Annotated in this window: 181 protein-coding genes and 1 riboswitch (1 of these 182 only partly in view); of the genes, 78 read left to right on the forward strand and 103 right to left on the reverse strand. The window is 71.0% G+C overall.

Annotated elements, in window-relative coordinates; all coding sequences use genetic code 11:
• Positions 1-2,519, reverse strand: the 5' portion of a protein-coding gene (locus ACFU8V_RS00520; RefSeq protein ID WP_378868173.1) for an Ig-like domain-containing protein. The gene continues 1,555 nt to the left of window position 1, outside the view; only the first 2,519 of its 4,074 coding nucleotides appear in the window; the start codon lies at positions 2,517-2,519; the stop codon falls past the left edge of the window.
• A gap of 438 nt (positions 2,520-2,957) precedes the next feature.
• Between ACFU8V_RS00520 and ACFU8V_RS00525 the strand changes: the two genes are divergently transcribed.
• The 6 genes from ACFU8V_RS00525 (at position 2,958) to ACFU8V_RS00550 (ending at position 11,162) form a co-directional block, all read left to right on the forward strand.
• A complete protein-coding gene (locus ACFU8V_RS00525; protein ID WP_172400085.1) occupies positions 2,958-3,812 on the forward strand; it encodes a carbohydrate ABC transporter permease in 855 nt (284 codons plus the stop codon).
• On the forward strand, positions 3,809-4,714 hold the full coding sequence (locus tag ACFU8V_RS00530; RefSeq protein ID WP_025105392.1) for a carbohydrate ABC transporter permease: 906 nt from the start codon (positions 3,809-3,811) through the stop codon (positions 4,712-4,714). The genes ACFU8V_RS00525 and ACFU8V_RS00530 overlap by 4 nt, the downstream gene beginning before the upstream one ends.
• 50 nt (positions 4,715-4,764) lie before the next feature.
• The gene (locus tag ACFU8V_RS00535) at positions 4,765-6,090 is read left to right on the forward strand and encodes an extracellular solute-binding protein (RefSeq protein WP_378868178.1); all 1,326 of its coding nucleotides are present in this window, start codon (positions 4,765-4,767) and stop codon (positions 6,088-6,090) included.
• An 11-nt stretch (positions 6,091-6,101) separates the two neighbouring features.
• Positions 6,102-7,907, forward strand: coding sequence for a BNR-4 repeat-containing protein (locus ACFU8V_RS00540; RefSeq protein ID WP_303709807.1), 1,806 nt, complete (start codon positions 6,102-6,104; stop codon positions 7,905-7,907).
• Positions 7,908-7,944: 37 nt separating this feature from the next.
• Entirely contained in the window at positions 7,945-10,206 is a 2,262-nt protein-coding gene (locus ACFU8V_RS00545) for an FAD-dependent oxidoreductase (RefSeq protein WP_303709805.1), read from the forward strand.
• A 68-nt stretch (positions 10,207-10,274) separates the two neighbouring features.
• Positions 10,275-11,162, forward strand: coding sequence for a LacI family DNA-binding transcriptional regulator (locus ACFU8V_RS00550; protein ID WP_378868182.1), 888 nt, complete (start codon positions 10,275-10,277; stop codon positions 11,160-11,162).
• A gap of 11 nt (positions 11,163-11,173) precedes the next feature.
• On the opposite strand, the gene ACFU8V_RS00555 is transcribed toward ACFU8V_RS00550, so the two are convergent.
• The gene (locus ACFU8V_RS00555; protein ID WP_303709803.1) at positions 11,174-11,983 is read right to left on the reverse strand and encodes a DeoR/GlpR family DNA-binding transcription regulator; all 810 of its coding nucleotides are present in this window, start codon (positions 11,981-11,983) and stop codon (positions 11,174-11,176) included.
• A gap of 80 nt (positions 11,984-12,063) precedes the next feature.
• Here ACFU8V_RS00555 and ACFU8V_RS00560 point away from each other — a divergent pair, with 80 nt between their 5' ends.
• From ACFU8V_RS00560 to ACFU8V_RS00590, 7 genes are all read left to right on the forward strand, one after another.
• Positions 12,064-13,038, forward strand: a complete 975-nt coding sequence (locus ACFU8V_RS00560; protein ID WP_303709801.1) for an acetylxylan esterase — start codon at positions 12,064-12,066, stop codon at positions 13,036-13,038.
• Between the two features lie 123 nt (positions 13,039-13,161).
• Entirely contained in the window at positions 13,162-13,737 is a 576-nt protein-coding gene (locus tag ACFU8V_RS00565) for a glucose-6-phosphate isomerase family protein (RefSeq protein ID WP_025105385.1), read from the forward strand.
• Positions 13,738-13,746: 9 nt separating this feature from the next.
• Positions 13,747-15,237, forward strand: a complete 1,491-nt coding sequence (gene xylB, locus ACFU8V_RS00570; RefSeq protein WP_303709799.1) for a xylulokinase — start codon at positions 13,747-13,749, stop codon at positions 15,235-15,237.
• Complete coding sequence (locus tag ACFU8V_RS00575) at positions 15,213-16,214, forward strand: phosphoglycerate dehydrogenase (protein WP_029990020.1); 1,002 nt, start codon at positions 15,213-15,215, stop codon at positions 16,212-16,214. Before xylB ends, ACFU8V_RS00575 begins: the two co-directional genes overlap by 25 nt.
• Positions 16,211-17,167, forward strand: a complete 957-nt coding sequence (locus ACFU8V_RS00580) for a shikimate dehydrogenase (RefSeq protein WP_025105382.1) — start codon at positions 16,211-16,213, stop codon at positions 17,165-17,167. Before ACFU8V_RS00575 ends, ACFU8V_RS00580 begins: the two co-directional genes overlap by 4 nt.
• On the forward strand, positions 17,167-18,135 hold the full coding sequence (locus tag ACFU8V_RS00585) for a phosphotriesterase (protein WP_303709798.1): 969 nt from the start codon (positions 17,167-17,169) through the stop codon (positions 18,133-18,135). The genes ACFU8V_RS00580 and ACFU8V_RS00585 overlap by 1 nt, the downstream gene beginning before the upstream one ends.
• A gap of 23 nt (positions 18,136-18,158) precedes the next feature.
• Positions 18,159-18,455, forward strand: coding sequence for a putative quinol monooxygenase (locus ACFU8V_RS00590; protein WP_378868190.1), 297 nt, complete (start codon positions 18,159-18,161; stop codon positions 18,453-18,455).
• Positions 18,456-19,133: 678 nt separating this feature from the next.
• Here the strand turns inward: ACFU8V_RS00590 and ACFU8V_RS00595 are convergent.
• The 4 genes from ACFU8V_RS00595 to ACFU8V_RS00610 all read right to left on the reverse strand — a co-directional run bounded on the left by ACFU8V_RS00595 (position 19,134) and on the right by ACFU8V_RS00610 (position 23,855).
• Complete coding sequence (locus ACFU8V_RS00595; RefSeq protein WP_025105379.1) at positions 19,134-20,135, reverse strand: ABC transporter substrate-binding protein; 1,002 nt, start codon at positions 20,133-20,135, stop codon at positions 19,134-19,136.
• Between the two features lie 134 nt (positions 20,136-20,269).
• Positions 20,270-21,304, reverse strand: coding sequence for an ABC transporter permease (locus tag ACFU8V_RS00600; protein ID WP_025105378.1), 1,035 nt, complete (start codon positions 21,302-21,304; stop codon positions 20,270-20,272).
• Positions 21,304-22,806: a sugar ABC transporter ATP-binding protein gene (locus tag ACFU8V_RS00605; protein WP_025105377.1), complete on the reverse strand. Its 1,503-nt coding sequence runs from the start codon at positions 22,804-22,806 to the stop codon at positions 21,304-21,306. The genes ACFU8V_RS00600 and ACFU8V_RS00605 overlap by 1 nt, the downstream gene beginning before the upstream one ends.
• 179 nt (positions 22,807-22,985) lie before the next feature.
• Entirely contained in the window at positions 22,986-23,855 is an 870-nt protein-coding gene (locus ACFU8V_RS00610; protein WP_025105376.1) for a sugar phosphate isomerase/epimerase, read from the reverse strand.
• Positions 23,856-24,040: 185 nt separating this feature from the next.
• On the opposite strand from ACFU8V_RS00610, the gene ACFU8V_RS00615 reads away from it, so the two are divergent.
• A complete protein-coding gene (locus ACFU8V_RS00615; RefSeq protein ID WP_025105375.1) occupies positions 24,041-25,042 on the forward strand; it encodes a LacI family DNA-binding transcriptional regulator in 1,002 nt (333 codons plus the stop codon).
• Positions 25,043-25,050: 8 nt separating this feature from the next.
• Here the strand turns inward: ACFU8V_RS00615 and ACFU8V_RS00620 are convergent, their stop codons facing one another.
• Genes ACFU8V_RS00620 through ACFU8V_RS00630 form a run of 3 tightly spaced genes read right to left on the reverse strand, consistent with a single transcriptional unit; the run spans position 25,051 to position 27,746 of the window.
• Entirely contained in the window at positions 25,051-25,470 is a 420-nt protein-coding gene (locus ACFU8V_RS00620) for an RbsD/FucU family protein (RefSeq protein ID WP_303709872.1), read from the reverse strand.
• Between the two features lie 25 nt (positions 25,471-25,495).
• A complete protein-coding gene (locus ACFU8V_RS00625) occupies positions 25,496-26,464 on the reverse strand; it encodes an aldo/keto reductase (RefSeq protein ID WP_126894154.1) in 969 nt (322 codons plus the stop codon).
• Entirely contained in the window at positions 26,451-27,746 is a 1,296-nt protein-coding gene (locus tag ACFU8V_RS00630; RefSeq protein ID WP_303709873.1) for an L-fuconate dehydratase, read from the reverse strand. Before ACFU8V_RS00630 ends, ACFU8V_RS00625 begins: the two co-directional genes overlap by 14 nt.
• Positions 27,747-27,869: 123 nt before the next feature.
• Here ACFU8V_RS00630 and ACFU8V_RS00635 point away from each other — a divergent pair, with 123 nt between their 5' ends.
• Together ACFU8V_RS00635 and ACFU8V_RS00640 are read left to right on the forward strand one after the other, a co-directional pair.
• Positions 27,870-28,730, forward strand: a complete 861-nt coding sequence (locus tag ACFU8V_RS00635; RefSeq protein WP_025105371.1) for a fumarylacetoacetate hydrolase family protein — start codon at positions 27,870-27,872, stop codon at positions 28,728-28,730.
• Complete coding sequence (locus ACFU8V_RS00640) at positions 28,712-29,503, forward strand: SDR family NAD(P)-dependent oxidoreductase (RefSeq protein WP_085605538.1); 792 nt, start codon at positions 28,712-28,714, stop codon at positions 29,501-29,503. The genes ACFU8V_RS00635 and ACFU8V_RS00640 overlap by 19 nt, the downstream gene beginning before the upstream one ends.
• 312 nt (positions 29,504-29,815) lie before the next feature.
• Here the strand turns inward: ACFU8V_RS00640 and ACFU8V_RS00645 are convergent, their stop codons facing one another.
• Entirely contained in the window at positions 29,816-30,715 is a 900-nt protein-coding gene (locus tag ACFU8V_RS00645; RefSeq protein ID WP_085605540.1) for an amidohydrolase, read from the reverse strand.
• 47 nt (positions 30,716-30,762) lie between these two features.
• Here ACFU8V_RS00645 and ACFU8V_RS00650 point away from each other — a divergent pair, with 47 nt between their 5' ends.
• Complete coding sequence (locus ACFU8V_RS00650) at positions 30,763-31,440, forward strand: FadR/GntR family transcriptional regulator (protein WP_378868200.1); 678 nt, start codon at positions 30,763-30,765, stop codon at positions 31,438-31,440.
• A gap of 4 nt (positions 31,441-31,444) precedes the next feature.
• Here ACFU8V_RS00650 and ACFU8V_RS00655 read toward each other — a convergent pair whose 3' ends face one another.
• Positions 31,445-32,107 (reverse strand): transaldolase family protein, encoded by a 663-nt coding sequence (locus ACFU8V_RS00655; RefSeq protein ID WP_025105367.1) that lies wholly within the window; start codon positions 32,105-32,107, stop codon positions 31,445-31,447.
• A 118-nt stretch (positions 32,108-32,225) separates the two neighbouring features.
• On the opposite strand from ACFU8V_RS00655, the gene ACFU8V_RS00660 reads away from it, so the two are divergent.
• From ACFU8V_RS00660 to ACFU8V_RS00680, 5 genes are read left to right on the forward strand one after another with little or no spacing between them, the layout of a single operon-like run.
• The gene (locus ACFU8V_RS00660) at positions 32,226-33,188 is read left to right on the forward strand and encodes a ribokinase (RefSeq protein ID WP_085605544.1); all 963 of its coding nucleotides are present in this window, start codon (positions 32,226-32,228) and stop codon (positions 33,186-33,188) included.
• Between the two features lie 14 nt (positions 33,189-33,202).
• On the forward strand, positions 33,203-33,607 hold the full coding sequence (rbsD, locus tag ACFU8V_RS00665) for a D-ribose pyranase (RefSeq protein WP_025105365.1): 405 nt from the start codon (positions 33,203-33,205) through the stop codon (positions 33,605-33,607).
• Positions 33,607-34,419, forward strand: coding sequence for a GntR family transcriptional regulator (locus tag ACFU8V_RS00670; RefSeq protein WP_025105364.1), 813 nt, complete (start codon positions 33,607-33,609; stop codon positions 34,417-34,419). Before rbsD ends, ACFU8V_RS00670 begins: the two co-directional genes overlap by 1 nt.
• A gap of 23 nt (positions 34,420-34,442) precedes the next feature.
• Positions 34,443-35,501 (forward strand): PLP-dependent cysteine synthase family protein, encoded by a 1,059-nt coding sequence (locus ACFU8V_RS00675; protein ID WP_060922363.1) that lies wholly within the window; start codon positions 34,443-34,445, stop codon positions 35,499-35,501.
• 21 nt (positions 35,502-35,522) lie between these two features.
• Entirely contained in the window at positions 35,523-36,038 is a 516-nt protein-coding gene (locus ACFU8V_RS00680) for a glycine cleavage system protein R (RefSeq protein ID WP_025105362.1), read from the forward strand.
• A 104-nt stretch (positions 36,039-36,142) separates the two neighbouring features.
• On the opposite strand, the gene ACFU8V_RS00685 is transcribed toward ACFU8V_RS00680, so the two are convergent.
• Complete coding sequence (locus ACFU8V_RS00685; protein WP_025105361.1) at positions 36,143-36,820, reverse strand: FadR/GntR family transcriptional regulator; 678 nt, start codon at positions 36,818-36,820, stop codon at positions 36,143-36,145.
• 166 nt (positions 36,821-36,986) lie between these two features.
• Between ACFU8V_RS00685 and ACFU8V_RS00690 the strand changes: the two genes are divergently transcribed.
• The 4 genes from ACFU8V_RS00690 to ACFU8V_RS00705 are packed head-to-tail and all read left to right on the forward strand — an operon-like array spanning position 36,987 to position 41,464.
• Complete coding sequence (locus ACFU8V_RS00690) at positions 36,987-38,222, forward strand: aminotransferase class V-fold PLP-dependent enzyme (protein WP_378868207.1); 1,236 nt, start codon at positions 36,987-36,989, stop codon at positions 38,220-38,222.
• Positions 38,223-38,282: 60 nt separating this feature from the next.
• On the forward strand, positions 38,283-39,596 hold the full coding sequence (locus tag ACFU8V_RS00695; protein ID WP_025105359.1) for a sugar ABC transporter substrate-binding protein: 1,314 nt from the start codon (positions 38,283-38,285) through the stop codon (positions 39,594-39,596).
• Between the two features lie 3 nt (positions 39,597-39,599).
• The gene (locus ACFU8V_RS00700) at positions 39,600-40,547 is read left to right on the forward strand and encodes a carbohydrate ABC transporter permease (protein WP_025105358.1); all 948 of its coding nucleotides are present in this window, start codon (positions 39,600-39,602) and stop codon (positions 40,545-40,547) included.
• A complete protein-coding gene (locus tag ACFU8V_RS00705; protein WP_216353884.1) occupies positions 40,544-41,464 on the forward strand; it encodes a carbohydrate ABC transporter permease in 921 nt (306 codons plus the stop codon). Before ACFU8V_RS00700 ends, ACFU8V_RS00705 begins: the two co-directional genes overlap by 4 nt.
• Before the next feature lie 66 nt (positions 41,465-41,530).
• Here ACFU8V_RS00705 and ACFU8V_RS00710 read toward each other — a convergent pair whose 3' ends face one another.
• The 5 genes from ACFU8V_RS00710 to rlmN form a co-directional block, all read right to left on the reverse strand.
• Positions 41,531-42,544, reverse strand: coding sequence for an aldo/keto reductase family protein (locus ACFU8V_RS00710; protein WP_126894157.1), 1,014 nt, complete (start codon positions 42,542-42,544; stop codon positions 41,531-41,533).
• Positions 42,545-42,596: 52 nt separating this feature from the next.
• Positions 42,597-43,094 (reverse strand): hypothetical protein, encoded by a 498-nt coding sequence (locus ACFU8V_RS00715; protein ID WP_025104845.1) that lies wholly within the window; start codon positions 43,092-43,094, stop codon positions 42,597-42,599.
• Between the two features lie 9 nt (positions 43,095-43,103).
• Positions 43,104-44,597: a PLP-dependent aminotransferase family protein gene (locus ACFU8V_RS00720; protein ID WP_378868213.1), complete on the reverse strand. Its 1,494-nt coding sequence runs from the start codon at positions 44,595-44,597 to the stop codon at positions 43,104-43,106.
• Between the two features lie 321 nt (positions 44,598-44,918).
• Entirely contained in the window at positions 44,919-46,409 is a 1,491-nt protein-coding gene (locus tag ACFU8V_RS00725) for a DUF4407 domain-containing protein (RefSeq protein WP_378868216.1), read from the reverse strand.
• 122 nt (positions 46,410-46,531) lie between these two features.
• Complete coding sequence (gene rlmN, locus ACFU8V_RS00730) at positions 46,532-47,821, reverse strand: 23S rRNA (adenine(2503)-C(2))-methyltransferase RlmN (RefSeq protein ID WP_238695698.1); 1,290 nt, start codon at positions 47,819-47,821, stop codon at positions 46,532-46,534.
• Positions 47,822-47,952: 131 nt separating this feature from the next.
• Here rlmN and ACFU8V_RS00735 point away from each other — a divergent pair, with 131 nt between their 5' ends.
• The 3 genes from ACFU8V_RS00735 to ACFU8V_RS00745 all read left to right on the forward strand — a co-directional run bounded on the left by ACFU8V_RS00735 (position 47,953) and on the right by ACFU8V_RS00745 (position 50,076).
• Complete coding sequence (locus ACFU8V_RS00735; RefSeq protein ID WP_378868219.1) at positions 47,953-48,591, forward strand: bifunctional 4-hydroxy-2-oxoglutarate aldolase/2-dehydro-3-deoxy-phosphogluconate aldolase; 639 nt, start codon at positions 47,953-47,955, stop codon at positions 48,589-48,591.
• A 151-nt stretch (positions 48,592-48,742) separates the two neighbouring features.
• Positions 48,743-49,330, forward strand: coding sequence for an ankyrin repeat domain-containing protein (locus tag ACFU8V_RS00740; RefSeq protein ID WP_378868222.1), 588 nt, complete (start codon positions 48,743-48,745; stop codon positions 49,328-49,330).
• A complete protein-coding gene (locus ACFU8V_RS00745; protein ID WP_060923668.1) occupies positions 49,327-50,076 on the forward strand; it encodes a sulfite exporter TauE/SafE family protein in 750 nt (249 codons plus the stop codon). Before ACFU8V_RS00740 ends, ACFU8V_RS00745 begins: the two co-directional genes overlap by 4 nt.
• Positions 50,077-50,166: 90 nt before the next feature.
• Here ACFU8V_RS00745 and ACFU8V_RS00750 read toward each other — a convergent pair whose 3' ends face one another.
• On the reverse strand, positions 50,167-51,000 hold the full coding sequence (locus ACFU8V_RS00750; protein WP_025104853.1) for an NAD(P)-dependent oxidoreductase: 834 nt from the start codon (positions 50,998-51,000) through the stop codon (positions 50,167-50,169).
• Positions 51,001-51,079: 79 nt separating this feature from the next.
• Complete coding sequence (locus ACFU8V_RS00755; RefSeq protein ID WP_062637106.1) at positions 51,080-51,838, reverse strand: SDR family NAD(P)-dependent oxidoreductase; 759 nt, start codon at positions 51,836-51,838, stop codon at positions 51,080-51,082.
• Between the two features lie 133 nt (positions 51,839-51,971).
• Here ACFU8V_RS00755 and ACFU8V_RS00760 point away from each other — a divergent pair, with 133 nt between their 5' ends.
• Positions 51,972-52,697 (forward strand): phosphotransferase, encoded by a 726-nt coding sequence (locus ACFU8V_RS00760; protein ID WP_378868228.1) that lies wholly within the window; start codon positions 51,972-51,974, stop codon positions 52,695-52,697.
• A gap of 7 nt (positions 52,698-52,704) precedes the next feature.
• Here ACFU8V_RS00760 and ACFU8V_RS00765 read toward each other — a convergent pair whose 3' ends face one another.
• The 5 genes from ACFU8V_RS00765 to ACFU8V_RS00785 form a co-directional block, all read right to left on the reverse strand.
• Positions 52,705-54,177 carry an amino acid permease gene (locus tag ACFU8V_RS00765; RefSeq protein WP_303709881.1) on the reverse strand — a complete coding sequence of 491 codons (1,473 nt, stop codon included), beginning with the start codon at positions 54,175-54,177 and terminating at the stop codon, positions 52,705-52,707.
• Positions 54,178-54,186: 9 nt separating this feature from the next.
• Positions 54,187-55,557, reverse strand: a complete 1,371-nt coding sequence (locus tag ACFU8V_RS00770; RefSeq protein ID WP_085605571.1) for a glutamate decarboxylase — start codon at positions 55,555-55,557, stop codon at positions 54,187-54,189.
• Positions 55,558-55,657: 100 nt separating this feature from the next.
• Positions 55,658-56,449, reverse strand: coding sequence for an energy-coupling factor transporter transmembrane protein EcfT (locus tag ACFU8V_RS00775; RefSeq protein ID WP_025104858.1), 792 nt, complete (start codon positions 56,447-56,449; stop codon positions 55,658-55,660).
• Positions 56,446-57,900, reverse strand: coding sequence for an ABC transporter ATP-binding protein (locus ACFU8V_RS00780; protein WP_378868233.1), 1,455 nt, complete (start codon positions 57,898-57,900; stop codon positions 56,446-56,448). Before ACFU8V_RS00780 ends, ACFU8V_RS00775 begins: the two co-directional genes overlap by 4 nt.
• The gene (locus ACFU8V_RS00785) at positions 57,900-58,541 is read right to left on the reverse strand and encodes an ECF transporter S component (RefSeq protein ID WP_025104860.1); all 642 of its coding nucleotides are present in this window, start codon (positions 58,539-58,541) and stop codon (positions 57,900-57,902) included. The genes ACFU8V_RS00780 and ACFU8V_RS00785 overlap by 1 nt, the downstream gene beginning before the upstream one ends.
• Positions 58,534-58,643, reverse strand: a riboswitch (TPP riboswitch). (Overlaps the previous gene by 8 nt.)
• 77 nt (positions 58,644-58,720) lie before the next feature.
• On the opposite strand from ACFU8V_RS00785, the gene ACFU8V_RS00790 reads away from it, so the two are divergent.
• Positions 58,721-60,211: a D-alanyl-D-alanine carboxypeptidase family protein gene (locus ACFU8V_RS00790; protein ID WP_378868236.1), complete on the forward strand. Its 1,491-nt coding sequence runs from the start codon at positions 58,721-58,723 to the stop codon at positions 60,209-60,211.
• Between the two features lie 50 nt (positions 60,212-60,261).
• Here ACFU8V_RS00790 and ACFU8V_RS00795 read toward each other — a convergent pair whose 3' ends face one another.
• The 3 genes from ACFU8V_RS00795 to ACFU8V_RS00805 all read right to left on the reverse strand — a co-directional run bounded on the left by ACFU8V_RS00795 (position 60,262) and on the right by ACFU8V_RS00805 (position 65,532).
• Positions 60,262-62,538, reverse strand: coding sequence for an ABC transporter ATP-binding protein (locus tag ACFU8V_RS00795; protein ID WP_378868239.1), 2,277 nt, complete (start codon positions 62,536-62,538; stop codon positions 60,262-60,264).
• The gene (locus ACFU8V_RS00800; RefSeq protein ID WP_025104863.1) at positions 62,535-64,262 is read right to left on the reverse strand and encodes an ABC transporter ATP-binding protein; all 1,728 of its coding nucleotides are present in this window, start codon (positions 64,260-64,262) and stop codon (positions 62,535-62,537) included. The genes ACFU8V_RS00795 and ACFU8V_RS00800 overlap by 4 nt, the downstream gene beginning before the upstream one ends.
• A gap of 208 nt (positions 64,263-64,470) precedes the next feature.
• On the reverse strand, positions 64,471-65,532 hold the full coding sequence (locus tag ACFU8V_RS00805; protein WP_378868243.1) for an enoyl-CoA hydratase/isomerase family protein: 1,062 nt from the start codon (positions 65,530-65,532) through the stop codon (positions 64,471-64,473).
• Between the two features lie 110 nt (positions 65,533-65,642).
• On the opposite strand from ACFU8V_RS00805, the gene ACFU8V_RS00810 reads away from it, so the two are divergent.
• Entirely contained in the window at positions 65,643-67,586 is a 1,944-nt protein-coding gene (locus tag ACFU8V_RS00810; protein WP_378868246.1) for an ATP-binding cassette domain-containing protein, read from the forward strand.
• Between the two features lie 55 nt (positions 67,587-67,641).
• On the opposite strand, the gene ACFU8V_RS00815 is transcribed toward ACFU8V_RS00810, so the two are convergent.
• The 11 genes from ACFU8V_RS00815 to ACFU8V_RS00865 all read right to left on the reverse strand — a co-directional run bounded on the left by ACFU8V_RS00815 (position 67,642) and on the right by ACFU8V_RS00865 (position 76,503).
• The gene (locus ACFU8V_RS00815) at positions 67,642-68,091 is read right to left on the reverse strand and encodes a hypothetical protein (RefSeq protein WP_025104866.1); all 450 of its coding nucleotides are present in this window, start codon (positions 68,089-68,091) and stop codon (positions 67,642-67,644) included.
• A 301-nt stretch (positions 68,092-68,392) separates the two neighbouring features.
• The gene (locus tag ACFU8V_RS00820) at positions 68,393-69,715 is read right to left on the reverse strand and encodes a glutamate-1-semialdehyde 2,1-aminomutase (RefSeq protein WP_378868249.1); all 1,323 of its coding nucleotides are present in this window, start codon (positions 69,713-69,715) and stop codon (positions 68,393-68,395) included.
• 90 nt (positions 69,716-69,805) lie between these two features.
• Complete coding sequence (hemB, locus tag ACFU8V_RS00825; protein ID WP_126894230.1) at positions 69,806-70,783, reverse strand: porphobilinogen synthase; 978 nt, start codon at positions 70,781-70,783, stop codon at positions 69,806-69,808.
• Positions 70,780-71,577, reverse strand: coding sequence for a uroporphyrinogen-III synthase (locus tag ACFU8V_RS00830; RefSeq protein WP_025104869.1), 798 nt, complete (start codon positions 71,575-71,577; stop codon positions 70,780-70,782). Before ACFU8V_RS00830 ends, hemB begins: the two co-directional genes overlap by 4 nt.
• Complete coding sequence (gene hemC / locus ACFU8V_RS00835; RefSeq protein ID WP_105950539.1) at positions 71,574-72,575, reverse strand: hydroxymethylbilane synthase; 1,002 nt, start codon at positions 72,573-72,575, stop codon at positions 71,574-71,576. The genes ACFU8V_RS00830 and hemC overlap by 4 nt, the downstream gene beginning before the upstream one ends.
• Positions 72,576-72,580: 5 nt before the next feature.
• Entirely contained in the window at positions 72,581-73,261 is a 681-nt protein-coding gene (hemQ, locus tag ACFU8V_RS00840; protein WP_378871753.1) for a hydrogen peroxide-dependent heme synthase, read from the reverse strand.
• A 78-nt stretch (positions 73,262-73,339) separates the two neighbouring features.
• The gene (locus ACFU8V_RS00845; protein ID WP_025104872.1) at positions 73,340-73,612 is read right to left on the reverse strand and encodes a hypothetical protein; all 273 of its coding nucleotides are present in this window, start codon (positions 73,610-73,612) and stop codon (positions 73,340-73,342) included.
• Entirely contained in the window at positions 73,599-74,006 is a 408-nt protein-coding gene (locus tag ACFU8V_RS00850; protein WP_025104873.1) for a phage holin family protein, read from the reverse strand. The genes ACFU8V_RS00845 and ACFU8V_RS00850 overlap by 14 nt, the downstream gene beginning before the upstream one ends.
• A gap of 1 nt (position 74,007) precedes the next feature.
• Positions 74,008-74,421 carry a hypothetical protein gene (locus ACFU8V_RS00855; protein ID WP_025104874.1) on the reverse strand — a complete coding sequence of 138 codons (414 nt, stop codon included), beginning with the start codon at positions 74,419-74,421 and terminating at the stop codon, positions 74,008-74,010.
• A 169-nt stretch (positions 74,422-74,590) separates the two neighbouring features.
• A complete protein-coding gene (locus ACFU8V_RS00860; RefSeq protein ID WP_378868256.1) occupies positions 74,591-76,099 on the reverse strand; it encodes a protoporphyrinogen/coproporphyrinogen oxidase in 1,509 nt (502 codons plus the stop codon).
• 92 nt (positions 76,100-76,191) lie between these two features.
• Complete coding sequence (locus tag ACFU8V_RS00865) at positions 76,192-76,503, reverse strand: metalloregulator ArsR/SmtB family transcription factor (RefSeq protein ID WP_029989796.1); 312 nt, start codon at positions 76,501-76,503, stop codon at positions 76,192-76,194.
• Positions 76,504-76,569: 66 nt separating this feature from the next.
• On the opposite strand from ACFU8V_RS00865, the gene ACFU8V_RS00870 reads away from it, so the two are divergent.
• Positions 76,570-77,463 carry an NAD(P)H-binding protein gene (locus ACFU8V_RS00870; protein ID WP_085605595.1) on the forward strand — a complete coding sequence of 298 codons (894 nt, stop codon included), beginning with the start codon at positions 76,570-76,572 and terminating at the stop codon, positions 77,461-77,463.
• 51 nt (positions 77,464-77,514) lie between these two features.
• Here ACFU8V_RS00870 and hemE read toward each other — a convergent pair whose 3' ends face one another.
• The gene (gene hemE / locus ACFU8V_RS00875; protein ID WP_315106504.1) at positions 77,515-78,537 is read right to left on the reverse strand and encodes a uroporphyrinogen decarboxylase; all 1,023 of its coding nucleotides are present in this window, start codon (positions 78,535-78,537) and stop codon (positions 77,515-77,517) included.
• 72 nt (positions 78,538-78,609) lie between these two features.
• Between hemE and ACFU8V_RS00880 the strand changes: the two genes are divergently transcribed.
• From ACFU8V_RS00880 to ACFU8V_RS00890, 3 genes are read left to right on the forward strand one after another with little or no spacing between them, the layout of a single operon-like run.
• Positions 78,610-79,926 carry a glutamyl-tRNA reductase gene (locus ACFU8V_RS00880; RefSeq protein ID WP_366215678.1) on the forward strand — a complete coding sequence of 439 codons (1,317 nt, stop codon included), beginning with the start codon at positions 78,610-78,612 and terminating at the stop codon, positions 79,924-79,926.
• A gap of 26 nt (positions 79,927-79,952) precedes the next feature.
• A complete protein-coding gene (locus ACFU8V_RS00885) occupies positions 79,953-80,543 on the forward strand; it encodes an HhH-GPD-type base excision DNA repair protein (protein WP_378868263.1) in 591 nt (196 codons plus the stop codon).
• Positions 80,543-80,968, forward strand: a complete 426-nt coding sequence (locus ACFU8V_RS00890; RefSeq protein WP_315106494.1) for a DUF1801 domain-containing protein — start codon at positions 80,543-80,545, stop codon at positions 80,966-80,968. The genes ACFU8V_RS00885 and ACFU8V_RS00890 overlap by 1 nt, the downstream gene beginning before the upstream one ends.
• Before the next feature lie 90 nt (positions 80,969-81,058).
• Here ACFU8V_RS00890 and ACFU8V_RS00895 read toward each other — a convergent pair whose 3' ends face one another.
• The 3 genes from ACFU8V_RS00895 to ACFU8V_RS00905 all read right to left on the reverse strand — a co-directional run bounded on the left by ACFU8V_RS00895 (position 81,059) and on the right by ACFU8V_RS00905 (position 85,147).
• Positions 81,059-82,738 (reverse strand): ABC-F family ATP-binding cassette domain-containing protein, encoded by a 1,680-nt coding sequence (locus tag ACFU8V_RS00895; RefSeq protein ID WP_378868267.1) that lies wholly within the window; start codon positions 82,736-82,738, stop codon positions 81,059-81,061.
• 278 nt (positions 82,739-83,016) lie between these two features.
• Complete coding sequence (locus tag ACFU8V_RS00900; RefSeq protein ID WP_378868269.1) at positions 83,017-83,715, reverse strand: hypothetical protein; 699 nt, start codon at positions 83,713-83,715, stop codon at positions 83,017-83,019.
• Between the two features lie 46 nt (positions 83,716-83,761).
• Complete coding sequence (locus ACFU8V_RS00905; protein ID WP_062765571.1) at positions 83,762-85,147, reverse strand: glycine--tRNA ligase; 1,386 nt, start codon at positions 85,145-85,147, stop codon at positions 83,762-83,764.
• 116 nt (positions 85,148-85,263) lie between these two features.
• Here ACFU8V_RS00905 and ACFU8V_RS00910 point away from each other — a divergent pair, with 116 nt between their 5' ends.
• A complete protein-coding gene (locus ACFU8V_RS00910; protein ID WP_025104884.1) occupies positions 85,264-86,733 on the forward strand; it encodes a peptide MFS transporter in 1,470 nt (489 codons plus the stop codon).
• Between the two features lie 12 nt (positions 86,734-86,745).
• Here the strand turns inward: ACFU8V_RS00910 and ACFU8V_RS00915 are convergent, their stop codons facing one another.
• Together ACFU8V_RS00915 and ACFU8V_RS00920 are read right to left on the reverse strand one after the other, a co-directional pair.
• Positions 86,746-87,435, reverse strand: coding sequence for a GNAT family N-acetyltransferase (locus ACFU8V_RS00915; protein ID WP_378868271.1), 690 nt, complete (start codon positions 87,433-87,435; stop codon positions 86,746-86,748).
• 48 nt (positions 87,436-87,483) lie between these two features.
• Positions 87,484-88,104 carry a hypothetical protein gene (locus ACFU8V_RS00920; protein WP_378868274.1) on the reverse strand — a complete coding sequence of 207 codons (621 nt, stop codon included), beginning with the start codon at positions 88,102-88,104 and terminating at the stop codon, positions 87,484-87,486.
• A gap of 56 nt (positions 88,105-88,160) precedes the next feature.
• On the opposite strand from ACFU8V_RS00920, the gene ACFU8V_RS00925 reads away from it, so the two are divergent.
• Positions 88,161-89,600: an MFS transporter gene (locus tag ACFU8V_RS00925; protein ID WP_315106486.1), complete on the forward strand. Its 1,440-nt coding sequence runs from the start codon at positions 88,161-88,163 to the stop codon at positions 89,598-89,600.
• A 90-nt stretch (positions 89,601-89,690) separates the two neighbouring features.
• On the opposite strand, the gene ACFU8V_RS00930 is transcribed toward ACFU8V_RS00925, so the two are convergent.
• The 4 genes from ACFU8V_RS00930 to ACFU8V_RS00945 form a co-directional block, all read right to left on the reverse strand.
• Positions 89,691-90,089: a hypothetical protein gene (locus ACFU8V_RS00930; RefSeq protein ID WP_378868277.1), complete on the reverse strand. Its 399-nt coding sequence runs from the start codon at positions 90,087-90,089 to the stop codon at positions 89,691-89,693.
• A gap of 286 nt (positions 90,090-90,375) precedes the next feature.
• The gene (locus ACFU8V_RS00935) at positions 90,376-91,341 is read right to left on the reverse strand and encodes a serine hydrolase (protein ID WP_315106481.1); all 966 of its coding nucleotides are present in this window, start codon (positions 91,339-91,341) and stop codon (positions 90,376-90,378) included.
• Positions 91,342-91,452: 111 nt separating this feature from the next.
• Entirely contained in the window at positions 91,453-93,438 is a 1,986-nt protein-coding gene (locus ACFU8V_RS00940) for a M13 family metallopeptidase (protein ID WP_025104890.1), read from the reverse strand.
• 45 nt (positions 93,439-93,483) lie between these two features.
• Positions 93,484-94,032 (reverse strand): DUF1992 domain-containing protein, encoded by a 549-nt coding sequence (locus ACFU8V_RS00945; protein ID WP_025104891.1) that lies wholly within the window; start codon positions 94,030-94,032, stop codon positions 93,484-93,486.
• A 94-nt stretch (positions 94,033-94,126) separates the two neighbouring features.
• Here ACFU8V_RS00945 and ACFU8V_RS00950 point away from each other — a divergent pair, with 94 nt between their 5' ends.
• Positions 94,127-95,449: an MATE family efflux transporter gene (locus tag ACFU8V_RS00950; protein ID WP_378868282.1), complete on the forward strand. Its 1,323-nt coding sequence runs from the start codon at positions 94,127-94,129 to the stop codon at positions 95,447-95,449.
• 110 nt (positions 95,450-95,559) lie between these two features.
• The gene (locus ACFU8V_RS00955; protein WP_378868285.1) at positions 95,560-95,928 is read left to right on the forward strand and encodes a hypothetical protein; all 369 of its coding nucleotides are present in this window, start codon (positions 95,560-95,562) and stop codon (positions 95,926-95,928) included.
• A 27-nt stretch (positions 95,929-95,955) separates the two neighbouring features.
• On the opposite strand, the gene ACFU8V_RS00960 is transcribed toward ACFU8V_RS00955, so the two are convergent.
• Complete coding sequence (locus ACFU8V_RS00960; protein ID WP_366215686.1) at positions 95,956-96,621, reverse strand: TrmH family RNA methyltransferase; 666 nt, start codon at positions 96,619-96,621, stop codon at positions 95,956-95,958.
• A 128-nt stretch (positions 96,622-96,749) separates the two neighbouring features.
• On the opposite strand from ACFU8V_RS00960, the gene ACFU8V_RS00965 reads away from it, so the two are divergent.
• From ACFU8V_RS00965 to ACFU8V_RS00990, 6 genes are all read left to right on the forward strand, one after another.
• Positions 96,750-98,033 carry an Nramp family divalent metal transporter gene (locus ACFU8V_RS00965; RefSeq protein WP_378868288.1) on the forward strand — a complete coding sequence of 428 codons (1,284 nt, stop codon included), beginning with the start codon at positions 96,750-96,752 and terminating at the stop codon, positions 98,031-98,033.
• A 20-nt stretch (positions 98,034-98,053) separates the two neighbouring features.
• On the forward strand, positions 98,054-98,353 hold the full coding sequence (locus ACFU8V_RS00970) for a hypothetical protein (RefSeq protein ID WP_085605624.1): 300 nt from the start codon (positions 98,054-98,056) through the stop codon (positions 98,351-98,353).
• 44 nt (positions 98,354-98,397) lie between these two features.
• Positions 98,398-99,030, forward strand: coding sequence for a metal-dependent transcriptional regulator (locus ACFU8V_RS00975; RefSeq protein WP_249521114.1), 633 nt, complete (start codon positions 98,398-98,400; stop codon positions 99,028-99,030).
• A gap of 95 nt (positions 99,031-99,125) precedes the next feature.
• Positions 99,126-99,935 carry an HAD-IIA family hydrolase gene (locus ACFU8V_RS00980; protein WP_025104898.1) on the forward strand — a complete coding sequence of 270 codons (810 nt, stop codon included), beginning with the start codon at positions 99,126-99,128 and terminating at the stop codon, positions 99,933-99,935.
• Between the two features lies 1 nt (position 99,936).
• A complete protein-coding gene (locus ACFU8V_RS00985; RefSeq protein WP_126894244.1) occupies positions 99,937-100,506 on the forward strand; it encodes a YdeI family protein in 570 nt (189 codons plus the stop codon).
• Positions 100,503-100,667, forward strand: coding sequence for a hypothetical protein (locus ACFU8V_RS00990; protein WP_164498178.1), 165 nt, complete (start codon positions 100,503-100,505; stop codon positions 100,665-100,667). The genes ACFU8V_RS00985 and ACFU8V_RS00990 overlap by 4 nt, the downstream gene beginning before the upstream one ends.
• Positions 100,668-100,688: 21 nt before the next feature.
• Here ACFU8V_RS00990 and ACFU8V_RS00995 read toward each other — a convergent pair whose 3' ends face one another.
• The 8 genes from ACFU8V_RS00995 to ACFU8V_RS01030 all read right to left on the reverse strand — a co-directional run bounded on the left by ACFU8V_RS00995 (position 100,689) and on the right by ACFU8V_RS01030 (position 110,082).
• Positions 100,689-102,320 carry an ABC transporter ATP-binding protein gene (locus tag ACFU8V_RS00995; protein WP_126894245.1) on the reverse strand — a complete coding sequence of 544 codons (1,632 nt, stop codon included), beginning with the start codon at positions 102,318-102,320 and terminating at the stop codon, positions 100,689-100,691.
• Positions 102,317-103,396 (reverse strand): serine hydrolase, encoded by a 1,080-nt coding sequence (locus ACFU8V_RS01000; RefSeq protein WP_126894246.1) that lies wholly within the window; start codon positions 103,394-103,396, stop codon positions 102,317-102,319. Before ACFU8V_RS01000 ends, ACFU8V_RS00995 begins: the two co-directional genes overlap by 4 nt.
• On the reverse strand, positions 103,393-104,520 hold the full coding sequence (locus ACFU8V_RS01005) for an enolase C-terminal domain-like protein (RefSeq protein WP_126894247.1): 1,128 nt from the start codon (positions 104,518-104,520) through the stop codon (positions 103,393-103,395). The genes ACFU8V_RS01000 and ACFU8V_RS01005 overlap by 4 nt, the downstream gene beginning before the upstream one ends.
• A complete protein-coding gene (locus ACFU8V_RS01010) occupies positions 104,517-105,707 on the reverse strand; it encodes an anhydro-N-acetylmuramic acid kinase (RefSeq protein WP_378868296.1) in 1,191 nt (396 codons plus the stop codon). The genes ACFU8V_RS01005 and ACFU8V_RS01010 overlap by 4 nt, the downstream gene beginning before the upstream one ends.
• A complete protein-coding gene (gene murQ, locus ACFU8V_RS01015; RefSeq protein WP_338566874.1) occupies positions 105,707-106,612 on the reverse strand; it encodes an N-acetylmuramic acid 6-phosphate etherase in 906 nt (301 codons plus the stop codon). The genes ACFU8V_RS01010 and murQ overlap by 1 nt, the downstream gene beginning before the upstream one ends.
• Entirely contained in the window at positions 106,609-107,496 is an 888-nt protein-coding gene (locus ACFU8V_RS01020) for an ABC transporter permease (protein ID WP_085605636.1), read from the reverse strand. Before ACFU8V_RS01020 ends, murQ begins: the two co-directional genes overlap by 4 nt.
• Positions 107,493-108,464, reverse strand: a complete 972-nt coding sequence (locus tag ACFU8V_RS01025) for an ABC transporter permease (protein WP_025104906.1) — start codon at positions 108,462-108,464, stop codon at positions 107,493-107,495. Before ACFU8V_RS01025 ends, ACFU8V_RS01020 begins: the two co-directional genes overlap by 4 nt.
• A 67-nt stretch (positions 108,465-108,531) precedes the next feature.
• Positions 108,532-110,082: an ABC transporter substrate-binding protein gene (locus ACFU8V_RS01030; protein ID WP_025104907.1), complete on the reverse strand. Its 1,551-nt coding sequence runs from the start codon at positions 110,080-110,082 to the stop codon at positions 108,532-108,534.
• A gap of 165 nt (positions 110,083-110,247) precedes the next feature.
• Here ACFU8V_RS01030 and ACFU8V_RS01035 point away from each other — a divergent pair, with 165 nt between their 5' ends.
• The 3 genes from ACFU8V_RS01035 (at position 110,248) to ACFU8V_RS01045 (ending at position 112,785) form a co-directional block, all read left to right on the forward strand.
• A complete protein-coding gene (locus ACFU8V_RS01035; protein ID WP_303709196.1) occupies positions 110,248-111,150 on the forward strand; it encodes a MurR/RpiR family transcriptional regulator in 903 nt (300 codons plus the stop codon).
• A gap of 1 nt (position 111,151) precedes the next feature.
• Complete coding sequence (locus ACFU8V_RS01040) at positions 111,152-112,294, forward strand: MFS transporter (RefSeq protein WP_378868303.1); 1,143 nt, start codon at positions 111,152-111,154, stop codon at positions 112,292-112,294.
• A gap of 122 nt (positions 112,295-112,416) precedes the next feature.
• Positions 112,417-112,785, forward strand: a complete 369-nt coding sequence (locus ACFU8V_RS01045; RefSeq protein ID WP_378868306.1) for a hypothetical protein — start codon at positions 112,417-112,419, stop codon at positions 112,783-112,785.
• Between the two features lie 8 nt (positions 112,786-112,793).
• Here ACFU8V_RS01045 and ACFU8V_RS01050 read toward each other — a convergent pair whose 3' ends face one another.
• Both ACFU8V_RS01050 and pyrE read right to left on the reverse strand, forming a co-directional pair.
• The gene (locus ACFU8V_RS01050; protein ID WP_249521123.1) at positions 112,794-113,696 is read right to left on the reverse strand and encodes an ROK family protein; all 903 of its coding nucleotides are present in this window, start codon (positions 113,694-113,696) and stop codon (positions 112,794-112,796) included.
• Positions 113,693-114,253: an orotate phosphoribosyltransferase gene (pyrE, locus tag ACFU8V_RS01055; RefSeq protein ID WP_025104912.1), complete on the reverse strand. Its 561-nt coding sequence runs from the start codon at positions 114,251-114,253 to the stop codon at positions 113,693-113,695. Before pyrE ends, ACFU8V_RS01050 begins: the two co-directional genes overlap by 4 nt.
• Before the next feature lie 37 nt (positions 114,254-114,290).
• Between pyrE and ACFU8V_RS01060 the strand changes: the two genes are divergently transcribed.
• Both ACFU8V_RS01060 and ACFU8V_RS01065 read left to right on the forward strand, forming a co-directional pair.
• Positions 114,291-115,136 (forward strand): exodeoxyribonuclease III, encoded by an 846-nt coding sequence (locus ACFU8V_RS01060; RefSeq protein ID WP_249521124.1) that lies wholly within the window; start codon positions 114,291-114,293, stop codon positions 115,134-115,136.
• Between the two features lie 28 nt (positions 115,137-115,164).
• Positions 115,165-115,971: a Cof-type HAD-IIB family hydrolase gene (locus tag ACFU8V_RS01065; protein WP_378868311.1), complete on the forward strand. Its 807-nt coding sequence runs from the start codon at positions 115,165-115,167 to the stop codon at positions 115,969-115,971.
• 15 nt (positions 115,972-115,986) lie between these two features.
• Here ACFU8V_RS01065 and ACFU8V_RS01070 read toward each other — a convergent pair whose 3' ends face one another.
• The gene (locus ACFU8V_RS01070; RefSeq protein ID WP_366215698.1) at positions 115,987-117,174 is read right to left on the reverse strand and encodes an MFS transporter; all 1,188 of its coding nucleotides are present in this window, start codon (positions 117,172-117,174) and stop codon (positions 115,987-115,989) included.
• Positions 117,175-117,209: 35 nt separating this feature from the next.
• Complete coding sequence (locus tag ACFU8V_RS01075; protein WP_378868316.1) at positions 117,210-119,117, reverse strand: carboxypeptidase regulatory-like domain-containing protein; 1,908 nt, start codon at positions 119,115-119,117, stop codon at positions 117,210-117,212.
• A 307-nt stretch (positions 119,118-119,424) separates the two neighbouring features.
• Between ACFU8V_RS01075 and ACFU8V_RS01080 the strand changes: the two genes are divergently transcribed.
• From ACFU8V_RS01080 to ACFU8V_RS01100, 5 genes are all read left to right on the forward strand, one after another.
• Positions 119,425-120,678 (forward strand): sensor histidine kinase, encoded by a 1,254-nt coding sequence (locus ACFU8V_RS01080; RefSeq protein WP_025104916.1) that lies wholly within the window; start codon positions 119,425-119,427, stop codon positions 120,676-120,678.
• Positions 120,675-121,364 carry a response regulator transcription factor gene (locus ACFU8V_RS01085; RefSeq protein ID WP_126894461.1) on the forward strand — a complete coding sequence of 230 codons (690 nt, stop codon included), beginning with the start codon at positions 120,675-120,677 and terminating at the stop codon, positions 121,362-121,364. Before ACFU8V_RS01080 ends, ACFU8V_RS01085 begins: the two co-directional genes overlap by 4 nt.
• A 38-nt stretch (positions 121,365-121,402) precedes the next feature.
• A complete protein-coding gene (locus tag ACFU8V_RS01090) occupies positions 121,403-122,584 on the forward strand; it encodes a benzoate/H(+) symporter BenE family transporter (RefSeq protein ID WP_378868320.1) in 1,182 nt (393 codons plus the stop codon).
• 106 nt (positions 122,585-122,690) lie between these two features.
• The gene (locus tag ACFU8V_RS01095; RefSeq protein WP_378871756.1) at positions 122,691-123,575 is read left to right on the forward strand and encodes an ABC transporter ATP-binding protein; all 885 of its coding nucleotides are present in this window, start codon (positions 122,691-122,693) and stop codon (positions 123,573-123,575) included.
• Complete coding sequence (locus ACFU8V_RS01100) at positions 123,572-124,654, forward strand: ABC transporter permease (protein ID WP_378868323.1); 1,083 nt, start codon at positions 123,572-123,574, stop codon at positions 124,652-124,654. The genes ACFU8V_RS01095 and ACFU8V_RS01100 overlap by 4 nt, the downstream gene beginning before the upstream one ends.
• A gap of 84 nt (positions 124,655-124,738) precedes the next feature.
• Here ACFU8V_RS01100 and ACFU8V_RS01105 read toward each other — a convergent pair whose 3' ends face one another.
• A complete protein-coding gene (locus tag ACFU8V_RS01105; RefSeq protein WP_378868326.1) occupies positions 124,739-128,194 on the reverse strand; it encodes a bifunctional proline dehydrogenase/L-glutamate gamma-semialdehyde dehydrogenase in 3,456 nt (1,151 codons plus the stop codon).
• Positions 128,195-128,331: 137 nt separating this feature from the next.
• On the opposite strand from ACFU8V_RS01105, the gene ACFU8V_RS01110 reads away from it, so the two are divergent.
• Both ACFU8V_RS01110 and ACFU8V_RS01115 read left to right on the forward strand, forming a co-directional pair.
• Complete coding sequence (locus ACFU8V_RS01110; RefSeq protein ID WP_217583865.1) at positions 128,332-129,240, forward strand: LysR substrate-binding domain-containing protein; 909 nt, start codon at positions 128,332-128,334, stop codon at positions 129,238-129,240.
• A gap of 102 nt (positions 129,241-129,342) precedes the next feature.
• Positions 129,343-129,930, forward strand: a complete 588-nt coding sequence (locus ACFU8V_RS01115) for a nitroreductase family protein (RefSeq protein ID WP_085605667.1) — start codon at positions 129,343-129,345, stop codon at positions 129,928-129,930.
• A 67-nt stretch (positions 129,931-129,997) separates the two neighbouring features.
• On the opposite strand, the gene ACFU8V_RS01120 is transcribed toward ACFU8V_RS01115, so the two are convergent.
• Together ACFU8V_RS01120 and coaBC are read right to left on the reverse strand one after the other, a co-directional pair.
• Positions 129,998-132,208 (reverse strand): ATP-dependent Clp protease ATP-binding subunit, encoded by a 2,211-nt coding sequence (locus tag ACFU8V_RS01120; RefSeq protein ID WP_081811630.1) that lies wholly within the window; start codon positions 132,206-132,208, stop codon positions 129,998-130,000.
• A gap of 85 nt (positions 132,209-132,293) precedes the next feature.
• A complete protein-coding gene (gene coaBC / locus ACFU8V_RS01125; RefSeq protein ID WP_378868332.1) occupies positions 132,294-133,493 on the reverse strand; it encodes a bifunctional phosphopantothenoylcysteine decarboxylase/phosphopantothenate--cysteine ligase CoaBC in 1,200 nt (399 codons plus the stop codon).
• Positions 133,494-133,580: 87 nt separating this feature from the next.
• Between coaBC and ACFU8V_RS01130 the strand changes: the two genes are divergently transcribed.
• Positions 133,581-134,279 (forward strand): NRDE family protein, encoded by a 699-nt coding sequence (locus tag ACFU8V_RS01130; protein WP_378868335.1) that lies wholly within the window; start codon positions 133,581-133,583, stop codon positions 134,277-134,279.
• A 562-nt stretch (positions 134,280-134,841) separates the two neighbouring features.
• On the opposite strand, the gene ACFU8V_RS01135 is transcribed toward ACFU8V_RS01130, so the two are convergent.
• Entirely contained in the window at positions 134,842-135,810 is a 969-nt protein-coding gene (locus ACFU8V_RS01135; RefSeq protein WP_378868338.1) for a GlxA family transcriptional regulator, read from the reverse strand.
• A gap of 86 nt (positions 135,811-135,896) precedes the next feature.
• Here ACFU8V_RS01135 and ACFU8V_RS01140 point away from each other — a divergent pair, with 86 nt between their 5' ends.
• Together ACFU8V_RS01140 and ACFU8V_RS01145 are read left to right on the forward strand one after the other, a co-directional pair.
• A complete protein-coding gene (locus ACFU8V_RS01140) occupies positions 135,897-136,058 on the forward strand; it encodes a hypothetical protein (RefSeq protein WP_164498183.1) in 162 nt (53 codons plus the stop codon).
• Between the two features lie 38 nt (positions 136,059-136,096).
• Positions 136,097-136,684: a hypothetical protein gene (locus ACFU8V_RS01145; protein WP_303709354.1), complete on the forward strand. Its 588-nt coding sequence runs from the start codon at positions 136,097-136,099 to the stop codon at positions 136,682-136,684.
• A gap of 4 nt (positions 136,685-136,688) precedes the next feature.
• On the opposite strand, the gene ACFU8V_RS01150 is transcribed toward ACFU8V_RS01145, so the two are convergent.
• Positions 136,689-137,915, reverse strand: coding sequence for a glycosyltransferase (locus ACFU8V_RS01150; protein ID WP_378871759.1), 1,227 nt, complete (start codon positions 137,913-137,915; stop codon positions 136,689-136,691).
• A 5-nt stretch (positions 137,916-137,920) separates the two neighbouring features.
• A complete protein-coding gene (locus tag ACFU8V_RS01155; RefSeq protein ID WP_378871762.1) occupies positions 137,921-139,150 on the reverse strand; it encodes a glycosyltransferase in 1,230 nt (409 codons plus the stop codon).
• A gap of 121 nt (positions 139,151-139,271) precedes the next feature.
• Here ACFU8V_RS01155 and ACFU8V_RS01160 point away from each other — a divergent pair, with 121 nt between their 5' ends.
• Positions 139,272-139,859: a hypothetical protein gene (locus tag ACFU8V_RS01160; RefSeq protein WP_025102630.1), complete on the forward strand. Its 588-nt coding sequence runs from the start codon at positions 139,272-139,274 to the stop codon at positions 139,857-139,859.
• 100 nt (positions 139,860-139,959) lie between these two features.
• On the opposite strand, the gene ACFU8V_RS01165 is transcribed toward ACFU8V_RS01160, so the two are convergent.
• Positions 139,960-142,974, reverse strand: a complete 3,015-nt coding sequence (locus tag ACFU8V_RS01165; protein ID WP_378868343.1) for an alpha-mannosidase — start codon at positions 142,972-142,974, stop codon at positions 139,960-139,962.
• 134 nt (positions 142,975-143,108) lie between these two features.
• Between ACFU8V_RS01165 and ACFU8V_RS01170 the strand changes: the two genes are divergently transcribed.
• Positions 143,109-144,134 (forward strand): LacI family DNA-binding transcriptional regulator, encoded by a 1,026-nt coding sequence (locus tag ACFU8V_RS01170; protein WP_025102633.1) that lies wholly within the window; start codon positions 143,109-143,111, stop codon positions 144,132-144,134.
• Between the two features lie 100 nt (positions 144,135-144,234).
• On the opposite strand, the gene ACFU8V_RS01175 is transcribed toward ACFU8V_RS01170, so the two are convergent.
• The gene (locus ACFU8V_RS01175) at positions 144,235-145,533 is read right to left on the reverse strand and encodes a glycosyl hydrolase (protein WP_378868346.1); all 1,299 of its coding nucleotides are present in this window, start codon (positions 145,531-145,533) and stop codon (positions 144,235-144,237) included.
• 177 nt (positions 145,534-145,710) lie between these two features.
• Between ACFU8V_RS01175 and ACFU8V_RS01180 the strand changes: the two genes are divergently transcribed.
• Genes ACFU8V_RS01180 through ACFU8V_RS01195 form a run of 4 tightly spaced genes read left to right on the forward strand, consistent with a single transcriptional unit; the run spans position 145,711 to position 152,070 of the window.
• On the forward strand, positions 145,711-147,012 hold the full coding sequence (locus ACFU8V_RS01180) for an ABC transporter substrate-binding protein (RefSeq protein WP_126893964.1): 1,302 nt from the start codon (positions 145,711-145,713) through the stop codon (positions 147,010-147,012).
• A 41-nt stretch (positions 147,013-147,053) separates the two neighbouring features.
• On the forward strand, positions 147,054-147,941 hold the full coding sequence (locus tag ACFU8V_RS01185; protein WP_378868351.1) for a carbohydrate ABC transporter permease: 888 nt from the start codon (positions 147,054-147,056) through the stop codon (positions 147,939-147,941).
• A complete protein-coding gene (locus tag ACFU8V_RS01190; RefSeq protein WP_085605062.1) occupies positions 147,938-148,870 on the forward strand; it encodes a carbohydrate ABC transporter permease in 933 nt (310 codons plus the stop codon). Before ACFU8V_RS01185 ends, ACFU8V_RS01190 begins: the two co-directional genes overlap by 4 nt.
• Positions 148,867-152,070 (forward strand): glycoside hydrolase domain-containing protein, encoded by a 3,204-nt coding sequence (locus ACFU8V_RS01195; protein WP_378868354.1) that lies wholly within the window; start codon positions 148,867-148,869, stop codon positions 152,068-152,070. Before ACFU8V_RS01190 ends, ACFU8V_RS01195 begins: the two co-directional genes overlap by 4 nt.
• A gap of 1 nt (position 152,071) precedes the next feature.
• On the opposite strand, the gene ACFU8V_RS01200 is transcribed toward ACFU8V_RS01195, so the two are convergent.
• Entirely contained in the window at positions 152,072-153,004 is a 933-nt protein-coding gene (locus ACFU8V_RS01200; protein ID WP_378868357.1) for an endo-beta-N-acetylglucosaminidase H, read from the reverse strand.
• A 135-nt stretch (positions 153,005-153,139) separates the two neighbouring features.
• On the opposite strand from ACFU8V_RS01200, the gene ACFU8V_RS01205 reads away from it, so the two are divergent.
• Positions 153,140-155,002: a heavy metal translocating P-type ATPase gene (locus ACFU8V_RS01205; RefSeq protein WP_378868360.1), complete on the forward strand. Its 1,863-nt coding sequence runs from the start codon at positions 153,140-153,142 to the stop codon at positions 155,000-155,002.
• Between the two features lie 115 nt (positions 155,003-155,117).
• Positions 155,118-155,396, forward strand: coding sequence for a hypothetical protein (locus ACFU8V_RS01210; protein WP_060922290.1), 279 nt, complete (start codon positions 155,118-155,120; stop codon positions 155,394-155,396).
• A gap of 13 nt (positions 155,397-155,409) precedes the next feature.
• On the opposite strand, the gene ACFU8V_RS01215 is transcribed toward ACFU8V_RS01210, so the two are convergent.
• A complete protein-coding gene (locus ACFU8V_RS01215) occupies positions 155,410-157,044 on the reverse strand; it encodes a fucose isomerase (RefSeq protein ID WP_378868364.1) in 1,635 nt (544 codons plus the stop codon).
• Entirely contained in the window at positions 157,041-158,558 is a 1,518-nt protein-coding gene (locus ACFU8V_RS01220) for an FGGY-family carbohydrate kinase (RefSeq protein ID WP_378868367.1), read from the reverse strand. The genes ACFU8V_RS01215 and ACFU8V_RS01220 overlap by 4 nt, the downstream gene beginning before the upstream one ends.
• A 202-nt stretch (positions 158,559-158,760) precedes the next feature.
• Between ACFU8V_RS01220 and ACFU8V_RS01225 the strand changes: the two genes are divergently transcribed.
• Positions 158,761-159,540: a hypothetical protein gene (locus ACFU8V_RS01225; protein WP_378868370.1), complete on the forward strand. Its 780-nt coding sequence runs from the start codon at positions 158,761-158,763 to the stop codon at positions 159,538-159,540.
• A gap of 11 nt (positions 159,541-159,551) precedes the next feature.
• On the opposite strand, the gene ACFU8V_RS01230 is transcribed toward ACFU8V_RS01225, so the two are convergent.
• The 16 genes from ACFU8V_RS01230 to ACFU8V_RS01305 form a co-directional block, all read right to left on the reverse strand.
• Positions 159,552-160,535, reverse strand: coding sequence for a LacI family DNA-binding transcriptional regulator (locus tag ACFU8V_RS01230; RefSeq protein WP_378868373.1), 984 nt, complete (start codon positions 160,533-160,535; stop codon positions 159,552-159,554).
• A gap of 27 nt (positions 160,536-160,562) precedes the next feature.
• Positions 160,563-161,474, reverse strand: a complete 912-nt coding sequence (locus tag ACFU8V_RS01235; RefSeq protein ID WP_378868376.1) for a dihydrodipicolinate synthase family protein — start codon at positions 161,472-161,474, stop codon at positions 160,563-160,565.
• Positions 161,468-162,295 (reverse strand): SDR family oxidoreductase, encoded by an 828-nt coding sequence (locus ACFU8V_RS01240; protein ID WP_126893954.1) that lies wholly within the window; start codon positions 162,293-162,295, stop codon positions 161,468-161,470. The genes ACFU8V_RS01235 and ACFU8V_RS01240 overlap by 7 nt, the downstream gene beginning before the upstream one ends.
• 14 nt (positions 162,296-162,309) lie before the next feature.
• Entirely contained in the window at positions 162,310-163,395 is a 1,086-nt protein-coding gene (locus tag ACFU8V_RS01245; protein WP_025102648.1) for a mandelate racemase/muconate lactonizing enzyme family protein, read from the reverse strand.
• 39 nt (positions 163,396-163,434) lie between these two features.
• Entirely contained in the window at positions 163,435-164,289 is an 855-nt protein-coding gene (locus ACFU8V_RS01250) for a carbohydrate ABC transporter permease (protein ID WP_025102649.1), read from the reverse strand.
• Positions 164,286-165,239: a carbohydrate ABC transporter permease gene (locus tag ACFU8V_RS01255; RefSeq protein WP_378868381.1), complete on the reverse strand. Its 954-nt coding sequence runs from the start codon at positions 165,237-165,239 to the stop codon at positions 164,286-164,288. The genes ACFU8V_RS01250 and ACFU8V_RS01255 overlap by 4 nt, the downstream gene beginning before the upstream one ends.
• Positions 165,240-165,247: 8 nt before the next feature.
• On the reverse strand, positions 165,248-166,495 hold the full coding sequence (locus tag ACFU8V_RS01260; RefSeq protein ID WP_060921605.1) for a sugar ABC transporter substrate-binding protein: 1,248 nt from the start codon (positions 166,493-166,495) through the stop codon (positions 165,248-165,250).
• A gap of 86 nt (positions 166,496-166,581) precedes the next feature.
• A complete protein-coding gene (locus ACFU8V_RS01265; RefSeq protein ID WP_025102652.1) occupies positions 166,582-167,298 on the reverse strand; it encodes a FadR/GntR family transcriptional regulator in 717 nt (238 codons plus the stop codon).
• A 182-nt stretch (positions 167,299-167,480) separates the two neighbouring features.
• Positions 167,481-168,350: a dihydrodipicolinate synthase family protein gene (locus ACFU8V_RS01270; RefSeq protein WP_378868386.1), complete on the reverse strand. Its 870-nt coding sequence runs from the start codon at positions 168,348-168,350 to the stop codon at positions 167,481-167,483.
• Positions 168,347-170,017 (reverse strand): tripartite tricarboxylate transporter permease, encoded by a 1,671-nt coding sequence (locus ACFU8V_RS01275; RefSeq protein ID WP_378868389.1) that lies wholly within the window; start codon positions 170,015-170,017, stop codon positions 168,347-168,349. Before ACFU8V_RS01275 ends, ACFU8V_RS01270 begins: the two co-directional genes overlap by 4 nt.
• Positions 170,014-170,553, reverse strand: a complete 540-nt coding sequence (locus ACFU8V_RS01280; RefSeq protein ID WP_025102656.1) for a tripartite tricarboxylate transporter TctB family protein — start codon at positions 170,551-170,553, stop codon at positions 170,014-170,016. The genes ACFU8V_RS01275 and ACFU8V_RS01280 overlap by 4 nt, the downstream gene beginning before the upstream one ends.
• A gap of 59 nt (positions 170,554-170,612) precedes the next feature.
• On the reverse strand, positions 170,613-171,572 hold the full coding sequence (locus ACFU8V_RS01285) for a tripartite tricarboxylate transporter substrate binding protein (protein WP_378868392.1): 960 nt from the start codon (positions 171,570-171,572) through the stop codon (positions 170,613-170,615).
• A 54-nt stretch (positions 171,573-171,626) separates the two neighbouring features.
• Positions 171,627-171,950 (reverse strand): class I SAM-dependent methyltransferase, encoded by a 324-nt coding sequence (locus ACFU8V_RS01290; protein WP_378868395.1) that lies wholly within the window; start codon positions 171,948-171,950, stop codon positions 171,627-171,629.
• 105 nt (positions 171,951-172,055) lie between these two features.
• A complete protein-coding gene (locus tag ACFU8V_RS01295; RefSeq protein WP_338566903.1) occupies positions 172,056-173,420 on the reverse strand; it encodes an extracellular solute-binding protein in 1,365 nt (454 codons plus the stop codon).
• 26 nt (positions 173,421-173,446) lie between these two features.
• Positions 173,447-174,400: a carbohydrate ABC transporter permease gene (locus ACFU8V_RS01300; protein ID WP_025102660.1), complete on the reverse strand. Its 954-nt coding sequence runs from the start codon at positions 174,398-174,400 to the stop codon at positions 173,447-173,449.
• Positions 174,400-175,320: a carbohydrate ABC transporter permease gene (locus tag ACFU8V_RS01305; protein ID WP_025102661.1), complete on the reverse strand. Its 921-nt coding sequence runs from the start codon at positions 175,318-175,320 to the stop codon at positions 174,400-174,402. Before ACFU8V_RS01305 ends, ACFU8V_RS01300 begins: the two co-directional genes overlap by 1 nt.
• Positions 175,321-175,518: 198 nt before the next feature.
• Between ACFU8V_RS01305 and ACFU8V_RS01310 the strand changes: the two genes are divergently transcribed.
• The 4 genes from ACFU8V_RS01310 to ACFU8V_RS01325 are packed head-to-tail and all read left to right on the forward strand — an operon-like array spanning position 175,519 to position 179,371.
• Positions 175,519-176,673 carry a PP2C family protein-serine/threonine phosphatase gene (locus ACFU8V_RS01310; protein ID WP_378868401.1) on the forward strand — a complete coding sequence of 385 codons (1,155 nt, stop codon included), beginning with the start codon at positions 175,519-175,521 and terminating at the stop codon, positions 176,671-176,673.
• Entirely contained in the window at positions 176,670-178,634 is a 1,965-nt protein-coding gene (locus ACFU8V_RS01315) for a glycosyltransferase family 2 protein (RefSeq protein WP_249520839.1), read from the forward strand. Before ACFU8V_RS01310 ends, ACFU8V_RS01315 begins: the two co-directional genes overlap by 4 nt.
• Entirely contained in the window at positions 178,618-178,950 is a 333-nt protein-coding gene (locus ACFU8V_RS01320) for an STAS domain-containing protein (RefSeq protein ID WP_025102664.1), read from the forward strand. Before ACFU8V_RS01315 ends, ACFU8V_RS01320 begins: the two co-directional genes overlap by 17 nt.
• Entirely contained in the window at positions 178,940-179,371 is a 432-nt protein-coding gene (locus tag ACFU8V_RS01325) for an ATP-binding protein (protein ID WP_025102665.1), read from the forward strand. The genes ACFU8V_RS01320 and ACFU8V_RS01325 overlap by 11 nt, the downstream gene beginning before the upstream one ends.
• 4 nt (positions 179,372-179,375) lie before the next feature.
• Here ACFU8V_RS01325 and ACFU8V_RS01330 read toward each other — a convergent pair whose 3' ends face one another.
• The 6 genes from ACFU8V_RS01330 to dnaK form a co-directional block, all read right to left on the reverse strand.
• Entirely contained in the window at positions 179,376-179,819 is a 444-nt protein-coding gene (locus tag ACFU8V_RS01330) for a DoxX family protein (protein ID WP_025102666.1), read from the reverse strand.
• A gap of 126 nt (positions 179,820-179,945) precedes the next feature.
• Complete coding sequence (locus tag ACFU8V_RS01335) at positions 179,946-180,605, reverse strand: GntR family transcriptional regulator (protein WP_025102667.1); 660 nt, start codon at positions 180,603-180,605, stop codon at positions 179,946-179,948.
• A 46-nt stretch (positions 180,606-180,651) separates the two neighbouring features.
• Complete coding sequence (locus ACFU8V_RS01340; protein WP_029989135.1) at positions 180,652-181,065, reverse strand: heat shock protein transcriptional repressor HspR; 414 nt, start codon at positions 181,063-181,065, stop codon at positions 180,652-180,654.
• Between the two features lie 94 nt (positions 181,066-181,159).
• Positions 181,160-182,143 carry a DnaJ C-terminal domain-containing protein gene (locus ACFU8V_RS01345; protein WP_025102669.1) on the reverse strand — a complete coding sequence of 328 codons (984 nt, stop codon included), beginning with the start codon at positions 182,141-182,143 and terminating at the stop codon, positions 181,160-181,162.
• 7 nt (positions 182,144-182,150) lie between these two features.
• Positions 182,151-182,795, reverse strand: coding sequence for a nucleotide exchange factor GrpE (grpE, locus tag ACFU8V_RS01350; RefSeq protein WP_025102670.1), 645 nt, complete (start codon positions 182,793-182,795; stop codon positions 182,151-182,153).
• Between the two features lie 2 nt (positions 182,796-182,797).
• On the reverse strand, positions 182,798-184,660 hold the full coding sequence (gene dnaK, locus ACFU8V_RS01355; protein WP_025102671.1) for a molecular chaperone DnaK: 1,863 nt from the start codon (positions 184,658-184,660) through the stop codon (positions 182,798-182,800).
• Between the two features lie 210 nt (positions 184,661-184,870).
• On the opposite strand from dnaK, the gene ACFU8V_RS01360 reads away from it, so the two are divergent.
• Complete coding sequence (locus ACFU8V_RS01360; protein WP_249520840.1) at positions 184,871-185,674, forward strand: MerR family transcriptional regulator; 804 nt, start codon at positions 184,871-184,873, stop codon at positions 185,672-185,674.
• 33 nt (positions 185,675-185,707) lie between these two features.
• Here the strand turns inward: ACFU8V_RS01360 and ACFU8V_RS01365 are convergent, their stop codons facing one another.
• The gene (locus ACFU8V_RS01365; RefSeq protein ID WP_025102673.1) at positions 185,708-186,169 is read right to left on the reverse strand and encodes a DUF3817 domain-containing protein; all 462 of its coding nucleotides are present in this window, start codon (positions 186,167-186,169) and stop codon (positions 185,708-185,710) included.
• A 111-nt stretch (positions 186,170-186,280) separates the two neighbouring features.
• Between ACFU8V_RS01365 and ACFU8V_RS01370 the strand changes: the two genes are divergently transcribed.
• The gene (locus ACFU8V_RS01370) at positions 186,281-187,219 is read left to right on the forward strand and encodes a helix-turn-helix domain-containing protein (RefSeq protein WP_231729520.1); all 939 of its coding nucleotides are present in this window, start codon (positions 186,281-186,283) and stop codon (positions 187,217-187,219) included.
• Positions 187,220-187,346: 127 nt separating this feature from the next.
• On the opposite strand, the gene ACFU8V_RS01375 is transcribed toward ACFU8V_RS01370, so the two are convergent.
• Positions 187,347-188,543, reverse strand: a complete 1,197-nt coding sequence (locus ACFU8V_RS01375; protein ID WP_025102675.1) for an MFS transporter — start codon at positions 188,541-188,543, stop codon at positions 187,347-187,349.
• A 249-nt stretch (positions 188,544-188,792) separates the two neighbouring features.
• Here ACFU8V_RS01375 and ACFU8V_RS01380 point away from each other — a divergent pair, with 249 nt between their 5' ends.
• Positions 188,793-189,665: a serine protein kinase RIO gene (locus ACFU8V_RS01380; RefSeq protein WP_025102676.1), complete on the forward strand. Its 873-nt coding sequence runs from the start codon at positions 188,793-188,795 to the stop codon at positions 189,663-189,665.
• A gap of 9 nt (positions 189,666-189,674) precedes the next feature.
• Here the strand turns inward: ACFU8V_RS01380 and speB are convergent, their stop codons facing one another.
• From speB to ACFU8V_RS01400, 4 genes are read right to left on the reverse strand one after another with little or no spacing between them, the layout of a single operon-like run.
• Positions 189,675-190,622, reverse strand: coding sequence for an agmatinase (gene speB / locus ACFU8V_RS01385; RefSeq protein WP_025102677.1), 948 nt, complete (start codon positions 190,620-190,622; stop codon positions 189,675-189,677).
• A gap of 32 nt (positions 190,623-190,654) precedes the next feature.
• Positions 190,655-192,271 carry a thiamine pyrophosphate-binding protein gene (locus ACFU8V_RS01390; RefSeq protein ID WP_025102678.1) on the reverse strand — a complete coding sequence of 539 codons (1,617 nt, stop codon included), beginning with the start codon at positions 192,269-192,271 and terminating at the stop codon, positions 190,655-190,657.
• A 10-nt stretch (positions 192,272-192,281) separates the two neighbouring features.
• Entirely contained in the window at positions 192,282-193,949 is a 1,668-nt protein-coding gene (locus ACFU8V_RS01395; RefSeq protein WP_025102679.1) for an amidohydrolase, read from the reverse strand.
• 42 nt (positions 193,950-193,991) lie between these two features.
• Positions 193,992-195,335, reverse strand: coding sequence for an MFS transporter (locus ACFU8V_RS01400; RefSeq protein WP_025102680.1), 1,344 nt, complete (start codon positions 195,333-195,335; stop codon positions 193,992-193,994).
• A 218-nt stretch (positions 195,336-195,553) separates the two neighbouring features.
• Here ACFU8V_RS01400 and ACFU8V_RS01405 point away from each other — a divergent pair, with 218 nt between their 5' ends.
• Complete coding sequence (locus ACFU8V_RS01405) at positions 195,554-196,450, forward strand: Lrp/AsnC family transcriptional regulator (protein WP_025102681.1); 897 nt, start codon at positions 195,554-195,556, stop codon at positions 196,448-196,450.
• Between the two features lie 324 nt (positions 196,451-196,774).
• Here the strand turns inward: ACFU8V_RS01405 and ACFU8V_RS01410 are convergent, their stop codons facing one another.
• The 3 genes from ACFU8V_RS01410 to ACFU8V_RS01420 are packed head-to-tail and all read right to left on the reverse strand — an operon-like array spanning position 196,775 to position 199,645.
• On the reverse strand, positions 196,775-197,755 hold the full coding sequence (locus ACFU8V_RS01410; RefSeq protein WP_378868416.1) for a serine hydrolase domain-containing protein: 981 nt from the start codon (positions 197,753-197,755) through the stop codon (positions 196,775-196,777).
• 16 nt (positions 197,756-197,771) lie between these two features.
• On the reverse strand, positions 197,772-198,689 hold the full coding sequence (locus ACFU8V_RS01415; protein WP_366215723.1) for a carbohydrate ABC transporter permease: 918 nt from the start codon (positions 198,687-198,689) through the stop codon (positions 197,772-197,774).
• Complete coding sequence (locus ACFU8V_RS01420) at positions 198,689-199,645, reverse strand: carbohydrate ABC transporter permease (protein ID WP_025102684.1); 957 nt, start codon at positions 199,643-199,645, stop codon at positions 198,689-198,691. The genes ACFU8V_RS01415 and ACFU8V_RS01420 overlap by 1 nt, the downstream gene beginning before the upstream one ends.
• Positions 199,646-199,788: the final 143 nt, after the last annotated feature.

Genomic DNA, 199,788 nt, shown 5'->3' on the forward strand with positions numbered 1-199,788 from the left:
GTCGGCCAGCCGTTCGCCCCCGACTCGAAGTCGGTGAAGTGCAGCACGCCGTCGCCCTCCTCGACGATCACCTCGATGGTCGCGGTCTTGGTGGCATCGGCTTTCGCCGTCGCCGTCACCGTGGTCGTACCGGGGCCCATGCCGAGCACCACGCCCTTGTCGTTGACGGAGGCGACGGCGGGGTCGGCCGAGGCGTAGGTCACCGCGGCGTCGTCGGCGTTCCAGGGCAGCGGCACGGCGCGCACGCGCACCTCGTCGCCCGCGTCGATCGTGAGCGTGTCGCTGTCGAACGCGATGTCCTCGAGCGGGATGGTCTGCGGCTGCTGCGTCTGCCCGATCGCGCCGTCGACGCCGATCTCGCCGAAGGCGATGGCCTCGAAGCCCGGGATCTGGTCGAACACCGCGGCGTCCGCCTTCAGCGTGTAGTCGCCGTTCGCGGCGTCCACGAAGCCGGGGTCGGCGTCGGCCACCCAGTTGTCCTCGTAGTTCAGGAGGTTCTTCCCGTCCTTCGCGCCGTGCTCGTTGACGCCGGCCATCCGGGCCCGGTTCGGGTTCCACACGACGTTCTCCGCGAACGTGCTGTGGTTCGGGAAGTAGTGGTCGTCCTCGAAGAAGTGCGCGAGCTCGGGGTACTTCGTCAGATACGGCGTGCCGACGAAGTCGTTGTTGTCGGCGAACGCCTTCTCCCAGGCCGGCATGTAGTCGCGGTCGACAACGTTGCCCTCCTGGTTGCCCATCCACTGCTCATAGTTGTCGTACGGGGCGTAGGCGTCGACGAAGACGTTGTTGCGCGCCTCGATGTAGTCGGCCGAGCCGCTCTTGATCGCACCGTTGCCCATGTTCACGAACACGTTCTTCTCGATCGTGAGGTCCCACGTGAAGTTGTCGGCGTAGATGCCCTCGACGCCCGCCATGCCGACGCCGATGTCGTGGAAGTAGTTCTCCCGGAACACGTGACCGCGCTGCTGCGGGGTCTTGCCGGAGTTCATGTAGATCGCACCGAGGTCGTGGAACTGCTTGCAGACGTCGTACACCTCGTTGCGTTCGAACAGGTGGTCGTTGCCGTGCACGATGATCCCGGGATGTGGGGCGTCGTGGATCTCGTTGTCCCTGGCGATGTTGCCGACGCCGTCGAACATCACGCCGGGGTTGTAGGCCTTGTGGTAGTACGCGAAGTCGGCGATCTCGGAGTTCTCGACCCGGTTGCGGCCGGGCTCGAGCGTCGTCTTGTCACCGCCCTGGAGCACCACGCCGACGCCGCCGACGTGCGTGAGCCGGCTGTCGGTGACGGCGTGGTCGCGGCCGCCGCGGTTCACCGGGATGCCGTCGTACGTGTAGCGCCCTGGCGAGTTGATGAGCACGCCGCCGTCGGTGAAGTTGCGGATGTCGCTGTGCGAGATCGTCACGTGCGAGCCGCCGAGGATGACCGCGGCCGTCGCGCGTCCGTACTCCATCACGAGGTCGTCGAAGTTCACGTAAGAGGCCCCGTCGGCGCGCAGCATCGGCTCGTCGAGCGTCGTGACCGTCACGGCGCCGCGGCCGGACGTGAAGGCCGCGTTCGGGATGAGGTACAGCTTCCCGGCGTCGCGGTCGATGTAGTACTCGCCGGGGGCGTCGAGCTCCTCCAGCAGGTTCTGCGCGAAGTGGAAGTCGGGGAACCAGCTCTTCATGATCCCGGACATCTCGCCGTAGCGGAGGGTGATGGTCTTCGCCTCGGTGTCGATGCTCTCGATCTTGTTGTACGACCACTCCCAGCTGTAGCCGAAGATGCCGTCCAGCCACACGTCCTCGGCCTGGGTCCAGTGCTTCGGACGGTCGTAGCCGTAGCTGAACGTGCCGCCGCGCTCCTGCAGGTCGGCGTCGTTGCGGTCCGGCCCGGCGTCGATGATGTCACCCATCTGCACGGTCGGGGTGGCCGCGTCGGCGTTGGGCCAGCGCGCGAGGGTCATGCCCTGGCCGTCGATGAACAGCTCCATGGGCGGGGTGGTGCTGACGTCGTTGGCCTTCCAGTAGCCGTGGCGGCTGAGCTGGCCGTAGTCGGTGATGCCGAGGTCGGCGAGGTCGATCCCGACGACACGGTCGCGGGCAGCTGGGTCGATGATGCGGTCGGTCACCGCCGCGTCGTCGACCGCGGCGAACTGGTCGCGCGGCAGCTCGCGACCGCCGGTGAGGGTGGCGGTCTCCCCCGGGTACGAGCGGTAGGTGATGGGGGCGTCGGCAGTGCCCGAGTCCTGCGCGCCGATCTCGAACGACGCCGAGCGGGGGTACGTGCCCTCCCGGAGGTACACCGTGAGGCCGTCGTCCGGGAGCGCGGAATCCGCCTTCAGCGCGCGGATCCGGTCGCGGGCGCCTTCCAGCGTCGCGAGGGGGTCGTCGATCGTGCCCGAGGCCGCGTCGTCACCTCCCGGCGCGAGGTAGAGGGCGTCGTCGTCCGCGGCCGCAGCCGCCGACGGGACCGCCGCAGCGAGGGCGGATCCGAACACCGCCGCCAGGGTCAGGCTTGCCAGTACACGCTTCATCGCGTCTCCGAACTGTCGCTTCCCGCACGGCCGATGCGCGCGGCGCCGCGGGAGCGGCTGATCCGACCGTAGCCAATCGATAATCGACTAGCAAGGATCGATACTGATCGCTTTGGTTCTTCGAGGCGCCAGGGCGTCGCGGCTGATCGGGCTCGGCGCTGGTCGACGCCGTCTTCGGCATCCCGATCCCGATGGCCCTCGCGTACCGAGGCTCGCATCCGAGAAACCAGTTAACAAAACAACCACTTTCCACCACTTTCTGACTATTGCGCTCTCCAGTTGACGTCGCTGTAATCTGCCGGAAATACTGAGGAAGCCCGAGACCGCACCACGAGAGTGCGGACACATCACCCCAGGCCAAGGATGACCTAGATGACAGAACAGACCATTTCCTCACAGATAGGAACAGGTCGCCGGCCCCGTCGCCTCTCGGACGGGATGTTCGCGCTCCTCCTCACGGCTCCCGGCCTCGCGCTCCTCGCCGCCGTCGTCGTGTACCCGCTGATCACGGCCCTCATCACCGCGTTCTACAAGCAGAGCCTCGTCGAGCCCGGCCGCGAGTTCGTCGGCTTCCAGAACATCGTCGACGTGCTGACGGGCGAGTTCTTCCCGCTCCTCACGCAGACGCTCGTCTTCACCCTCGGCACGACCATCGCGCCGTTCGTGATCGGCTTCGGTCTCGCCCTCGCCCTGAACACGCGCATCCGCGGCGCCAAGGTACTCCGCGGCCTCATGCTCATCCCGTGGCTGATCCCCGGCGTGGTCGTGTCGTTCCTCTGGATGTGGATCTTCAACGCCAACTACGGCGTGCTCAACGCGGCCCTGGAGACCGTGGGCCTCATCGACTCCCCGCAGGCGTGGCTCGCGAACCCCACCACCGCCATGATCGCCGTGATCGTCGCGAAGACGTGGCAGTCGTTCCCCTGGATGATGGTCATGCTCCTCGCGGGCCTGCAGACCGTGCCGATCGAGCTGCACGAGGCCGCCGAGATCGACGGCGCCGGCACCATCCGCCGCTTCTTCTCCATCACGGTCCCGCAGATGAGCGGCATCATCGGCCTCGTGATCCTGCTGGAGTTCATCTGGAACTTCCAGCACTTCGACATCATCTACGTCCTCACCGGCGGCGGTCCCGCCGGCTCCACCCAGACGTTCGCGACCGCGGTGTACGAGACCGCGTTCGACGGCTTCGACCTCGGCCACGCCGGGGCGCTCGGCCTGCTCTGGATGATCCTGCTGATGGCGCTCGTCGTCGTCTACGTCCGCCTGTCCGAGAAGGGAGAGAAGCGATGACCGCCGTGCTGACCGAAGAGACGGTGGCCGCCGTCTCCGCCCCACCCGCCGCGCCCCGCCGTCGGCGCCACCGCGCCGACCGCCGCGCCTCCACCGTGAGCGCCTGGATCGCCGTCGTCGTCTTCGGCGGGTTCGCCCTGTTGCCCGTGTACTGGCTGCTCGCGACGTCGCTCACCCCGCGCACCGAGGTGTTCAGCTACCCGCCGAAGCTGTTCCCCACCGAGATCACGTTCGAGGCCTACGCCGCGCTCGCGAACAACCCGGCCCTGTTCGGCTACCTCCGCAACAGCATCGTGGTCTCCGTCATCACCGCGATCCTCTCGGTGCTGGTGTCGGCGTACATGGGCTACGCGTTCTCGAAGTTCCGCTACCGCGGCCGCCGCAGCCTCATGTACTTCGTGCTGGCGTCGCAGATGTTCCCGCAGGCGCTGCTGCTCATCACCCTGTACGCGGTGTTCTCGGCCTACGGCCTGCTCAACACCTACACGGCGCTCGTGCTGTCGTTCACGACGTTCACGCTGCCGCTGTGCGTGTGGATGCTGAAGGGCTTCTTCGACACGATCCCGGACGAGCTCATCGAGGCCGCCCGCGTCGACGGCGCCTCCCGCCTGCGGATCATCCACTCGATTGTGCTGCCGCTGGCCGCTCCCGGCCTCATCGCCGCGGGACTGTTCGCGTTCGTCCGGGGCTGGAACGACTTCATCTTCGCCCTCACCCTCGCCGGTCCCGACAAGCAGACCCTGCCGCCCGGCCTCGTCAACACGTTCATCGGCGAGGCGTCCACCGCCTGGCCGGAGCTCATGGCGGCTTCGCTCGTGGTCTCGCTCCCCGTGGCCATCGCGTTCATCGCCCTGCAGCGCTTCCTCGTCGGCGGACTCACCGCCGGCGCGGTCAAGGGCTGACCCGCACCACCCCCTCATCCGCAGTCCCTCGAAGAAGAGAGAGCACCCTCATGTCCGAGAACACCACCGTCTCCCGTCGCCAGCTGCTGCAGTTCGCCGGGCTCGGCGCCGCCGGCCTCCTCCTCGCCGGTTGCATGCCGAGCGGCGGCGGCAGCGGCAGTCCGTCGTCCTCCCCCGGCGCCGGGCTCGGCGCGGGCGACTTCACCGCCGCCGACTTTTCCTTCTCCAGCTGGTCGCTCACCGAGGAGGCCGCCGCCCCGGCCACCCGCACGCTGCTCGACGGCTACAAGAAGACCAACGACGTCGGCATCACCGAGGTCTCCTTCCCCTACAACGAGTACTTCAAGCAGCTCATGCTGCAGGTGCGCGGCGGGCAGTTCACCGGCGCCGCGCACGTCGACGTCGCCTGGCTCGCCTCGCTGGCCGCGCTCGGCAAGCTGGAGGACGTCTCGGCGCTCACGAAGGGACGCGGCTACACGGCCTCGAGCCTGGAGGCCACGCAGCTCGACGGGAAGCAGTACGCGTTCCCGTGGACCATCGGCGCGATCGGCCTCATCACCAACTCCGAGCTCCTGAAGAAGGCGGGGATCTCCACGTTCCCGACCACCGTCGACGACTTCGAGGCGGCGCTGAAGAAGCTCAAGGCCCTCGGCGGAGGCCTCATCCCCTACGCTGCCTCGACCAAAGCCGCCCAGCTCAAGGACGTCCTCATCTGGATGCAGACGTTCGGCAGCGACCTCGTCAAGGACGGGAAGGTCACGATCGGCGACGACGCGAGCATCGAGGCGGTGACCTGGTACAAGTCGCTGTACGACCAGGGGCTCATCGCCGCCGACGTCGACCGCTTCGACGCCCGCTCCCTGTTCTCCCAGGGCCGCGCCGCGATCTACGACGACGCCCCCGTGGGCCGCGCGTCCGTCACGCAGGACTCGCCGGATCCCGACCTCGCCTCCAAGCTCGTGCCCGAGTCCCGCCCGGTGCTGAAGAAGGGCGACACCCCGCGCGCTCTCGTCTGGGGCGGCGCCATCGCCATCGTCGGCGGCGGCTCCGGCGACAGCACCCGTACGGCCGCGGACTTCGGCCAGTGGGCCACGAGCGACCTGAAGGCTGTGCTCGGCGACTACGAGCTGCGCGGCCTGCCGCCCGTGACCGAGGAGGCGCAGGCCTCGAAGGAGGTGGCGTCCGACGCGTTCGGCTCGCGCTTCGCCGAGAAGATCACGGCGACCGCCACCACCAACCCGTTCTGGCAGTACCCGCAGTACGCCCAGATCGAGACGGTGATCGCCGACCGCGTGCAGGCCGTCCTCGTCGGTCAGCAGAGCGCCAAGGACGCGATGGCGCAGGCCGGCGACCAGGCGCAGAAGCTGCTGGGCTGAGGAGCATCGCCATGACCCTCCGCTCGAAGGTCGGCGCCACCGCTGCCGCCGCCCTCGCCGCACTCGTCCTCGCCGTGCCCGCTCCGGCCGCTGCCGCGACCCCCGACGTCGAGACCGTGCCCGTCACGGTCGACAGCTCCAACCAGTCCGGCTGGTGGAACCCGCTCGTCGTCGACGGTGACGAGACGTACTTCGCCTACAACGTGCCCGGCTCGGTGGCCGCGAAGCACCAGGTGAACCTCGCCGTCCGCGCCGCCGACGGCACGTGGACCTCGGGCTGCCTGCGGCTGGCGACCGGGGCCTGCGCGGAGTACCTCGACGACAACGGCCACAACCAGCCGTCGATCGCGATCGACGGCGACGGATACATCCACGCGTTCGTCTCGATGCACCACGAGCCGTGGAAGTACTTCCGCTCCACCGCGCCCTACGACGCGACCTCGCTCGTCGACGTGAGCGCCGAGATGCCCGACGCCGGGGCCGCGGTCTCCTACCCGGTCACGGCGCAGGGAGCCGACGGCGACATCTGGCTCATGGTGCGCATCGGCGCCGACCCGCAGGCTCGCCGCGACGGGGTGCTGTACCACTACGACCCCGTGGCCGGGACGTGGAGCCGCGAGACGACGATCGCCGCCGCCGTGAACCACTCCTTCTACCCGGACGACCTCGAGGTCGATGCCGGCGGCAAGGTGCACGTGCTGTGGGAGTGGGGCCCGTGGCCCGCTGATCCCTACCGCCACCTCGGCTCCTACGCGGTGTACGACCCTGCCGCGGGCGGCTTCCGCGACGTCGCCGGGCAGGCCCTGCCGACCCCGATCCGCCCGGACACCCCCGGCGCCGTCGTGTGGCGCGGTTACGAGCCCGGCGAGACCATCGGCGACGCGGTGCCCGCGGTGCAGACCGCGAAGATGGCCCTCGCCGACGGCGAGCTCGTGGGCGTGACCTATCGGTACGCGGACGAGACCGAGAACGCGTTCGACGTGCGGTGGGCGACCTGGACCGGCTCCGCCTGGACGAGCGAGACCCTCGTGGACACGGACGCCCTCGGTGGCGGCGTGCAGACCATCGCCGCGCTCGACACCACCACCGCCAGCGGCGAGACCCGCGTCTACGCCGTGGTGTCGGTGCAGGACTGCGGCATCACCCGCAGTCAGACGGTGCTGCTGACCGCCGGGGCCTCCGGATGGACCGCCGACGCCGTGGGCGATCCGGTCGTGGGCCAGCAGCGCCTCCGCGCGGCGACCCGCACGGACGGCACCGACATCGTCTACCTCAGCGCCCCCGCCGTTCCCAGCGGCGGCACGCTGCGGCACGCCGAGATCCCGCGCGACGGGCAGCCGGGGGCGACGACCCTCCCCGCCATCGTGGCCTCCCTCCGGGGCGACGCCGGCGGCGAGAACCTGGCGCTCGGCGGCACCGCGACCGCCTCGTCTCAGCTCCGCGCCGACACCGGCCCGGAGAAGGCGATCGACGGCGGCTGCACGGATGCGAGCCGGTGGATCTCGGCGGCCTCCGACACCCAGCCGACCATCACGGTCGAGTGGGACGAGGCCGCGCCGCTCGACGTCGTCCGGATCCGCAGCGGATACACGGTCGGCCCGCCGCAGACCTCCGTGCTGCGCGACTTCACCGTCCAGCTGCGCACCGCGAGCGGCTGGGTCACGGTCGGCACCATCACCGGCAACACGCAGACGACGGTCGTGGTCGATGCCCAGGGGCGGACGGCCGATGCCGTGCGCCTCGTCATCACCGACCCGTCCGACTCCGCCACCGACGTCGCCCGCGTCTACGAGATCGAAGCGATCGCCGCGCGCTGAGCGGCATCACCACCCCTCCCGAAAGGAACCCCATCCCATGCGCACCCAGACCGTCGAAGCCGACATCATCGTCGTCGGCGGCGGCCTCGCCGGAGTGAGCGCCGCCGTCGCGGCCGCCCGCCTCGGCCGACGTACCGTGCTGATCAACAACCGGCCGGTGCTCGGCGGCAACTCCTCCTCGGAGGTGAGGGTCTGGGTGTGCGGAGCGACCGCCCACGGCAACCAGCGGTGGGCGCGGGAGACCGGGATCATCGGCGAGATGTACCGGGAGAACCAGTTCCGCAACCCCGAGGGCAACCCCGTGTACTGGGACGACGTGGTGCTCGACATCGTGCGCCGCGAGCCCAACCTCACGCTGTTCCTCAACACGGAGGTGCTCGAGGCCGAGGCCACCGGACCCGACGACGCCCGTCGGGTCCGGTCGGTCACCGGCTGGACGATGGGCTCGGAGATCCGCACCGTCTTCCGCGGGCCGCTCTTCCTCGACTGCACCGGAGACGGCCTGGTCGGACGGCTCGTCGGCGCCCGCCACCGACTGGGCAAGGAGAGCCGCAGCGAGTTCGGCGAGGACTGGGCGCCCGAGCAGCCCGTGCGCGAGTTCCTCGGCTCGACGCTCCTCTTCTACACGAAGGATCTCGGGCACCCGGTGAAGTACGTCGCGCCGGAGAGCGCGAAGGACATCTCGACCACCCCGATCCCCTCGTCGCGCATCATCCGCAGCGGCGACAGCGGCGCGCACTACTGGTGGATCGAGTGGGGCGGCACGCTCGACATCGTCGACGACAACGAGGCGATCCGCGACGAGCTGCGGTCGGTGATCCTCGGCATCTGGGACCACATCAAGAACTCCGGCGAGTTCGACGCCGACAACCTGACCCTGGAGTGGATCGGCAACATCCCCGGCAAGCGCGAGTACCGCCGCTTCATCGGCGACTACACGCTGCGCCAGCAGGACATCCTGGAGCAGACGTCGTTCGACGACGGCGTCGCGTTCGGCGGCTGGTCCATCGACCTCCATCCCGCCGAGGGGATGTACGCGACGGGGGCGGGCGCGGTGCAGCGCTTCTCGGACGGCGTCTTCGAGATCCCGTTCCGCTCGCTCTACTCCGTCAACGTCGACAACCTGCTCATGGCGGGCCGCGACATCTCGGCCACGCACATCGCCTTCGGTGCCGCCAGAGTGATGGCCACGTGCGCGGCGATGGGCGAGGCCGCGGGCACCGCCGCCGCCCTCTGCTACGCGCACGACGCCACGCCCCGCGAACTGTACGAGCACCATCGTGCGGAGCTCCGGCAGACGCTGCTCCGCGCCGACGCCTCCCTCATCGGAGTCGCGAACGAGGATCCCTCCGACCTCGCCCGCACCGCCACCGTCACCGCGTCCAGCACCCTGCGCACGATCGGCACCCCGGAGACCGCCGTGGCCGCGGCGACCCCGCACATCCTGACGGACGACCTCGGCATCGTCGTCCCCGTGCACCCGCGCCTCGACACGACCGAGCTGCTTCTCGGCGCCGAGGCCGACACGCAGGTCACGGTGGAGGTCTGGTCCACGGGCCGCCCGCAGAACATCGTGCCCGCGGTTCTCGAGCACCGCACTGTGATCGACGTCCCCGCCGGTGGTCCGACCTGGGTGCGGGCGGACACGCCTTTCGCCCCGGAGGACCCGCAGAACGCGATCATCGTGCTCCGCGCGAACCCGCAGGTGCAGGTGCACCTCGCCGACGAGCTCCCGCCCGGGGTGCTCACCCTCGTGCACCGGGTCGACAACGACGACCGGAACGTGCAGGTCGACCGCGACGGTCTCCTCGTGCAGTGGCCGACCAAGCCGCTGCGCGGGCGGGTGCCCGCGTTCCGCACGAGCCCGGACTCCGAGGCCACCGCGCCGCAGCGCGCCGTCTCCGGGTACAACCGCCCGTTCGGCGGACCGCACCTGTGGGCGTCCGCCCCGGAGGCCGAAGGCCCGCAGTGGCTGCGCCTGGACTGGGAGCTGCCCGTCACGGCCTCCGAGATCCGCCTCGTGTTCGACGACGACGTGGACCTCGAGCTCAACACCCTGCACCACCACCGCAGCCCCGACGAGGTGCTGCCCCAGCTCGTGCGCGACTACCGGGTCGAGGTGCAGCAGGCGGGTTCCGAGGAGTGGCGCACCGTGGCGGAGGAGCGCGACAACCGCCATCGTCTGCGGGTACATCCCCTGCCGGACGACCTCGGCGCCCTCACGGCCGCCCGCCTCGTGGTGGAGCGGACGAACGGCGTCGCGGAGGCACGCGTGATCGCGTTCCGAGTGCAATCGTGACGGAGAGCGCTAACGTGAAGGGCATCCGTCGTCCCGGCGGAGACCGTCGTCCCTCCAGGAGGCCGCAGGTGACCACCTCGCCCGGCGGCCGCGTGCTCCCTGTCGCGCGGGCCACCCGCACGGGACTCATCGCGCTCGCGGTGCCGCATCTGGAGGAGCCGTACTTCGCGGAGCTCGGCTCGCGCATCGTCCGCGGCGCCGACGACCGAGGGCTGGCCGTGCTCATCGTGCAGACCGAGGGGGATCACGGCCGCGAGATCGACGTCGCCAACGGCGTCGGCCTGCCGCCCATCGACGGGCTCATCCACATCCCGCGCTCGCTCACGGTCGCCGACCTCACGCGCCGCACCTCCCCCGGGCCGCTCGTGCTGCTGGGCGAGCACATCCAGGTGAGCCCGTTCACGCACGTCACGATCGACAACCGCGCCGCCGCCTACACCGCCACCGAGCACCTGCTCGCGGTCGGCTGCCGCCGCATCGGCTTCGTCGGACGCCGCGACGCCCGCCCCTCGGACGCCGCCGACCGTCGGCACGCCGGGTACCTGGAGGCCCTGGCGGCCGCCGGGATCCCCGCCGACCCCGCCCTCACCGCGCAGGTCGACGCGTTCACGGCCGAGGAGGGCGAGCGCGTGGCGGGCGCCATGGCCGCCGCGATCCCCGATCTCGACGGCATCGTCTGCTCGAACGACTCGGTCGCCCTCGGTGCGCTGGCCACTCTCCAGGCCCAGGGGCGGAGCGTGCCGGGAGACGTCGCCGTCGTCGGCATCGACGACATCCGGGCCGCACGCTTCGCCGTGCCCGCCCTCAGCACCATCGCCCCCGACCACGCCCGCCTCGTGGACGCGGCGTTCACGGAGCTCGAACGGCAGATCGCCGCGCCGCCGGGAGCCGATCTCCCCGTGCGGCACGTGACGGTCGGCGCCCGGCTGATCCCGCGGGCGAGCACGGCCCGATGACGGCGGCGGACTCAGTCCGCGAGGGCCGTCGCGAGCGCACGCTCGTCGCCGCCGTCGCGCGGCGCGACGTGCAGGGTGCCGACGTGAGCCGTGAGCAGCTCCCGTGCGCCGTCGTCGAGGCCGTCGTCGGTGACGAGGCGGTCGATGTCGCTGAGGTCGGCGACGGTCGTGAGTCCGACCACGCCCCAGCGGGTGTGCTCGGCGAGGACGACGACCTCCCGCCCCGCAGCCATGAGCGCCCGGTTGGTCTCGGCCTCCAGCAGGTTCATGGTCGTGATGCCGGCCTGCTCGTCGAGGCCGTGGGCGTCGAGGAACACGAGATCGCAGTGCAGGTGCTCCAGGGCGCGGACCGCGACCGGCCCGACGAGGGCCTGCGAGGGCGTGCGCACGCCCCCGGTGAGCACGACCGTCTGCGTGTACGGAGCATCGGCGCGATCCGGTGGCGAGAACAGGTCGGAGACCGGCAGGGCGTTCGTGACGATCGTGAGCTCGGGGACGCGCACGAGCTCCCGCGCGAGCGCCAGGGCCGTGGGTCCGCCGGAGATGCCGACCGCCATTCCGGGCTCCACGAGATCCGCGGCCGCCGCGACGATCGCGCGCCGTTCGGCCGAGGCTGCCGGAGCCGGAACCAGACGTTGGAGGCCCCGAGCCCGCACGCCGCCACGGATGCGCTCGACCGCGCCCTCCTCGGCCAGCTGATCGATGTCGCGCCGCACGGTCATCTCGCTCACCTGCAGCGTGGCCGCGAGCTCGCCGATGGACGCGGTACCGCGATCGCGGGTCAGGGCGAGGATGCGCTCGCGTCGTTCCGTGACCAGCACGCGGTCTCCTTCCGATGGAGCCTCCAGTCTGCCACGCACCCCCGCCCGCCCCACTCCCGGAACAGGATCCCTCAGCCCGCATGACCTTCCCCGAGCCCTACGCCACCTGGTTCCCCGATGCCGCGTTCGACGGCAGCTACGGCCGCACCGAAGCCGACCTCCGCGCGGTCCGCCCCGTGCCCGCGCCGCCCGGGTTCGCCGACCGCTGGCGACGCTGGCGGCGGGAGGCCGCCGCGGTGGACGCCGCCCCCGTGGTCCTCTCCACCTCCGAGGAGCAGGGCCGTCGGGTGTCCGTCGTCGAGCATGCCGGCGTCGACGGCGTGCGGCTGCGGGCCTGGGTGGTTGAGCCCCTCGACGGCCCTCCCCGCGCGGGCGTCGTGCACGGCCACGGCTACGGGGGTCGAGACGCGGTCGATCTCGCCCGGGTGCCGGACGACGTCGCGGCGATCTATCCCGTGGCCCGCGGGCTCGGCGTGCTGAACGCGAGGATCGGAGCGCCCGAGCCCACCCCCGAGCACGTGCTCGCGGGCATCGACGATCCGGAGCGCTACGTGCTCGGCCTCTGCGCCCGTGACCTGTGGCTGGCGGCCGACGTCCTCGTCTCGGTCGTCGGCGCGCTTCCTCTCTACTACGTCGGGGAGAGCTTCGGCGGCGGCATCGGCGCGCTCGCCCTGCCGTGGGACGACCGGTTCGTGGGGGCCACCCTCATCGTGCCGAGCTTCGGCCAGTACGACGAGCGGCTGGCGGTTCCATGCCTGGGGAGCGGGGAGACCGTGCGTCAGCACGTCCTGCGGCACCCCGAGGCCCGCGAGGTGTTGCGCTGGTTCGACTCCTCCACCGCGATCGGGTTCTCCGCGGTGCCGGTCCGGGTGGAGGCGGCCCTGTGGGACCAGTACGTGCCGCCGCAAGGGCAGTTCGCGGTCGCCGCCGGGGCCCGCGACCTCGACCTGGCCGCGCTTCCCGCCGGTCACGCCGAGTATCCGGGATCTGCGGACGTGACGGAGGCTGCCATCCGCGGCGGGCGCGAGCACCTGGAACGGGTGCTCGCCGGCTGACGACCGTCGCGCGCGCGTCCTCCTCCGCGCAGGAGAGCACTGGACGCAACCTGTCATAACAGGTACAGTGAGCTTGTCATTACAGGTTGCGCGACGACGCAGCACCCGTTTCGAGGAGCATGGATGCCCGAGTACCAGACCCCGCCGATCTCCCCGATGGCGATCGCCTTCGACGCCGAGAAACTCACCCTCTCCCCCGAAGGCCCCACCCTGACCCGGCGGATGTCCGACCTCGAGGGCCTGTTCCGCGACCACGACGCCTGGGCGGCCGCCGCCGCGGGCGAGGATCCGATCGTCTACACGGTCGTCAGCTCGCCGGTCCCCGAGATCGAGCGGGAGCTGCCGCAGTCGATCACCACGATCATGCCCGGCGACACGGGCGGCGAGCTCTGGATGACCAAGGGTCACCAGCACCCCGACCACCAGGGCGAGATCTACCTCGCACTGCACGGCCGCGGCGGACTGCTCATGTTCGACGGCGAGCGCACCGAGTGGCTCGACATGCTCCCCGGCACCATCGGCTACATCCCGCCGGGCTGGGCGCACCGCTCCGTGAACACCGGGGACGAGCCCTACTCCTTCCTCGCCGTGTACCCGGGAGGCGCCGGCCACGACTACGGCTGGGTGCTGGAGCACGGCATGGGCTCGCGGGCGTTCCGCGCGGAGTCCGGCGTCGACCTGCGCCCCTACGCGGAATAGGCTCCGGCCATGATCATCGCCCACGACCTCGGCACCACCGGGAACAAGGCGTCCCTGCACCACGACGACGGTCGTCTGATCGCCGCGGTCACCGTGCCGTACTCGGCCCACTTCGCGGCCGGCGGCGTCGCTGAGCAGGACCCGGCCGACTGGTGGCACGCGGTCGTCACGGCGACCCGCGACCTCCTCTCGCGCACCGGCACCGCCGCCGCCGAGGTCGCGGGCCTCGTGGTCAGCGGACAGATGATGGGCGCCGTGCTGCTCGACGCCGATGGCGAGCCCGCACGAGCCGCGATCATCTGGGCCGACACCCGCGCCGGCGCCCAGCAGCGCGAGCTCGAGGCGGCGGTCGGTGCCGAGCGCGCCTACGGGATCCTCGGCCACCGCCTGAACCCCACCTACTCCCTCGAGAAGATCATGTGGGTGCGCGACAACGAGCCCGAGGTGTGGCAGCGCGTGCGCCGGGTGTGCGTCGCCAAGGACTTCATCGTGCTGCGGCTGACCGGGCGGCTCGCCACGGACCGGTCGGACGCCTCGGGCACCAATGCGTACGACCAGGTCGCGGGCACGTGGTCGCCGGAGATCCTCGCGGCCGCGCGGCTCGACCCCGCCCTGTTCCCCGAGATCCTGGAGTCGACGCAGATCGCGGGCCCGCTCACGCCCGCCGCGGCCGAGGCGCTCGGGCTGCACATCGGCGTCCAGGTCGTGATGGGCGGGGGCGACGGACCGCTCGCCGCGGTCGGCTCCGGCGTCGTGGCCCCGGAGGACGGCGCCTACGTGTGCCTCGGCACCTCCTCGTGGATCTCCTTCGCGGCCGACGCCCCGCTGCACGACCCCGCGATGCGCACCTTCACGTTCGACAACGTCGTGCCCGCGTCGTTCGTGCCGACCGCGACCATGCAGGCCGGCGGCGCCTCGGTGCAGTGGATCGCCGAAGCCCTCTCCGTCGACCCCGCACACCCCGAGACGGGGCGCCTCGTCGCCGAAGCCGCGAGTGACATCGACACCGACGACCTCTACTTCCTCCCGTACCTGCTCGGCGAGCGCTCCCCGCTGTGGGACCCGGATGCGCGCGGGGCCTTCGTCGGTCTCGCCCGCCACCACGGGCGCGCCCACCTCGTGCGCGCGGTCCTCGAGGGGACGGCGTTCAACCTCCTCACCTGCATCCAGGCGTTCCGCGAGGCCGGCGCGACGATCGACCGCATCGACGCCGTCGGCGGCGGGGCGCAGAGCGACGTCTACCTCGCCGTCCTCGCCGACGTGTGGGGCGTGCCGGTGCGGCGCCGCACGATCGTGGAGGAGGCGAACAGCCTCGGTGCCGCGGTCACGGGAGCCGTCGGCCTCGGCCTCACCGACTTCTCCGCCGCCCGGGCGCTCAGCGAGGTCACCGCCGAGTTCACGCCCGACCCGTCCCGGCATGCGGTCTACGCCGAGCGCCACGCCCGCTTCACCGACGCGTACACGGCCCTCGCACCGTGGTTCGCGGGAAGGCCGCGCTGATGGGCGTCATCCTCGTCACGAGCCGCTCCTTCTCGGACGGCGACCTCGACCTGGTCGGGCGCGCCGCGCAGGCCGGACACCGCATCCTCCGCGGGCCGGCCCATCACGACCTCGACGAGCTGCGCGTGCTGCTGCACGGTGCCGACGCCTGGATCGCCGGCACCGGACCGGTCACCGACGCGCACCTCGCTGCCGGCCCGAAGCTCAAGGTCGTGGCGCGCTACGGGGTCGGCACCGAGGCGGTGGACCTCGCGGCGGCGCGCGACCGCGGCATCCCGGTCACGAACACCCCCGGCGCGAACGCGGATGCGGTCGCCGACCACGCGGTCGGCCTCATGCTCGCCGCCCTGCGCACCATCCCGGACGGCGACCGCCGCGTGCGGACCGGCGACTGGAGCGTGCGCCGCGGACGGGAGCTCGGCGCCGCGACCGTCGGCATCGTCGGCTTCGGGCGGATCGGCCAAGGGGTCGCGCGGCGACTGAGCGGGTTCGGCCCGCGGCTGCTCGCCTCCGACCCGTTCCTCCCCGCCGACCTCGTGCGGGACCACGGCGCCGACCCCCTCGGCCTCGATGACCTGTTCCGCACCGCCGACGTGATCACCCTGCACGCCCCCGGCGGTCAGCGCCTCGTCGACGCCGAGCGCCTCGCCGTGATGCGACCCGGCACCGTACTCGTCAACACGGCCCGCGGCGACCTCGTGGACGAGCAGGCCGTGGCGGACGCGCTGCGTGACGGCACCCTCGCCGGGTACGCCGCCGACACTCTCGACGGCGACACCGCCGCGCACGACAGTCCCCTGCTCGACCCGGCTCTCGCCGACCGCGTCATCGTCACCCCGCACCTCGGTGCCCAGACCACCCAGGCCGTCGACAACATGGGAGAGCTGTCGCTCGCGGATGTGCTCGCCGTCCTCCGCGGCGCCGACCCCGCCCACCCCGTGCCCCTGCCCGCGTCCGCTCCCGAGGAGAACCGATGACCACCGCCGCGACGTCCGCCGCACCGTCAGCCCCCGCCACCGCCGACTACATGGGCTTCGTCGGCGTCACCACCGCCTCGTCGTCGATCATGAAGGTGTTCCCGCTGTGGGCCGACATCCTCGGCCTCCCCACCCGGACCCTCGTCGGCCACGACCTGCCGATGGATGCCGACCCCGCGCAGTACCGCGCCATGGTCGAGCAGATCCGCGACGACCCGCACCACCGCGGCGCGCTGGTCACCACGCACAAGATGAACGTGTACGCGGCGGCGTCCGACCTGTTCGACGAGCTCGATCCGTTCGCCGTGTCCTGCGCCGAGATCTCCAGCATCGCCAAGCGCGGGTCCACGCTGTCCGGCCGCGCGAAGGACCCGATCACGGTCGACCTGGCGCTGCGCGACTTCCTCCCCGCCGACCACTTCGCGCGCACCGGGGCCGAGGTCGTCATCCTGGGTGCGGGCGGATCGGGCACCGCGCTGAGCTGGGCCCTCGCCGAGCGGGAGGATGCCCCGGCCCTCATCACCGTCACCGCGCGCACGCAGGACAAGCTCGACCACCTCCGCGAGGTGCACCGCCAGCACGGCACCCCCGAGGGACTGCTCCGCTACGTCGTCACCGAGACGCCGGAGGAGGCTGATGCCCTGGTCGCCGCCGCGCCCGCGGGATCGGTCATCGCGAACGCCACCGGGCTCGGCAAGGACCGCCCGGGCTCCCCGCTGACCGACGCCGTCGTGTTCCCCGAGGGCGCGTACGCGTGGGAGTTCAACTACCGTGGCTCCCTGGAGTTCCTGCACCAGGCCGAGGCACAGGAGGACGACCGCGGCCTGCACGTGGTCGACGGCTGGCGGTACTTCATCCACGGCTGGTCGCAGGTCGTGGCGGACGTGTTCGACCTCGACCTCACGCCGGAGACCGTCGAGCGCCTCGCGGAGGCCGCGGAGTCGGTGCGCTGATGCCCGCCGTGCGGACCGTCCTCGGCGACCTCGACCCGTCGCGGCTCGGGCGCGTGGACTACCACGAGCACCTCTTCCAGGTGTCGCCGCTGCTGGTCGGGGACGAGCTCGACGACGAGGCCGCGTCCGGCGAGGAGGCCGGTCTGCTGCGGGCGAGCGGCTTCGAGGCCATGGTCGACGCCACCCCGTTCGGCCTCGGTCGCGACCCGGCCGCCGTCGCCCGCATCAGCGCCGCGACCGGACTGCACGTGGTCGCCACGACGGGCCGGCACCGTGAGGCCCACTACGGCCCCGACCACCCGATGCAGGTGTGGGGCGCGGACCGCCTCGCCGCCCTGTTCGTGTCCGACCTCACGCGGGGGATGCCGGCGGACGACACCGCGGTGTTCGAGACGCCCGACGTGCCTCTCGCCGCGGGTCCCGACGGGCAGCCCGTCCGCGCCGGCATGCTCAAGGGCGGGGCCGACTACTGGCGCCTCAGTCCGTTCGAGCGCACGACCCTCGTCGCCGTGGCTCAGGCGCACCGCGAGACCGGAGCCCCCGTCATGGTGCATCTGGAGTTCGGCACCGCGGCCCACGAGGCCCTCGACCTGCTGGCGGCCGAGGGGGTGCCGGCGGATCGCGTCGTGCTGGCCCACGCCGACCGCGACCCCGATCCCGGTCTGCACGTCGCGTTGGCCGAGCGCGGCGCCCACCTCGGGTACGACGGCTTCGCCCGCCCGCGCACCCGCTCCGACGCCGAGCTGCTGGCCCTCACGGTCGCCGTGGTGGAGCGGGGTGCCGGTGACCGGATCCTGCTCGGGGGCGACGTCGCCCGGCGCACCCGGTACATCGCCTACGGCGGCATGCCGGGTCTCGCCTACCTCGGCGACCGTTACCTTCCCCGGCTCCGCGAGGCCGTGGGTGACGACGCCGTGCACCGGATGCTCGTGACCACGCCGGCGCGCTTCCTGGCCCTCCACTCCTGACCACCCGAACCCGAGGAGTCGTCATGCCCGAACCCACCGTCCTCCACGCCGTCTTCACCGTGCAGCCCGGAGCCGCCGACCGGGTCGCCGCGCTGCTGCGGGACTTCGCCGAGGTCGTCCGCGCCGAGGAGGGCAACATCGTCTTCGAGGCCCACCGCCTCGTCGACGACCCGGACCGCTTCTTCGTCTACGAGGTCTACCGCGACGAGGACGCCTTCCAGGCCCACCTCCACGCACCCGCCGGCGTCCCCTTCAACGCCGCCCTGCAGGAGCTCATCGTCGAGCCCACTTCGATCCTCACGTTCCTCCGCCCCCTCTGACCCCACCCTCCCTCCGTCTCCCCCTCCCCGTTTCACCTGCACGACCTCGCGACGCCCGCACGCCCGTTCCGGCCTCCCCGTCGTGCCCTCGTCCCCCCCCCGTCGTGCATCCGTCCCTCGTCGTGCCTCGTCCCCCGGGGACGGTCCCCTCGGGCTGACCCCCCCGGCCCGAACGACTCCACTCGGCCCTCCGGTTTCACCTGCACACCCCTACCACGACTGCACGACCGATCCGCCCCTCCGGCCACACATCGGTCCCCGCGTCGTGCATCCGTCTCACAGTCGTGGATCCGTCCCTCGGGCTGACCGTCCCCCGTGCCGAACGACTCCACTCGGCCATCCGGTTTCACCTGCACGCCCCTGTCACGACTGCACGACCGAACTACCCATCCGGCCACGCATCGGTCCCCACGTCGTGCATCCGTCCCATCCACGGCCCAGCCCCAGACCCTCCCCGGACCTAGACCCCAGACCCACCCGGCTCCGGACCCGGTTCGTCTGCACGACCCCGATACGGGTGCACGAGGAAACCGGGGATCCGGTCGTGCAGTCGCCCCGGGATCGTGCAGCCGGACCACGGACCCACGGACCACGGACCCACGGACCACGGACCGGAACCGAAGTTCCCCGGACACGACGAAGCCCCCCGCCCGAAGGCGAGGGGCTCCGTCGTGCGGGTCACTCGTAGAGGACCGCGGCGATCTTGTCGTCCTCGATGTTGTTCTTGTCGTACCAGTAGGAACCGGTGTCGTAGAACTCCTCGACGTCGTCGCCGTTGGCCGCGTCGTAGGCCGCCTGCACGACCTGGGCGCCGATGCCGATCGGGTCCTGCGTGATGGCGCCGGCCATGGTGCCGTCCTTGATGGCATTGATCTGGGCCGCACCGGAGTCGAAGCCGACGATGGTGATCTTGCCCTTCTCGAGGCCGAGCTCGTTCACGGCGTTCACGACGCCGATGGCCGAGCCCTCGTTAGTCCCGTAGATGCCCTTGAGGTCGGGGTGGGCCGCGATGAGCGTCTTGGCGATGTCGGCCGACTTCAGGTGGTCGCCGTCACCGTACTGGATGTCGACGATCTCGATGTCGGGGTAGTCCGCCTCGATCTTCTCGACGAAGCCGTCGCGACGCTCGACACCGGTCGAGTTGATCTGCGAGTGGCCGACGATGGCGACCTCGCCCTCGCCGCCGATCAGCTCGGCCATGTGCTCGGCCGCCAGCGCGCCGGCGACCTTGCTGTCCGTCGCGGAGAGGCTGAGTCCGACGTCGCCGTTGCACGGGGCGTCGAAGTAGACGACGGGGATGTCCTTCGACTTCGCCTGCTCGAGCGGGGCGACGCACGCCTCGGGGTCGAGGGCGGCGTAGGCGATGGCGTCCGGGTTCTTGTCGATCGCAGCGGTCAGCATCTCGAGCTGCTGCGCGATCTCCGTCTCGGCGGCCGGGCCCTCGAAGGTGATCTTGACGCCCAGCTCCTGGGCCTTCTCCTCCGCGCCCTTCTTGACGGCCTGCCAGAACTGGTGCTGGAAGCCCTTCGAGACCATGGCGATGTACATCTCGCCGTCGCCGCTGCCGGTGTCGCCGCCCGAGCCCTCTTCGATCACGTCGCCGCCGCCGGCACAGCCGGCGAACACGAGCGCGGATGCGGCCACGAGTGCCGCGAATGCGGTCTTCTTGCCGAATTTCATGGAAACTCCGTTGTTCTGTGTGGGTGCCGGCCAGGACCGGCGGGTGGACATTCGTGGTGCCTGTGCGGAGGGTTCCGCGGGGTCCGGCCGGAGCCGGGGACGGCGGCGGGCACGGGTTTCGCCGCCGCCGTGTCTCAGGTCCGCTGGCGGTTGCGCAGCGAGTCGAGGAAGACGGCCAGCAGGACGACGACGCCGACGACGATGTTCTGCCACTCGGGCTGGATCGACATGATCCGGAGGCCGTTGACGAGGACGCTCATGATGAGCGCACCGATCACGGTGCCGAGGATCGAGCCGCGGCCGCCGAGCAGCGAGGTGCCGCCGATGATCACGGCCGCGATGGCCTGCAGCTCGTAGCCGGTGCCGATCTGCGGCTGGGCCGAGTCGAGGCGGGCGGCGATCACGATGCCCGCGATGCCGGTGAAGGCGCCGGCGAACATGTAGATGAGGATCGTCCAGCGGCGGGTGTTGACGCCGGAGAGGCGCGTGGCCTCCTCGTTCGATCCGATCGCGAAGGTGTACCGGCCGAGCAGCGTCTTCGACAGCACGAGCCAGGCGACGATCGCGAGGGCCGCGGTGATGAGCACCGCGTTCGGGATGCCGGGGATGAGCACGCCGAGCGCGATCTTCTTGAAGTCGGGAGCCGAGGTCGAGAAGTAGATCGGCGCGACGTTCGAGATCACGAGGGCGAGGCCGCCCGCGATCATCATCATGGCCAGGGTCGCGATGAACGGAGGCAGTCGCAGGAACGTGATGTTGACGCCGTTCACCAGCCCCATGAGCACACCGGTCGCGATGCCGCCGAGCACGCCCACCCACACCGGCAGGCCGAGGTTGGTGATGAGGACACCCGTCATCACCGCGCAGAGCGCCATGCCGGTGCCGATCGACAGGTCGATGCCGCCCGTGATGATGACGAACGTCGTGCCGAGGGCGAGGATGCCGATGACCGCGGTCGACAGCAGCACCGTGGCGATGTTGCTGAAGGTGAAGAAGTTCGGGCTGGCGATCGAGAAGAAGATGACCAGGACGATCAGGGTGCCGAACGCGAGCGACTGCTGGAACTGCCGCTTGAGGAACCCGGCGACGTCGCGCTTGTCGGTGTCCTCGTTGACGGCCGTCTGGATGATCGTCGTCGTCGACGATCCGGACTGCTGTGGGGTGCTCATCAGTCTTCCTCCCCGTGGGCTGCGAGTTGCATGATCTTCTCCTGGCTGGCTTCCTCGTTGCGGAGCGTCCCGGTGATGCGACCGTTCGCGAACACGGCGATGCGGTTCGCGACCCGGAGGATCTCGGGGAGCTCCGACGAGATGACGATGATGGACTTGCCCGCGTCGGCGAGCTGCTGCATGAGGCGGTAGATCTCCTCCTTCGCGCCGACGTCGATGCCTCGCGTCGGCTCGTCGAAGATGAGGATGTCGCAGTCGCGCATCAGCCACCGGGCGATGACGACCTTCTGCTGGTTCCCTCCGGAGAGGAGCTTGACGACCTGGTTGACCGAGGGGGTCTTCACCCGCAGCTGCTGGACGTACTCCTTGGTGCGGTTCTTGGCCTTGCTGTCGCCCATCCACCCGATGCCGTTGGCGTAGGAGCCGAGCGACGCGAGCACGGTGTTGAAGGTGACGTCCTGCTCCAGCATGAGGCCGAGCAGCTTGCGGTCCTCGGAGAGGTAGCCGACGCCGTGCTTGACCGCGTCCGCGGGCTGCGCGATGCGGACGGTGCGCCCGCCGATCGTGATCGTGCCGCCGTCGCGGTGGTCCGCGCCGATGACGGCACGGGCGGTCTCGGTGCGGCCGGCGCCCATGAGGCCGGCGAATCCGAGGATCTCGCCCTTGTGCAGCTGGAACGACACGTCCTTGAGGAGCTTCCGCGTGGAGAGCCCCTGCACGTCGAGCACGATCGGGTCGTTGAGGTGCTCCCGCGCCTGCGGGCGGGTGCCCTCGTCGATCACGCGGCCGACCATCATCTCGATGATCGTCGGAATCGTGATCTCGGACTTGTCGAGTGATCCGATGTATGTGCCGTCGCGGAGCACGGTCACCCGGTCCGCCAGGCGGCGCAGCTCGTCCATGCGGTGCGAGATGTACACGATGCCGGTACCGCGGGCCTTGAGCTGCTCGATGAGGACGAAGAGGGTCTCGACCTCGCTGTCGGTGAGGGCCGACGTCGGCTCGTCCATGATGAGGACCTTGGCGTTGAAGGACAGCGCCTTGGCGATCTCGACCATCTGCTGCTCGGCCACCGTCAGCTCGCCCACGCGCTGGCGGGGGTCGAGGTGGATGTCGAGGCGCTGCAGCAGCTCGGCCGTCTGCCGGTTGAGCTTCCGCTCCGACAGGAACGGACCCGTCGTGGGTTCGCGGCCGACGTAGATGTTCTGCGCGACCGTGAGGTCGGGCATCAGGTTGAGCTCCTGGTGGATGATCGTGATCCCCAGCTCCTGCGCCTGCAGCGGGCTGGTGAGCTCGACCTCCTGCCCCTCGAACGTGATCGTGCCCTCGTCCTTGGTGTAGATCCCGGAGAGGATCTTCATCAGGGTGGACTTGCCGGCACCGTTCTCACCCACGAGCACGAGCACCTCGCCGGCGCGCACCTCGAGATGCACGTCCTTCAGCGCCTGGACACCGGGGAATCCCTTGCTGATCCCCTCGACCCTCAGGATGGGTCCACTCATGCGCTCACCTGCTTCCTTGAAGGTTCTGTCGCGATTGCGGCGGACCGTTCCGCCGTAAACATCGGATCAATTCTGCGACCTGCACCCGGGTCAGTGCAAGTTGTATCTAAATGTATCTAACGATCGGCGGCGAGGGAAGACCTGTAATAACATCTTGATCTCGAACCGCCGCCCGGAGGTCAGTGGAGGCGGATCGAGTCCACCGCGACGAGCTTGTCGCGGATGTAGGCGTTCGCGTGCGCACCCAGCTCGTGGTTGTCGGTCCAGAGGTTGCGCCAGATGCCGAGCATGCGGCTGAGGTCGGGCGCCACCACCGCCGAGGAGAACGACTCAAACACGATGGGGCCGTCGTAGCCGATGCGCCCGAGCGCCTTGAAGAACGTGTCGAAGTCGACCGTCCCGGTGCCGAGATAGCCGCGGTGGCTCTCGCCGATGTGCACGTACCGCAGGGCGGGAGCCGCATCGAGCACCGGCGCGAACATATCCGACTCCTCGATGTTCATGTGGTACGTGTCCAGGTGGATCCCGAGGTTCGGGCGGTCGACCTCGCCGAGGTACGCCAGCGCCTGCCGTGCGGTGTTCAGCACGTTGGTCTCGTAGCGGTTGACGACCTCGAGCGAGACCGAGACCCCCCGCTCGGCGGCATGGTCGGCCACCCGGGCGATCGTGCGACGGCTCGATGCGAGACCCTCGGGCGTGACCGGATCCATGTACTTCTTCATCGCGCTGTAGATCACCCCGCAGAAGTGCGTACCGCCGAGCTCGGCGAGCACGTCGATCGCGCGGAGCAGGAGCGCCTCGCCCGCGGCGACCACGACAGGGTCACTGCTCGTGATGTCGGTCTCGTTGGAGAGCCCGAGCGAGGCGCTGACCGCGAGTCCGTGCTCCGCGAGGGCGGCCCGGGCGGCGGCGACGTCGAACGAGAACGGGTCCATCAGCGGGAACTCGATGAGGTCGAAGCCCGCCTGCTTAGTCTTCTCGACCGCGAGCCGGATGCCGTCCGCGTCGAAGGTCCCCGTCCAGACGAGTCCGTGGCAGCCGATGTTCATGAGCGCTCCTCCGGCGGGTGTCCGGCACCGTCGCCGCGCGGACTTGGCACGTTACAAGCCCCGTGTGCGAGTCACGCTACGTCGCCATCCGTCGGGGTGTCAAGAACTTTCTTGGCACGTTACAACTGGTCCGCTAGCCTGGGCCTCATCCGGCCGCGCCTGCGGTCCATCGCCGAAGGAGGCCCATGTCCGCGAGCGTGAAGGATGTCGCGGCTCTCGCGGGGGTCTCGGCATCGACCGTGTCGAACTACCTCAACCACCCGCACGTCCTCGGGGCCGCCAGCCGGGAGCGGGTGCGGGCGGCGATCGCCGAGCTCGGCTTCGTGCCGAACGAGTCGGCCCGCCAACTCCGCGCAGGATCGAGCAAGGCCCTCGCCCTCATCCTCCTCGACGCCTGGCTGCCCTACTTCAACGACCTGTCCCGCGGCGTCGACGACGTGGCCCGTGAGGGCGGCTGGTCGCTCTTCTTCAGCGACAGCGCCCGCGATGCCGCTCGCGAAGAGCAGAACATCGACATGTTCGAGGCCCACCGGGTGCAGGGCATCGTGATCTACCCACGCGGCGATGTCGTGCCACGGCTGGAACAGCTCGCTACCCGCGGGATCCGCTCGGTGGTCGTCGGCCCCATCCGGGATTCGCCTTCCGTCGCCGCGGTCACCTTCGACGACCGCGGCGGCGGACGCCTGGCCGGGGAGCACCTGCTCTCCCTCGGCCGTCGCCGCATCCTGTTCCTCGGAGCCCCGACGGTGAGCCAGTCGAACGATCGTCTCGCCGGGCTGCGCGACGCGGTGGCGGGGACCGACGCCCGCGTCTCCGTCCTCGACGTCGAGCATCTCACGACCGAAGACGGCCTCCGGGCCGGGGCGCACCTGGCGGAGCTTCCCGCGGAGGAGCGCCCGGACGCGGTCTTCGCCGCGAACGACGGGGTGGCCCTCGGTGTGCTGACGCAGTTGCTCCGCCACGGCATCCGGGTGCCGGAGGAGATCGCCCTCGTCGGGTTCGACGACGTGGCCGCCGCACACCAGGGCGTGGTGCCGCTGACGAGCGTCCGGCAGCCCGGCTACGAGATCGGTCGCGCCGCCGGGGCCGCGCTGCTGCAGCTCCTCGCCGATCCGACCGCCGCGCCTCCGGCGCCCACGCCGTTCCCCGCCGAGCTCATCGTGCGGGAGTCGACCGTCGGGCGCTGAACCCCGGGTCAGGCCGAGGGGTGGCCGACCACGCCCTTTCGGAGGAGCGCGTTGCCGTACTTCCGCGTCTCTCCCGTGCGCACCGTCAGATACGCCTCCTTCGCCACCTCGTAGTACGCGAAGCGCTCGACGAAGCGCGTGGTGTCGAGTTCCGTGCCGGCGGCGGCCATGAGTTCGCGCTGCACGTCCAGCACCTCGCCGTCGGCAGAGGTCATCAGATCGATGCCCGGCGCGTCGTCGAGCGGCAGCACGCTGCGGATGGCCGCGACGACCTCGGGCGTGGTGGTGCCGGGAAGATCGACCACGCGCGCCCCGAGACCCCAGGCCGGGAAGTGCGCGTCGGCGACGACCACGGCGTCAGAGTGCCCCATCCGGTCGAGATGCAGCAGCAGCTCCCCGGTCAGCAGCGGGTGGATTCCTTCGAGCACGGCGGCTCCTCTCGGTGGATGGAGGTCAGGAGGCGGGGATCAGGCCCTCGGCCGCGAGGTTCTCCCACAGGGCCGACGGGATCTCCCGGGCAGCGTACTCCGCGTTCTGCCGGAGCTGCGCCGGGCGACTGCCGCCGACCACCACGGAGCGCACCACGTCGGACTGGAGCGGGAACCGGATCGCCGCGGCCGGCAGGGGCACGTCGTGATCGGCGCACACCGCAGCGATGCGCACGAGGCGGTCCCACAGCTCGTCGGGGAGCTGTCCGTACTCGTACCGGCCGTCCCTCCGCGGCTCGTTCGCCGCGAGGAGTCCGGAGTTGAACACGGACGCCGCGACGATCCCCGTCCCGGTCTCGCGGCACGCGGGCAGCACGTCGACCGCGGCGGGCTGCTCCAGCAGCGTGTACCGACCGGCCACCATCACGAGGTCGAGGTCGGCGGAGCGCACGGATGCCGCGAGGGCGTCCGACACCATCGACCCGATGCCGATCGCGGTCACCTCGCCGTCCGCGCGCAGCTGCTCCAGGGCAGGAAGAGCCTCGGCGAGCGCGAGGTCGAGGTCGTGCCGCTCCGGGTCGTGCAGATAGAGAAGGTCGATGCGCTCGATGCCGAGCCGCTCGCGGGACTCGTCCAGGCTCGTCCGGATGCCGTCCGCCGAGAAATCCCACACGCGCTGGAGGTCGTCCGGCACGTGGAAGTCGTTCGCGGTGTCGAGGCCGCCGGCGTGGTCGGGGTTCGGGCGCAGCAGCCGGCCGACCTTGGTCGAGAGCACGTACTCGTCCCGCGGCTTGGTCTGCAGGAAGGCACCCAGACGACGCTCGGAGAGCCCGAGGCCGTAGTGCGGAGCGGTGTCGTAGAAGCGGATGCCGCTCTCCCACGCCGCGTCCAGCACCGCCCACGCGTCGTCGTCGGACAGCTCACGGAAGAGGTTGCCGACGTTCGCGGCACCGTAGCCGAGCGTCGGGACGGTCAGGCGGTCAGGCGTGGACATGCGCACCCGTCCAGGTGTACTCCGCGATGCTGTCGGCCTTCATCTCCATACCCGTGCCCGGTGCGGTGGGAGCCATGTAGGAACCGCCCTGGATGTCGGTCGGCACGACGAAGTGCTCGTGCAGGTGGTCGACGAACTCGATCAGGCGGCCCTCGCGGGTGCCGGAGACGGCGACGAAATCGAACATCGACAGGTGCTGCACGGCCTCGCACAGCCCGACGCCGCCGGCATGCGGGCACACCGGCACGTCAAACTTCGCCGCGAGCAGCAGGTTGGCGATGTTCTCGTTGACTCCCGCGACGCGGACGGCGTCGATCTGCATGACCGAGATCGCGTCGGCCTGCAGGAGCTGCTTGAAGATCATCCGGTTCTGCGCGTGCTCACCGGTGGCAACCCGGATGGGCGCGACGCCGCGGGCGATCTCGGCGTGGCCGAGGATGTCGTCGGGGCTCGTGGGCTCCTCGATCCAGGCGGGGTCGAACTCGGCGAGCGCGTTCACCCATTCGATCGCCTCGGACACCTCCCAGCGCTGGTTCGCGTCGATCGCGATGGGGAAGTCCGGGCCGCACACCTCGCGCGCCTTGCGGAAGCGGCGGATGTCGTCGTCGAGGTCGGCACCGACCTTGAGCTTGATCTGCGTGAAGCCGTCGGCCATGGCCTCGCGGGCGAGGCGCTCGAGCTTCTCGTCGGAGTAGCCGAGCCAGCCGGGGCTGGTCGTGTAGCCGGGGTAGCCGGTGGCGAGGAGCTGCTGCTCGCGCTCGGCCCGGCCGGGCTCCGCCGCGCGCAGGATCTCCAGCGCCTCCTCGCGGGTGAGGGCGTTGGTGAGGTAGCGGAAGTCGACGAGATCGACGAGCTCCTCCGGGGTCATCCGGGCGAGCAGCTGCCAGAGCGGCAGGCCCGCGCGCTTGGCCTTGATGTCCCACAGCGCGTTGACGACCGCGCCGATGGCCATGTGCATGACGCCCTTCTCCGGGCCCAGCCAGCGGAGCTGCGAGTCGCCGATGATCTCGCGGAACGTGCCGCCCATGTCGTCGAGCAGCGGCTCGATCTCACGCCCGACGAGGTGCCCGGCGAGCGCGTCGATGGCGGCGACCTGCACGTCGTTGCCGCGGCCGATCGTGAAGACGAAGGCGTGCCCCTCGATGCCGTCGCCGGCGTCCGTGCGGACGATGACGTACGCGGCGGAGTAGTCGGGGTCCGGGTTCATCGCGTCGGAGCCGTCCAGGCTCAGCGACGTGGGGAAGCGGATGTCGGTGGTGTCGAGGGCGACGATACGGCTCACGGGGTTCCTCTCCATGCGCGGGTCATTCTTCCGCGCGGATCTCTTGGAGTGTAAACATCCGATGTCTATACTGTCAACGAGACCGGCCGCTGAGCAGCGGCCTCCCGAACGATCAGGAGAATCATGAAGTTCGCGCGGCTCGGCACCCCGGGGGCGGAGATCCCCGTCCTCCTGGAGGGTGACCGCTACCTCGACCTCCGCCCGGTGACATCCGATGTCAACGGCGACTTCCTTGCGGGAGACTTCGTCGCCCGCGTCGCCGCCGCCCGCGACGCCGGGGAGCTCTCCGAGCTGCCGGACGCCGCGACGATGCGCATCGGCGCCCCGATCGCCCGCCCGAGCGCGGTGATCTGCATCGGGATGAACTACGCCGCCCACGCCGCGGAGTCGGGGTCGGAGCCGCCGACCATCCCCATCATCTTCCTCAAGACCCCCAACACCGTCGTCGGCCCGAACGACACCGTGACGATCCCGCGCGGGAGCGAGAAGACCGACTGGGAGGTCGAGCTCGGCATCGTCATCGGCACACGCACGGCCTACCTCGACTCCCCGGAGGAGTCGATGGCGCACGTCGCCGGCTTCGTCGCCGCGAACGACGTGTCGGAGCGCGACTTCCAGATGGCGGTCTCCGGCGGGCAGTGGTCGAAGGGCAAGATCGCCTTCGGCTTCAACCCCACAGGTCCGTGGCTGGTCACGCCGGACGAGGTCGACCACCAGGCGCTCGGCCTCCGCAGCTTCGTGAACGGCGAGCCGCGACAGGACTCGAACACGAGCGACATGATCTTCACGGTCGAGCAGATCGTGCACCACCTGTCGCAGTACGTGACGCTCGAGCCCGGTGATCTGATCCTCACCGGCACCCCGCAGGGCGTGGCCCTGTCCGGCAAGTACCCCTACCTGGCGGCGGGCGACGTGGTCGAGATCGAGATCGACGGCCTCGGCCGCCAGCGCCAGGACTTCATCGCATGGGAGGCAGAGAAGTGACCCTTCGACAGGCTCAGGGACCCGACGGCGGCACGGAAGGACTCGTGGCCATCGTCACCGGTGGCGCCTCCGGCATCGGCGCGGCGATCGCCGACCGTCTGCACGCGGACGGCGTCACCGTCGCGGTCCTCGACCGCGACACCACCCACGCCGACGAGCGCTTCGCCGCGTTCACCGCCGACGTCTCCGACCGCGCGAGCGTGGACGCCGCCGTCGCCGCCGTCGCCGAGCGCTTCGGCCGCATCGACATCGTCGTCAACAACGCCGGCATCGGCGCACAGGGCGACATCGCCGCGAACGACGACGACGAGTGGGCCCGCGTCCTCTCCATCAACGTCACCGGCATCGCACGGGTGACGTCGGCGGCACTGCCCTGGCTGCGGAAGTCCCCGGCCGCCGCGGTGTGCAACACGGCCTCGATCGCCTCGACCACCGGGCTCCCGCAGCGGGCCCTTTACTCCGCGTCGAAGGGCGCCGTGTCGGCTCTGACCCGCGCGATGGCCGCCGACCACCTGCGCGAGGGCATCCGCGTCAATGCGGTCAACCCCGGCACGGCGGACACGCCCTGGGTCGGACGACTGCTCGACTCCGCGGCCGACCCCGCCGCCGAGCGGGCCGCGTTGGAGGCACGACAGCCCCACGGACGCCTGGTGAGCCCCGACGAGGTCGCCGCCGCGGTGGCCTACCTCGTGAGTCCCGCCGCGGGCTCCACCACGGGCACCTTCATCGAGGTCGACGGGGGGATGGCGCAGCTCCGCCTCCGCCCCGAGTGACCCGATCTCCCCGACGGCCCGGTGTCACCCCGCGAGACCCCGGGCCGTCCCCGTCCCGTCCCGCCGTTCCGCCCCCAGCCGGGATCAATTCCGCTCCCCCATCCCGTCCCGCACGCCCCTTTCTCATCCCGCACGCCGCCTCGCCGCGCCGGCGGGATCAGAATCGCTCCTGAAGCCCGCCCCGCACGCCCCGAGGCGCTCTGGAGGGACGACCGTGAGCGGCACGGCACCCATCCGGCCGGGATCAGAAACGGGCCCGGACGGGGCTCCGGAGGTGGCATATCGCACTCCCCCGCGTAAGGGGGCGGGGGGTTAGAGGGAGTAGACGGAGGTGGCGGTGACGTGGAAGAGGGCGTCGTGATCGATGCCGCGGGAGGAGGCCCACGTCGCCACGGCGTCGGCCCAGCGGCTGCGGGCAGACGGCTGATACACCGGCGCACCGTCGGCGGGAGCGTGCGGGCCGTCATGCTCGACGGGGCCGACCGCCGACACGGGCCAGTCGCTCCCCCACATCAGGCGCTCGGGACCGAAGACGTCGGCCGCGGTGTCGAGGAAGGGTTCGAGCTGCGCGAGGCTCCAGTCCCCTCCGGCCTCCGCGGGCAGTCCGGACACCTTGCAGAACACCCCGGGGTGTCGCGCGAGCTCGGCGAGGTCCCGCTCCCACTCCACCGAGGGCGTGCGCGGAGCAGAAGCCGTCCCGACCTCCGGCTTGCCCAGGTGGTCGAGCACGATCCGCAGCTCGGGGATCGCGCCCGACAGTCGTGCGAGGTCCGGGAGCTGCGCGGCACGCACGCACGCGTCGAAGGTCCACCCGTGCGCCGCGACCTCCCGGGCTCCGGTGATGAAGGCCGACGAGAGCATCACGCCGTCCGGCTCCCCCTGCAGGAGGTGACGCACCCCGACCACCAGGGGCTCCGCGGTGAGACTCTCCAGGTGCACCGTGGTGTCGGTACCGCGATCGAGCCGAGCGCCGGCGACGATGCCGACCACCCCGAGCCGCTCCGCCTGCCCGGCCACCCACCGCACCTCCGCGAGGAAGTCATCCTCGATGGTCTCGGCCTGCACGAACACGGCCCGCTCGTCCGTGGCCCGCTCCACCCGCGCACGCTCGAGCTCGTCGGCGCCGAAGCGCCCCGCGAGCGGTCCTTCGAGCCACGTGTACCCGAGGGCTTCCGGGTCCCACAGGTGCAGGTGCGAGTCGAGGATGCGCATGTCCCCATCCTGCCGCAGACATCGGATGTTGTGCGAGGATGAGCGCCATGGCAGTCACGGACGAGGCGATCGAGAAGATCAAGGCGATGATCGTGTCGGGCGAACTGGCCCCCGGCGATCGCCTGCCCCCGGAGAAGGAGCTGTCCGAGCGCCTCGGCCTCTCCCGCAACTCCATGCGCGAGGCGGTCAAGGCACTGGAGGTCATCCGCGTGCTCGACGTACGCCGCGGCGACGGCACCTACGTCACGAGCCTGGAGCCGCACCTGCTGCTGGAGGCGATCGCCTTCGTCGTGGACATGCACGACGACGACTCGATGCTGGAGATGTTCGCCGTCCGCCGGATGCTCGAATCGCAGGCCACCGGTCTCGCGGCGACCCTCGGCACGGAGGAGGCGATCGCGGCCCTGCAGGAGGAGGTAGAGGCCGTCGACGCGTCCGTCGGGATCGAGGAGCTCGTCGACCACGACATCCGCTTCCACCGCGAGATCGTGGGCATGGCGGGCAACGCCTACCTCGCGAGCCTCATCGAGCACCTGAGCAGCCAGACGGTCCGGGCGCGCGTGTGGCGGGGTCTCACGGAGGGCGGCGCCGTGGAGCGCACCCTGTCGGAGCACCGCGCCATCGCCGATGCCATCGCCCAGCGCGACTCGGCGCTGGCGACCTCCCTCGCCACGGCCCACATCGCGGGTGTCGAACGGTGGCTGCGGCAGGCCGCGTCGGCTTGAGCCGTCAGGCCCCGAGGCGCTGCATCGCGGCGTCGAACTCCGCTGCCGAGCTGTCGCTCACCTCGTGGAACAGCAGCTGGTCGAGCACGTCGGGCGCGGCGGTGAAGTAGGGCACCCCGGCTGCGCGCAGCCCCGTGATGTCGTCGGCGGAGCGCAGGGAGGCGGCGAGGACGTTGGAGCCGCTGCCCGCGCACATCTCCTGCATCCGGGCGATGAGCGCGTCGCCGTCCATGCCCGCGTCGCGCATGCGTCCGAGGTAGGGCGCGATGTACTGGGCGCCGATCGAGGCGCACGCGAGCGCCTGCGCGACGGAGTAGACCGCCGTGACGAGGACCGTGGCCCCGTCGCGGACGAGGGCCGAGGCCGCCGCGAAACCCGCTGCGGTCGCGGGCACCTTGACCGCCACCCGGTCGCCGAGCGCGCGGATGCCCTCCGCGTTCCGGAGGAAGGAGTCCGTGTCGCCGCCCCACGTCTGGAAGAAGACCTCCCGTGCTCCCTCGTCCACCCAGCGGGCATAGAGGTCGGGGATCTCCGCGGCCGTCCGCCCGCCGCGCTCGAGGATCGTGGGGTTCGTCGTGACGCCGTGCACCACCCCGGCGGAGAGCAGCCGCGAGACGCGGTCGGTGTCGGCGCTGTCGACGTACAGGCGGGGGGCGATCGCGGTCATCGGGGTCTCCTCGCGGGCAACCTGTCGTTACAGGTGGGGCTTCGGCTAATGTAATGACAGCTCCCGAACCTTGTCAAAGACCGGGAGCCCCGCGCTGTCGAGGAGGATCAGGAGCGAGATGACACCCGCACACCCCGGCGACCGCTCCGGCGTCGTCATCGTCGGCAGCGTGACGGCCGACGTCACGACCTTCTCCCAGCGGCTCCCCGCCCGCGGCGAGACCATCCTCGGCGACGAGTTCACGCTGATGCTCGGCGGCAAGGGCGCGAACCAGGCCGTCGCGGCCGGGCGCTCCGGCGCCCGCACGAGCTTCGTCGGCTGCGTCGGCGACGACCTGTTCCACGACCTCGTGGTGGACGGGCTCACCGCGGCCGGCGTCGACCTCGCGCACCTGCGTACCGTGCCGGGCCCCACCGGCATCGCGCACATCCGCGTCGACGCCTCCGCGCAGAACGACATCGTCATGGTGCCGCTCGCCAACGCCGCCCTCAGCACGGCGCAGATCGACGAGGCCCTCGCGGCTCTCGCCCCGACGACCTCCGTCCTGCTCACCCAGCTCGAAACCCCGTCCGCGCTGACCGCGCACATCACCGCGCGCGGTCGCGAGCACGGGATGACCGTGATCCTCGACCCGGCACCGGCGGCGGAGCTGGCACCGGAGATCTGGCGCAGCATCGACATCGTCACCCCGAACGAGACCGAGGCGTCACTCATCAGCGGCATCGAGGTGACCGACGCCGCCTCCGCCGAGCGCGCCGGGCACTGGTTCCTGGAGCAGGGCGTGGGCGCCGCGGTCATCACCCTGGCCGGGCAGGGGTCGTGCGTCGTCACCACCGAAGGCGCCACCGTCGTCCCGCCGTTCCCCGTGGAGGCGGTCGACACCACCGCCGCGGGCGACGCCTACGCCGGCTACCTCGGTGCCGCGCTCGCGAGCGGAGCGGCCCTCACCGATGCGGTGCGGCTGGCGACCGCCGCGGGCGCCCTCACCGTCACGAAGCAGGGGGCGTCACCGAGCCTCCCCCACCGCGCCGACGTCGAGGCCTTCCTCGCCGCGCGCACCGCGGCCCCCGTCGCGAACTGAACCAGGAGCACACGATGCGCAAGACCTCGACCACGATCAACCCCGCGCTCTCCCGCGTCATCAGCGAGACCGGGCACACCGATCTGATCGTCGTGACGGACGCCGGGCTGCCGATCCCGCCGGGCTCCGAGCGCATCGACCTCGCCTACCGTCCCGGCGCTCCCGCGTTCCTCGACGTGCTCGACACGGTGCTCGCGGAGCTCGTGGTCGAGGGGGCGACGGTGTCGGCCGAGGTCGCCGAGAAGAGTCCGGAGGTGCTCGACGCCCTGCGCGAGCGCTTCGCCGACGCAGGCTTCGAGATCGAGCTCGTCCCGCACGTCGAGTTCAAGGAGCGCACGCACGCCGCCCGTGCCTTCGTGCGCTCGGGGGAGTTCACCCCGTATGCGAACGTGATCCTGCACGCGGGGGTGGCGTACTGATGTCTCTCATCGAGGATGCGATCGACCGCCACAGCGCGGCGCCGATGTACGACCAGCTCCGGCAGCTCATCATCGACGGCATCGCCCGCGACGGTCTGCAGCCGGGCGATCCTCTTCCCGGCGAGCACCGGCTGTGCGAGCGCTACGGCATCTCCCGCACGGTCGTGCGCCAGGCGCTCGCCCAGCTCGAGCACGAGGGACTCGTCGAGCGCGTGAAGGGCAAGGGTACGTTCGTCTCCCGCCCGCGCACGAGCGAGAGTCTCGTGCACACGCTCGTCGGGCTGTACGACGACGTCGAGCGGCGCGGCGGGCACGTGCACAGCGACGTCCTCCGGCACGAGCAGACCGTCGCCGACGAGGAGGTCGCCCTCGCCCTCGAGGTGCCGGTCGGATCGCCGGTGATCGTGCTGGAGCGGCTGCGGCACGTCGACGGCGAGCCCTGGTCGCTCTCGACCACGTGGATGCCGGAGGCGGTGGGAGCGGTGACGCTCGGCGCCGACCTCACCGAGGCGTCGCTGTACCGGCTGCTCGCCGACCACGGCATCATCGCCACGCACGGCGTCCGCTCCGCGGAGGCGACGGTCGCCACGCACGAGCAGGCTCAGCATCTCGGTGTGAGCGCCGGCTCCGCCCTCCTCCGCCTGCGCAGCATCAGCCGCAGTGAGGATGGCCTGCCGATCGAGTACTTCATCGCGTACCACCGCGGCGACCGCTCGCGCTTCGAGTTCCAGCTCCAGCAGGAGCAGTCCCAGGCCTCGCTGATGCACGTGGACGGATCGGGCGGTGCCTCCCCGGCGGGCACGGTGGGCTGACCCCGGCCGGTACGCTCGAGGGCATGAGCGACTGGACCAGCACCGCGATCGCCCTGCTGGAAGCCGATGCCAACCGCAGCGCCGACACGCACCTGCACCTGTTCCCGCTGCCGCCGGAGTGGGGCATCGACCTCTACCTCAAGGACGAGTCGGTGCACCCGACCGGCTCCCTCAAGCACCGCCTCGCGCGCTCCCTCCTCCTGTACGGACTCGTCAACGGGCGCATCCGCGAGGACACGACCCTCGTGGAGTCGTCGAGCGGGTCGACCGCGGTGTCGGAGGCCTACTTCGCCCGGATGCTGGGGCTGAAGTTCATTACGGTCGTGCCCCGATCGACGGTGCAGGAGAAGATCGACCTCATCGAGTTCTACGGCGGCACCTGCCATTTCGTGGATCGCGCGGAGGACATGTCCCCCGAGGCGCAGCGCCTGGCGGCGGACTGCACCGGGCACTACCTCGACCAGTTCACCTACGCGGAGCGTGCGACCGACTGGCGCGGCAACAACAACATCGCCGACAGCGTGTTCGGCCAGCTCGCCCAGGAGCGGCATCCGATCCCCCGCTGGATCGTCACGGGCGCCGGCACCGGGGGCACCAGCGCCACCTTCGGCCGCTACGTGAAGTACCGCCGCCATGACACCAGGATCGCCGTCGTCGACCCCGAGGGCTCGGCCTTCTACGACGGCTGGGCGGGCACGGTCGACCCGCCGGCCGGACACCCGAGCCGCATCGAGGGCATCGGGCGGCCGCGGGTGGAGGCCTCCTTCGTGCCGTCCGTGATCGACGAGATGATCCAGGTGCCGGACGCGGGCTCCATCGCCGCGATCCGGCTCCTTCGCGAGCGCACCCTGCACTGGGCGGGCGGCTCCACCGGCACGAACCTCTACGGCGCGTTCCAGCTCATCGCCCGGATGCGTGCCGCGGGCGAGACCGGCAGCGTCGTGACCCTGATCTGCGACAGCGGTGTGCGGTACGCCGGCACGTACTACTCGGACGAGTGGGTCGCGCAGCAGGGGTGGGACCTCGCCCCGCACCGTGCGCGGCTGGAGCGATTCCTGGAGACCGGGGTCTGGGCGGACTGATCCTCGGGTTACGCTGACCCCATGACCACACTCATCCTCACTGTCGCGGGTGCCGATCGTCCGGGCCTCGTGGCCGCCGTCGCCGATGTCGTCGATGCCCATGGCGGCAACTGGGAGAACAGCTCCCTCGCCGAGCTCGCCGGCACGTTCGCGGGTGTCATCGAGGTGTCCGTGCCGACGGAGCGCACCGGGGAGCTCGAGACCGCGCTCCGGGGGATCCAGGGCCAGGGTCTGCTCACGCTCTCGGTGCTCACCGGCACGCCAGGGCCGTCCGAGGACGAGGAGCAGCTGCTCGTGATGCAGGTGCTCGGCAACGACCGCCCCGGCATCGTGCGCGAGGTCTCGGCGGTGCTGAACGCGCATGCCCTGAGCATCGAGGAGCTCACGACCGAGACCCGGGAGGCCGCGATGGCCGGCGGGCGGCTGTTCGAGGCCTCGGTGATCGCGAAGGTCCCGCCGACGGTCGACCTCGACGCCCTGCGTGCCGACCTGGAGCGCCTCGCGTCCGAGATCCAGGTCGACATCACGCTCGGCTGACTCCGTTCGCCGACCCACCCCCTTCGGTGCCGCCCACCCCCTTCCGGACGTCCGAATAGGGCCGGGGCGCGCGAAAGAGGGTGGCTCGGCCGGGAAACCAGGAGTCAGAGGCCGGAGTACCGCCGCACCCAGTACTCGGTGTAGGCGACGTGGGCGGACGCGGCGGCCGAGGCGGCCACCGGATCCGCGGCGGCGAGGCCGCGGAGGATCGCGCGGTGGCCGGCGTCGGAGTGGATCTTGAGCTCCGCGGCATCCTCCGGGTCGGAGATCCGGTAGGCACGGGAGCGGGAGCGCAGCACGTCGATCAGGCTCGTCAGGGCCTCGTTGCCCGCGACCGACGAGATGGCCATGTGGAACTCGTGGTCGAGGCGGGACTGCGCCTCGAAGTCCGTCGTCGACTCGATCTCCGTGAGCACCGCGTCGAGCGCAGCCACCGTGTCGTCGTCGATGCGGGCCGCGGCGAGCGCCGCCGCGTGCGGCTCGAGCACCCGTCGGAGCTCCGTCAGCTCCAGCACCCCGGCCATCGGCAGCAGTCCGACCGTGAGGGAGAGACTGCCGATGAGGTCAGCCGCGCGGAGCTCGCTGACATAGCTGCCGGAACCGTGCCGCGTCTCCAGCACGCCCAGTGCGGCGAGGGTCCGGATGGCTTCGCGGAGCGACCCGCGCGAGACACCGAGCCGTTCGCACAGCTCCCCCTCGCTCGGCAGCCGGTCGCCGGGGCGCAGGGCGCCGTCGGCGATGAGAGCCCGCAGCCCGTGCAGCGCCGTGTCGAGTGCGCTCATCGTCATCCTCTCTGCCACTCCCCCACCCCTCGTGAAGTCTGTCGGACGCCCCCGGCGTCGCAAACTCGTATGACAACTATGTTTCATCTTCGCGGTTTCGTAGCCAAAACCGAAGGCGTGTGGCAAAGTTGTGCAACAACTCGCCCCCACTCACCGATGAGGTCCGATGCCCGCTCCGCAGTTCCCCGCTCCGCTCACGCTGAACTCCGGCCTGCGAGCGCGCGATGCCTGGCCCCTCGACCCGACGGTGATCCACCTCAACCACGGATCCTTCGGGGCGGTGCCGTCGGTCGTGGTCGCCCATCAGGACGCCCTGCGCCGCCGTGCCGATCTGAGCCCCGTGGAGTGGTTCCCGCGGATCGCGGAGCGGGTGCAGGAGGCGAGGCAGCGGACGGCTCCGTTCGTCGGCGCCCGCGCGGAGGACAGCGTGTTCGTGCCCAACGCCTCCGCCGCGGCCACGGTCGTCTACAACGCCCTCCAGCTCGACAGCGGCGACGAGATCCTCGTGACCGACCAGGGCTACGGGGCCATCACCATGGGCGCCGAGCGTCTCGCCCGCCGGTTCGGCGCCGCCGTCCGCACGGTCGCCCTGCCCCTGCTCGCGGATGACGACGAGATCGTGCAGCTCTTCGCCGACGCCCTCACCCCGCGCGCGCGGCTGCTCGTGGTGGACCAGATCACCTCGCCCACGGCCCGCCTGCTGCCCACCCGCCGCATCGCCGACCTCGCGGCCGAGCGCGGCGTGCGCACCCTCGTCGACGGCGCCCACGCCCCCGGCCTCATCCCGGACGCGGCGGCCGTCGCCGGCGGCGACTGGTGGTTCGGGAATCTGCACAAGTGGCCCTGCGCGCCTCGCGGCTCCGCCCTCCTCGTCACCACCGCCCCCGACCGCGACGAGCTCTGGCCGCTGATCGACTCCTGGGCCGCGCGCGAGCCGTACCCCGAGCGCTTCGACACGCAGGGCACGATCGACGCGACGACGTACCTCGCCACCCCCACCGCGATCGAGTTCATCGAGGCGGAGTTCGGATGGGCGGCCGCCCGCGACGCCATGGCCGCACGGGCCGACGCCGGTGCCGAGCTCATCGCGGAAGCCCTGCGCCGCTTCAGCGACGAGGACCCGCTGACCCCCCTCCCCTCCCCAGTGCCGTCCATGCGACTCATCCGGCTGCCGCTCGGCCTCGGCGCCACCCGCGAGGAGGCCGACGCGCTGCGCATGGACCTCCTCGACGAGGTCGGCGTGGAGACCGCGTTCACGAGCTTCCGGGGCGTCGGCTATTTCCGCCTGTCCGCGCACCTGTACACGGAGGCGTCCGACATCGAGGCGTTCGTCGAGCGCTGCGTCCCCGCGATCCTGCGCCGCGCCGGCATCCGCCCCGCCGACGCCCTCATCCTCCCCTGACCCGCACCACCTCCCGCACGACCCACCCGAACACCACCCACCCCCACCGAGAGGCACATCGTGAAGAACAAGATCTTGACGACCGCAGCCGGAGTCGGCACCGTCGCCGTCCTCGCACTCACCGGCTGCTCCGGAGGCTCCGGCTCGTCCGGCGGCGACGGCAGCGTCACCCTCCAGATGGTCGAGAGCCTGACGAACCCGGCGCGTACCGAGCTGCTCCGCGGACTGCTCGACGAGTTCGAGAAGGACAACCCCGACATCACCGTCACCCTGGTCTCCCCGCCCACCGAGCAGGCCGACCAGAAGATCCAGCAGATGCTGCAGTCCGGCAAGGGCGTCGATGTGCTCGAGGTGCGCGACATCACCGTCGGGCCGTTCGCGAACAACGGCTGGCTCTACGACCTCGGTCCCGATCTGAAGAAGTGGGACGGCTGGGACGCCCTCACCGAGAACGCGCAGTCGGCCTCGGTCGCCGAGGACGGCAAGAGCTACTTCGTCCCCTACGGCTTCTACGGCCTGTCGCTGTTCTACCGCACCGACCTCGTCGAGCAGGCCGGCTTCGACGGCCCGCCGCACAGCTGGAAGGATCTGCTGGAGCAGGCGTCGGCGATCCAGGACCCGTCGAACAACATCTACGGGTACGCGTTCCGCGGCGGTCAGAACGCGAACAGCAACGTCGTCGCCGCGATCGAGGCCTACACGATCGATGGCCTCGACACGGAGGACGCGTTCCTCATGGAGGACGGCTCGACGATCTTCGCCGCCCCCGAGGCGCAGGAGGCGGTCGACGACTACTTCGATCTCTTCAAGGAGGCCTCGCCGCCCTCGGCCGTCTCCTGGGGCTACCCCGAGATGGTCGCCGGATTCACGAACGGCACCACGGCCTTCCTCCTGCAGGACCCGGAGGTCATCGCGACGGTGCAGGACTCCTCGCTGACCGAGGACCAGTGGGACACCGCGCCGCTGCTCGTCGGCCCGTCCGGCAAGGCCGCACAGCCCCTCGCCGTCGCCGGCTGGGGTGTCGCGGAGAACAGCGAGCACAAGGAGGCCGCGGTGAAGCTCGTCGAGTTCCTGTCGTCCGCCGAGCCCGCCACCGAGTTCGCGCAGGCGAACAGCCTCGTTCCGATCATCGCGGCCGCCGCGGACGACGAGTTCTACTCCACCGGCCCCTGGACCAGCTACGTCACCATGACCGAGGACCCGGAGACCTACGTCAACGTGCGTCAGCCGCGCGGCGTGAGCTGGTGGACCGAGTGGATCCAGAAGTCCGACCAGGACGTGCAGAGCGTGCTGTTGGGCAACATGTCCACCAAGGACCTCCTCGCCTCGTGGGACGCGTTCTGGACCGAGAAGTACGCCGCGGAGAAGGGTTGATCCGTGGCCCGCACCATCCGTGAAGGGGGCTCCGTCGGCACCGCCGGCGGGGCCTCCCCGGCATCGCGCCGCCGCCCCTTCCGGGGCCGCACCGCCCTCACGCTGCTGGCCTTCCTCGCGCCCGCGATCGTCTTCGTCTGCTGGTTCACCTACTGGCCGATGCTGCAGGGCGCCCGCATGGCCTTCCACGACTGGAACCTGTGGGACCTGACGTCGACGCCGTTCGTGGGTTTCGACAACTTCCTCGCCGTCTTCCGCGACCCGGCGTTCCCGACCGTGGCGTGGAACTCCGTGCTCTGGGTGGTCGGCTCGCTCGTGCCGCAGCTCGTGATCGGGTTCCTCATCGCGCTCGCTCTGCGCAAGCGGTTCCGCTTCCGCGGCCTCTACCAGGCGCTGGTGTTCTTCCCGTGGGCGGTGTCCGGCTTCCTCATCGGCATGCTGTTCCGCTGGATGTTCAACGCCGAGTTCGGCGTCGTCAACGACCTGCTCATGAAGGCCGGTCTGATCGACGCCCCGCTACCGTGGCTGGCCGACCCGAAGCTCGCGATGTTCGCCGTGATCGTCGCGAACATCTGGTACGGCGTGACCTTCTTCGCGATCATGATCCTTGCCGCACTCCAGTCGGTGCCGGACGAGATGCTGGAGGCGGCGAGCCTCGACGGCGCCGGCAAGGTGCGGCAGCTGTTCTCGATCATCATCCCGTACATCTCGATGACGCTGCTGCTGACGATCCTGCTGCGCGTGATCTGGATCTTCAACTTCCCCGACATCATCTACGCGATGACGAACGGCGGCCCCGCCAACCAGACCCACATCATCACGACGTGGATGATCAACTACACGCAGCAGGGCAACTACGGCATCGCGAGCGCCATCGGGCTCATCGTCGTGGCGTTCCTCATGGTGTTCTGCGCGTTCTACCTGATGGCGATGCGGAGAGTGCAGCGATGACCATCACCTCATCCGTCCGGACCGGATCCTCGGTCACGGAGACCCGTCGCATCACGGTGCCCGACCCGAAGGCCGCCCCGCGCTCCAAGCCCCGCGTCACGGTGGGCGGCGTGGTGCGTGTCGTCGGCCTGGGCCTGTGGCTGCTCATCACGCTGTTCCCGCTGTACTGGATCACGCTCACCGCGTTCAAGTCGCCGGGGACCATCAACCGCTTCCCGATCGAGTACTGGCCGAGCGAGCCCTCGCTGGACAACTTCACGAGCCTGTTCGAGAAGAGCTCGTTCGGGACGTTCCTGGCGAACTCGGCCATCGTGGCGGTGTCGGCCGGCGCGGTGGCGACGCTCATCGCCCTGCTCAGCGCCTACGTGCTGGCACGGTTCGAGTTCCGCGGCAAAGGCACGGTGCTCATCGCGTTCCTGTTGACGCAGATGATCCCGGCGTTCATCGCCCTCGGACCGCTGTACTCGATGATGACCGACCTGGGACTCGTCGACACCAAGCCCGGTCTCATCCTCGTCTACATCGCGATCTGCATCCCGTTCTCCACGGTCATGCTGCGGGGCTTCTTCGAGAACGTCCCCGACGCGCTGGAGGAGGCAGCGATGATCGACGGCTGCTCGCGCCTGGGCGCCCTGTTCCGGGTGCTCGTGCCGGTGATGACCCCTGGCATCATCGCCGCGTTCATCTTCAACTTCGTGAACTGCTGGAACGAGCTGTTCCTGTCGGTCGTGCTGATGAACACCGATGCGAACCGCACCGTGCCCTCGGCGCTGAACGGCTTCATCTCCACGTTCAACATCGACTGGGGCTCCATGAGCGCCGCGGCCGTGCTGACGATCCTCCCGACGATGGTGATGTTCGCCCTCGCCAGCCGCTGGATCGTCCAGGGCCTCACCGCCGGGGCCGTCAAGGAGTAACCCGCCCGAATCGCGCAAATGGTCCCATTCCTTGACGGAATGGGACCATTTGCGCGATTCGAAGGCCTAGACGAGCCGGGACTTCGGCGACACCGAGTACGTGTGCTCGGCGTCGCGGTTTACCGTGTCGCCGAGAGCCTCGTCGATCGCGGTCATGGTGTCGGCGTCGAGCTTCACGCCGGAGGCCTTGACCGTGTCGGCGAGCTGCTCCGGACGGGAGGCGCCGACGAGGGCCGCCGCGACGTTCGGGTTCTGCAGCACCCACGCGATCGCGAGCTGCGGCATCGACAGCCCCGCCTGCTCCGCGATCGGCTTGAGGCGCTGCACCGCGGTGAGGATCTCGTCCTGCAGGAAGCTCTTGATGAAGCCCGCGCCCGAGTTCTGATCCGTGGCCCGCGACCCCTCCGGCACCGGCTGGCCAGGGAGGTACTTCCCGCTCAGCACGCCCTGCGCCATCGGCGACCAGACGATCTGCGAGATGCCGAGCTCCTCCGACGCGGGGACCACCTTGCCCTCGATGACCCGCCACAGCATGGAGTACTGGGGCTGGTTGGAGATGAGCTGGATGCCGAGCTGCTTCGCCAGCGCGTGTCCTTCGCGGAGCTGCTCCGCGGTCCACTCCGAGACGCCGATGTAGAGCGCCTTGCCCTGACGGACCACGTCGGCGAAGGCCTGGAACGTCTCCTCCAGCGGGGTCTCGTAGTCGAAGCGGTGTGCCTGGTAGAGATCGACGTAGTCGGTGCCGAGGCGCTGCAGCGAGCCGTTGATCGACTCCATGATGTGCTTCCGGCTCAGGCCGGTGTCGTTCGGACCCTTGGGGCCGGTCGGGAAGTAGACCTTCGTGAAGATCTCGAGGCTCTCGCGACGCTGGCCCTCCAGAGCCTTGCCGAGCACGACCTCGGCGGCCGTGTTGGCGTAGGTGTCCGCGGTGTCGAACGTGGTGATGCCGGCGTCCAGGGCGGCGTGCACGGTCTTGACCGCGGCGTCGTCCTCGACCTGCGAGGCGTGCGTGACCCAGTTGCCGTACGTGATCTCCGAGACCTTGAGACCGCTGTTACCGAGATAGCGATAGTTGACCATGGACCAACGCTAGTCCCGCCAGCGGACCGGCGGGCCGGATCGACGGTGATCGTCAGGCGGTGGCGGGCGCCGGTCCGCGGCGGCGGGACGTGAGCGCGGCCCCGACCAGCACCCCGACCGCGGCGAGCGCACTGACGGCGTACAGGGGCAGGGCCCACGGGGAGGCATCGGCGCCGCTGATGCCGAAGGTGTCGGCGAGCCCCATGCCCGGGCCGAACGACGCGACGAAGTAGGCCGGAGCCCCGCCCATGAGCAGCGCGAGGAAGGTCATGCCGGCCACCACCGCCGGAGCCCGTGTGAGGAGGCAGACGACGGCCGTCCCGATGGCCAGGCACACCCCCGCACCGAGGATGCCGAGCACGGTCGGCGGCATGAGGCTCTCCCCGGCGTTGGACATCGCGGCCCGGACCTCGTCGAGCGAGAGGTCGCCCGGAGCCGCGGCCAGCGGATTCAGCACGAGGATCTGCACCGCGGCGAGGGCGGCGTACGCGGTGACGGCGAGCACTCCGGCCACGCAGATCCAGAGGGTGGGGCGGGGCACCGGTGTCATGCGGTCACCCTAGGCAGGGCTGCTGAGAGTCTCCCGGTACTCGCGCCAGGCGGCACCCAAGCGGCGCACCCCCTCCGTGAGCACGTCGTCCGGCGCGGTGAACGGCAGGCGCACGTGGTCGTCCGGCGCGGCGGCCGAGACCGCGAAGGCCCCGGTGCCCGCGATCGAGACCCCGTGCGCCGCGGCGACGCGCGCGAGAGCCGATGCGGAGCCCCGAGGCAGCGCCGCCCACAGCGAGAGTCCGCCCCGAGGGGGGTCGTAGGTCCAGTCGGGGAGGTGCGCGGCCATCAGCTCCTGCAGCAGGAGGAGCCGCTGCTGGTGCACGCGGCTGTTGGCGCGGCGGAGCTCCGTCGCGTGGGCGATGAGGTCGAGTGCGAGGAGCTGGCCGGGCACGCTCGTGGACTGGTCGGCGAGCTGCCGGGCGCCGCGGAGCCGCCGGACCAGCACCGGGTCGGCCCGCAGCCACCCGATCCGCAGCCCGGCCCATGCCCACTTCGACACGGATTCGACGACGAGCACCGGGGCGTCCGGCCGCTCCGAGGCGAGCGTGGGCGGCACGACCCCATCGAACGAGATGCCGGCGACGACGCGGTCCTCGATCACGGGGACCCCGTACTGCGCGGCGAGCTCGGCCACCCGGTGGCGCGCCGCCGCGGGAAGTCGCGTCCCCGTCGGGTTCTGGTGGTGCGGGTTGAGCGCGACGAGCACGGGACGCAGCCGGGCCATCGCCTGCTCCAGCGCGTCGACGTCGAGGCCGTCCGCGCCCATCGGCACGCCGTGCACGGTGCCGCCGCGCAGCCCCACGGAGTCGGTCACGCCCGGCCAGGTGATCTCCTCCGCGAGCACGACGTCGCCGGGCTCCACGAGCGCGTTGACGACGAGGCTGATGGCCTGCTGCGCGCCGTGGGTCACGAGGATCTGCTCGGGCGTGGTCGGCGTCCCCTCGGCGCGGTACATGTCGGCGATGAGTTCGCGGAGCGCGGGGAGCCCCGCGGGGTCGGTCTCCGGGAGCAGGGCGAGGTCGAGCCGCGGCTGGTGGTCGCGGATGAGCTGCACACCGAGGTCCGGGATCTGCGGCACCGTGCGGAGCAGATCGATCGCGTTGGGGAGAGCCGAGAACAGCGCCTCGCCGCGGCCGGGACGGCGGTCCGCCGCGGGGGTCGTCCTCGCCCCCGCGACCGTGGTCCCGCTCCCCTGCCGGCGCTCGACGAGGCCCTGCTCGGCGAGGGACGCATAGGCCGACACGACCGTGCCCCGCGAGACCGCGACCGCCGCGGAGAGGGCGCGTTCGGCAGGCAGGCGGTCGGCGGGACGCAGCTCACCCCCGCCGATCAGGGCGGCGATCGCCGCGGCGAGGCGGGTGGAGAGGGTGCCGTCGCCGTGGGCCCAGCGGCCGAGGCGTGCGGCGAGAGCGCCCGCGGCGACCTCACCGCCCTGCACGAGGGGGCCGGGGGCCGATCCGTGGGCCACCGGCGTCGCATTGGCCCTGTCAAGGGTGTCCATGAGAGCCGATCCTGGACCAATGACAGCTTCAACGTCCAGCTTCGGCATCGATCTCGGTCCAATTCAGCGGGATTGGACCATCGGCGAGCTTCTCGCATGGCTCCAGGACGACGCCCGCACGCACGACCCGGCCCTCCGTGAGCCGCTCGCCCGCATCGAGGCCGCCGTGACCGGCACCCCGTGGCCGAGGTCCCCGTCCACGGTGGCCTTGATCCGTTCTCTCGCGACGGCGTCTCGGTCCGGAGGCCTCTCCCGTGTTCGAATCGCCCACTTTGCTCCGAATCCGGCCGGGATGGAGCACAGTGCGCTACTCGAAACGAGTCAGGTGGCCTGAGCCCCGGCGCCGGAGGCGGGAGTGGTGACGATGTCGGCGCGGTCGCGGAAGCCCTCCGCCGTGACCCTGTCCAGCGCGACCTGCTTGCGGATGGCCAGCGCCTTCTCATAGAGGCTCGGGTCGCCGTAGCTCGTGAGCACCTTCACCAGCACCGGCAGCAGCTCGATCATGAAGAACAGCGCCGCGATGAGGATGTGCGCCCAGAGGATCGCGGGCTCCTTCTCGCTCAGGCGGTTGAGGCCGCTGATCTGACTCAGCAGCCCCACCGCCCCGGCGTTGCCCTGCGCCACGGAGTCCGCCCGGGCGTTGTAGGCCGCGAGCGCCTGCTCGTACGTGTCGCGCGCGGCGGGGAGCTCGTCCTTCGCCTGCTGACGGTTCTGCGACTCCGAGGCCGTGGTGTTCTCCTTGGCGGCGCTTCCGGCAGCGGCGAGCTCCTCGTTCGCGGTGCGGAGCTGGGCCGCGAGCGCGTCGTAGGTCTGCTGGGCCTCGGCGAGCTGGGCCTGGGCGGCCTGAGAGCTCGCGCCCTCGCCGTTCACGCCGGTGCAGCCGGGGACGGTGCCCGCACCCTCGCCCGTGAGCTCGCACTGGTACAGCGTCCGCGCCTGGTCGATCACGGCCTGCTGCTCCGTGAGCTTGGCCGTCAGGTCGTCGACCGTGGACTGGGCGGCGGACTCGGTCGCCGACGACGACTCGGTCCCCGCGACGATGCCCGTCGCCGCCTGGTTCTCGAGCGCCGCGACACGCTCGGACGCCGCATCCAGGGCCTTCTTCTCCGGACCGGTCTCGAGCGCCTCCTGGTCGGCCTGCGCCTGGACGATGTTGGTCGCGGCGACCTCGCGCGAGATGTCGTTGTGGAAGATCTGCAGCACGAGCGGCTCCGCGACGACGAAACCGATGATCGCGGCCATGATGACGCGGGGGATCGCCAGGCCGATGAGCTTCCAGACGTTGCGGGTCGACGTCATGGTCGAGGTCAGGAAGCGGTCGAGGTTGAAGATGATGAGCGCCCACACGATCGCGAGCGGGATGGCGAGCCAGACCGCCGCGCGCACGCCCGTCGTGAGGGCGAAGAGCATGGAGATCGCGCTGACGAGGGCGGTGCCGGCGAGCACGAAGAACATCTGCACGAAGCGCGGGGTCTCGCCGGGGACGCGGTCGAGGATCTCGCCCTCGGCCCCGCCGAGGATCGCGAGAGCACGGAGACGCTCGGCGGCGGTGCGACGACGACGCGGCTTCCGGACGCGCGGCGGACGCGCCTTCCGGCCGGGGACGGGCTCCGCGTCGACCGGGGCGTCGGGCGCCGTCACCGGCTCGGGCGTCGGGTCGTCGGACGCGACGTCGGACTGCGCGGACGTGTCGCCGGTCGGCTCGTACTCGCGCAGGAAGTCGAGGTCATCCGTCTCGGCGTTCGGGTCGCCGTCGAGGATGATCCGACCCTGCGAGTCGAAGCGACCCGGGCGGTGGGCGGAATAGGGCATCCCGATAATCTACGAAACTCCGCCTGTGCATACCGTGGAAGATCCCTTGGACGGGCCTTCGAGTCGCGCGAATGGCGGCATCCGGGCCGGATTTGGAGCCAGGTGAGCGATTCGAACCGGGGTCAGGCCATCGCCGCGGCGGCAGCCTCGTCCTCGGTCGTCGCGACGAGCTGTCCGCAGGCGCCGTCGATCTCCTTGCCGCGGGTGTCGCGGAGGGTCGTCGGGATGCCGGCGTCGTTCAGCCGTCGCACGAACTCGTCCGTGACGTCCTTCTCCGACGAGGTCCAGATCGAGCCCGGCGTCGGGTTCAGCGGGATCGGGTTCACGTGCACCCACCCGCGACCGCGCTGGTTGAGCTTGTCCGCCAGCAGGTCGGCCCGCCAGGCGTGGTCGTTCATGTCCTTGATGAGGGCGTACTCGATGGACACGCGGCGCCCGGTCTTGGCGTAGTAGTCGTAGGCCGCGTCGAGCGCCTCGTCGACCTTCCACCGCGAGTTCACGGGGATGAGCTCGTCGCGCAGGTGGTCGTCGGGGGCGTGCAGCGATAGGGCGAACGTGACGGGGATGTTCTCGTCGGCCAGCTTCCTGATCGCGGGCACGAGCCCCACCGTCGACACCGTGATGCCGCGGGCGCTCATGCCGAGACCGTCGGGCTGCGGGGCGACCATGGTGCGCACCGCGTCCATGACGCGCTTGTAGTTGGCCAGCGGCTCCCCCATGCCCATGAAGACGATGTTCGAGACGCGCTCCATGCTGTGGTCGTCGCGCTTCTTGCCGCCCAGCTCGCCGTTCGCGATGGCCCGGTTGGCCCGGACGATCTGCTCGATGATCTCGGCGGTGGACATGTTGCGCGTCAGCCCCGCCTGACCCGTGGCACAGAACGGGCAGTTCATGCCGCAGCCGGCCTGGCTCGACACGCACAGCGTGATGCGGCCGGGGTAGCGCATGAGGACCGACTCGACGAGCGCGCCGTCGTGCAGACGCCAGAGGAACTTGATGGTGTCGCCGCGGTCGGTCTCCAGCCGCCGCACCTCGGTCATGAGGGGCGGGAGCATGCCGGCGACGAGCTCGTCGCGGATGCCGGCGGGGAGGTCCGTCATCTCCGCGGGGTCGGACGTGTAGTGGCGGAAGTAGTGCGTGGCGAGCTGCTTGGCGCGGAACCCGGGGAGTCCGAGCTCCTTCACCTTCTCGATGCGCTCGGCCGGGGTGAGGTCGGCGAGGTGGACCGGCGGCTTGCCGCGCTTCGGGCTCGCGAACTGCAGCAGGGGGCGCCCCTCGGCGTCCTTCTTCTGGGTCCAGCCCTCGGTCGCGGGGCGCACCTGCGGGGCTCGGGTCTCGCGGATCGCCCCCGAACGGGACGACGCGGGCGCAGTCGCGGGGCGCGTCTCGGGTGTGCGGGGGTTCTCGGCCATCCCTCCAGGGTACCGGGATGCGGGTGGGAGGCGGCTGGGCGCGATCCCTGTCGCGCGGGCGCTTCACGGCTACTTGTAATGACAAGTTGCCGTGCGGAAGAATGGGCGCATCCCCTCGATCAAGGAGCAGCATGTCCGACCGTCTCGCCCGCGCCCGCACCACCGGCATCCTCGCCGTCCTCCGCGCCCCGTCGCCGGAGCTGGCTCTGGAGGCGTCCGAGGCGGTCATCCGCGGCGGAATCTCCGGTATCGAGGTGACCTTCTCGACCCCCGACGCGCCGGCCGTGATCCGCGAGCTCATCGCCCGCCACGGAGACGCCGCGTACATCGGCGCCGGCACCGTCACGACGGCGGAGCAGGCGACCCAGGCCGCCGACGCGGGTGCCGCCTTCCTCGTCAGCCCGGGCAGCCTCCCCGACCTCACCCGCGCCATGCTCGACACCGGCCGCGTCGTGATGACCGGCGCGATGACCCCGACGGAGGTCATGGGCGCCCTCGAACTCGGGGTCGACGTCGTGAAGATCTTCCCCGCCTCCCTCGGCGGCCCCTCCTACCTCGGTGCGCTGCGCGGGCCCTTCCCCGACGCCCCGCTCATGCCCACGGGCGGCGTGAAGCCCGACAACCTCGCCGACTGGTTCGCCGCCGGCGCGGTCGCCGTCGGGGCCGGTGGAGACCTCGCGAACGGCACCGCGATCGCGAACGCGGACTGGGCGGACATCGAGGAGCGCGCCGCGCGCTTCGCGGCCGCGCTCGCTGCCACACGGGGCTGAGCCGCCGACCTCCGGGATCATTTGGTATACCGGATGCATGCGGATGCGACGGGTGGCGACGACCGTCGTGCTCGCGGGGGCACTGCTTCTCGCCCCAGCCTGCACCGCTGCACCCTCGTCGCCCCACACGGCACCGATCCCGGAGGTTCCCATGACCGACGCCACGTCCGACCTGCTCGCCGCGGCCGCCGCGGGGGACGCTGACGCCGTCCGCCGCGCGCTCGGCGCGGGCGCCGACATCGAAGCCCGTGGCGACGGCGGCATGACCCCCCTGATCACGGCCACCAAGGCGAACCACGTCGACGCGGCACGGCTCCTGATCGAGGCCGGCGCCGACGTGAACGCGAAGGACGACATCCAGGACTCCGCCTACCTCTACGCCGGCGCCCGCGGGCATGACGGGATCCTGCGGATGACCCTGGCGCACGGAGCGGACCTCCGCAGCACGAACCGCTTCGGCGGCACCGCACTGATCCCCGCGTCCGAGCGCGGCCTGCTGCCGACGGTGGAGATCCTGCTGGAGGCGGGGGTCGATCCGGATCACATCAACAACCTCGGCTGGACCGCCCTGCACGAGGCGATCGTGCTCGGCGACGGCTCCGCCCGCTACGTCGAGGTGGTGCGCGCTCTCCTCGACGGCGGGGCCGACGCGACCATCCGCGACGGCGACGGGGTGCTGCCGGTCGACCTCGCGACCGACCGCGGGTATGACGCCATCGCCGCCGAGCTCCGGCGGTGACAGCGCTCGATCCCTGGGCCTGGGCCGCGCTCGGCGTGGCCGCGGTCGTCATCGGGATCTCGAAGACCGCTCTTCCGGGCGGCAGCATCCTCGCGATCGCCCTGTTCGCCGCGGTCCTCCCCGCACGCACCTCCACGGCCGCGACGCTCCTGCTGCTGATGGTGGGCGACGTGTTCGCACTGCTGGCCTACCGACGGCACGCGCATTGGCCCACGCTGCTGCGCCTCGCACCGGCGGTGGTGGCCGGACTCCTCCTCGGCTTCGCCTTCCTCGCCCTGACCGGAGACGGGGTCGTCCGCCGCGCCATCGGCGTGATCCTGCTGCTCATGATCGCCGTGACGCTGTGGCGGCGATGGCGGCAGGCGCGGGCGGAGCAGGAGGCGGCGGCGCGGGGCGGCGCGCTGCTGGCCGGCGTCTACGGCACGCTCGGCGGCTTCACGACCATGGTGGCCAACGCGGGCGGGCCGGTCATGTCGATGTACTTCCTCGCCACGCGCACGCCCGTCCAGGTGTTCCTGGGCACCTCCGCCTGGTTCTTCGCGATCATCAACGTGATCAAGGTGCCGTTCCTCGCCGGCATCGGGCTGTTCACCGGGCCCGTGCTGCTCACCGATGCGATCCTCGCGCCGCTCGTGGTGCTCGGCGCGCTGCTCGGTCTGCGGGTGGCGCGGCGCCTGGACCAGCGACTCTTCGACCGCATCGTGATCGTGCTGACGATCCTCGGCGCCGTGTATCTGCTGCTCTAGCCCTTCGACAGGCTCAGCCCCTTCGACAGGCTCAGGGCCCTTCGACAGGCTCAGGGACCCACCGTGGGTCGCTGAGCCTGTCGAAGCGCGTCAGTCGAGGAAGATGTCCGGGAACAGCGCGCTGTCCGGAGTCCCCGGCACCGCGGCGTAGCCCGAGAAGTCGGTGACGCCGTTCGCCTCGAGCACGTCCTCCACGATCAGCGACTGTCCCGTGTACGTGCGCGCCGGCTGGGTGAGCACGGCGTAGGCGGCGTCGGCGTAGATGTCAGCCGTCCGGCTCGCGGCCATCACCTTGTCGCCGCCGAGGAGGTTCTGCACCGCGGCCGTCGCGATCGTCGTGCGCGGCCAGAGCGTGTTGGCGGCGATGCCGTCGGCCGCGAACTCCGCCGCGAGCCCGAGCGTGACCATCGTCATCCCGTACTTCGCCAGCGTGTACCCGGTGTGCGCACCGAGCCACTTCGGGGTGGGGTTCAGGGGCGGCGAGAGCGAGAGGATGTGCGGGTTCTCGGCGTCCTTGAGGATGGGCACCGCCGCCCGGGAGAGCATGAAGGTGCCGCGGACGTTCACGTCCTGCATCAGGTCGTACTTCTTCGCGGAGAGGTCGAGCGACCGGGAGAGGTCGATGACGCTGGCGTTGTTGAGGACGATGTCGATCCCGCCGAACTCGCCCTGCGTCTTCATGACGGCCTCGGTGATGTGGTCGTCGTCCCGCACGTCGCCCACGATCGGCAGGGCCTGGCCGCCGGCGGCGCGGATCTGCTCGGCCGCGCTGTGCACCGTGCCCTCGAGCTTCGGGTGCGGGGAGTCGGTCTTGGCGAGCATCGCGATGTTCGCGCCGTCCGCGGCCGCGCGCAGGGCGATCGCGAGGCCGATCCCGCGGCTGCCGCCCGACATGAGGATGGTCTTTCCGGCGAGTGTGCTCATGGTTCTCGTTTCGAATCGCTTGATTGGCTGGATTTCCGGGTCGAATCGGGTCATTCAGGCGATTCGAAGCCGGGAGGGGTCACCGCGGGGCCATGCGGATGGCGCCGTCGAGGCGGATGGTCTCGCCGTTGAGGTAGCCGTTCTCGACGATCTGCTGCACGAGGGCGGCGTACTCGTCGGGGCGTCCGAGGCGAGCGGGGAACGGCACCTGCTGTCCGAGCGAGTCCTGCGCCTCCTGCGGCAGGCCCATGAGCATCGGGGTCTCCATGATGCCCGGGGCGATCGTGCACACGCGGATGGCGTGACGGGCGAGCTCGCGGGCGATCGGCAGGGTCATGGCGTGCACGCCGCCCTTGGACGCCGAGTACGCCGGCTGCCCGATCTGTCCGTCGAACGCGGCGACGCTCGCGGTGTTGACGATGACCCCCCGCTCCTCGTCGTGCAGCTCGTTCGCGGCGATGACGGCGGCGGCCTGGGAGATCACGTTGAATGTGCCGACGAGGTTGATGCGGACGATCCGCTCGAAGTCGGCGAGGACGGCGGGCGTGCCGTCCCGGTCGAGCACCTTGGCGGGCGGGGCGATGCCGGCGCAGTTCACGACCACCCGCAGCGGCGCGGCGGCCTGTGCCGCGGCGACGGCGGCCTTGACCTCGTCGACGCTCGTCACATCCGCGGGCACGAAGAGACCGCCGAGCTCTGCGGCGATCTCCTCCCCCTTCGACGAGGCGAGGTCGATGATCGTGACGTGCGCGCCTGCGGCCGTGAGCCGACGGGCGGTGGCCAGCCCGAGTCCGGAGGCGCCGCCGGTGACGAGGGCACCCTGTCCGCTGATCTGCATCTGATGTTCTCCTTCGAACGTCGTCGTGCGACATGCATGGAACGCAGTCCCAGCCTATGCGGTTCTTGGTGTCACCGCAGGCCCGCCGCGTCGACCCGAGCCTACGACACCGAGGTTCCGGCAGGATGGAGAGGTGAGCATCCCCGCCGCCTCCGTCGAGGTCCCCGCCCCGGTCCGCGAACTCGCCGCCGGGGCCGCGCTGACCCCCGCGTGGCGCAACGCGATCGGCGGCCTGACCTTCCGCACCGACGACGGCCGCTACATCAAATGGGGTCCCCACGATCCCGAGGCGAGCATGCGCGACGAGGCCGAGCGGATGCGCTGGGCCCGCACCTGGACCGCGGTGCCCGAGGTGCTCTCGCAGGGCCAGGACAAGGCACACGAGTGGCTCGTGACGGCGGCCCTCCCCGGCAGCAGTGCCGTGGATCCGCGGTGGGCCGCCTCTCCGGAGGCCGCCGTGCGCGCGGTCGGGCTCGGCCTGCGCCTCCTGCACGATGCGCTCCCCGTCGCGGAGTGCCCGTGGACCTGGAGCCCTGAGGAGCGCATCGCGAACGCCGCCGCCCGTGGCACGCTGGTGCCGACGGACCTGCAGGAGCCCCCGTCGATCGACCGGCTCGTGGTCTGCCACGGCGACGCGTGCCTCCCCAACACCCTGCTCGACGACGACGGCCGTCCGGTGGCCCACGTCGACCTCGCCGCGCTCGGCGTCGCCGACCGGTGGGCCGACATCGCCGTGGCCGCCATGAGCACGCTGTGGAACTTCGGTCCCGGGTGGGAGGACACGCTCATCGCGGCCTACGGCGTCGACCCCGATCCCCCGCGGCTGGAGTACTACCGACGTCTCTGGAACGAGACCTGAGCCGCGCTCACGCCTCGGGATGCGCGTCGCTGAGGAGACTCCCGTCGGGCGGCCGCCGATCCCACGACGGTTTGCGCAGCGCATAGAACAGCAGCGGCGGCACGCCGAGCACGACGATCACCAGACCGACGATCCACGGGTACGCGGCGGCCGGGAAGGCGGTGAACCCCTGCGGCGGGATGAAGGCGAGCACGAACGCGGCGAGGCAGGCGACGAAACCGACCCCGGCGACGAACGGCAGGGCCTTCACGCGATAGGCCCGGTGGACGTCGGGCGCCTTCCGCCGCAGCACCATCGCCGAGGCGAACATGAGCATGTACATGATGAGGTACAGCGCGGCGGCCATGTCGATGAGGGCGACGAAGGCCGCGCTGACGTTCGGCACGATGATGAAGATCGCCGCGAGGATCGTGACGATCGTGCCCTGGAGCATGAGGATGCCCGACTGGACCCCGGCCTTGTTGCGCTTCTGCAGCAGCGGCGGGAGCAGACCCGTCTCCGCCGCCGCCAGCACGCCCTTGGACGGACCGGCGACCCAGGTCACCACCGAGGCGAGGGCCCCGGCGGCGATGAGCGCGGACACGACGGCCGTCGCCCACCCCATGTCCCAGTGGTCGAAGTACTCCCCGAACGCGAGCATGATGCCGTTCGTCAGCCCGAGCTCCTTCTCCGGCACCGCGACCGCGATCGCGATGGTGGGCAGGATGAAGACGAGCAGGATGAGGCCGGCGGCGAGGAACACCGAGCGCGGATAGCCCTTGCCGGGATCCTTCATCTGGTTCACGTGGACCGCATTCACCTCCATACCGGCGTAGGCGAGCACGTTCGACACGATCAGCACGATGGAGGCCAGCCCCGTGAACGGCGGGATCATCGCCGAGGCGTCCAGCGGCACCTGACTCTTCTCTCCGCTGAACACCCACACCGCCCCGAACACGATGAGCAGCACCGCCGGGAACAGGGTGCCGATGATGCCGCCCCAGGAGCCGAGCTTCGCGAAGAGGTCGCCGCCGCGGAGGGTGACCAGGGTGGAGCCCCAGTAGAAGACGATGATGACGACCGCGGTGAAGAACCCGGAGCTGGACAGCGAGGGGTCGAGGAAGACGAAGGCGAGGGCGCCGGCCACGAACGCGAGCTGCGTCGGGAACCAGACCACGTTCTGGATCCACTGCAGCCACACCGCGGTGAACCCCCAGCGGTTGCCGAGGGCCTCGCGCACCCAGACGTACACGCCGCCCTTCCACCCCGTCGCGAGCTCGGCCGCGACGAGGGCCGTGGGGATGAGGAAGAGGATCGCCGGGATGATGTAGAGCGTGACGCTGCCGAGGCCGTAGATCGCCATCGCCGGCAGCGATCGCAGGCTCGCCACGACCACGAGGGTGAGCAGGGCGAGCTGTCCGACGCCGAGGACGGCGACGGCGGGACGGGAGACGCGCGGCGTGGAGGCGGCGCCGGCGGCACCGGACTGCGGGGCGGACATATCGGCCCCCTAGTGGTGGAACGCCGAGTCGGGGTGGTCGGACGGCATCGGAGCCGTGAGCGCGTCGAGGTGTGCCACCTCGGCGGTGATGGCCTCGAGCAGTTCGGCGGCCAGGTCCATGCTGAGCCCGTTGCGCACGACGATCCGCTGCACCGTGAGGTCTTCGAGGTCCGCGGGCATGGGATAGGCGGGCACGAGCCAGCCGCGCATCCGGAGGCGGTCCTGGAGGTGGTAGAGCGTCCACTTGTCGGTGTGCCCGTCCTTCAGGCGCCAGGCGAAGACGGGGATGTCGCTGCCGTCGTTCCACAGCTCGAACGCATCGAGCTTCGCGATGCCCGCGGAGAGGAACTTCGCCACGTCCTGCGAGGCCTGCTGCACGGCCCGGTAGCCCTCGAACCCGAGGCGGAGGAACAGGTAGTACTGCAGCAGCACCTGAGCGCCAGGGCGGGAGAAGTTCAGGGCGAAGGTCGGCATCTCCCCGCCGAGATAGCTCACCTTGAACACCAGGTCCTCCGGCAGCCAGTGCGCGTCGCGCCAGACCACCCACCCGAGACCCGGGTAGACGAGACCGTACTTGTGTCCCGAGGTGCTGATGGAATGCACGCGCTCCAGCCGGAAGTCCCAGACCAGGTCGGGCTGGAGGAACGGGGCGATCATCGCGCCCGAGGCGCCGTCCACGTGGATCGGGATGTCGAGACCCGTCTTCTCCTGGATCGCGTCGAGCGCCGCGGCGATCTCGGCCACCGGCTCGTACATGCCGGTGTAGGTGACGCCCATGATGGCGACCACCCCGATCGTGTTCTCGTCCACGTACTTCTCGAGGTCATGGCCGTCGAGCGTCTTGTGCTCCTCGCTGATGGGCACGTAGCGCGGTTCGACGTCGAAGTAGTTGCAGAACTTCTCCCAGCACACCTGCACCGCGCTCGACATCACGAGGTTCGGCGTGGAGGCGTCCTTGCCGGCGGCACGGCGGGCCTGCTGCCAGCGACGCTTGAACGCGAGACCGCCGAGCATGCACGCCTCGGAGGAGCCGATGGTCGACGTGCCGATGCTGCGGGAGGCGTCCGGCGCCTTCCACAGGTTCGCGAGCATGTGCCAGCAGTTGTCCTCGATGGCGGCGGTCTGCGGATACTCGTCCTTGTCGATCATGTTCTTGTCGAAGGAGGCCATGTAGACCTGCTTCGCCTCGTCATCCATCCAGGTGCTGACGAAGGTGGCGAGGTTGAGGCGCGCGTTGCCGTCGAGGATGGTCTCGTCCTCGACGATCTGCTTCGCCGTCGCGGGAAGCGACTCGGAATCCGGGATGACGTGTCGCGGTGCGACGGTGGCCTCACCCGGCCGCGTGAAGAGCGGCTGGTCGTCGGCGGAGGAGATGCTCATGGGACGTCCCTTTCGGTCGGTGTCGATTGGCACTGTCTCCAGCGGACGCTAGACCGGCCGTCGAGTCACCTCCAGGGGCCCTCGTCCGAAAGGGGTGAGGTCAGGACGGACCGAGGATGAAGTTCCACGCGCCGGTGGCGACCGCCGCGGCGATCGCGATCCCGGAGATCGCGGCCCCGACGGCCAGGAGGGCCCACTCGGGGGCGCCGAAGCGGGACTCGCGCGCCCAGGTGCGACGGCCGGGGGCACCGAAGCCCCGTGCCTCCATCGCGGTGGCGAGCTTCGCGCCGCGGCGGATCGACAGGACGAGCAGGGCGAAGGCCATCCCGAGGAAGCGCCGGATGCGGCCGCGGTCGGCCACGCCGCGGGCTCGACGCGCCAGTTCCAGAGCCCGCCAGTCGTCGAGGAACAGCCCCACCATGCGCAGTCCGGCGAGCGCGCCGAGCACGAATCGGGCGGGCAGGCGCAGGATCTGCCCGAGGCCGTCGGCGAGATCGGTCGGATCGACCGTGATGAAGAGCACCACCGAGGGCAGGGCGATCGCGAGCACCCGGAGCATCGTGGCGACGGCGAGCGCGAGCGACCCCTCGCTGATGCGCAGCACGAACCAGTCGACGTAGACCGTGCCGCTCGTCTCGCCGTACAGGGCGATGGTGAGCCCTGTGAGCGGCGCTGCGAGCCAGACCGGCCAGGTGCGCACCCAGAACTCCCGCCACCCGATGCCGGCGAACAGGAACAGCACCGCTTCGAGCACTAGGGCGACCGCCGCCGACACGGGATCCAGCGTGAGGATCAACGGCACGGCGATGAGCGCGCTCACGCCGAGCTTCGCGACCGGGTTGATCCGGGCCACGACGCCGGCGCGGGCGCGGGTGTCGGCGAGATCCGTCATGCCGGCGCCCCCAGGGCGAAGCGGGTGGCGTGCAGGGCGCGCGCCACGTCGAGGTCGTGCGTGACGGTGACGATCGCGGAGCCCTCGTCCCGGAGGGTGGCGAGCATCGCGACGAGCTCGGCCCAGGTGCGGGCGTCCTGTCCGAACGTCGGCTCGTCGAGGATCAGCACCCGGGGTCGCGTGGCGATCGCGGCCGCGACGGTGAGACGGCGCTTCTCCCCACCCGAGAGCGTGTACGGGTTCGCGGCTCCCAGCGCGGACAGGCGCAGGCGGGCGAGCAGCTCGTCGACGCGGGCCTCGACCTCGTCCTCGGGGACGCCCAGCGCGCGCGGGCCGATGGCGAGCTCGTCCCGCACAGTGGTGGCGAGGAGCTGGTGCTCCGGCTCCTGGAAGACCATGCCGATCCGGGTGAGGAGGTCGCGGGACGCCCAGCGGATCGGCGCGGGATCGGCACCCTGCGCGAGCACCGGCGTCGCGGTCACGGCCCCCTCCGCGGGCGGGAGGAGGCCCGCGAGGGTCAGGCCCAGGGTGGACTTGCCCGCGCCGTTCGGGCCGGTGATCGCGAGGGCCTCGCCCGCCCGCACGTCGAGGTCGATGCCGCGGGCCACCGGACGCCCCTTCACCCGCGCCACGGCGAGTGCTCGGGCCGACAGCAGCACCTCGCCGGGCACTGTCCTCGGTGCCGGGGGCTCGGTGGGAGGACGCCCGGGCACCCAGACGCCGTCCGCCGCCAGGCGTTCTCCCTGCGCACCGAGCACCGCGGCGGGAGGGCCGTCCGCGACCACCCCGCCGGCACCGAGCACGATGACCCGGGTGAGGAGCGGCAACCACACCTCGAGTCGATGCTCCACGACCACGAGGGTGGCGGGGTGCGCGGCGAGCATCCGCTCCACCGCCTCCCTGACCTCGCGCACCCCGTCCGGAGCGAGGTTCGCCGTCGGCTCGTCGAGGAGGACGAGGCCGGGGCGCATCGCGAGCATGCCGGCGAGGGCGAGACGTTGCTTCTGGCCGCCCGACAGCGCCTTGGTCGGATGATCGAGCGGCACGTCGAGGCCGACGGCAGCGAGCGCCGCCTCGACACGCGGCCAGATCTCCGCACGCGGCACGCCGAGGTTCTCGCACCCGAACGCGACGTCGTCGCCTGCGCGGGCGAGGATCACCTGGGAATCGGGGTCCTGGAGGACGAGTCCGGCGCGCCCGCGAGTCGCCACCGCCGGAGCGTCGTCGACGAGGAGCTCCCCCGCACTCTCACCCTCCTCCTCGCCGCCGAGCACGCCCGCGAGGCCGTGCAGCAGGGTCGACTTGCCCGCCCCGGACGCGCCGAGCACGAGAACCCGCTCGCCGGGCTCGATGCGGAACGAGACGTCGCGCAGCGCCCATGCCCGGCGGCTCGCATGCCGCCAGCCCCAGCCGCGCGCCTCGACGACCGCGGGAGCGACCTGCGCCGCCATCAGACGCGCACGCGCGCCTCGCGCCCGGAGCCGAAGCGGTCCAGTGCTCCCGTCGCCGCGATGCCGCGGGCGAGCACCCACGACAGGGCACCGGCGATGACGGCGCCGGAGATCACGGTGCTCACGAGGTAGATCACGGTGAACGCGGGACCGGAGCCGGCGTACCAGAGGATGAGGTTGTTGATGCCTCCCGCGAGCGCAGCGCCGGCACCGGCGAGGATCGCGACGGGCAGCGACCAGCGACGGTAGAAGAACAGCAGGAAGACGAGCTCGGCGCCGAGACCCTGCACGAGGCCCGCTTCGAGCGTGAGGAAGCCACCCCACTGGTTGCCGATGAGCGCCGAGACGACGGCGGCCAGCAGTTCGACGTAGATCGCCGCACCGGCTTTGCGGATGATGAGGCCGCCGAGCACTCCGGCGAACAGCCACGGTCCGTCCAGGAGCCCCTGGAGCCCGGGGAGCAGCGGCTCGAGCAGGGCCTTGGGGCCCAGGTACCCGACGTTCCAGGCCAGGAAGATCAGGCCGGCGGCGACGCCGAGCACGCTGGCGACGACGATGTCGACGATGCGCCACCGCAGATAGCTGCGCGCCGGAGCGCCGGTCGTCTTCGTGGACGAGGATGCGGACGTGGACGTACTCATGTGAACTCCTCCCTGCGCTGGCATGACCCAGATCAGGTTCGACGGTCGAAGCGCGATTCGCTCCCTCTCAGCCCGGCTCGCCGGACTCCCGTGGTTGTGCTGTCGATCCTAGCGTCTTCCGCCCGCGCGTCCCGAGCCGCGCACGGCGGATTCCTGGCGGCATTCGGTACCGTAAGCGAGTGACCGCTTCCGATCCCCCTGCAGAGGCGTCCGGCGGCGTCGGCGTCGACGCGCGGCCCGAGGACTCCGCCCCCGCGTCCTCGCAGACCGTCGACACGCTGCCTGCGACCACGACGGAGACCGTCGCGTGGGCCGATGCCTCGACACCGGCGACCGCGCTGACCTGGGTCGACACGGACGTGGTCGAGTCCGGGTCGTCGACGCCGGAGTTCGACGCCACCCCGGAAGCCGAGGCCGCCCCCGGCCTGCTGCGCGACGCGACGCTGCGTCCGGCGATCGCCGGCCCCGGCCTGCTCGTCCCGCTCGGGGTCCTCGCCGGGCTCGTCGCCTCCTACGCCGGAAGCACGCTGCTCTGGCCGTTGCACGAGGTCGCCCCCACCGTCCAGGCCGTGGAGGTCACCCCGGTGGCAGCCCCCACCGCCGCGCTCGCCTGGCCGGAGGTGGGCGACGGTGCCGTGGGCATCGCCGGGATGACCACGGCCGCGTCCACGACCGCCCCGGTCAGCATCGCGAGCATCACCAAGGTCGTCAGCACGCTCATGGTGCTCGACCGCCTGCCCCTCGCCCCCGGGGAGCAGGGCCCCGAGTTCTTCTTCACCTACGCCGACAGCATCCGGTACTGGGACTACCGGATCTCGAATCAGTCCGCGCTGGATGTCCCCGTGGGCGGGGTGCTGACCGAGTACCAGCTCCTGCAGGGCACCCTGCTCGGTTCGGCCAACAACTACATCGATCGGCTCGCCGCGGAGATCTGGGGCTCCGATCGGGAGTTCGCGGCCGCCGCCGAGGTCTGGCTCGGCGAGCGCGGGCTCTCCGGGATCACCGTGGTCACGCCGTCCGGATTCGACGCGCGCAACGTCGCCACCCCGGAGGCGCTCGTGGCTCTCGGCGAGCTCGCGATGCAGAATCCCGTGTTCGCGGAGATCGTGGGCACCCGGTCGGTCGAGCTGCCGGGGGCCGGCACGGTGGAGAACACGAACGGCATGCTCGCGGACCCGGGGGTGGTCGGCATCAAGACCGGCACACTCGTCGGCTGGAACCTGCTGACGGCGAAGGACGTCTCCGTGGGGGACTCGACGGTCCGCCTCTACGCCGCGGCACTGAACCAGGAGGACGACGAGGCGCGTCTCGCCCTCACGCGTGCCCTGTTCGCGCAGACCGAGGCTGCGCTGCAGGCGCAGGGCCCCGCCGTTCCCGCCGGGACGGTGGTCGGACGCGTCCGCACCGCCTGGGGCGAGGAGGTCGACGTCGTGACCGGTGAGGACGCGGATGTGGTGCTGTGGAACGGGGCGAGCGCGACCGCGACGGCTGTGTTCGATCTCGGCGAGCAGCGCGAGGCGGACGGCGACGTCGGCACCCTCACCACGGCCGGCCCCATCGACACCACCGAGACCGCACTCGTCCTCGCCGAAGACGTGGACGGCCCGAGCCCGTGGTGGCGCCTCACCCATCCCCTCGAGCTGTTCGGCATCGACGCGGACCGCTCCTGACGACTGACGCCCCGCTCCGAGTCCGGAGCGGGGCGTCAGGGCGATGACGATCAGGGACGAGGCGACGCGCCGTCCGCCCCGTCGTCGAGGAGCGCCTGCGCGGCGGCCGCCTCCGCTCCGGGAAGCTGGGCACCGACGGCGGCACCCGCCACGGCATCGGCCGCCTGCTCCTCCGCGCGGGCCTCGGCGTCGGCCTCTCCCGTCACCACGACCGGAGACGACCCGGTCAGGGCCGCTTCCGCGTCGAGGTCGGTCGCCGCCTGCTCGAACTGCGACTGGTACAGCCGCCAGTACGCGCCCTGCGCGGCGATGAGCTCGTCGTGCGTACCCTTCTCGACGATGTCGCCATGCTCCATCACGAGGATGAGGTCCGCGTCGCGGATGGTCGACAGCCGGTGCGCGATGACGAACGAGGTGCGCCCCTGCCGGAGAGCGGCCATGGCGTTCTGCAGCAGCAGCTCGGTGCGGGTGTCGACCGCCGAGGTGGCCTCGTCCAGGATGAGGATCGACGGCTGCGCCACGAACGCCCGGGCGATCGTGATGAGCTGCCGCTCACCGGCCGAGACATTCGACGCGTCCTCGTCGAGCACGGTGTCGTACCCATCCGGAAGCGCGTGCACGAAGCGGTCGACGTAGGTCGCCCGCGCGGCGGCCAGCACCTCCTCGTCCGTCGCGGTCGAGCGTCCGTAGCGGATGTTCTCGCGGATGCTCCCGGCGAACAGCCAGGGGTCCTGGAGCACCATGCCGGTGCGGGACCGGAGGTCGTCACGCGTGATGGTCGAGATGTCCTGACCGTCCAGCGTGATCCGACCGCCGCTGAGCTCGTAGAACCGCATGATGAGGTTCACGAGCGTCGTCTTGCCGGCGCCCGTGGGCCCGACGATCGCGACGGTCTGCCCCGGCTCCACCCGGAACGACAGATCGGTGATGAGCGGACGCTCCGGCGAGTAGGAGAAGGAGACGTTCTCGAACTCGATCACGCCCTCCCCTTCGCGGAGAGCAGGGGCGTCGGGGCCGTCGGCGTCCTGCTCATCGGCGTCGAGCAGGTCGAACACCCGCTCCGCCGAGGCGGTGCCGGACTGCACGACCGCGGCCATGCCGCCCAGCTCGGACAGCGGCTGCGTGAACTGCTGCGAGTACTGGATGAACGCCTGCACGTCGCCGAGCCGGAGCTGCCCGCTCGCGACCATGAGCCCGCCGAGCACCGCGATGCCGACGTAGGTGAGGCTGCCGACGAAGGTCATCGCGGGCATGATGATGCCCGAGAGGAACTGCGCCTTGAAGCTCGCCTGGAAGAGCTCCTCGTTCTCGGCCTTGAACTTGTCCAGCGCGTCCTGCTCGCGGCCGAACACCTTGACCAGCGCGTGGCCGGAGAAGGCCTCCTCGACCCGGGCGTTGAGCCGGCCGACCTTGCGCCACTGCGTGCCGAAGGCCTTCTGCGACCGCGGTCCGATGACGCCGAAGATCACGCCCATGAGCGGAAGCGCCACGAGGGCGACGAGGGCGAGCTGCCACGAGATCGAGAACATCATCACGAGCACGCCGATCACCGTCAGCACGGCGGTCAGTGCTCCCGACAGCGACTGCTGCATGGTCTGGGTGATGTTGTCGATGTCGTTCGTCACCCGCGAGATCAGCTCGCCGCGCTGCACCTTGTCGAAGTACGCCAGCGGGAGCCGGTTGATCTTCGCCTCGACGGCCTCGCGCAGCCGCCACATGGTGCGCACCATGATGACGTTGATGACGTATCCCTGCAGCCAGCTGAGGAACGCGGCCACGACGTAGATCGCGAGAACCGCGGCGATCACCCAGCGCAGCGCGTCGAAGTCGATGCCGTCGCCGACCCGGAAGTCGCCGAGCGCGCCCACCTGGTTGGCGAAGTCGTTCTGCCCGGCGTCCCGCAGCGCGTCGACGACGACGTCCTGCGGGGTCCCGGCCGGGAAGCCGGGGAAGTCGCCGGTGGGCTGACCGAGCTGGATCGAGATGAAGCCGCGATAGACGATGTTCGTCGCCTCGGCGAGCACCTTCGGGGCGGCGACGGTCAGCACGACCCCGATCGCACCGAGGATCGACACGAAGACGAACCACACCGCGGAGGGCTTGAGCAGCCCGATCATCCGCGCGAAGCTCGGGCCGAAGTTGTCGGCCTTGCCCGGCGCGACGCTGTCCCAGTCGCCGGAGTTCTGCCGCGCCTGCTCGGCGAGCTCCGCCTCGTACTGCTCCTCGGCGGTGAGCTCCCGCTCGACCGTGGGCGCGGCGGCCGCGCCCCGTCCGCGACGGCGCCGACCCTGGGTCCCTGAGCTTGTCGAAGGGTCCTGCTCGCTCATGCGTCCACCCCCAGCTGCGACTCGACGATCTCGCGATAGGTCTCGCTGGTCTCCAGCAGCTCCTCATGGGTTCCGACGCCGACCATGGTGCCGCCCTCGAGGACCACGATGCGGTCCGCGTCGGTGATCGTGGAGACGCGCTGCGCGACCACGATCTTCGTCACGTGCGGGAGCTCGCGCCAGAGCGCCTGCCGCAGCCGGGCATCCGTCGTGAGGTCGAGCGCGGAGAAGGAGTCGTCGAACACGAGCACCTGCGGCCGGTGCACGATGGCCCGCGCGATCGCCAGGCGCTGGCGCTGACCGCCGGACACGTTCGTGCCGCCCTGGGCGATGCGGGAGTCGAGGCCGTCCGGCATCTCCTCCACGAAGTCGCGCCCCTGGGCGATCTCCAGCGCGTGCCAGAGCTCCTCGTCGGTGGCGTCCTCGCGGCCGTAGCGCAGGTTGGACGCGACGGTGCCGGTGAAGAGGAAGGGACGCTGCGGCACCAGGCCGATGCTGTCCCACAGCGCCTCGACGTCGGCCTCGCGGACGTCTACGCCGCCGACGTGCACGGACCCGCCGGACACGTCGAACAGGCGCGGGATGAGCGAGACGAGCGTGGTCTTGCCCGACCCGGTGGAGCCGACGATCGCGACGGTCTCGCCCGGCTCCGCGGCGAAGCTGATGCCGGTGAGGACGGGGGCGTCGGCGCCGGGGTACGTGAACTCCACGTCGTCGAACGCGACGGCACCCGGGGTCGGGAAGACGGTGACGCCGTCCACCGGGCGGGTCATCGTGGACTCCGTGTTCAGCACCTCGCCGATGCGCTCGGCGGAAACCGCGGCGCGCGGGATCATCATCGCCATGAAGCTCGCCATGATGACGCCGCCCATGATCTGGCCGATGTACTGCATGAAGGCGAACAGGGTGCCCACCTGCACGGTGCCGTTGTTGACCTCGATGCCGCCGAACCAGATGACGGCGACGACCGTCACGTTGAGGATGAGCATGAAGAGCGGGAACAGCAGCACGAACAGCGAGCCGACCTTGCGGCCGACGACCATGATGTCGGTGTTCGCGCCGCGGAAGCGCTCCTCCTCGATGCGCTCCCGGACGAAGGCCCGCACCACGCGGACGCCGGTGAGCTGCTCGCGCATGATGCGGTTCACGTTGTCGAGCTTGCCCTGGTAGCTGCGGAAGAGCGGGACCATCCGGCCGATGACGAGCGCCGCGAGGACGAGGAGCACGGGGACGGCGACGGCGATCAGCCAGCTCAGCTCGGCGCTGGTCCGCACGGCGAAGATGATGCCGCCGATCGCGAGCAGCGGGGCGGTGACGAGCATGGTCGCGCCCATCATCGCCAGCATCTGCACCTGCTGCACGTCGTTCGTGTTGCGGGTGATGAGGGATCCGGCACCGAACTGCGAGACCTCGCGCTCGGAGAAGCCGCTCACCTTGCCGAACACGTCGGCGCGGATGTCACGGCCGGCGCCCATCGCGGCGCGGGCGGCGAAGAAGGTCGCGATGACCGAGGCCACGATCTGGCCGAATGACACGGCCAGCATGAACAGGCCGGTGCGCCAGATGTACGCGGTGTCGCCCTGCGCGACGCCCTTGTCGATGATGTCGGCGTTGAGGTACGGCAGGTAGAGGGTGGCGGCCGCGCTGGCGAACTGGAAGACCAGCACGGCGACGAGGAGCCACTTGTAGCGTGACAGATATCGGAGGAGGAGTTTTCCCAGCACAGGCGTACTTTCTCGGAAGGAGGAGGCGGCGGGTCTCCCGGCAGACGGATGCCGACCGACGACCGGCCATAGGACAGGGTGCCACGAAGCGGCGACATTCGGATCCCCCTCCGGGAGGACCTTCGCTCACAGCGAACCGGTGCCGTGTCACCCACGTCTTTCTGCACGCAGGCGATCAATGGCCGCCCCTAAAGAACTGAGGCGCGCGTCAGAACAGCGCGGGCTGCGGAACGTAGTCGCGGGCGGGCGCCCCGGCGTCGGGGCCGAGCTCGGCGAGGGAGGCCGGCTGCCACCGCGGGTTGCGATCCTTGTCGACGAGCTGCGCGCGGATGCCCTCCACCAGGTCGGGGTGTTCGTTCACGAACCAGAGCACCCGGCGGTACTCGCCCTCCAGCGCGGCGCGGAGCCCGGTCATCTCCCGGGCCTCCCGCACGGCGTCGAGCGTCACGACGAGGCCCGTCGGAGCCAGATCGTCGAGCAGGTCGGCGACGGCCGCCGCTTCCTCGGTGCCGAGCGCGCGGAGCCGCTCGAGGATCTCGGGCACGGTCGGGGCGGCGAACGCATCGTCGATCCACCCCCGCGCGGCGGGAAGCGAGGACGGCTCCGGCGTCTCGTCGAAGAGCAGGACGATCTCGCTGGGACTCGTCGGGTCGGCGCGGTAGGCCAGCGCCTCGCGCAGCGTGTCGAGGCGGTCGGAGGGGACGAAGTGATCCGCGAAGCCCGCGTATACGGCGTCGGCACCGTTCATCGTGGCCCCGGTGAGGCCGAGGTACTCGCCGAGCCGTCCCGGCGCCTGCCCCAGCAGCCAGGTGCCGCCGACGTCGGGCGTGAAGCCGATCCGGGTCTCCGGCATGGCGAGCTTCGAGCGTTCGGTGACCACGCGGATCGCGGCATGCCCTGCCAGACCGATACCGCCGCCCATCGTGATCCCGTCGGCGAGCGCGACCACGGGCTTCGGGTACTCCGCGATCATGGCGTTCATCGCGTACTCGCCTCGGAAGAACTCCGCAGACTGCTCCGGATGGCCGGACGTGATCTGGCCGTGCAGGCGACGCACGTCGCCGCCCGCGCACATGCCGCGCTCCCCCGCGCCGTCGATGAGGACGATCTGCACGTCGGAGTCGTCGCGCCAGGCCACCAGCGCCTCCGTGATGGTCGCGATCATGTCCTCATCGAGCGCATTGATCGCCTCGGGGCGGTTGAGCGTGAGCCGCCCGAGCGCTCCTTCGGTGCGGATGAGGACACGGGGCGCGGCGGGGGTATCGGTCACGGGTGCCAGGCTACCCCGTCGCGTGCGGCCGGATTCCGCACGAAATGCGGGTTCCGGGGCGGTTTTCCGGCAGGATAGGAGGAACTGTTCATCGCAACGAGAGGTCCCGGATGCCCGAAGGACAGGTGCTCGAGTTCACGAATGTGACGAAGCGCTTCAACGAGGTGACGGCCGTCTCGGATTTCTCCGCCCGTGTCGAGCCCGGCGCCGTCACCGCCTTCCTCGGCCCCAACGGTGCCGGCAAGACGACGACCCTGCGCATCCTGCTCGGCCAGGTGCGCGCCACGTCCGGCACCGCCACGATCGGCGGGGCCGCCTACGCGGAGCTGCGGCAGCCGCTGCGCACGATCGGCGCCGTGCTGGAGGAGACGGCCTATCGGCCGCGCCGCACGGCGAGCCGTCAGCTCACCATCGCCGCGAAGGCCAACGGCATCCGCCTGGCCCGCGTCGACGAGGTCATCTCCCTCGTCGGCCTGGAGGGCGAGGCGGACACGCGCATCGGCGGGTTCTCGCTCGGCATGCGCCAGCGCCTCAGCGTCGCCCACGCGCTCCTCGGCGACCCCGGCGCCCTCGTCTTCGACGAGCCGGCGAACGGCCTCGACCCGGAGGGCATCCGCTGGATGCGGCTGCTGATGCGTCGCCTCGCCGACGAAGGGCGCACCGTGCTGGTTTCCTCCCACGTGCTCAGCGAGATCGAGCAGGTCGCCGACCACGTGCTCGTGCTCTCCAAGGGACGCCTCGTGCTGTCGAGCGGCATCGAGACGCTGGCCGATCCGGCCGGCGGCTCCGTGGTCGTCGACTCGGCCGATCGCCCCGGCCTCACGACCGCGCTGGTCGCCGCCGGGTTCGACATCGAGGTGCTCCGCTCCGGGCTGACCGTGCGCGGGACCGACGCCAGCCGCGTCGGCGCCGTCGCTGCGGACGCCGGTATCGCTCTCAGCACGCTCGTGCAGCGCGGCCCGACGCTGGAGGACGTCTTCATCGACCTCATGCGGGGCGGCCGCTTCGACACCGCCCCGGCGCTCGATCAGACGGAGGCTCCCGCCGAGGAGGATCCCGAGTCCGCGACCGCCGCTGAGGCTCCGGCAGAGGAGTCTCCGACGGACGGCCCGTCGACGGATGAAGCCGCAGGGACCGCCGCTGCGGCTCTCGCAGCCGGCGGCACCGCCGCGCTCGCCGACGACCTGACGCCTCAGGCCACGGGCCCTGTCACCGCCGAGACGATCGCCGACGACACCGCTCCGACCGACGAGGCGGATGCCACCGCGGACGAGGATGCGACCCGGGCCCTTCCCGTCGTCTCCGCCGACGACGACGCGACCCGGATCCTGCCCGTGGTCGACGCGACCGCAGACGCGCAGCCCGCGGATGCGGATACCGACGCGGAGGCCGAGAACTCGCCGTCGTTCGACGACATCCTCTTCGGTGCGCCCGCGCCCGTCGCCGAGTCTCCGCGGCGGTCCTTCGCCGCCCTGTTCGCAGCCGCGTCCGCAGACGCGGAGACCGAGTCATCCGCGCAGCCGGCGGCGAAGGACGCTCCCGGCGAGACCGAGGCCGAGTCCGAGCCCGAGCCCGCGTCCGAGTCGCCGTCGACGACCGACGAGCCCCCCGCCGAGGCCGTCGGCTCCGCTGCCGATGCACCGGCCGACAGCACGAGCACCGACGCGCCCGACAGCGCCTCCGGTGGCGAGGAGCCCGCGGGCGTGGAGTTCTTCACCGGTCTGGACGCCTCGTCGGCGGACGATGAGATCGCGCCGTCCGAGGACACCGCCGAGGCCGCAGCGCAGGGCGAGGACGCCTCTCCTGGGTCCGACGACGACCCGCGATCGGCCGCCGTGAGCTCGATGCTGGCCGCCGCCGCACGCGCCTACTACGAGGACGAGCCGCGCGACTACCCGCTCGCTCCGGCGGAGGAGACGTCGTCCGGCGACGGGGCTCCGCAGGACGAGATCGCGAGCGACGAGTCCGCAGTCGATACGGAGACCCCGGCGGAGCAGCACGCCCCCGCGGATGACCGTGGGGACGAGCACCACGACGACGAGCACCGCGGCTGAGCCCCCGCAGCAGAACGCCCTCCCGGCCGACCGGGAGGGCGTTCTGCATCCGGGATCAGGCCGGACGTGGTCGGATGACCGGGCGCCGACTGCCCTTCGACACCGGGGTCGGAGCCGTGGCGACGATCTCCTCGACCGTCGTGGGCTCCTCGGACACCGGGAGGCGCAGCGCCTGCGTCAGCGCCAGACCGTGCCGGGTGGTCAGGATCAGGCGGTTGTACTGCGGATCGCCCTCGAGATCGACGACCACGCTCGGACGTCGACGGCGGATCAGCACGAAGTCGAGGCTCCCCGCGGCCTTCCAGCTGCCGGCGGCGAGCACGCCCGGGATGTGGGTACCCGGATTCGGGACGCCGCGGAGCCAGGTCCAGGCGTCGTCTGTCAGTTGGACCTTGGTGATCGTGTCGCGCACGATGCGGACGTTCTCGCGGTGGAAGGTGGCGGCACGTTCGATGGGCGAGAGCACGACCTCGAGTTGCGTCTGGTCCAGCAACAACGTCACCATGCCCCCAGTCTGCCAGCGCCGTCCTCCCGGTTGGCTGGAAGTTGCTCACAGGAACGCAACGATCCCTTGTCGGAATCCCTCAGTCCTGCCCTCACGACTCCTTCGCGAGGACAGGCTCCCACGCACGAACAGGCGCTGCCGCGGGCGGAAGCCTGGCTCCGCGTGAAGGCCTGTTGCCGACGGCCTTCGGGCCTGCAGGCGCTCGCGGGAGATCAGGCAACGGTGTCCAAGGGTGCCTGCCCCCGCGCGGCTGCCTGTTCTCACGCGAACGAGTCACGCGAACGAACAGCGGGAGCAGCGATCAGGGGCGCGCGGTCTGGGCGGCCTGGGCGGCGTGCGGCAGGGCGGCCTCGATCCGCTCGAGCTCGTCCTCGCCGTGCGCGGCGGTGAGGAACCAGGCCTCGAAGACGCTCGGCGGCAGCGCGACGCCGTGCTCGCGCATCGCGTGGAAGAACGCCGCGTACCGGAACGACTCCTGCGCCTGCGCCTCGGCGTAGTCGCGCGGGGCGGAGGCGCGGAACGAGGCGCTGAAGAGGTTGCCGGCGGAGGCGAGGGCGTGGGTCACTCCGGCCTCGGCGAGCGCGCGGTCGAGAGCCGACGAGACCCGAGCGGCTGCGGCGTCGACGGTCGCGTAGACCTCCGGCGTCGCGAGGCGGAGCGTGGCCAGGCCCGCGGCCACGGACAGCGGATTCCCGGAGAGCGTCCCCGCCTGGTAGACGGGGCCGACGGGCGCCAGGAGGTCCATGACCTCGGCACGGCCACCGAGAGCCGCCAGCGGCATACCGCCGCCGACGACCTTCCCGAAGGTGAGGATGTCGGGCAGGTAGTCCTCTCCGGCCTGCGCCTGGAGGCCCCAGAAGCCGGCCGGGTGCACCCGGAAGCCGGTGAGGACCTCGTCGAGGATCATCAGAGCACCGTGGGCGTGCGCGGTCTCCGCGATGAGGCGGTTGAATCCCGGGAGCGGGGGCACCACGCCCATGTTCGCGGCCGAGGCCTCCACGATGACGGCCGCGATGCGGGGACCGTGCTCGGCGAAGACGGCGGCGAGCGCCTCGGGGTCGTTGTAGCGGATCACGAGCGTCTGCGCGGCGATCGGCGCGGGCACGCCGGCCGAACCGGGAAGCGCGAGCGTGGCGACCCCGGAGCCCGCCTCGGCGAGCAGGCCGTCGGAGTGGCCGTGATAGTGGCCGGCGAACTTCACGAGCAGATCGCGGCCGGTCGCACCGCGGGCGAGGCGGATCGCGGTCATGGTGGCCTCGGTGCCCGTCGAGACGAGACGGACACGCTCCACGGGACGGATCTCGCCGAAGCGGACGCGGTCGGCGATGAGCGCGGCGAGCTCGACCTCCCCCTCGGTCGGAGCGCCGAAGGAGAGCCCGCGGGTGGCGGCCTCCTGCACGGCGGCGACGACCTCGGGCTGCGCGTGTCCGAGCAGTGCGGGACCCCAGGACGCGACGAGGTCGACGTACTCGCGACCCGCGGCGTCGGTCACGGTGGCGCCGCGCGCCGAGGCAAGGAACCGCGGCGTCCCGCCGACCGACCCGTAGGCCCGCACCGGAGAGTTCACCCCGCCGGGGATCACCGCACGGGCGGCAGAGAAAAGGTCGTCATTGCGGTCGGTCATCGAGGCTCCTCCGTGATGCACGGCGCTCTCCCGGCATCCCTTCCAGGCTAACCCGCCGCCTGCCCTTCCGAGGCCGCGGCCGACGAAGGGTCAGCCGCGCAGCCAGCGGGCCGCTTCGGTGGCCCAGTACGTGAGCACCGCGTCGGCGCCTGCCCGGCGGATCGACAGCAGCGACTCGAGGACCGCGGCGCGCCGATCGATCCACCCGTTCGCGGCGGCGGCCTCGATCATCGCGTACTCGCCCGACACCTGGTACGCCCAGACCGGGACGGTCACGGCGTCGCGGACCTCGCGCAGCACGTCGAGGAAGGCCATCGCCGGCTTCACCATGACGATGTCCGCGCCCTCGTCCTCGTCGACCAGCGCCTCCCGCACGCCCTCGCGACGGTTGCCGGGGTCGAGCTGATACGTGCGGCGGTCTCCCTGGAGCTGCGAGTCCACGGCTTCGCGGAACGGGCCGTAGAACGCGCTCGCGTACTTCGCGGCATACGCCAGGATCAGGGTGTCGGTGAAGCCCTCGGCGTCGAGCGCCTGACGGATCACGGCGACCTGGCCGTCCATCATCCCGGACAGCCCCAGCAGCTGCGATCCCGCGCGCGCCTGGGCGAGGGCCATCGAGGCGTATCGCTCCAGGGTCGCGTCGTTGTCCACCGAGCCGTCGGCGGCGAGGACGCCGCAGTGCCCGTGATCGGTGAACTCGTCGAGGCAGAGGTCGGTCTGCACGACGAGCGCGTCGCCGACCTCGGCCGCCAGCGCCTCGGTGGCGACGTTCAGGATGCCCTGCGGGTCGTCCGCGCCGGAGCCCCGGGCGTCGCGCACGGCGGGAACGCCGAACAGCATGACCCCGCCGATCCCGGCCTCCGCGGCCTCCACGGCCGCGGAACGCAGCGAGTCGATCGAGTGCTGGGCGACGCCGGGCATCGACCCGATGGCGACCGGCTCGCTGATCCCTTCGCGGACGAAGAGCGGGAGCACGAGCTGACGCGGCTCGAGAGAGGTCTCGCGCACGAGGTCGCGGACGGCGCGCGACTGACGCAGTCGGCGCAGGCGGATGTCGGGGAAGCTCACGGCGCGAACTCGTCTGCCGCATGCGGAAGGGTGAACTGCGACACGGCCTCGATCAGCGCATCGATGGTCTGCCGATCGGCGACCACCGAGACGGGCAGGCCGGCGCGCTCGGCGTCCTTCGCCGTCCGCGGGCCGATCGCCGCGAGCAGCGTCTCGTCCGGGATCTCGGGGAACTGCTCCCGCACCTGCTCGGCCACCGAACCGCTGGTGATGAGGATCGCGTTGATCCGGCCGTTCTCGACGTCGCGCCGGATGCGCTCCGTCACCGGAACGCCGACCGTGCGATAGGCGACGACGCCGTGCACGTCGTGTCCCGCTTCGGACAGCAGGATGCTGAGGACCGGCTTGGCGATCTCGCTGCGCAGCGCCAGGATGCGGCGCGGCTCGTGCTCCAGAGCGATGAGCTGCTGCGCCATGCCCTGCGCGGAGTTGTCCTGTTCGGGAACCAGGGCCACCTCGTAGCCCACGGCCTGCAGCGCCGCGGCCGTCGTCTCCCCCACGGCCGCGATCTTCGTGGTCTTCGGCACGACGGCGCGGTGGGCGAACAGCACGTCCACCGTGGTCGCGCTCGTGACGGTCAGCCAGTCGAACTCGCCGGCCGCGAGCTGCTCCAGCGCACGGTCGAGGGTCGCCTGATCCGTGGTCGGAGCGAAGTTGATGAGCGGGGCGACGACGGGGACGGCGCCGAGAGCGCGGAGGCTCGCGGCGACGCTGTCGCCCCAGGGGCCGCCACGGGGCACGAGGATGCGCCAGCCGTCCAGCGGTCGGTCCTGCTTGCTTTCAGAAGTGGTCATGACAATTCGGATTGCTCTTGAGGGACGAGGTCGGCCGCCCCTTGATCGAGCAGCCGACGGGCAACAGCGAGCCCGAGCTCACGCGCTGCGTGCATCGGGTCTGCACCATCGGCAGCATCCGCACCATTGCCACTGCCGTTCCGATGAATATACTCCCCGTTCAGGGCTTCCGTGACGTCCAGACCGATCCGCCGACCGCCGTCCGGGGCGTAGACGACCGTCCTGACGCGGATCTCGGAGTCTTGGACGACGGCGTGCGCCGCCATGGGGGCTTGACAACCGGCATCCAGTCCCTCCAGGATGGCGCGCTCGACGGTGATCGCGAGCCGCGTCTCCCGATGATCCAGCGCCGACAGCGCCGTGCGCAGCTCCTCCGGCGCGTCCGCCCGTGTCTCGACCGCCAGGGATCCCTGGCCCGGAGCGGTCGGCCATTCCGCGAGGCCGAGCTCCTCCCGATGCAGCGGCGAATCCGTGCCGAGTCGCGAGAGGCCGGCGGCGGCGAGGATCACGGCGTCCAGCTCTCCGGAGGCGACGCGCGCGAGGCGGGAGTCGACGTTGCCGCGGATGTCCACGACGTGGGCGCGAGGCGCACGGCGGTGGACCTGGGCGATGCGTCGCGGCGACCCAGTACCCACGGCGCTCCCCGCCGGGAGCTCGTGCAGCGGGATGCCGTGTCGGGTGAGCACCACGTCGCGGGCATCCTCCCGTCGGGGCGTCGCGGCGATGACGAGCGACTCCGGCACCGCCGTGGGGAGGTCCTTGAGGGAGTGCACGAGGAAGTCGCACTCGCCGGCGAGGAGGGCCTCACGGAGACGGGTGGCGAAGATGCCGAGGCCGCCGATCTCCGACAGCGAGGCGCGATTGGTGTCGCCCTCGCTGGTGATCGGGACGAGTTCGACGCGGCGGCCGGTGACCTTCTCGAGCGCGGCGGCGACGTGACCCGACTGCGCCTGCGCGAGCGCGCTGCGGCGGGTGCCGAGACGGATGGGGGTGCTCATGGCGCTTACTGCAGCACGTCCGCGATCTCGTCGAAGCGCAGGCGGCGCCCCGTGTAGAAGGGCACCTCCTCCTTCACGAACATGCGGGCGTCGGTGTAGCGGAGGTCGCGCATCATGTCGACAAGGTCGGTCAGCTCGTCGGCTTCCAGCGGCAGCAGCCACTCGTAGTCGCCGAGGGCGAAGGAGGCCACCGTGTTCGCGATGACGCCGGTGAACGCCGCACCCTTGCGCCCGTGGTCGGCGAGCATCGCGCGACGCTCGCTCTCCGGCGCGAGGTACCACTCCGGCGTGCGGACGAACGGGTAGAGGCAGAGCCAGTCCTTGGGCTCGATGCCGCGGAGGAAGCCGGGGACGTGCGCGCGGTTGAACTCCGCGTCACGGTGGACGCCCATGACGTTCCATACCGGGAGGAGCGAGCGCAGCATCTCGGTGCGGCGCAGGCGGCGGAGAGCCTTCTGCAGCTCATCGGCGGTGGCGCCGTGCAGCCACACCATGAGGTCGGCGTCGGCCTTGAGCCCGGAGACGTCGTAGAAGCCGCGGACGGTGACGCCGGAGTCCTCGACGTGCGAGACGATCGACTCGAGCTCGGTCGCATCGTTCTCGGTGACGGGGGCGTCAGGATTGCGTCGCCAGACGGCCCAGAGGGTGTAACCGGACGGGTTCTCTTCGCGCAGGTCGGACATGATCCCAGTCTGCCCCCTTTGCGGAGGCGCCGCTAATCAGGGGAATACTGCCCCCGCCCGAGGGCGGTGCGGGGGGGTGACTCAGCGCGCGATGGCGCGGGCGATGGCCCACACGGCCCCGCCGACGGCGGCGGCGATCCCGACCGTCGCGGCGATCGCGGCAGCCGGATTGCGGTCCGCGAACGCACGCGCCTTGACGGCGGCGCGCGCCGACGCCTTCTCGACGCGCCGCGGGATGTTCCCCTTGACCTCGATGGCGGCGAGGGCCGCCTTCAGCTCGGCGCGCGCGGAGGCGACGGGGTCGACGATTCCCGCGGGGACCGCGGTGCGCGGCAGCGACTCAGGGGTGCTCATCGCCGGCCTCCTTCACGATTCGGATGTCTTCGGCCACGGCCTGTGCCGGGTTCTGGCGACGGAGCACCTTGCGGAACTTCAGGATGCCGAGCAGTGCGAACAGCAGCACGGCGATGATGAGGATGCCGAACACCGCCAGCGCGGACAGCCACACCGGCCACCACGACGACAGTCCCGCGATCGCGAAGACGAGGATCACGGGCACGGCCCAGAACAGGAAGAACAGCGCGACGAGGAACCAGACGGAGCCGACCCCCGCGTCCTTCGCCGTGCGCGACACCCACGCCTTGGCCGCGTCGATCTCGGCCTTGACGAGATTGGTGACGAGCTCCGGCAGGTCGCCGAGCAGCGTCAGCAGACTGTCGTCGGCGCGATCCCGATATCCGCGGGGCATGTCAGTCGTCGGACTTCCGCGGGGCGGGCTTCTTCGCGGCCGGCTTCGCCGCGGCGGGCTTCTGGGCCTCGGCGGCGCGCTCCTTGACCTCGTCGACCGCGTCCTCCGCGGCGTCCGAGATCTCCTCGGCCGCGTCCTTGCCGGAGGCGATGACGGCATCGAGCTTCTGCCCGGGGGTGCCGTCCCCGGTGACCGACTTCACGATCTTCACGGCACCGGTCCAGACGGCTCCCGGGACCGCGGCGGCCTTGTCGCCGACGAAGCCCTTGACCTTGTCGACGCGCTCCTGCACGGGGTCGGTGTTCCAGACCTTCAGCCACTGCGTCTTGATCTGCTCGTAGCGCTCGCGTCCTGCGCGGGTGCCGAGCACATAGCCGACGCCGAGTCCGACGACGAGTCCGATCTTCCCCTTCATGGGGTCTCCTCACGTTGTTCCGGCTGTGGTCCGTCCCGGGGGACGCCGATCGCCCGCGTCTCCACCGCGATCAGGTACCCAGCGTAACGCCGTATGCCGATTTCGGCATCAATCGATCAGAGGGTTGACACAGAGGCGTCGAGCGCACTCGCGCGTGCTCGGCGGACGCTCAGTCCCAGAGGAGAGCGCGGCGCAGGCGGTCCGCCTCCTTCGCAGCGTCCGGCACGACCTGCGCGAGCCCCGTGCCCGCGAGCCAGGCGCCCACAGCGGCCAGTCCTGGCACGGCCTGCACGGCCTGACGCGCTGCGGCACGCCGCTCCCCCGAGCCGATGATCGACGCGGGCTGCGCCTGCACGAAGCGCCCACGATGACCCGCCACGACCTGATCGGGCGACAGCGGGACGCCCAGGAGCGCCGAGGCCTCCCGACGGGCGAGGTCAATTGCGGCCTCGTCCTCCAGCGCCGCGGTGGCCGCCGGTTCCCCCTGCGCACCGAAGGAGACGCGGACCACCTCGCGGTCGCCCGCGGCCTCCCGCACCCACGACCACTTCGCCGTGGAGTGTGTGAGCGCCTTCGCCGTGTGGCTGTGCGGAACGGTGAGCACGCCGGTGCCGCGGGGCGGGGTGCGCAGCGCGGGCGCGTCGAGCAGCAGACTGATGATCTCGATCTCGGGGGCGGGCGCGGCGTCGGCGGCCGCGAGGGCGGGTACGGCGCCCGCGAGCAGCTCCCGCGCGCCGTGCTCGGAGGTCGCGACGATCACGGCGTCGGCGACGAGCTCCGCCTCCTGGGTCGCCTCCTCCCCCTCGATCGGCTGGTCCGCGGCGGGCTCCTCGACCACGACGCGCCAGGTGGTGCCGTCGGTGGTGAGGCGACGGGCCCGGACGCGAGTACGGACGGTCGCACCGAGTTCGTCGAGGTCGGCCGCGAGGGCGTCGACGAGCACGCTCATGCCGCCGACGAGCCCCTCGACGGCGGCACCGGGTGTCTTCGCGCCGCGCGACGCACCCTCTCCGCGGAGGGCCAGCACCGCACCGGACAGGGAGCCGACGCGGGTGAGGGCGGCGTTGAGTCCGGGGGCGGCGACATCGATGTCCACGTCGTCCGGGGATGCCGAGTAGACGCCCGTGGTGACGGGGGCGACGAGGCGGTCGCGCACCTTCTCCCCCATGCGCGAGGCGACGAGGCGGCCGAGGCTCAGCTGGTGCCCGATCGTGAGCGGCGGGCGCACCCGGTCGAGATAGGCCCGCCAGGCGCCGGACCAGCCGATGATGCGGCGGACGTCGTCCTGGAACGGGTTGCCGGGGATGCCGAGGATGCCGCCGGCCGGGAGCGGTGCCGCGCCGCCGCCGGGGAGCCCGGCGAGCCACGCCCCTCCCGCCTGCGGCGTCACGACGCGGTCGGAGAGGCCGAGGTCGTCCACGAGGGCGCGGACGTGCCCGCCCTTCGTCGCGTAGCTCTCCGCCCCGGCGTCGACGACGACCCCGTCCAGGGCGACCCTGCGGATCACGCCGCCCAGGGCCTCGGACCCCTCGAGCAGCGTCACCCGCATGCCGACCTTCGCGCACTCACGGGCGGCCACCAGTCCGCCGACGCCGCCTCCCACCACGACGACGTGCTTCTGTGCGGCACGGGCGGCCAGGTCGGCCGGTTCAGCGGGTGCGGGGCGCTCGGGGCTCATGCCTCCATCCTTCCACCGCCCCTGTGCTTCGAATCGCCCGATTGGCCGGATAATCGCCGCGGATGCAGCCAGGTGCGCGATTCGAACGGAGGTCAGGCCCGACTGCGCTTGCGGACCTCGCGGAGGACGATCTGCTCGGGGCAGACGGTGGAGAGGAAGTCGCCCACGGAGAGGGCCAGGCGTTCGCCGACGAGCGAGTAGAAGATGCGGTTGGCGTCGCGACGCTCGCTGACGAGGCCCGCCTGCCGCAGCACGCTCAGGTGCCGGGAGATGGTCGGCCCGCTCGCGGAGAACCGCGACGCGATCTCCCCGGCGGCGAGCTCCCCCTCCTTGAGGTCCTGCAGGATCTGCCGCCGGGTGGGATGGGCGAGCGCCGCGAAGATGTCGGATGCGCTGTCGGCCATGCTTGCAATATAGCACCTTCGCTAGATACAGTTTCGCCAGATAGCTAATTAGCGAAGGAGAACACCATGAAGGTCGCCATCACCGGAGGCAGTGGATTCGTCGGCCGCGCCCTCGCCGATCGCCTGGAGGAGCCCGTGGTGATCTCCCGACGCTCCGGCACGGACATCACGGACGTCGATGCGCTGACCGCAGCCTTCGCCGGATGCGACGCCGTGGCCCACTGCGCCGGGATCAACCGGGAGATCGGCGACCAGACCTTCCGGCGTGTGCACGTGGAGGGGACGGCCGCCGTCGTCGAAGCCGCTCGCCGCGCCGGTGTCCGACGCCTCGTCATGGTGAGCTTCCTCCGCGCCCGTCCCGACTGCGGCTCCGGCTACCACGAGTCGAAGTGGGAGGCCGAGGAGATCGTCCGCGGCTCCGGGCTGCCGCACACGATCCTGAAGTCCGGGATGATCTACGGCCCCGGCGATCACATGGTCGATCACGTGACCCGCGCCGTCCGCACCCTCCCCTTCTTCTGGACGGTCGGCTACCGCGAACGCACCGCCCGCCCTGTCCCGGTCGAGGATGCCGCGGACGTGCTGGTGGCCGCGCTGGAGGGGCGGATCCCGGAGCCGACGGTCGCGGTGATGGGCGCGGACGAGGTGACGCTCGGAGAGGCCATCCGCCGGATCGCCCGTGTCGCCGGACGCCGCCCCGCCTTCCTCCCGGTGCCGACCTGGGTCGTGCGGGTGCTCGCGCAGCTCACGGAGTGGACCATGGTCGTGCCCCTGGTGGCGAAGGCGCAGGCGCGGATGCTCGCGGAGGGTGTGAGCGAGCCGGCGCCGTGGGCACCGGAGCCGCCGGAGGGTATCCGCCCCTCACGACCGTTCGACGACGACAGCATCCGCGCGGCACTGCCCACCGGGCGCTTCGGCCTGTCGGACCTGCGGATGGCGCGCGCGCTTCGAATCGCGTGAATGGCTGCATCTGGGCCGCAGATGCAGCAAAGCAGGCGATTCGAACGGAGGTCAGCCGGCGTGCACGAGCTCGACGATGCGCGTGAGCTGGTCGGGGTCGGTCTCCGGGGGCACGCCGTGGCCGAGGTTGAGGATGTGCCCGCGGGCCGCGCGACCGCGCTCGAGCACGTCGCGGACATGCGCCTCGAGCACCGGCCACGGCGCGCCGAGGAACGCGGGATCGATGTTGCCCTGCACCGACACGTCGGGACCGAGGATCGCGGCGGCCTCGTCGAGGGGCAGCCGCCAGTCGACCCCCACGCCGTCCGCGACGCCGTCGAGCCGCATATCGCCGAGGAAGGGCCCGGTGCCGACGCCGAAGTGGATGGTCGGGACGCCGATGCCGTCCAGAGCCGTGCGGGAGTGCGGTGCCACGAAGGTGCGGTAGTCGGCGGGGCTGAGGGAGCCCGCCCAACTGTCGAAGAGCTGCACGACCGCGGCGCCGGCATCGCGCTGCGTCTCCAGGAACCGCCGCGAGATCTGCGCCAGCCAGCCCGCGAGACGGTGCCAGGCCTCGGGCTCCGCGTGCATCATGCCGCGGGCGCGCAGGTGCTCCTTGGACGGACCGCCCTCGACGAGGTACGCGGCGAGGGTGAAGGGCGCCCCCGCGAAGCCGATGACCGGAGTGTCGCCGAGCTCCGCGACGACGATGCCGACGGCCTCCGCGATGGCGCTGCCGTCCAGGCTCTCCGGGTCGATGGCCGTGATGCGGTCGACGTCCGCGACCGTCCGCACCGGGTTCGCGAAGACGGGGCCACGGCCGGGCTCGATCTCGACCTCCACGCCGGCGAGACGCAGCGGGATGACGATGTCGCTGAAGAACACCGCCGCGTCGACGCCGTGCCGTCGCACCGGCTGGAGGGTGATCTCGGCGGCGAGGTCGGGGGTGAGGCAGGCGTCGAGCATCCTCGTGCCGACCCGCAGCTCCCGGTACTCGGGCAGGGAGCGGCCGGCCTGGCGCATGAACCAGACCGGAGCGGTGGCGGGGCGGTCGCCGGTGAGGGCGCGCAGCAGCGGGGCGTCGGAGAGTGCCATGCCCCCATCCTCCCATCCGGCGTATAGGGAGCAGCCGAGTCCCGGGTTCGGATGCTCGGGTACAATCGAAGGGTGCTGCTGTGTGTGACGGCGAGTCACAAGACCGCCTCCTTCGAACTGCTCGAACGCCTGAGCCGCACCCCCGACGACGTCGCTCCCACCATCGTGGGCATGGCGCCGTGCGTGCAGGGTGCCGTGGTCCTGGCGACGTGCAACCGCTTCGAGGCGTACGTGGAGATGGACGAGCCGGTGACCGCGGCCGGCGCCATCGGCGTGGAAGCCGTCATCGAGGCGGTCGAGTCCGCGACCGGAATCCCCGCTGCCGATCTCGACGGCGCCTACGCCGTGCACTCCGGTCGCCGCGTTGCCGAGCACCTCTTCTCCGTCGCCTCCGGCCTCGAGTCGGTCGTCTCCGGTGAGGGCGAGATCGCCGGCCAGGTGCGCCGCGCCCTCAAGTCCGCCCGGAAGGACGGCACCACCTCCCCCGAGCTCGAGCGGCTGTTCCAGCGCGCGAGCCAGGCGCAGCGCAAGGTCAAGAACGTCACCGCTCTGGGCCGCGCCGGTCGCTCGCTCGTGCGTCTCGCACTGGAGCTCGCTGATAGCCGCATCGCCGACTGGTCCGCCGAGCGCGTGCTGCTGGTCGGCACGGGCGCCTACGCGGCCGTCACCCTCGCGACCCTGCGCGAGCGCGGCGCCGTCGACATCTCCGTCTACTCTCCCTCCGGCCGCGCCGAGATCTTCGCAGCCAAGCACGACATCCGCCCGGTGCCGGCCGAGGAGTACGCGCGCACGGCGGCGCACTCCACGTTGCTGATCACCTGCACCACCGCGACCGAGCCCGTGCTCGGCCCGGAGCACCTGCAGCTGCCGGTCGGCCTCGCCGCCGCGGGCTGCCCCGTCGCCGCGACCAGCGGCACCACCGGGGTCCCGAGCCGGCTGGTGGTCGACCTCGGCATGCCGCGGAACGTCGACCCGGCCGTGGCTGCGCTGGAGGGCGTCGCGCTGCTCGACCTGGAGACCATCCGCCTGCACGCCCCGCTGGAGGAGCTGCAGGCGACGGATGCCGCCCGGAGCGTCGTCCGCGAAGCCGCGGAGACCTTCCACGTGGTCGGTGCCCGCCAGAGCGTGACCCCGTCGGTCGTCGCCTTCCGCTCGCACATCTTCGAGCTGCTGGAGCGCGAGATCGACCGCGCCCGTGCCCGTGGCGACGAGGACGGCAAGGTCGAGCAGGCGCTGCGGCACCTCTCGGGCGTGCTGCTGCACACGCCGACCGTGCGGGCTCATGAGCTCGCCGCCGCCGGTCGCGCGGACGAGTTCGCCGCCGCGCTCGCGACGCTGTACGGGATCACCCCTGCCGCGGACGCGGTCGAGGACGCCGCCACAGCCTGATCCGGCGGGGTGGGAGGATGGGAGGCATGGCCCTTCACATCACCGGAGACACCGCCGCCGACGCCCTGCTGACCGAGAACCCGACGGCTCTGCTGATCGGCATGCTGCTGGACCAGCAGATCCCCATGGAGACCGCGTTCACCGGACCGCTCAAGATCGAGCAGCGGACGGGAGCCGCGGATGCTGCGGCGATCGCGGGCATGGCACCCGAGGAGTTCCTGGAGGCCTTCCGCCAGACCCCCGCGGTGCACCGGTTCCCCGGCTCCATGGCGACGCGGGTGCAGACCCTGTGCCAGGCGCGCGTCGACGACTGGGACGGGGATGCCGCGGCCCTGTGGACGCGCCCGTCGACAGGCTCAGGGACCCAGCCGAGCGGCGCCGAGGTGCTCAAGCGGCTCAAGGCCCTTCCCGGCTTCGGTGAGCACAAGGCGAAGATCTTCCTCGCCCTCCTCGGCAAGCAGTACGGGTTCACCGGCGAGGGCTGGCGGGAGGCTTCGGCGCCCTACGGCGAGGACGGGTCGTACCGCAGCGTCGCCGACATCGTGTCGCCGGAGTCGCTGACGAAGGTGCGCGAGTACAAGAAGGCGATGAAGGCCGCGGCGAAGGCGGCAAAGTAGTGCAGCCGACCGGGGACGACGTCGCGGGCCTGATCGCCCGCTCCTCCCCGGCCGTGCGTCGCCGTGATGCCGAGACGCTGACCGCTCTCCTGCAGGACATCACCGGGCGCGAGCCGCAGACCTGGGGTTCGATGATCGGGTTCGGCTCCTGCCATTACCGCTATCCCACCGGGACGGAGGGCGACAGCGGCATTCTGAGCTTCGCCCCCCGGAAGGCCGCGACCACGATCTACCTCCTCGACGGGGTGGACGCCCACGCGGAGGCTCTCGGCGCGCTCGGCCCGCACACGACGGGGGTGGGCTGCCTCTACCTCAAGGACCTCGACGAGGTCGACCTCAACGTGCTGCGCGGGATCCTCGAGCGTTCGCGCGCCTGGGTCGAGTCCGGCGGCGACGCGCGCATGCAGCTGACGGTCACGTCGTAGCTCCCGCCCTGTCGCCGAGACCCCGGGTTCCCGCCGAAACCCCGGCGTGCGGACGTGCGGAGTCCGGGGTCTCGGCGGGAGGGCGGGGCCTCAGGTGGTGGCCACCCCCTCGTCAACCTGCACGCGCCGTGCGTCCGCCGCGTGACGACGCCACCGCCGATCGTGCGTCACCGTGACGACGGCGGCGGGGTGGTCCGCGAGAGCGTGCTCGAGCTGCTCCACGAGCTCTGGATCGAGATGGTTCGTCGGCTCATCGAGCAGCAGCAGATCGAACGGCGACGACAGGGCGACCGCGAGATCCAGCCGCCGACGCTGCCCGACGGAGAGAGCCCGCACGTCGCGGTCCACCTCCGACCCGCGGAAGAGTCCATGAGCCAGGAGAGCGTCGTGCGCATCCGCCGGCGGCGTCCCGGTCCGAGCCGCGAAGACTTCGACGGCGGAACCCCACGGGCGCGTCTCGACCTCCTGCCGGAGGAACGCGATCCGCAGCCCGTCCCCGCGGACGAGCGTCCCGGATGCGGGGAGGAGCTCGCCGGCGAGGAGACGGAGGAGTGTCGTCTTCCCGGCTCCGTTCGGCCCGGTCACGAGCCACCGCGAACCGGCCTCGATCGTCCACGGCGACACGGCGAGCCGTCGTCCCGGTTCGCGGAGGGACACGGCATCGAGGGTCAGGAGCGGGTCGTCGAGCGGTGCCCGATCCTCTGCCGCGACCGTGAACCGCAGGGGCTCGGGCGGCGCCGGGCACGGGTTCTCCCGCAACCGCGACAGCCGCTCCTTCGCCATGCGGATGCGCCCGACGGCCCCGTGGTCGCGGCTCCGCGCCCGGAACGCGCCATGACCGAAGCCGTCGAGCTCGAGCTTGCGCGGGATCGCCTGCAGCCGGAACGCGTTGGCGGCGAGCAGGGCCTCGGTGCGGGCGACCTCGGCCTTCCACTCCTCGTGGCGCGCGACCGCCGCCCGGCGTTCGGCCTCGCGCGCCCGCAGGAACCCGGCGTAACCATCGCCGTAGCGCCGGATCCGACCGTCCTCCACCTGCACGACAGAGGTCGCGAAACGGTCCAGGAAGTCACGGTCGTGCGTCACGACCACCAGCGCTCCCCGATGCGCCGCGAGACGGTCCTCGAGCCAGGTCAGCGCCCGGTCGTCGAGGTCGTTCGTGGGCTCGTCGAGGAGCAGGAGCTCGGCTCCGGAAGAGAGGGCGACCGCGAGAGCGAGCCGCGCCCGCTCTCCGCCCGACAGCGTGGCCACCGATCGCCCGCGGTCCAGCCCGCCCAGCCCGAGCTGTTCGAGAGCGGTGTCGATGCGACGGTCCACCTCGTATCCGCCGCGGGACTCGAAACGGTCCTGCAACAGGGCCACGGCGGCCATCTGCTGCGCACGCTCGGAAGGGGTCGCGGCGGCGAGGAGGTCGTACGCACGGGCGAGGTCGTGCTCCAGCGCGCGGAGGTCGCCGAGGAGCTCGTCGATGGCGTCAGTCACCGTCGCTCCGTCCGCGAACACCGGGTTCTGCCGGGCATGCGCGATCCCGCCGGGAAGGTCGAGCCGCACCTCCCCGGACGTCGGCGCGAGAACACCGGCGAGCAGATCGAGCAGCGTCGACTTCCCGGTGCCGTTGTCGCCGATGACGGCGAGGCGGTCGGCGGGGCCGACGACGAGGTCGATCCGGTCCAGGACGAGTCGGTCGGCGAATCGGACGGAGGCGGCCTGTAGCGCGCACTCGCGATGAGCGCGGGCCGAGGAGTCGGAAGGGGTCGAGAGTACAGGGAACATGAGGGATCCTCTCCAGCGGCGCACGCGCACCGCCGGGATCTGCGTCGATGACGCGGGGAACAGGAACCTCGACCGCACCCGGAGTCGGGCGCGTTCGCTCAGGACCCACCGCGGAGAAGAGCTCTCGACGCGGCGTCCCGATCTAGCGAATCAGAGTACCCACGAGGAGCGACCATAGCAGGGTCACTCAGCGCCCGCCAGGCCCCGCCTTCCCGGCGAGACCCCGACGTGTGCCCGCCCGCGCCCCGGGGTCTCGGCGAGAACCCGGGGTCTCGGCGTCAACGGCGACGGCGAGGGAGGGAGGAGAGGGAGGAGAGGCGGGAGTGGGCGGCGGGGAGGGCGAAGAGGAGGACGATCGCGAGGACGATGCCGCGGACGATCCAGAGGCCGGGCTCCCAGATCACCTCGTAGTTCCCGGGGAGGCCGAGGAACGCGGCGATGATCGATCCCCACGACGCGCGGCCGCTGCTGTCGGTGTCGATCGAGAGTCCGCCCACAATGCTCAGCACGCCGAGGCTCAGCAGCACGATCGGCATGATGAGGGCGCCGGGCTTCGCCTCCCCGCGCGCGATCAGTCGGATCACCGTCACGAGCGAGACGAGCGGGAACACGAAGAAGAACCAGACGAGGGCGCCGAGCAGCAGCCCCACGACGATGAAGACCGGCACCCAGAGGAGCATCCAGGGGCCTTCGTCGGCGACGAAGTAGTCCGGGTCGCGGAGGATCGCGACGACGAAGCCCGCCAGGGTCCCCAGCGGGAGCACCGCCAGCACCCACCAGAACACGGCCTTCGGCACGCGTTTCCGGTCCCCCAGCCGCGTCATCACGATCTGGATGATGACCGCGGCGGCGAGCGCCGGGAGGCCGAACATCGCGATGATGGGCCCGGCGCCGTCGTTCTCCCGCAGGTCGAGCACCGTGAGGATCATCCACGACACGGCGAGCGCCCCGAGCACGATGGCCGCGACCGGACGCACGGGGGAGGCTTCTCCCCGTGCGCCGGCTCCCCCCGGTGCCGTCACGTCAGGCGCCGCGGAGGCGCTCCGCCAGGTAGGCGTGCAGCTCGTCGATCGGGACGCGCTCCTGCGCCATCGTGTCTCGATCGCGCACGGTCACGGCACGGTCGTCGAGCGAGTCGAAGTCGACCGTGACGCAGAACGGCGTGCCGATCTCGTCCTGGCGGCGGTAGCGACGACCGATCGCACCGGCGTCGTCGAAGTCGACGGCCCACGAACCGCGGAGTGCGTCGGCCACCTCGCGGGCGAGCGGCGACAGGTTCTCGTTGCGCGACAGCGGGAGCACGGCCGCCTTGACCGGGGCCAGGCGCGGGTCGAGCTTGAGCACGGTGCGGGTGTCGGTGCCGCCCTTGGCGTTGGGCACCTGCTCCTCGACGTACGCGTCGACGAGGAAGGCCATCATCGCGCGGGTGAGTCCGAACGACGGCTCGATCACGTACGGCGTGTAGCGCTCGCCCGTGGCCTGGTCGAAGTACGTCAGGCTCTGGCCGGAGGCCTCGCTGTGGCTGGAGAGGTCGTAGTCGGTGCGGTTGGCGACGCCCATGAGCTCGCCCCACTCCTTGCCCGCGAAGCCGAAGCGGTACTCGACGTCGATGGTGCCGGCCGAGTAGTGCGCGCGGTCCTCCTCCGGCACGTCGAACTGACGCATGTTCTCCGGGTCGATGCCGAGGTCGATGAACCAGTTCCAGCACGCCTCGACCCAGTGGTCGAACCACTGCGGCGCCTCGGCGGGCGGCGTGAAGAACTCGATCTCCATCTGCTCGAACTCGCGGGTGCGGAAGATGAAGTTGCCGGGGGTGATCTCGTTGCGGAACGCCTTGCCGACCTGGCCGATGCCGAACGGCGGCTTCTTGCGGCTCGCGGTGAGCACGTTCGAGAAGTTCACGAAGATGCCCTGTGCGGTCTCGGGGCGCAGGTAGTAGAGGCCGGACTCGTCGTCGACGACGCCGAGGTAGGTCTTCACCAGACCGGAGAAGGCCTTCGGCTCGGTGTACTGCCCCTTGGTGCCGCAGTTCGGGCAGGGGATGTCGGCGAGACCGTTCTCGGCCTTGCGACCCTTGCGCGCCTCGAAGTCCTCGATGAGGTTGTCGGCACGGAAGCGCTTGTGGCACTGCAGGCACTCGACGAGCGGGTCGGTGAAGGTCGCGACGTGGCCCGAGGCCTCCCACACGCGCTTCGGCAGGATGATGCTGGAGTCGAGACCGACCATGTCGCCGCGGCCGCGCACGAAGGTCTGCCACCACTGCCGCCGGATGTTCTCCTTCAGCTCGGTGCCGAGGGGTCCGTAGTCCCAGGCCGACCGGGAACCGCCGTAGATCTCACCCGCCTGGAACACGAAACCGCGGTGGCGGGCGAGGGCGATGACCTTATCGAGGCGGGACTGTTCGGCCACGGTGGCTCCAATGGTCGGATGCGGAGAATGCCCGTGAGCACGGGCACCCCCATTCTATCCGGGGCGGGAGCGCAACCCCTGGCTGCGGGACCCGCGGGAGGAGTACCGTCCCACGCATGAGCACCACCGCGCAGCCGCCCGCCTCCCGCGACGAGGACACCCGCTTCTTCGGACAGCCGTGGTCGCTCGTGCACATCTTCGGCGTGGAGATGTGGGAGCGCTTCAGCTTCTACGGCATGCAGGGCATCCTGCTCATCTACCTGTACTTCTCGGTGGCCGATGGCGGTCTCGGCCTTCCGGAGGCGGTGGCGGGCGGGATCGTCGGCGCGTACGGCGGCTCGGTGTACCTGTCCACCATCCTCGGGGCCTGGCTCGCCGATCGGCTGTTCGGCTCCGAGCGGGTGCTGTTCGTCAGCGCCATCGTCATCGTCTCGGGCCACCTCGCCCTCGCCCTCCTGCCGGGATTCGTCGGCGTGGGGGTCGGACTCGTGCTCGTGGCCCTCGGCTCGGGAGGCCTGAAGGCGAACGCGACGTCGGTCGTGGGGACGCTGTACCGTCCGGACGACGTGCGGCGCGACGCCGGGTTCTCGCTGTTCTACCTCGGCATCAACCTGGGCGCGTTCCTCGGTCCGATCCTCACCGGGCTGCTGCAGTCGACCCTGGGCTTCCACTGGGGATTCGGCCTCGCCGCCCTCGGCATGACCCTGGGTCTCGTGCAGTACTCGTTCGGCCGCCGCGGCCTGCCCGCCTCCGCGCGCGCGGTGCCGAACCCGCTCCCCCGCTCGCGCTATCCGCTGGTCGCCGGCATCGCCGTCGGCGCGGTCGTCGTCATCGCGGTGCTCGTGCTGACCGGGGTCATCCAGGCCGACAACCTCGCCACCATCGTGATCGTGGTCACGGTGGTCGCCGCCGTCGCCTACTTCGCGGTGATCCTCGGCAGTCGCCGTATCGACGCCACCGAGCGCTCGCGTGTCTGGGGCTTCCTGCCGCTGTTCCTCACCAGCGTCGCGTTCTGGTCGCTGTACCAGCAGCAGTTCACGGTGCTGACGATCTACTCCGACAAGCGCCTCGACCGCGACCTGTTCGGGTGGGAGATGCCGGTGTCGTGGGTGCAGTCGATCAACCCGGTGTTCATCATCATCCTGTCCGGGGTCTTCGCGGCCATCTGGACGAAGCTGGGGACGCGTCAGCCGTCGACCCCCGTCAAGTTCGGGCTGGCCGCGATCATCATGGGCTCCGCGTTCCTGCTGTTCCTGCCGTTCTCCGGCGGCGGTGCGAACTCGACGCCGCTGCTCGCGATCGTCGGCATCCTCTTCGTGTTCACGGTCGCCGAGCTGTTGCTCTCGCCCGTGGGGCTGTCGGTGACGACGAAGCTCGCCCCGGCCGTGTTCCACACGCAGATGGTCGCGCTGTTCTTCCTGTCGATCGCCCTCGGCACCGCCATCTCGGGCGAGCTCGTGAAGTTCTACGATCCGGAGAACGAGGTGCCGTACTTCTCGATCCTCGGCGGCATCGCGATCCTCGTCGGCATCGGACTGCTGCTGAGCGTGAAGCCGGTGCTGCGGCTCATGCGGGGCGTGCGGTGACGGCCCCGGCGATCACGCGGTGAAGAGGTAGCCCCGGCCGGTCTCGAAGCCCGCGATGTGGAGGCCGCTGCCGAGCAGCCCCTCCATCTGCGCGCGCAGCCGCAGCCGCCACTCGTGCGCGGCCGCCGGGTCGGACTCCCGCATGCCCTCGATGTCGTCCGGGATCTCCAGCGTCTCGACGACGGCGTCCTCCGCCGGGGGCTTGGCGATGTCCGCGAGCGCCCACTCGACGTCGAGGCGGTCGCTCTCGTCGCCCGCGTCGCCGCCGCCGAAGATGCCGTACCGGTTCACCGAGTAGCCCGTGGCGCGCGCGCCGAGGACGGTGAGGAAGAAGTGCGCGTTCCGGGCGACCAGCGGGTCGAAGGTCCAGGTGATGCGGCCGACGTCGCGGGAGAACGCCCACTGCCGCTGGTGCTCCTTGAGCTCACGGCCCCATCCGTGCCCCCGGTACTCGGGCAGCAGAGCCGTGATGTGCGAGTGCATGGCGCGACGGGCCGGTTCGCCGAAGAAGGCGATCGAGGCGCCGACCATGCGCTCCTCGTCGCCCTCGCCGTCGAAGAAGCCGACGACGTAGTTGCCCGACTGCTGCAGGGCACGGAGGGTCCCGGCGTCCACCACGCGCTGCGGGCCCCGGATGGAGTCGAGCAGGCTCTGGGCGTCGAGGATGAGTTCAACGGTGTCGAGATCGCGGATGGTTCGCACGATCCCAGTCTGCCCCTCCTCCGCCCGTTCGCGGAAACCGACTCCGGCTCACCGGTACGGGAAGGCCTCGCCCCCACCCGCGGCGAGCGCCTCCGCGACGATGCGGAGGTGTTCCTCGGCCATGTCCGCCGGCAGCGGCGGCAGGATCCCGTCCCAGAACGCGAGCACCGCGCCGCGGCCCTGCATCATCCCGGCCGGACGACCCAGCGCCCACATGTGCATGTGCGCGGAGCCGTCGTTCCAGCGCCCGAAGTGACAGCGGGCGACGCCGGGGATGCTCTTCACCGCCTCGGACACGCGCTGCATCAGCGGCCCGAGGGCGGCGAGCACGTCCTGCGGCGCGTTCTCCAGGAGCCAGTGCTCGCGCGGTGCGACGCCGCCGATGAAGGGCAGACCGCCGACGTCCCACCCGGCGCGCACCTGCCAGAGGTCGTCGTGCCAGATGGTGTGCACGCTCGGACCGCAGTGGCCGCACGCGGCCGGATCGTGCTCGCCGGCGCGGGGCTTCTCCGGCACGAGCATCGGCTCGAGCGGCCGCATCGTGACGCTCTCGAACGCCCAGGGCAGCCCGTCCGCGAGCACCGAGGCGTCGAGCACCCCGCCGATCGGGAGCCGGCGGTGGTACGCGGAGTCGGCGGGCTGCTGCGCGGGCGCGGTGTCGTCGGTCATCCGGCCATGCAACCACATCGGCCCCTCCCCTCCGGGAACGCCGATAGCCTGAGCCGGTGGGTGCGAACGACGACAGAGCCAGGAAACGCCTCTCCCGTACCCCTCCGCGGTGGGCGATCATCGCGGTGCTGGCGTTCGCGGGCCTGTGCTCCTCGTTCATGTTCACCCTCGTCGTGCCGCTGCAGGCCGAGCTGCCGCAGCTGCTGAACTCCTCCCGCGAGGACACCACCTGGGTGGTGACGATCACCCTGCTCGTGGCCGCCGTCGCGACCCCGATCTCCGGCCGTCTCGGCGACATGTACGGCAAGCGCCGGGTGGTCATCGCGCTCCTCGCGATCCTCATCGTGGGGTCGGTCATCGCCGCGCTCTCCGGATCGATCGTCGGCGTCATCATCGGCCGCGCCCTCCAGGGGGCCGTGACCGGCGTCGTGCCCCTCGGCATCGCCATCATGCGCGACGTGCTGCCGCCCGAGCGCCTCGGCACCGCGGTGGCCCTGATGAGCGCCACCATGGGCGTCGGCGGGGCGATCGGCATGCCCGTCGCCGCGCTGCTCGCCGAGAACGCCGACTGGCACATGCTGTTCTGGCTGGCCGCCGCCCTCGGAGTCCTCGGGCTGCTGCTGGTGCTCGCCGTGGTGCCGGAGGACGTGCTCCGCTCCCCCGGGCGCCTCGACGTGCTCGGGGCCATCGGACTCGCCATCGGCCTCACCGGCCTGCTGCTGTTCGTGTCGCGCGGCGCCGAGTGGGGCTGGACGGCGCCGCTGACCCTCGTCTGCGTGATCGGCGGCGTGGCGGTGCTGCTGCTGTGGGGCTGGTACCAGCTGCGCACGGACGATCCGCTGCTCGACCTCCGGGTCGCGGCCCGGCCCGCCGTGCTCTTCACGAACATCGCCGCGATCGGCATGGGCTTCGCCCTGTTCGCCTCGAATGTCACGTTCCCGCAGCTGCTGGAGATGCCGGCGGTGGGCGGTGCCGGCTTCGGGCTCGACATGGTGGCCGCGTCGCTCGTGATCATGCCGGCGGGTCTGGTCATGATGGTGATCTCCCCGCTGTCCGGGTGGCTGGAGCGCACCGTGGGGCCGCGCCCGCTCTTCACCGTCGGGGCCATCGCGATCGTGCTCGCCTACGTCTTCGTGCTGCTGTGGTCGACCGAGGTGTGGCACATCTTCGTCGCCAACATCTTCATCGGCGTCGGCATCGGGTTCACCTTCGCCGCGATGCCCATGATCATCATGCGCTCCGTGCCCGCGAACGAGACCGGGGCGTCGAACGGCCTCAACGCGCTGTTCCGCTCCGTGGGCACCTCGACGGCCTCGGCCGTGATGGGCGGGGTGCTCGCGGCGATGAGCGTGGACGTCGGCGGGGTGGCCGTGCCGACGCGGGCAGCGTTCGAGGTCTGCTTCTGGCTCGCGATCGCCGCCGGCATCCTGGCCGTGGTCCTGTCGCTGTTCATCCCGCGACGGCGCGCCGAAGAGCCGCACCCCTCCCTGCGCTGACCCGTTCGGCGGTCGTTGATTCGCATCGAGGTCGCAGAGATTCCCGCAGAACGTGCGACCTACGGCGGATCTGCGACCTGCGGCGGAGGGTCAGCGGGAGATCGTGCGCGGATCCGGGTCGTCGGCACGCGGTGGCCGCAGCCGGACGGGAAGCGGCCACGGCAGGGTGAACTGTGCGGTCGCGGGACGGGTCATGTCCCCGAAGTCGTCGACCTTCACGACGATGCGCCCCGGCGTGCCCTCTTCGTCCGGCGTCACTTCGAGGATGCGCACCCGCAGCGGGCGCTCGTCCGCTCCCTCGAGCATCCACGGATCGGCGAGCCAGGCGATGCCGTGGTCCTCCAGCGCGGCCTCCGCGTCGAGCCACTCGCCCGGGCCGGAGACTCTCCGCCCGAGGACATCGACGGCGATCCAGTCCTCGCCCTCCGGATGGATCCAGCCCAGCAGCTCGCCGTCGTCGCGGCGGTGCGGGGTCCAGGCATGAGGCATGCCCCGATGCTAGCCCCGCGCGTCGCGCGATCAGGCGAACGCGCCACATTAGGCGAGCGCTCGACAGCAGGCGAACGCGCGACAGCAGGCTCTCGCGCGACATCAGGCCGGGTGCGCCCCCGAAAGCCTGATGCCACGCGGGTGCCTGCGTTCGCGCGCGGGGTCCAGGGGATGTGGAAGCAGGGGAACAAGCGAGGTCAGGCGAGCGCGGGAGGTCAGGCTCGTTGTCACTCTGGAAGCCTGATGCCACGCGGAGGCCTGCGTTCACGCGCGGGGTCAGGCGGGGTCAGTGCGTGTACTCCATGAGCTCGACGCCGAGCACGCGGAAGGCGTCGTGCGCGCGGAGACGGTGGCTGATCGACAGGTCGTCGAAGCACACGATCATCGAGTAGGCGACACCGGCCCGCGGCCCCGCGAGCACCCCCGCCTCAGCGCGCACTCCCCGGTCGCGGCCGGTCTTGTTCACGAACAGCAGGCCGTGCGCGTCGTGCTCGTGTGCGAAGGGGTCGAGCCCGGTCGAGGCGGCCACGAGGCTGAGGTCCTGGTTGAGGCTAAGCCACTCCGACACCTGGGCGCTGACGGCGGCATCCACGACCTGGGAGTTCACGAGCGCGGAGAACAGCCCGGCCAGCTCGCGCGCCGACCCCACCGCGACCTGCGGGGCGTCGTCCGGACCACGGCGGTCGCGGAACCGGTCGAGCAGGGCGGTGCGACGCAGCCCCAGCCGCTCGATGCGCTCGCGCACCCGGTCGTGCCCCACCTTCTCCAGCAGGATGTTCACGGCGATCGGGTCGCCGGCCGTCGCGGCGAGCACGGCGAGGTCTTCCAGCGGCAGCGCCGGGGCCCGCAGGTGTCGCCACAGCCCGGAGCTCTCCACGGCCTCGACGCTCGTGCGCTCCACGATCTCGAGCGGGTCGAGGGCGCCGGACTCGAACGCCGCCGCCACCTCGATGAGCAGCGGGACCACCCCGAGGCCGGCGACGGGCATGGTCACGTGGTCGTCTCCCGCCAGCACGTGCACATGGGAGTCGAGGTCGACCACATGCACCGACACCTGCGCCCCGGAGTTCGCGAGGCCTTCGAGGGCCTTCAGCGTCGACGTGAACGACCGCCGGCCGACGGCCACGCGGCGCGGCAGCCGACGGGCTCCCGGCCGCTGCGAACGGCGACCGCTGGACGACTCGGGCGCGCTCCCGGACGCTCCGGGAGCCGAGGGGTTCCGGAACGCGTCACCAGGGTCGGTCGCACCCACGCGTGGTCCTTCAGGAGGGGGAGGGATACTGCACATCCGGGAAGGGGCGCCCGGCGGCAGGGCTATCGTAACCCCACCGCCGGAGCGTGCCTCACAGAGTCCGGAGGTTCGTCACCAGATGGTCACACGGGACGACTCCGGCAGCCAGAGGGCGTCCTTCTCGGTGACGCCGAAGGCGTCGTAGAACGCATCGATGTTGCGGACGATCTGGTTGCACCGGAACTCGTTGGGCGAGTGCGGGTCGATCGTCAGCAGGCGCAGCGTCTCGGCCTCGCGGCTCTTCTGCTGCCACACCTGCGCCCAGGACAGGAGCAGCCGCTGCACACCGGTGTAGCCGTCGATGACCGGCCCTTCGACGGGCTCCGGCACCGACGGATCGGCCCGCAGCGACAGCTCGTACGCCTTCAGCGCGATCCCGAGGCCGCCCAGATCGCCGATGTTCTCACCGATGGTGAGGGCGCCATTCACGTGATGCTCGGCGTCCAGTCCCTCCGGCACGAGGGCGTCGTACTGCGCGATGAGCGCCTTCGTGCGCTCCTCGAAGGCCGCGCGATCCGCGTCGGTCCACCAGTCCTGCAGGCGCCCCTCGCCGTCGTATCGGCTGCCCTGATCGTCGAAACCGTGGCCGATCTCATGCCCGATGACCGCGCCGATCCCGCCGTAGTTCGCGGCCGCGTCCCGTCCGGCGTCGAAGAACGGGTACTGGAGGATGGCCGCGGGGAAGACGATCTCGTTCATCGAGGGGTTGTAGTACGCGTTCACCATCTGCGGCGGCATGTGCCACTCAGTGCGGTCGATCGGCTTCCCGACCTTGTCGATGTTGCGGTCGTGCTCGAAGATCGCCGCGCGGCGCACGTTGCCGAGGAGATCGGTCCGGTCGATCACGAGGGCCGAGTAGTCACGCCACACCTCGGGGTGCCCGATCTTCGGGGTGAACGCGTCCAGCTTCGCCAGCGCCCGCTGCCGGGTCTCCGCGGTCATCCACTCCAGGGTCTCGATGCTCTGCCGATAGGCCTCGACGAGGTTCGCGACGAGCTCGTCCATGGCCGCCTTCGCCGTCGGCGGGTAGTGCCGCTCGACGTAGACCTTGCCGATCGCCTCGCCCAGGGCCCCTTCGGTGACGGAGACGCCGCGCTTCCAGCGTTCGCGGATCGTGGGGACGCCGGTGAGCTGGGTGCCGTAGAACGAGAAGTTCTCCTGCACGAGCTCGTCGGTGAGGTAGGGCGCAGCCGCGTGCACGACCTTCGCACGCAGCCAGGCCTTCCAGTCGTCCAGCCGCTCGGGAGTGAGCAGAGCGCCCAGCCCCTCGAAGAAGCTCGGCTGCGCGACGACGACCTCGTCGAACGCCTGCGGGTTCGTCGGCGTCACGGCTTCGCGCCACGGACTGAGGTCGACGCCGGCGAGCTCCTGCAGCTCGTCCCACGTCTTGAGGTTGTAGGTCGCCACCGCGTCACGGCTGCGCACGTTGTCCCAGTGGTGTCCGGCGAGCTCGGTCTCCAGCGCGATGGAGCGCTCGGCCTGCGCCGCGGCATCGGTCACGCCGGCGAGCGAGAGCAGGCGCTCCAGGTGCTCCCGGTACGCCGCGCGGGTCTCCGCGAAGGTGTCGAGACGGAAGTAGCTCTCGTCCGGCAGCGAGAGCCCGGCCTGCACGAGCACCGGGAGGTAGCGCTCCGGGTTCCCGGGGTCGCCGTCGACGTAGAGGCCGATCACCGCCGCCCGGCCCTCCCGGTCGTAGGTGCCCACGGTGCGCAGGAAGGCCGGGATGCCGTCGATCGCGTCGATCTCGGCGAACGTCTCGGCCAGCGGGGTCACGCCGGCGGCGGCGATGCGGTCGGTGTCCATGAAGCTCGCGAAGAGGTCGCCGATCTTGCGGGCGAGGGTGCCCTCCTCCGCCTCCTGCGACTCCTCGACGATCGCACGGACGTCCTTCTCGGCCTGCTCGGCCAGCAGATGGAAGGAGCCCCAGCGCGCCTTGTCTCCGGGGATCTCGGTGCGAGCGATCCAGGCGCCGTTCACGTGGCGATACAGGTCGTCCTGCGGGCGGATGTCGGGGCTGAGGTCGTCGAGCGCGAGGCCCGCGGGAAGCACGTCGGTCATGCGCTCCAGCCTATGGCCGGGGTCCCCCACGGTGTCCAGAAGACCTCAGTCCCGGCGTCGGCGCCCGAAGCGTCGGCGCCGCGGCGACGTCTCGGGCAGCGGTGTCCGCGCGGCCCGGCGTTCCGCCCACGCGACGACCTCGGCGTCGACGTCGCGCAGCGGGGTCACGACGGGAGGTCCGCCCTGGAGCTGGCGTCGGGCCTCGCGCACACGCCGGTTGAAGTCCTCGAGCACCTCGCGCACGTCGGACTCGCGACCGAGGAGGTCGAGCTGCCCGTCGAGCTCTCGGTCCTCCGTGCGCAGGAGGATGGCGGGAGGGCCGAGCCCGGTCAGGCCCTCGGTCTCGATCTTCCGGCGGATCCACCAGTCCGGGTCGTGGTGGTCGCCGAGACCTTCGAGCGGCTTCCCGGCTCCCGGCAGATCGTCGAAGTCGCCGCGACGGATGGCGACCTGGATGGCGGATTCGACGAAGGCGGCGCGGTCCACCGCGGCCGCGGCACCGGGCGGCGCGGCGGTGTCCGCCTCGTCGGGGGCAGCATCGCCCTGCTGCTGCCGCGCTCGATAGCGCGCGGCCGCCTCCCGGGGATCCGTCATGGTGCGCCTCCGTCCGCTGGGATCTCCTCCTTCACCCTACGTCCGGTCGAGGCCGGCGGTCTCGGGTGTCGACGACAGGTCATAGGCTCGGAGGATGGCCGCCCGCACCTCCCTGAACCGCGAGATCCTGCGCCTCGCGGTCCCCGCCCTCGGTGCGCTCATCGCGGAGCCGGCCTTCCTCATCGTCGACGCCGCCCTCGTCGGCCATCTCGGCACCGTCCCCCTCGCCGGGCTCGGCATCGCCGGAGCCGTGCTGCAGACGATCGTCGGCCTCATGGTGTTCCTCGCGTACTCCACGACCCCCGCGGTCGCGCGACGATTCGGGGCCGGGCGTCCGGGAGAGGCGGTCTCGGTCGGGATCAACGGCATGTGGCTCGCGCTCGGCCTGGGTGCCGTGCTCGCCGTCGTCGGCGCCGTCTCGTCCCCCTGGCTCGTGTCCCTGTTCGGCGCGAGCGCCGAGGTCGCGGCACAGGCGAACGAGTACCTCGTGATCTCGATGTGGGGGCTCCCGGCGATGCTCATCGTGTTCGCCGCCACCGGGCTGCTGCGCGGGATGCAGGACACCATGACCCCGCTGTGGATCGCGGGGCTCGGCTTCGCGGCGAACGCCCTGCTGAACTGGTTCTTCATCTACGGCCTCGGCTGGGGCATCGCCGGCTCCGCGGCAGGTACGGTGACGGCGCAATGGGGCATGGTCGCGGCGTACGCGCTCGTGGTCCGGCGGCTGGCGACCCGGCACAGCGCCTCGTTGCGCGCCCAGCGGGAGGGCCTGCGCCGCACCGCGACGTCGGGCGGCTGGCTGTTCCTCCGCACCGTGAGCCTGCGCGTCGCCCTGCTCGCCACCGTGGCCGTGGCGACCGGGATCGGCACCGAGGAGCTCGCCGGGTGGCAGATCGTGTTCACCATCTTCTCGGCGGCGGCCTTCGCCCTCGACGCGCTCGCGATCGCCGCGCAGGCGCTGATCGGAAAGGAGCTGGGCGCCGGTGACGAGGAGCAGGTGCGCCGAGTGCTGGCGCGGACGGTCGCGTGGGGAGCGTGGTTCGGCGTCGTGGTCGGCACCGTCATCGCCGCCCTCTCCGGGGTGCTCGGCATCGTCTTCACCGGCGATCAGGGCGTGGCAGAGGTGGTGCAGCCGGCCCTGATCGTGCTCGCGGTGGCGCAGCCGGTCGCGGGCGTGGTGTTCGTGCTGGACGGAGTGCTCATGGGAGCGAACGACGCCCGGTACCTGGCGATCGCGGGCGGTCTGAACCTCGTGCCGTTCCTGCCCACCCTGGCGATCATCGCCGCGACGGGGGTCGACGGCACCGCCGGCCTCGTGTGGCTCGCCGTCGCGTTCTTCGGGGTGTACCTGCTCGCACGGCTGGCGACGCTGGGGTGGCGTGTGCGCTCCGGGCGATGGCTCGCCGCGCCGGCGTAGCTCCTCCACAGGCGACCCGAAGAACGACTTATCCCCCGCCGCCGGGCACAGCGGAATACAGCGCCCCGCCACTCTGTCGCTCCGGTCCAGCATGGAGCGACACTGAAGGGATGCTGGGGATGAACGACGCGCAGGTATGGACGACGATCGGGGTTCTCGCCTCGGGCATGTACGCCACGATCACGCTCATGGCGACGATGTTCGTGAGGATCATCAAGACGGAGATCGGCACGGTCCGCACGGAGATCGGCGGGATCCACACGGAGATCGGCGGGATCAAGGGCGAGATCGGCGGGATCAAGGGCGAGATCGTCGGGATCAAGGGCGAGATCGTCGGGATCAGGGGCGAGATCGTCGGCGTGAAAGCCGAGATCGGGGATCTCCGGAAGGAGGTGCACGGTCTGAGCCGGCGCATGGACGGCCTCGACCGCGACGTCAGCGCGATCTCGCGGCACCTTTTCGGCATCGATCCGGCCTGACGGAGCAGGTACGACCGCTCGTCGTGCTCACTCCGCGTGGCGACGACACCACTCGTACATGATGACGGCGGCGGCGGCACTCGCGTTGATCGATCGGGTCGAGCCGTACTGCGTGATCTCGATGTGACCGGAGGCGGCAGCCAGTGCCTCCGGCGACAGCCCCGGCCCCTCCTGACCGAAGAGGAGCACGCACGAGCGCGGCAGGTCGGCGCGGTCCACCGGCACGGCCCCGTCGACGTTGTCGATCGCGATGACGGGCAGACCCTCTGCGGCCGCCCAGGCGGCGAAGGTCGCGATGTCCTCGTGGTGCACGACGTGCTGGTAGCGGTCGGTCACCATGGCGCCGCGCTTGTTCCAGCGACGGCGGCCGATGATGTGCACCGTATCGGCGAGGAACGCGTTGGCACTGCGCACGATGGAACCGATGTTCATGTCGTGCTGCCAGTTCTCGATCGCGACGTGGAACGGATGACGCCGCGTATCGAGATCAGCGACGATCGCCTCCATGCGCCAGTAGCGATAGCGGTCGATGACGTTTCGCGTGTCGCCGTGCGCGAGGAGCTCGGGATCGTACTGCTCTCCCTCAGGCCAGGCCGACAGCCCTCCGGGCCAGGGGCCGACGCCGTATCCGGGCTGCGCCGAGGACCCCCCGGGGGCGGTCGGTTCCGTGCTCTCGGGGCGCTGCGCTTCCATCCCGCCAGGCTATCGCCGCCTCCGCCTGGTCGCCGTCGGGCGGAGGAGCCGGCACCCCGTCCTCGAAGGAGTCCCGGCCATCACGACACGATATTTAGGTGTGCCGAAAAATACGCTACGGTTTCGGTGTGCCTAAAAATCCCGCCGCCTCCGTGATCCCCGCTCGCACCGCTTCGCCGCGCCTGCTGTGGCTGCTGGGACCGGCGCTGGTGGCGGGCGTGGCCTATCTCGATCCGGGCAACGTCGCCAGCAACATGACGGCGGGGGCGCAGTACGGCTATCTGCTCGTGTGGGTGGTCGTCGCCGGCAACGTGATGGCCTGGCTGATCCAGTACCTGTCCGCGAAGCTCGGCGTCGTCACCGGCCAGAGCCTCCCGGAGGTGCTTGGCCAGCGGCTGCGCCGCCCCTGGGCCCGCCGCGCCTACTGGCTCCAGGCGGAGCTGGTCGCGATGGCGACGGACCTCGCCGAGGTCATCGGCGGCGCCGTCGCCCTGAACCTTCTCTTCGGCGTGCCGCTGCTGTGGGGCGGCCTCATCACCGGGGCCGTGTCCATGGTCCTGCTCGCGGTGCAGAACCGTCGCGGCGCCCGACCGTTCGAGTTCGTGATCATCGGCCTCATGTTCGTGATCACGATCGGCTTCATGGCCGGCCTGTTCCTCGCGCCACCCGACCCGGCCGGCGTCGTGAGCGGCCTCGTGCCGCGCTTCGAGGACACGGGGTCCGTGCTCCTCGCCGCCTCGATCCTCGGCGCGACGATCATGCCGCACGCGATCTACGCGCACTCCTCTCTGGCCCGCGACCGGTTCGGTGCGACGAGTGCCGAGACGACCGAGGAGGCGGCCCGGATCGAGACCTCGCGGATCCGCCGCCTGCTCACGGCGACGCGCTGGGATGTGACGATCGCGATGGTCATCGCGGGCTCGGTGAACCTCGGAATCCTCCTGCTCGCGGCGGCGAACCTCGCGGGCGTCGCGGGCACCGACTCGCTGGAGGGGGCGCACGCCGCCCTCGCCGCAGGCCTCGGCCCGGTCGTGGCGACCTTCTTCGCCGTGGGACTGCTCGCCTCGGGTCTCGCCTCGACCTCCGTCGGCGCGTACGCGGGCGCCGAGATCATGCACGGCCTCCTGCACGTGCGCATCCCCCTGCTGGCCCGCCGCCTCGTGACGCTCATCCCCGCGCTGGTGATCCTCGGCATCGGGGTGGACCCCACGCTCGCCCTCGTCCTCAGCCAGGTCGTGCTGTCGTTCGGCATCCCGTTCGCGCTGATCCCGCTCGTCGCCCTCACCGCGCAGCGCCGCACGCTCGGCGCCTGGGTCAACCGGCCGTGGACGACGGTCGCCGGGGTCGTGGCCTCCGTGCTCCTCATCGCCCTGAACGGCGCCCTGCTCTGGCTGGTGCTGACGGGGGCATGACGCCGGATAGGCTCGACATCATGTCTGCAGACTCCTCCCGTCGCACCGTCCGCCTCCTCACCTGGAGCGGCTTCGCGACCGGCGTCATCGGCGGTCTGCTCATCGCGTTCCCGAAGGTCATCGGCCCCGCCAGCCCGTGGGTCCAGCTCGCCCTCGGCGTCGCGACCCTGATCTTCGCCTTCCGTGCCCGCAAGGTGGGCATCGCCGAGGTGGAGGGCTTCGACGGGCGCCTCTCGCTCGCCGCCGCCCTCCTGGGATTCCTCGTGCTCTTCTTCGCGGGGCAGGCGACCGTGATCCTGCTCGGCTCCGCGGGCGCCTGACTCAGGCCGCGAGGCCGGCCGACCCGGACACGTAGAGTGGTGGGGTGGCATCCCCGGCAGCTGACGACTACCTGAAGACCGTCTACGCGCACACCGAGTGGCAGGATGCGCCGATCACCCCCTCGGTCCTGGCGGCCAAGCTCGGCATCGCCCCGTCGTCGGTCACGGAGATGGTGAAGAAGCTCGCCGCGGCGGGACTCGTGTCGCACGTGCCCTACGGAGCGGTCCGGCTGACGGACGCGGGGACCACCCGGGCCCTCGCGATGGTCCGCCGCCACCGCCTCATCGAGACCTGGCTCGTGCAGGAGTTCGGGTACGGATGGGATGAGGTGCACGACGAGGCCGAGGTCTTGGAGCACACCATCAGCGACCGGCTGCTCGAGGGCATCGACGAGCGCCTGGGGCGGCCGCGCTTCGACCCTCACGGAGACGCCATCCCGGACGCGGAGGGCCGCATCGAACGGGAGCCCTTCGTCCTGCTCGCCGACGCCCCGGACGGACACACCGGCCGCGTGCTGCGCGTCGACGACCGCGACCCGGAGCTCCTGCGGACCCTCGACTCCCACGGGGTCGTCGTCGGGACGACCGTGACGGTGACCTCGTCCGGCATCGCCCTCGACGGCACCGAGCCGCCGCTGCCCCCCGCCGCCCGCGACGTGGTGTGGTTGTCGGCCTGACCCCGGCTTCGAATCGCGCACTTTGCGGCAGATCGGCCGGGGATGGGGCCAATCAGGCGATTCGAAAGGAAAGGTGGGGCCTTTAGGCTGAGCACATGGCACACCGTGACGACATCGAATGCTGGCTCACCGACATGGACGGCGTGCTCGTCCATGAGAACGACGCCATCCCCGGGGCCTCCGAACTCCTCGCCGGATGGGAGCGCAACGAGATCCCGTACCTCGTGCTCACGAACAACTCCATCTTCACCGCCCGCGACCTCTCGGCCCGCCTCCGTGCGAGCGGCCTGATCGTGCCGGAGGAGCGCATCTGGACCTCGGCGCTCGCGACCGCCGACTTCCTCGCGCAGCAGCTCCCGGGCGGCTCCGCCTTCGTCATCGGCGAGGCCGGCATCCTCACCGCGCTGCACGAGGCCGGCTTCATCATGACCGAGACGAACCCCGACTTCGTCGTCGTCGGCGAGACCCGCAACTACTCGTTCGAGGCCATCACGAAGGCCATCCGCCACATCATCAACGGCTCGCGCTTCATCGTGACCAACCCGGACGCCACCGGCCCGAGCGCCGACGGGGTGCTGCCGGCCACGGGAGCGATCGCCGCCCTCATCACCAAGGCCACCGGCAAGGAGCCCTACGTCGTCGGCAAGCCCAATCCGATGATGTTCCGTTCGGCCCTGAACAAGATCGGCGCGCACTCGAAGAAGACCGGCATGATCGGCGACCGGATGGACACGGACATCGTCGCCGGCATCGAGGCGGGTCTGCACACGGTGCTCGTGCTCACCGGCATCAGCGACCAGCGGATCATCGAGCAGTACCCCTTCCGCCCGGACGAGATCGTCGACTCGGTCGCCGACCTGCTGCCGACCATCACCGACTCGATCCCCACCCTCGACGAGGACTGACGTGGGCGCCCTCGACGACGGCGAGCGGGTCACGGCGGCGGACGCCGCGGCCTGGCGCGCCTGGCTCGAGGCGAACCACGAACGCACGGCCGGGGTGTGGCTGCTGAGCGTGCGCGGGCGATCCGCCACCGGCGTCGGCTACGAGGACGCCGTCCGGCAGGCGCTGTGCTTCGGGTGGATCGACGGCCCGGTGCGCACGTTCGACGACGAGACCGGTGGCCAGTGGTTCTCCCCTCGACGCCCGGGGAGCGGCTGGGCGGCGACGAACAAGGCCCGCATCGCGGAGCTGGAGGCCGCGGGGCTCCTCGCCCCCGCCGGCATCCGAGCGCTGGAGACGGCGAAGGCGAACGGTTCGTGGACCGTGCTCGACGGCCCCGAGGCCGGCATCGAGCCGCCCGAGCTCACGGCCGCCCTCGACGCGGTGCCCGCGGCGAGGGGGAACTGGGATGCGTTCCCGAAGTCGGTGAAGAAGTTCGGCCTCACGCACATCGCGATGGCAAAGCGGCCGGAGACCAGGGCCGCGCGCATCGCGAAGATCGTGGCGGATGCCGCGGAGGGGAAGCGTCCATGAACCAGAGCGACCTGCTGTTCCTCGTCCTGTTCCTCATCATGCTCACGTCGCTGGTCGTGTTCGTGGTGCAGTTCGTGCGCTCCCGCCGCCGCGGCGGCGAGGACGACGGCCGTGCCGGCTGGTGGGAAGGCCCCTGGGACGACGACGACCGCCGGCGCTGAGCCGACGGCCGCCGGGAGGTCTCAGGAGGCGAGCGACGCCCCGGGGATCGCGGCGAGCAGCTCCCGGGTGTACGGATGCTGCGGCGTGTCGAAGATGCTCTCCGGGGTGCCGCTCTCGACCACGACGCCGCGCTGCATCACGTGCACCTCGTCGGAGATCATGCGCACGACGGCCAGGTCGTGGCTGATGAAGAGGTAGCTGAGCCCGAGGCGCTTCTGCAGGTCGGCGAGGAGATCGAGGATCTGCGCCTGCACCAGCACGTCGAGCGCGGAGACCGCCTCGTCCAGCACGACGAGCTCGGGCTCCAGGGCCAGGGCGCGGGCGATCGCGACGCGCTGCCGCTGTCCGCCGGAGAGCTCGTGCGGCAGCCGCTCGGCCATGGCCGCGGGCAGGGCGACCTGCTCCAGGAGCTCCAGGACGCGGGCGTGCCGGGAAGCGGCGGTGCCGATCCGGTGTACGCGCAGCGGCTCGGCGATCGACTGCTCGACCGTGTAGCGCGGGTCGAGCGAGGCGTAGGGGTTCTGGAACACGGGCTGCACGCGACGGCGCAGCGCGAACAGCTCCGTGCGGCGGAGGGTCGTGAGGTCGGTGCCGTCGAAGAGGATGGACCCCGAGGTCGCGTCCTCGAGACCGAGCACCATGTTCGCCGTCGTGGACTTGCCCGAGCCCGACTCGCCCACGATGGACACGGTCGTGCCGCGACGGATCGAGAAGCTCACGCCGTCGACCGCCGTGAAGGTCTGCGGCTCCCCGGCCTTCGCGTTCCGGAGCGGGAACTCCTTGCGCAGGTCCCGGATCTCGACGAAGGGCACGGCGTCGGCGGCGACCTCGCGCGCAGGCAGGGCGTCGCGGCGGGACGCGAGGCTCGGTGCGGCGGCGAGCAGCTGCCGGGTGTACTCGTGCTGCGGGTTCCCGAGCACCTCCGCCGATGTCCCCTCCTCGACGACGTGGCCACGGAACATCACGACGATCCGGTCGGCGCGCTCCGCGGCGAGGGCGAGGTCGTGGGTGATGAGGAACACCGCGGTGCCCAGCTCGTCGGTCAGCTGGTCGAGCTGGTCGAGGATCCGCCGCTGCACGGTGACGTCGAGCGCCGACGTGGGCTCGTCGGCGATGAGCAGCCGCGGCTTGCAGGCGAGCCCCATCGCGATGAGCACCCGCTGCCGCATGCCCCCGGAGAACTCGTGCGGGTACTGGGTCGCGCGGCGGGCGGCGTCGGGGATCCCGACCATCTCCAGCAGCTCGACCACACGGGCCTTCGTCGCGTCGCCGCTCGTGTACCCGTGGACCTCGAGCGCCTCTCCGATCTGCTCACCCACGCGCAGGAGGGGGTTGAGGTTCGACATCGGATCCTGCGGGACGAGGCCGATGCCGGCCCCGCGGAGCGACACCATCGCGTTCTCGGGGAGGTCGGTGAGCTCGCGGCCGTCGAAGCGGATGCTGCCCGCCGTGATGACGCCGTTCTCCGGCAGCAGGCGGTTGACCGCGGCCGCCGTGGTGGACTTCCCGGAGCCGGACTCGCCGACCACGGCGACCGTCTCCCCGGCGGCGATGTCGATCGAGATGTCGCTGATGGCGGTGACCAGCTCGGAGCCGGTCCGGAAGGCGACCGCGAGGCCGTCGATGCTCAGCACGGGCGGAGTGGTGCTCATGGGGTACTCGTTCCTTCGGGGTCCAGGAGTGCGGGCAGCGCTGCGCGCCACAGGGTCTCGGTGGGGGCGATCTCGTCGGCGAACAGCCGGTTCGCGAGGAGGACGACGGCGGTTCCGGTGGCGGGGACCACGCCCAGCGCGCATCCGGTGTAGCCGGGATGCCAGAGCACCCGGGTCGAGCGCCCGTCCGCCGTCACGGTGTCGCTGCGCCAGCCGAGGGCCTGCCCGGGGTCGGGGCCGTCGCGGAACAGCTCGGTCACGAGCGCCGGGTCCCACAGCTCGGGGTGCGTCTCGGGGGCGGCGAGCGCGACGCCGAGGGTCAGCAGCTCGTCGACCGTGCCGAACAGGCCGGCGTGCCCGGAGACGCCGTGCAGGGCGTGGAAGCAGTTGCCGTCGTTGGCGACCCCGGTGATCTCCCCCTCACGCCAGGGGAAGTGCCGGCGAGAGGTGAGGATCGGGTAGGGCGTGCCGGTGGCGACCATGCGTCGCTCGGCGGCATCCCCGTCGCCCGCGGATGACGCGACCGGACCGGAGACGGGCCCGTAGCCCGTGCGCGTGAGACCGAGGGGCCCGGTCACGAGCTCGCGCACGGCGGCGTCGAGGGGGAGGCCGGTCGCGGCGGCGATGATCCGTCCGAGGATCAGGAAGCCCAGGTCGGAATAGTGCCGTCCTTCGTCCACGCCGTAGCGGAGCGGGAGAGTGTCGGCGGCGGCCGCGCCGTCGTTCGTACCGTCGAGGTAGAGCGGCTGCCACTCCCAGAGCCCCGCCCGGTGCAGGAGCAGGTGCCGCACGGTCGTCCCGGGGGCGCAGGCGGTTCCGGGGACGAAGCGGTCCACCGGATCGTCGAACCGGAGGTCGCCCCGGGAGACCAGCCGGAGGATCGCGGTGGTGGTGGCGGCGACCTTGGTGACCGAGGCGAGGTCGAACGCCGTGTCCGTCGTGACCGGCGTCCCCGCGAGATCGGCGAGGCCGCCGGCGGCCGTGTCCCGGCCCATGCGGGTGGCGACACCGGCGACGGCTCCGCGCGGCGCGGTCGGCCCGGCGAGGACTGCGGCGATCGCCTCGGCGGCGCTCATACGAGAGCTCCGGTCCGGGAGCGGTCGAGCAGCACCTCGGCATCGGGGGCGATCCCGGTGATCCCCAGTCCCGCCGCCGCGGCGAGGGTGAGCCACTCCGCGTCGGCGGTCAGCCCTCCGGTCACCGGCGACCGGCGCAGCCACGATGCCGCGTCGAGGTCGTGCACGACGTCCGGAGCGATGGCGGCGGCGAGGTGCGCGGCGGCGGCCACCCCGACGTGCGACTCCATCATGCAGCCGACGATGACGCCGAGTCCGGCGGAACGGGCGGCCTGCACGCACGCGAGCGCCTCGCGGAGCCCGCCGGTCTTGGCGAGCTTGACGTTCACGAGCCCGGCGGCTGCGCGCGCGGCGATGTCGCGGACATCCTGCGCGGTGCGGACCGACTCGTCCGCCATGATCGGCGTGTCGACGGCGGCGGTCACCACGGCCAGCGCATCGAGGTCGCGCGCGGCGACGGGCTGCTCGACGAGTTCGAGTCCGAGACCGGCGTCCTCCGCCGCCCGGATGACGCGGATCGCGGTCTCGGCGTCCCACGCCTGGTTCGCGTCCACGCGCAGGGTGATGTCGGCACCGACGGCGGAGCGGACGGCCAGGAGACCCGCGACCGTGTCGTATTCGCGGGACGCCTTGATCTTGAGGCAGCGGAATCCCGCCGCCGCATGCTCGACGGCGGTCGCGGCCAGTGCGGCCGGCTCCGCCACCGACAGCGTCATGTCGGTACGGATGCGCGCGGGCGCGTCTGCGTGCGGGGCGAGCGTCTGCGCGAGCGGCTCGTCCCGGTGCTGCGCGGCGAGATCGGCGACCCCGCAGGCCACCGCACTGCGAGCAGCGGCGTTGCCCCAGGCCGCCGCGGCGAGGGCGTCCGGCAGCCCGGGGTCGTCGACGGAGCGCCCGAGCACGGCGTCGGCGAAGGGACCGGCGACCACGGCCGTCACGCTCTCCGGGCTCTCCCCCGTGACACGCCAGCTCGTCGCGGCCTCCCCGTATCCGCGGCGGCCGTCGGCGTCGGTCACCTCCACGAGCACGACATCGAGGTGGTCCGTGCGACGGACGGCCGTGACGAAGGGACGCGCCAGGGGCGAAGGCACCCGCAGCACGCGCATCCGCTCGACGACGGTCACGATCCCGCCGCCTCCGTGAGGGCGAGGGAGTCGATGGCCGCCACCGGCTCTGGCATCTGCAGCGGACCGGCGCCGGGCGTGATCGTGCCGAGGATGCGCGGCTCGCGCGCCCCGGTCCCGCCGGGGACGATGGCGGGGACGCCGTGCAGGGTCGACCAGCCGATGAGCGCGAGGAGGATGGCCTCCTTGCTGTCGGCGGGGGCGCCGAGCTCGTCGGCCAGGACGACCTCGGTCTGCGGCAGCGCGGTCCGCAGCCCGTCCAGGATCAGCGGGTTGCGGCAGCCGCCGCCGGACACCGCGAGGAAGCCGATCCCGGCGCCCTCGACGTCGCGGGCGACCGTGCGGACCGTGAGCTCGGTGAGCGTGCGCACGACGTCGGCGACCGCGATCTCACGTCCCTGCGCCGCGAGGTGCTCCTGCACGTAGGCGAGGTGGAAGTGCTCCTTGCCCGTGCTCTTCGGCGGGGTGAGGGCGTAGTACGGGTCCGCGAGCATGGCGTCCAGCAGCGCCTGGTCGATCCGTCCGGTCCGGGCGATCGCCGCATCGTCGTCATAGCCGAGCGGGTTGAGGTCGTGCGCGACGATGACCGCGTCGACCAGGGCGTTCGCGGGGCCGATGTCGTAGGCGACGAGGCCGTCCGGGCGGACGACGGTCATGTTGGAGATGCCGCCGAGATTGAGCGCCGCCGAGACGCCGGCGCGGCCACGGAGCAGCAGCTCGTCGAGGAACGACACGAGCGGAGCGCCGTGGCCGCCCGCCGTGATGTCGCGGATGCGGATGTCGGAGACGACGGGCACACCGACCTTCTCGGCGATCCAGGCGGGCTGCCCGATCTGGAGGGTGCCGAGGGCGTGGGCGCCGTCGACCCAGTGGTACACGGTCTGGCCGTGCGAGCACACCGCGTCGACGCCGCCGACCTCCGTCGCGATATCGGCCGCGACATCGGCGAACGCCTGCCCGATGAGGGTGTCGAGCTCGGCCACCTCGGCCAGGGTGGTCTGCGCCGGAGGGAGCGCGGCGATGAGGCGTGCCCGCAGCGCGGGATTGTAGGGGACGCTCGTGGACGCGAGCACCCTGCCCCGAAGGTCGACGCCGTGCGCCGTAAATCCCCCGTTGGTGGCGAAGTCGACGACGGCGGCGTCGATCCCGTCGTGCGAGGTGCCGGAGATCAGTCCCAGGACGCGCATCAGTTCTCCTCCAGTGCGGTACGCAGACGGCCGTCGGCCGCCGCGAGTCGGTCGGTGGCCGCGGCGAGGTCCTCCCCGCGGCGGATCATGATCGTGGCGAGCTTCACGTCCCACCCTGCGCTCTCCAGCGCGGCCGCCGCCGTGTCGCGATCGACGTCGGCGATCGTCCGCACCATGCGGATCGCGCGCTCGCGGAGCTTGTGGTTCGTGGCCTTCACGTCGACCATCAGGTTGCCGTAGGCCTTGCCGTTCCGGACCATCGCGATGGTCGAGAACATGTTGAGTACCAGCTTCTGCGCCGTGCCGGACTTGAGGCGCGTGGAGCCGGCGAGCACCTCGGGGCCGACCTCGACCTCGATGCCGTGCGCGGCGACCGCGCTCAGCGCGGTGCCGGTGTTGCAGGACAGGCCCACGCTGAGCGCCCCGCGCTCCCGCGCCCGTCGGACGGCGGCGACCACGTACGGCGTGCGGCCGCTGGAGGCGATGCCGATCACGGTGTCGAGCGGGCCGATGTCCGCGGCGTCGATGGCCGCGGCACCCGCCTCCGCGTCGTCCTCCGCGCCTTCGACGGGGTTCACGATCGCGCCGGGACCGCCGGCCATGATCGCGAACACCAGCTCCGGCGGGGTGCTGAACGTGGGCGGGCACTCGGAGGCGTCGAGCACGCCGATGCGTCCGGGGGTGCCTGCGCCGACGTACACCAGGCGTCCGCCCTGCGCCATGCGCGCGGCCGTCTGCTCGATCGCCGGGACGATATGCGGAAGAGCGCGCTGCACGGCCGCGGGCACCGTGGCGTCGGCCTCGTTCATGGTCTGCGCGAGCTCTGCCACGCTCATCTGATCGAGGCGGGCGTACCGGGGGTCGCTCGCCTCGGTGGCGAGGGCGCCGAGGTCTTCCGCGATCATCGCTTGCCCCGGTTCCGCGGGTCGAGGCTGTCGCGCAGCCCGTCGCCCAGCAGGTTCAGGCCGACGACGAGGAGCACGACGACCACGCCGGGGGCGATCATCGTCCACGGGGCGATGGTCACGAGGGTCCGCGCCTCGAAGATCATGGAGCCGAGCGAGGGCGCGGGCGGCGGAGTCCCGAGTCCGAGGAAGCTCAGCGACGCCTCCGTGAGCACCGCCCACGAGAGGGAGAGCGTGACCTGCACGATGATGATCGAGGTGATGTTCGGCAGGACGTGGCGGAACATGGTCGCCATGCGGCTCTGCCCCGTGCTCTTGGCCGCCTTGACGTACTCCACCTCGCGCAGCGACAGCACGGGGCCGCGGGTCACGCGGATGAAGATCGGCACGTAGACGATCGCGATGGCCACGGCGATCGTGAACCAGTTGCGGTCGAACACCGAGGCGAGCGACAGGGCGAGCAGCAGCGGCGGGAACGCGAACAGCACGTTGGTGACCGCGGTGATCGCCCCGTCGGAGAAGCCGCGGTAGAAACCGGCGATGAGTCCGCAGACCGTGCCGACCACGGTCGCGAACGCCACGGCGACCACGGAGATGAGCGCCGAGTTGGCGACACCGGCGGCCACCCGCGAGAACACGTCGCGGCCGAACTGGTCGGTGCCGAACCAGTGCACCGCGGACGGCGGCTGCAGCCGGGACGGCGGGTCCTGCGCGAGCGGGTCGAACGGCAGCAGGCCGAACGCCGAGACGAGGCTCAGCACCGCGAGCAGGACGACGATGATGAGGCCGGCGAGACCACTGCGGCTGCGCAGCAGGAGACGCACGCGCTCCATGGTGCGCCCGCCGCCGGGAGCGAGGGCCGGGGTCTGAGAGATGTCGGTCATGCGGCACGCACCCGGGGATCGATGACCCGGTAGAGCAGGTCGGTGAGCAGGTTGACGATGACGAAGGCGAGCGCGATCACCAGGACGGTGCTCTGCACGAGCGCGTACTCCTTCTGCTGGATGCCGAGCAGCACCTGGCGGCCGATGCCGGGGAGCGAGAAGATCTGCTCCACCACGACCGCGCCGCCCAGCAGGTAGCCGAACTGCAGACCGGTCATGGTGACGATGGGGACCAGCGCGTTGCCCAGCACATGGCGCACCTGGAGGCGGCGGGGCGGCACGCCCTTGGCCTTCGCGGTGCGGATGAAGTCGTTGGCACGGATCTCCAGGACCGCGGTGCGCGTGGTGCGCATGATCGGCGCGGCGATGCCGAAGCCGAGCACGATCGACGGCAGGAGCATCTGCTGGAGGTTCAGGGCGGGGTCGTCGAAGAGCCGCGCGTAGCCCTGGCCGTTCGGGTTGAAGCCGAGGGACTGCGCGAGGATCGCCAGCAGCGCCGTGCCGAGCAGGAACGCGGGGATGGAGAGGCCGGCGAGGCCGACGACCTGACCGACGCCGTCACGGAACGAGTCGGGCTTCGAGGCGGAGAGCATCCCGAGCGGGATGCCGATGGCGAGCGCGATGACGATCGAGAAGATCGCGAGCTCGAAGGTGACCGGCAGCGCGGCGGCGGTGAGCTCGAGCACGCTGGTCTGCGCCCGGGAGGAGAAGCCGAGGTTGCCGGTGAAGATGTTGCCGAGCCAGGAGAAGAACTGCACGACGAGCGGCTGGTCGAGACCGTAGTACGCCTCGAGCGCGGCACGCTGCGCCGGAGTGAGCGCGGCCGCCTCGGTGCCGAGGCCGGAGCTGATCTGGTCGCCGGGGATGGCGCGCAGCATCAGGAAGACGAAGACGGCGACGCCGAAGAGGGTGCCGAGGGCTGCGAGGATGCGTCGCAGCACGCTGTTGCGGAGGAGCTGTCTAAACATGCGCGTGGGAGAGGTGCCTGTCGTCGGGGAGCCGAGGGGGCGCGGACGTCCGCGCCCCCTCGTTCCACTACTGGATGGAGGTGGTCCGCAGGTACTGCAGCGAGCCGTTCGCCATCGGGGTGAAGCCGTCGACGGTCGAGGCCGTCGCGGTGTAGGTGTAGCTGGTGAACAGCCAGATCCAGGCGGCGTTGTCCTCGAGGTTCTCGGAGACCTGCGCGTAGATGTCCTTGCGCTTCTCCGGGTCGGCCGTCTCGCGTCCCTCGGCGAAGAGCGCGTCGAGCTCGGGCGAGGAGTACCCCGCGACCTGGTTCAGGTTGCCGGTGCTGGTGAAGTAACGGCCGTACATGCCGTCCGGGTCCGGGCGTCCGCCGTTGAGGGCGACCGCGGCGTCGAAGTCGGCCGCGATCCAGCGGTCCACGAACGCGCCGGACTCGAGCACCTCGAGGTCGAGCGTGATGTTCGCGTCGGCGAGCTGCGCCTTGAGGTTCTGCGCCTCGTTGACGGAGGTGGCGTACTCGCCCTGGGACACGATCGTCTTGACGGTGACGCCGTCCTCCTTGCCGGCCTTCTTCAGGTACTCGGCCGCCTTGTCGAGGTCACGCTCGGGGCACGGGCGCGCGTCGGGGTCGGACTTGAACGCGGGAGAGGTGATCGGACCGGTGACCTCGCCCTCGCCGAGCGCGGCGGTGTCGAGCACCTCCTGACGGTCGATCGCGCACTGCATCGCGAGCCGCACGTTCACGTCGGCGAGGTCGCCGCGCTGCGCGTTCAGCTGCAGGGCGTGGTAGCTGAGCTGCGGGGTGGTGGCGACCTCGACGTTCGCGCCCTCGGCCGTCTGCGCGACGAGCGGGTCGTCGAACACGGCCAGCTGCACGTTGCCGGACTGCATCGCCGAGACGATGGACGACTCGTCGGGGATCACGCGGAACTCGACGGTGTCGAGCAGCGCGGTGTCGCCCCAGTAGTCCTCGTTCTTGGCGAGGGTGAGCGACTGGCTCGCCTTCCGGTCCTCCAGCACGAACGGGCCGGTGCCGTTCGGGGTGGTGTTGAGCGCCTCCTCGGTGTCGTCCGACGAGAGCATCGCCATGTTGATGACGGCGAGGTTCGCGGGCAGCGCGGCATCGGGGGCACTGAGGGTGAGGGTGACGGTGCTCTCGTCGGTGGCCTCGACGGCGGCGACCGAGGCGAGGGAGCTCGCGGCCACGGCAGCGGTCGCCTCATCGGCGATCGCGTCCAGCGAGTACTTCACGTCGGCGGAGTCGAAGGCGCTGCCGTCCGCGAACGTGACGCCCTCGCGGAGGTGGAGGGTGACCGTGAGGCCGTCTTCGGAGACGTCCCAGGACTCGGCGAGACCGGGGACGACGTTGAGCTCCTCGTCGAACTCGGTCAGCGTGCCGTACAGGTTCTGCAGGACGTTGACCGCCTGGAACTGGGTGGCCTTCCACGGGAAGAGGGTGTCGGGATCGCTCGTGACGCCGATGACCAGGTCGCCGCCGGCGGATCCGGATCCGGTGTCGGACGGGTTCGACGCCGGTGCGGAACACCCGGTGATGACGAGCGCCGCGGCGAGGCCCGTGGCGGTGAGGGCGCCGAGAGACGCCCACCGTGCTGTGCTCATTGCTGTTTCCTCCTGGCTGGGACCGCGTCGCCCTGGCTCGGATCAGGCGGTGCTGCCTGATGCCCCGCGAACATCGTCGGTCTGGGTAAGTACCAAAAGTACACGAAAGCATCTACGCATGTAACAGAAGTTCCTCTAGTGTTATGAACACCGATCGGAGACCCCATGCCCCACGATGCCGCTCGCGACGACGCCGGCACCCATCTCGTGCTCGTGCGGATGCGCGCCCTGCGCCCCGAACTCCGTCCGAGCGAGCAGCGCATCGCCGACCTGTTCCTCGCCGACCCCGCCGGAACCGCCGGGCTCTCCGTCGCCGAGCTCGCGCAGCGCTGCGACACCTCGACCACGTCCGTCGTGCGGTTCTGCAAGCGTCTCGGGTACGAGCATGTGCGCGAGCTGCGCAACCACGTGCTGCGGGAGGTCGAACGCGAGACCTTCGACACCGCCGCGCTCCCCGCCGTGTCCGGCGACATCGACCGCAACGACACCCTCGCCGACATCGTCGCGAAGGTGTCGCTCGCCGAGACGCTCTCCCTCGCCGACACCGCCAAGGTGCTCGACACCGACGCGCTCCGCGCCACGGTCGAGGCGATCACCTCCTCCACCCGGGTGGACATCTTCGGCGTGGGGGCGAGCTCCATCGTCGGGCTCGACCTCCAGCGCAAGCTCACCCGGATCGGGCGGACGGCGTTGGAGTGGTCCGACCCGCACGCCGCCTGGACCTCGGCCGCCACCCTCGGGCCGGGGAACGTCGCGATCGCCGTCTCGCACACGGGCGCCACGACCGACACCATCGAGTTCCTCCTGCTCGCCCGGCAGGCGGGCGCGACGACCATCGCCATCACCAACCATGCCGGCTCCCCGCTCGCCGGTCAGGCCGACATCGTGCTGACCACCGCCGCGCGCGAGACGGGCTTCCGCTCCGGGGCCCTGGGCAGCCGGATCGCCCAGCTCATGGTCGTCGACTGCATCTTCATCGGGGTCGCGCAGTCCAACTACGATCGCTCGATGGAGGCCCTCCGCGACACCTTCGCCGCCGTGCATCACGTGCGCGCGGGCGGTGCCTGAGATGAGCGCGAGCCGACTCCGCGTCGGGCTGTTCACGGCGTTCGGCGGCCTCGGCGTGACCGCGGCGTTCGTCCCGGCCGTCCTTCCGTCCGCAGAGCACGCGACGGATGCCGACCTGAGTGCCGCCGTGCCCGTCCTCTTCGCGGGACTCCTCGTGGGCGTGCTGCTGTCGGGCCCGCTCCTGGTGCGCCGACCGCCCCGGACGACGCTCGTGCTGGGCAGCCTCCTGCAGGCGGCCGCCATCGTCGGTGTCGCCCTCGCGACGGATCCGGGCGTCTTCCTCGCGGCCGCCGCGCTCGCGGGGCTCGGGTTCGGTCTCGTCGAGGCCGCGGGCTCCGTGGCAGCCAAGGCCGCCAGCACGGGGAGCGCGACCGGGGTGCTGAGCGCCCTGATGGGCACGGTCGCCGTGTGCGCCGCCGTCACACCGCTCGTGGTCGCGCTCGGGGCCGGCGCCCGTCCGGCCCTGGCGCTGCTCGCGACCGTACCCCTGGCGACCGTCGCGGTGCTCGCCGGCGCCAGCACTCTCGCCCGTGCGACCGAGGCCCCGGCGCGACGGGACGCACGCTCCCTGCTCGTCCTCCTCCCCTTCGCGCTGGCTCTGCCGCTCTACGTCGGCGTGGAGACCGTCCTGTCGGGCTGGTCGGCCGTGATCCCGGAGCGGGCGCTCGCGATCGAGCCCGCCACCGCCGCCCTCGGCACCTCGGCCTTCTGGGCGCTGATGGCCGTCGGCCGCTTCGGCGCCGCCGCTCTCCGGCGCGCGGCGGTTCCGCCGCTCGCCCTGCTGGCGACCGCGACGGGGGCTGCCGCCGTCCTCCTGGTGCTCGCCGGCGTGCTCCTCGGCGAGCAGCCGGTCGCGGCGCTGCTCATCCTGGTCGTCGTGGTGGTCCTGCTGGCCCCGAGCTACGGCCTCATCCTCGGCCTCGCGCTCGACCGACTCGATCCGGGCCGCAGCGCCGCGGTCACCGGGGCGCTCGTGGCCTGCGGCGCGGTCGGCGGCACGTTCGTCCCGACGCTCGTCCTGCTGATCGGGCGCGACCCGGCGTCGAGCGTCACGTTCCTCGTGTCCGCCGTGTTGTGCGCGGTCATCCCCGTGCTCATGCTCGTGGCGTCGCACTCCGGGCGCGCCGTCCCGGCGTTGCGGTGACCGACTCTTCCTCCCCCATCGAGCCTGCACGCGACCTCTTCACAGATGCCGGAATTCCGACCGGCGCCCGCACGGCGACCACGTATCGTCGAAGCCACACCCGCACTGAGGAAGGGAGCACCGTGTCCGCGGACACCCTCACGATCATCGTCAGCGCGATCGGCGTCGTGCTCACCCTCGGCGCGAGCCTGTTCGCGGCAGGGGCGTGGATGATCCGTCGCATCGACGAGCGTCTCGGCACCGTCGACCACCGGCTCTCCACACGCATCGACTCCGTCGAAGAGAAGCTCACCACACGCATCGACACCGTCGAAGAGAAGCTCACCGCACGCATCGACACCGTCGAAGAGAAGCTCGGCGCACGCATCGACACCGTCGAAGAGAAGCTCGGCGCCCGCATCGATGCAGTGGCGGCGGACGTCACGGACCTGAAGATCGCCGTCGCCCGGCTCGAAGGGCCCCCGCGACACCTGCTCGTGTCAGGGAGCTGACACTCCCGTCACCGCAGGACGAGGGCGGCGGCGCCGATCAGCGGCCCCTCGTCGCCCAGGCCCGAGCGGACGACGCGGGTGCGACGGGAGTACTCGTGCACGGCGCTGGCGGTGAGAGCCTGCTGGACGAGGTCGATGTAGTCCGCCGACACCCGCGAGAAGCCGCCGCCGATGGCGACGACGTCGAGGTCGACGAGGGTGGCGGCATCGGCCAGTGCCTCCCCGACGGCGCGGGCCGAGCGCTCGATCGCCGCGCGGGCGACGGCGACACCGGCCTCGGCGTCCCGGGCCAGGTCCTCCCCGGTCGCGCCGGACCAGCCCTGCTCCCGCGCCCAGGCGGCACTGGCAGGTCCGGAGGCGATCTCCTCAAGAGTGAGCCCGCCCTCGCGGCGCACCTGCCCGAGGTGCCCGGCGTTGCCGCTCGCCCCGGGCACATACGCACCGCCCACGACGAAACCGCCGCCGACGCCGGTGGACACGACGATCGACAGGGAGGCTCCCGCCTGCTGCGTCGCCCCCAGCCACGACTCCGCGAGCGCGAGCGCGCCGCCGTCGTGACCCAGGACCGCCGGGACGTCCCGTCCGAGTGCGGTCGAGGCCGCACGGGCGACCGCATCGACGAGGCCGAACCCCCGCGCGAGGGGCATGTTCACCGGCAGGATCTCCCCGCGGGTCCGATCCACGGGACCCGCGCTGCCGATCCCGGCGCCGACGAGCTCCGCGTCGGCGGGCAGGGCCGCGAGCGCATGCCGCACGATCGCGTCGACCGCCGCCGTCAACGACGCGGACGTCGCCTCGCGGCCGGTGGGCTGCCGGCTGCGGCTGCCGGGGATGAGCGTGCCGTCGTCGGCGACGAGGGCGGCCTCCATCTTCGTGCCGCCCACGTCGACGGCCAGCGCATAGCGGGTCACTGCGGGTCGAGTCCGAGGTCGTCGAGGTCGAAGGCCGCGCGCCACTCCAGGCCCTCGGCCTCGATGGCGGCCTGCGCGCCGGTCTTGCGGTCGACGATCACCGCGACCGCGACGACCTCCGCACCTTCCTTGCGCAGCGCCTCGACCGCCTTGAGCGCGGACTGCCCGGTGGTCGAGGTGTCCTCCAGCACGACCACGCGCTTGCCCTTCACGTCGGCGCCCTCGATCTGGCGACCGCGGCCGTGGTCCTTCGGCTCCTTCCGCACGACGAACGCGTCGAGCGGACGGTCGGTGCCGACCGAGGCATGCAGGACGGCGTTCGCGATCGGGTCGGCGCCGAGCGTCAGACCGCCGACGGCGACGACGTCGAGATCGGCGATCAGGTCGAGCATGATGCGGCCGATGGCCGGAGCGGCGCGGTGGTCGAGGGTGAGCTTGCGCATGTCGACGTAGTACGTCGCCTTCTTGCCGCTGGAGAGGGTGAAATCGCCGTGGAACACCGCCTCGTCCGTGATGAGGGCGAGGAGGGTCTGGCGGTCTGCGTCGAGTGCGGTCACGGCATCCAGTGTAGGAGGCACACCCTAGGCTGGACGCATGCGCTTGGCCACCTGGAACGTCAACTCCATCCGCACCCGCGTCACCCGCACCGTCGAGTTCGCCGTCCGTGAAGACATCGACGTGCTCGCGATGCAGGAGGTGAAGTGCAAGCCGGAGCAGTTCCCGTATGCGCCCTTCGAGGAGGCCGGCTACCACGTCGAGGTGCACGGCCTGAATCAGTGGAACGGCGTCGCCATCGCCAGCCGGCTGCCGATCACCGACGTCCGCACCGCCTTCGAGGGCATGCCCGGGTTCGCGAAGGGCCACGAGGGCCCCGATGCCCCGCAGGAGGCGCGTGCTCTGGGCGTCATGGTCGACGGCGTGCGCGTCTGGAGCCTGTACGTGCCCAACGGCCGCTCGCTCGACGACCCGCACTACGTCTACAAGCTGCACTGGCTCGAGCAGCTCAAGCAGTCCACGGCGGCCGAGCTGTCGGCGAATCCCGACCTTCCGCTCGCCCTCGTCGGCGACTTCAACATCATCCCGTTCGACCATGACAACGGCGACCCCGACATCGTGGTCGGCCGCTCCACCCACGTCTCCCCCGCCGAGCGCGACGCGTTCTTCGCGCTGACCGACGCGGGCGTGACCGACGTCGTGCGCCCGCTGCTCCCCGAGGGTTACACCTACTGGGACTACCAGCGGCTGAAGTTCCCGCGCAACGAGGGCATCCGGATCGACTTCATCCTCGGCTCGAAGACGTTCGCCGATGCCGTCACCGGGGCGTCGATCCACCGCAACGAGCGCAAGGGCGAGCAGCCCAGCGACCACGTGCCCGTGGTGGTCGATCTGGACTTCGGCGGCGACGACGCCGACGACGACCTGCCGATGATCTTCTCCTGACCCTTCGACAGGCTCAGGGACCTACCCCGTGCGGCTGATCGCGACCGACCTCGACGGCACCCTGCTCGACAGCTCGTCCGCGGTGTCTCCGCGCACCCGTGCCGCGCTCAACGCCGCGCGGGACGCGGGCGTCGCGGTGGTGCCCGTCACCGCCCGCCAGCCGATCGGCTTGCGCGTGATCGCCGCCGACGCCGGCTTCGACGGGTGGGCGCTGTGCGGCAACGGTGCGTACGCGACACATCTCACCGAGGGCCGCATGCTGTTCGCCGAGGAGCTGCCGCCCGCGACGCTGCGCACTCTCGCCGACGCGCTGCGCGCCAGCGTCCCCGGCCTGCTCTTCGCGAGCGTGCGGGAGGGCGGCGAGACATTCGTCGCACAGCACGGGTACGCGGCGATCGCGCAGCTGTCCGATCACAAGCGTGACCCCGCGACGATGGGCGGCGTGCCGCTGGACGAGGTGCTGGCCGCGCCGATGCTCAAGCTCGTGATCCGGCACCCCGAGCTCGCGCCCGCCGCACTCTTCGAGACCCTGCGCTCCCTCGGGCTCACCGGGTTCGAGGCCACGCTGTCCGGCGCCCCGTTCGTCGAGGTCATGGCGCAGGGCGTCACGAAGGCCACGGGACTCGCGCGCCTCTGCACGCACCTCGGCATCGATCGCTTCGATGTCGTGGCGTTCGGAGACGCTCTCAACGACGTCGAGATGCTCCGCTGGGCCGGTCACGGCGTGGCCATGGCACACGCGGAACCCGTCGTGCAGGAGGCCGCGGACGAGACCGCCGCGACCAACGACGAAGACGGCGTGGCCCGCGTGATCGAGCGCCTGCTCGGCCCCTGAACCGGGCCACCGCGGTCAGTCGGCCCCGTTCGGACGCGCCTCGGCACTCGGCGGTCGCAGGCCGAGGAGAGCCAGGGCACCCGCCCCCGCCGTGAGCGCCGCGATCACGCCGATCCCGACCGCCGGTACCGTCGCCGTCGCCACAGCCCCCGCGACGAGCGGGCCACCCGCGTCGCCCAGCTCCCGGCCCAGTTCCGCACTGCCCATCGTGCGTCCCATGCGTTCGGCGGGCGTCGATGCCGCGAGGTGCGAGAACGCCACCGGCGTGGCCAGCCCCACCCCGGCACCGACCAGCACACCCGTGAGGCACAACACGACCGGGGTCACCCACAAGGCCGAGAGGCCTATGCCCACGCCGATGAGAAGCAGCCCGCCGACCGCGCCGAGGCGGACCGAGAGCCGGCCGCGGTCGTGCGCCGCCCCGACCAGGGGCTGCACGATGCTCGACACGACCGCGAGCACCGTGACGATCGCCATGCTGCCCACAGTGCCGAGTCCGGCCTCCCGCCCGAGCAGGGGCAGGAAGCCGACGGCCACGGCGAGCGCGCCGGTCGTGGCCGCCAGCACCAACGTCGGGACGAGAAACCCCGGGGCGAGGAGCTCCCGTCCGAGGTCGACGAGCGTCACCCGTTTCCGGGGCAGCACCGGCACGGCCGGGACGGCGACCAGCACCCATCCGGCCGCGGCCAGCCCGAGCACGGCGAGTGCCCAGAACAGTGCCGGGATCCCGCCCGCCACCACGAGCACCGCACCGAGCAGGGGGCCGAGCGCATATCCGAGACTCTTCCAGGAGCCGTAGCGGCCGAAGTACCGACCACGCGACGCCTCGTCCGTCAACCGCGCCACCGCGGCGGAGGAGGCCGGCGAGAACGCCGAAGCGGCCGCCCCCTGGCCGAAGCGCGCGATCACGAGGCCGATCATGCCGGGGGCCAGCGCTCCGACCACCGAGAACGCGGCGAAGGCCAGCAGACCGCCGAGGATCACGGGACGCACCCCGACCCGGTCGCTGAGCGCCCCGAAGAGCGGCTTGAGCAGCACCTCGGCGATGTCGTACAGCGCGAGCGTGAAGCCGAAGGCCAGCAGCGTCCAGCCGATGTCCTCGGTCTCGGCGCCGAGGGCGGCAGCGATGCCGTGCGCGCCGAACGCGGTGGTGAAGCCGGCGAGGTAGAGCGGTGCCAGGCGCGGGCGCGTCGAGGAGGTCACACTCGATCCGGGCAGGCCCCCGCCCGGCATCCCCCTCAGCCGTGCCGACGACGGCGTCGGAGCAGTGCTCCTCCGCCGAGGAGAAGCACGACCGCCACCATCGGCGCGAAGGACGGGAACTCGCCGCCGGTCGCGGCGAGGTTCTCCTCGTTCCGCGGCGGTGCCACGGCTTCTCCCGACGTGCCTCCCGAGGCGCCGGGGACGATGTCGAGCCGCACGCTCGCCACCACATTCCGCTGCGCGTCCAGCGCGACCACGGTGTGCGTTCCGGCCGGGAACCCCGCGGGAATGCGGAAGTCGTCCGAGAACGCCCCGTCGATCCCCGCCACGGCCCGACCGAGTTCGGCCGGCTCCGACCGGATCTCCAGCGTGACCGCCTCACCGGGCGCGAAGCCCGATCCCGAGATCGTCAGCACTTCTCCGGCGAGGATCGAGGCCTGCGAGAGGGTGAGCGTGGGCGACACTGACGGCGCCGTGCACTCCGCGGACAGCATGACGTCCCGTCCCGACACGGTGGCACCGGGCTCCACCCGGAAGGTGTCGGCCCCGAGGAGCGACTGCGCGCCGCCGAAGTACCCGGTGCAGAAACCGGGCATCTCCACCCGCAGCGTATAGACCCCCGCGGGCAGCGACCCACCGGGAGCCTCGGGATCCGCTCTCCCACCCAGAGTGAATCGCCCCTCCGTGTCGAGCGTCGCCACGTCCCGCCAGCCGGACGCCGTCCAGAGCAGGGCCGTGACCGTCGCCCCGGAGACCGCGGCACCGCCCGCGGTCGACACCGTCCCGTCGATCGCGCCGCCCGGCGCGAGGTCGAAGTCCACTCCCGCGCGATCGCCGCCCGCGGCCAGCACGACAGGGGTCGCCTCGGCCCGGGTCGCGACGCCGTCAAAGAACTGCGGCGCGAAGATCATGTCGTACACGTTCGCCGTGGCTCGCACGATGTAAGTCCCGGCGGGGACGGCGAGGCGGTACGAGCCGTCGGGCTGCGTGTAGGCCATGCTGACGAGGGTGTCCCCGCTGTACGCCTCCACGATCGCGTCGCCGGACAGCGCGCCCGACGTGCGCACCACGCCGGTGATCATCCCGGTCGCGTCGAGAGTCGCATCGATGTCCGCGATGGCCTGCCCCGGGGCCACGGCGATCCTGGTCGCGTCCTTCTCCTGCCGCGCATCCTTCCAGTACTCGGGGATGCCTCGTCCGCCGTTGGGAACGAACGCCACCGCGTACTCCCCCGGCGGCACGGAGAGGGTGTACGACCCGTCCGGCGCGACGTCGGCCTGCGCCAAGGCTCCCGTCGCGTCGTCGGTCGCGGTTACCCACCCGGCCACGGGCGAGCCGTCGATCGCCAACGTCATCGACCCCTGGATGACGCCGAGCTCGGCGAGGAGGGCATCCACTCCCCCACGGTCCTCTCCCGCGGTCACGCGAACGGCCGTCGCCTTGCGGTCTCCGTACGCGTCGTCCCAGAACTCGCCGGCCAACGTCGGCTCGGCGGGATCGAAACGGACGCGATAATCACCGGCAGGGAGACCGTCGATCCGATAGGTCCCGTCGGCGCCCGTCTGCGCGACATCCGACCGGGAGAAGTCGGCGGAGTCCACGCGCACGGTCACGCCTTCGAGCGGCGAGCCGTCGGCCTGCCGCATCACGGAGCCGGCGATCGCCCCACCGAGCGTGAGGGCGGCGTCGACACCGTCGACGGGTTCTCCCTCGGCGACGATGAGACGCTGCGCGGCCTCACGCGACGACGCATCGTCCCAGAACTCGGAGATGAAGTCCGTCCCGGAGGCATCGAAGGCCACGACATACTCCCCCGCCGGAAGGTCCGGCACGAGGTACGCACCCGTGGCGTCGGTCATCGTGGACTCGAAGACCGACGCGTCGTCGGTCGACACCGAGACGGTGACGCCCGCGAGAGGCGAACCGTCCGCCTCCGCCGTCACCGTCCCCGCCAGGGATCCCCCTGCGCGGCATCGGCTGCGGTCGCGCCGCCCAGTGCGAGTGCGAGGGCCGCGGCCCCGCCCATGATCGACCGAAAGAACGCGCGTCGTCGCGCCATGTCCCCACCCTCCGGAGGAGGCCGGCGCAGCCCGGTGCTGTCGCGGTCGACCTCGAGCTCTGCCGATCCCGCGGCAACGCCTTCTCCGAAGGTAGACGATCGACGCATCGGAAAGGAATAGGCAGATCACAGGCGGCCGTCTCCGTCGCGCGGGGGATGCCGCGCGACGACCCCCGCCCTACGGTGGAGGGATGGCCTTCACCCGGACGCCGACCCTGCGAGACCAGCGCGGCGACCTCCTCCTCGCGCTCGTCCTCTTCGTCGGCGCGATCCTCAGCGCGGCGCTCTCCTCCATCGCCCAGGTCTACGGCGACGAACAGGCTCCGCTATGGACCGCCCTCGTCTACGCCGTCGTGGTGGCGGCGCCGCTCGGTTTCCGCCGGCGCTGGCCCGGCACCGTGGCCGTCGTGGTGTCGCTGGCCTACTTCACCGCGGTGACGATCCGAGTACCGGAGATCTACGTCGGCAACATCGCGATGTTCATCGCGCTCTACACGGTCGGCGCCTGGATGAACGACCGCCGGAAGGCCCTGATCGTCCGTGTCGCGATCATCGTCGGCATGTTCGTGTGGCTCCTCATCACCATGTACCGCGACGCCATCAGCGAGGCGGACAAGGCGGACGTCGTCGCCGGTGCCATGTCGCCCTATGTGGCCTTCATGCTCATCCAGATCCTCCTCAACGTCCTGTACTTCGGCGGCGCCTACTACTTCGGCGAGCGCTCCTGGGCGGCGGCGGAGCAGCGCACCGTGCTGGAGGAGCGCACCCGAGAGCTGGAGCGCGAGCGCGAGGTCACCGCAGCGCAGGCGGTGGCCCTCGACCGGGTGCGGATCGCCCGAGAGCTGCACGACGTCGTCGCCCACCATGTATCGGTGATGGGCGTGCAGGCGGGTGCCGCGCGCCTCGTGCTCGAGAGCGATCCGGCGCAGTCGGCGCGCATCCTCTCCGGGATCGAGTCCTCCGCGCGGGACGCGATCCAGGAGCTGCGCCAGCTGCTGGAGACGCTGCGCACTCCCGGCGGCGACACGACCGAGCCGGCATCGACCGTCTCCCTCGACGACATCGCCGCCCTCGCGGAGGCATCGACCGAGGCCGGCCTCCCCACCGCGTACGCCGTGATCGGCGATCCGGTGCCGGTGCCCTCGCTCGTCGCCGTGAACCTCTACCGCATCGCGCAGGAGTCGCTGACCAACGCCCGTCGGCACGCCGGGCCCGGGGCGACTGCGGACGTGCGCGTGCGCTACGACGAGGACGGCGTAGAGGTCGAGGTCGTGAACACCGGTCGTGCCATCGCCCAGCTGCGTCCCGGCCTCGGCCAGCTCGGGATGCGGGAGCGCGCGGCGGCCTCCGGCGGCACGTTCGAGATCGCTCCGCGCGCGCCCGGCGGGGTGCGGGTGCGAGCGCGGGTGCCGCTTGCCGCACCCGTGACGGAGGCCGCACGGTGACCGCGCCGATCCGGGTGCTCCTCGTCGACGACCACGCCCTCCTCCGCGCCGGCTTCCGCACGATCCTCGACACCCAGCCCGACATCACCGTCGTCGGCGAGGCCTCGACCGGGGCGGAGGCCATCGCGCAGGCCGCCGACCTGCGCCCTGACGTGATCACGATGGACGTGCAGATGCCGGACATGGACGGGATCGAGGCGACGCGCTGCCTCGTGGCCGACCCCTCGGTGAGTGCCGCGATCGCGATCGTGACGACGTTCGATCGCGACGACTACCTCTATCAGGCGCTCGAAGCCGGCGCGAGCGGATTCCTCCTCAAGAACGCGGGTGCCGAGGATCTCATCTCCGCGGTGCGCGCTCTCGCGGCCGGGGACGGCATGCTGGCACCCGAGGTGACGCGCCGCGTCCTCACCCGCTTCGCCGGAGCGACTCCGGAGACCGGCGCCGCTCCCGCCCGCGCGGTGACGAAGACGTCCACGACCCCCGTCCTCGCGGAACCGCTGACCGAACGGGAGGCCGAGGTGCTGACCCTGCTCGCCGATGCCCGCAGCAACGCCGAGATCGCCCGCGCCCTGTTCATCGGGGAGGCCACCGTGAAGACCCACGTCTCCCGCATCCTGCAGAAGCTCGGCGCCAGGGACCGCGTGCAGGCCGTCGTGCTCGCGCATCGGATGGGGCTGGCCTGACCGGCGGCGCTCCGCTCCCCCGCGATACTCTCGGAGCCATGCCCGCCGCCGCCCCCGTGTCCCGTCCGATCGTCGCCGGGATCGTCACGGCGCTCGTGGGGTTCACGAGCTCGTTCGCGGTGGTGCTCACGGGTCTCGATGCCGTCGGCGCGTCGGCGGCGCAGGCGGCCAGCGGACTCCTCGCCGTGAGCCTCGCGATGGGGCTCGCCTGCATCGTGCTGGCCTGGCGCTACCGGATGCCGATCACGGCCGCGTGGTCCACTCCCGGTGCCGCCCTGCTCGTGGCGACCGGCAGCGTCGAGGGCGGCTGGCCGGCCGCGGTCGGGGCCTTCCTCGTGACCGCGGCCGTCATCCTCCTCACGGCGCTCTGGCCCGCGCTCGGAGCCCTGATCGCGCGGATCCCTCCGTCGATCGCGCAGGCCATGCTGGCGGGGGTGCTGCTGCCGCTCTGCCTCGCGCCGATCACGGGGGTCGTCGCGAACCCCTGGGGCGTGGTCCCGGTGGTGCTGACCTGGCTGGTCTTCGCCCGACTGGCTCCCCGGTGGGCCGTGCCGCTGGCGTTCGTCGCCGCGGCCGCGGTCGTCGCCGTGTCGCTGGTCTCCGCGGGGACCCGGGTCGACCCGGCCGTCCTCCTGCCACAGTTCGAGCTGACGATGCCGGCCTTCACGGTCGGGGCCCTGGTCGGCATAGCCCTGCCGCTGTTCATCGTGACCATGGCGTCGCAGAACGTGCCGGGTATCGCGATCATGCGCAGCTTCGGCTACGAGGTCCCGTGGCGTCCGGCGATGCTCGTGACCGGTCTCGGCACGGCCCTCGGCGCTCCGGCCGGCGGGCACGCGATCAACCTCGCCGCCATCAGTGCGGCCCTCGCCGCGTCCCCCGACGCCGATCCCGACCCCGACCGGCGCTGGCTCGCCGGGGTCTCCACGGGGGCGTCCTATCTCGTGCTGGGGGCGTTCTCCGCCGCCTTCGCGACCCTCGTCGTGCTCGCCCCGACGGCGGTCATCCCGGCGGTCGCGGGACTCGCGCTGTTCGGCGCCTTCGGCGCGGCCGTCCAGCAGGCGATCGACGACCCCGGCGAGCGTCTCCCCGCGGTCGTCACGTTCCTCGTCGCCGCCTCCGGCATCGCCGTGCTCGGGGTGAGCGCGGCATTCTGGGCGCTGGTCGCCGGCCTGCTCGTGCGCACGGTGCTGCACGCCGGCCGTCCGTCCCGCGGCTGATCCGTGGCCGTCCCCCCTGCGGGGGATGCCCCGCCCCGCCCGTGCTCAATAGCGTGAAGGTCATGCGGATCACCTTCGGACGGAGCACCACGACATGACCACAGGACTGCTGGAACTCTCCGGCATCACCAAGAGCTACGGCAGCCGCCGGGTGCTGGACGACGTGTCGTTCACGGTCGCGCCGGGCCGGCTCACCGGCTTCGTCGGCGGCAACGGCGCCGGCAAGACCACGACCATGCGCATCGTCCTCGGGCTGCTGTCGTCGGACGGCGGACGAGTCGACCTCGACGGGGCGCCCCTCACCACCGCCGACCGCCGTCGCTTCGGCTACATGCCCGAGGAGCGCGGCCTGTACCCGAAGATGAAGGTCCTGGAGCAGATCGTCTACCTCGCGCGCCTCCACGGGTTCGGCAAGCCGGACGCGACGGAGCGGGCGACCGCGCTGCTCACGGAGCTCGGACTCGGCGAGCGCCTCGACGACACGATCGAGTCGCTGTCGCTGGGCAACCAGCAGCGGGCGCAGATCGCCGCGTCGCTCGTGCACGACCCCGAGGTGCTGATCCTCGACGAGCCCTTCTCCGGCCTGGACCCCCTCGCGGTGGACGTCGTCGCCGGGGTCCTGCAGGCCAGCGCGGCCCGCGGCGCGTCGATCCTCTTCTCCTCCCACCAGCTCGACGTGGTCGAGCGCCTCTGCGACGACCTCGTCATCCTCGCCGGGGGCACCATCCGTGCCGCCGGATCCCGGGACGGGCTCCGCGCCGAGCACGCCCGCGACCGGTACGAGCTCATCTCCGCGGGCGACGCCGGGTGGCTGCGCACCGAACCCGGGGTCACGGTCATCGACTTCGAGGGCGGCTACGCGCTCTTCGATGCGGACGGCCCCGACACCGCCCAGCGCGTGCTGCAGTCGGCGGTCGCGCGCGGCGACGTCGCGAGCTTCGCGCCCAAGCACCCCTCCCTCGCCCAGATCTTCAAGGAGGTCATCCAGTGAACGCCTCGACCCCCGCGCGGAACGGGATCTGGCTGGTCGCCGAGCGGGAGATCGGCTCCAAGCTCCGCAGCAAGGCGTTCCTGATCTCGACCGGCATCCTGCTCGTCCTCGCCCTCGCCGGCGTGCTGTTCGGCGGCTTCGCGAGTCAGAACACCGACGCCATGCCCGTCGCGGTGACCGCGGAGACCACAGGCGCCGTGTCCGCGCTGCCCGACGTCGAGGTGACCGAGGTCGCCTCCCGCACCGAGGCCGAGGAGCTGGTCCGCGACGGCGACGTCGACGCGGCGGTGCTCCCGGGCGACAACCCCGCCGGATACACGATCGTCGCCCTGGAGGATGCGCCCGGTTCGCTCGTGTCCGCGCTGTCGCTCTCGCCCGAGGTCGTGATCCTCGAACCTGTCACCACCAACCCGCTGCTGCGCTACTTCATCGCGATCGCCTTCGGGCTCGTCTTCATGATGGCCGCAGCGACCTTCGGCGGCACCATCGCGCAGAGCGTGGTCGAGGAGAAGCAGACCAGGGTCGTGGAGGTGCTGCTGTCGGCGATCCCGGCACGCACGCTGCTCGCCGGCAAGGTGATCGGCAACACGGTGCTCGCGATGGGACAGATCCTCGCCCTCGCGGCCGTCGCCACGATCGGCCTCATCGTGACGGGTCAGCGGGAGGTGCTGACCACCCTCGGCGCCCCCATCATCTGGTTCGCGGTGTTCTTCCTGTTCGGGTTCATCCTGCTCGCGGCGATGTTCGCGGCGGCGGCCTCCATGGTGTCCCGCCAGGAGGACATCGGCTCGACGACGACCCCCATCACGATGCTCATCATGGCGCCGTACGTGCTGGTGATCGTGTTCAACGACAACCCGCTGGTGCTGACGATCATGTCGTACGTGCCGTTCTCGGCTCCGGTCGGCATGCCCATGCGCTTGTTCGTCGGCGAGGCGCAGTGGTGGGAGCCGCTCCTGAGCCTGGCGATCCTCCTGGCGAGCTGCGTCGCGGCGATCGTCATCGGCGCGAAGATCTACGAGAACTCCCTGCTCCGGATGGGCTCGCGCGTGAAGCTCGCCGAGGCTCTGCGCGGCTGATCCCGAGACCCCGCTTTCGCGCCGAGACCCCCTGCTGCACGCGTGTGCAGCAGGGGGTCTCGACGTGTACCCGGGGTCTCGGCGTCAGAGGAGGCCGTCGGAGAGGGTGGTGGGGTTGCCGAAGCGGTGGTTGGTGATCGACACGGCCTGCTCGTGCAGGAACGGGAGCATCTCGACCCGGCCCGCTCCGGTCACGGCGTGCGACCACACCGCGACGTCGGGGCTGCCGTCGAGGGCCGTGTGCAGCGCGGCGGCATCGCCACCGACGAGCCGCACCCGCTGCCACGACCGGGCGCCCTTCGCGTAGCGCTTGGTCCACGCGGCATCCGACTCGGTCTTCACGGCCACGCCCTGGGCCTTGAGCGCCTTCTCCACGCGGGACGGCAGCGACGCCGCCGACACGGTGAACGGACTGCCGCTGCGCAGGGCCGCGGCGAGCACGCGGACTCCCTCGGCCAACGGCGCGTCCTCGGCGATGCGCACGTCGACCGCCACCGGACGGTACCGGAACACGTTGCGCTCGACCCCGAGTCCGGACTTGTCGCTCACGGCGCCGAACTCGTCGATCCACGCCCGCTCATCGGCGGCCGCGGCGCGGTGCAGCCACTCGATGCCCACGGGGTCGAGCTCGGGCGCGGCCGCCTCCAGCAGCCCGGTCACGGCGGGGGTCACCGCCGCCCCCGGAGCCGCGGCGGGCAGCTCGCCCGCACGCCACTCGCCGAGACCGAAGAGGTAGTTGGGGCCGCCGGCCTTGGCTCCGGCGCCCACGGCCGAGCGCTTCCAGCCGCCGAACGGCTGACGCTGCACGATGGCGCCGGTGATGCCCCGGTTCACGTACAGGTTGCCGGCCTCGACGCGGTCCAGCCAGGTCGCGACCTCGGCGGAGTCCAGCGAGTGCAGCCCCGCGGTGAGGCCGTAGTCGACGGCGTTCTGCAGCCGGATGGCCTCGTCGAGGTCCTTCGCGTGCATGATGCCGAGCACGGGTCCGAAGAACTCGGTCAGGTGGAAGTACGAGCCCTCGCGCACGCCGGTCTTCACCCCCGGGGTCCACTGCTTCCCCTCGTCGTCGAGCTTCCGGGGCTCCACGAGCCAGCGCTCGCCCTTGTCGAGCGTGGTGAGCGCGGTGAGGAGCTTGCCGTTCGCGGGCTCGATGATCGGCCCCATCTGCGTGGCGGGGTCATCGGGCAGCCCGACGCGCATCGAGGTGACCGCGTCCACGAGCTGCCGCTCGAAGCGCTTCGAGTCGGCCACCGACCCGACCAGGATCGCCAGCGACGCGGCCGAGCACTTCTGCCCGGCGTGGCCGAACGCGCTGCGGGCGACGTCGGCGGCCGCGAGGTCGAGGTCGGCCGACGGCGTCACGATGATGGCGTTCTTGCCGCTCGTCTCGGCGAGCAGCGGCAGGTCGGCACGGAAGGAGCGGAAGAGCTGCGCGGTCTCGTAGGCCCCGGTGAGGATGACCCGGTCGACCTGGGGGCTCGCGACCAGTCGGGTGCCGAGGTCGCGGGAGGCGAGGTCGACGAGGGCGAGCAGATCGCGCGGGACGCCCGCGGCCCACAGTGCCTCGACCATCACGGCACCGCACCGCTGGGTGAGCTTCGCGGGCTTGATGATCACACCGGATCCGGAGGCGAGGCCGGCGAGCACACCGCCGGCGGGGATCGCCACGGGGAAGTTCCACGGCGGCGTGACCACGGTCACCTTCGACGGCACGAACTCGGCGCCGGGGATGGCCTCGAGATCCTTCGCCCGCTCGGCGTAGTAGTGCGCGAAGTCAATCGCCTCGCTGACCTCGGGGTCGGCTTCCGCGATGGTCTTGCCGGCCTCGTGCGCCATGATCTCCAGCAGCTCGCCGCGGCGGGCGGCGAGCTCGTCGCCCGCGCGGTGCAGGACGGCGGCGCGCTCGGCGGCGGGGAGCGCCGCCCACCTCTCGGCGGCGGACGTGGCGGCGGCGAACACGGCGTCCAGCTCGGCGTCGGTCTCGATGCGGGCGGCCGCGATCGCGTCCCGGCCGAGCGTCGACGACACCGAGCGCTGCAGGATCTTCCGGCCCCAGGCACGGTTCGCGGCGAGCGCCGGATCGGTGTCGGGCTCGTTCGCGAAGCCGTCCGTGGTGCCGTCAGGGCGCGGGGCCGTGCGGTCCTGCGTGCGGTTCGGGGCGGGTACCGACGGGTCGGCGACGAGCGCGGCGAGAGAGCGCTCGAAGCGCTCCCGCTCGCGGGTGAGCAGGGTCGGGTTCGACGCCAGCTCGAACACGGCGGACATGAAGTTCTCGGGGCTCGCGTTCTCCTCGAGGCGCCGCACGAGGTACGCGATCGCGACATCGAACTCCGCCGGGTTCACGACCGGCGTGTAGAGCAGGAGGCGGCCGACGTCCTTGCGGACGGCCTCGGCCTGCCCGGTCGCCATGCCGAGCAGCATCTCGTACTCCACGGCCTCTGTCACACCGCGGGCCTTCGCGAGCAGCCAGGTGTAGGCGATGTCGAAGAGGTTATGACCGGCGACGCCGATGCGCACGGCGTCGAGCCGCTCGGGCGTCATCGCCCAGTCGAGCACGCGCTTGTAGTTCGTGTCGGATTCCTGCTTGGTGCCGTAGGTCGCGAGCGGCCAGCCGTGCACCTTCGCGTCGACCTCCTCCATCGCGAGGTTCGCGCCCTTGACCACGCGCACCTTGATCGGCGCTCCGCCCTTGGCGCGGCGTGCGGCGGCCCACTCCTGGAGACGCTGCATGGCGCTGAGCGCATCGGGCAGGTAGGCCTGCAGCACGATTCCCGCCTCGAGGTCTTCCAGGCCGGGCTGGTCGAGGATGCTCGTGAAGGCCGCGATCGTGAGGTCGAGATCGCGGTACTCCTCCATGTCGAGGTTGATGAACTTCTGGGTCCCGGTGCGGGCGCCCTTGGCCTCGGCCTTCGCCGCGAGCCGGTACAGCGGGGTGAGCTTCTCGACGACGTCGGCGACGGCCTCGTCGAACGACCACATGGAGAGCTGGCTGACGACGCTCGAGACCTTGATCGAGACGTAGTCGACGTCCGGACGGGCGAGGAAGTCGTACGTGCCCTGCAGTCGGCGGCCCGCCTCGCGCTCGCCGAGCACGGCCTCGCCGAGGAGGTTCAGGTTCAGACGGTTGCCGGTCTTGCGGAGCTTGGCGATCGCGGGGCCGAGCTTGGACGGCGTGGCGTCGAGCACGAGGTGGCCCACCATGGCCCGCAGCACGCGCCGCGAGATCGGGACGACGACGTTCGGGAGCTTCGGCGCCCAGAACCCACCGGCCTTGATGGCGGCACGGAGGTAGCCGGGCAGCAGCGTGGGCGTGATGTCGGAGAGCTCCGCGAGCTTGCGGCCGGCGACCCGAAGATCCTCCGGACGCATGACGCCGTCGACGAAGCCGACCGTGAAGGCGAGGCCGTTCGGATCCTTGAGCACTTCGGACAGGCGCTGCGCGGCGGGCTCGACCGGGTGGGTCTCACTCTCGGCGAGCCAGCGCTGCACGAGCGCGGCGACCTCTTCGGTGCGGGGGGTGGTGTCGTCGATGACGGTCATGAAGCGGGGTACCTTCCTCGGCCTCGCACACCCGGGTGTCGTGTGCGGCTGGATCATTGTCCAGCCGGTCGGTAGGCTCCGTCTATCAACCGATTCGAGTGGATTCTGTTCACTCTTCCCGAACGATCGGAACCGCCGTGCTCGACGTCCATCGCCTGCGTCTGCTCGTGGAGCTGTCGCGTCGCGGGACCCTCTCCGCCGTGGCGGATGCGCTGTCCTACAGCAAGGCCTCCGTGTCCCAGCAGCTCGCCGCGCTGGAGCGTGATGTCGGGGTGCCGCTGCTGCGTCGGGTCGGTCGTGGCGTGCAGTTCACGCCGCAGGGGAACGTCCTGGTGGCCGAGGCCATCGGCATCCTCGATCAGCTCGAGCACGCCCAGGTCGCCGTCGCCGAGTCGCTCACCGAGGTGACCGGCACCGTGCGCCTCGCGGTGTTTCAGTCCACCGCGCACTCCCTGCTGCCCCGCGCGCTCGCAGCCCTCGGCGCGCGCCACCCCGCCCTGCGCGTCGAGGTGACCGAGCGCGACCCCGAGTCCGGGCTGGTCGGCGTCTCCAGCCGCGACTACGACCTCATCCTCGCGGAGCAGTATCCGGGCCACACGCGCCCCATCCACGCCGACCTCGACCGCGTGGTGCTCGCCCACGACGCCATCGCGCTCGCCCGGCGTCCGGGAGCGTCGGAATCCGCCGATCCCGTCGCGGCCCTGTGGGCGACCCGCGCCGAGCCGTGGGTGCTCGAACCCGCCGGGACCGCCTCCCGCGCGTGGGCGGAGCAGCTCTGCCGCACCGCCGGGTTCGAGCCCGACGTGCGCTTCGAGCTCGCCGACCTCACCGCGCACGTCCGGCTCATCCACGCGGGACTCGCGGTCGGGCTCCTCCCCGAGCTCGTGTGGGCCGGCGATACCCCGACGGTCGACCTCGCCCCGCTCCCGCACGAACCGCGCCGGGAGATCTTCTCCTCCGCTCGCCGGGTCTCCGCGGACGCCCCGTCGATCCGCGCCGTCCGCGCCGCGCTCGCCGACGCCGCCTCCCGCAACCTCCTGGACTGACGCGGCGCACACGGTTCCGGGAATATGCATGCACATGCATCGGTTCATCCCCCGTGTACCCGGACGACGGCGTCCGATCCCCTCCGTCCGAAAGGCACTTCCGTGAGCACTCCCGTCATCGACCGCACCGCCCCGACCGAGCACCCCGTCCTCGACGTCCTCGCCGGCCGCTGGAGCCCCCGCGCCTACGACGCGCAGCACCCGATCGACGAGGCCAAGCTCGCCACCGCCCTCGAGGCCGCCCGCTGGAGCCCCTCCGCCAACAACGTCCAGCCCTGGCGCTTCATCGTCGCCCGCCGCGGCACCGCGCTGCACGCCCAGATCGTCGACGCGCTCATGGGCTTCAACCAGGCCTGGGCCGGCAACGCGGCCGTCCTCGTCGTTGCGATCGCCGAGACCGCGACGGCCGACGGCACGCCGATCAGCCACGCGTTCTACGACCTCGGCCAGGCCGTGGCGCACTTCTCCGTGCAGGCCCACCACGACGGCCTCGTCGTGCACCAGATGAGCGGCTTCGACCCCGAGGTCGTCCGCGAGTTCGCCGACCTGGAGCCCCGCTTCACCCCCGCCACCGTCATCGCCGTCGGCGAGTTCGGCGACATCGAGGCTCTGCCGGAGGTGCTGCAGGAGCGCGAGGTCGCCCCGCGCGTGCGCCGTCCGATCGCGGAGACCGTCGTCCTCAGCGCCTGAGCAGCGACAGACGAAAGGCCCGGTATGCGTCGCGCATACCGGGCCTTTCGTCGTCTGCCGATCCCGATCAGTCGTCGAGCAGCTCGGCCTCGATCACGTCGTCGTCCTCGACCTCCGGCTCGGGGGTCGTCGCGGTGAGCACGAGGCCCGTGCCGTCGGCCGCCACGTCCACCCGGACGGTGTCGCCGTCGTGCACGCCACCCGAGAGGAGGGCGGTCGCCAGCTTGTTCTGCACCTCGGTCTGGATGAGGCGACGCAGCGGGCGGGCGCCGAACACCGGGTCGTACCCGCGCTCGGCCAGCCACGACCGCGCCCCGGGAGTGACCGCGAGCGTGAGGCGACGGTCGCGCAGCCGGTCGTGCAGCTGGTCGACCGACAGCTCGACGATCTGCGCGAGGTCGTCTTCGGTGAGGGCCTGGAACATCACGATGTCGTCGAGACGGTTCAGGAACTCCGGCCGGAACGCCTGGCGCACGAGGGCCATCACCTGCTCCCGCTTCTCCTCCACGGAGAGCACGGGGTCGATGAGGATCGGCGAGCCCAGATTGGAGGTCAGGATGAGGATCACGTTCGAGAAGTCGACCGTGCGCCCCTGCCCGTCGGTCAGCCGCCCGTCGTCGAGCACCTGCAGCAGCACGTCGAACACCTCGGGGTGCGCCTTCTCGACCTCGTCGAGCAGGATCACGCTGTACGGACGGCGCCGCACGGCCTCGGTGAGCTGACCGCCCTGCTCGTAGCCGACGTACCCGGGAGGGGCCCCGACGAGCCGCGAGACCGAGTGCTTCTCGCCGTACTCCGACATGTCGATGCGCACCATGGCGTGCTCATCGTCGAAGAGGAACTGCGCGAGCGCCTTGGCCAGCTCGGTCTTGCCGACACCGGTCGGTCCGAGGAACAGGAACGAGCCGGTGGGGCGACCGGGATCGCTGATCCCCGCGCGCGAGCGGCGCACCGCGTCGGACACCGCCTTGACGGCGTCCTTCTGGCCGATGAGTCGCTTGCCGAGCTCGTTCTCCAGGTGGAGCAGCTTCTCGCTCTCCCCCTGCAGCAGCCGCCCGACCGGGATGCCGGTCCAGGCCGCGATCACGGCCGCGATGTCCTCCTCGGTGACCTGCTCGTTCACCATGCGCGGTTCGCTCGAGGCGGTGGCCTCGGCCTGCTCGGCTTCGGCGATGTCGCGCTCCAGGCGCTTGATCGTCTCGTACTCGAGCTTCGACGCCTTCGTGTAGTCGGCGTTGCGCATGGCGAGGTCGCGCTGGGTGATCGCGTCGTCGAGCTGCTTCTTCAGCTCCCCGACCCGGTTCAGGCCCTGCCGCTCCCGCGCCCATCGGGCCTCGAGTCCGGCGAGCTCCTTCTCGAGCTCGACGAGGTGCTCGCGGAGGGTTCCGAGGCGCTCCTTGGACGCGGCGTCCTTCTCCCGCTTGAGCGCGAGCTCCTCCAGCTTCAGCCGGTCGACCTGACGCTTGAGCTGGTCGATCTCGACGGGAGAGGAGTCGATCTCCATCTTCAGACGCGACATCGACTCGTCGATCAGGTCGATGGCCTTGTCCGGCAGCTGCCGCGCGGGCAGGTAGCGGTTGGAGAGCGAGGCCGCGGCCACGAGCGCGCTGTCGGAGATGGTCACCCCGTGGTGCGCCTCGTAGCGCCCCTTGAGCCCGCGGAGGATCGCGATCGTGTCCTCGACCGTTGGCTCGCCGACGTACACCTGCTGGAAGCGCCGCTCGAGGGCGGCGTCCTTCTCGATGAACTCGCGGTACTCGTTGAGGGTGGTGGCGCCGATGAGCCGCAGCTCGCCGCGGGCCAGCATCGGCTTGAGCATGTTCGAAGCCGCGACCGACCCCTCGCCCCCGCCCGCGCCCATGAGCACGTGCAGCTCGTCGATGAACGTGATGATCCGGCCGTCCGACTCGGTGATCTCCTTGAGCACCTGCTTCAGGCGCTCCTCGAACTGGCCGCGGTACATGGCGCCCGCGACGAGCGCGGAGATGTCGAGCGAGACGAGCTCCTTGTCCTTGAGGGACTCGGCGACGTCGCCCGCGACGATGCGCTGCGCGAGGCCTTCGACCACCGCGGTCTTGCCGACGCCGGGCTCACCGATCAGCACCGGGTTGTTCTTGGTGCGGCGGGTGAGCACCTGGCTGACGCGCCGGATCTCACTGTCCCGTCCGATGACGGGGTCGAGCTTGCCCTCGCGGGCACGGTCGGTCAGGTTGATGCCGAACTGCTCGAGGGCGGACTGCTGTTCCTGGTTCGGGGATCCGGTCTGCGGGGTGGTCATGCGCTCCTCCTGGAGATGCTCCTTCTGAAAGTTGAGTTTGGTTGACTCAAGTTTAGCATTCAGCGGTGAGCGGCTCCACTACCTCTCACCTCTCGCGGGCGACCTCGTCCCAGACGGCCGCCGCCACCTCGCGCTTGGTCCCCGCCGCGGTCCGCGCCAGGGCTCCTCCGCGACCGAGGATGTGCACGGCGTTCTCGCCACGCTCGAAACCCTGCTCCCAGCCGACCTCGTTCACCACCAGGAGGTCGACCCCCTTGCGCTCCTGCTTGCCGCGGGCGCGCGCGAGCAGCTCGGCCTCGTCCTTCGGGGTCTCCGCCGCGAACGCGACGATGAGCTGCCCTTCCCGCCGGGTGTCGACGAGCGCGGCGACGATGTCCTCGTTCTCGACGAGTTCGATCGTGCCGACGCCGCCGCGGTCCTTGGTGAGCTTCCGGGCGGAGACCTCGACCGGGCGGTAGTCGGCCACCGCCGCCGCCATCAGCACGACGTCGGCCGTCGCCGCCTCCTCCTTCATCGCCGCGGACAGCTCGGCAGCCGTGCCGACCCGGACGATCCGGATCTTCGGGTGGCGGGCCTCCGCGAGCACGTCCCCGGCGACGTTCGCCGCGACGAGCGTCACCTCCGCGCCGCGCGCCGCCGCCTCCGCCGCGAGCGCGACTCCCTGGCGCCCGCTGCTCCGGTTGCCAAGGAAGCGCACCGGATCGATGGGCTCCCGCGTGCCGCCCGCCGAGACGACGACCCGCACGCCCGCGAGGTCGCCCGGCGTCATCAGCGCCTGGGCGGCGGCGAGGATCTCCTCCGGCTCGACCATGCGACCGGGGCCGCTGTCGCCGCCGGCCAGTTCGCCGTCGGCGGGGCCGACCACGTGCACGCCGCGGTCCCGGAGCGTCGCCATGTTCGCCTGCGTGGCGGGGTTCCGCCACATCTCCGCGTGCATCGCGGGGGCAACGAGCACCGGCGCCTCGGTCGCGAGCAGCGTCGTGCCGAGGAGGTCGTCGGCGAGACCCGCGGCCATCTTCGCGAGGGAGTTCGCCGTGGCCGGGGCGATCACGACGAGGTCCGCCCCCTGCCCCAGGGCGACGTGCCGGACGCGGGCGACGTCCTCATGCACGCTCGTCGTCACCGGGTGCCGGCTCAGTGCCTCCCAGGTCGGCAGGCCCACGAAGCGCAGCGCACCCTCCGTGGGCACGACGGTCACGTCGTGACCGGCCTTGGTGAGCAGGCGCACGAGGTGCACCGTCTTGTACGCGGCGATGCCGCCCGTGACTCCCACGACGATGTTCACGCCTCGATTCTGCCCCAGGGTCCGGGCGCCCGGGCCGGGGCGGGCGGAGCCGTCCCCGCCCGCCCCGGCCGACCTAGACTCGGAGGCGTGTGCACGGTGGTGATCGACGTCGAGGCTGCGGGATCCGCGCGGCTGCTGGCCGTCCGCGACGAGGACCCGGCCCGGGAGTGGGACGCCCTGGGCGCGTGGTGGCCCGAGGAGTATCCGGGGGTGATCGGCATCCGCGACCGCCGCGCCGGTGGGGCCTGGCTCGCCGTGAACCCCGGCGAACGACGCCTCGCCGTGCTCCTCAACCGCGCCGATGTGCAGGACCTCTCCGCGACCGCGGCCGTCTCCCGCGGCACCCTTCCGCTCGCCGCGGTCACCGGGCGTTCTCCGCAGGGAGCCCCGCCGATGCACGGCTTCAATCTGCTCGAAGTCGGTCCGGAGGGCGCGCGAGTGCTCTCGTGGGACGGTGCTGAGCTGCGGGAGACCCCGATCGAGCCCGGAACCCACATGATCGCCCACGACGACCTCGACGACGAGGAGACCCCGCGCATCGCCGCGTGGCTCCCGGAGTTCCGGGCGCTCGGGCCCGCCGCGGCGAGCGCCGACTGGACGGCCGAGTGGACCGCTCTCCTCGGGTCCTCGGCGACCCTGCCTCCGGAAGACGACCGCGCCATCATCCGGGACAACCGCCCGCACGGGTACCCGACGCAGTCCCTCCTCTACGCGGTCGCCACGGTCACGCCCGCCGGGGTCGACGTCCGCGACGTCACCCTCCCCTCTCCCGCCCACTGGCACTGACCCCCCTCTTTCTCCTCCGCCTCCCTCCGCCCCCTCTCGCGCCGCGGGATCAAAACAGCACCCCCGCCCTCCGCCCGCGGCCCCTTTCTGATCCCGCCCGCCCCGCCGCTTCCGCCCAGGATCGAAAACGCACCACACCGCTCATCCCGCGGGACCTTTCTGATCCCGCACCGATGCGGGCGACCGACCCCTCGGTTGGACGAGATCCGCTGCGGAGCTTGGGGGGCGATGCCCGCCGGGCGGGGCTGGACCAGAATGCCGGGGCCTGTCGCGGGACCGTTCGGCCTGATGCGGGACGGCAAACGCTCCGGATCCGGCCAGGTGCCGCGCGTTCTTGATCCCGCACGACAGCGGGGGACGGTCACGAGGCCGACGGGCAGAAGCGGGACGGAAAACGCCCCGGACGCGGGGCGCTCGCGCACGTTTTCGATCCCGCACGACTGCGGGGGCGGGTAGGGGGGGACCGTGGCGGGACGGAAAGTGGGCCGGATGCGTGGAAACGGGGCACGAAATTGATCCCGCAGGCTGGAATGAGGGGGTGGGACGGGGCGGAAGGGCGGAGTCAGGCGGCGGGGAGGGCGTCGGCGCAGGAGAAGCGGGCGCGGTAGGCGGTGGGAGTCACACCCAGCACGCGGGCGAAGTTCTGCCGGAGGACGGCCGCGGAACCGAAGCCGCAGTCCGTCGCGATGTGTTCGAGCGGGAGGTCGGTGCGTTCGAGGAGACGCTGGGCCTGGATGATCCGCTGCCGGCCGAGCCACGCGGCAGGGGTCGCCCCGTACTCGGCCTTGAAGCGGCGCGCGAAGGTCCGCGGCGACATCAGCGCCCGGGCCGCGAGCTGGTCGACCGTCAGGTCTTCGCGGAGGTTCTCCATCGCCCAGTCGGCCACCACGGCGAGCGAATCCGTGGGCGCGACCGGGATGGGGCGATCGATGAACTGCGCCTGACCCCCGTCCCGTTGCGGCGGCACGACCATCCGACGCGCGATCCGGTTGGTGATCTCCGCCCCGAGCTCCTGTCGCAGCAGGTGCAGGCAGGCGTCGATGCCGGCAGCGGTGCCCGCACTCGTGATGATGCGGCCGTCCTGGACGAAGAGCACGTCCGGATCGATGTCGACGGCGGGGTACATGTCGGCCATCGTGTGGGCGTACATCCAGTGCGTCGTCGCCCGCCGCCCGTCCAGCACTCCGGCCGCGGCGAGGATGAACGACCCGCTGCAGACGCTCATGACCCACGCTCCGCGCGCCACGGCCTCGCGGGCCAGGTCGACGAGGAGCGGGTCGATGTCACCCCAGACCTCGCGCGGCACCGGGCAGAATACGACGAGGTCGGCCTCCGCGGCGAAGGACAGATCGTGCTCCACGTTGATGGAGAAGCCGATCTTGGAGTGCACGACCCCGGGCCGCGGGGCGACGATGCGGAAGTCGAAGTTCAGCACCCCGTCGGCCGACCGGTCGAGGCCGAACGCCTCGCAGGCGACCCCGAACTCGAACGGCGCGAAGCCGTCCTGCACCACGCACGCGACGGTCTTCATCACATCTCCCGGAATGGCAGTTTTCCTACGCACAGCGCCCGATCCGCCACTCGTGGCAGCATCACGCCGAGCGTAGCTTTTCTGCCATGCTACTCCTCATCCTCCTCCTCGCCCTCGCCATCTGGGCGCTCGTCGCCACGTTCGTCGAACTGCGTCGGGACGGCTACCGTCGCACCCCCACCGACTGGAGCCGCGTCGCCGGACAGGACGCCCTGTCGCAGGCCGACCCCGGACACGTCTATCGCTGACCTCCCGACCGTCCGCGAGGAGGGCTACGCTCGGGGGCATGAGCGACCCGCAGCAGCCCGGACACCCCTCGCGCGACGGCGCCGGCGACCCGGCCGCCCCGCCCCCTCCGTCGCTCCCGGCTGAGCCGCAGTACCCCGGCGCCCAGGCCCCCGCCCCGGGGGCACCGTACGCACCCGCTCCCGGCGGCGGCCACGTGTTCCCGACCGCGCCCCCGCAGGCCTTCCCCACGGCGAGCCCGCAGCCGTCACCGACCGCACCCGGATTCGTCCCCGGATCCGCCGGCATCCCGCCCTACGGCACCCCGGCCCCGGGCGCATCCGGCGACGGCCTCGGCCGCGCCGCGTTCACCGTCGCGCTCGTGACCCTGGTGATCGATCTGTTCCTGATCCTGGCGCGGCCCTTCGTCTACATGTCGGACCGGACCTACAGCATGATCGGCCTGATCGAGGGGGCATCGGGCATCCTCACCTTCCTCGGCTACGGGGCGGCGCTCGTGCTCGGCCTCATCGCGGCACGCCGCCCAGGGCCGCGGCTGCTCGCCGGGATCGCCGTCGGCATCTCCGGCGCCGGCCTGCTGACGATGGTGCTGAGCTGGCTCTCGTCGAACTTCTACGGGTTCCTCTGACCGCTCAGGATCGCGGGAGCACCCGCTCGTAGACCTCGATCATGGCGGCCGTCCGCGACGACTGCCGGAAGGCGTCCGCCACGGCGGGCACCGGCTGGGGCGCGGTCCCGTCCGCGATGTCCGCGGCCGCCTGCCGCAGCGTCGCGGCGAGGGCCTCGATCCGTTGCGCCTCGACGGTTCGCCCGCGGGCGGCCGGGTCCGTCGTCGGCACCGCCCAGAGCCCGCCCTGGAGCTCCGCGGCGATGTCGGGGTCGCACACGACGGAGGGCGTGCCGAGGGTCGCCGCCTCGAACGGCGTCATGCCCTGGGTCTCGAACCCGATGGACGTCTGCACGAGCGCATCGGCGGCGGCGATCCGCTCCAGCGTCTGCGCATACGAGAGCCGGCCGGCGAACCGCACGTCCGCACGCCCCGCGACGATGCGTTCGGCCGCGGCGCGCTGTCCGCCGCCGCCGATCACCTCGAGCTCGGCGTCGATGCCCGCGTCGACCCAGGCCTGGAGGAACGGGAGCAGGCGCTTCTCCGGACTCATCCGCCCGAGCCAGACGAAGCGCGGGCGCCCCGGCGTCCGTTCCGCGGGTGCCGCTGCGAGGGTCTGCGCACGGACGTCGTCGTCGATGCCGTTCCACACGACGTCGACGACGCGGGCGACGCCGTTCTGCTCCAGGCGTCGCGCGAAGTGCCCGGACGGGGCCGTGACGGCAGCGGCGCCCGCCGCGAGACCGCGGAGGTACGACCACCCGTCGCTGCCACCGACCGGCACACCGATGCCGCGGAGGGCGGCGCAGCGCCACAGGTTGAGCACGGCGAGCACAGGGCGGTGCAACGGGGTGACCGCGGCCAGCCCCACGTCGACGCGGTTGTGCATCGTGTGCACGACAGGGATCCCGTGGCGGGCGGCGAAGCGGTGCCCGATGAAGGCGCCCCAGAAGTCGGCCTGCACGTGGACGAGATCGACGGGCGGACGGTGTGCCATCGCCCGGTCGAGGACCCGGTCGGTCGCCCGCCCCGGCCAGGTCATCGCGTACTCCCGGTCGAGGGTGATCGGCAGCGACGGGAGGTCGACGTTCCCCTCCGACGGTGCAGCGTCGTCACGCCGTGCGTGCATGCGGGGCGCGACGACCGTCACGAGGTGCCCGGCACGCTCCAGGAACGTCCGCTGCAGCCGCATCGACACCTGCGCCCCGCCGAGGGAGTCGAGGTGCTGATCGGCGAAGAAGACGACGTGCATCCGCGTCACTCGGGCAGCGGCTCGTCGCGGTACAGCGCCTCGAAGGTGTCGAGCGTGCGGTTGATGTCGTGGATGGCCACGCCGTCGAGGGACGCCTTCTGCATCCGCTCGTACTCGCCGGGGGAGGCGGTCAGCACGGCGGTGAGCTTCGCGGCGAGGTCGTCGACGTCTCCCGGCGTGAAGAGGTGCCCGTTCTCGCCGTCCTGCACGAGGTGCGGAAGGGCGACGGCGTCTGCGGCGACGATCGGCAGCGCCGATGCCATGGCCTCCATCGTCGCGATGGACTGCAGCTCGGCGATCGACGCGATGACGAAGAGGCTCGCGCGGGACAGCAGCGCCCGCAGCTCCTCGTCGGTGGTCCGGCCGTGGAAGGTGACCCGGTCCGACAGTCCGAGCTGTGCCGTCAGGTGCTCGAGCTGCTTGCGCTGGTCTCCGCCACCGACGATGTCGAACGTCGTGTTCAGCGCCGGGTCGAGCTTCGTCATCGCCTTGAGGATGACCTCGACCTGCTTCTCCGCCGTCAGCCGGCCCACGAACACGAGCCGGTTCTCCTCGCGCGGGGCGATGACCGGGGTGTACTGGGAGCGGTCGATGCCGCAGCTCACCGGGATGACGCCGCGCACCTCGACCGTCTTCTCCAGGAAGTCGGCGGCCCGACGCGTGGGCGTGGTGATCGCCCGCGTCAGGTCGAAGGTGCGCTTCGCGTCGGCCCAGGCGAACTTGAGCACCAGGTCGTCGACGAACTTCGGCATGGTCGTGTGGTCGAGGATGTTCTCGGCCATGACGTGGTTCGTCGCGATGACCGGGATGCCGCGCTGCTTCGCGATGCGCGCGAGTCCACGCCCGATCACGATGTGGGACTGGATGTGCACGACGTCGGGCCGCACGGCGTCGAGCACCTTCCGGGCGTAGTGCTTGGAGCGCCACGGCCACACGAAGCGCAGCCAGTCGTGCGGGGCCCAGCGCACGGAGGGCAGGCGGTGGAGCGTCATCGGCTCCCCCTCGATGACCTCGGTGCGGGGCGCGGTGCGACGGTAGGCCTGGTTGGGGGCGACGACGTGCACCTCGTGCCCGCGCTGCACGAGTCCGGCGGCGAGACGCTCGGCGAAGCGGGCGGCGCCGTTGATGTCGGGGGCGAACGTGTCGCACCCGAGGAGGATCTTCAACGGACGGGGCTGTACGGCGGTGGCGTCGCGCGACGCATCGATCGGATCGTCGGAGGAGGTCACAGAGATGCCTAACGGGGTGGCGGCCAAGGAGAAGCCCTGGTCGGGCGGTGGCAACTCTACCCGAGGGCCCTGTCCCCGACGCCGAGCCATACCGGCATCCTTCAGCCTCGGCCGATACCGTGAAGCCATGCGACTGCACGCCGACGCCGACCCCCAGCTGTGGATCCCCGTGACGGACTCGCTCGGGTGGAGGGGACGCCGGCACCGCAAGGCCGCGATCCGGATGCTGCTCGGTCAGGTGAACGCCGCGGTCGGCGCGACGGAGCGCCCCGGTTCGCGGTTCGGAGCCTGGGCGATGAGCCAGGCCGCGCCGATGCTCATGAAGAAGGCCGACGGCCGGGTCCTCGCGTGGACGTGGAAGGCGGAGCCCGACCTCGTCGTGGCGATGGCGACCGTGCAGGCGCTGACCCCCGACATCCGGATCGCCCGCGCGTCGATGCCGATGGAGTACGACGACACGACCTCTTTCCCGACCCGGCTCGGCGTCGGCGAGAAGCTCGTGGTCCCGACCCCGCCCTCACCTTCGGCGCCACCTTTCGCGACCTACACCTGGGACACCGGTACACATCTGGTGACCCTGACCGCCGTCTGCAGCGACCGCGAACGCTTCGGCACGCTCATCGGCGCGCTCGACGAGCTGGCCCGCAGCCTCCGTATCGCCGACGACCTCACCGGCGGTGAGTCGCCCGACGTCCTCCGCCTCCCGCCCGCCTGAGAGCGATCCCGCCCGGCGGGATGAGAAACGCGCCTCCCGAAGGGCGGGGAGGCGCGTTTCTGATCCGGCGCGGCGCGCCCGGCGCGAGGAGGCCGGGGGCTCAGCGTGCGATGCGGAGCGTGCGCACCTCGAAGGGGCGGAGGTGGAGGGCGCCGCCGAGGCGGGGCGCCTCGATCTCGTCCTCGATCAGGCTCACCTCGCGCACCTCACGGTGGTCGAAGCCGACGGAGAGCTCGCCGACCGCCCGACGCCCGAGCGCCTCGTACACCCGGACGATGACGTCGCCGGAGCCGTCGTCGGCGAGCTTCACGGCCGAGACGACGATCCCCTCGCCCGACACCTCCACCAGCGGCTCGACCTCGCGCTCCCCGCGGATCACCGTGGGTGTGCTGTTGAGGCGGATACCCTCGGCGGTCGCGATCGCGGCGTCGGCACCGATCACGAAGCCGACCTCGATCTCATGGAGCCCGTGGTCCGTATCCGGGTCGGGGAACCGCGGCGCCCGCAGCAGGGAGAGCCGCACGGTGGTGGTGACCCCGTCCTCGCCGACCTCGCGCGTCGTGTCGTACCCGTAGATCGAGTCGTTCACGAGGGCCGCACCGAAGTCCTGCTCGCGCACCAGCACGAAGCGGTGCATCGAGGTCTCGAACTTCGCCGCCTCCCAGCTCGTGTTCGTGTGGGTGACGCGCGCCTGGTAGCCGAACTGCGTCTCGGCTTCGGTATGCGACGCCTGGATGTCGAGCGGGAACGCGAGCTTGAGCAGCTTCTCGGTCTCGTGCCAGTCGACCTCGTTGCGCAGCAGCACCGTGCGCGAGTCGGGCGCGAGGAGGATGGTCTGCGTGATCGTCGACTCCGAGAAGGGACGCACGACGACGATCTGCGCGACACCGTTCACGAGTGATGCCTCGATGGACGAGACCGCGGTGAGGTCATCGACGCTGTTGCGGTAGTAGCGGTCGATGTCCCACGCGTCCCACATGTTCGGGAAGTCCTGGTGCACCTGGAACAGGTTCGCAGCCTTGCCGGGCGCGACCGTCTCCCGCCCTGTGGCCTTGTCGACGGCCGAGACGATCAGCCCCTCGGCCGAGACCAGCACGGACACGAGTTCGTTCTCCAGGCGCCATCCCGGGTGGGTCGCTGAGCCTGCCGAAGAGTCCTCGACGAGCGAGACCGGCCCTTCGACGGGTTCAGGGACCCACGAGGCGCCGAGCGCGCGCCCCCGACCCACCGAGGTCGGCTCGAACCGCAGCTCGCGGTCGCCCTCCCCGGCGAGCGACCGGCGCGCGGCGTCGGCGATGTCGCGCGCATCCGACAGCACGTCGGACAGCACGGCGACGGCCTCCCGGTGCACCCACGCGATCGAGGTGCCGGGCAGGATGTCGTGGAACTCGTGCAGCAGCACGGCCTGCCAGAGCCGGTCGAGCTCGGCCTGCGGGTACGCGGCGCCGGTGCGCACGGCGTCGGTCGCCGCCCACAGCTCGGCCTCCACCAGCGCGTGCTCGGCCCACCGGTGCAGCGCCTTCGTGGCGTGCTGGCTCGTGAGCGTGCCGCGGTGCAGTTCGAGGTAGAGCTCGCCGACCCACACGGCGGGGTTCGGCAGCTCGGCCTTGGCGGCGTCGAAGAACACGTCCGGGTGCTCCCACACCACCTGCGCGCTGCCCTCGAGGTCGCGCAGCCGCTCGGCCTTGCCCGTCATCTCGCGCGTCGTGCCGCCGCCGCCGTCACCCCAGCCGACCGGGGCGATCGACCGCGAGCTGAGGCGGTTCTCCTTGAACTGCCGCGAGGCCTTCGCGACCTCCATGCCGCTCAGCTGCGAGTTGTAGGTGTCCATCGACGGGAAGTGCGTGAATACCTGCGAGCCGTCGATGCCCTCCCAGAGGAAGGAGTGGTGCGGGAAGACGTTCTGCTGGTTCCAGGAGATCTTCTGCGTGAAGAACCACTCGAACCCGGCACGGCGCATGAGCTGCGGCAGGGCCGGCGAGTAGCCGAAGCTGTCCGGCAGCCACACGCCCTTCGACCGGAGGCCGAACTCCCGCTCGAAGAACCGCTGCCCCTGCGAGAACTGCCGCACGAGCGACTCCCCCGTCGGCATCACGGTGTCGGACTCCACCCACATGCCGCCGAGGGGCAGGAAGCGTCCGGCGGCGACGGCGGCCTTGACCCGCTCCCACACCTCGGGACGGTGCTCCTTGATCCAGGCGTACTGCTGCGCGCTCGACATGCCGTACTGGAAGTCGGGCTGCTCCTCGATGAGCGTGGTCATGGACGAGGTGGTGCGCGCGACCTTGCGGATCGTCTCGCGCACCGGCCACAGCCAGGCGGAGTCGATGTGCGCGTGGCCGACGGCCGAGATCCGGTGCGCACTCGCCTCGGCCGGAGCGGCGAGCACGTCCGCGAGCCGTGCCCGCGCGTCGCCGGCGGTCTCCACGATGTGCTGCAGGTCGAGCACGTCGAGCGCGTCGTCCAGGGCCTGCAGGATGCGCATGCGGCGCGGCGACGTGGCAGGGAGCTCCGCCTGCAGCTCGAACAGCACCTCGAGGTCGAGCGACAGGTCGAACACCTCGGGCTCGAACACCGCGAGGTCGAGGCGCCGCAGCCGGTACAGCGGCTCCTTCGAGGAGGTGAGGACGTCGCCCTCCTGGGTCGGCAGGAAGGGGTGGTAGTCGAGGAGCACAGGGTTGGACGCGCCCTCCAGGTAGAGCTCGACGGGCTCATCGCCCGCCGCCGTCTCCACGATCGGCACCCACTGGTTCCGCGGGTTGATGCTCTTGATCGGCGTGCCGTCCGGCCGGTAGGCGAGGGCCTCGCACTGGAACCCCGTCATGTTCACGTCGAAGCCCAGGTCGATCAGCGCCTCGACCCGGCGCCCGGCCCACTCCGCGGGCACCCGACCGGTGAGCTTGAACCACGTGGTCCCCCAGGCCGGGCCCCACAGCTCGCCGACCGCGGCCGGGGCGAAGGAGAGCGCCAGGCCGTCCGCCGGGGCGATGGGCTCTCCGGGGAGCTGATGCGCCTCGACCGTGAGGGGAACCGCGGCCGAGTGGATCGCGGGGCGGATGCGCTCGTCGAGGACCCGCTTGACGCGGCCGACGGTGAGCGAGGTGTCGTCATGCATGATGGGGTTCTCCGGGCTCGACGGTGAGGGATGGGGTTCGATGCGCGTCGCTACTAAAACGATCTAGCACGGGAGTCTACGGCACGTTCTCCGCTGCTTTCGAGAGGCTAAACCGATCAAGTAGGGTGATGCCTATGACCCCGGGGAAACGCGTGACCATCGCGGATATCGCGCGCATGGCCGGCGTCTCCCCCGGCGCCGTCTCGTTCGCCCTCAACGGTCGCCCCGGCGTGAGCGAGGAGACGCGGCAGCGCATCCTCTCGATCATCGAGGAGCATCACTGGCAGCCGAGCTCCGCCGCGCGTGCCCTCGTCGGCGCCCGCGCCAACGCGGTCGGATTCGCCCTCGCCCGCCCGGCGCGCTCCCTCGGCTCCGAGGCCTTCTTCACCGACCTCATCGCCGGCATCGAGTCCCGCCTCTCCGAGAGCAAGGTCGGTCTGCAGCTCCGCCTCGTCGCCGACATCGACGAGGAGATGGAGGTGCATCGGCAGTGGCGCTCGTCGAATCAGGTCGACGGCATCATCCTCATCGACCCGCGCGACGACGACCCGCGCGGCGCGCGCATCACGGCCCTGGACGCCCGCGCCGTCATGATCGGCTCGAAGCCCTCCCCGGACGGCGCGGTGCCCAGCGTGTGGATCGGCGACGACACCGTCGCGGAGACCCTGTTCTCCTACCTCGCCGCCCTCGGTCACACGCGCATCGCCTACGTCGCCGGTCCGGCCGAACTGGAGCACACCCGCCTGCGCGCCGAGGTGCTGGAGCGGATGGCGGCGGACGGCATCGCCGGCGAGGTCATCACGACGGACTTCTCCCCCGCCCGCGCCTCCGCCGTGACGCGCGCGCTGCTCTCCGGCCGGCAGCGCCCGACCGCGATCGTCTACGACAACGACGTGATGGCCGTCGCCGGCCTCCGCGTGGCGCAGGAGATGGGCCGGGCGGTTCCCCGCGACGTCTCCCTCGCGTCGTTCGACGACTCCGTCATCGCAGGACTCATCAACCCGTCGATCACCGCGATGACCCGCGACACGTTCGAGCTCGGCGAGCAGGCGGCCACGCTCCTGCTGCAGCAGATCGAGGCCGGCACCACGCTGCCGAGCGTCCAGGGCCCGACCCCGGTGCTCACCGCTCGCGAGAGCACCGCGCCACCACCCCGCTGAGACCCCGCCTCCCCGCCCACACCCCGGGCTCTTGACGCACGCACCCCGGGGTCTCGACGACAACCCGGGGTCTCGGCGACTCCGAGACGTGGGAAGAAACTCAGACGACGGTGTTGACGGAGGCGTAGCGCGTCACGGCGGACGGGGCGGGGTGGATGAGGCGGCGGATGCCGCGTGCCTCCAGCGCCGCGGGGTCCTGTGCGGTGCGGGAGGTCACCAGGGCGGGGTCCTCACCCGCGGCGCAGGCGTCGACCCAGGCCTGGAAGACCGCGCCGCCGGGGCTCAGCGCCGCCCGGCTCACCGGCACCTCCTGCTCGTCGACGTCCACGACGATCGCTGTCGGACGAGCCGGAGCCGCGGTGCGGGCACGCAGCTCGGGGATGAGCTCCGCGAACCGGCGGCCGAGGGGCTTCGCCGCACCCTCCTGGTCGATCAGCCCGAGGGAGTACTCCAGCTCCGGGAAGTCGGCGAGCTCCCGGCTCACGTCGTGCGAGCACCACCAGGTCACGCCCCAGAGGTTCTCGGTGCGGAGAGCCGAGCGCACGGTGGCCTCGAGGAATCCGGGCATCTCGCTCTCGTCGAGGCAGTTCGAGGGGGCACCCACCTCCTGCAGCCAGATGGGCCGGGCGGGATCCGTCGCGAAGGCGCGGGAGAGCTCGATGAGGTACTCGGCATGACGGTCCGCCGCGACGGAGCGCCCACCGTAGCGCTGCGCCGTGCCGTTGAAGATCCAGGAGTGGATGGTCGTCATCGCGCCGAGGCGGGAGGCATGCGCCGGCGTGAACCCGTGATCGTCCATGTACCAGACCGCGTCGTACTCGCTGTGCACATGCGGCAACCCCGGAGCGCCCCGGTCCGCTGCGGCGAGCAGCGCCTCGATCCAGGCGCCCGCCTCATCCGTCGTGACCGGCCACGGCGAGGGGTGGGTGTGCGCGGAGAACTGGTTCGTCTCGTTGCCGAGCGTGAGCCCGAGGAAGTTCGGGGCGTCCCGCAGCGCGCCGGCCAGCCGCTCCACGAGCTGCGCCTGGCCGTCCAGGGCGCTCGGATCGGTGAACATGTTCCGGTCGTGCCAGGTGTACAGCCAGGACGGGACGAAGTCGAAGCTCGACAGATGCCCCTGGATGACATCGACGCTCGCGTCCAGCCCGAACTCGGCGGCGATGTCGACCATGGCGCGCACGTCGTCGATCGCCTTCGCCCGGATCAGGGTGCGGTTCGGCTGCAGGATGGTCCAGAGCGGGAATACGCGCACGTGGTCGAGGCCGAGCGCGGCGAGGGCCGCGAAGTCGCGGCGCACGTCGTCCGGGGTGAAGTCGAGCCAGGAGTGCATCCAGTCCGTCGACGGCGTGTAGTTCGCCCCGAAGCGGAGTGGGGCGTCGAGAGCGCCGCGCTGCGTCATGTGTGCACCTTTCGGACCGTGCCCTCCCGCGAGGACATGTCGCACCACTATAACGCTTGAGCATCAGCCTCGATAGGGATGTCTTGACACCGACCGCATCCGATGGTTTCATCTGCTAAAGCGCTGTAGTCCCTCCGTCGGACCGCGCCGATTCGCCCGCCTCGAGGAAGAAGCACGATGAAAGTTCCCGCACGCATTGTCGCTCTGGCAACCTTCACGATCGGCGCCCTGGCGCTCGTGAGCTGCACCGGAGGCGGCGCCGCCTCGGACGGCGCCGGCCCCATCGACACCTCCGGCGAGCTCAGCGGAACCATCCAGTTCCAGACCTGGTCGCTGAAGAACGAGAAGTTCACCCCGTACTTCGAAGACCTCATCGCCGCGTTCGAGGAGGAGCACCCGGACGTGACCGTCGAGTGGCTCGACCAGCCCGGCGACGGCTACCAGGAGAAGATTCTGAGCCAGGCGAACGCCGACACGCTGCCCGACGTGCTCAACCTGCCGCCGGACATCGCCTACCCCCTCGTCGCGGCGGGGAAGCTCGTCGACCTCGACACCGCGGATCCGGACCTGAAGGCGACGTACAACGCCGGCGCCTGGGACGCGTACAGCCAGTACCCCGGCGTCGAGGGCACCTATGGCCTGCCCTGGTACCTCTCCAGCGACGCGTCCTGGTGGAACCTCGCCCAGCTCGCCCCGTACGGCGTCACCGAGGAGAACCTCCCGACGACGGTCGACGAGCTGCTCACGCTCGCGAAGGACGTCGCCACGGAGTCCGGCGGCAAGGTCCAGCTCCTCTCCTCGATCCCGGCGCTCGACACCTTCACCGCCGCCGGCATGGAGGTCATCAACGACGAGGGCGAGTTCGACTTCAACACCGATGAGGCCGCCGCGATCATCGAGCAGTACGCCGACGCCTACGCGGCGGGCGCGATGCCCGCCGAGGCACTGACCGGCGACTACGGCGGGAACGCGGAGGCGTACATCCAGGAGAAGGTCGCCTTCACGACCGGCGGCACCGGTTTCACGACCGATCTGCAGAAGGACGCCCCGGCACTGCTGGAGAACACCGTCGCCACCCCGCGCCTCGGTGTCGCCCCGCTCTACGTGCAGGGCCTCAACGTCTCCGCCGACTCCGACAACAAGGAAGCCGCACTCGCGTTCGCCGAGTTCGCGACGAACGAGGAGAACCAGGTCGCGTTCTCCTCCCTCGCGGTCGGCACCGCCCCCGGCACGGCCGACGGCGGCGACCAGGTGGTCGAGAACATCGCCTCCTCCGTCACGGACGAGAAGCAGCTCGCCGCGATCGACACCGTGTTCGGCGCGATGAAGGACGCCAAGGCGCTGCCGTTCCAGTGGACCTCGGACATGGCCACCTACATGACCCAGCAGATCGCCCTGGCCGTGAACGGCGAGGCCGACGCCAAGACGCAGCTCGACAAGATCGTCGAGTACGCCAACGCGAACCGCGTGGACCAGTGAGCATGCGCGCGGACACCGGCACCCGGCAGCGGAGGTCGACGATGAGATCCCACAAGTGGTTCACCCCGTGGCTGCTCCTCGCCCCCGCCGTGATCTGGGTGCTGGTGTTCGCGCTCTGGCCGTTCCTGAACACCGTCGTGCTCAGCTTCACGGACGCCCGCCCCCTGCGGACCCCGGAGTTCGTCGGCGGCGCGAACTACGAGCGCATGTTCGGCGACGAGATGTTCTGGAACGCGCTGACCACCTGCCTCATCTACGTGGTCGTGTGCGTGCCGCTGCTCACGATCCTCCCGCTGCTCCTCGCCCTCCTCGTGCAGAAGAAGCTCCCCGGCATCTCGTTCTTCCGCACCACGTTCTACTTCCCTGTCATCGCCTCGGTCGTCGTGGTCGCCCTCATCTGGACCTGGCTGTTCGACAGCCGCGGCATCATCAACCAGACCCTGGAGTTCCTCGGCGTCATCGACCAGCCGATGGCCTTCCTCGTCGACCGCTGGCTGCTGCTCGGCTGCGCGATCCTGCTGACGGCGTGGAAGGGACTCGGGTACTACATGGTGGTGTACCTCGCCGCCCTGGGGAACGTGGGCAAGGAGCTGCACGAGGCCGCGATGCTCGACGGGGCGAGCTCCTTCCGCCGCTTCCTCTCCGTCACGATCCCGTCGGTGCGCGGGGCGATGCTCCTCATCGCCGTCCTCATCGCGGTGTCCGCCATGCGCGTGTTCGCCGAGCTCGACGTGCTCTCCAAGAGCACGGGCGGCCCGGGCGGCTACGACATGTCGCTCGTGATGCTCATCCGGCAGGTGGGCTCGGGCCTGAACGGCAACATCGGCTACGCGTCCGCGATCAGCGTGGCGCTGTTCCTCCTCACGCTCGTGCCGCTCGCGGCGATCGCGTTCATGAACCGCGAGAAGAAGGCGAAGGTCTCCGCATGACGACTCTGACGACGCCCCCGGTGGAGAGCACTCCGCCCGCGGAGGAGGCACCGCGGCCCGGCCGCGAACGCATCTTCCGCCGCCGCGGTTCCGGCGACTTCAGCAAGCCCACGCTCGGCGGACTCATCGGCCGGTACGCGCTGCTGCTGTTCGTCCTGTTCCTCGTCATCGGCCCCTTCGTCTGGCAGCTCTCCACCTCGTTCAAGGGACCGCAGGAGAACATCTACTCCTTCCCGCCCGAGCTCATCCCCCGCGATCCGACGCTGCAGAACTACACGAGGGTCGCCGACATCGTCCCCGTCTACCTCTACGCCTGGCACTCGCTGCTCGTCTCGCTCGGCACCGTGCTCAGCAACGTGATCCTGGCCACGTTCGCCGGCTACGCCCTGGGCTGCATGCGCTTCCGCGGGAAGTGGATCGTCATGGGCATCCTGCTGTCCACGCTGCTGTTCCCCGGCGAGGTCACGGTCACCAGCAACTTCCTCACCATCCGCGCGCTCGGGCTCGCCGACACCCTGTGGGGCGTGTTCCTCCCCGGAGCGATCAGCGCCATGAACGTGCTGCTCGTCGCCACCGCGTGCCGCATGATCCCGAAGGACGTGCTGGACGCGGCCACCGTCGACGGTGCGACCACGTGGCAGCGCATCCGGCACATCGTGTGGCCGAACATCCGCGGCATGGTCTCGGTCGTGGCGATCTTCGCCTTCATCGGCGCGTGGGACGACTACCTCTGGCCGCTCATCGTGCTCTCCGACCCGGCGAAGTACACCCTGACCGTCGGCATGGCCTACCTCAACAGCAGCTTCTCGGTCGATCCGCGACTCATCGCCGCCGGCACCATGATCGCGCTCGTGCCCATCGTCATCATGTTCTCGTTCACGCAGCGCTTCTTCTTCAAGGGCGTGCAGGAGGGTGCGCTGAAGGGGTGAACGCGCCGCTGCTCCGCCCGGCCTCCGGTCCCGCGGATCCTCCGTCGTCGCGCCCGCACGCCGGAGTGCTCCCCGGAGTCGTCTTCGCGTACACGTTCGACCCCTCCCGCGGGGCGCAGCGGATCGATGTCCCCGGCCTCGACGGCATCGCCCTCACCCCGGACACCGTGCTGCACTGGGCGTTCTACGCCGACGGCCCCGCCGCGACCCTCGCCCCCTGGGCCGCGCTCGCGGTCGCCGTCGACGTGCGGAGCGCCGACGGCAGCCGGCTGAGCGACATCGCCGCCGTCCGCGACCGCTACGACTTCCCGCTCACGGCCGAGGGGCAGTTCGCCGCCCGGTGGAGCATGCCCGAGCAGTGGAACGCCGACAGCGTCGCCCTCGCGCCCCTCGCCGTCGGGAGGGGCACGGGCACGGTCGAGCTCGTCTTCGGTACCGCCGATCTCGCGACCGCGCCGGATGTGCCCGCCGAGGTCAGCGGCTTCGTCCAGGTCCGCGTCGAGGAGCGCCCTGGCCCCGGCGATCTCCCGCCCGTCGAGCGGGTCGACACCCGGCGCGGCTCCCACTCCGGCCCCCGCTTCTCCCGCGGGAACACGATCCCGGCGGTCGCCGTGCCGCACGGCTTCACCTTCGTCACGCCCGCGACCGACGCGGCGGATCCGCGCTGGCCCTATCGCCCGTTCGTGCACGACGATCCGCAGGGGCGGCGTCTCGAAGCCCTGCAGTTCTCGCACCAGCCCAGCCCGTGGATCGGCGACCGCTCGGTGCTCCAGCTCATGCCGTTCCGGGGGACGCCGACGTCGGACAGGGCGGCCCGGCGTCGCTGGATCGTCCCCGAGAGCGAGCGGGCCCGCCCGCACGAGTACGCCGCGGACCTCGGCGACGGGCTGCAGGTCGAGATGACCGCGACCTCGCATGCCGCCGCGTTCCGCGCGCGGTGCGACGACCCGCACGCCGCCGTGGGGTTCGTGATCGACCAGCTCACGGACGACGGCCGACTCACCTTCACCGACGCCGGCTTCGAGGGCTGGATCCCCGAGGGGCCCGAGGACTGGGGGAACGCGCCGCGCTGCTACTTCGCCGGGACCGTGCACAGCGCCTCGGACGTCGCTTGCGGCGCCCTGGACGACGACGGACGCGCCCAGGTCGCGGGCTTCGTCCGCGCCGGGGGTGCCATCGAGGTGCGGGTCGGGGTCTCGTTCCTCTCCGTCGCGCAGGCTCGGCACAGCCTCGCCCTCGAGGCCCCTCCCACCGTTCCCTACGACGAGCTCCGCGCCCGCGCGGCCACCGCGTGGAACCGCCTGCTCGGACGCGTGACGATCCCTCCGCTCCCCGAGGCCGAACGTCCGTTCCGCGGCCTGGCCGACGAGGAGCAGCGCGCCCGGATCGCCGCCGCACTCCACCGGATGCACCTGTATCCGAACACGGCGGCGGAGAACGCGGGCACCGCGGAAAAGCGGGAATGGCGGTTCGCCGACGTGTTCGCGCCCCGGACCGCCTTCGGAGAGACCACCACGGGAGCGCCGGTCGCGGAGGGCGAGCTCGTCGTCAACAACGGCTACTGGGACACGTACCGCACCGAGTGGCCCGCGCTCGCGCTCCTCGACCCCGCGCTGGCCGGGCGCCTGCTGGACGGGCAGCTCGCCCAGTATCGCCGCGGCGGCTGGATGGCCCGCTGGAGCGCCCCCGGGTACGTCGACAGCATGGTCGGCACCTCGAGCGACCAGATCTACGCCGACGCCGCGCGGTGGGACGTGCCCTTCGACCGGGAGACGGCGTTCGAGAGCGGGTGGCGCCACGCGTGCGAGCCGGGACCCGATCCGCGACGGGGTCGCAAGGGCATCGGCCGCGGGCGCTTCCTCGGCTTCATCCCGTCCGATGTGCCGGAGGGGATGAGCTGGAGCATCGAGAACGCCGTGAGCGACGCCGCCCTCGGGCGGTTCGCCGCCCGGCTCGCGGCATCAGCGACGGACCAGGCCGCGCGCTATCGGGCCTTCGCGCGGTACTTCGCGAATCGCTCCCGCGCGGCGCGCGTGCTCTTCGACCCGGCGTCCGGATTCTTCCGCGGTCGCGCGGCGGACGGCTCGTTCGCGCCGGATTTCGATCCTCGGGTCTGGGGTGGCGACAACGTCGAGACGAACGCCTGGGGCGTGTCGATCGGCACGGTGCACGACGGGCCGGGACTCGCGGCGCTGCACGGCGGGCGGACCGGACTCGGCCGGCACCTCGACGCCCTCTTCGCGGAGCCGGAGACCGCCGACGAGCGCTTCGGCGGTGCGTACGGCACGGTCATCCACGAGCAGCGCGAAGCCCGCGCCCAGCGGTCGGGCATGTGCGCCCTGTCGAATCAACCGGCCCACCACATCCCCTTCATGTACGCCTTCAGCGACCGGCCGTGGCACAGCGCGGGCCTCGTGCACGGCCTCGCGCGCCGCCTCTTCGCCGGTGCGCACATCGGCCAGGGATTCCCCGGCGACGAGGACAACGGAGAGATGAGCGCCTGGTGGCTCTGGGCCGCGCTCGGCCTGTATCCCCTGGAGCTCGCGGCGGGGTCTCTGCGCATCGGGTCGCCGCTCTCGGACGACATCCGGGTCGCACGCGGAGACGGCTCGTCTCTGCGCGTCCGCTCGCGACGGAGCTCCCCCGAAGCCCATGTGTTGGAGGAGGCACGACTGGACGGACGCCCGCTGCCCACCGCCGACCTCCCGATCGACGCACTCCAGGGAGATGCGGTGCTCGAGCTCGTGTTCGGCACGGACCCGGCGCGCGCGCTGGAGAGCGGGGAGGACGCGCTCGACGCGGAGCCGTGGCACCGCGACCTCACGGGCGGAGAGGGAGAGGCCGTCGCCTCCGCGGATGTCCGCGAGGCGCGGCGCCTGTTCGACGATGGCGACCCGCGGGGTGACGAGGGCGTCCGGCTGCCGGAAGGCTCGTGGGTGGGCTGGCGATTCCCCTCACCCCGCGGCCTCACCGACATCACCCTCACGAGCCGCGAGCCCGTCGCGGCCGGTGTGCTGCGCGGGGAGGTGGAGGGGGCCGACGGTCGCTGGCACCCGCTCACCACGACGCACCTCGAAGACCTGGCGCCCGATCGCACGACGCCGTTCGCTCTGGAGACGCGGGTCGTGACCTCGGCCGTCCGCATGCGCGCGGAGGCCGGGGCCACGCTCCGTCAGATCGAGCTTTTCGATCTGGACTGACTCACTGCGCCGCTGCGCGGTAGACGGTCGCCTCGCCCTTCAGCGCCTCGGTGATGCCGGAGAGGTAGGCCGACTGGTTCGTCGCGGTGAGGTTGTATGCGACATAGACGCCGTACCCGTCGGCCACCGTGCGCTGAGCGAAGTCGGCGGCCGTCGTGGCACTCGTGTTCGCGAGGTCGATGGCCGCGGCGCCGAGCCGACCACGGTCGTCCAGGCCCGGCACGGTGGGAGCATCGTAGGTCGGGTAGTACGGGTTCCAGGCGTGATCGAGCACGCTGCCGGCGTCGAAGAGGCCGAAGTCCGTGGTCGTGTAGGACGGGCCGATTGCATACAGCGTGATGAGCTTTTCCGGCCCGAGCCGGTCGCGCAACGCAGAGGCCAGCCAGCCGAAGGACTGCGGGTTCGGCTGCGGGGTGTCGTTCGCCCCGTAGTTGCTCCACTCGTCGTCGAAGTCGATGCCGTCGAGGCCGTAGGCGGTCACGGTGTCGGCGAGCTGCGCGGCGAAGGCGTCGGCATCCGCGTACGACGTGAAGTTCGCGAAGCCGGCCCCCTGGTGGTTTCCGAGCACCGACAGCAGCACCTTGGTGCCCTGGGCCTGCAGCGGACGGATCTGGTTCTGCGCATCCTGCAGCGTCTCGGTGACCCGGTCGTTGAGGTGGAGGACCGCCTGCTCCCCGTCGTAGTTGATGTTCGCGGCGAAGATCATGGCCAGATCGACCGCGGGACGGCCCGACTCGGCGAGCGTGTAGTCCGCGACGTTCGCTAAATCGTTCGAGTTCACCTCGACGTAGACGGCGAGCTTCGGGTCGGCAGCGGCGGCATCGGCGACCGCCGCGGTCGAGGCGGCGAGGGCGGCGGCTCCGGCGGCGGCGAACGCCGCTGCTGCCGCGATACCTCTTCTCAGGCGGGACGATCGTGCGGGTGAGGAACTCATGACGGGATCTTCTCCTTCGGCGTCGTTGTCGAGATCGGGTCGCGACGTCGCGACTCGCAGCCGACTATATCGCTTAAGCACAGGTGTCGGAAGGGGATGCTGGCGGTGCGCACCGATTCCGACGATGCTGGACGCATGCGCGCCCTCCGACTCCTCTGGCGGTATCCGGTCATCACGCTCACGGTCCTGGTCTTCGCCGTGGTCGGGGCGCTCCACGCCGCAGGCGAAGAGACCATCGGCCGATGGGTCGCGACGATCTTCGTGGCTGCGGTGGTCGTGTGGACGCTCATCGGCATGGTCCGCGACGTGCTCCGCGGCCACGTCGGACTCGACATCCTCGCGGTCGTCGCCATGGTGGCGACACTCGCGGTGGGCGAGTACATCGCGGCGCTCATCATCGTCCTCATGCTCTCCGGGGGCGAGGCGCTGGAGGACTTCGCGGGTCGCCGGGCCAAGCGCGACCTCTCCGCACTGCTGGATCGCTCGCCGCGCAGCGCCCATGTGCTGACGCACCCCGAGGATGCGGACTCGGACGCGGCGAGGGAGGTGCCGGTCGACGATGTGGCCGTGGGCGCCGTGCTTCTCGTCCGCCCGGCGGAGATCATCCCCGTGGACGGTGAACTGCTCACGGACAGCGCGTCGTTCGACGAATCCTCGCTCACGGGCGAGAGCCTGCCCGTGACGCGCGGCGCGGGCGACGAGGTGCTGTCTGGCGCGATCAACGGCAGCCGGGCCATCCGCCTCCGTGCCCTCCGCACCGGCGCCGACAGCCAGTACCAGCAGATCGTCGCCCTGGTCGCCCAGGCCGAGTCCTCCCACGCGCCCATCGTGCGCCTCGCCGACCGGTTCGCGGTCCCGTTCACCGCCGTCGCGCTCGTGCTCGCGGGGACGGCCTGGGCGCTCTCCGGCGACGCCACGCGGTTCGCCGAAGTGCTCGTGCTGGCGACGCCCTGTCCCCTGCTGATCGCCGCTCCCGTCGCCTTCCTCGGCGGACTCTCCCGGGCGGCGAAGTCGGGCGTCATCATGAAGAGCGGTGCGGTGATCGAGCAGATCGCGCGCGTGCGCTCCGCGGCGTTCGACAAGACCGGGACGCTCACCCAGGGGAGGCCGGAGCTCGTCGACGTGCGTCCGGCACAGGGCTTCGATGCGGATGAGATCCTGCGACTCGCCGCCTCGGCCGAGCAGTACTCCTCGCACGTGCTCGCCGACGGCATCCGCCGCGCCGCCGCCGCCCGAGGCCTGGCGCTGCACGGGGCGACGGAGGCGAGCGAGACCGCGACGAACGGGGTGTCCGCGACGATCGGCGGCCGCGCGGTTGTCGTCGGCAAACCGGCGTATGTGGCGTCCCTCGCTCCGGACACCGTACGGGCGGAGCTCGCGCCGGGACAGGCCGCCGCCTATGTCGCCGTGGACGGGCGGTTCGCGGGGGTCCTGGTCCTCGCCGATGCCGCCCGCCCGGAGGCGCCGGCCGTGATCTCGTGGCTGCGGACGCACGAGGTCGACCGGCTCGCGATGCTGACCGGGGATGTGGAGACCACCGCGACGTCGATCGGACGGCAGGTCGGGATCGACGAGATCCACGCCGAACTCCTGCCGCCCGAGAAGGTGCGTCTGGCCGCCGAGATGCAACCACGGCCCGTGCTGATGGTCGGCGACGGTGTGAACGACGCGCCGGTGCTGGCAGCGGCCGACATCGGCATCGCGATGGGCGCGAAGGGAGCGACGGCCGCCGGGGACGCCGCCGACGTCGTCATCCTCGTGGATTCGCTCGCCAAGGTCGTCGACGCCGTCGCGATCGGACGGCACACCCTCCGCGTCGCCCTCACCGCGATCTGGATCGGGATCGGGCTGAGCGTGGGGCTGATGGTCGTCGCGATGACCGGCGCCATCCCCGCGGTCGTCGGCGCGCTGGTCCAGGAGCTCGTCGACCTCGCGACGATCCTCTACGCCCTGCGCGCGCTGAGCGGCCCGCCGAGCGATCTCCGCCCCTCCGCCTGAGCGCTGTTCCTGCACCGCACGCGGTTCCGCCTCTCCCGTCCACAGGTCCCGTGTTCGCGATCCTGTGGACGCGGAATACCGTGACAGCCTGAGGCCCCGGACTCAGACTGGAGGCATGACCGTGGACGACCCGCAAGTATGGACACTGATCGGCGTCTTCGCCGCCGTGATGCTCGGCGGCATGACGCTCATGACGTCGCAGCTCAGTCGCGTGATCCGTGCGGAGGTGGACCGCATCGACGGAACCCTCTCCGCACGGATCGATCGCATCGACGGCACCCTCTCCGCACGGATCGACGGCCTCGACGCCCGGCTCGGACGCATCGAGACGAAGGTCGACGATCTCGACAGGGAGCTCACGAACCTCGCGACGCGGTTCTGGCGCTCGCAGTGACCGGCCCGCGGCCTCAGATCGCCACGTCGCCGACGAGGTTGACCTTGATGCCCATGCCGTCGAACATCGCGGCCTTCGCGATCAGCGCCTTGTCCGCGGTCTCGGCGTCGGGCGCGTAGACGAGCTGCGCGTGGTTCGCCTTGTGCCGCGCCATGAACTGGTCGCGCGAGATGCCGTGCAGCACCACATGGGCGATCGGCCACTCCGGGTTCGTGGCGTCCTTCCGGCGCTGCGTCTCCTCCGCCGGCAGCTCGACGACCGACGCCCGGAAGATGTCCGCCTGCAGGACGCCACCGGCGATGAACACCCGGGAGAGCACGACCTCGCCGGGCTTCGAGACGCCGTTGATCGTGGCGCCGCCCGCGGGGAAGAACACGTGACCCTGGCGCCACCCCTCCGCGTTCTGCCAGCCGCCGAGGTGAGAGGCCGGCACCGAGCCGGAGATCTCGTACACCCACACGAACTGCCCGTCGTAGTCCTCGCCCCAACGGACGTCGTGGAGAGTGTTGTCGGGGACGAGCCCCATCGCCCGCCAGACGCGGTCGGTCACGAGCGCATCGACGGCGACGCCCTCGTCGGCCTCGTTGAAGTGCGGGAACGCGCGCCCCTCGTGCAGCACGCGGGAGCCGTCGCGCGAGGTCACCGGCGGGCGCTCGGTGGAGTTCAGGATGCCCTCCGCCAGGTCCGACGCCGGAACGAGATCCTTCAAGCCCTGCTGGTACTGGATGCCGACGGCGTCGAGGCCGAAGTCGTCGGCGATGCGGAGGGCGGCGATGTACATCTTCAGCTGCCACTGCACCTGCTCGCGGGTGAGCTCGGTCGCGGCGTCCTCGCCGTAGCGGAAGGTCATGCCGCGCTCGATCAGCCAGTCGTAGGCGGCGTCGGCCTCCTCCTCAGTGACGTTCAGCATCTCCGCGTAGAGAGCCGACTGCGACAGGCGCTCCTTGTAGATGCCGGTCTGGTTGAGGAGCTCGTCGTCGAAGATGGCGTTGTACATGCCCATGCAGCCCTCGTCGAAGACGCCGATGATGGCCTTCTCGGCGCGCAGCTCCGCGGCGAGCGCCTCGCCGAGCTGCTTCTCCGGGCTGTCCGGCAGTGCGGGGAGCGGACGCACGTGGGAGGCATCGTGGGTGATGGCGCCGGTCTCCGTCCACTCCCGGATGCCGTCGCGGAACCAGTCGTCGGTGAAGTCGACCGACCAGATCGTCGCGTACGGCTTGTCCATCTTCGTCAGGCCCGCGTTGAGGCCGAGGAGGCCGACGAGGCCGGGCCAGTCGCCCGCGAAGTTCGCCACCGTGAGGATCGGGCCCTCGTGCGTGCGGAGGCCCGCGAGCACGTGGTGCGAGTACTGCCAGACGGCCTCGGCGACGATGAGCGGCGCGTCGACGGGGATGTTCTTGAACACCTCGAGACCCATGCGCTGGCTGGAGATGAAGCCGTGACCGGTCTCCGGGTCGACCTCATTGGCGCGGACGACCGTCCAGCCGAGGTCGTTCAGCACGCCGGTGACCCCGGCCTCGAGCTCGACCTGGGTGGGCCAGCCGGCCGTGTTGGCCGACTCGCGCAGGTCGCCGGAGGCGATCAGGTACGCGGTCTTCGGCGCAGCGGTGGGACGGGATGCCGGGGTGGGCAGGGTATAGGCGGTCATGAGTTCTCCGGGGTCGAGGGGCTGGGGGATCCGTCGCGCTGGGCGGCGGCGAGTTCATGGACGACGTCCTTCGAGCCGTCGTACAGGCGCACGTAGCGGTCGAAGAGGGCGTCCGCGAAAGGACGCAGCGCCTCGTCCGGGCGGACGGTGTCGGCGATGGGGTTCCAGTCGGTGATCGCGGGCGCGGCCCCGTCGGCGGCCGTGGCGGTCGCCGCGAGGAAGGTGGCCCCGTAGCTCGCGCCGATCGTCGTCTGCGGCACCTCCTGCACGAGCCCGGTGATGTCCGAGACGATCTGCAGCCACAGCCGTCCCTGCGTGCCGCCGCCGACCGCCACGATGCGGCGGATGTCGGCGCCGGCGGCTCGCATGGTCTCGACGTTGTGGCGCACGCCCAGCGCGGTGGCCTCGAGGGCGGCGCGATAGAGGTCTCCTCGGGTGTGCCGGAGGGTGAGCCCGGCGATGACGCCGCGGGCGTCGGGATCCTGGATCGGGGTGCGCTCACCGGCGAAGTACGGCAGCATCAGCAGGCCGTTCGCGCCGGAACCCGACTCCTCCGCCTCGGCGAGCAGCGCCGGGTAGTCGGCGCCGGAGAGGTCCTTCAGCCACGCGGTGAGCGCTCCGGATGTGGACAACCCGCCGGCGAGGTTGCGCGTGCCCGCGAAGGCGCCGGCCGTCGTCCACATCGAGGGCGTGCGGAGGGTCTGCTCCCCGGTCGCGACGAGGAACATCGTCGTGCCGTACATCAGCATGAGGTCGCCGACCTCATGGGCGCCGACGCTCACCGCCTCGGTCCAGGCGTCGATCGTGCCGGTGATGACCGGAGTCCCCTCGGGCAGGCCGGTCAGGTCCGCTGCAGCGGCGGTCACGGTGCCCGCGATCTCCCCGGCCCAGCGCAGCGGGGGCTGCTCGATCGTCCCGGCGAACCGCTGCCACCAGGGGTCGTGCCACTGCTCGCCCTCGATGTCGTACAGCGGTGAGACCTGGCTGGCCGACTGGTGGTCGAGGACGTAGGCGCCGGTGAGCCTGCGGGCCAGCCAGGAGGCGGGCATGTAGAGCCGCCGCGCGCGCTGCCAGGACTCCGGCTCTTCCTCGGCGACCCAGGCGATCTTCGGCCCACCGGCCTGCGAGGTGAGCGTCGAGCCGCCCACGCGGGTGATCTCCTCGACGCCGAGCTCCGCCGTCATGCGCTCGATCTGCACCGTGGAACGGGTGTCCACACCGTAGAGGATCGCGGGGCGCACGGGCTCGTCGTCCTCGTCGGCGAGCAGGACGCACGGGCCCATGCCGCTCACGCCGACGCCCACGACCTCCGCGTCGGGGACCGCGGCGAGAAGGTCGGTGGCCAGCTCGACGAACTCGTCCCACCAGATCCGGCCGTCCATCTCGACCCATCCGGACTGCGGACGGGAGACATCGTGCGCGCGGGTCGCCGTCGCGAGGATCGTGCCGGCGGGGTCCACGAGGACGCCCTTGCTGCTGGACGTGCCGATGTCCACCCCGAGGGTGCAGCGCATGGTCTCTCCTTCGATCCCGACGGGCCGTGCAGGCCTGGACCCAGGCTACGCGAAATCGATTTCAAGGCGCAAGCAGCTGCCTGCTTCTGCACCACGAGGACCGATATCGAGAGTCTCCACAATCTTCGCCTCCGGCCGGAAAAACGCCGGTTCAGCACCGGAATACCGTGACATCCTGACCCCTCCGATCGAGACTGGAGGCATGCCCTTGAACGACCCGCAGGTATGGACGCTGATCGGCATCTTCGTGACGACGATGCTCGGCGGCATGACCCTCATGACGACGCAGTTCGGCCGCGTGCTCCGTGCGGAGATCGGCGGGCTGCGTGGGGAGATGACCGGCGAGATCGGCACCCTCCGCACCGAGATGACCACCGAGATCTCCGGCCTCCGCACCGACATGACCACCGAGATCGCTACCCTCCGCACCGACATGACCACCGAGATCGGCGCCCTCCGCACCGAGATGACCACCGAGATCTCCGGCCTCCGCACCGACATGACCACCGAGATCGGCACCCTCCGCACCGAGATGACCACCGAGACCACACGACTACGCAGTGAGATCGGCGCCCTCCGCACCGACATGACCACCGAGATCGGCGCCCTCCGCACCGAGATGACCACCGAGATCTCCGGCCTCCGTGCCGAGATGACGACCGAGATCGGCACCCTCCGCATCGACACGACCACCGAGACCGCGGGCCTCCGCACCGATATGACGAACGAGGTCAGCGGACTCCACGGGGCGTTGGCGGCGCTGCACGCAGTGATGATGCGCGAGGTCGGAGGGCTGCGCGCGGCGATGGGTGCGCTGCACGGGGCGATGATCGGGCTGCGTGGCGAGATGATCGGCCTCCGTGGCGAGATGACCGCGCGGCTCGACGGCCTCGATCACCGCCTCGATCGATTGGAGGTGAAGGTCGACGATCTCGACAAGGAGATGACGAACCTCGCGGCGCGATTCTGGCGCTCCCAGTAGCGACGCCCCGTTCAGGCGCGCGCGGCCGCGCGCTGGACCTCGCCGGAGAGGACGATCGTCCGGGCCGGTTGCTCGTCGCCCTTGATCCGATCCAACAGCATCCGCGCCGCCGTCACGCCCATGAGGCGCGCGGGGAGCCTCACGACGGTGACGGCGGACGGCGACAGCGTCGTGAAGGGCAGCGACCCGATCACCGCGACGCCGAGCTGCGGCGGGGTGAGTCCGCGCTCCGTGAGGACCTGGATCGCGCCGACACCGATGAGGTTGTTCCCGGCGACCACCGCGTCCGGCGGCTCCGGCAGCGCGAGGAGCTCCTCCATGGCCGCGCGCCCGCCGTCGACGCGGAACGTGGCGAAGCGCTGGAGCGAGGAGAGGTCATGATCGGAATCCATCGCCGAGAGCGCTTCCCGCCAGCCTTCCGCACGCTCCGCCGCAGTGTCGATGTGCGCGGGGCCACCGATGTACGCGATGCGCCGATACCCGGCGTCGAGCAGGCTCTGCGTCGCTGCGGCGCCCGCCTCCCGGTTGGCCATGACCACACCGTCGATGTCGGCGTCCGTACGACGGTCCACCGCGACGACCGGCCGTCCCGTCGCCCGCACCGGCCCCAGATCCGAGCGCTCGTCCGCCGTCGCGATGATGACGCCCGACATGTTCTCGGCGATCGCGATCCGGAGGTACGTCGCCTCCTTCTCGGCCTGGGCGTCGGAGTTGCACAGCACGACGGAATACCCCGCTTCGGACGCCGCATCCTCCACGCCGCGCGCCATCTCGGTGAAGTACGGGTTCTCGATGTCCGGGATCACCAGGGCGATGACTTCGGAGCTCTGGGTCCGCAGCGTACGCGCCGTCCGGTTCGGGGTGAAGCGCAGTTCCTCGGCCGCCGCCCGCACCGCCGCCGCCTTCTCCTCCGACACGCTCGTGCCGTTGAAGACGCGCGAGACCGTGGCCGGGGAGACGCCGGCGCGCCGCGCGACGTCGTAGATCGTGGCCATGGGCACCCACTGTAACCGGTTTCAGCCTCAGCCCTCCGCGAGGAATCGATCGAGAGTCGTTCCGAGAGCATCGAGCCGGGTCCGAGCCGCATCCGAGAGCGGTCGGAACGGACGACGGCAGTCCCCCAGCGCTCCCGCACCTCCCGCGTTGCGACCGGAGAGGTACTTCGCCGCGGGGAAAACGTCGATCGCGACGAGCTCGGCGATGACATGGTTGATCCGGCTCTGCACCCGCTGCGCTCCGACCAGGTCGCCGGCGTCGAGGAGGCGCCGCGCCGCCTGGAAGAGCTCGACCTGGAGCCCCACGGTCGTGCCGATCGTCCCGCGGGCACCCGCGGCGAGCGCGGGCACGAACACCTCGTCGAACCCGTTGATGTAGGCCTTGTCGGGGAACGCCGCCTTCATGCGCTCGAGGGCGTACATGTTGTGCGCGGTCTGCTTGAGACCGATCACGCGATCGTCGCCCAGGAGCTCTCCGGCCGTCTCGAGCGTGAACTCGGTCCCCGTGAACTGCGGGATGTTGTAGACGATGAGCGGGAGGTCCACGGCGTCCAGCACCGCGCGGTAGTGGTCGAGGACGGCCTCGATGCCGAAGGAGTAGTAGATCGGCGGGATCATCGAGAGGGCGGATGCGCCGGCGCGCTGCGCCCGCCGTCCGAGCTCGATCGCCTCCCGCGTCGACAGCGCGCCGACGTGGGCGACGACGGGGATGCGCCCCTCGGCGGCGCGCACGGCGGTCTCCACCACCGCGGTCCGTTCATCCGCTGACAGGAGGAGACCCTCCCCCGACGACCCGCAGCAGTAGATCCCCTCGACGCCGCGGGAGACGTAGTCCTCCACGAGCGTCGAGAGCCGTCCGGTGTCCACCGCCCCGTCCGCGTCGTAGGGAGTGGCGATCGCGGCCATCAGCACCCCGAGGTCCGCCGCGGTGGTCACCATGCGGTCCACCCCCCGTCCACGACGAGGTTCGCTCCGGTCATGTAGCGCGAGGCATCCGAGAGTAGGAAGACCGCGGCCCCGTTGAAGTCGGTCGCCTCCGCCATGCGTCCGATCGGGATGCGCGCGGTGTAGTTCTGCTGGAACGCCGCGTCCTGCGTGTCCCGACCGACGCCGGAGGGGGTGAGGGTGTTGACCCTGATGCCCTGTCGGCCCCAGTACGTCGCGCAGTACCGGGTGAGGTTGTACAGCCCCGACTTCGCCGCCGAGTAGGCCACCGGCTTCACGAACGGCACCCCGGTCTGCTCCTCCTTGTAGGCGTAGATGTCCTGCACCGGCGACACCATCCCGTAGATCGAGCCGACGTTGATGATCGAGCCCGGCGTGCCGGCCGCGCGCATCCGGGCGCCGGCGGCCTGCGTGACGAGGAAGGTGCCGACGAGGTTCACGTCGACCACCTCCCGGAACACCTCGAGGGGGAAGTCCTCGAACGGCCCGGAGACCTCGGGCGGCGCGCTCGGCTGGGTGTCCAGACCGGCGTTGTTGATCACGCCGTCCGGCGCCGCACCCCACGCCTCGACGATCGCGTCGAGGCCGGCCTCGACGCTGTCCTTCGAGACGATGTCCACGGAGACGCCGAGGAGGCGCGGGCTGTCGGCGATCTCGGGGAACACCTCCTTCAGGCGTGCGGCGTCGACGGTGCGCGATGCCACGGCCACCCGGGCACCGCGTCCGTGGAGCTCGCGGACGAAGGCCGATCCGATCTGGCCGAGGCCGCCGGTGACCAGGATGATGCGGTCGGTGAGGTCGAAGATGTCCGTCATGTCGTTCGCCTCCCTCAGCTCACCGCGTGCCGCGCGAGGTTCTCACGGTCGTACTCCAGGCCGTTCCCCGGCGCTCCGGTCGGGACGAAGAACCCGTTCTGCGGCCGCTGCGGCACGATGACGCCGAGGTCGCTGAGCGTGCCCCCGTCCGTCATCTCGCCGAACAGGGCGTTGGGCACCGCGCAGAGCACGTTCGCCGTGAGCTCCATCACGAAGTGCGGCGTCATCGGGGCGTTGTACGCCCGGCCCAGGGCGGCGATGTCCATGTAGGGCGTAATGCCGCCCACGCGACCGACGTCGGCCTGGATGAAGTCGCACGCGTCGGCGAGGAGGTACTGGTTGAACTGCTGGAGCGTGTAGACGTTCTCCCCCAGCCCGATCGGGATCGGCGAGCGGGCCCGGAGGCGCGCGTGCGAGGCGACGTCGTCCACGCGCAGCGGCTCCTCCACCCAGTAGAGGTTGAGGTCGCGGAACCGGGTGACCGCCCGGACCGCCTCCCCGTACGTCCATCCCTGGTTCGCATCGACCATGAGCGGATACTCGCCGACCGCCTCGCGGATCTTGGTGAGCCGGTAGACGTCCTCCTCGAGGTCCGGCTTGCCGACCTTGACCTTCCCGGCGGCGTACCCGTCGGCCTTCCACTCCTTGACCTGCTCGACGACCTCCTCGGCGGACAGGTTGAGGTTGATGCCGCTGCCGTACAGTGCGACCCGATCGCGCACCTGGCCGAGGAGCTTCGCGAGCGGCTGCTCGTAGTGCAGCCCCAGCAGGTCCCACAGCGCCACATCGATCGCGGCGAGGGCAAGCGTGGTGGTGCCGCCGGGGCCGTTGTCGCGCAGGTGCTGCCAGGAGTGCTGCCAGACGGCCCGCGGATTGACCTCGCGGCCGATGAGCGTCGGGATGAGCTCGCGCAGCGCCGCCATCATCATCTGGCCGCCGACACCGGAGGTGTGGCTGAACCCGGTGCCGACCAGTCCGGTATCGGTGGTGATGTCGGCGAGGATGATCTCGATGTGGGTCACCCGATGGATCTGGTCTCCCCAGGGCCCCTTGGGGAGGGGGATGCGGGAGAGCTGGAGGTCGATCGATTCGATTTTCATGCGTGGTCCTTCCGGGACGACGAGGAGGGGACGGGCGCTTCAGCCCTTGACGGCGCCGGCGGCGAGACCGGCGACGAGGCGCTTCTGCACGAGGAGGAAGCCGACGACGACGGGGAGCACCGAGAGCACGCCGCCCGCGGTGAGGAGGTCCCACCGGATCTGGTACTCGCCGATGAACAGGTGCAGGCCGACCGGCAGGGTGCGCGTCGCCGTCTGCGAGGTGAAGGTGAGGGCGTAGAGGAACTCGTTCCAGGTGAGGATGAACGCGTAGGTTCCCGCCGCCACCATCCCGGGCCGCAGCAGGGGCAGCAGGAGGATGCGGACGATCTGTGCGGATGAGGCCCCGTCGATCTGGCCCGCCTCCTCGATCTCCCGGGGGATGGAGTCCGCGAACCCCTTGAGCAGCCAGGTGGCGAACGGCGTGGCGAACGCGGCGTGCACGAGCGCGAGACCGAGCGTCGTGTCCATCAGCCCCATCCCGCGCAGCTGCCCCTGCAGCGAGATTACGAGCAGCACGGCGGGGAACATCTGCGCGAGCAGCAGCCCGATCATCACGGCCCCGCGGCCGCGGAAGTCGAACCGCGACATCGCGATCGCGGCGCCGGTGGAGACGACGAGCGTGACCGGGACGGCGATCGCGGCGACGGTGAGGCTGTTCCGCAGATAGGTCAGGAACGGCGTGGTCGACAGCAGCTCGGCGTAGGACGCGGTCGTGAACTCGGAGGGGATGAGGTTCGCTCCGGCGCCGGCGAGCTCGTCCCGCGGCGTGAGCGACGTCAGCAACATGACGATGTAGGGACCGAGCACCATCGCGAGCACGCCGAGGAGGGCGATCGCGAAGCCGGTCCGTCCCGCGAGACGGCCGAAGCGGACGGGAGCGGTCGTCGTGCTCATCGCGTGGTGTCCTTCCGGGTGAGGCGCACGTAGAGCGCGATGAAGACGGCGAGGAACAGGGCCTGGATGACCGCGTACGCCGCGCCGGCGCCGAAGTCGCTGGCCTTGTAGGTCGTCAGATAGGACTCCAGCGCCAGGGTCGTCGAGGAGGTGCCCGGCCCGCCGCCGGTGAGGACGAAGATGAGGTCGACGTAGTTCGAGGTCCAGATCAGGCGCAGGAGCGTCGTGATGAGGATCGTCGGGAGGATGGCGGGCAGCACGACGTGGCGGAACACGCCGACCGGGCCGCACCCGTCGATCTGCGCCGATTCCTTGAGCTCGCCGGACACGCTCTGCAGTGCCGCGAGGATCATGATGGCGAAGAGCGGGATGCCCTGCCAGACGTCGATCATCACGAGCGTCGGCAGCGCGGTGCTGTTCTGCGAGAGGAACTCGATCGGCGCGTCGATGATCCCCGCGTTCAGCAGCCACTGGTTGAGGACGCCGTTGTTGGGGTCGAGGATCCACTTCCACATCAGCGCGACCAGGACGCTCGGCGTCGCCCACGGGATCATGATGAGCCCGCGGTACACGCCCCGCAGGGGGAAGCGGTTGTTCAGCATGAGCGCGAGCGACAGCCCGCCGATCAGCTGGAGCGCGACGGCACCGAAGGTCCAGAACGCCGTGCGGCCCAGCGTGGGGACGAACTCGGCGGTGCCGATGACGCTGGCGAAGTTCTGGAACCCGACGAACTCGAGCACGCCGGTGAAGACGCTCACGTCGTTGAACGAGAACCAGATCGAGCGGACGAGCGGGTACCCGGCGAAGACCGCGACGAGCACGATCGCCGGCGCGAGCAGGACGAGGGGGGCGACCGAGCCGCGGCGCGCGCGTCGCCGGGGCCGGGTCACCGGCCGGCGCGGGGCCGGCCGGCCGGTGACGACCGCTTCCGTGAGGGTGGAGCTTGCCATGTCGATCCTCAGCGCAGCACGTCGGACATCTTCGTCAGCACGTCCTGGCTGCTGATCTCGCCCTGGAACGCCTGCTGGATGAGCGGGTTCCACTCCTTCGCGGCGAGCTCGGCCACCCCCTCCAGTGCCGGCCACGTCTTGGCGGTGGGGATCGCGTCGACGGCGACCGCGAGCTGCGGGTCGGACGAGTACGCCTCGGTGTCGATGACCGACTCGAGCACCGGCAGCTGACCCTGCGGCGAGGCGGAGATCTTCTCCATCTGCGCCTCCTCGCTCAGCCAGGAGATCCACTCCCAGGCGGCGTCCTTCTTGTCGGAGCCCTCGAGGATGACGTTGCCGCTCATGCTGCCGAGCGTCGCGCCGGGCTTGCCGTCGGCCGTCGGGATCGGGACGACGCCGAGCTTGTCGCCGAAGACCCCCTGCAGCTCCTTCAGGGAACCCGGGTGGTGGATCATCATGCCGGTGAGGCCCTCGACGAAGTTCGTCTTGACGTCGGCGAAGGCGGCCGTGATCGATCCAGGGGGCGCCGCCTGCAGGTCGGTGACGATGCGGAGGTAGTCCTCGTTCACCGCGACGCCCTTCGCGTCGTCCAGGACGACCTCGCCGGAGTCGTCGACGACCGACGCCCCGCCGGCGTACATCCACGCGAGCCACTGGTCCTGTCCGCCCGCACCGCCGCGGACGTCGATGCCGTACCTGCCGTCACCGGTGAGGGCGGCCGCCGCGTCCAGGAGGTCCTGCTGGGTGCGCGGAGCCTCGAGCCCGAGCTCCTCGAAGTAGTCCGTGCGGTAGTAGAGGTAGAGCGTCGTGTACTGGTGGGGCAGCATGTACACCGCGTCCTCGCCGGGCAGCTGACCCGTCGCCCAGAGCGAGTCGACGACGTCGTCCGAGGCGTCCCAGCCGTCGACGTACGAGGTGAGGTCGGCGATGGCGCCCTGCGGCGCGAACTGCCCGAGCCACCAGTCCTTGCTGCGGGCGGCGTCCGGCCCGGTGCCGTTCATCGCGGAGGACACGAGCTGGTTCTGGTACTGGTCGAGCGGGATCGTCTCCAGCACGACCTTCACGTCGTCCTGTGCGCCGTTGAACTCATCCGCGAGCTCTGTCCAGGTGGGGTCGGTCGCGTCGTCCTGCCAGAGCCAGTACGTGATCTCGACAGGGCCGTCGCCCTCCCCTGACGGGGCGCTGCCGGCACAGCCGGTGGCGAGGGCGACGACGCCGAGGGCGGCCAGGGCGGGGAGGATTCGGGTGGATCTCATGATGCGTACTCCTTCGTCGATCAGATGAGGGTCGTGCGAAATCGATTTCAAGACGGGTGCGACAGAACGCGCCGGGGCGGCGAGGGTCAGACCGGCAGCGCGGCCGTGGTGCCGAAGTCGATGTCCGGATAGCGGTTGCGGACACCGTAGAAGTGGGCGTCCAGCTCATGGACGGCCCGGCGGGTGTCGCCGGCCTCGATCGCATCGATGATGCGACCGTGCATCGCGGCGATGGCGGGATCCTCCTCGACGGGCTCCTCGCGTCGCGCGGCGGCGAAGACGACCCAGAAGGACTGCAGGAACTGATCCACGAACGCATTGCCCATCGGCGCGAGCAGCCCGCGGTGGAACTGCTGGTCGAGCTCGGCGAAGCTCTCGTTGCGCAGGGCGCGCTCCACCATCTCCTCCGAGAGCAGCCGCAGACGGGCCAGGTCGCTCGGCTGCAGGCGCGGGATCACCAGAGGCAGCAGAGACGTCTCCAGCGCGTGACGCACTTCCAGGAGTTCCCGGGTGGCGGCCTCCGGGTCGTCGACGAAGCCGATCCAGCGGGTGGCGAGATCGGCGGCGCGGAATCCTCGCCAGACCCGGCGCGCCCCTTGCCGGGACACCACGATGCCGAACGCCTCGAGGACACTGAGGGCCTCGCGGATACGCTGCCGTCCCACCTCCAGGACGGCGCCGAGCTCGGCCTCGGTGGGCAGCGGGTCGCCGATCTCCAGCCCGGAGCGCTGCAGGTGCTGAGCCAGACGGCGCGCGAGCGCGTCCGACAAGTCGGACCCGGTGATCTCGATCTTGTCTGACATGTTCCGTTCGCTCCTTCGCGACATCGGCGGAATTCCCGCTCATGAGCCTAGACAGTCCGCGTACCTGTCGTCAAGTGACCATCCGGTCGCCGCTACTTGTCAGACAAGCAAGCGAGGGGATACGCAGAGATGCCGCGACCCGAAGGCCGCGGCATCCCGTCCGTGCGTGTCCCGGATTCGCGTCAGCGGTGCGCGGCCACGACCTGCGCGACGGCCGCCCGCTGGTCGGCGGAGGGCTCGGCTATGGCCATACGGCAGTGCGTGTCCACGACGTCGAGCACGCGGTACGCCTCCTTCATGCGCGCCATGTCGCCGCCGATGAGCGCGACGACGTCGTCCACGGCGGCCTGTGCCGCGGCGATGGCGTCCGCATCGCCGGAGCGTCCGGCGTCGGCAAGGGCGCGGAAGGGCTTCGGCGTCACGGAGGAGACACCAGAGACGACGCCCTGCGCGCCCGCTTCGACGGCTGCGATGAGGTCGCGGTCGGCGCCGGTGTAGAGCTCGAAGTCGGCCGGCACCACCGCGCGGTACGCCGCGATGTCGTCGAGCGAGAGCTCGCTCACCTTGGCCCCGACCACGTTCGGCAGGGCGGCGATGCGCACGAGCAGCTCCGGCGAGACGGGGTTCCCGCTGCGCGCGGGATAGATGTAGACGTAGAGGCGCCCCTCCCCCACGGCTGCCGAGACGGCGCGGTAGTAGTCGAGGATCGCGTCGTCCGTGGCACGCAGGTAGTAGGGGGTGAGGGCCGCGAACTCCGTGGCCCCCAGCTCCTTCGCGATGCCGACCAGGCGCACGGCCTCGAAGGTGCTCGGCTGTCCGACGTGCACGATGACGCGCATCCGGTCCGCCAGCTCCTCCAGCGCGGCACCCACGAGCGCCCGGAACTCGTCCGCGTCCACGGCGGGGAACTCGCCCGTGGTGCCGAGGACGAAGGCGCCCTCGTTCCCCGAGTCGGCCACGAACCGGAAGATCGCACGCGACCCGTCGAGGTCGAGGGTCCCGTCGCGGTGGAACGCGGTCGGGACGGCGGTCAGGATGTCGTAGCGGGTCACTTCTCGGTCTCCTCGGGGGTCGTGCTCTTGCGGTTCTTGCGGTCGGCGCGTCCCCGGCGCGCACCGGCGTCGACGTTGCGGACGGTGGAGGTGAGCAGGTCGGGCTGCGCCGCGAGCTCGTCGTGCGCCTTCTCGATCTGCACGATGCTGTCGGTGTGGAGGATCGAGTCCTCCAACGAGGCCCGCTCGGCGCGGGGCGTGCGGGCGGCGCGGATCGCGGGCATGACGATCGACAGCACCGCGAGCGCGAGCAGGACGAGGGCGATCGGGCTGACGACCTCGAAGAACGGCCGCGTCGGCAGGATCGCCAGCGTGCGGGCGAGGTTCTCCTCGGCGAGCGGACCGAGCAGGAGACCGAGGACCACGGGTCCTGCCGGAACCTGCATGCGCTTGAGCAGCACGCCGACCACACCGAAGACGAGCATCGTGACGACCGTCGACAGGCTGTTCGAGGTGGCGTACGTGCCGATGATGCAGAAGATGAGGATGCCGCTCCACAGATACGGCTGCGGCACATCGAGCAGCTTGACCATGCCCTTCATCCGCACGAGGCTCAGCGCGAGCGACAGGAGGGTCGCGACGAGCATGATCCCGACGATCGAGACGACGAGGTCGGGGCGGTTGGTGAACAGCGTGGGGCCGGGGGTGATGCCCCAGATGATCATCGAGCCGATCATCACCGCCATCACGGAGTCCCCGGGGATGCCGAGTGCCATCGTGGTGGTCAGCGAGCCGCCGAGCGTGGCGCTGGAGGCGGTGTCGGACGCGGCGACGCCCTCGATCGACCCCTTGCCGAACATCTCCGGGTGCTTCGACGCCTTGCGCGCCCGCTCCCAGCCGATGAGCCCGGCGATGTCGCCGCCGGCCGCCGGGATGAGGCCGACACCGAGGCCGACCGCGCCGCCGACCGCGGTGGCCCGTCCGCTCTGCTTCAGCTCCGCGCGGTTCGGCCACCACCGCCCGAGGCTCGAGATCGGTCGGACGTGCGACTTCCGGTGCGTGAGGAGCTGGTCGAACAGCTCGGCGATGCCGAAGAGGCCGATGATGACGGCGATGAAGTTCACGCCCTCGACGAGTTCCAGCACACCGAACGTGAAGCGCTGGTCGGCCGTGGCGGCGTACGTTCCGACACTGCCGAGCATGAGTCCGAAGAGGCCCGCGAGGATGCCCTTGAGCATCGACTTGGACGAGATGCCGATCATGATCGCGATGCCGAAGACGACGAGCGCGAACAGCTCGGGCGACTTGAAGTAGTCCCGGGCGAAGCTGGCGATCGGCACGGCGGCGACCGAGAAGAGCACGAGCGAGGCGAGGATGCCGACGGCCGACACGATCGCGGAGATCGTCAGCGCCAGACCGGCCCTGCCCTGTTTCGCCATCGGATAGCCGTCGAGGGTGGCGGCGATGGAGGCGGGAGTCCCCGGGGTGTTGATGAGGATGGACGGCACCCGGTCGCCGAAGTTCGCCGCGACGTAGATCGTCAGCAGCACCGCGAGGCCCTGCACGGGTTCGAGGGTCATGGTGAAGCCGGCCGCGAGCGCGACGGCCATGGTCGCGGTGATGCCGGGGAAGGCGCCGACCATGAAGCCGAGGACGAGGCCGACCGCCATGTACAGCAGGATCGAGATGTCGAGGAGCGAGTTCAGCCCCTCCAGGAGCGCGTTCACAGGGGGATCCTCAGGAGCATGCCGAAGACGACGTAGACGAACGCCGTGACGGCGGCGGAGTAGATGACGAGGCTCAGCCAGCGGCGGTGGCCGTAGAGGAGCATCAGTGCGGCCATGAGCAGGGCGCAGGCGATCGGGAAGACCTCGATCCGGTAGCCGAAGAGGATGACCGAGCCGAGGGACCAGAGTGCGATGAAGGCACCGGCGATCGCGATCGTCGCGACCACCCGGAGGACGCCGCCCGGCTGGATGCGCTCGAGATCCTCCCGCGTGGGTGCCGGTCGCGTGATCGCGACGGCGAGCAGGGCGATCGCGATCACGACGCCGGTCACGCCGATGACGAGCGGCCAGAAGCGGGCGTCGATCTGTCCGGGGGCGGCCTCGCGGCGCAGCGGGATCTGCGTGGCGAGGAAGAGATAGCCGGCGGTGATCGCGAGGGCGACGGCGGCGAACGCGATCTCGAGGGGTCGCGAGGCGGTCGCCCCCTCGTAGCCGCCCGGCGCGGCCGACTCGGCCGCGGTGTCGGGGCTGGTCATGGTGCTCCTTCGTCGGAGGACGCGGCGGGGTCGGCGCGTGCCGACCCCACCGGGGGTGTTCAGCCCAGGAGATCCTGGAACAGGGCGAACTGGTCGTCGACGAACCCGGTCCACTCCGCGGAGTCGCGGTAGACCACGAGGTTGCCGGCGTCCGCCTGGAACTTCTGGTAGCTCTCGGACTCCACAGCCTCCTTGACGGCGGCCTCGAGGGCGTCGTGCACGTCGTCGGGCAGGCCGGCCGGTGCGTAGATGCCGCCCCAGCCGCCGAAGACGACCTCTTCGCCGATGGCCTCCTCGACCGTCTCGACGTCCTCCGCGTCCGGGTGACGCTCGTCGTTCATGACCGCGAGGATGCGGACGGCCTCGCCCTGCGCGAGGGCCTCGCCGAGTCCGGAGACGGCGGCGACGGTCTCACCGGACGCGGCGGCCGCGACCGCCGTGGCGCCACCGTCGTAGGGGACGGGGGTGAAGTCGGCGTCCGTGGCCTTGCCGAGACCGAGGGTGGCGGCCTCCCAGATCGAGCCGGCGCCGGAGTTCGCGACCGTGACCGCGCCGGACTTCGCCTGGGTGACGAGGTCGTCGAGGGTCTCCATGCCGCTGTTGGCACCCACCGTGATGACGCCGGGGGCGAGCATGATCTGTCCGAGCAGGTCGAAGTCGTCGGGCAGCACGTCGGCGCTCTGGGTCGTGTTGAGCATCGCGATCTCGACCGGGGCGAACCCGATGACGTAGCCGTCCGGATCCTGCGAGCCGACGTACTCCATCGCGAGCGCTCCCGCGGCGCCGGGCATGTTCTCCGGGATCACGCTGACGCCGAGGATCTTCTCGAGCTCGGTGGCGAGCGCGCGGGACGACAGGTCGGAGCCGCCACCGGGGTTGGCCTGGATGATCAACCGGATGTCGTCCTCGGGATAGGTCGAGGCGGCCCCCTCGCTCTCGTCGACCTTCGTGCAGGCCGACAGCACCAGAGCGGTGGCGGCGAGGGCGGCGAAGGCAGCGGCCGCCCGAGTGATGCGCATGCGGGGCATCTTTGCTCCTCTACGTGGGTCGACCGTGTTGTCGACACCGCGAGGCTACCAGTGTTGACTGTTAACAGTCAACACTGGCGCGTCGCCCACGCGGGCGTCCACACCTCGCTCCGCCGCACTCCGGACATGACCCCGCACCGGGTCGACGAGGGTGACCCGATGTCCGCGGTCGAGGAGCGAACGCGCATGGACGCCCGCCCCGCCTCCGATATCGATCACGCGACCCTCGGCGAGGTGCTCCGCGATCAGCTCCTGGATGCGCTGGTGCTCCAGCGGCCCCTGCGCCGACCGGGTCGTCAACCGCACCGATTCGTCGAACTGCTCCTCGTAGTAGTCGCGGATCCGCTCGTCGAGCTCACGCTGGTCCATGGTCGGCCTCCGATCGGTAGGCCTCCATCATCCACGCCCGCCTGCGCGAAGGACGGCGCCAGGCGGGGATGCCCGCCTGGCGCCGTGCCTCCGCGTCTGGCCGGGCTAGCCGGCCGTGGCGTTCTCGTACGCCCGCATCGCGGCCTCCTGCGCTTCCTTCAACGCGTCCTCGGGCGACTTGTCCCCGAGCAGCGCCGCCGTGATGGCGTTGTTGAGCTCGTTCTGGATCTCCTGGCCCGCCGGGGAGGAGCCGAACGACTGCCCGTAGTCCACCACGTCGTAGTAGGTGGAGATGACCTGGTCGAAGCCGGCGTTGCCGCTGTCGGTGACGAAGGTCTCACGGATGGACTGGTCGGCGGACGGCGACCCGGTGAACAGCCCGGTGTTGATCCCCCCGTCGGTCTTCAGGGTCTCGGCACGCGCCTCACCCGCCGCATTCCACGCGTCGTCGGAGGTGAGGTTGACCATCCACGCGCACGCCGCCGCGGGGTTCTCCGCGCCGGCCGGGATCACGAACGCGGTGCCGGAGGCGACCGAGAACGGCTCCCCGTCGGCGTTCCGGAACGGCACGGCCTCGAGGTCGATCTGGTCGGCGTAGGGGCTCAGCACGTTCGGGTACCACTGCGCGTTCACCTGCGCCCCGACCTGCTGGGCGACGAACTGGTTCTGGTCGCCGAAGGCGTCGAACGAGTCGCTGAAGCTCTTGACGGCCGCGAAGCCGCCCTGCGCGTCGGTGATCTGCTTGAGCATCTCGATGCCGGCCACGTTGCTGGGGTCGTCCAGGGTGGGCGCCCCCTTGTCATCGTTGAGCTGGCCGCCCATGCCGAGGATCCACAGCCCGGCCTGACCGGTCGCGACCGGGTCGAAACCGAGCCGCGTGGGCACACCGCCGGACTCCTGGTACATCTTCTCGATCGCGCCGAGCAGCACGTCGGGCTTCGAGGTGTCGATCTCGTCCGCCGTCACCCCCGCCTCGTCGAGCACAGCCTTGTTCAGCAGGATCGCCGGCGGCTGGTAGAACTGCGGCACCGCCCACACCGCGTCGTCGTAGGTGACGTCGTCGACGACGAAGGGGTACCAGTGGTCGCGCGGCGAGACGTCCTGGGCCGCGAAGCACTCGTCGAGCGGCATGATGAGGTCCTGCGCGGCATACGTGGTCACGTACCGGCGATCCATCTGCACCACGTCGGGCACGTCGCCGCTCGCGATGCGGGTGGTGAACTTCTGCGCGTCGAAGGCCGTCGCGTCGAGGTCGACCTCGACGTCCTTCAGCTGCTCGGCGGCGTAGTCCATGCGCGAGGTGCCGACGTCGTCGGCGTTCTCGAAGCCCCACGCCTTCAGCGTGCCGCTCGGCTCCGCCCCGAAGTCGGCGTCGGCCGCCTGGTCGTCTCCCCCTCCCCCGCCGCACCCGGCGAGGACGAGGACGGATGCCGCGGCGACCGCGGTGATTCCCAGCATGCGTGTGCGCATGACTGCTCCTTTCGATCTGTGGTTCGTCATCCCTTTCGCCCCTGGGTCGCGACGCCCTCGATGAAGGCGCGCTGCCCGAAGGCGAAGAGGATGAGCATCGGGAGGGTCACCAGGAGGGAGGCGACCATGACGTACTGGTAGTCGCCGTGACCGCCCGCGGTGGGGCTGTACTTGGTCATGGCGTACGCGATGCCGAGCGGCGCGGTGAACTCGTCCACCGATCCGGCGTTGAGGTAGATGAGGGCGGCCTGCAGGTTGTTCCAACTGGCCTGGAACTCGAACAGGAACACGATGACGAACGACGGGATCGACAGCGGCATCGCGATCCGCCAGAACAGTCCCCAGGCGCTGGCCCCGTCGAGCCGCGCCGCCTCGAACAGCTCCCGCGGCAGGCCGAGGAAGAACTGACGCTGCAGGAAGATGTAGAAGGCCGAGCCGAAGAGGTTCATGCCCCACAGCGGCACCCAGGTGCCGAGGAGTCCGGTCTCCTTCCAGATGAGGTAGATCGGGATCATCGTCACCGCGCCGGGAAGCATCATCGTCGCGAGCACGAGGCCGAACAGCAGGCCGCGCCCCGGGAAGCGGAAGTAGGCGAACCCGAACGCCACGATCGAGCTGGAGATCGCGACGGCACCGGCGGCGAGCAGCGCGATGGCGATGCTGTTGCCCATCCAGTTCAGCAGCGGGAGCTGATTCCACACCTCGACGTAGTTCTCCGGCACGAACGTCTTCGGGATGAGGGCGTTGTCGAATACCTCGCCCCGGGGCTTGAAGCTCGCCGCGATGAGCCACGCGAACGGGTACAGGAACAGCAGCGCGAACAGCACGAGGATGATGTTCAGCACGATCCGGGCGGCGAGGCTCTTCGGCTGCCGCAGCCGACGACGCCAGCGCGAGCGGGTGGCGACGGTGGTCGTGAACGTGCCCGGGGCCTTCTCGGGCTCCGCCTCGACGGGGACCTGACGCAGGGTCTGGGACATCAGCGGTCTCCCTCGTAGTAGACGAAGCGGTTGCCGACCTTCACCTGGATGAGCGTGATGATCATGATGATGACAAAGAGCAGCCATGCCATCGCCGCCGCGAAGCCGAAGTTGAACTGCCGGAACGCCTGCTGGAACAGGTAGATCGCGTAGAAGAGGGACGCCTCCGGTGACGAGTTGCTCTGATCCCGCCAGAACAGCAGGTACGCCTGGTCGAAGATCTGGAACGCGGCGATCGAGAGCACGATGACGTTGAAGAACATCGCCCCCGAGATCATCGGGAGGGTGATCGAGAAGAACTTCCTGATCGGTCCCGCCCCGTCGAGCGAGGCCACCTCGTACAGCTCGACGGGCACGTTCTTCAGCGCCGCGAGGAAGATCACCATGGTCCCCGCGACGGTCCACAGCGTCATGATCACGATGCTCGGCTTGACCCACGCGGGGTCGACGAGCCACTGCGGCCCCTGGATGCCGAACACCCGGAGGAACTGGTTGATCGCCCCGGAGTTGCCGTTCAGGAGGAGGAAGAACACGGCGGCGGTCGCGACGGCCGGCGTCATCTTCGGCAGGTAGTAGAGCACGCGGAACGCTCCCGCACCCCGCCCGACGCGGTTGAGCAGCAGGGCGAGGATCAGCGCGAACACGATCTCCAGCGGCACCGCCATCACCACATAGAACAGCGTGTTCGCGAGCGAGACGCCCACCCGCGGATCCTCGAAGAGGTTGGCGTAGTTGTCGATGCCGACCGGGCGGGCGCTGTTCGTGGCGAGGTTGTAGCTGCTGAACGAGATGTACAGGCTGTAGACCATCGCGCCGGCCGTGAAGATGAGGAATCCGAGGAGCCAGGGGGAGATGAACAGATAGCCGGCGAGGGCCTCTCGGCGGTTGTACCGGTCCCGCTGGCGGGTCTTGAGCGGCATCCACCTGCCTCCTTTCCGAGGACGCGCAGACACGGCGCTCCGTCCTGGCGCGATGCTAGGTCCGGAGAAGCGGTTCTCCGCGGGGCTTGCGCAGAACCGTTTCCTGTGGTTCGCCTGAATGCCGCGTGGACGCCCTGGTGCCCCGGCTGCGGTTCCTCCCTAGGATGAGGGGAATAAACACGGAGGAGGGCCGGGGGAATGTTCGACGAGCGACGGCGACAGGCAGCGCTCGAGGAACTGGGGATCCTTGACACACCACCCGATGAGCGGGTGGATCGGGTGGCACGACTGGCGAAGGAGATGTTCGGCGTGCCGATGGTCAGCGTCTCGCTGATCGACCGCGACCGGCAGTGGCGCAAATCGCAGATCGGCCTCGGGGGGAACGAGGCACCGCGCCAGGACTCGTTCTGCGACTACACCGTGTCGCAGGACCGGACGGTGGTGGTGGAGGACGCGAGCACGACCGACCTCTTCGCCGAGAACCCGTTCGTGACCGGCGATCCGCACCTCCGCTTCTATGCGGCCCATCCGCTGCACGCGCCGGGCGGCGAGCCGGTGGGGACGCTGTGCGTGCTCGACACGGAGCCGCACACCTTCACCGACGCCCAGCAGGATCTCCTGCGCGACCTCGCGTTCTGGGTGCAGACGGAGCTGGCACAGGACGCCGACGTCGACCACGCCGCCGTGGTGCAGCGGGCTCTGCGCCCGCGGGTGCACCCGGAGATCGACGGGTACACGATCGCCGCCGGCGCCGCCCCACGGGGAACGCTCGCCGGGGACTACTACGACTTCTCACGCCACGGGGAGGCCCTGCGCGTGACCCTGGCCGACGCGATGGGCAAGGGCACGGGACCGGCGCTGGTCGCGGCCACGGTGCGCGCCTCCCTGCGGACGGCGCCGGAGCGCTCGCTGTCCGACGCCGTGATCGAGGTGGACCGCCTGCTCGAGGACGATCTCGCGGACACGTCGATGTTCGTCACGGCCGTCGTCGCCGAGCTGCAGCCGGAGACGGGAGACCTCGAGGTCATCGACGCCGGTCACAGCCTCGCTTTCGTCGTCCGGGCGGACGGGTCGTGGACGCCGCTGCGTTCCACGAACCTGCCCCTCGGCATGTGCATGGGCCTCGTCGACCCCCGGGTTCCGGTGACCACCCGCCTGGAACCGGGCGATGCCTTCATCTGCTGCAGCGATGGACTCCTCGACGTGCTCGATCCAGACGACCCGTTCGGCCACGTCGAGCGCGTCCTCGCAGAGATGGGCCCCGGCGGTGCTGTCGGCGAGGCTCTGCGTCTCGCGAACGACGAGCGCGCCACCGACGACATCACCGTCGTGGTCGTGCGGAGGGACGCGTGACCGCCCGGTTCGCGACCATCCGCGTCCTCGCCCTGCTGTCGGTCCTGCTCGGCGTGAACTACGTCGCATGGCGGTGGCTGGAGTCGGTGAACTGGTCGGCCTGGTGGATCGCGGTGCCGCTCGTGATCGCCGAGACCTACAGCCTCATCGACACGTTCCTCTTCTGTCTCACGATGTGGCGCGCGAAGGAGCGCCCGGCACCGGTATCGCCGCCGCAGGGCACCGTCGACGTGTTCATCACGACCTACGACGAGCCGATCGAGCTCGTCATGACGACGGCCAGGGCGGCGAAGCGGATCGCCTATCCGCACTCCACCTGGATCCTCGACGACGGCTCCCGCCCCGAACTCGAGGCCGAGGCCAGGGCCGCGGGCGTCGGCTATCTCACCCGCTCCGAGGACTGGACGGGCAAGCCCCGGCACGCCAAGGCCGGCAACCTCAACAGCGCGCTCTTCCAGACCGACGGCGAGTTCCTCCTCATCCTCGACGCCGACCAGGTGCCCGACCCGCTGATCCTGCACCGCACACTCGGCTACTTCGCCGATGATCCCGAAGTCGCCCTCGTGCAGACGCCGCAGTGGTTCGTGAACGTCGACGAGGCCGACCCGCTCGGCAGCCAGGCGCCGCTGTTCTACGGGCCGATCCAGCAGGGGAAGGACGGCTGGAACGCGGCCTTCTTCTGCGGCTCGAACGCCGTGCTCCGCCGCGAGGCGCTCATGCAGCTCGGCATCGTGGGTTACGTGCGGAACGTGACCGACTCCGCCGCGCGGGCGCTCAAGACCTCCGAGGCGCTGATCGCTCGCGAGGCCGAGGCCGCCACCGACCCCGCGCTCGGCACCGAACTCGGGGCGCTCCGCATCGCGATCGCCCGCGGGCGGAAGGAGCTCGCCGGCGGCGACTCCGTCGCCGAGGTCGCCGCGCGCGTGGGGGAAGCTGTCGACAACGCCTCCCGGATCCTCGTGGCGCACGACCTCGAGGGCATCCGCGCCGACCTCGCCGTGATCGAGTCCCTGCCGGTGCAGCACGACGCCGAACTCGGGCAGGTGATCGTGGACGAGGCAGGGCTCGACGCTCTGGCCGCCTCGGACCTCTCCCCCCTCACCGCCGTCGAGGCGGTCCGCGGACTGCTCGACGCGCTCCGCCTCGACCGGGCCGATGAGGCCCAGCCGATCCTCCCCCTCGCCACGATCTCGGTGACGGAGGACATGGCGACCGCGATGCAGCTGCACGCCCTCGGTTGGAAGAGCGTCTACCACCACGAGATCCTGGCGCACGGCCTCGCCCCGGAAGACCTCAGGACGATGCTCACGCAGCGGCTGCGGTGGGCTCAGGGGACGCTGCAGGTGATGCTGCGCGACAACCCCCTGGCCAAGCGCGGACTCTCGGTGGGGCAGCGCCTCATGTACTTCGCGACGATGTGGAGCTACCTCTCCGGCTTCGCCGCGATCGTCTACCTCGCCGCCCCGGTGATCTATCTCGTGTTCGGGGTGCTTCCCGTCACCGCCTGGTCGGTCGACTTCTTCGTGCGGTTCCTGCCGTACTTCCTCGTCAACCAGGCGCTGTTCCTCGTGGTTGCGAAGGGGGTGAAGACCTGGCGAGGTCAGCAGTACTCGCTCGCGCTGTTCCCCGTGTGGATCCGCGCGTGCTGGACGGCCTTCGCCAACGTGGTGCTCGGCCGGCCGCTGTCCTTCGCCGTGACCAGGAAGGACGGCCGGGATCCGCGCGGCGTCCCCTGGCGCGAGATCTGGCCGCAGCTCACCGCCATGGTCGTGCTCGTGATCGCCCTCGTCATCGGGGTCGCCCGGGTCATCGTCGGCACGGGCGACGGCACCGGCACCCTCGTCAACACGGCCTGGGTCCTGTACGACCTGGTCGTCCTCAGCGTCATCATCCAGGCGGCGCGCTATCGCGGTCCCGCCGCGCAGGTCCTCGAGAAGGAGTCGAATGAACGTCAGCACTGACACCAGGGACGGGTACGCCGTCGTCGCGATCACGGGGCGCCTGACCGCCTCGGGCGCGCCGTTGCTGCGCAACGCGGTGAGCGACCTCGTCGCCGCCGGGCAGCCGCGCATCGCGATCGACCTCAGCGGCACCGAGTTCGTCGACTCCTCGGGCCTCGGCGCCCTGGTGGGCGGCCTCAAGAGCGCCCGGGTGGCCGGCGGCGATCTGCGCATCGCCGCCGTCCCCGAGGCCGTGCGCACCGTCCTCCACCTCACCAACCTGGATCGCGTGCTCCGCGACTACCCGACGCCGGAATCGGCGTTCGATGGACGCTGACATCCGGGCCTTCCACATCGACGGGCCCGCCGGGCTCGCCCTCGTCGACCGCGCCCTCGACGAGCTCGACCGGCTCTGGACTCAGGCTCCGGAGGTACCGGCGCAGGACCAGGTGCTGTTCACCCTGGCGCTGAGCGAGGTCACGACCAACGTCGCGCAGCACAACGAGCACGCGGACGTCGTCCTGAGCATCGACGTCCGCGTGACGGCGGAGGAGCTGCGCGCCTACATCCGCGACACCGCCCCGCCGGCACCGATCGACTGGGACGCGGTGTCGATGCCGGGCGAGGAGGCGGAGAGCGGACGCGGCCTCGCGCTGTCGCAGGCGGCGCTCGACGAGTTCACCCACACGGTCACCGATCTCGGCAACACATGGGTCCTCGTCCGCCGCGTGGATCCGGCGCGCGAGGCGGGCGGCTGACCCGTCAGGCGAGCCAGGCCGGTGCTCGTCCGCGGAGTGCCGCGGCGTCGATGGAGTAGCGGCCCGCCCCCGTGAGCGCGAGCGCCAGAGCCGCCACACCGAGCACGGCGACGAACTCGTAGCCACCGGCCGTCACCCACAGGCCCGCGGGCAGGTGCACGAGCACGAGGGCCACCAGCATGTCGACGGCGAGGAGGATGCCGACCGGACGCGTCAGCAGTCCGAGGATCAGCAGGATCCCGCCGATGAGCTCGAGGAAGGCGACGACGGGCGCGGCGATCTCGGCGAGCGGGACCCCCATGCCGGCGAAGCTGCCGATGGTCCCGGGGATCGTGAACTCGAAGATCTTCTGGGCGCCGTGGGCGGCGAAGATCGCGCCGACGACGATGCGCAGGACGAGGAGTCCGAGCGACGAGGCGGAGGAGGCGGAGGCTGTGGTGTTCGTCATGAGGAGGTTCTTCCTTCGTGGCAGGACACCCGCGCGGGCGCGGACCAGGGCTCTTGCCCTGGCCCCCACGGTAGGAACCGTTCTTTTCCGTCCGCTGAACGCCTGGAGTTCGCGGACGGGGCGGCCTCAGCGGGAGCCGACCTCGTGGAGCATCCGCTCCCGGGCGCCGTCGAGGTGAGCCGAGAGGACCGCGGCGGCGTCCTCCGGAGCTCCCGTGCGCATGACGTCGAGCAGCTTCACGTGATCGTCCGACGACTCGTGCAGGTCCTCGTCGTGGTTGATCGTGACCTCGAGCAGCGCCGTGAACGTGGGGAGGTACTGGTTCCAGGCGCCCTCCAGCCGCGGGTGATCGGCGAGGGCGTAGATCTGGGAGTGGAAGTCGAGGTCGGCTGTGACGAAGGCGGCATGGTCACCCGCGTCCGCGGCCTCGGCCATGCGCTGGACGGCGTCGGCCATCGGCTGCCACCGGTCGTCGTCGTCGACCCGCATCGCGCGCGACAGGGCGAGCTGCTCCAATGCGCCTCGGAGGCTGTAGAGCTGGTCGACGTCGTCGCTCGTGAGGCCCACGATGTAGACGCCGCGCGGGCGCTGCACCTCGACGAGCTTCTCGAAGCTGAGCTGGGTGAGGGCATCGCGCACGGGACCGCGGCTGACGGCGAACTCCTCGGCGAGGGCCTCTTCGGTGAGCCGGGCCCCCGGAGCGAGCTCCCCTCGGACGATGCGCTGGCGCAGCACGCGCGCGACCTGCGCTCCGAGCGACTCCCCGCGCGTGACGGTCTGCGTCATGGTGACCTCCTGTTAACAGTTGACAGGATACACACCGGGTGCGCGGTCAGGCTCCGGAGCGCGGACTCCAGAGCACGAGCTCGGTCGAGCGGCGGATGCGGCGGCCGGTCGGCATGGGCACGACCCCCGCGGATCCGGCGGCGAACACCCGCACGCCGGGACGGCTCTCGCGCTCGGCGCGGAGGGCGCCCTCCAGCGCGACGACACGGTCGCGCAGCATCCGGTTCTCGTCCTCCAGGTCGAGGAGCCGGGCGATCGCGGGGAGACTGACCCCTTCGGAGGAGAGCTGGGCGACCTCGCGCAGCTGCTCGATGTTGCGGTGAGAATAACGACGGGAGCCGCCGGGCGTCCGTCCCGGCACCACGAGGCCGATCCGGTCGTACTGACGGAGGGTCTGGGGGTGCAGGCCGGAGAGCTTGGCGGCTGCGGCGATCGCGAAGACCGGGGTGTCCGCGTCCATCACGCCTTCCTTCCTGATTTCACGTCAGGCCGTCGCGCCGGGTCAGGCAACTCCCTTCCGAAAGCGCCTGACCCGACGCGAAAGCCTGTGCTCGTCAACGGCGGGCTTTCGCCATGAGCTCGGCCCGCGGGTTCTCCTGCGGCTCCAGCTCCTGGAACCGCTCGAGAGCCTCGCGCGCGGCGTCGTCGAGGTGCGTGGGCACCGCGACCTGGAGCTCGGCGAGCAGGTCACCGGTCCCCTTCGCGGTCGCGACACCCCGACCCTTGACGCGGAGCACGCGGCCCGACGGAGTTCCGGGGGCCACACGCAGCTTCACCACGTCGCCGCCGAGCGTCGGGACCTCGATGGTCGCGCCCAGCGTCGCCTCGGTGAAGGTCACGGGGACCACCACGCGGAGGTTGAGGCCGTCCCGCGTGAAGACCGGGTGCGGACGCACCGTGATCTGCACCACGATGTCTCCGCTCTCCCCGCCGTCCGGCGAGGGGCGACCACGGCCGCGCAGCCGGATCTTCTGCCCGTCGGCGACGCCCGCGGGGATCTTCACCTTGAACGGCTTGCCGTCTTCTCCCTGCAGGGTGATGGTCTCGCCCTGCACGGCGGTGCTGAAGTCCAGCGTGGTGCGGGCCGTGACGTCGGCGCCGCGCTGCGGACCACCGAAGCCCCGGAAGCCGCCGCTCGGCTGCCCGAACCGGCCACCGCCGAACGAGCTGCCCTGGCCCTGGTTGAACATCGCGAAGATGTCCTCGAAGTCGGCGGTCTGGCCGCGCCCCTGCTGTCCGAACCGGCTGAAGACGTCTTCGAACCCGCCGGCGCCCGAGCCGCTCGCCGTGAAGCGAGCGCCCGAACCCATGGCGCGGATCTCGTCGTACTCCTTGCGCTGCTCGGCGTCGGAGAGCACCGAGTACGCCTCGCTGATCTCCTTGAACTTGGCCTCGGCCTTCGCATCGCCCTGATTGGAGTCGGGGTGATACTTGCGCGCGAGCTTGCGGTACGTCTTCTTCAGGTCAGCGTCGCTGACGTCCTTCGAGACCCCGAGGGTCTTGTAGAAGTCCTTGTCGAACCAATCCTGGCTGGCCATCGATCACCTACTCCGCAGGGACGGCGACGACGACCTTCGCAGGACGCAGCTCGACCTCGCCGAGGCGGTAGCCCACCTCGACGACCTCGAGCACCGTGGTCTTCGAGGTGCCGGGGGTCGGCTGCTGGAAGATCGCCTCGTGACGCTGGGGGTCGAACTCCTCACCCTGCTCGCCGTAGGCGACCACGCCGAGGCGCTCCACGACCGCGCGCACCTTCTCGGCGATCACGGCGAAGGGGCTGCCCTCGACCAGATCGCCGTGCTGCTCGGCGCGGGCCAGGTCGTCGAGCACGGGGATGAGGCCCTTGGCGGCCTCCCCCTTCGCGCGCTCGATCTCGATCTGGCGCTGCTCCTCCGTACGGCGGCGGTAGTTCGCGTACTCCGCCTGCAGGCGCTTGAGGTCGGTCAGCAGGGCGTTCTCGGCGTCGGCGATCGCGGCGTCGCCCGCGGCGGCATCCGCCGTCTGCGCGGCACCGAGGATGTCCTCGACCGTCAGCCCTTCCTCCGCCTCGGCAGCCGCGTCGACCGGGGTCTCGTCCGAGCCCTCGGCGGCCTTCGCCTCGCGGGAGTCCTGGTTCTGCGGCACGGGGCCGGATGCCTGAGCATCCGACCCCTCCGGAACCTCGTTCTCGTCGAAGTTCTTGTCCGTCATGATTACTTCTTCTCGTCCTCGTCGTCGACGACCTCGGCGTCGATGACGTCCTCGTCGGAGGAGGGGGCGTCACCGGTCGGGGTCTCGCCCTCGGCCGAAGCGCCGGCGGCGTCCGCCTGCGAGGAGGCGTAGATCGCCTCGCCGAGCTTCGACTGGGACTGGTTGAGCTTCTCGAACGCGGTCTTCACGGCCTCGTCGTCGTCGCCGGCCAGTGCCGTCTTGAGCGCATCGACGTCGGCCTTGACCTCGGTCTTCACGTCCTCGGGGAGCTTGTCCTCGTTCTCGGAGATGAGCTTCTCGATGGAGTAGGCGAGGGTCTCGGCCTGGTTGCGGGTCTCCGCAGCCTCACGACGTGCCTTGTCCTCGGCGGCGTGCTCCTCGGCCTCGCGCACCATGCGCTCGATGTCCTCCTTCGACAGCGACGAGCCGCCGGAGATGACGATCGACTTCTCGGTGCCGGTGCCCTTGTCCTTCGCGGACACGTGCACGATGCCGTTGGCGTCGATGTCGAACGTGACCTCGATCTGCGGGATGCCGCGAGGAGCCGGCGCGATGCCGGTGAGCTCGAACGTGCCGAGCGGCTTGTTGTCGCGCGTGAAGTCACGCTCGCCCTGGAAGACCTGGATCGCGACGGACGGCTGGTTGTCGTCGGCCGTGGTGAAGGTCTCGCTCCGCTTGGTCGGGATGGCCGTGTTGCGCTCGATGAGCTTGGTCATCATGCCGCCCTTGGTCTCGATGCCGAGGGAGAGCGGGGTGACGTCGATGAGCAGGACGTCCTTGCGCTCGCCCTTGAGGACGCCGGCCTGCAGCGCGGCGCCGACGGCGACGACCTCGTCCGGGTTCACACCCTTGTTGGCTTCCTTGCCGGTCTCGCGCTTGACGAGCTCGGCGACGGCGGGCATACGGGTCGAACCACCCACGAGGACAATGTGGTCGATGTCGGAGACCTTGATGCCGGCCTCGCGGATGACGTCCTCGAACGGCTTCTTGGTGCGGTCGAGCAGGTCCTTCGTGAGGTCCTCGAACTTCGCACGGGTCACGGTCTCGGAGAGCGAGACGGGGCCCGAGTCGGTCAGCGACAGGTACGGGAGGTTGATGCTCGTGGACGTGGAGCTGGAGAGCTCCTTCTTCGCCTGCTCCGCGGCCTCCTTGAGGCGCTGCAGGGCGATCTTGTCACCCGAGACGTCGACGCCCGTGGTCTCCTTGAACTGCTTGATCAGGTAGTCGACGAGACGCTGGTCCCAGTCGTCTCCACCGAGACGGTTGTCACCGGCGGTGGCGCGCACCTGGATCGTGGAGAAGTCGTCGTCCTTGCCCACCTCGAGGAGGGAGACGTCGAACGTTCCGCCACCGAGGTCGAAGACGAGGATGAGCTCGTCCTCCTTGCCCTTGTCGAGGCCGTAGGCCAGGGCGGCCGCGGTCGGCTCGTTGATGATGCGGAGCACGTTGAGGCCCGCGATCTCACCGGCCTCCTTGGTGGCCTGACGCTCGGCGTCGTTGAAGTACGCCGGAACCGTGATGACGGCGTCGGTCACGGTGTCGCCGAGGTAGGACTCGGCGTCGCGCTTGAGCTTCTGGAGGATGCGCGCGGAGATCTCCTGCGGCGTCCACTTCTTGCCGTCGACGTCGAAGCTCCAGTCGGTGCCCATGTGGCGCTTGACCGAGGCGATCGTCCGGTCGACGTTGGTGACGGCCTGGCGCTTCGCGGTCTCGCCGACGAGCACCTCCCCGTCCTTGGTGAAGGCGACGACCGAAGGGGTCGTGCGGAAGCCCTCGGCGTTGGCGATGACCTTGGGCTCGCCACCCTCGAGGACGCTGACGACGGAGTTGGTGGTTCCGAGGTCGATACCGACAGCACGTGCCATGTGTTCTCTCCTTTGTTGGGAAGTCTGTAGTGGTCTGGAAACCTGCGGCGGTCAGGGAAACCTGAGTCGCGATGGCTCAAGTGTACGCCGGGGCCGAAACGCTGTCAAATGAACTTGATATGAACAGGCTCAAGTTTTTCGCCGGGCCGTCAGGTGTCCGCGAGCCGCCATGCTTGACTCTCACACGGTGTCAGACGGGAGAACAGAGACATGTTGTCCATCGGAGCGTTCGCGCAGATCGGCCAGGTGACCCACCGGATGCTCCGGCACTGGGACACGGCCGGGCTGCTCGTACCCGCCCACGTGGACGAGTTCACCGGCTACCGGTCGTACGACCCGTCGCAGCTCGAGCGCCTGCACCGGATCGTCGCCCTGCGTCAGCTCGGCTTCGGCCTCGACGACATCTCGGCGATCCTCGCCCAGGGTGTCGACGCCGACCGGATCGCGGCCCTCCTGCGCATCCGGCGTGCCGAGGTGGAGCAGGAGCACCGGCTCGCCGCCGCGCGACTCGTCGATGTGGAGCGGCGCCTCCACCTCATCGAGAAGGAGAAGCACATGTCGCAGATCGAGATCGTCCAGAAACCCCTCCCCGCCGTGCGCCTGGCGGCCGTGCGCACCGTCGTCGCCGAGCAGCCGGCGGTCGCCGAGGTCGTCGGCCCCTCCTTCGACGCCGTGGCCGAGGTCATCGGAGACGAGTGCGGCGCCCTCACCACCCCGATCGCCCAGTACCGGACGCTGCCGGACGGGATGGAGATCGTCGCCGGATACTCCTACTCCGGCCCCGCCGCCGACGGGATCGAGATCATCGAACTCCCCGCCGAGGAGGACGCCGTCTGCGGGGTGCACCTCGGCTCGATGGAGCGGATCGCGGAGAGCTGGCACGCCATCCACACCGAGGTGGTCGCGCGCGGCCTCGTGCACGCCGGGCCGTGTCGGGAGCTCTACGTCCGCGCCGTCGGGGAGGACCAGTCGGACTGGGTCACGGAACTCCAGCAGCCCGTCGCGCGCCGCTGACGCGGAGGCCGCACAGACGGGGCGACGCCGGGGTCACTTGCCCCCGGGCGGGCCGACCAGCAGCAGGATCACGTACAGCGCGACGATGCCCACGACCAGCAGCACCGCGAGCACCCAGGGGCGACGGAGGAACCAGCGCATCAGGCGGTCGTACCAGCGGCGGTCGCGCGGGTCGTCGGTGGCGTCGAGGCGCCAGTCGCCCCGAAGACGGCCGGTGCGGTGCAGCCAGATCTCCATCGGGATGGTGGCGTACGGCACGACGGCGCTGAGGACCGCCAGCACACCGACGCCCGGGTGCCACCGCTGGTTGAGCGCGACGAGGACGGCGGTCGCGGCGTAGGCGAGGAACACGAACCCGTGGATACCGCCGCCGACCGTCACGACGCCACCGGGGGCTCCGACGGCGCGGGCGATGATCGCGGCGATGAGGAGGGTCCAGGTGATCGCCTCCGCGATCGCGAGGACACGGTACAGGCGGCCAGGGGTGCGGAACACGGAACTCCTCGGGTGGGGTACCCCTCCAGCGTATCCCGCTTCGAATCGCCCACTTGGCCCCATCCGGCGCCGAAATGGAGCAAGGTGAGCGATTCGAAGGGGAATAGGGGGATGGCAGCCGACGTTGCCGAAGGCATGGTGACGGTGGACGCGGATGCGCTGTCCGCTGTGCTCGGCACGGTGGACCTGCGGGTGGGGATCGCCCGCCGCGTGCGGCTGACCCCCGGAGGACTCCTCCCGCTGCCGCCTGGCCGGATCACCCTCGTCTACCTCGCCGACGGCGCCGTGCACGGGCATCCGCCTCTGGGCACGGGCTGCCGCCTCGACGTGGACCGTGACTCGCAGCAGCTCACGGTCGAGGAGCCCGGACGCCGCGACCGACTCGTCGCCGGCGACGCCTTCCTCCTGCTCCGCGGCGACACCTTCGCACTGGAGGCCGATGCCGACACCACGCTCCTCGTCGTCGACATCGAGCTCGCGGACACCGCCTCTCCCCTCCCCGCGCTCCTGCCGCCCTTCCTCGCGGTGACCGGGTTCGACGCGCTGGAGCCGGCCGCCGCCGCCCTCGCCGAGAACATGGGCGTGGTCGATGCGCCCGCGTGCCCGGTGCGCCAGGGAGACCCGTTGATCTGTCGGATGATGGCGACCACCGTGCTGCTCTCGGTCATCCGGGCCTGGGCGGCCAACGGCTGTGCGCCCGCGGGGTGGCCCTCGCTGTCGAAGGACCCCTTCCTCGACCGCGTGGTGGACGCCATCCACGAGCAGCCGGGACGGGACTGGACCGTCGAGCGCCTGGCCGCCGTCGGCGCCATGTCGCGCTCGGCCTTCGCGGAGCGGTTCCGCCTGGCCGTGGGCCGCTCCCCCGCCGACTATGTGACCGAGGTGCGGGTCGACGCCGCGAAGCGGATGCTCCAGGCCGGGCAGTCCGTCTCGAGCGTCTCGCGCGAGCTCGGCTACGCCTCGGACGAGGGCTTCAGCCGCGCCTTCCGCCGCCGGACGGGCATGACCCCCTCCTCCTGGCGCGCCTCGCACTCCCTCGTCCCCGCCTGATCCCACGACCTCTTCCCCCGCGCGGGCGGGCATGGCTTCGGAGCCTCAGGGCGACACGCCGGCCCCGAGCCCGAGGGGACGGCGTGTCGTCGGCCTGCTCCGAAGTCGAGCCCGGGCGGGCACGAGGTCAGGGGCGGGAGCTGCGGCGGTTCGAGAGGCCGAACAGCACGGCACCGGCGAGGAGGGAGACCGCACCGATGGTGTAGACGAGCTCGATGCTCAGGGTGTCGACGAGGAGTCCGCCCACACCGGCCGCGAGCGTGATCGCGCCCTGGAACCCGACGACCACGAGGCTCCCCCCGGCCTCCAGGCGGTCCGGCATGCGGTGGCCCACCCAGGTGTTCACGACGATCAGCCACGACGAGAAGAAGAAGCCCCAGAGGAGCACGACCGCGCCGATGCCGATGATCGATCCGGAGAAGAGCACCATCGACAGCACGGCGGCCGAGATCACCAGCGGCGCGAACACCGCGAAGAAGGCGAAGGAGCGGTCGATCACGAGGCCGATGGAGAGGTTGCCGAGGAGGCCTCCGACGCCGAACAGCGCCAGCAGCACGACGATCGTCGAGGCGTCCACGTCCGGGATGCGCTCCAGCGCGAGGCGGACGTAGGTGTAGGCGAGGAAGTGGCCGAGCACGACGAGCACGTGTCCGACCATCCCGAGTCCGATGCCCGGACGCCGCACCGTGTCGACGAGCAGACGCAGGCTCGACGCCCGCTCGGCCGGGACGGTCGGCAGCGCCCATCGCAGGGCCACGGCCAGCACCACCATGAGCACTCCCGCGATCGCGAAGACGGCGCGCCAGTCGACGACCTCGCTCAGCATGACCCCGAGCGGGACGCCGGCGACCGTGGCGAGCGAGACGCCGGCGGAGGTGAACATCACCCCGCGACCGAGGTGCTCCGGCCCCGCGAGCCGCGCGGCGACCGTGATCGACATCGTCCAGTAGGCGCTGATCGCCGCTCCCAGCAGGAACCGCGCCAGCAGCACGACCACGAGGTTCGGCGCGATCGCGACCACGAGGTTCGACACGGCCGCGGCGAGCGCCATCCACACCAGCAGCGACCGACGGTCCAGACGGGGGAACACGAGGCCGACGGTCGGGGCGACGAAGAGCCCGACGAGCGCGGTGACGGTGACGGTCTGCCCGGCCTGGCCGGGGGTCACCCCGAGGCCGTCCGCCATCTCGGTGAGCACTCCGTTGGGGAGGAACTCGGCGGTCACCAGCAGGAAGCCCATCACCATGAGGGCGATGAGTCCGCCGTAGCGGATGCGGTCGACGCGGGTGGTCGGCAGGGTCGGGACGGGGGCGGTCGTGGTCATGCTTCCAGACTCGCAACGGGGGCGGGCGCGCGCCCGACCGGTCGTCCGCCGCATCCGACCGATCGTCCGGCCCTGGACAACCCCCGGGAGACCCCCTAGGCTCGACGACGCACCGGGATCCGCCCGGGAAGCCCGAGCGAAGGAGGCGATGAGATGAACGCTGTCGTCGTCGCGCCTATCGCCGACCACCTTCCCTTCGAGGCCACCCGCTCCTGATCGCCGCGTGGCCTCCCTTCCCGGAGCCACACCGTGAACGAATCCCCCGCTTCCTCGGAAGCCGCGTCCTTCGACGCCACCTCCTTCGACTCCCTCGAGACCGCCCTCTCCTTCGCCGAGGTCGAGCCCGGCGCCAACCAGCGCTGGACGACCTGGCCCTCGTCCACCCCCACCGAGCGAGGGCCGGACCCCCGCCCCGCCTGGGTGGTGACCTCCGCCGGCGCCCTGGACACCGAGCTCGGCATCCTGAAGACCGGCAAGGAGGCCGACGTGTTCCTGCTAGAGCGCGCCGTGCCCGACGACCCGACGCAGCGCACCCTCCTCGCCGCCAAGCGCTACCGCGGCATCGAGAACCGGAGCTTCCAGCGCTCCGCCGTCTACACCGAGGGGCGCAGCACGCGGAACACCCGCGACACGCGCGCCCTCGCCAAGAAGACCGCCCACGGACGGGAGGTCGCCGCAGCCCAGTGGTCGCTCGCGGAGTTCGAGGCCCTGTGCCGGATGTGGGAGCGCGGTGCCCCGGTCCCCTATCCCGTGCAGGTCAGCGGCACCGAGGTGCTCATGGAGTTCCTCGGCGACGACCGGGGCATCGCGGCACCCCGGCTCGCCCAGGTGCGCGGGTCGAACGCCGAGATGCAGGAGTACTTCACGCAGGTGGTCGAACTCATGCGGGTCTTCGCCGCCGCAGGCTTCGCGCACGGCGACCTCTCCGCCTACAACCTCCTCGTGCACGAGGGGCGGGTGCGGGTGATCGACCTGCCGCAGATCGTCGACGTGATCGCGAATCCGCAGGGCCTCGACCTCCTGCACCGCGACTGCGTCAACGTGTGCGACTGGTTCGCACGGCGACGAGTGGAGCGCGACGCCGAGGCCCTGTTCGCGGACCTCCTCGCGACGCTGTTCTGACCCCGGGTGTCAGGAGGCGAGTCGGGCGGCGAGAAGGGTCACCAGCTCGTACACGACGTGGCTCGCGGCGATCCCGGTCATCTGGGCGTGATCGTACGCGGGCGACACCTCCACGACGTCGGCGCCGACGATGTCGCGGTCGCGCAGCGCCCGGAGGATGCGCAGCAGCTCGCGGCTCGTGAGCCCTCCCGCCTCGGGGGTCCCGGTGCCGGGCGCGTGCGCGGGGTCGAGCACGTCGATGTCGATCGAGACGTACAGCGGCTTGTCGCCGATGCGGGTGAGGATGCGGTCGATCGCGGCCTCCACCCCGTGCTCCTCGATGTATTCGCTGGAGACGATGGAGAAGCCGAGGCGCTCGTCGTCCTCGAGGTCCTGCTTCGAGTACAGGGGTCCGCGGGTGCCGACGTGGCAGCTCGCGGTGAGGTCGATCAGCCCCTCCTCGCTCGCGCGGCGGAAGGGGGTGCCGTGCGTGATGGGGGCCCCGAAGTAGGTGTCCCACGTGTCCAGGTGGGCGTCGAAGTGGAGGACCGCGACGGGTCCGTGCTTCGCGGCCACCGCCCGCAGCAGGGGAAGGGCCACGGTGTGGTCGCCGCCGATCGTGACGAGGCGCTGCACCTGCTCACCGAGCGCCAGCGCCGCGCGCTCGACCTCGGTCACGGCCTCGGTGAGGTCGAACGGGTTCACCGGGATGTCCCCCGCATCCACCACCTGGGCGAGCTGGAACGGCGACACGTCCTGTGCGGGGTTGTAGGGCCGGAGCAGCCGGGACGACTCCCGCACATGCGACGGGCCGAAACGGGTGCCGGGGCGGTAGCTCACGCCGGAGTCGAACGGGATGCCGACCACCGCGATGTCGGCGCGCGGCACGTCCTCGATGCGGGGCAGGCGGGCGAAGGTGGCGATGCCGGAGTACCGCGGGTTCACGGAGGCGTCGACGGGGCCGATGTTGTCGGTCATTTCTCGTTCCTGTTCGTCGGGAGGTGTGGGTCTCAGAGGGCGTGCTGCGGGATGTGCACGAGCTGCACCCCGCCGTCGGCGATGGCCGCGCGGATGCTGGGGGCGATGTCGGCGCGCGATGCCGCCCGTCGCCCGGTCGCCCCGAAGGCGGTGGCGAGCGCGGCCCAGTCCGGCTGCACGAGGTCGACGCCGACCGGGGTCATGCCCCGGTCGAGCTCGTTCTGGCGGATCTCCGCGTACCCGCCGTTGTCGACGCACACCACGGTGATATCGAGGCGCTGCTCGACAGCGGTGACGAGCTCGTTCACGCAGAACATCAGAGCGCCGTCGCCGATGACGGTGACGACCGGGCGTTCGGTCTGCGCGACGGCCGCGCCGATCGCGGCGGGGAGGCCATAGCCGAGCGTGGCGTAGGTCGGCGTGTAGAGGAGGGAGTGCGGCTGCTCCTGCCGCAGCACGCTGCCGAGCGCCATGTAGACGATCTGGGAGGAGTCGCCGGCGACGATCGCGTCGGCAGGGAGGGCGTCGGCGATGATCTCGGCCAGCGCGACGGTGTCCGGCGCGGTCTCCCGCGATTCCGCCTCGATCGCGGCTCGCTCGGCCGCGAGGTCCCGGGCGGGACGGGCGGGGTCCGGCAGCAGGGGCAGGAGGGCGTCGGTCACGGCGGCGGCGTCTCCGGTGAGAGCGACCGTCGCGGTGAGGTTCTTGTCCCGCTGCTCCGGAGAGATGTCGACGCGGATCACGGCGCCGCGTGCCTCGAGCCGCGGAGCCCAGAGCTCCGCCTCGCCCAGCTTCGAGCCGACCACGAGCAGCACGTCGGCATCTTCGGCCACAGCCCGTGCGGCGGCGAGGCGCAGGTTCGAGCCGAGCGAGAGCGGGTGCCGTTCGTCGAGCACCGCCTTGCCGTTCAGGGTCGTGAGCACGGGGGCTCCGAGCCGCTCCGCCACCGCGGCGATCTGGTGCGCGGCGTCCACCGCACCCCCACCGGCCACGATCACCGGGCGGCGGGCGGCGGACAGCAGCCGGGCGGCCTCGGCGAGCGCGATCGGATCCCCGGAGACGCGGTCGGGCATCGGGCGCGGCTTCCGGTCCTCCGCGGGCACGGCGGCGGGCGCCTCCAGCACGTCGAGCGGGATCTCGATGTGCACGGGGCGGGGACGGCCGGTGCGGAAGAGGTCGAACGCGTCGTGCGCGGCCTGCACCGCCTCCGCCGCGGTCGACACCCGTCGCGACCACTCCGCGATCGCGCCGACCATGGCCGTCGCGTCCTTCGTCTCGTGCAGCGTGCCCACGTCGGCGAACTCCGCCCCGAGCGGCACGCCGGGCGAGAGCACGATGAGGGGTCGCGACTCGCAGAAGGCCGTGCCGATCGCGCTCATCGCGTTCTGGAGCCCGGGGCCCGAGGTCGTGATCACCACGCCGGGGAGCCCGGTCTGCTGCGCCCACCCGTCGGCACCGTACCCCGACCCCTGCTCGTGGCGGTTGGTCACGGCGCGGATGCCGAGGTCGGCGAGGGGCCGGTAGAACTCCAGGTTGTGCGTGCCGGGGATGCCGAAGACCGCGGTCACCCCGTAGCCGCGGATGGTCTCCAGGACCGCACGGCCTGCGGTGTCGGCGTACCGGTCGTCTCCGGTGGTGTCGGTGCTCATCGTGTCATCCTCACATCGCGTGCCGACGGACGCCGTCGACCCAGGTCTCACGGACCTCGATCGCCGCGATCTCCTCGGCCGGCACCGCGAGCGGGTCGTCCGAGAGCACCGCGAAGTCGGCGTACTTGCCCGGCTCCAGGGAGCCGAGGTCGTCCTCCCGGCCGATCGAGACCGCGCCCTCGATCGTGTGCGCCCGCAACGCCGCGGTCGCGGAGATGCGCAGGTCGTCCGGGCCGAGCGTGTGCCCGCGCCGGGTGACCCGGGTGACCGCGGTCTGGATCGCCTCCAGCGGGATGGGCTCGGCGACCGGGGCGTCCGAGGAGATCGTCATGGGCACGCCCGCACGCTCGAACTCCCCGAGGGGGTTGAAGCGCTCACCGGGCGTGCCGATGGCCTCCTCCACGCCCTCGCCCCAGTTGAAGTAGTGCTGCGTCTGGTTCACGGGACGGATGCCGGCGGCCGCCATCCGCTCGATCTGCCCGGGGGTCGGCAGGCCGCAGTGCTCGATGCGGTGCCGGGCGTCCGCATCCGGACGCTCCGCGAGCGCGGCCTCGATCGCGGACACGACCATCTCGATCGCGGTGGGCGACTGGGCGTGGGTCGCGGTCTGCAGTCCGGCCGCGTGCGCCTTGCGGATGAGCTCCGCGTAGTCGGCGGGCTCGTGGTAGAGCTGGCCGGTGCGGCAGGGGTCGCCGACGTAGCCGTCCGGGAAGTACGCGGTCCAGCCGCCCAGCGTGCCGTCGGCGTAGAACTTGATGCCGGCGAAGCTGAGGTGCGCGTTGCCGAACTGCCCGACGAGCCCCATCTCCAGCGCCTCGTCGAGCAGGTGCGACAGCAGGTACATCGACACGCGCAGCTCCAGCCTCCCGGCCTCGGCGAGCCGCAGGTACATGTCGAACTCGCGGCGCGTGACCTGACAGTCGCCGATGGAGGTGACCCCGCCCGCGAGGAACCGCTGCGTCGCCGCGTCGAGCTGGCGCAGGTGCTCCTCCGGCTCGTCCGCGAGGTGGAAGTTCGGACCGTGGTGGCCGATCTTCACCCCGTGGACGCCGGTGAGGATGTTGCACGCCGCGTCGGACAGTTCGCCGGTGAGCTCGCCGTCGGCGTCGCGGAAGAACTCGCCGCCGTCCGGGTTCGGGGTGTCCCGGTCCACGCCGTTGAGGTCGAGCGTGTACGAGTTCACCACGCCGCCGTGGCCGGAGGCGTTCATGAGGTACACCTCGCGGTCGGCGGCCACCTCGTCGAGCTCGAACCGTGTGGGGTGCCGCTTCTCGGCGAGGTTCCGCTGCTCGTAGCCGTAGCCGCGCACCGGGCGCCCGGCGGGGAGATCCGCCGCGGCGGCCTTCAGCAGCGCCACGATCTCCGGGATGCTCCCCGCCTTCTCCGGACCGCAGTCCACCCAGGTCATCATCTGCCCGAACATCAGCGGATGCGCATGCGCGTCCACGAAGCCGGGCACGACCACCGCCTCGCCCAGATCGACGCGCTCCGGAGTGAGTCCGGCCCGTGCCGCCACGTCCTCGCACTCCGCCGCCGTGCCGAGGGCGACGATGCGCCCCCGGTCGGTCAGCATCGCGGTGACGGTGGTGTCCGCGGGGTCCGCCGTGTGGATGGCTCGCGCGGTGACGAGGACGGGAGCGGCCTGGGCCGAGCGGTCGAAGGGGGTGAGCTTTCTCATGATGCCTGTTCGCGGTGGTGTCGTGCGGGGGAAGGGTGCCGGTCAGGGCAGGCGGTTCGCCGTGGTGTCGGTCCGGGCGGTGAACGACGCCGTGACCGGGGCCTCGTCGGAGTGCTGCGGCGCGAGACGCGTGCAGATCCCGGCGATGACGGCCATGCCCACGAACATCGCGATGACGGACCAGACGCTGCCGGTCCAGGCGATTAGCTGCGTCGCGAACCAGGGCGAGAATCCGGCCCAGATGGCGGCGCCGACGCCGTACGACAGCGCGATCGAGGTGTAGCGCGCCTGCGGACGGAACATCTGGGCGAGGATCGCCGCGATCGGGGCGTAGGTCGCACTCATCGCGATGCGCACGAGCGAGGCGAAGAGGAAGATCAGCGGCTCCACGCGACCCGGCATCAGCAGCAGGAAGGGCGCGAAGGTCAGCACCGAGGTGATCAGGCCGATGTACATCACGTTCTTCCGGCCCCACTTGTCACCGAGCCAGGCGACCGGCAGCGTCACGACGAACTCCACGAAGGAGGCCAGGGTCATCGCGTCGAGGATGACCTGCTCGCTGATCGCGATGGGCTCGCCGGTCGCGTACGCGGTGGCGAAGGTGGTGGCCAGATAGTAGCCGCCGGTGGAGATGGGCAGGATGCCGATGCCGAGGAGGATCGGCTTCCAGTTGACGCGGAGGGCGAAGGCGAGCGGCATGGACTGCTTCCGGCCCTCGATCTTCTCCTCGAAGACCGGCGACTCCTCGACGCGATACCGGACCCACAGACCGACGCCGATCAGCACGATCGACAGCAGGAACGGGATGCGCCAGCCGCCGTCGATGATGAACGTGTCGCCGCCGCGAGCCATGATCGCGAAGATGCCGGAGGCGAGGAGGGCGCCGGCCGGGTTGCCGAGCTGGGTGAAGCCGCCGTAGAACGTCTTCGACTTCTCGGGAGCGTGCTCCACGCTCATGAGCACCGCGCCGCCCCATTCGCCGCCGACCGCGAGGCCCTGGATGGCGCGGAGCAGGATGAGGAGGATGGGGGCGAGGATGCCGATGTTCTCGTAGGTCGGCAGGCAGCCGACGAGGACGGTCGCGGCCCCCATCAGCAGCAGCGTGATGACGAGCGAGACCCGCCGACCGAGCTTGTCGCCGATGTGGCCGAAGACGATGCCGCCGAGGGGGCGGACGAGGAAGGCGACCGCGAACGTCGCGAACGCGGCGGCGGTCTCGGCCAGGGGGTCGTCGCTCGGGAAGAACAGCGGGCCGAAGACGAGGGCGGCGGCCGTGGCGTAGACGTAGAAGTCGTACCACTCGATGGTGGTGCCGACGAAGGCGGCGATGCCGGCGCGGCGTGCGCGGCTGTGGACGCCGCTTCGGGGGGTGGGGGTAGTGGTCATGGACCCGCTCCTTCGCGGATGGTGTCGGATAGCGAAGGATGCTACGGACGTGCAGCATCGGGAGCAAGGGCAGAACTCCAGCGATACGCGTCATTCACTGGATTTGTGTGAGACGCATCGCGCACTCCGGGCCTTCCGCTCGGTCGAACCGCGCTCTACGCTGAGGTTCTGCGGGGACGAGCGTGCACTGCGGGGAAATCGACGGAATCGGACGGCACATGGACTTCGACGCGGAACTCATCCGGGCGCTGCAGGAGGACGGCCGCGCCAGCATCCTCTCCCTCGCCGAGCGCGTCGGCCAGTCCCGCGCCGTCGTGGCGGCTCGTCTGCGCACGCTGCTCAGCGACCGCACGGTGCGGGTGGTCGCGGCCGTCGACCCCGTGTTCCTCGGGCAGCACGTGCTCGCCCATGTGTCGATCCGGACCGACGGCGCCGTCGAGGTGGTCGCCGAGCACCTGCGCGACATGTCCGAGACCGTGCTGGTGTCGGCGGTCGGCGGCGCCCACGACATCGTGACGGAGGTGCGGGTGGGCTCGATGTCGGAGCTGCACGACCTGCTCGCGCGCATCCGCGGGAGCGCCGGGGTGCTCGACATCAACACGATCATCTACTCGACCGTGATCAAGGGGTTCTTCGTCTCGGAGTACCACGGCGGCGTGACCCTCGACGGCATCGACGAGGCCCTCATCGAGCACCTGCAGTCCGACGGGCGGATGAGCTTCCGTGCCCTCGGCGAGCAGGTGCGGCTCTCCCCCAGCGCGGTCGCCACCCGGGTGCAGCGGCTCATCGACGCCGGTGTCATCAAGATCAGCGCCGTGGAGGCCCGAGGGCTCGCGCATCGGCAGCTCTCGATGGGCGTGGGCATGACGCTCGGAGACGACGACGAGGCCGTGATCGACGAGCTGCGGCGGGGGCGCGGCGTCGACTTCGCGGCCCGGACCCTCGGGCGGTTCGACGCCGTCGCGACCCTCGTGGAGCCCTCCGCCGGCGCCCTGTATGCGAGTCTCGAGCGGCTGCGCGCGCTCCCCGGAGTGACCCGGATCGAGGCGTGGCTGCATCTCGCGGTGCTCAAGGAGGACTACGCCCGCACCCTCCGCCCCCTACGCACCGACTGACCCCCCGTCCCCGTCCGGCCCCGTCCCGTCCCCGTCCCGTCCGCGCCCCTCCGGTCCCGCCCGGGATCAAAACCGCGCCCCTTTCACCCATCCCCCGCACGTTTCTGCACTCCCACCGGGAGGGGTCCCCCACGCGGGATGAAAACGGAGCCTCGGGAGGCGCGTGGAGAAGCCTTTTGGATCCGGCGCACTCCGCACCCCCACCGGGAGGGGTTCTCGGTGCGGGATGGAAAGCGGGCGTCGGAAGGCGCGGGGCGGGGCCTTATCGATCCCGGGATCGGAGGGGCGGGACCGGGAAGGGGCAGGACCGGGAAGGGGCGGGGGTCAGGGAGCGAGGGGGGCGAGGAAGGCGCGGCGGACGGCGGCGACGTCGGCGTCCTCGCGCGTGGGGTGCACGCGGTTGAGGAGCAGCACGCCGTAGGCGCCCGTCTCGGGGACGACCGCGAAGCACGTGCCGGTGAAGCCGGTGTGGCCGACCGCATCAAGGTCACCCATCCACGCGGCATCGCGCACGCGCAGACCGATCGCCTGGCCGTAGCCGGCGTCGGCCTGGACGGACGGGGTCGTCGTCCCGCGGAACGACTCCCGTGACAGCACTCGCCCGTGCGTCCCCTCGCCCTCATCGCGGAGGAGACGGGCGAGAGCGGCGACGTCCCCCACCGTGCCGAACAGTCCCGCGTGGCCGGCGGGACGGCCGAGTGCATGGGCGAGCTCGTCGTGCACCGCTCCGCGCACGTTCCCGCGGTGCGGCTGCGTCTCCGTGGCGACCGCCTGCTCCCGCTCCGGAGCCGCGGTCAGCGACGCGGCGCCGATCCCCGTGGCCACCTCCGCCCAGAGCGCCGCGAGCGGCCGCCCGGAGACCCGTTCCAGACAATCTCCGGCCGCGATGTACCCGACGTCGGAATACAGATGGCGAGCGCCCGGCTCGGCACCGAGCGCCCGACGCCGCACGCGGGCACGCAACTCGTCCCCGCGCAGGCCCTCCCGCCACTCGCGGCCCTCCGCCGGCATCCCGGAGGTGTGGGTGAGAAGGTGTCGGAGGGTGATCCGCTCCGCTCCGGCGCCGCTGCCCACCGGGAGGACGCGCTCGACGGGCTCATCGAGGTCGATCACGCCCGCGTCGACGAGCCGCAGGGCGGCGATGGCGGTGAAGACCTTCGTCAGCGACGCGAGATCGAACAGGTGCGCGGCGGTGAGCGGAGCGGGATCGTCGTGCGCCGGCGACCCGAGGAGCTGCAGCTCTTCCGCTCCCCCGGCGACAGCCCGCACCGACGCCCACGCCGAGCCCGGGGCTCCGTTCACCATGATCCGCCCGCGGCCGTCACTTGCTCATGCCGGAGGTGAGGCCGTTGATGATCTGCTTCGTCGCCAGCAGGAACAGCACCACGAGCGGGATGGTGGCGATCGTGAGTCCGGCGAACAGCTGCGGCCAATCGGTCGAGTACTCCCCGAAGAACCGGGTCAGGCCCACCGGGAGCGTGTACGAGTCGCGGTCGCGCAGCAGGATCAGCGGGTAGAAGAAGTCGTTCCAGACCGGCACGAACCGGAAGACGATCACGGTCGCGAGCGCCGGGCGCACGAGCGGCAGCAGGATCTGGAGGAACGTGCGCAGCGGTCCGGCGCCGTCGATGCGCGCGGCCTCTTCCAGCTCGATCGGCAGCGCTCGGAAGAACACCGTCAGCACGAAGGTGGTGAACGGGATGCCGAGGGCGCCGTAGACGAGGATGAGGCTGAAGACGTTGCTGGTCATCTTGAGCGCGTCGAGCAGGTAGAACAGCGGCAGGATCGCCAGGTGCACCGGCAGCATGAGGCCCGAGAGGAACACGGCCTCGATCCCGCGGAAGAACTTCGCCCTGGCCCGCGCGAAGGCGTAGGCGGCGAGCACCGACACGACCGTCGTGACGATGACCGACCCGACCGTGACGGTGATCGAGTTGACGAAGTACGTGTCGAACGAGGCGGTGATCCACGCGTTCTGGAAGCTCGTGAACGTCGGGGGGACGGGGAGTCCGAGCGGCTCGGTGGCGATCTGCTGCTGCGTGCGCAGGGAGTTGTTGACCATGAGCAGCAGCGGACCGATCGCGACCAGCGCATACCCCCACAGGAACACGTTGGCGAGGAGGCGGCCCACGAATGGGGTGTCGTTCGTGCGACGGGAGCGGCGCCGCGGGGCGGAGGGCCGGCCGGAGACGATCGCCTCGGTGGTCGTTTCCTGACGGGTGTCGAGGGCGGTGCTCATCAGAACAGCTTTCGTTCGGCGCGGCGCATCGTCGTCGTGATGACGACGGAGATGACCATGATGAAGATGAACAGGACGGTCGCGAGGGCCGAGGAGACCCCGATGGAGTTCGGGTTCCCGGACTCGAACGCGGTGCGGTAGAACAACAGCATCATCACGTCGGTGGAGCCGGCGGGAGCGCCGTTCGACCCGGCGAGCGCGAACGGGATGGCCATCGCCTCCATGCTGCCGATGAAGGTGAGCACGGTGATGATGCCGATCGTCGGCGTGAGCATGGGGAGCGTGATGTAGCGGAAGCGCTTCGCGGCCGTGGCGCCGTCGAGCGACGCCGCCTCCTCGATCTCCTCGGGGATGCCGCCGAGGGCGGCGCCGTACAGCAGGATGGGGAATCCGATCCACTGCCAGGCGCTGACCAGCACGATGACCCAGATCGCGAGCTGCGGATCGCCGAGCCACGGCAGCGCGAGGCTCTCCAGGCCGACGCCGCGGAGGATCGCGTTCACCGGCCCGAACAGCGGAGACAGCATCAGCGACCACAGGTAGCCGATGACCATCGGACTCACGAGGTAGGGCAGGGCGAAGATCGTCTGGAAGAACCGCTTGGTGCGCTTGCGGCGGTGCAGCAGGGTCGCGATGCCGAGGCCGAGCGAGTTCTGGAAGACCAGGGCGCCGGCGAAGAGCAGCAGGTTGTGGCCGAACGCGTTCCACAGCTCGGAGGCGTAGGGCTCCTTGGTGAGGAGCGTGAGGTAGTTGCCGATACCGGCGAATCCACCCTGCTTGGTGCCCTGCCAGTCGAAGAACGAGTAGCTGAGCGCGGCGAGCATCGGGTAGAGGATCAGCACCGCGAAGAGCACGGCGGCCGGGAGCACGAACAGCGCGGCCGTCGGCGTCGACAGCGCGATGCCGGTGCGGGGGCGCCGGCTCTTCGGCGGGCGCACGGGGAGGGTCAGAGCCATGGGGGGTCCTTCGCTCGTGGTGGGGGGGGGGGGGGGGGGGCCCCCCCCCCCCCCCCCCCGAGGGAGGGGGGGGACAAGGGGGGGGGTTCCGACCCCATAGTGTGCCCAACCCGTCCCTCGTTTTCTTTCCCCCTAGAAACGCC

The organism is Microbacterium sp. NPDC057658 (genome assembly GCF_042799975.1).
Taxonomy (GTDB): domain Bacteria; phylum Actinomycetota; class Actinomycetes; order Actinomycetales; family Microbacteriaceae; genus Microbacterium.

What these genes read in the sequence shown, in the direction of transcription:
- ACFU8V_RS00565 (WP_025105385.1), top strand. Translation starts at nt 13,162, where the DNA reads ATGCCCGAGTACCAGACCCCGCCGATCTCCCCGATGGCGATCGCCTTC.
- ACFU8V_RS00770 (WP_085605571.1), bottom strand. Translation starts at nt 55,557, where the DNA reads ATGAGCATCTCCTCCGCCGACGACCAGCCGCTCTTCACGCGGCCGGGT.
- ACFU8V_RS00645 (WP_085605540.1), bottom strand. Translation starts at nt 30,715, where the DNA reads ATGCGCATCCTCGACTCGCACCTGCACCTGTGGGACCCGGAAGCCCTC.
- rbsD (WP_025105365.1), top strand. Translation starts at nt 33,203, where the DNA reads ATGCGCAAGACCTCGACCACGATCAACCCCGCGCTCTCCCGCGTCATC.
- ACFU8V_RS00995 (WP_126894245.1), bottom strand. Translation starts at nt 102,320, where the DNA reads ATGAGCACCACTCCGCCCGTGCTGAGCATCGACGGCCTCGCGGTCGCC.
- ACFU8V_RS01090 (WP_378868320.1), top strand. Translation starts at nt 121,403, where the DNA reads ATGCCCGCCGCCGCCCCCGTGTCCCGTCCGATCGTCGCCGGGATCGTC.
- ACFU8V_RS00535 (WP_378868178.1), top strand. Translation starts at nt 4,765, where the DNA reads ATGTCCGAGAACACCACCGTCTCCCGTCGCCAGCTGCTGCAGTTCGCC.
- dnaK (WP_025102671.1), bottom strand. Translation starts at nt 184,660, where the DNA reads ATGGCACGTGCTGTCGGTATCGACCTCGGAACCACCAACTCCGTCGTC.
- murQ (WP_338566874.1), bottom strand. Translation starts at nt 106,612, where the DNA reads ATGATCGCGGAAGACCTCGGCGCCCTCGCCACCGAGGCGAGCGACCCC.
- ACFU8V_RS00870 (WP_085605595.1), top strand. Translation starts at nt 76,570, where the DNA reads ATGAAGGTCGCCATCACCGGAGGCAGTGGATTCGTCGGCCGCGCCCTC.
- ACFU8V_RS01030 (WP_025104907.1), bottom strand. Translation starts at nt 110,082, where the DNA reads ATGAGCACAGCACGGTGGGCGTCTCTCGGCGCCCTCACCGCCACGGGC.
- ACFU8V_RS01080 (WP_025104916.1), top strand. Translation starts at nt 119,425, where the DNA reads ATGGCCTTCACCCGGACGCCGACCCTGCGAGACCAGCGCGGCGACCTC.
- ACFU8V_RS00775 (WP_025104858.1), bottom strand. Translation starts at nt 56,449, where the DNA reads ATGACGGATCTCGCCGACACCCGCGCCCGCGCCGGCGTCGTGGCCCGG.
- ACFU8V_RS01225 (WP_378868370.1), top strand. Translation starts at nt 158,761, where the DNA reads ATGCCCTTGAACGACCCGCAGGTATGGACGCTGATCGGCATCTTCGTG.
- ACFU8V_RS00635 (WP_025105371.1), top strand. Translation starts at nt 27,870, where the DNA reads ATGAAGTTCGCGCGGCTCGGCACCCCGGGGGCGGAGATCCCCGTCCTC.
- rlmN (WP_238695698.1), bottom strand. Translation starts at nt 47,821, where the DNA reads ATGGCCGAGAACCCCCGCACACCCGAGACGCGCCCCGCGACTGCGCCC.
- ACFU8V_RS01375 (WP_025102675.1), bottom strand. Translation starts at nt 188,543, where the DNA reads ATGACCACGACCGCCCCCGTCCCGACCCTGCCGACCACCCGCGTCGAC.
- ACFU8V_RS01395 (WP_025102679.1), bottom strand. Translation starts at nt 193,949, where the DNA reads ATGAGAAAGCTCACCCCCTTCGACCGCTCGGCCCAGGCCGCTCCCGTC.
- ACFU8V_RS01405 (WP_025102681.1), top strand. Translation starts at nt 195,554, where the DNA reads ATGGACTTCGACGCGGAACTCATCCGGGCGCTGCAGGAGGACGGCCGC.
- ACFU8V_RS01260 (WP_060921605.1), bottom strand. Translation starts at nt 166,495, where the DNA reads ATGAGATCCACCCGAATCCTCCCCGCCCTGGCCGCCCTCGGCGTCGTC.
- ACFU8V_RS00735 (WP_378868219.1), top strand. Translation starts at nt 47,953, where the DNA reads ATGTCCGACCGTCTCGCCCGCGCCCGCACCACCGGCATCCTCGCCGTC.
- ACFU8V_RS00955 (WP_378868285.1), top strand. Translation starts at nt 95,560, where the DNA reads ATGCTGGGGATGAACGACGCGCAGGTATGGACGACGATCGGGGTTCTC.
- ACFU8V_RS00865 (WP_029989796.1), bottom strand. Translation starts at nt 76,503, where the DNA reads ATGGCCGACAGCGCATCCGACATCTTCGCGGCGCTCGCCCATCCCACC.
- ACFU8V_RS00990 (WP_164498178.1), top strand. Translation starts at nt 100,503, where the DNA reads ATGAACCAGAGCGACCTGCTGTTCCTCGTCCTGTTCCTCATCATGCTC.
- ACFU8V_RS01305 (WP_025102661.1), bottom strand. Translation starts at nt 175,320, where the DNA reads ATGCCGCTCAAGACCCGCCAGCGGGACCGGTACAACCGCCGAGAGGCC.
- ACFU8V_RS00860 (WP_378868256.1), bottom strand. Translation starts at nt 76,099, where the DNA reads ATGAGCCCCGAGCGCCCCGCACCCGCTGAACCGGCCGACCTGGCCGCC.
- ACFU8V_RS01040 (WP_378868303.1), top strand. Translation starts at nt 111,152, where the DNA reads ATGAGCGCGAGCCGACTCCGCGTCGGGCTGTTCACGGCGTTCGGCGGC.
- ACFU8V_RS00705 (WP_216353884.1), top strand. Translation starts at nt 40,544, where the DNA reads ATGACCATCACCTCATCCGTCCGGACCGGATCCTCGGTCACGGAGACC.
- ACFU8V_RS00585 (WP_303709798.1), top strand. Translation starts at nt 17,167, where the DNA reads ATGCCCGCCGTGCGGACCGTCCTCGGCGACCTCGACCCGTCGCGGCTC.
- ACFU8V_RS01420 (WP_025102684.1), bottom strand. Translation starts at nt 199,645, where the DNA reads ATGGCTCTGACCCTCCCCGTGCGCCCGCCGAAGAGCCGGCGCCCCCGC.
- ACFU8V_RS00545 (WP_303709805.1), top strand. Translation starts at nt 7,945, where the DNA reads ATGCGCACCCAGACCGTCGAAGCCGACATCATCGTCGTCGGCGGCGGC.
- ACFU8V_RS00560 (WP_303709801.1), top strand. Translation starts at nt 12,064, where the DNA reads ATGACCTTCCCCGAGCCCTACGCCACCTGGTTCCCCGATGCCGCGTTC.
- ACFU8V_RS01415 (WP_366215723.1), bottom strand. Translation starts at nt 198,689, where the DNA reads ATGAGCACCGCCCTCGACACCCGTCAGGAAACGACCACCGAGGCGATC.
- ACFU8V_RS00970 (WP_085605624.1), top strand. Translation starts at nt 98,054, where the DNA reads ATGTCTGCAGACTCCTCCCGTCGCACCGTCCGCCTCCTCACCTGGAGC.
- ACFU8V_RS01370 (WP_231729520.1), top strand. Translation starts at nt 186,281, where the DNA reads ATGGCAGCCGACGTTGCCGAAGGCATGGTGACGGTGGACGCGGATGCG.
- ACFU8V_RS01000 (WP_126894246.1), bottom strand. Translation starts at nt 103,396, where the DNA reads ATGAGCGCCGCCGAGGCGATCGCCGCAGTCCTCGCCGGGCCGACCGCG.
- ACFU8V_RS01150 (WP_378871759.1), bottom strand. Translation starts at nt 137,915, where the DNA reads ATGCACGTCGTCTTCTTCGCCGATCAGCACCTCGACTCCCTCGGCGGG.
- ACFU8V_RS01035 (WP_303709196.1), top strand. Translation starts at nt 110,248, where the DNA reads ATGCCCCACGATGCCGCTCGCGACGACGCCGGCACCCATCTCGTGCTC.
- ACFU8V_RS00580 (WP_025105382.1), top strand. Translation starts at nt 16,211, where the DNA reads ATGACCACCGCCGCGACGTCCGCCGCACCGTCAGCCCCCGCCACCGCC.
- ACFU8V_RS01335 (WP_025102667.1), bottom strand. Translation starts at nt 180,605, where the DNA reads ATGACGCAGACCGTCACGCGCGGGGAGTCGCTCGGAGCGCAGGTCGCG.
- ACFU8V_RS01190 (WP_085605062.1), top strand. Translation starts at nt 147,938, where the DNA reads ATGACGACTCTGACGACGCCCCCGGTGGAGAGCACTCCGCCCGCGGAG.
- ACFU8V_RS01180 (WP_126893964.1), top strand. Translation starts at nt 145,711, where the DNA reads ATGAAAGTTCCCGCACGCATTGTCGCTCTGGCAACCTTCACGATCGGC.
- ACFU8V_RS01120 (WP_081811630.1), bottom strand. Translation starts at nt 132,208, where the DNA reads ATGACCACCCCGCAGACCGGATCCCCGAACCAGGAACAGCAGTCCGCC.
- ACFU8V_RS00690 (WP_378868207.1), top strand. Translation starts at nt 36,987, where the DNA reads ATGCCCGCTCCGCAGTTCCCCGCTCCGCTCACGCTGAACTCCGGCCTG.
- ACFU8V_RS01295 (WP_338566903.1), bottom strand. Translation starts at nt 173,420, where the DNA reads ATGCGCACACGCATGCTGGGAATCACCGCGGTCGCCGCGGCATCCGTC.
- ACFU8V_RS00710 (WP_126894157.1), bottom strand. Translation starts at nt 42,544, where the DNA reads ATGGTCAACTATCGCTATCTCGGTAACAGCGGTCTCAAGGTCTCGGAG.
- ACFU8V_RS01300 (WP_025102660.1), bottom strand. Translation starts at nt 174,400, where the DNA reads ATGTCCCAGACCCTGCGTCAGGTCCCCGTCGAGGCGGAGCCCGAGAAG.
- ACFU8V_RS01025 (WP_025104906.1), bottom strand. Translation starts at nt 108,464, where the DNA reads ATGTTTAGACAGCTCCTCCGCAACAGCGTGCTGCGACGCATCCTCGCA.
- grpE (WP_025102670.1), bottom strand. Translation starts at nt 182,795, where the DNA reads ATGACGGACAAGAACTTCGACGAGAACGAGGTTCCGGAGGGGTCGGAT.
- ACFU8V_RS01410 (WP_378868416.1), bottom strand. Translation starts at nt 197,755, where the DNA reads ATGGTGAACGGAGCCCCGGGCTCGGCGTGGGCGTCGGTGCGGGCTGTC.
- xylB (WP_303709799.1), top strand. Translation starts at nt 13,747, where the DNA reads ATGATCATCGCCCACGACCTCGGCACCACCGGGAACAAGGCGTCCCTG.
- ACFU8V_RS00920 (WP_378868274.1), bottom strand. Translation starts at nt 88,104, where the DNA reads ATGACCGACGACACCGCGCCCGCGCAGCAGCCCGCCGACTCCGCGTAC.
- ACFU8V_RS00595 (WP_025105379.1), bottom strand. Translation starts at nt 20,135, where the DNA reads ATGAAATTCGGCAAGAAGACCGCATTCGCGGCACTCGTGGCCGCATCC.
- ACFU8V_RS01240 (WP_126893954.1), bottom strand. Translation starts at nt 162,295, where the DNA reads ATGACGGACATCTTCGACCTCACCGACCGCATCATCCTGGTCACCGGC.
- ACFU8V_RS00850 (WP_025104873.1), bottom strand. Translation starts at nt 74,006, where the DNA reads ATGCCCCGCGGATATCGGGATCGCGCCGACGACAGTCTGCTGACGCTG.
- ACFU8V_RS01200 (WP_378868357.1), bottom strand. Translation starts at nt 153,004, where the DNA reads ATGAGTTCCTCACCCGCACGATCGTCCCGCCTGAGAAGAGGTATCGCG.
- ACFU8V_RS00590 (WP_378868190.1), top strand. Translation starts at nt 18,159, where the DNA reads ATGCCCGAACCCACCGTCCTCCACGCCGTCTTCACCGTGCAGCCCGGA.
- ACFU8V_RS00980 (WP_025104898.1), top strand. Translation starts at nt 99,126, where the DNA reads ATGGCACACCGTGACGACATCGAATGCTGGCTCACCGACATGGACGGC.
- ACFU8V_RS01135 (WP_378868338.1), bottom strand. Translation starts at nt 135,810, where the DNA reads ATGAAGACCGTCGCGTGCGTGGTGCAGGACGGCTTCGCGCCGTTCGAG.
- ACFU8V_RS00675 (WP_060922363.1), top strand. Translation starts at nt 34,443, where the DNA reads ATGAGCGACTGGACCAGCACCGCGATCGCCCTGCTGGAAGCCGATGCC.
- ACFU8V_RS01280 (WP_025102656.1), bottom strand. Translation starts at nt 170,553, where the DNA reads ATGACCAGCCCCGACACCGCGGCCGAGTCGGCCGCGCCGGGCGGCTAC.
- hemC (WP_105950539.1), bottom strand. Translation starts at nt 72,575, where the DNA reads ATGAGCACCCCCATCCGTCTCGGCACCCGCCGCAGCGCGCTCGCGCAG.
- ACFU8V_RS01020 (WP_085605636.1), bottom strand. Translation starts at nt 107,496, where the DNA reads ATGACCGACATCTCTCAGACCCCGGCCCTCGCTCCCGGCGGCGGGCGC.
- ACFU8V_RS00810 (WP_378868246.1), top strand. Translation starts at nt 65,643, where the DNA reads ATGCCCGAAGGACAGGTGCTCGAGTTCACGAATGTGACGAAGCGCTTC.
- ACFU8V_RS01145 (WP_303709354.1), top strand. Translation starts at nt 136,097, where the DNA reads ATGAGCGACCCGCAGCAGCCCGGACACCCCTCGCGCGACGGCGCCGGC.
- ACFU8V_RS01105 (WP_378868326.1), bottom strand. Translation starts at nt 128,194, where the DNA reads ATGACCGTCATCGACGACACCACCCCCCGCACCGAAGAGGTCGCCGCG.
- ACFU8V_RS00610 (WP_025105376.1), bottom strand. Translation starts at nt 23,855, where the DNA reads ATGAACATCGGCTGCCACGGACTCGTCTGGACGGGGACCTTCGACGCG.
- ACFU8V_RS01290 (WP_378868395.1), bottom strand. Translation starts at nt 171,950, where the DNA reads ATGGACCAGCGTGAGCTCGACGAGCGGATCCGCGACTACTACGAGGAG.
- ACFU8V_RS01060 (WP_249521124.1), top strand. Translation starts at nt 114,291, where the DNA reads ATGCGCTTGGCCACCTGGAACGTCAACTCCATCCGCACCCGCGTCACC.
- ACFU8V_RS00930 (WP_378868277.1), bottom strand. Translation starts at nt 90,089, where the DNA reads ATGCCTCATGCCTGGACCCCGCACCGCCGCGACGACGGCGAGCTGCTG.
- ACFU8V_RS00640 (WP_085605538.1), top strand. Translation starts at nt 28,712, where the DNA reads ATGGGAGGCAGAGAAGTGACCCTTCGACAGGCTCAGGGACCCGACGGC.
- ACFU8V_RS00625 (WP_126894154.1), bottom strand. Translation starts at nt 26,464, where the DNA reads ATGTCCACGCCTGACCGCCTGACCGTCCCGACGCTCGGCTACGGTGCC.
- ACFU8V_RS01285 (WP_378868392.1), bottom strand. Translation starts at nt 171,572, where the DNA reads ATGCGCATCACTCGGGCGGCCGCTGCCTTCGCCGCCCTCGCCGCCACC.
- hemE (WP_315106504.1), bottom strand. Translation starts at nt 78,537, where the DNA reads ATGGCACTCTCCGACGCCCCGCTGCTGCGCGCCCTCACCGGCGACCGC.
- ACFU8V_RS00740 (WP_378868222.1), top strand. Translation starts at nt 48,743, where the DNA reads ATGACCGACGCCACGTCCGACCTGCTCGCCGCGGCCGCCGCGGGGGAC.
- ACFU8V_RS00655 (WP_025105367.1), bottom strand. Translation starts at nt 32,107, where the DNA reads ATGACCGCGATCGCCCCCCGCCTGTACGTCGACAGCGCCGACACCGAC.
- ACFU8V_RS00815 (WP_025104866.1), bottom strand. Translation starts at nt 68,091, where the DNA reads ATGGTGACGTTGTTGCTGGACCAGACGCAACTCGAGGTCGTGCTCTCG.
- ACFU8V_RS01320 (WP_025102664.1), top strand. Translation starts at nt 178,618, where the DNA reads ATGAACGTCAGCACTGACACCAGGGACGGGTACGCCGTCGTCGCGATC.
- ACFU8V_RS00795 (WP_378868239.1), bottom strand. Translation starts at nt 62,538, where the DNA reads ATGAGCGAGCAGGACCCTTCGACAAGCTCAGGGACCCAGGGTCGGCGC.
- ACFU8V_RS00765 (WP_303709881.1), bottom strand. Translation starts at nt 54,177, where the DNA reads ATGTCCGCCCCGCAGTCCGGTGCCGCCGGCGCCGCCTCCACGCCGCGC.
- ACFU8V_RS00780 (WP_378868233.1), bottom strand. Translation starts at nt 57,900, where the DNA reads ATGGCGGCGCAGGTCGCTCCCGCGGTCGTCGAGGCGCGCGGCTGGGGC.
- ACFU8V_RS00820 (WP_378868249.1), bottom strand. Translation starts at nt 69,715, where the DNA reads ATGACCGACCGCAATGACGACCTTTTCTCTGCCGCCCGTGCGGTGATC.
- ACFU8V_RS01340 (WP_029989135.1), bottom strand. Translation starts at nt 181,065, where the DNA reads ATGGACGCGGACACCCCGGTCTTCGCGATCGCCGCAGCCGCCAAGCTC.
- ACFU8V_RS01265 (WP_025102652.1), bottom strand. Translation starts at nt 167,298, where the DNA reads ATGTCAGACAAGATCGAGATCACCGGGTCCGACTTGTCGGACGCGCTC.
- ACFU8V_RS00950 (WP_378868282.1), top strand. Translation starts at nt 94,127, where the DNA reads ATGGCCGCCCGCACCTCCCTGAACCGCGAGATCCTGCGCCTCGCGGTC.
- ACFU8V_RS01230 (WP_378868373.1), bottom strand. Translation starts at nt 160,535, where the DNA reads ATGGCCACGATCTACGACGTCGCGCGGCGCGCCGGCGTCTCCCCGGCC.
- ACFU8V_RS01165 (WP_378868343.1), bottom strand. Translation starts at nt 142,974, where the DNA reads ATGCATGACGACACCTCGCTCACCGTCGGCCGCGTCAAGCGGGTCCTC.
- ACFU8V_RS01215 (WP_378868364.1), bottom strand. Translation starts at nt 157,044, where the DNA reads ATGACCGCCTATACCCTGCCCACCCCGGCATCCCGTCCCACCGCTGCG.
- ACFU8V_RS00830 (WP_025104869.1), bottom strand. Translation starts at nt 71,577, where the DNA reads ATGACCACTTCTGAAAGCAAGCAGGACCGACCGCTGGACGGCTGGCGC.
- ACFU8V_RS01330 (WP_025102666.1), bottom strand. Translation starts at nt 179,819, where the DNA reads ATGACGAACACCACAGCCTCCGCCTCCTCCGCCTCGTCGCTCGGACTC.
- ACFU8V_RS01360 (WP_249520840.1), top strand. Translation starts at nt 184,871, where the DNA reads ATGTTGTCCATCGGAGCGTTCGCGCAGATCGGCCAGGTGACCCACCGG.
- ACFU8V_RS01205 (WP_378868360.1), top strand. Translation starts at nt 153,140, where the DNA reads ATGCGCGCCCTCCGACTCCTCTGGCGGTATCCGGTCATCACGCTCACG.
- ACFU8V_RS00600 (WP_025105378.1), bottom strand. Translation starts at nt 21,304, where the DNA reads ATGAGCACCCCACAGCAGTCCGGATCGTCGACGACGACGATCATCCAG.
- ACFU8V_RS00945 (WP_025104891.1), bottom strand. Translation starts at nt 94,032, where the DNA reads ATGACGGATCCCCGGGAGGCGGCCGCGCGCTATCGAGCGCGGCAGCAG.
- ACFU8V_RS00715 (WP_025104845.1), bottom strand. Translation starts at nt 43,094, where the DNA reads ATGACACCGGTGCCCCGCCCCACCCTCTGGATCTGCGTGGCCGGAGTG.
- ACFU8V_RS00940 (WP_025104890.1), bottom strand. Translation starts at nt 93,438, where the DNA reads ATGACCGACGTGCTTCCCGCGGGCCTCGCGCTCGACGACCTCAGCCCC.
- ACFU8V_RS01160 (WP_025102630.1), top strand. Translation starts at nt 139,272, where the DNA reads ATGCGACTGCACGCCGACGCCGACCCCCAGCTGTGGATCCCCGTGACG.
- ACFU8V_RS00680 (WP_025105362.1), top strand. Translation starts at nt 35,523, where the DNA reads ATGACCACACTCATCCTCACTGTCGCGGGTGCCGATCGTCCGGGCCTC.
- ACFU8V_RS00685 (WP_025105361.1), bottom strand. Translation starts at nt 36,820, where the DNA reads ATGAGCGCACTCGACACGGCGCTGCACGGGCTGCGGGCTCTCATCGCC.
- ACFU8V_RS00750 (WP_025104853.1), bottom strand. Translation starts at nt 51,000, where the DNA reads ATGAGCACACTCGCCGGAAAGACCATCCTCATGTCGGGCGGCAGCCGC.
- ACFU8V_RS01390 (WP_025102678.1), bottom strand. Translation starts at nt 192,271, where the DNA reads ATGAGCACCGACACCACCGGAGACGACCGGTACGCCGACACCGCAGGC.
- ACFU8V_RS01325 (WP_025102665.1), top strand. Translation starts at nt 178,940, where the DNA reads ATGGACGCTGACATCCGGGCCTTCCACATCGACGGGCCCGCCGGGCTC.
- ACFU8V_RS00660 (WP_085605544.1), top strand. Translation starts at nt 32,226, where the DNA reads ATGACACCCGCACACCCCGGCGACCGCTCCGGCGTCGTCATCGTCGGC.
- ACFU8V_RS01345 (WP_025102669.1), bottom strand. Translation starts at nt 182,143, where the DNA reads ATGGCCAGCCAGGATTGGTTCGACAAGGACTTCTACAAGACCCTCGGG.
- ACFU8V_RS01210 (WP_060922290.1), top strand. Translation starts at nt 155,118, where the DNA reads ATGACCGTGGACGACCCGCAAGTATGGACACTGATCGGCGTCTTCGCC.
- ACFU8V_RS00540 (WP_303709807.1), top strand. Translation starts at nt 6,102, where the DNA reads ATGACCCTCCGCTCGAAGGTCGGCGCCACCGCTGCCGCCGCCCTCGCC.
- ACFU8V_RS01255 (WP_378868381.1), bottom strand. Translation starts at nt 165,239, where the DNA reads ATGGCAAGCTCCACCCTCACGGAAGCGGTCGTCACCGGCCGGCCGGCC.
- ACFU8V_RS01140 (WP_164498183.1), top strand. Translation starts at nt 135,897, where the DNA reads ATGCTACTCCTCATCCTCCTCCTCGCCCTCGCCATCTGGGCGCTCGTC.
- ACFU8V_RS00615 (WP_025105375.1), top strand. Translation starts at nt 24,041, where the DNA reads ATGTCCGCGAGCGTGAAGGATGTCGCGGCTCTCGCGGGGGTCTCGGCA.
- ACFU8V_RS00895 (WP_378868267.1), bottom strand. Translation starts at nt 82,738, where the DNA reads ATGTTCCCTGTACTCTCGACCCCTTCCGACTCCTCGGCCCGCGCTCAT.
- ACFU8V_RS01185 (WP_378868351.1), top strand. Translation starts at nt 147,054, where the DNA reads ATGAGATCCCACAAGTGGTTCACCCCGTGGCTGCTCCTCGCCCCCGCC.
- speB (WP_025102677.1), bottom strand. Translation starts at nt 190,622, where the DNA reads ATGACCGACAACATCGGCCCCGTCGACGCCTCCGTGAACCCGCGGTAC.
- ACFU8V_RS00530 (WP_025105392.1), top strand. Translation starts at nt 3,809, where the DNA reads ATGACCGCCGTGCTGACCGAAGAGACGGTGGCCGCCGTCTCCGCCCCA.
- ACFU8V_RS01235 (WP_378868376.1), bottom strand. Translation starts at nt 161,474, where the DNA reads ATGGTGACCACCGCGGCGGACCTCGGGGTGCTGATGGCCGCGATCGCC.
- ACFU8V_RS00855 (WP_025104874.1), bottom strand. Translation starts at nt 74,421, where the DNA reads ATGAAGGGGAAGATCGGACTCGTCGTCGGACTCGGCGTCGGCTATGTG.
- ACFU8V_RS01010 (WP_378868296.1), bottom strand. Translation starts at nt 105,707, where the DNA reads ATGCGCGTCCTGGGACTGATCTCCGGCACCTCGCACGACGGGATCGAC.
- ACFU8V_RS01220 (WP_378868367.1), bottom strand. Translation starts at nt 158,558, where the DNA reads ATGCGCTGCACCCTCGGGGTGGACATCGGCACGTCCAGCAGCAAGGGC.
- ACFU8V_RS00725 (WP_378868216.1), bottom strand. Translation starts at nt 46,409, where the DNA reads ATGCCCTATTCCGCCCACCGCCCGGGTCGCTTCGACTCGCAGGGTCGG.
- ACFU8V_RS00845 (WP_025104872.1), bottom strand. Translation starts at nt 73,612, where the DNA reads ATGAGCACCCCTGAGTCGCTGCCGCGCACCGCGGTCCCCGCGGGAATC.
- ACFU8V_RS00785 (WP_025104860.1), bottom strand. Translation starts at nt 58,541, where the DNA reads ATGAGTACGTCCACGTCCGCATCCTCGTCCACGAAGACGACCGGCGCT.
- ACFU8V_RS00960 (WP_366215686.1), bottom strand. Translation starts at nt 96,621, where the DNA reads ATGGAAGCGCAGCGCCCCGAGAGCACGGAACCGACCGCCCCCGGGGGG.
- ACFU8V_RS00755 (WP_062637106.1), bottom strand. Translation starts at nt 51,838, where the DNA reads ATGCAGATCAGCGGACAGGGTGCCCTCGTCACCGGCGGCGCCTCCGGA.
- ACFU8V_RS01310 (WP_378868401.1), top strand. Translation starts at nt 175,519, where the DNA reads ATGTTCGACGAGCGACGGCGACAGGCAGCGCTCGAGGAACTGGGGATC.
- ACFU8V_RS01400 (WP_025102680.1), bottom strand. Translation starts at nt 195,335, where the DNA reads ATGACCACTACCCCCACCCCCCGAAGCGGCGTCCACAGCCGCGCACGC.
- ACFU8V_RS01250 (WP_025102649.1), bottom strand. Translation starts at nt 164,289, where the DNA reads ATGAGCACGACGACCGCTCCCGTCCGCTTCGGCCGTCTCGCGGGACGG.
- ACFU8V_RS01245 (WP_025102648.1), bottom strand. Translation starts at nt 163,395, where the DNA reads ATGAAAATCGAATCGATCGACCTCCAGCTCTCCCGCATCCCCCTCCCC.
- ACFU8V_RS00650 (WP_378868200.1), top strand. Translation starts at nt 30,763, where the DNA reads ATGGCAGTCACGGACGAGGCGATCGAGAAGATCAAGGCGATGATCGTG.
- ACFU8V_RS00910 (WP_025104884.1), top strand. Translation starts at nt 85,264, where the DNA reads ATGAGCACCACCGCGCAGCCGCCCGCCTCCCGCGACGAGGACACCCGC.
- ACFU8V_RS01175 (WP_378868346.1), bottom strand. Translation starts at nt 145,533, where the DNA reads ATGACGCAGCGCGGCGCTCTCGACGCCCCACTCCGCTTCGGGGCGAAC.
- ACFU8V_RS00720 (WP_378868213.1), bottom strand. Translation starts at nt 44,597, where the DNA reads ATGGACACCCTTGACAGGGCCAATGCGACGCCGGTGGCCCACGGATCG.
- ACFU8V_RS00525 (WP_172400085.1), top strand. Translation starts at nt 2,958, where the DNA reads ATGTTCGCGCTCCTCCTCACGGCTCCCGGCCTCGCGCTCCTCGCCGCC.
- ACFU8V_RS00605 (WP_025105377.1), bottom strand. Translation starts at nt 22,806, where the DNA reads ATGAGTGGACCCATCCTGAGGGTCGAGGGGATCAGCAAGGGATTCCCC.
- ACFU8V_RS00670 (WP_025105364.1), top strand. Translation starts at nt 33,607, where the DNA reads ATGTCTCTCATCGAGGATGCGATCGACCGCCACAGCGCGGCGCCGATG.
- ACFU8V_RS00885 (WP_378868263.1), top strand. Translation starts at nt 79,953, where the DNA reads ATGGCCCTTCACATCACCGGAGACACCGCCGCCGACGCCCTGCTGACC.
- ACFU8V_RS01170 (WP_025102633.1), top strand. Translation starts at nt 143,109, where the DNA reads ATGACCCCGGGGAAACGCGTGACCATCGCGGATATCGCGCGCATGGCC.